This window comes from Pantoea sp. X-Soil-ISGK-355, from assembly GCF_059730805.1.
Window position 1 is genome coordinate 1,207,638 of the sequence record NZ_AP035971.1, and the last position, 230,686, is coordinate 1,438,323.

The following is a 230,686-nucleotide window of genomic DNA, read 5'->3' on the forward strand; positions in this document are numbered from 1 at the left end:
GCCAGGCACGCGCAGACCCGGATGCGCGATCAGGCTGGGCGCCAGCAGCGGATCCTGGGCCAGGCAGGCGGCGATACGCTGCGGCTGCGCGTCAAGATCGAACAGGTCACGCAGACGGCGCAGCAGCAGAGGCAGCACTGGCGTCAGGGACGTTGAGAGCGTCACCTGCAATGCGTTCTTCTGCGGCAGATGGGAAACGCTGACCCAGCCCCGGCAGCGACCCAGCGCTACGGTGCGTCGCCAGCTGCCATCTTCCACTGCTTCGACCTCCTTCATCAGGTGCGTCTGCAAAAACCAGAGCATCGCTGCCCAGTCGTAGGGTGGGCGATAGGCCAGCCGCAGCGTCACGTGGTTGCCGGGCTGCGCACGTTGAGTGCCCGTATCGTCCCGACGCAGCGCGCTCGGCGTCATGCGGTAGCGCGCCTGGAACACATCATTAAAGCGACGCAGGCTGCTGAAACCGCTGGCGTAGGCGACTTCTGTAACCGGCAGTTGTGTTTCGGTCAGCAGCTGTTTTGCCAGCAGCATACGCCGCGTCTGCTTCAGCTCCATCGGCGAGACGCCGAGTTCAAGCTGCACGATACGGCGCAGCTGACGCAGGCTAAGGCCGAATTCAGCGGCAATCGCTTCCAGACCTTCGCGCTCCTCCAGCATGCCTTCCTCAATGCGCTGAATCAGCCGCTCCGCCACACGATGCGGCTGATCAACGGGCGCATTGCCGGGTGCCAGTTCTGGCCGGCAGCGCAGGCAGGGACGGAAGCGCGCTTTTTCCGCTGCCTCGGCGCTGCTGAAGAAAAGGCAATTCTTCTGCATGGGTGCTTTGACCGGGCAGATCGGACGGCAATAGATACCGGTTGACGTCACGCCCACAAAGAAAACGCCGTCAAAGCGGGTATCACGAGAGGTCAGCGCCTGATAAGCAATGTCGGGATCGATCATGGTATTTCTCCGGTAAATAAGCACAGCCTACAATGGTGAATCCCGAGAGACTGGCTGTTTTCGGACAGCACAACAGTTTAGAACCATGACCGAAAACAGCCAGTCAGGCTGATGAAAAGTGCGATAATAGGCGATGAAACCGTGACGGGAGAATCACTATGTACTACTTCAAACCGATAGTTACCCCGGTAGGCGAGCTGAAACTGGTCGCCAGCGACAGTGGCCTGGCGGGCATCTTGTGGGAAAATGATGATCCGAAGCGCACCCGATTTTTGCCCCAGACGCGCGATGACGATCATCCCATCCTGCTTGAAACTGAGCGTCAGCTCAGCGAGTACTTTACCGGTGCGCGTCGCTGCTTTGAGCTGCCGCTCGACATGGTCGGCACCGACTTCCAGAAAAAAGTCTGGCAGGCGCTGGTGGCGATTCCGTTTGGTGAAACGCGCAGTTACAGCCAGATTGCCAGAGAGATCGGTCATCCGCAGGCAGTACGGGCGGTCGGCGCGGCCAATGGTCGTAATCCACTCTCCATTGTTGCGCCATGCCACCGCGTGATTGGCGCTAACGGCAAGCTGACCGGCTTTGCAGGCGGGCTGGACATCAAAGCCTTCCTGCTGGCGCTGGAAGCGCCGCAGTCGCTTATCGACAAAGCGGCTCAAGAGCCGGTCCAGTTAGTGATACAGGCGGACTAAAAATCCCACGACACAGTCTGGCTTTTCCGCTATCGTGTTTAGCATATAAAACACGACGGCGGATTCATCGCCATTATTCGTCTTTACTGGCGATTTTCGTTAATTAGATAAAACGAGAGCTGTGTCATGAGTGTGATGTTCGATCCTGAAAGCGCCGTTTACCCTTTTCCGCCTAAACCTGCTCGTCTGAGTGACGACGAGAAGGCGTTTTACCGTGAGAAAATCAAAGCGCTGCTGAAGGCGCGTAACGCGGTGATGGTGGCGCACTACTACACCGATCCGGAAATTCAGGCGCTGGCGGAAGAGACCGGCGGCTGCGTCTCTGACTCGCTGGAGATGGCGCGCTTTGGCAGTAATCACCCGGCGACCACGCTGCTGGTAGCAGGCGTGCGCTTTATGGGCGAAACCGCCAAAATCCTCAGTCCGGAGAAAACCGTGCTGATGCCGACGCTGCAGGCGGAGTGCTCCCTGGACCTGGGCTGTCCAATCGAAGAGTTTAACGCCTTCTGTGATGCCCATCCCGATCGCACCGTCGTGGTCTATGCCAATACCTCAGCGGCTGTCAAAGCGCGGGCCGACTGGGTAGTGACGTCCAGCATTGCGGTTGAGCTGATTGAGCATCTCGACAGCCTGGGCGAAAAGATCATCTGGGCACCGGATCGTCATCTTGGCCGCTACGTCACCCATAAATCGGGGGCGGATGTGCTCTGCTGGCAGGGTGCCTGCATTGTGCATGATGAGTTTAAAACCCAGGCGCTGCAGCGTATGAAAGCGCTCTATCCCGACGCAGCGGTGCTGGTGCACCCGGAGTCGCCGCAGGCGATTGTCGATCTGGCGGACGCGGTCGGCTCGACCAGCCAGCTGATTCAGGCGGCGAAATCCCTGCCACATCCGCAGATGATTGTCGCCACCGATCGCGGCATCTTCTACAAGATGCAGCAGGCAGTACCGGACAAAGAGCTGCTGGAAGCGCCGACCGCGGGTGAGGGCGCAACCTGCCGCAGTTGTGCTCACTGTCCATGGATGGCAATGAACGGCCTCAAAGCCATCGCAGAGGCGCTGGAGACGGGCGGGGCGGAACATGAGATTCACGTGGATGAGGCGCTGCGTGAGGCGGCGTTACTGCCGCTTAATCGCATGCTATCCTTTGCAGCGGAACTTAAACTCAACGTGAAGGGCAACGCCTAAGCGTTCCCGGACAGGTGCTCAGCATGGATTTCTTCAGCACACATAATATTCTGGTTCATATTCCTCTGGGTGCCGGGGGCTACGATCTCTCATGGATTGAGGCCATCGGCACGCTGGCGGGCTTACTCTGTATCTGGTTTGCCAGCCTGGAAAAAATCATCAACTATCCGTTCGGTTTGATCAACGTTACGCTGTTTGCGGTGATCTTCTTTCAGATCCAGCTCTATGCCAGCCTCCTGCTGCAGCTCTTCTTCTTTGCCGCCAATATCTATGGCTGGTACGCCTGGAGCCGTCAGACCGCCGATCATCAGGTCGAGCTGAAAATCCGCTGGCTGCCACTGCCCAAAGCGCTGGCCTGGGCGGCGGGTTGTGTGATCGCCATTGCGCTGATGACCCTCTATATCGATCCGGTGTTTGCGCTGTTAACCCGTACAGCGGTGACGCTGATGAACGGTCTTGGCCTGTCGGTAGCGATGCCCGCGTTGCAGCCGGATGCCTTCCCGTTCTGGGATTCCTGCCTGATGGTGTTGTCGATTGCGGCGATGGTGCTGATGACACGAAAATATGTTGAGAACTGGCTGCTGTGGGTCATCATCAACGTGATTAGCGTGATGATTTTCGCCCGTCAGGGCGTGTATGCGATGTCGCTGGAGTATGTGATTCTGACGCTGATTGCGCTGAACGGATCGCGTATGTGGATCCGCAGCGCGCGGCAACAGGGTTCCCGCGCGCTCTCGGCTCAGTGAGTGTGCGCTTCGCCTTTAGCGTGCGCAGGGTCATGATCATGGTCGTGAGAATGACTGTGATCATGGCCGGAGGCAGCAGCGCTGCTTAAGCCGAGTTCACACTCGGCACCGGCACAGGGCTGATACTCCATCTGCACGGTCGCATGCGCAATTTGATAGTGCTGGCGCAGATAGTCGTGGATACGATGCAGCAGCGCATCGTGATCGTAAGGCGGGATGACCTGCGCATGCAGCGTCAGCAGCGGCTTTTCGCCGACCTGCCACAAATGCACATGGTGAACATTGCGCACTTCGGCGATGTTCAGCGTCAGATCCCGTATCAGCCGGTTCACATCCAGCGAATGCGGTGTCCCTTCCAGTAACTCCTGCAGACTTTCACGCAGCAGCGCCCAGGCGCTGCGCAGCACCAGCAGGGAGACCAGCAGTGACAGAATCGGGTCGATAGGCGTCCAGCCGGTCAGCAGAATAATCACCGCCGCCACAATCGCGCCCACCGAACCCAGCAGGTCACCCATAACATGCAGCGCGGCAGCCCGCACGTTGAGGTTCTTTTCTCCACTGCCGTGATGCAGCAGCCAGAACGACAGAATATTGGCCAGCAGGCCGCCAATCGCGATCCCCAGCATCAATCCGCCCGTCACCGGCTGCGGGTCGGCAAAGCGACGCACTGCCTCCCAGACGATCAGCACGGTAATGCCCAGCAGCGCAATCGCGTTAACAAATGCCGCTACCGTGGTCAGACGCAGCAGGCCAAAGGTGTGGCGTGCATTAGGTTTACGGCGTGAGAAATGGACCGCCAGCAAGGCCATCAACAGAGCGGCGGCGTCGGTCAGCATATGCCCGGCGTCCGCCAGCAGCGCCAGTGAACCTGAGAGCCAGCCGCCAATGACTTCAGCAACCATGAAGACGACTGTCACCCCGAAGGCGGCCGCCAGACGCGTGCGATTACTATCCTGCCCGCTATGAGTGTGGGTATGTGCCATAAGATTCCAGTTTTTTCAGTAACCTGTTTGCGAATAATATCAGTAATTGCCACGTCTCAGACGTGTCCTGATGCTGTTTAACCTGCTCCGTCAGCTGCTGGCTGAGTTGCGCGCCATGCTCCAGCCCTGCCAGCAAGCAGCTTCCTTTCATCCGGTGTGCTGCTTCGGCGAACTGCGTCCAGTCTGCGCGTTCGTGTGCCTCACGCATCACAGCCAGGTCCTGTGTCACCGTACTGTGCAACGTCTGGCTCAGACGGCTGAGGAATTTGTCATTCTGCTGCGCCAGCTGCCACAGGTTGTCATCCAGTGTCGCCAGCGGATCGTCCTGCCACTCCTGCTGCCACTCTGCCAGCAGCGCGCTGAGATCGGCTAACTGCACCGGTTTAATCAGCACACGCTCGCCCGCCTCAGGTGACTGCGACAGCAGCTGCGCGTCAGCCGAGCAGAGCACCCGCATCGCCTGACGTCTGCGCTGGCGGTCACGACGACGCAATATCCGCAACAACAGCGTACCGTCAGGGCGCGGCATCATCTGGTCGATAAACAATAGATCATAAGGCTGCTTTGCGTCGGCCTGCAGCAGTGCGCGTCCCTGTTCGAAGATGTCAGCCTGAATTGCAAAGCGCGCCAGCTGCTGCTGCATCACCAGCAGATTGGCTGGATGGTCATCGACAATCGCCACCCTAAGCTGTGGAAAGCCGGGCAGGGTCGTGTCGTCTGCGTGGTTTACCGGTGAGCAGATCTGCAGCGGCAGCGTCACGGTGACCTGAGTACCCTGCCCAGGTTCAGAGGCGAGCCGGATGTCGCCGCCCATCCGCAGCACCATTTCCCGGCAGATAAACAGCCCCAGGCCGCTGCCCTGCACCGAAACCGATTTACCGGACGGCGCCTGATACCAGGGATCAAACAGCTTCTGCTGCTCCTCTGGCGGAATACCGCTGCCGCTGTCGCTCACTGTCAGAATCAACTGTTGTTGCTGTGCGGCCAGCGTCAGGCGAATCGCGCCGTGGCGGGTGAATTTTAGCGCATTGGTCATCAGGTTGTTTACAACCTGCTGAAGGCGGTCGGCATCAATCAATACGGTGCCAGGCAGCGGCGTCAGCGCCTCGACGATCAGACGTGGGCCGTCAGCGCGCATCAACGGATGATAAAAATGCTGCTGTTGATCGAGCCACTGCGCCAGCGCCAGCGGGCGAGGTGCCAGGGTAAAACTGTTGCTCTCGATGCGTGCATGATCCTGCAGGTCATTCAGCAGAGTCAGCAGCGATTGTGCGCTGCTGTGCAGTAGCGAAAGGTTCTGGCTGCTGTGCTGCTGCTTCTCCAGCTCCAGCAGACCCAGGATCGCCTGCATTGGGGTACGCAGCTCATGACTGACGGTCGCCAGAAACTGGCTTTTCATTGCATTGGCATGTTCCGCCTGTTCACGCTGCTGACGTTCCCGGCGCTGTTGCCAGTAGCGGCGCGCCAGCAGCAACAGCAGCAACACAATGGCCGCACCTGCCACCGCCAGCACCATCATCGGCAGCGAACGCATCGCTATCACGCTGCCGGGCTGCGGCGGGGTTGACCAGCTGTCGCGCATCTGGCTCTGTGTGTCAGCCGGGATCTGCTGCAGCGCGCGATCCAGCAGGGTGCGCAGCACCGGCTGGCCAGGCGTGACGCCCAGCGCGATCGGCCAGGCGATATCGCTGGCGGCAAAGGCGAGATGAATACGGGCATCATCCCGGCTGGCGATGCGCCAGCGGGCGGAGAGTACGTTATCGACCAGCACATCGATCTGCCCCTTTGCCAGCGCGTCATAGAGACTATTACGATCGGCAAACGGCTGTGGCTTGAGATCCGCAGGCAGCAGACGCAGCGCCAGGTCATCCTGCAACACGCCGATCCGCTTGCCCTGCAGGTCGCGCCAGTGAGCCAGCGTATCGGACTGGACGCTATAAATGCCCCACAGCGCACGCCACACCGGCAGCGACGTGCTCTGCATCGCATCGCCATTCAGCGGCTGCATCAGCTGCAGCATTGCCTGCTTTTGCTGAATCAGCGTGCTGGCCTGACGGGGATTACTGACCCACACCGGCTCAAACGCTAATCCGGTGCTCTGCGCAATCGCTTTCAGCAAATCCACGCCATAGCCTCGGGCAGTTCCGCTGGCATCGCGATAACTCCAGGGATAGTTGTCCGGTTCGGCGGTATAGGTAATACGCGGATGATCGGCAATCCAGGCGCGCTCAGCGGGGCTGAGCATCAGAGTCTGGGTGTCCTGATAGCGCGGCAGGCTGCTGCTCCAGCGTGCCTGTAGCGTGTTCATCAGTTCTGCAGGCAACTGACGCAGGCTCTGATTTATCCAGCTGATAAGCTGGGGATCGCGCGCCACCGCGCGCAGGTTGAGCTGGCCGGCCTCAATGTGGGAGGCGATCTGATAAATCTGGCCCTGTTGCAGCTGGCTCAGCAGAAAACCGGCGCTGGTCTCATCTGCCACCACATAGTCATTTTGCTGATTAAGCAGGGTATAGAGCGCCTGCAGGTCGCTGCTGTAGCGTTGCCAGCTGTGACGGGCCGCCAGCGCAGATGGCAGCTGTGCCAGCGTGCTGTCACTGATAGCAAGCGAGGCATTCTGGCTGTTAAACATCACGGCACGCTGGTTTTGCTGATTGCGGTAAACCCGCAGCGGACTGCTGAACCAGTTTTCGCTGCTCAGGGTGCCGGGTGGCAGTGGGTCGCTCCACATGCCCAGCGCAAAATCGATCTGGCCGCTGGTCAGCGCCTGCATCAGATGTGGTTGATCGCTGTAGAGGTTAAGCGTGAACTGCGCACCGGTCAGCTGTCGCAGCGCGGAAAGATAGTCGGCATTGATGCCATAGAGGTCATTGCCGATGCGCATTGCCCAGGGCGCGTGGTTCTCTTCCAGCAGGCCGACGCGCAGGATCCTGCCCTGCATCGTTTCCGCGTGCGTCACCGGCAGCATCATCGGCAGATTCACGCTGCTCACCGGACGCACCTCAGCCAGCCCGGTGCCGCACCAGAACAGCAGGATCAGCAGAATAACCCTCACTGCTGGGCTTTCCACAGGTCAGCCAGTTCCACTACTGAGCGGGCTCCGGTTTTTTCCAGAATGTTCTTTTTATGAGTACTGACCGTTTTGTTACTGATGTGCAACTGAGCCGCGATTTGCAGATTGGATAGTCCACTGGCCAGCAGTGCCAGAATCTGACGCTCCTTCTGGGTCAGGGGCAGCTCAGGCTCATCATCCATCACCGGAAAGGCCGTCTGACCGCCCAGCACCGCCAGGATGGCGCTGAGTAATTGCGTCATGCGCTGACTCTTTACCACGTAACCGGCCGCACCCAGCGCCTGGGCGCGACGCACATAGTGGCGGGTCTGCTGCGCAGAGTAGATGAGCACCGGGCAATCAGGCCGATGGATCTTCAGACGACGAAGAAACTCCAGGCCATCACTGTCCGGCAGGCCGATATCCAGCACGATAATGTCCAGTGGCTCCTGAAGTAAGGGGCGGGCGGCTTTTTCACTGATGGCAGAGAGGAGTTTAATGGGTATGGGTGACTGGCTCAGGGCAGCTTCCAGTGCCACTTCAACCAGCGGATGATCGTCAATCAGAAGCAAAACGGCCATGAAGGATTTCCTGTAAATTTCACAGGATTAGCATAGCGGAAGAGTGGGGCAGAGGGGAGAAAAACCAGGAGAACGTCAGCTCTCCTGGTTTTAAACAGAATTACTGGGTGGTGCCGTCGGTTTTGGTATCTACGTCGCCGCCGCCCACTTTAGTCTGAACTTTTTTGTTGATGTTCGGACATTTGCCATCTTTACACTGGGCGTTCTGGTCCATTTCGTTAGCAGACATATTACCATGGCTGGTGGTGCTGCCAGACGTTGCAGGATTTGTGTCGGTGCCAGTGTTATTAATTTTGCTGTTATCAACATTATTTGGTGGCAGATTCTCTTTTGCTCCACCCGCCGCTGCACCTGCACTGGCTGCCTGATTCGCTGTACCGTTATTGCTGCTGCTGTCTGCAGCCAGTACCGCGCCGCTGCTCAGTGTCATTGCTGCTGTCAAAAAGATTAAGGCAAACTTTTTCATCATTATGCTCCCGTTAATAAATGAAGAGGCTTTAAGCCCAGAGGTGCAATTTCGGGTAAAAAAATTCCTGACGAAATAAAATTCGCCAGTTGGCTTAAACAGGGTAATTAAATAAGGTAAGCGGGACTTTCCTCAGTGCTTACCATTAAAAAGTCTAGTCGCTAAGCTGATTAATGCAAATATGACCCGCACATTTAACCCGCAGCAGGAATTTACACCCCTGGCGCTTCGGGCTACATTGGGCAGGATGTGTCCGGCGGGCGTCGGGCAAGAAATAATATGGAATCAGTATGAATTACCAGAACGATGATTTACGCATCAAAGAGATTAAAGAGCTGTTACCTCCTGTTGCGCTGCTCGAAAAATTCCCGGCGACCGATCGTGCTGCACAGACCGTTTCACAGGCCCGTCAGGCGATTCATCAGATCCTGCAGGGCAAGGACGATCGTCTGCTGGTGGTGATTGGACCCTGTTCAATTCATGACACCGAAGCGGCGAAAGAGTATGCAGGCCGCCTGCTGGCGTTGCGTGATGAGCTGAAAGGCGAGCTGGAAGTGGTCATGCGGGTCTATTTTGAAAAGCCGCGCACCACGGTGGGTTGGAAAGGGCTGATTAACGACCCCTACATGGATAACAGCTACCAGCTTAACGACGGTCTGCGTCTGGCGCGTAAGCTGCTGCTGGAGATCAACGACAGCGGCTTACCGGCAGCGGGCGAGTTTCTGGATATGATTACCCCGCAGTATGTGGCTGACCTGATGAGCTGGGGCGCGATTGGTGCGCGCACCACGGAATCTCAGGTACACCGCGAGCTGGCATCCGGTCTTTCCTGCCCGGTTGGCTTTAAAAACGGCACCGATGGCACCATCAAGGTCGCGATTGATGCGATTAACGCAGCGGGATCGCCACACTGTTTTCTGTCAGTGACAAAGTATGGTCACTCCGCCATTGTGGAAACCAGCGGTAACGATGACTGCCACATCATTCTGCGCGGCGGCAAAGAGCCGAACTACAGTGCGCAGCATGTTGCAGAGGTCAAAGAGGGCCTGGCAAAAGCGGGTCTGCCACAGCAGGTGATGATCGATTTCAGCCACGCCAACAGCAGCAAGCAGTTCCAGCGTCAGATGATCGTAGCAGATGATGTCTCACAGCAGCTGATTAACGGTGAGCAGGCGATTGTCGGTGTGATGATTGAGAGTCATCTGGTGGAAGGCAACCAGAGTCTGGAGAGCGGCGAGCCGCTGGTCTATGGCAAAAGTGTCACCGACGCCTGTATCGGCTGGGAAGATACGGACAAGGTGCTGCGTCAGCTGGCGGCAGCGGTTAAACAGCGCCGCGGCTGATTGGTTATTCAGACTCATTAACAAAGTCTGGCCGGATTCGCTGTGGAGAGTGAGCCTGCTCAGGGAACACGGTCAGATCGGAAAGACGCTCAAGCCAGTCCCTGGTCGCTCTGCCCGCGCCATCCCTGGCGCGGGACGCTTTCCTCTTCTGACTCTGTTCCCTGCGCGTCGAGCTAGTTTATTGCTGCCAGACTTAGACGGATTTGAATATGTGATTAGTCTGGTACGTACTCACATCCAGGATTTTACTCTGGCAGTTAAACATGACGCGCAGCATTGTCGGGCGCAGCCCAATAAAAAAGGCCAGACTTTCGTCTGGCCTTTTTGCCTTTTCAGCGAAAAATTACTTCGCTTTACCCTGATTCGCAACGGCTGCGGCTTTCGCAGCAATCTCGTCCTGGTCGCCCAGGTAGTAGCGTTTCAGCGGTTTGAAGTTTTCATCGAACTCATACACCAGCGGAACGCCGGTAGGGATATTCAGCTCGAGGATTTCATCTTCGCCGAGGTTATCCAGATATTTCACCAGCGCACGCAGTGAGTTGCCGTGTGCGGCAATAATCACTTTCTCACCGCTTTTGATGCGCGGCAGAATGGTGTCATTCCAGTAAGGGATAACGCGGTCGATGGTCAGCGCCAGGCTTTCGGTGGTTGGCAGCTGCTCCGGAGTCAGTTTCGCGTAACGCGGGTCATGGCCCGGGAAGCGCTCATCTGAACGATCCAGCTCTGGCGGGGTAACGGCAAAGCCGCGACGCCACTGCTTAACCTGCTCGTCGCCATATTTGGCGGCCGTTTCCGCTTTGTCCAGACCCTGCAGCGCACCGTAGTGACGCTCGTTCAGACGCCAGGTTTTCTCAACCGGCAGCCAGGCCTGATCCAGCTCATCCAGCACATTCCACAGCGTGTGAATCGCACGCTTCAGTACGGAGGTGTAAGCGAAATCAAAAACAAAGCCCTCTTTCTTCAGCAGCTGACCTGCTGATTTGGCTTCGCCACGACCTTTCTCAGAAAGGTCAACATCATACCAACCGGTAAAGCGGTTTTCGTTGTTCCACTGGCTTTCGCCGTGTCGCACCAGAACCAGCTTAGTTACAGCCATAGCTTAACTCCTTAATACTGTGATGTTTCTGTGAGATTGGAAACCTGCTGCTGCCCGCATGAAACACGAGCTGATTGCGCCATACCATAACGGAAAAGCGGGCAGCGCGTAAGCCTGTGTGTGACGCACTGCGCGTTTTTCAGCCGGAGGCTCAGCGTGGCGTGAAGCGATACCGCGTCACGGATTCCCAGCGATCTCCCGGCTGCAGCCAGCAATCAGGCTGAGGCCACTCAGCATGATTGGGCGAATCCGGTAAAAATTCACTCTCCAGCGCAATGCCCTGAAATGCATTATAGCTCGCCTGCTCACGGGCACGGGTGCCGGCCAGGTAGTTGCCGGTATAGAACTGCAGTGCCGGTGCCGAGGTAGTCACGCTGAGCTGCAATCTGCCATCTTCCGACCAGAGTTCTGCCGCAGGCTGACTATCGTCGCCTGCGCTGTTGAGCAGAAACGCATGGTCATAGCCCTTCACCGCGCGCTGGTCATCGTCTGCCAGGAAATCCTGCGCCACGACTTTGGCGTTGCGGAAATCAAAGCTGGTATCGGCAACGGCTTTCAGCGGCGCATTCGGAATACCTTCGCTGTCGACCGGCAGATACTGGTCGGCGTGCAGTTGTAAGCGATGCTGGCGTGCGTCGCCATGATGCGCATCAAGGTTAAAGTAGGCATGGTTAGTCAGATTGACCGGGCAGGGCTGATCGCAGCGCGCTTCGTAGCGGATGTTCAGGCAGTTCTGGTCATCCAGTTGATAGCGCACGTCGGCAATCAGATTGCCCGGATAGCCCTGGTCGCCATCCGGCGAGTCGATGCGGTAGTGCACTTCGCTGTCGGACTGGCTGACAATCTGCCAGCGGCGTTTATCGAAGCCCTCCGGCCCGCCATGCAGCTGATGGGCACCCTGGTTTGGCACCAGCTGACGGTTCAGTTTATTCAGTTTTGCCCCGGCGATGCGGTTGGCGTAACGGCCCACCGTGGCACCCAGATAGGCATCCTGGTGCAGGTAGTCAGAGGGCGTGGCGCAGCCAAGCAGCGCTTCACGCACGGTGCCATCCTGCATCGGGACGCGGGCAGAAAGCCAGGTTGCGCCCCAGTCCATAAAGGTCGCCAGCATGCCGTTGGCATTACGCAGCACCGTTATGCGCCACGGCTGACCGTCGGGCGCATGGGAATTGACGTCATTCAGCATTGGCCCGCTCCTTCAGAGGCTTTGCAGACGTAGAAGGTCTCTTTGATGCCGGTCGCGGCTTCATACTGCTCAGCAACGGCAGCTTTCACCTGATCGACCAGATCCAGTGGCATCAGTGCCACGATGCAGCCACCAAAGCCGCCGCCGGTCATGCGCACGCCGCCGCGTTCACCAATCTGCGCTTTCACGATCTCAACCAGCGTATCAATTGGCGGCACGGTGATCTCGAAATCGTCACGCATTGAGGCGTGCGACTCGGCCATCAGCTGACCCATACGTGTCAGGTCGCCCTGAGTCAGCGCATCGGCTGCTTCCAGCGTTCGGGCGTTCTCGGTCAGAACGTGACGCACGCGTTTTGCCACCTGGGGGTCGAGCTGCGCCTGGGCTGCTTCAAACTCGGCCAGTTCAACGTCACGCAGGGCCTTCTTATTGAAGAAACGCGCGCCCGCTTCACACTGCTCGCGACGGGTATTGTATTCGCTGCCGACCAGGGTGCGGCGGAAGTTGGAGTTGATGATCACCACCGCGATATCTTCCGGCATCGACACCGGACGGGTGCCCAGCGTGCGGCAGTCGAGCAGCATCGCGTGATCTTTCCTGCCCAGTGCGGAGATCAGCTGGTCCATGATGCCGCAGTTACAGCCAACGAACTGGTTCTCCGCTTCCTGACCATTCACCGCGATAGCCGCGCCATCCAGCGGCAGGTTATAGAGCTGCTGCACCACGGTACCGACCGCCACTTCCAGCGAGGCGGATGAGCTCAGACCTGCGCCCTGTGGCACGTTGCCGCTGATCACCATATCAATGCCACCGAAATCGGCATGACGCTGCTGCAGATGTTTCACCACGCCGCGCACATAGTTAGCCCACATCGGTTCCTGCACGCTGACGATCTCTTCGTCCAGCGAGAAGGTGTCCTGCGCATTCTCATAATCGGCAGCGACTACGCGAATCTGGCGGTCGTCACGGCGGGCGCAGGCGATGACTGTCTGGTAATCGATGGCACATGGCAGCACAAAGCCGTCGTTATAGTCGGTGTGCTCGCCAATCAGGTTAACGCGGCCCGGCGCCTGAATGGTATGCGTTGCAGCGTAACCGAAGGTGTCAGAGAAAAGCTGCTGCGTGATGGTTTTTAAGCTCATTGTTGTGCCTCACGGAAGTGAACGTCGCTGACAGAACGCAGACGTTCCGCCGCCTGTTCCGCCGTTAAATCGCGTTGGGTTTCGGCCAGCATTTCATAGCCAACCATAAATTTACGTACCGTTGCTGAGCGCAGCAGCGGTGGATAGAAGTGCGCATGCAACTGCCAGTGGTCGTTGGCTTCGCCATTAAACGGCGCGCCGTGCCAGCCCATGGAGTAGGGGAAGGAGCACTGGAACAGGTTGTCGTAGCGGCTGGTCAAAAGCTTAATGGCTTTTGCCAGATCGGCACTCTGCGCTTCACTGAGATCGGTCAGCTGTTTAACGTGCGCTTTCGGCAGCAGCAGAGTTTCAAACGGCCAGGCAGCCCACCACGGCACGACGGCCAGCCAGTGTTCGGTTTCCACCACGGTGCGGCTGCCATCCTGCTGCTCACGTGCCAGATAATCGACCAGCATCGGCGAGCCATGTTTTGCGAAATAGTCGCGCTGATGATCATCTTCGCGCTGCGCTTCATTCGGCAGGAAGCTGTTGGCCCAGATCTGACCATGGGGATGCGGGTTTGAGCAGCCCATCGCCGCGCCTTTGTTCTCAAACACCTGCACCCACGGATAGTGCTGACCCAGATCGGCGGTCTGCGCCTGCCAGGTACGCACCACTTCTTCCAGCGCGCTCAGTGACATCTCCGGCAGAGTTTTGCTGTGATCGGGCGAAAAGCAGATGACCCGACTGGTGCCGCGTGCGCTTTCACAGCGCATCAGGATATCGTCGCTCTCGGGCGCGTCAGGCGTGTCGGTCATCAGCGCAGCAAAGTCATTGGTAAAGACATACGTGCCAGAATAGTCGGGGTTTTTGTCACCGGTAATGCGGGTATTTCCGGCACACAGGAAGCAGTCCGGATCGTGCGACGGTAAGGTATTAACCGCTGGCGTTTCCTGCGCGCCCTGCCACGGACGCTTGGCCCGATGAGGTGAAACTAAAATCCATTGATCAATCAGTGGATTGTAACGGCGATGGGGATGATCGACCGGGTTGAATTTTTCCATGTGAGATCCTGGTAAGCGTCAAAAGCCAGAGAGGCATCGGTAAAAAGTAGCACATCAGCGCGCCCGAAAGCGTGATCAAGTCTGGATAAATGGTATCGTTTACACAAGCTGAATATTCTTATTTCGTGGCATTGTGTGCAGTAATGCGGGATAAAAGGCAGGCCGGAATGGTAGCGATTACACAGGTGTACTTTAAAACGCCGCGATAGCGGCGTTGAGGGGCCGATGTGAACGCGTTAGCGCAACGTTTCCTGCTGAAAAGCGTAGCCGCCTTTATCGGGAACAAAGCTCAGGCGATGCGTGATACAGGCGGGCGCATCTTCGGCATGATGGGAAACAAACAGCAGCTGAGTGCGACCTTCGCCAATCAGCACATCGACGAAGCGCCGCACCAGCTGGCGGTTAATCGGGTCAAGTCCCTGGAGTGGCTCGTCCAGAATCAGCAGCGTCGGATGCTTAACCAGCGCGCGGGCAATCAGCACCAGCCGCTGCTGTCCCCAGGAGAGTGAATGGAACGGCGCATCGCCCAGCCGGTTATCCATTCCCAGCAGTGTCAGCCACTGTTGTGCCAGCGCTTTCTGCCGATCGGATGCCGCCTGATAGAGACCGATGGAGTCGAAGAAGCCCGACAGGATCACCGTCCGCACATTGGTGCTGACGCGATAATCGAGGTGCAGACTGCTGCTGACATAGCCAATATGCTGTTTGATATCCCAGATGGTTTCGCCACTGCCGCGACGACGGCCAAACAGGGTGAGATCATTGCTGTAGCCCTGTGGATGATCGCCGGTTACCAGACTCAGCAGCGTCGATTTCCCGGCGCCGTTCGGGCCAGTAATCTGCCAGTGCTCGCCTGCGTTAACCTGCCAGTTCAGCCCCTGAATGACCGGTCGGTCGTTGTAGGAGACGGTGCCGTTGCGCAGGATAACGCGCGGCGCATCATCTGCCAGTGAGGGCAGCTGATCCGGCACATCCGCTTCGGGCAGCGCCATTCCCATCAGCTGTTCACTGTGTGCCAGCTGTGCCACCAGCGCTTCCGTTAAAATCGTCTGGCGTGGGCCACTGTGAGTAAGAGTGCACTCCGCCAGCACACCCACCTGCTGAACGAAATCGGGAATGTCGTCAAAGCGATTGAGCACCAGCACCAGCGTAAACGCCGGGTGCTGCAGGTTGCGCAGCGTATCGGTCAGGCTGGCGCGTGACGCTACATCCAGTCCGTCAAACGGCTCATCCAGAATCAGCAAATCTGGCTGGTTCATCAGGGCCTGACAAAGCAGGGTTTTGCGGGTTTCGCCGGTAGAGAGATATTTGAAGCGGCGTGACAACAGCGGTTCGATACCAAACTGCTGAGCCAGTTGTTTGCAACGTTCCGGCTGCTGCACTTCCGCCTGAATGACCTCTGCCACGGTCAGTCCGGTATCCTCTTCACCTTCGCTGAGCATGTCGGTGTTGTTGCGCTGCCACTCCTGCGCCACCAGCGTCTGTAACTGTTCCAGTGACAGCCGGACCGGCCTTGTGAAATCGCTGCTGACGGAACCCGCAAGCGGGGGCAATTCACCGGAGAGCGCGCGCGCCAGTGAGGATTTACCGCTGCCGTTGGCACCGACAAAGGCCCAGCTTTCGCCGCGCTGCAGTTCCACCTGATTCAGACTCAGTATCCGGGTATCACTGAGATGAAACGTGCCTTGCAAAATATGCAATGAAGCCATGATCTGTTCCATTTTTTGCATCGAGTCACTGAGTTGTAACCATTGCCCGCAGTGAAGTCAACTCAACCGCTAGAGCAGGGTAGCGACGATAGCGTTCTCTGCATTGAAACTGGCGATCACCGCATCGCCGGGCTGCAGCTTCAGCTGCTGTAACTGTGCATTACTCAGAGTGGCACACAGGGTTTCGCCGCTGGCGAGCTGCATCAGCACCTCACTCATCTGCTCACCCGGTTCGATGGCTGTGACGGTGGCGGTCAGCTGATTGTCTTCCTCTGCGGCGTCACGACTGATACGGATCCACGGCGCTTTGATCAGCACCAGCACCTCTTTACCCGCCGCCAGCTGCAGACGATCGGCGCTGCGCTGGGTCAGCGCAACATTGAGTTGCGTGACGCCATCAGCCAGCTGAATCATCAGATGCTGAACCACCTGCTGCGCATCGTTGCTCACCACGGTGCCGAACAGCTGGTTGCGGGCGCTGGTCTGCAGTGAAAAGCGGGCGATGGCCGCCAGCAGGCTGTCGAGCGGCAGTGTATCCTGCTGCAGTGCATCAAAGGCTTTCTGCTGGATCTGCTCCATCAGATGAAACAGCTGAATCAGGCGTTCACCGTAGCGGGTCAGCGTTGCACCGCCGCCGCCTTTGCCGCCGGTTGCCCGCGCCACCAGCGTTTCATCCGCCATCTGGTTCATCTCATTAATCGCATCCCAGGCACTTTTGTAACTGATGCCAGCCAGCTTCGCCCCCTGACTGATCGAGCCGGTCTGCTGGACGCGTTTCAGCAGCTCAATACGTCGTGGATCGGCAAACAGTTTCTGTTGTAAACGGATATGAAGGGACAGTTCGGCTTCCATGACAGCTCCGGCAAAGGGTTAAGGCGAAGGCCGATGATAGCGGCGTTTTATGTCCAAAGTAAAAGCACGAAAAGGGCTGCGCAAAATTTTACTGACCCGTTACAATCACTTTTTTGTTAGCAGAGTGAGACTCTCCATGCTGGAATTACTGAAAAGCCTCGCCGTGGCTGTACTCATGGTCCCTGTGGTAATGGCGCTGATGCTGGGTATGATTTATGGCCTGGGTGAAGTGTTTAATATCTTCTCTAAAGTGGGTCATCGCGAAAAATCTTCAGCCCGTTCCCATAATTAATTTCTGTGACGCCCGCCATCCTGGCGAGCGTCATCATTTTTGTCCCGCATTGATTCAACCTTCTCTGACACCTGCCGATAATTTACTGAACCTCCCTGATATTGCGTTATATTATTCGCTACACAACGAATAGCCGGAGAGAATCATGTCATCAAATTACACCCGCTGGGGCGTCGCGGCGCTGGTCACCGTATCGCTGGCCGGACAGGCAGTGGCCGCCGATAACATTACCGTGTTTGCCGCGGCTTCGCTGACCAATGCGATGCAGGATATTGCCAGTCAGTATCAGAAGGAAAAGGGCGTGACAGTCGTCTCTTCGTTCGCCTCATCCTCCACGCTGGCGCGTCAGCTTGAACAGGGTGCGCCTGCCGACCTGTTTATCTCTGCCGATCAGCAGTGGATGAATGATGCGGTGGCGAAGAAAAGCGTGATAACCCGCACCCGCTATACCCTGCTGGGCAACGACCTGGTACTGATTGCGCCACGGAGTGCCGCAGCTAAAGCGGTGACGCTGGATCCGCAGACCGACTGGAAAACATTGCTGCACGGCGAACGTCTGGCGGTGGGCGATCCGGACCACGTTCCGGCGGGTATCTATGCTAAAGAGGCGTTGCAGAAGCTGGGAGCCTGGGATGGCGTTGCGCCCGCGTTAGCGCCCGCTAATAATGTGCGGGCAGCACTGGCGCTGGTCGAGCGTAACGAAACCCCATACGGCATTGTCTACGGATCTGATGCGGTCGCCAGCGATAAAGTGCAGGTGGTCGGGCGTTTTCCGGCAACCAGTCACAAACCGGTGGAATATCCGATGGCGATCGTAAACGATCACGACACGGCCACCGTTCAAGCCTTTTATGATTACCTGAAAGGGCCGCAGGCTGCGGCGATTTTCAAACATTACGGATTCACACCGACGAAATGATACTCAGCGATCCTGAATGGCAGGCAGTGCTGCTTAGCCTTAAAGTCTCTGGCATAGCCGTGCTTGGCAGTCTGCCGTTTGGCATTCTGATGGCCTGGATTCTGGTGCGCTGCCGTTTTCCCGGCAAAGCGCTGCTCGACAGCCTGATCCACCTGCCGCTGGTGCTGCCGCCAGTAGTGGTAGGTTATCTGCTGCTGGTTAGCCTGGGGCGACGCGGCTTCATTGGCGAAAAGCTTTTTGACTGGTTCGGTTTCAGCTTTGCGTTCAGCTGGCGCGGTGCAGCGCTGGCTTCCGCCGTTATCGCCTTTCCCTTGATGGTACGCGCTATCCGGCTGGCGCTGGAAGCGGTGGATAGCCGGCTGGAGCAGGCGGCACGTACGCTGGGTGCCGGACGCTGGCGGGTCTTTTTCACCATCACACTGCCGCTGACGTTGCCAGGCGTGATCGCCGGAACGGTGCTGGCGTTTGCCCGATCGCTGGGCGAATTCGGTGCCACCATTACCTTTGTGTCCAATATTCCCGGTGAAACGCGCACGCTTCCGCTGGCAATGTTTACCCTGATCGAAACCCCTGGTGCAGAGGGTGCGGCGGCGCGGCTCTGTATCATCGCTATCGTACTGGCACTGGCGTCACTGCTGGCGTCGGAATGGCTGGCACGTGCAGGCCGCAAGCGGATGGGAAGCTGATGCTATCACTCAATTTTATGCAGCAGCAGGGCGCTCACCAACTGGAGATCGACCTGCAGATCCCGGCCAAAGGCATCACCGCCATTTTCGGTGTTTCCGGTGCCGGTAAAACCTCACTGATCAACGCCATCAGCGGACTGACTCAGCCGCAGCGCGGGCGGATTGAGCTTAACGATCGTCTGCTGTTTGATGCGGAGCAGAAGGTTGCGCTGCCGCCGGAAAAACGCCGCATCGGCTATGTGTTTCAGGATGCGCGGCTCTTCCCGCACTATCGGGTCCGGGGCAACCTGCAATATGGTATGGCCCCGGCGATGAAAGCACAGTTCGACAGCCTGGTTTCGCTGCTGGGGCTGGAGGCGCTGCTGTCGCGCTTTCCGCTGTCGCTGTCGGGCGGTGAAAAGCAGCGGGTTGCGATTGGCCGGGCACTGCTGACCGCACCGGATATGCTACTGCTTGATGAACCGCTGGCGTCGCTGGATCTGCCGCGCAAACGTGAGCTGATGCCGTATCTGCAAAAACTGGCGAAGCAGGTCGATATTCCTATGCTCTACGTCTCGCACAGTCTGGATGAGATCCTGCATCTGGCTGATAACGTGCTGGTGCTGGATGCGGGCAAGGTCAAAGCCTTTGGTCCGCTGGAGCGGGTCTGGAGCAGCAGCGCGATGCGGCCATGGCTGCCGGTAAGCGAACTGACCAGCGTGCTGCGGGTGCAGGTGCTGGAGCAGCATCCCGACTATCCGATGACCGCGCTCTCGCTGGGCGATCAACACATCTGGGTCAGCAGGGTGAATCAGCCGGTGAAAACGCCGCTGCGTATTCGCATCGCCTCATCAGATGTCTCGCTGGCGCTGCAACCGCCACAGCACACCTCCATTCGCAACATTTTACCGGCACAGGTAGTTGAGCTGCTGGAGGTCGGAGACCAGGTGGAGGTGAAGCTGCGTATCGGCATCAGCGAACTCTGGGCGCGCATCACGCCGTGGGCGCGGGATGAACTGGGCATCCGGCCGGATCAGTGGCTTTATGCCCAGATAAAAAGCGTTTCGGTAACGCCCTGATTACAACACGTACTGACGGAGGGTGTCGGCAATGCCGGGTTCAAGATTGGTGCCGATTACCTTTTTCACCCGCGCTTTGATCGCCTCGTCGGCATTGCCCATCGCCACGCCCAGACCGGCCGTTTCCAGCATGCTGAGGTCGTTGTAGTTATCACCAAACGCGATCACATCGGACATGCTCAGCCCCAGCGATTCAACCCACTGCGCCAGCCGTTTGCCTTTGCTGTTGCCGCCTCTGGCGATATCCACCTGATCGTGCCATGACCATTCGCAGGCCAGCCCCAGCTCCGCTTCCACTGTAGTGGCGAACTGTTGCAGCTCCTGATGGTTGTCGTGCGACAGGGCAAACTTCCAGATCGAACCGGCGTCACGTGCCGCCTGGGCTAAATCAGGCACCTGACAGAACAGCGGACGCTGATGCTCAGGCAGCGATTCGGCCCACTTCAGGGTGCGCATCACATGACCGGTCGGCGTCTGATAGAGCATGGCATCATCCACGTAGAGCAAACCGTGAATCTGCTGCTGATCCAGCCTATCAATCACCTGTAACGCCAGCTGCGGGTCGAGAGGATCGGACGCCAGCACCTTTTTCGCACGGTAATCATACAAATAGGTGCCATTACAGCAGATTGCGGGTGTATCCAGTTGTAGCGCCTGATAAAAAGGGTGGATAGCGCAGTGATGGCGTCCGGTCACGATAGCGACATGAACACCGGCCTGGCGGGCCTGGTTCAGCGCGTCAATTGACTGCGGCAGAATCGTTTTGGCTGGGGTCAGCAGCGTGCCGTCGAGGTCGAGGGCAATTACTCGGTAGCTCATTCATCCTCTCGTTTTTTCAGGTTTGCAGGGGCTGAAGTCTACACCTGTCCACGGTCCGGAGACAAAAAACAGGGCACAAATGATTCCAGCGTAGGGTAATAAAACGCGCTACAGTGATTCACAGATATGATCAGGCAGCAAAAAAAGGAGAATGCATGAAACAGGTTGTCTACACCGCCAGTCCCGAGAGCCAGCAGATTCACGTCTGGCAGATGAATGATGAGGGTGCGCTGACGTTGCTTCAGGTGATCGATGTCGCCGGCCAGGTTCAGCCGATGGTGGTGAGTCCGAAACGCGATTTTCTCTATGTCGGTGTGCGTCCCAATTTTCGCGTGCTGGCGTTCCGGATTGCCGCCGATGGTACGCTGACCGAAGCCGGTCAGGCAACGCTGCCCGGCAGTCCGACCCACATTTCCACCGATCGCGAGGGCCGGTTCCTGTTCTGCGGCTCCTACAATGATGCCTGCGTCAGCGTCAGCCCGATTGGCGATGATGGCATTCCGCAGGCCCCGCTACAGGTAATCAACGGCCTGGATGGCTGTCACTCAGCCAATATCGACACTGACAATAAAACGCTCTACGTCCCGGCACTGAAGCAGGATCGTATCTGTCTGTTTGCGCTGGGCGCAGACGGTCAGCTGACGCCGCGCAAACAGGCGCAGGTCACGACGGTAGAGGGTGCAGGCCCGCGTCATATGCAGTTCCATCCGGGCGGCCAGTATGCTTACTGCGTGAATGAGCTGGACAGTACTGTTGATGTCTGGGCATTAAATACCGGTGAAGGCGAAGCGGAAAGCGTGCAGACGCTGGATATGATGCCGCCGGACTTCAGCGGTACGCGCTGGGCAGCCGATATTCACCTGACGCCGGATGGCCGTTTCCTCTACGCCTGCGATCGCACCAGCAGCACACTGGCGATTTTCAGCGTCAGCGAACTGGGCGATGAACTGACGCTGGAAGGGTTCCAGCCGACGGAAACGCAGCCGCGCGGGTTCAATATCGATCACAGCGGACGTTTTCTGGTGGCGGCGGGACAGAAATCGCATCACATCGAAGTGTATGCGATTAGCGAACCGAAGGGGCTGTTACAGCCGCTGGGACGTTATGCGGTAGGGCAGGGCCCGATGTGGGTGGTGATTCACCAGTTGCAGGCGTAACGCATCGTGAAAAAGCCTCTCCCGGGTGGGAGAGGCGTGAAATTGTTGACGGCGTTTGCCACTGCCAGCTGTGAGATCGTGCAGACACAGGCAATAGGGTCAGATCGGAAAGACGCAAAAGCCGCCATCCATGGCGTGCTCGACCCGCGCAATTACGCACCTCATTCCTGAGGTGCGTCCGTTGCCGGGCCAACGCGTTGCGTTGTTCAAAAACGCTCCCGGCGTTTTTTTCCGGGCGGCGGGACGCTTTCCTCCTCTGACCCTATTCCCTGCAGTTTAAGCTAATGCGTTGCTGCCAGGTCACTCAGCTTTGGGTTTGTCAGACGGACTGAATTACTGATAATTCACGGTCAGCGAGGCGCTCGCCAGTGCGTGGAAATGCACATTAAAGCCGACCATTGCGCCACTGGCGCCTTCATCCACCTCAATCGTCTCCACATCCAGCGCATGCACGGTGAAAATGTAGCGATGGGTTTCGCCCTGAGGCGGCGCCGCGCCACCATAGCCCGCCTGACCGAAATCGGTACGGGTCTGGATTGCGCCTGCTGGCAGTGACGCTTTGCCGGAACCGGCACCCTGCGGCAGTGACGTGGTGCTGGCCGGAATATTCGCCACGACCCAGTGCCACCAGCCGGAACCCGTCGGCGCATCAGGATCGTAGCAGGTCACCACAAAACTTTTGGTGCCTTCCGGTGCCGCTTCCCAGGCAAGATGGGGAGAAATATTCTCGCCCTGATAACCCATGCCGTTGAAAACATGCTTTTCTGGCATCTTTTCGCCGTCATTAAAGTCCTGACTAAAAACGCGCATCACATCTCCTTAACTGTCGATGAATAGCCTTTCATCATAACCAAAAGCACCACCAGTGCCAGTGGTCAGCCCGCATCAGGCGGCAAAATGTTGCGAATGTTCCAGCGCGCTGCCCATCGCCTGCACCAGCTGACTCAGCGCCTGCGGCGAGATGATGTAGGGCGGCATCAGGTAAATCAGTCGGCCAAACGGCCGGATCCAGACGCCCTGTTCAACAAAGAACTGCTGTAGTGCCGCCATGTTGACCGGCTGATGGGTTTCCACCACGCCAATCGCCCCCAGCACGCGCACATCGGCCACCTGTGGTGAACGGCGCAGCGGCAGCAGCTCAGCCCGCAGCTGCTGTTCGATCGCGGCCACCTGTCGCTGCCAGTCACCTTCCGCCAGCATGCTCAGGCTCTCCGCCGCCACCGCGCAGGCCAGCGGATTCCCCATAAATGTCGGGCCATGCATAAAACAGCCTGCCGCGCTGCGGCTGATGGTATCAGCCACCTCGCGGGTAGTCAGGGTCGCCGCCAGCGTCATCATGCCGCCGGTCAGCGCTTTGCCGACACAAAGAATATCCGCGGTAATACCCGCGTGTTCACAGGCAAAGAGCTTGCCGGTGCGGCCAAATCCGGTGGCGATCTCATCCGCTATCAGCAGCACGCCATAGCGGTCGCACGCTTCCCGGACCTGCTGCAGATAGCGCGGATGATAGAAACGCATCCCGCCCGCACCCTGCACAATCGGCTCCAGGATCACCGCCGCCAGTTGCTGGTGATGCTGTTCGATCAGTCGGGTAAAATCATCGAAGTCGCGCGCGTCCCATTCATCATCAAAGCCGCAGGCCGGAGCCGCCGCAAAGTGGTGCTCAGGCAGATAACCGCGCCACAGGCTGTGCATCGAGTTCTCGGGATCGCAGACCGACATCGCGGCAAAGGTATCGCCGTGATAGCCGCGCTTCAGCGTCAGGAACTGCTGGCGAGTTTCACCCCGGCCCAGCCAGTACTGCAGCGCCATCTTCATCGATACTTCCACTGCTACCGAGCCGGAATCGGCCAGGAAAACGCACTCCAGCGCCTCAGGTGTCATCGCCACCAGCTGACGACAGAGTGCCACTGCTGCCGGATGGGTAATGCCGCCAAACATCACGTGCGACATCTGCGTGACCTGCTCCGTGAGCGCCCGGTTCAGGCGGGGATGGTTGTAACCATGAATTGCCGCCCACCACGATGACATTCCATCCACCAGCTCACGGCCATCGGCCAGCTGCAGCTGAAAACCCTGCGCGGCAACGACCGGATAGCAGGGCAGGGGATCCCGCATCGAGGTGTAAGGATGCCAGATATGCTGGCGGTCAAAACGGGCATCATCCAGGGAGAAAAGGGGGGTAGTCATCGGAGTTGTAAACCAAAATAAAAAAATATAGTTTACAAGTATACCCCTGCTTTCTGTCGGGATGACACCCTTTTCTGGAGTACCTAATGGCTAAACGCTGGACAATTGCACAGGCGCAAGCGCTGTTTGATCAACCTTTTCTTGAACTGATGTTTGAAGCGCAGCAGGTGCATCGTCAGCACTTCGACCCGCGCCAGGTGCAGGTCAGTACCCTGCTGTCGATTAAAACCGGCGCCTGTCCGGAAGATTGCAAATATTGCCCGCAGAGCGCGCGCTACAAGACCGGCCTGGAGTCGGAACGTCTGATGGAAGTGGAGGAGGTACTGACCTCCGCGCGTCAGGCCAAAGCCGCGGGTTCAACCCGTTTCTGCATGGGTGCCGCGTGGAAAAACCCGCACGAGCGCGATATGCCTTACCTGGAAAAAATGGTTGAAGGCGTGAAGGCGATGGGAATGGAAACCTGCATGACGCTCGGTACGCTCAGCGATCAACAGGCGCAGCGGCTGGCGGGCGCGGGCCTCGATTACTACAACCATAACCTCGACACCTCACCGGAATTCTACGGCTCTATCATCACGACCCGCAGCTACCAGGAACGTCTCGATACGCTGGGCAAAGTGCGCGACGCCGGGATCAAAGTCTGTTCGGGCGGTATCGTTGGCCTGGGCGAAACCGTGAACGACCGCGCCGGTCTGCTGGTGCAGTTAGCCAATCTGCCGACGCCGCCAGAGAGCGTGCCGATCAACATGCTGGTCAAGGTCAAAGGCACGCCGCTGGCGGACAACGATGACGTAGAGCCTTTCGATTTTATCCGCACCATCGCGGTAGCGCGCATCATGATGCCAACCTCGCATGTGCGTCTCTCCGCGGGCCGCGAGCAGATGAGCGAGCAGACTCAGGCGATGTGCTTTATGGCCGGGGCGAACTCGATTTTCTACGGCTGCAAACTGCTGACCACGCCGAATCCGGAAGAGGATAAAGACCGCGTGCTGTTCCGCAAACTGGGGCTGAACCCGGAGCATACCCACACCCAACATGGCGATCAGCAGCAGGAAGAACAACTCAGCGAGCAGCTGTTCCATGCCGACACTGAACAGTTCTACAACGCGGCACTGTAATGAGCTGGCAGCAACGACTTCAGCAGGGGCTGGCGCAGCGCCGTGCGGCCGATGGCTGGCGGCAGCGTCGAATCATCGATCAGCAAGCCACCCGCACGTTAGAGAGCGGTGGCCGTCGCTATCTGCACTTCTCCAGCAATGACTATCTTGGTTTAACCCGCCATCCGGCGGTGATTGCGGGCTGGCAGCAAGGCGCGGCGCAGGCGGGGGCGGGGGCGGGTGCCTCGGGACACGTCACCGGTTATCACCGTCAGCACGCCGATCTTGAGGCGCAGCTGGCCGACTGGCTCGGCTACGACCGTGCGCTGCTGTTTATCTCCGGATTCGCGGCCAATCAGGCGGTGATTCATCTGCTGGGCGAGAAAAACGATCGCATCCTGGCCGATAAACTCAGCCATGCCTCGCTGCTCGACGCCGCCAGCCACAGCCCGGCGCAGCTGCGGCGTTTCAGTCATAACGATCCGGAGAGCCTGGCAGCACGGCTCGCGTCACCCTGCGAGGGGGAGACGCTGGTGGTGACCGAGGGGATTTTCAGCATGGATGGCGACAGTGCGCCGCTGGCTGCGCTGGCACAACAGACGCAGCAGGCAGAGGGCTGGCTGCTGGTGGATGATGCACACGGCATCGGTGTAGTAGGTGAGCAGGGGCGCGGCAGCTGCTGGCAGCAGGGCGTTAAACCGGAACTGCTGGTGGTCACCTTTGGCAAAGCTTTTGGCGTCAGCGGTGCTGCGCTGCTGTGCGACGCCGATATCGCTGACTATTTCCTGCAGTTCAGCCGGCATCTGATTTACTCCACCGCCATGCCCGCCGCACAAGCCACTGCGCTGCAGGCGGCGCTGCGCGAAATTCAGCAGGGCGATGTGCTGCGCCAGCAGTTGCAGCAGAACATTGCGCATTTCCGGCGTGGCGCGGCCTCGCTGCCGTGGCAATTGATGGACTCTGCCAGCGCGATTCAGCCGCTGCTGATAGGTGAAAACAGCGATGCAATGGCGCTCTCTCAGCGACTGGCGGAGGCAGGCTGCTGGGTCAGTGCGATCCGACCGCCTACCGTGCCGCCGGGAACGGCCCGGCTGCGTATTACCCTGACCGCGGCACATCGCCCTGAAGATATTGACCGGTTACTGGAGGCGCTGCATGACGCTGCGGGTTGATAAGCAGGCGGTGGCGCGCGCCTTTGGCCGCGCGGCCAGCCATTATGATGCGCATGCTGCGCTGCAGCGCCTCAGCGGCAATGCGCTGCTGGCACGTGCACCCGTACAGAGCGGACTGCAGCTGCTGGATGCCGGGTGTGGCACCGGCTGGTACAGCAGGGTATGGCGTGAGCGGGGCAAACAGGTCACGGCGCTGGATCTCTCTCCGCAGATGCTGCAACAGGCGCGGGACAACGACGCGGCGCAGCACTATCTGGCGGGCGACATCGACGCACTGCCGCTGGCGGATAACAGCCTCGACCTGGTGTGGAGTAACCTGGCTGTGCAGTGGAGTGAAAATCTGCCCGGCGCGCTGCGTCAGTTCCGGCGCGTGCTGCGCCCCACTGGCACGCTGCTGTTTTCTACGCTGGGCGATGGCTCGTTGCAGGAGGTGCATGAAGCCTGGTCCCATCTGGATGCGTCGCCGCACGCCAACCGCTTTCTCAGCGAGACGCAGATTGCGGCGGCCTGCTACGCAGAGCAACTGCATTGCAGCGCGGAAAAAGTGACGCTGCATTTTCCCGATGCGCTCAGCGCCATGCGTTCGCTGAAAGGGATCGGCGCGACCCATCTGCATCAGGGCCGCGACGGGCAGCTCCTCACCCGACAACGACTCAACCAGTTAGAGGCGCACTGGCCGCGCGACCGGCACGGCTATCGCCTGAGTTACCATTTAATTTATGGAGTAAGTGCATCATGAAACGGCTGTTTATTACCGGCACCGACACCGAAGTCGGTAAAACTGTCGCCAGCGGCGCACTGTTGCAGGCCGCCGCCGCTGCGGGCTACCGCTGTGCAGGCTATAAGCCGGTTGCTTCAGGCTGTGAGATGACGCCAGAGGGGCTCCGCAACAGTGATGCGCTGGCGCTGCAGCGCTTCAGCAGCGTGCCGTTGAGCTACCAGCAGGTCAATCCGCTGGCGTTTATCGAACCGACCTCGCCGCACATCGTCAGCGCTGAAGAGGGCAGGCCGATCACCCATCTGGCACTGTCAGCAGGTCTGGCAGCGCTGGAGCCGCTGGCGGACTGGATTCTGGTCGAAGGAGCGGGCGGCTGGTATACCCCGTTGTCAGAGACGCACACCTATGCGGACTGGGTGGTCAGCGAACAGCTGCCCGTGATTCTGGTGGTGGGAATTAAGCTCGGCTGCATCAATCACGCCATGCTCACCGCCGAGGCGGTGCGCGCGCGTGGCCTGCTGCTGGTGGGCTGGATCGCTAACACCGTCGAGCCGCCAGGCAAACGCTATCAGGAATATCTCTCCAGCCTGAAGCAACGACTACCTGCCCCCTGCCTGGGCACGATTCCGTATCTCACCGATGCAGCGCAGCAGGCGTCCTGTGGACAGTACCTGACGCTGCCGCAGTGAGGTTCAGGCGACCGTCAGCCACTTATCCACGGTGTGGTCATCGAGCTGCTCCATGCTGCCCTGCGCCACATTACGGCCACGGTGCAGCAGCAGGAAATAGTCCGCCACACGCCGGATCAGCGACAGCCGCTGCTCCAGCAGCAGAATGGTCAGCCCGTAATCAAGGTTAAGCCGGCGGATCAGGTTGCCCATCTCCTCTTCCAGCCACGGCGACATCCCATCAGTCGGCTCATCCAGAATCAGCAGTTTTGGCTGCAGCACCAGCGCGCGCGCCAGTGCCAGCTGTTGCTGCTGATCGATGGGCAGATCGCCGCTGCGTTGCTGGCGCAGCGAGTAGAGCGCCGGGAACAAATCAAATACCATTTCAGGAATAGCACGATGACGGTCGCGCTGGCTGGCACCCGCGAGCAGGGCAATCAGCAGGTTATCTTCCACGCTCATCTGGGTAAAAATATGGCGGCCCTGAGGCACATAGCCAATCCCCATCTGCGCCCGCTGTTCAGCCGGTTGCAGCAGCAAATCTTCCGGCGGCGAGCCATCCTCTTTCCAGGAAATTGTGCCGCTGTTAATCGGCAATCTGCCCATAATGCAGTTGACCAGCGTGGTTTTGCCCATGCCAGGACGGCCCAGAATGCCGGTGCAGGTGCCAGGCGACAGATCCAGGTCCACATCCCACAGAATATGGTTCTGACCGTAAAATTGATTTACCGAACGTAGACTCAGCATCTGACACTCTCCTTCCCGATCATTAGCCTGATTGCTTCCGCTCTCTGTCGTCTGGCAAACAAGTCATCAGCAACGGCAGCCTCACCATTGCAGCACAGTGCGCATAAAGCGCGGTGACGTTACTGACTCCTGCAATTCCCAGGCCAGATCTTAAAATGGCCCTGTTTCCTGCTACAGTGCGCTGTATCAGGGATAAAAGGTGAGAAAAACTTATCAATTACCCATGGTCATCACGCGCCTGCACTTTTACAGTGCCTGCGGGCGCTGTTTGTGGTGCAGACGTGCTGCAGTAACGCAGAATGTCTGATTAAGAATCTTAGTGGAATGATGATAATTTGCGTGCCACGCCAGAAGACAGATTAAAAATGCAGAATAATCCGTCAGCAGCCAACGCGAAATTTAACGCAAAAAAAATTATTTTCACTGAGGCGGGAGGGCAGGGAAAAATTATACACAGCTGATGGCGGCGGGGCTGCCATCACTTATCCACCATTCCTGTGGATAACCTTGTGCATTAGGTAATGAAAACCGGTTAGAAGCGAGGAAATACGCGGCCTGGTAACATAATGACGAGATTCTGGCCTTATGAGCTTAAATCAATAAAATCAGCTGGTTATCAAAAAACAAGCCTGCGAATTCTCTGTCAGGTAACCGAACTGTAATTTTGTGACGTTCTATTGACAAATGTTAAATCTGATCCCGGTCTGGGGATAACATTGCGCAACTCGCTTTGCGATAACGCCTCCACAATACGGGCAGGCTAAGACTCACCCTGATTGCATTAACTTTGCACGATTACTGTTTTTATATCCAGTATTATTTTCTGGCAAAATCACCATAGCAGAGTAAAATAAGTGCCTGCCCGCCGACTTCTCCAGCAGGAACTGCATTCATGACCAAAGCTTTTAAACTCAATTCCGCCTTTAAACCTTCGGGCGACCAGCCTGAGGCGATCCGTCGCCTGGAAGAGGGGCTGGAGGATGGACTGGCCCATCAGACCTTATTAGGCGTGACCGGCTCAGGTAAAACGTTTACCGTCGCCAACGTCATTGCTGACCTTAACCGCCCGACGATGGTGCTGGCACCGAACAAGACGCTGGCGGCTCAGCTCTATGGCGAGATGAAAGAGTTTTTCCCGGATAACGCCGTCGAGTTTTTCGTCTCTTACTACGACTACTATCAGCCTGAAGCCTATGTGCCGAGCTCCGATACCTTTATCGAAAAGGATGCATCGGTTAACGAACACATCGAACAGATGCGTCTGTCGGCCACCAAGGCGCTGCTTGAACGGCGCGACGTTATCGTGGTGGCGTCGGTTTCGGCGATCTACGGTCTGGGCGATCCCGATCTCTATCTCAAAATGATGTTGCACCTGACCCGCGGCATGATTATCGATCAGCGCAGCATTCTGCGCCGCCTGTCAGAGCTGCAATACACCCGTAACGACCAGGCGTTCCAGCGCGGCACTTTCCGCGTGCGTGGCGAAGTGATCGATATCTTCCCGGCAGAGTCGGACGATATCGCGCTGCGCGTCGAACTGTTTGACGAAGAGGTCGAGCGTCTGTCGCTGTTTGACCCGCTGACCGGTCAGATCGATTCAGTAGTGCCGCGCTTTACCATCTATCCCAAGACGCACTACGTGACGCCGCGTGAGCGTATTCTGCAGGCGATGGAAGATATCAAAGTCGAGCTGGCCGACCGTCGCCGGGTATTGCTGGAGAACAATAAGCTGCTGGAAGAGCAGCGTATTACCCAGCGTACCCAGTTTGACCTTGAGATGATGAGTGAGCTGGGTTACTGCTCCGGTATCGAAAACTACTCGCGCTACCTCTCCGCACGCGGACCGGGCGAAGCGCCGCCGACGCTGTTTGACTATCTGCCCGCCGATGGCCTGCTGGTGGTGGATGAGTCGCATGTGACCATCCCGCAGATTGGCGGCATGTACAAAGGCGACCGGGCGCGTAAAGAGACGCTGGTGGAGTATGGCTTCCGCCTGCCGTCGGCGCTGGACAACCGTCCGATGAAGTTTGAAGAGTTTGAGGCGCTGGCCCCGCAGACCATCTATGTCTCGGCAACGCCGGGCAAATATGAGCTGGAAAAATCGGGCGATGAAGTGGTTGACCAGGTGGTACGTCCTACCGGCCTGCTGGACCCGATCATCGAAGTGCGTCCGGTCGGGACGCAGGTTGACGATCTGCTGTCCGAGATCCGTCAGCGCGTGGCGATCAACGAACGTGTGCTGGTGACGGTGCTGACCAAGCGCATGGCGGAAGATCTTACCGAGTATCTCACGGAGCATGGCGAGAAAGTGCGCTATCTGCACTCCGACATTGACACCGTAGAGCGTATGGAGATTATCCGCGACTTACGTCTGGGTGAGTTTGATGTACTGGTAGGCATCAACTTACTGCGTGAGGGGCTGGATATGCCGGAAGTGTCGCTGGTGGCGATTCTGGATGCGGATAAAGAGGGCTTCCTGCGTTCCGAACGATCGCTGATTCAGACCATTGGTCGTGCGGCGCGTAACATCAACGGCAAGGCGATTCTTTATGGCGATAAAATCACGCCGTCAATGGCGCGCGCCATTGAAGAGACGGAGCGCCGCCGTGAGAAGCAGCAGCTGCACAACGAGCAGAACGGCATTGTGCCGCAGGGCCTGAATAAGAAGATCACCGATATTCTGGAACTGGGCAACAACGTGGTGAAAACCCGTGGTAAAGCGAAACCCGCCCGACCTGGCGAAGCTCAGGCACTGGCCGATTTGCAACTGCTAACGCCGCAGGCGCTACAGAAGAAGATCCACGAGCTGGAAGGGCAGATGCAGCAGCACGCGCAGAACCTGGAGTTCGAACAGGCAGCCAGCGTGCGCGATCAGCTGCATGAGCTGCGAACGCTGTTTATTGCGGCCTCGTAGCGCCGTCAAAGCCCTGAATGGCGTGTTCCAGCGCCACCCGTAACAGCTGGCGGTCGTGACGATATTTAATGTCAGCGGCCTCCAGCGGTTCACGGACAATCAGCCGGTTCTCAATGCCCTCTGTGGCGACCGCCGGACCGACCACGACCGCATCAATCACCCGCTTGCCGATATAACGTTCCATCATCTGAAGCTTGTCAGCCACCGAAAGACTGGCCGCGGCAGGACTCAGCTCGCGACCCAGATTACCGATAAACACCATAGTGGCAGGCGTGCGACGCAGTGCCTGCGCCATCTCTTCCATCAGCAGAATCGGCATCAGGCTGGTATAGAAACTGCCTGGGCCAATCAGAATCAGATCCGCTTCTGCAACGGCCTGTAGCGCTTCCCGCGTCGGCTGGACGTTGGGGTGCAGCATCAACTCCTGCGGCGGCTGCTTCATCTCGTCAATCGCGGTTTCGCCGTAAACCATATTGCCTTCGGCATCCATCGCCACCAGATCCACTGGCTGCTCTGACATCGGGATTAAAAAGGCGTCGACCTTCAGCAGGTTACGGATGATGTTGATCGCTTCCAGCGGACGAACGCTCAGATGATCCAGCGCCCGCAGCATCAGGTTACCGAGATTGTGACCGGCCAGTTCGCCGTTACCGGCAAAGCGATACTCGAACATCGCGGAGGCGACGCTCGGTTCTGCAATCAGCTGGTTGAGGCAGTTGCGCATGTCGCCCCAGGCGATACCGCCTTCGGATCGACGAATGCGACCGGTCGATCCGCCGTTGTCGGTGGTGGTGACGATGCCGGTGAGACGTGAGCCCAGTGGGGAAAGAGCCGACATCACGCGGCCTAAACCGTGTCCGCCGCCCAGTGCCACAACGCGATCAAGATCGGCCAGTGTGCGATTCATACTTCTCCTTACTATCCTTTCGCGTAGCGTGGCTCTAAACGCTAAGCCCGCGCGGATGACTTACGTCAAAATCTGGATCGCATTTTAACGTATCCTGTCGCGAAAATGCGGTGAAAATTCGATATGTATAAGAATATATAGCGAAAAGAGCAAATGGAAGAGTGGCGGAATTCACGCTACCATCATGTTTACCGCGCTGATCAACGGGTCAGCGTACACTCAAGCCTGAATGCCTAAGTCTGCGGATAGGGGGTTCAGGCCGTAGCCATCGAGCTGCCAGGGTGCAGGAAGAAATGACTGCATCTCCCAATCTGGAAAGGTGTTCTGGTGTCACAATTTACTGATGCATACGCGCGTAAGTTCTATTACCTGCGCCTGTCGGTCACGGATGTCTGTAATTTCCGCTGTACCTACTGTCTTCCTGACGGCTACAAACCGCAGGGAATTCGTAACAAAAGCTTTCTCTCTCTGGATGAAATCCGCCGCGTCACGCGGGCCTTCGCCGCAGCCGGAACCGAAAAAGTTCGGCTGACCGGCGGTGAGCCGTCGCTGCGCCGTGATTTTACCGACATCATTGCGGCAGTGCGTGAAAACGCCTCTATCCGCCAGATCGCAGTGACCACCAATGGCTACCGGCTGGCCCGCGACGTGAAGCAGTGGCGTGATGCGGGTCTGACCGCACTTAACGTCAGCGTCGACAGCCTGGACGCCCGTCAGTTTCACGCCATCACCGGCCAGGATAAATTCCATCAGGTGATGAGCGGCATCGACGCGGCGCTGGACGCCGGTTTTCGCCAGGTCAAAGTCAACAGCGTGCTGATGCGCGATCTCAATAGCCGTAATCTGGCGACTTTTCTTGACTGGATCCGCACCCGTCCGATTCAGCTGCGCTTTATCGAACTGATGGAGACCGGCGACGGCGGCACGCTGTTCCGCGATCAGCATGTGTCCGGCATGGTGATCCGCGATCAACTCATCGCCCAGGGCTGGCAGCGGCGCGAAAGCGGACGCAGCGACGGCCCGGCGCAGGTTTTTTACCATCCCGATTATGTCGGCGAGATTGGCCTGATCATGCCTTACGCCAAAGATTTCTGTGCCAGCTGCAACCGTCTGCGTGTATCGGCGCAGGGTAATCTGCACCTGTGCCTGTTTGGTGACGGCGGTGTGCCGCTGCGCGACCTGCTGGCATCCGATGCGCAGCAGGCCGAACTGCAGGCGCGCATCGCCAGCAGCCTGGGGCAGAAGAAACAGACGCACTTCCTGCATCAGGGCAACACCGGCATCACACAGAATCTCTCTTACATTGGTGGCTAATTTCAGGAGGAAGTATGGGTAAACCAGCCAGCGAATTTCAGGCCGTGCAGATTGCGGTGATGACGGTGTCAGACCGTCGCGATGCCAGCAACGACACCTCCGGCGACTATCTGCGCGAGGCGGCGGCAGAAGCGGGCCATGACGTCGTCGATCACGCCATCGTGCCGGATAATCTCTACCGCATTCGCGCCACAGTATCGCGCTGGATCGCCAGTGACGATGTACAGGTGGTGATCATTAATGGCGGCACCGGCTTTAACCTGAAAAACAGCACGCCGGAAGCGCTGCTGCCGCTGTTTGACCGCGAAATCGACGGGTTTGGCGAACTGTTCCGGATGATCTCCTATGAAGAGATTGGCGGATCGACGCTGCAGTCGCGCGCCATTGCCGGTCTGGCTAACGGGACGCTGATCCTGGCCGTGCCGGGCTCCACCAGCGCCTGTCGCACCGCCTGGGAGCGCATTATTGCTGACCAGCTTGATGCACGCACCGCGCCCTGTAATTTTGTCTCACATCTGAAAAAACGGTAAGTATGTCTCAACTCACACACATTAACGCCGCGGGCGAAGCGCACATGGTGGATGTCTCCGCTAAGGCTGAAACCGTGCGCGAAGCACGTGCCGAAGTGCTGGTGCTGATGCAGCCGGAAACGCTGCAGATGATTATGGAAGGCAGCCACCACAAAGGGGATGTCTTCGCCACGGCGCGCATCGCCGGGATCCAGGCAGCAAAACGCACCTGGGAGCTGATCCCGCTCTGTCATCCGCTGATGCTGAGCAAAGTGGAAGTGAACCTTGAAGCGGAACAGGACCATAATCGGGTTCGCATCACCTCGCTCTGTCGCCTGACCGGCAAAACCGGCGTCGAGATGGAAGCGCTGACGGCCGCCTCGGTTGCCGCGCTGACCATCTACGACATGTGCAAAGCGGTTCAGAAAGATATTGTCATTGATCAGCTGCGGTTAATCAGCAAGCGCGGCGGCAAAAGCGGTGATTTTCAGGCGGTCGCCCATGATTAAGGTGCTGTTTTTCGCCCAGGTGCGTGAGCTGACCGGCACCGCATCGCTTGAGGTCGGTGCGGAGTATCCGGATGTGGCCGCGCTGCGCGCTGCGCTGGCTGAACGTGACGATCGCTGGGCACTGGCGCTGGAGTCGGGCAAACTGCTGGCGGCTGTCAATCAGACGCTGGTGCCGATGAGTCACCCGCTGCACGCCGGTGATGAAGTGGCCTTTTTCCCGCCCGTGACCGGAGGCTGAGATGGAAACAGAGATTCGCGTCGGTCCCGCACCCTTTGATATGGCGGAAGCGTATCGCTGGCTGGCGGCCTGTGACGAAGATGGTGCCGTAGTGACCTTTACCGGCAAAGTGCGTAATCACAACCTGGGTGCAGACGTGGCGGCGCTGACGCTGGAACACTATCCCGGCATGACCGAGAAAGCGCTGCAGGAGATTGTGGATGCGGCGCGTGAACGCTGGCCGCTGCAGCGCGTTACGGTAATCCACCGCGTTGGCGAGCTGTTTCCGGGCGATGAGATCGTGCTGGTGGGCGTTACCAGCGCCCATCGCGGCAGCGCCTTTTCTGCCGCGGAGTTCATCATGGATTATCTGAAAACCCGCGCGCCGTTCTGGAAGCGCGAAGCGACAGAGCAGGGCGATCGCTGGGTGGATGCCCGCGACAGCGACCATCAGGCGGCCCGGCGCTGGGACTAAGACGACATTATGGCTCAGCGGGCCGGAGGGTTTCTGCCCGCTGAGTTTTCTCTGGACGCCTGCCCGCCCAGGCCTGCACATCCCATCGCTTAAGGTTGCTTCAGCTGCTCTGCCGGGCCAAAGCCGGTCTGACCGTGGCTGTGCTCACCGCCGCCACTGGTACGCTTCAGCTGGATGACCTGACCCTTTTCCCACGCGTTGGCACCAGGTGCCGCCGGATGCGCGACGATATCCGCCCGATCGGCCCGGATCTGTTTGCTGTCCACGCCAAAGCGACGATCGCGATCCGCCAGCAGCCGGGAATCCAGCTGACCATCTTCGGTAAAGCCCATCATCAGCGCCGGAATGCCGATCGGCAGCGTTTTGTCGCGGTCGGTGTGCCAGGTGTGCCAGGTTTTGCCATAGGTATTCACGATGCGCGTCATCAGCGCATGGTCGGCAACTTTCGGTAAGCCTGGCGCAATCAGCGTGCCGGACTTCACCTCATACTGATGGCTGTGCCACAGCTTCTTCTCTTCGGGCGGCAGGGTCTTAAACAGCCGTTCACTGATGATGTACTCCACGCCCATCAGCCGCGCGTCGCGCGTGTTGCCGTCGTAAATCACCGCCTGCATCACATCGTCGTTCAGCACGGTGACATAGTGGTGCGCCTCCATCTGACCGTTCTTGTCGCCATTATAAAAATGGAAGCCATCGAGATAGGTATTGATGGCGTCGATGGGCGGACGTGACTGCATCACGCTGGCGCCGGTCTCCAGTACTTTAAGCGAGGAGGAGGTGGGCGCGCCCGGTGACTGCACCTGGGCAGGCGTATTATTAGCGCCGCAACCGGTTAATAACAGGCTGAATGCCGCAGCAGGCCAGAGTTTAAACATCGTAAGTTCCTTTAACGTTAAAAAAGGTAACCTTAGTTCAGTTCTCTCCTGCCTGTGTAACTCTGGCGATGATAGAGTAAGGTTTTAGTTCATTCTGAGGACAGGCATGTCATCCACCCCGATTCTGCAACGTCTGACACTGGTCGCCGCACTGGTGCTGGCGGGTTGTAGCAGCAAGAAAACCCCGGAGGCACCCGTACGGCAGCCTGAAGATGTCAAAGCACAGATCCAGCGGCTGCTGCCGTCGCACGTCAGCAATAAAGCGGCCTGGAGCGACGATATCTACACCACCTTCCGCACGCAGCAGATCGAACCCAGCGCCAGTAACCTCTGCGCGGTGATTGCCGTGGCGGATCAGGAGAGCAACTTCAGCGCCGAAGCTGCCGTGCCGGGACTGCCGAAAATCGCCTGGGGTGAGATCAACCGCCGTGCGGCGCAGGTGCATGTGCCGGCCTTCCTGGTTCGCACCGCGCTGCTGATTAAATCGCCGACCGGCGAAAGCTATGCGGCCCGGCTCGATAAAGTGCGCAGTGAAAAAGATCTCAGCGCCATTTTCGATGACCTGATCGATATGGTGCCGATGGGCCAGACGCTGTTCGGCAATCTCAACCCGATCCACACTGGCGGGCCGATGCAGGTCAGCATTGCGTTTGCCGAAGCGCACGCCAAAGGCTACCCGTGGCCGGTAGATGGCACGATCCGGCGCGAAGTCTTTACCCGTCACGGCGGGATCTACTTCGGCACCATGCACCTGCTTGGCTACCCGGCTGACTACAGCCAGCCGCTCTACCGCTTTGCCGACTACAATGCGGGCTGGTACGCCAGCCGCAACGCGGCGTTTCAGGCGGCGGTGTCAAAGGCCACCGGCATGAAGCTGGCGCTGGATGGCGACCTGATCCTCTATGGCTCAGACGCGGCAGGCGGTACCGAACTGGCTGTGCGCACGCTCTCGAAGCAGATCGATATGACCAACAGCGCCATTCGCCGCGACCTGGAGAAAGGAGAGAAAGAATCGTTCAGCGACAGTGAACTCTGGAAACAGGTCTTTGCCCTGGCGGATAAAATGGCGGGTCGTAAGCTGCCGCGCGAAATGCTGCCGGGCATCAAGCTGGAAAGCCCGAAAATTACCCGTAATCTGACGACGGCGTGGTTTGCGCAGCGCGTCGACAGCCGTTATCAGCAGTGTCTGTCGCGGCGTTAACCGGCATGTTGTGGCACAGTTGAGCTGAGCTGTGCCACACTTAACTCTGGCATGGCTCCCGGCAGGGAGCTGTTCATCCGTTCAACAAGAGGTGCATCATGGACCGATATCCACGCAATGATTCCATCGTTCAACCCGCATCTCGCGGTTTACAAGCCTATATGGCGCAGGTCTATGGCTGGATGACCTGCGGTCTGTTACTGACCGCATTTGTCTCCTGGTTCGCGGCGCGCACGCCCGCAGTCATGGAGCTGGTGTTTGCCAATCGCATTACCTTCTTCGGGCTGATTATCGCGCAGCTGGCGCTGGTGTTCTTCCTGTCAGGCATGGTGCATCGTCTGAGCGGGGCCGTAGCCACCGGGCTGTTTATGCTCTATTCAGCGCTGACCGGCATTACCATGGCGAGTATTTTCCTGGTCTACACCTACTCCTCCATCGCCAGCACCTTCTTTGTCACGGCAGGGATGTTTGGCGCGATGAGCTTCTACGGCTATACCACTAAACGCGACCTGAGCCGTTTTGGCAGCCTGCTGTTTATGGCACTGATAGGCATTGTGCTGGCGTCGCTGGTGAACTTCTGGCTGAAAAGTCCGGCGCTGATGTGGGCGATTACCTACATCGGTGTGGTGGTGTTTGTGGGATTAACCGCTTATGACACGCAGAAGCTGAAAAACATCGGTGAGCAGATCGATGCCCGCGACACGGAAAACCTGCGTCGCTACTCGATTATGGGCGCACTGACGCTCTATCTCGACTTCATCAATCTGTTCCTGATGCTGCTGCGGATTTTCGGTAACCGCCGCTAATTTTCGGTGTAAAAGGGGGAGACGTACAGGTTGCGCCTCCCCCTTTTTTATTATGACTTCTGTAACTTCTGCTCGTTCTTCTGACGCAGATGCTTCGCCCGACTCTCCAGCCCCAGATAGAGCACCAGCGCTAACAGCAGCGGCAGGATAAAGTAGAGCACGCGATAGGCCAGCAGCGCTGCGATAATGGTGCCATGCGAAGCGTGCTGACCGCTGAGCAGTGCCAGGAACACCGCTTCCAGAACCCCAATGCCCGCCGGAATATGAATGATTACCCCGGCAATACTGCTGATCAGCAGCACGCCCAGCACCATCGGATAACCGACGTCTCGTCCCAGCAGCAGCCAGATAATCGCCCCCATCACCATCCAGTTGGCGCAGGAAACCGCAAACTGCAGCAGTGCCATGCGCAGCGAAGGCAGCTGCAGCGTCTGGCCTTTAATGGTCCAGCGACGCTGCTTCGAGAAGGCGCAGGCCCAGAGGTAAACCGCCACCAGCACCAGCAGAACCACACCAATCAGCCGCAGCGTGGTTTCACCAATAAACCAGCCGCCGGGGATAGAGACCATGCCAGCGCTGAACACCACGCCCGCCAGCAGAATATAGCCCAGCCAGTTAGTCGCGATGCTTAGTGAGAAGATGCGGGTGATGGTGCCGCTGTCCAGGCCGAGGCGGGAATAGAGCCGGTAGCGCATGGCGACGCCGCCCACCCAGGTACTCAGCGTCAGGTTAAAGGCGTAACAGATAAACGACACCAGCATGACCTGTCGCTTCGCCAGCTTATGACCGCAGTAGGCGCGGCCAATCAGGTCATAGCAGCCGTATACCAGGTAACTCAGCACCACCAGTCCGGCGGCGGTCAGGACGACAAAGCGGTTGTAGTTAACGATGACGTCGTAAACATCTTCCCAGTTCACTTTGCGGGCATAAACCACCAGCAGAACCACCACCGCGACGAAAAACAGCACGGTGAGGATTTTTTTTGCCAGTTGCCAGCGTGGATGTTTTTTTGCCATCAGGATTTTGCTCCCGGGTTGTCTGCTTCTACACGATCCTGCGTCTCCATTTCAGGCTGTACCGGGGCGCTGACCTGAGCCAGCAGCGGTGTGTGCGCCGGAAGCCAGCCCGCGATGGCCGGGAAATGGCGCAGGAAATGGAATACCACCACGCTTTTACTCAGTTGCCACCAGTTGCGCGGCGGCAGACGATCCTCCTGCACGCGCTGGCAGTCGTTAGCCAGCAGCGCTTCGAGGTTGTCACGCAGCGTCTGGTTGAACGGCCTGTCGTGGATGATCAGGTTAGCTTCCAGATTCAGAGAGAGGCTCAGCGGATCGAGATTGCTGGAGCCGACAGTGGCCCAGTAATCATCTTTTACGGCGATCTTGCCGTGCAGCGGACGACGGATATATTCGTAGACTTCCACGCCACCATCGACCAGATAGTTGTAGAGCAGCTCCGCGCCCACTTTCACAATCGGCATATCCGGCTCACCCTGCACGATCAGCCGTACCCGGACGCCACGCTGCGCGGCATTGCGCATCTCACGCAGAAGCCGGTAGCCGGGGAAGAAGTAAGCGTTGGCAATAATCACATCGCGCTTCGCCTCGCGCAGCATCTCCAAATAATGCACTTCGATATCGTCACGATGCTCGTCGTTATCACGAAAGACATAGAGGACCTGGGCATCGCCGGGTTTAGCATTCACCGCCGGACGATGAGAACGTGATCCCCACCAGCGCCGGGTGTGCTGCTCGCTGCCAATCGCCTGTTGCAGATAGCGGGCGATGTCTGCCACGACCGGGCCTTTTACCTGCACGGCGTAATCCTGCTTCGCCTCCGGGCCGTAATCAGTATTGTGCTCGGCCGAGAAGTTGATACCGCCAACAAAGGCGACCACGTCATCCACCACTACCGTTTTACGGTGCAGACGGCGGAAGACGTTGGTACGCATCCCCATCACCAGCGGACGCGGATCGTAGTAGATGAAACGCACGCCCGCGCTGGTCAGGCTGTTCACAAATTTGTCAGAGAGTTCAGCGGAGCCGTAGCCATCGACCATCACTTCGACCCGCACGCCGCGCTGGGCCGCTGCCAGCAACTCACGATGCAGGGCGTTACCGACCTCATCTTCGAACAGAATAAAGGTTTCGATCAGAACTGAGCGTTCTGCCCGCTGGATCGCACCAAAGACGCGCGGGAAAAACGCTTCACCATTTTCCAGCAACAGCAGCCGGTTGCCTTCCTGCCAGTTAAAATTCATAGATGAATCTCCACCGCCAGCGGCGCATGGTCGGAAAGATGGGACCAGGGTTTTCGCGGCAGTGCCCACGGATGACTGACGGTAGCATTGCGCACATAGATGCGGTCAAGCCGCAAGAGCGGGAAGCGCGCCGGGAAGGTGCGCGCCGGGCGTCCGGTTTTCATACTGAATACCTCTTTCAGGCCTGCGCCCTGTTTTAAAATGGCGTTCGCACGTCGCTGCCAGTCATTAAAATCGCCTGCCACGACGACCGGCGCGTCGGGCGGCAGCGAGTTGACCATTTCACAGATCTTCTTCATCTGCGCGTGACGATGCGCCTCTTTGAGACCCAGGTGAACACAAATGACATGCAGCGTGCCGTGCGGCTCGGGCAGGGCGATCTGACAGTGCAGCATGCCGCGATTTTCACTGCCTGCCATCGAGATATCCCGGTTCTCATAGTCGGTTATCGGGAAGCGTGACAGCACCGCGTTGCCGTGATGCCCCTCCGGATAGACCGCATTGCGGCCATAGGCGAAATCGTTCCACATGGTGTCGGCCAGAAACTCATAATGAGGCGATTCAGGCCACTCTTCATGGTTAAGGGAGTGGATGGCATGTGTGCCCATTACCTCCTGGAGAAAGACCACATCCGCCGAGGTTGCGCGAACGGCTTCGCGCAATTCCGGCAGGATGAAGCGGCGATTAAACGGAGCGAACCCCTTGTGTGTATTGATCGTCAGGACTTTTATTGAAAATCCTTGCGCATTTTGTGGCATACTCGCGACGCACTCCTTTTCATCATCAATAGAATCAAAGTGTAGTCTTTGTCACAAATGGGTGGTGAGAGAGCGCGATATTTAGGGCGTTATCCGAAAATTGTTTTACATTGAGGAAACCGTTTCCGGCTTGTGCCGGTAGCACTTGGGCGACCTGTTGGGTCTGCCAGGAGAATTGAATGAAATGGTCTAATCGTATTCAAATCATCACGGGTCAGACGTTGTTGCATATCGCTATGCATCTGCTGGTGATCGCTGCGCTGATCTGGGGCTGGAAACACAAGGCGCTGGTTGATGTCTGCAGCACGCTGGTGGCGATGTACGCACTGGTTTTTGTTGCCATGCTGGTGACACAGCGTATCGCCCGTTTACGTACGCTCGGCGATTATCTTGAAGAAGCGACCACCACTTACTACTTTGGCGCCGCCATGATGACGCTGTTCCTTGTGTCGCGGATTTACCACAACAACCTGCTGCTGGCCTGTCTCGGCGTAGTGATGTTGCTGGGTCCGGCGCTGGTTTCGCTGCTGGCGAAAGAGCCACCGCGGCGCATCGAAAATAAACGTAGTTAAGTTGAAGGCCACCGCGAGGTGGCCTTCCTGTTTCTGCACCGTTAAGTTATGTCAGTAAATGTGAGCTACCTCGCACACTTCATTTAAAGCTGCTACACTCGCCCGCTTACGCATCGTAGTTTGTGCCCTTTTCACGCGTCAGCCCCAGCTGCCGTCACTATCCCTCTGAAAACTACACCGTGAATCACGGCCAGAGCGGACCGGAGTAAACCACGTAATGTCATTTGACTCTCTCGGCCTGAGTGCCGATATTTTGCGCGCGGTTGCCGAACAAGGCTACAGCGAACCTACACCTATCCAGCGCCAGGCGATTCCTGTGGTGCTGGCAGGCCGCGATCTGCTGGCGAGTGCCCAGACCGGCACCGGCAAAACGGCCGGCTTTACCTTACCGTTGTTACAGAAACTCTCTGCCACCGCGACGCCCGTACGCGGTCGTCGCCCGGTACGCGCCCTGATCCTGACCCCGACCCGTGAACTCGCGGCGCAGGTCGGCGAAAACGTCAGCGACTACAGCAAATATCTCTCGCTGCGTTCGCTGGTGGTGTTTGGTGGCGTCAGCATCAATCCACAGATGGTCAAGCTGCGTGGCGGTGTCGATGTGCTGGTCGCCACGCCAGGTCGCCTGCTGGATCTGGCGCAACAGAATGCCGTTGACCTGTCACAGGTCGAAATTCTGGTGCTGGATGAAGCGGACCGTATGCTGGATATGGGCTTTATCCACGACATCCGTCGCGTGCTGGCCCGTCTGCCGGCTAAACGTCAGAACCTGCTGTTTTCGGCCACCTTCTCGGATGAGATCAAAGGCCTGGCGGAAAAACTGCTGACCAACCCGGAAATGATTGAAGTGGCTCGCCGCAACACCGCTTCTGAGCAGGTGGCGCAGCAGGTGCATTTCGTTGATAAGAAGCGTAAGCGGGAACTGCTGTCGCAGCTGATCGGCGAAGGTAACTGGCAGCAGGTGCTGGTCTTTACCCGTACCAAACACGGCGCTAACCACCTTGCCGAGCAGCTGGGCAAAGATGGCATCACCGCTGCCGCGATCCACGGCAATAAGAGCCAGGGTGCCCGTACCCGTGCGCTGGCCGACTTTAAGTCAGGCGGCATTCGCGTGCTGGTTGCGACCGATATCGCGGCCCGTGGCCTGGATATCGAAGAGCTGCCACACGTCGTGAACTACGAGCTGCCTAACGTCGCCGAAGATTACGTTCACCGTATTGGCCGTACCGGCCGTGCGGCTGCAACCGGTGTCGCACTGTCGCTGGTCTGCGTCGATGAGCACAAACTGCTGCGTGATATCGAACGTCTGCTGAAGCGTGAAATCCCGCGTCTGGCGATTGAGGGTTATGAACCCGATCCGAGCATCAAAGCGGAGCCGATCATCAACGGTCGTCAGCAGCAGTCTCGCGGCGGTGCAGGTGGCGGCGGTCGTGGGCGTGGTCAGGGCGGACAGGGTGCAGGCGCATCGCGTTCATCTTCATCCGGCGACAAACGTCCTCAGGCGCGTCGTCAGAGCCAGGCTGCGCCTCAGGGCGATAAGCCCGCAGCCCGTCCGCGTCGTCCGGCTCCGAAGCGCACCGGAAACGTCTGAGTATGAGGGTTTTACTGGCTCCGATGGAAGGCGTGCTGGATTCACTGGTGCGCCAGCTGCTATCGGAAGTGAATGACTACGATCTCTGCATCACTGAGTTTTTGCGCGTAGTCGATCAACTGCTGCCGGTAAAATCCTTCACCCGTCTCTGCCCCGAACTGCATCACGGCAGCCGTACGCCATCCGGCACGCGGGTGCGTATGCAGCTGCTGGGGCAGCATCCCGAATGGTTAGCCGAGAACGCCGCACGCGCGGTGGAACTGGGTTCCTGGGGTGTTGATCTCAACTGTGGCTGTCCCTCTAAACTGGTCAACGGCAGCGGAGGCGGTGCAACCCTTCTGAAAGATCCCGATCTGATTTATCGCGGCGCGAAAGCGATGCGTGAAGCGGTGCCTGCCGATTTGCCGGTGACGGTAAAAGTGCGGCTCGGCTGGGATTCCAGCGCCCGCAGCCTGGAGATTGCCGACGCGGTCCAGCAGGCCGGTGCCAGCGAGCTGACAGTACATGGGCGCACTAAAGAAGAGGGCTATCGCGCAGAAGCGATCAACTGGCAGGCGATTGGCGACATTCGTCAGCGGCTGCGCATTCCGGTGATTGCCAATGGCGAAATATGGGACTGGCAAAGCGCGCAACACTGTATGGCGGTCACCGGCTGCGATGCGGTGATGATTGGCCGTGGCGCACTGAACATCCCCAACCTGAGCCGGGTCGTAAAATATAATGAGCCGCCGATGGCCTGGCCCGATGTGGTGCGGTTATTGCAAAAATATAGTCGGCTGGAGAAGCAGGGCGATACCGGCCTCTATCACGTGGCGCGTATCAAACAGTGGCTCGGTTATCTGCGCAAAGCGTACGGCGAAGCCGATGGCTTATTCAGTGAAATCCGTGCGTTAAAAAACTCGGGTGACATCGCGCAGGCGATTGACCGTCATGCACATGTTCATGGTTTGTGATAAAAAATCAGGCGACCCTTTAGCAGCCTGACGGTATAGTGGGCAAAATTTCCCACACCACAAGCCTGCTATGTCTGACAACGCTGTGTTGAGCAACAGTCAGCTCAACAAACGAATCCTCTCCGTTATTATCTTCACCTTCTTCTGCTATCTCTCTGTCGGACTGCCGCTGGCCGTGCTGCCGGGCTTCGTCAAAAATCAGCTTGGTTTCAGCTCCTTTATTGCTGGTCTGATTATCAGTATTCAATATTTTGCGACGCTGCTCAGCCGTCCACAGTCGGGCCGTCTCGCCGATCGCCTGGGGCCAAAACGGGTGGTGATGCTGGGACTAATCTGCTGCGGCATGAGCGGGGTGCTGACTATCGTGGCCGCACTGCTGAGCAGCTGGCCCTGGCTGAGCCTGGCGCTGCTGGCTATCGGGCGACTGTTTCTCGGCGTGGGGGAAAGCTTCAGCAGCACCGGCTCAACCCTGTGGGGTATGAACATCGTCGGGCCACTGCAGACCGCGCGCGTCATCTCCTGGAACGGCGTCGCCACCTATCTGGCGATGGCCGTTGGTGCGCCGCTGGGCGTGCTGCTGAACAGTCAGTTTGGCATGAGCGGATTTGCCGGACTGATTGCGCTGATGGGCGTCGTCGGGTATCTGATGGCCAGCCGCAAACCGGCGGTCACCGTCAGCGTGGGTGAGCGCATTCCCTTTCATCGCGTCTTCTCCCGCGTCTGGCTTTATGGCCTGGCGCTGGGCTTCGGCACTATCGGCTTTGGCGTCATCGCCACCTTTATCACTCTCTATTTTGCCAGCCGTGACTGGCAGGGCGCGGCCTATGCGCTGACACTGTTCAGTCTGGGGTTTGTGCTGGTGCGGCTGGGGTTTGGTCGCTTCATTACTCGCTTTGGCGGACTGCGCGTGTCACTTTTCTCTTTTCTGCTGGAGTGTCTGGGACTGCTGATTATCTGGCAGGCTGACAGCGCCTGGCTGGTAGGCGCGGGCGCGTTTCTCACCGGCAGCGGCTTTTCGCTGGTCTTCCCGGCGCTGGGCGTTGAGGCGGTAAAACGGGTTGAGCGTCAGGATCAGGGTTCGGCGCTGGGCACCTATTCCGCGTTTCTCGATCTGGGGCTGGGCTTAACCGGCCCGGTGGCGGGACTGTTTATCGGACACTGGGGGATGCAGTCGGTCTATCTGGCTGCCGCCGTAATGGTACTGGGCGCGCTGCTGATTACGCTGCGGCTTTATAGGCAGCAACGGCTCACCACCTGACCGGTGGTGAGCGCTGACTATCAGAAATGGGTAAACGCCCAGTAGAGCAGGGCGGAGAGCAGAATGGAGACCGGCAGCGTTAATACCCAGGCCACAGCCAGATTACGCAGGGTTGAAAACTGCAGACCAGAGCGGTTGGCCGCCATGGTGCCTGCTACGCCGGACGACAATACATGGGTGGTTGACACCGGCAGGCCAAAGCCATCGGCTGCGCCAATGGTCATCATCGCCACCAGCTCGGCGCTGGCACCCTGGGCATAGCTCAGATGGGTTTTCCCGATGCGTTCTCCCACCGTCACCACAATCCTGCGCCAGCCGACCATGGTGCCCAGCCCCAGCGCAATTGCCACCACCACTTTCACCCACATCGGAATAAAGCGGGTGGCGCTATCGAGTTCAGTTTTCACCGCTTTCAGATTGCGTTCGGTCTCCTGCGGCAGTGTGACCTTTGCGGTCTGCAGGTGCTTAATCGACTCCGAGGCCAGATACATCTGATTGCGGGTGTTGGTCACCGCCTGGGCAGGAATGTTATCCATCGAACCGTAGCGGCGAATCTGATCGCCCACCTCGTTAAGCGTCCTGGCCAGCGCCGGTAACACCCCGGCATTCATCTGGTTGCTGCCGACAAAACCGGTCAGCACGTCGCGCGCCGCCGGAGGATGTGCTGTCGCCGGTTGCAGTTGCAGCAGCTGATGGGCGGTCACCTCGGTCAGTGCGGCCACGCGTGGGATCTGATCGGCCGGCAGCGATCGGTTCAGGGCGTAAGCGATCGGCATAGTGCCCACCAGGATCAGCATAATCAGCCCCATTCCTTTCTGTCCATCGTTGGAGCCGTGCGCAAAGGAGACGCCGGTGCAGGTCAGGATCAGCAGACCACGGATCCAGACCGGCGGCGGCTGGTCACTTTTCGGCGCCTGATAAAGCTGGCGATTACGGATAAACATCTTCATCACCCACAGCAGCAGCCCGGCGCAGACAAAACCGACCACCGGCGACAGCAGCAGGGCATAGCCGACCTTAAGTGCCTGATCCCAGTCCACGCCGCTCAGTCCGCTACGGCCGTGCAGCATGGCGTTAGCCACCCCAACGCCGATAATTGAGCCAATCAGCGTATGCGACGACGACGAGGGCAGACCGAAATACCAGGTGCCCAGATTCCAGATAATGGCGGAGAAGAGCAGCGCATAGACCATGGCAAAGCCGTTGCCGCTGCTGGCCTGCAGGATCAGCTCGACCGGCAGCAGCGAGATAATGCCAAACGCCACCACGCCGCTGGAGAGCAGCACGCCCATAAAGTTACAGAAACCGGACCAGACTACCGCCACGCCGGGCGTCAGCGAATGGGTGTAGATTACCGTGGCGACCGCGTTGGCGGTATCGTGAAAGCCATTGACGAACTCAAAGCCGAGCGCAATCAGCAGCGCCAGTCCCAGCAGAAAGAACGGCAGATAGCTGGTGACCGGCATATTGGTTTCTTCAACATCATTGACCAGGTTAAGTCCGGCGAACGCCAGTCCGGCGACCAGCAGAATGAAAAACAGCGGCTTACTGAAGCGACTGCCCTTGCCGTTGAAATCGGGGCGTCCCCGGGCTGATGAGGAGGAGAGACTGTTTTCGCTCATGGTGTACCTCACGTGGCTGATGCCGGATGCTGATTTGCATCGGATTAACAGAGTGTGATACGCGCTTTCTATGACAGATTAATGATGGCAGGTCTTGCGGAAAAGTTTCTTTACCTGATGGCGATATTAAAAGCTAACACCATTAACAGCGATGCCACATTCAGGCACTGGGACCGCTAACAGAAGCCTGTAATTTGGGTTAAGTCATAATTAAGGTATGATGCGTTTACTTAATAGCCATAAAGTTCATGAGGGATTATGACTGAAGGATTTTTTTTATATCACCTGGATAAAACCACCTGCGGCGGACGGATTCTTAGCGGCGCGTCTGATGAAACGTATACCATCGGCGGCATCGAGCGCCAGCAGGTCCGGGAGGGCGACCCGGTGACCTGCGGTAAACATGAAGGACGGTTTCGCGTCTGTGGGGGGATGGGGGACACCTATGAGGTGAATGGTGTCCTGAAAGAGTGGGCGGGCTCTCTTCACAGTTACAGCTCCTGCCCCTGTCGTGCCCGTTTTATTCCCTCCGTCAGCACGCACACTTACGAGATCGACTGCAACGCTGGCCGTGCAGCCGAACGGGCTGAGGCTGCGGAGAGAAAAGCACAGCAGTCAGATCCAGAACAGCGTGCACAGGCAGCGAAGAAGAAACGGGAAATCACGCTCACCATCGGTGTGTTCTTTGATGGAACGGGCAACAATGCGAATAACACAACCGACCGTCAGGCTGTCTGTACCGGCGCACATTTCGGAATGAACGATGCGGAGTCTAAGTCCGTTTTGCAGCAGTGCATACGACTGAATCGCGGAGTAAATGGAACCGCTGCCGGAAGTTATCTTGGCTATTACACCAATGTGCATTGGCTCAACACGCTATATAAGCAAGATGTAACGCCTGATACGGGGGGAGGACAGTACGCTATTTATATCGAGGGTATAGGCACGGAAGACGGGGTGGGTGACAACGCTTATGGTATGGGAACGGGCCGGGGAGATACCGGCGTGGTGAAAAAAACTGATAAGGCTGTTTCGGCGCTGATTAACGGTATTCAGGGCTATTTGAATAGGTACGATGAAGCCCGTACCTGCATTATTAAAGAGCTGCAGTTTGATATTTTTGGCTTCAGCCGTGGCGCTGCGGCGGCGCGGCATTTTGCCAACCGGGTATTCAGCCAGGACAGGACCATTATCTCGGCAATTAAGATCGGGCTGGGTGATGTTGAGTTCTCCGGCACCCCCGGCGGTAGAACCCGATTTCTGGGAATATTCGATACCGTGGCGGCCATCGGAACGCCGGTTAACGGCCTGAACCCGCACAGCGCAGATACAGGTGAGGTGAATCTGGTACTGCGTCCGGGCGTGGCGGAAAAGGTATTTCATATCACCGCGCAGCACGAATGCCGCTTTAACTTTGCACTGAACAGCGTCAAACCAGCCTGGCCTGAGCTGGCTCTTCCCGGTGCGCATTCCGACATTGGCGGAGGTTACAATCCTGAAGAACGCGAAGCCTGTTTCCTTACCCGGCCGGAGTTCGAAACTGTACCACTCTCAACTCCCGATACAGAAACGCGGATTTATCGGCAGACCTGCGCGCAGCTTAAAACGATGGACGGCTATCCGGCGATAGCGCCGCTGCTGAATGCGGTGGAGGTCAATGCAGATGTCTGGCATGACGACAGAATGCCAGCCGATCGTTACGGCACACTACAAAAGCGCAGCGGTGCGGCGCTGGTTATTGACAGACTAACCCGCAATGACTGGTCGAAGGTGGCGCTGCGGGTGATGCTTGATGCGGCGCAGGATGCCGGTGTGGTGTTTGAACCTGTCGATGAAACCAATCCTGATTTTGCGCTGGGTGCAGAAATGAATGGACTGAGTGAAAAAGCGATTGTCATGGGGCGTGCGGTTCGGAATAGTCAATTCGTACAGGGATTTACTACACCGGAAATTCTGATGCTGGCCGAGAAGTATATTCACTGCTCGGCTAACTGGAACAGCGTACTTAGAGACAGTGAAGGAAGGGTCAGCGGTGCAGTCAGACCGGCAAAGCTTGTGACATTTACTAACAGACCGGACGAGCGCTGGCAGCGTACGGTTTACGATATGGACGGAAATAAAATATGGAAATAAAACGTATGGCAGGGCTCCTTACTATTCTGGTATTGACTGGCTGTCAGGTAGAAGCACACACAAATGATTCTCCTCAGAATGGTGAACCAGCAGAATGGACCTTTGATTTTTTCACCCCAAAAGCGCTACCGGCATTAGTGACGTTCGCCGTTGTACAAGATGCTGAAGGTACGATTTATCGCTTTAACACGCTGAACAGCACTCCCGACCTGCCTAAAGTAATCGGTGGATGGAACGATAAAGATCGTGCGCCTGGCGGCTACTGGAATCACGTTGAGCGCCCGCCAAAGCATATTATTTTCTGCTGGGACTCAATTATCGATAAAAAAGTGTATGAGACGGCCCTGACTATTCCTAAAGCCGATCTGGAGAAAATGCTCAGGCCGGCCGGGCAGAAAGACTATTGGGGGAAAAAAGCATATTACGACAGAGTACAGATCGGTCTGGCTCCGGGGGGAAAGGTAGCCGTCTGGTTGCAGGGGATCCGATCTGAGCCTAATTATCGTATCACACCATCAATTCTGAAAACCGTCTCAGGAGACAAACTGGATATCTGTAAAGGAATAACCAAACATCCAAATGGATATAAATATTATGGAGATACACCTGATTTTATCAAAGGGAAAAAATATCCTTACGGCCGATGGTAACGATCCCGATATTTAATTAATTGGCTGAAAGATAGTCATTTCAGCCATTTTAAAAGGGTGGTTAGTGAAACTGTTAAAGAAGAGTCAGCAGTGCAGTCAAACCGGCAAAGCTTGTGACATTTACTAACCGGCTGGACGAACGCTGGCAGCGTACGGTTTACGATATGGACGGCAATAAAATATGGAAATAAGACGCATGGCGAGACTTATTACACTTCTGATACTGACTGGCTGTCACAGTGCAGGCCAGACGGGTCCGGCAGTGGTCAAAACTGATGCTCCCTCAGAGTGGAAATTCAATTTCTTCACGCCAAAAGCGTTACCTGCTCTGGTGACATTTGCCGTGATTCAGGGTGCTGATGGGACGATTTATCGCTTTAATACACTTAACAGTACTTCTGCACTGCCTGAGGTTATCGGTAAGTGGAATGATAAAGATCGTGCCTCTGGTGGCTACTGGAATCATATTGATCGCCCCCCTAAACATTTTATCTTTTGCTGGGACTCGGTAATTGATAAGAAAGTGTATGAGACCCATCTGACTGTCCCTGATGTCATCGTAAAAAAGATGAACAGTGCCAGTGGGAAAACGGACCCCTATAATAATACCTATGACACCATCCAGATTGGCCTGGCTCCGGAGGGGAAGGTAGCGGTATGGCTAAAAGGTATCGGGTTTGAGCCTAATTATCGCATTACACCGTCCGTCCTGAAAACTTTATCCGGAGATAAGCTGGATATCTGTAAAGGGATTACACGTTTTTCTGACGGCTATGAATACGGCAAAGATACTGAGATTTTTATCAAAGGAAAAAAATACCCTTACGGCCAATGGTAACGTTCCTGATATTTTTAATGCGGATTGAAGATATATTCACTTCGGGTAACTGGAACAGCGTATACAAAGACAATCAGAGAATGGCCAGTGTTGCATTCAGACCGGCGCAGTTGATGATCTCCTTTAACTGGCCAGATGAGCGCTATAGACCTAATTCAGGCAATAAAAAAGCCAGCGACAGGCGCCGGCTTCTAAAAGCAGGGCGGCAATTACGAGCTGGTATTGGCCGCGGCTGCCGGTGCTGCTGGTGTTACCGGAGCGGCCGGTGCGGCTGGCTCAGTGGTCGGCTGCTGTGGCTGCGCGGCATCACTGCTGGCACCCTGTGGGGTCACCGGCGTCATCGGTTCTTCCTGTGGTGCAGCCTGCGGGTTTTCCGGCGCCGGGACAGGTGCGGTCTGGATGTTGTTTTCCACACCGTTCACTTTTACCGGCATACCGGTGCGGCCCTGAATAGCGCCGTTAACCTGATCCTGATTGACGCTGGCATCAACCAGCACTTTGCTTACGGCCTGCGTCAGCGTAATCGGCACCAGTTCACGTGAGTTGAACTGCTCTTCGGTGGTCGACAGCGGGTTATGCACTTCAACGTACCGTGAGCCATCAGGCTCTACGGTCGCTTTTACCGGCTGGTCAACGAACTGTACGCGCGTGCCGACCGGCACGTTCTGATACAGCCACTTAATATCGTCAGCGCGCAGACGCACACAACCGTGGCTCACGCGCAGGCCGATACCGAAGTTGGCGTTGGTGCCATGAATCGCATAGAGACGACCGATATAGAGCGCGTAAAGCCCCATTGGGTTATCCGGGCCTGCCGGGAACACGGCTGGCAGCGTTTCACCGCGTGCCGCGTAATCCGCGTGCATACCTTTGGTTGGCGTCCAGGTCGGGCCATCTTTCTTACGTTCTACCGCTGTGGTCCAGTTAATCGGGGTATCTTTACCCAGTTCACCGATACCAATTGGCAACACCACCACGGTTTTGCTACCTTTCGGATAGTAATAGAGACGCATCTCCGCGCTGTTAATCACAATGCCTTCACGCGGTGCGTCAGGCAGGATCAGCTGCTGTGGGATGATCATTTTGCTGCCAGCTTTAGGCAGATAAACGTCAACACCCGGATTAGCTTCCAGCATATTGCTGAGGCCCATCTGGTACTGCGCCGCAAAAGCTTCCAGCGGCAGCTTGCTGTCTTCAGGAACCGTAATTTCAATATTTTCCCCGATCAGACGGCTGTTGGCCGGCGGTAACGGGTAAACCACAGCAAAGGCTGACTGGCTGAACGCTGCCAGGGCCAGAGCGATTGAAGCGAAAGCGCGAATAATTTTCATATTTTACAAGTCTTTATCGCCATATTTCAGGCTGGTCTATGTGTCGAATTCATGCTGGCCAATGTGACCTGCTGCGCATTATATGTTCATTAATCTGACGTTGTGAATCGGGATTTTAACCTGCCTGCAATACTTTACGTAAATTCACCGCGGATGTTAGCGCATTTCCGGAAAGCAGGGCGCTAAAAATGGGGCTTTCCGGGCTTATCGCTGACTAAGGTTGCCACTGCGTCTGTTCACCACTGAGTTTGCGATTCAGGAAAAAGGCGGCACTGATTAACGCCAGATGCGTCAGCGCCTGCGGCGTATTGCCCAGCGCATGACCGTGGCTGTCAAATTCCTCGGCGTACAGGCCCAGCGGATTGGCGTAGCTCAGCAGCTTCTCAAACTCAAAATGCGCCTCCTGAATCCGGCCTGCGCGCGCCAGACACTCGACATACCAGAATGAACAGGCACCAAAAGAGCCTTCCGATCCCTTAAGGCCATCGGCCGGTGTTTCATGCGTGTTGTAACGCCGCACCATACCATCGCTGACCAGATTGGTTTTGATCGCATCCAGCGTGGCAATCCAGTCCGGGTCGGTGGCACCGACGAAGCGCACCAGCGGCATCAGCAGCATGGAGGCATCAAGATGTTCCCCATGACGGGTGGCAGAGAAATGGCCGCGTTCACTGTTCCAGAAGTTTGCCCAGATATCTTCGCGGATCTCCCGACGCGCCCGATCCCAGCGTTCGTAAGGCATCGGCAGGGATCGCTTCATGCCCAGTCGCAATGCGCGATCCAGCGCCACCCAGCACATCAGACGCGAATGCAGGAAGTGTTCCGGCTCGCCGCGCATCTCCCAGATACCGGCATCGGGCTGATTCCAGTTATCACACAGCCAGTCGATCATTTTGACCACATGCTCCCAGCCGCGCTGAGAGATCGCCTCACCATACTTATTGGCCAGATAAACCGCATCCATCAGCTCGCCATAGATATCGAGCTGGGTCTGCTGCCAGGCGTCATTGCCGATGCGAACCGGACGGGAGTCGGCATAGCCGGAGAGATTGAGTAACTCCATCTCATGTAGCTCGGTGCCGCTGTCCAGCCGGTACATCACCTGCAGGCGCATCTCATCGTGATGGCTGTTTTCAACACAGCGTCCAACCCAGTGGGTAAAGTGTTTGGCTTCATCGACGTAGCCCAGCCGCATCAGGGCATACATGCTGAACGAGGCGTCGCGGATCCAGGAGGCGCGATAGTCCCAGTTGCGTTCGCCGCCCAGCTCTTCAGGCAGGCCAAAGGTTGCCGCCGCCGCAATCGAGCCGTGCTGATGTGAAGTCAGCAGCTTCAGGACCAGCGCCGAACGCTGCACCATCTCGCGCCAGCGTCCCTGATAGGTGCTGTGGGCGCTCCAGCGTCGCCAGTAGTTAAGCGTCTCTTCGAAACAGTGTTCGGTCGCCAGCGCTTCGATATGTGCATCATCCACGCTGCCAAATTCAAACTGCGCATGTTCGCCGGGCTTTAATGTGAAGTGGGCGGTGGCGCTGTCATCCTCCAGCGTCATGACCACGGAGGCCGCAAGGCGCAATGACGGCTGGCCTTCGGCATGGAAGTCGATGCAGCCGTTGTGCGCTTCGGCACGGGTCTGCGCCCGGGCATAGTCATGACGCGGTGAACAGTGCAGCTGGAAGGTTGCGCTGCCGCGGATCATTTTGACCCGGCGGATCAGGCGCGGCAGTTTGTTCTTATCATCACAAATCGGCATGTAGTCGGTGATTTCCGCTACGCCCTCATCATCCAGCCAGCGGGTCTGCAGAATATTGGTATCGGGCAGGTAAAGCTGCTGACGCCGCGCATTGGGCCAGTCAGGGGCCAGGGAGAAAAGGCCGGCATCATCGCTATCGAGCAGGGCGGCAAACACCGACGGGCTGTCGAGTTCCGGCCAGCAGAGATAATCAATGGTGCCGTCATTCGCGACCAGCGCACAGGTGCGCAAATCACCGATGACGCCGTGGTCTTCAATCTTACGTTTTACCTTACTCATCCTCATCTCCCTGTCAGTGTCCCTCCTAACTATAGCTGAGCCCGCCGATGCGGCTTCGTTTGGGCACAGATGGTTAACGCGGGGGTGAATAAGGACGGAGAGGGTAAGATGGGCGGATGAGACTTACATTATCGTCAGCAGGTCGCCAGACGCTGTTCAGCGTCTGGCGACCGGTGTGTTATCTGGTGAATACGCCGTTCATTTATTGCTGATCGGCCCGGCGGTTGTGCCAGCGGCGGATCACCCAGCGCAGCACAAAGGCGAAGACGACCGCGCCGACCAGCCACAGCAGATGTTTCAGATGCTGATCGAGTTTATGCAGCCACGGTGCGATGATGCCGCCCGCGAAATAGCCCAGCGTCACAAAGATCAGCGACCAGATAGCCGCCCCGATGACGTTGAGAATAAAAAATTTCATCGGGTTGAGGCGGCTGGCACCGATGATGATGGGACCAATCAGCCGGAAGCCATACATAAAGCGCACGCCAATCACGAACAGGCTGGGGCGGCGTTTAATCAGGCGGTTTGCCTTGACCACTTTGTCCTGATGCTTTTTAAAGCGGTGCAGGATCCGCGTGCCCCAGCGGCGACCGATCCAGTAGAGCAGTTGATCGCCAACAATGCCGCCGCCCATCGCGGCCAGCACCACTCCCACGTAATGCAGCAGCCCCTCATGCGCGGCAACACCGCCCAGCAACGTAAATGTTTCCCCCTCGGCGATACAGCCAATAAAAAGTGCCAGGTAACCGTACTGCGTAATTAATGCGTTGATATCCAGATGCAAAATGACCCTCCCTGTTCAGTGACTGTTTCTTCAAGTCTATACGCGATTTAGCTTTGCTTCCGCTCATGCCTCATGGGGCCGTTTATTTATGCTGTTTTTTTGTCCGGTCACCACGAAAATTTCACTGCCGTTTATACTTGAGAAGACGCTGCCCCTAAAGACGGATGCATCATCGGGCAGCCCACTGCATCAGAGGATTAAATCTATGAATCATGTCTGGGGTCTGCTGGCGCATCCGAATCAGGAAATGCGTCATATCAAGCAAGAGAATGAGAGCGTATCGCACCATTACACCCACCATGTTCTGTTGATGGCGGCGATTCCGGTGATCTGCGCCTTTATCGGTACAACTCAGCTGGGCTGGAATCTGGGCGAGGGGCAATATGTGCAACTTAACCTGGCAACCGGGATCGGGCTGGGCATTCTGTTCTATCTGATTATTCTGGGCGGTGTCGCGGTTATGGGACGCGTGATCCACTGGATGGCGCGTGATTTTCCGCAGCGTCCTGGCGTCCAGCGCTGCACCGTGTTTGCGGGATACGTGGCGACGCCACTGTTTCTCAGCGGGCTGGTGGCACTCTATCCGCTGGTCTGGCTCTGCGTGCTGGCCGCCGCTGTGGCGCTGCTCTACACCGGCTATCTGCTCTATATTGGCATTCCGCTGTTTCTGAATATCGATCGCGAAGAGAGTCTGCGGTTTTCCGGCTCTACACTTGCCATCGGCGTGCTGGTTTTTGAAGTGTTACTGGCATTGACCGTGGTGCTGTGGGGATATGGACCGCATCTGTTCTGACTGACCACTGCCGCCGCTCTGGCGGCAGTTCTCTTTTTACGCCCGGAAACAATCTCACCAGGAAATTTCTTAACCTTAAGCGTATGATGCTGCTGCCAGCCCGCGCGCCGACGTGAATGAAGCGGGCGGCCTGTGTCGGTCCGACACAGTACACAATCATAACCGGGTTTTTTTCTACGATGCCTGCAAAAATTCGCTCCACCCTGCTTTCGCTGGCGCTGCTCGTTTCCGGGCAGATTGTTTCACTTCCGGCGCAGGCGACGACTTCGCTGTCGCAACTTGCGCCTATTGCTCAGCCGCAGATCGCTTCTGGCAGTGCGATGATTGTCGACCTCACCACTAATAAAGTGCTCTTCTCCAGCCACCCGGATCGGGTCAGGCCGATTGCGTCCATCACCAAGCTGATGACCGCGATGGTGGTGCTGGATGCGCATCTGCCGATGAACGAGATGATTAACGTCGATGTCAGCCAGACGCCGGAAATGCGTGGTGTTTTCTCGCGCGTGAAGCTCAACAGCCAGATCAGCCGACGCAATATGATGTTACTGGCGCTGATGTCTTCAGAAAACCGTGCCGCCGCCAGCCTGGCGCACGCCTATCCGGGCGGTTATCGCGCCTTTATCCAGGCAATGAATGCCAAAGCGCGGTCACTTGGCATGAAACAGACCCGCTATGTAGAGCCAACCGGCCTCTCAACGCAGAACGTCTCCAGCGCACAGGATCTGGTGAAGTTACTCAAAGCGACGCGGGAATATCCGATGCTTGGCGCGCTCAGCACCACAAAAGAAGAGACGGCGGTGTTTGCCCATCCGAACTATGCGCTGCCGTTCCGCAATACCAACCATCTGGTCTATAAAAACGACTGGCATATTCAGCTGACCAAAACCGGTTATACCGACGAGGCGGGCCATTGCCTGGTGATGCGCACGATGATTAACAATCGTCCGGTGGCGCTGGTGGTGCTGGATGCCTTTGGCAAATATACCCACTTCGCCGACGCTAACCGTCTGCGCAGCTGGATTGAGACCGGCAAAGCCGCGCCAGTCCCCGCTGCTGCATTGGCGTATAAAAAGCAGAAGTCGGGCCAGGTTGCCAGCAATGGTGCCAGCAGTGCCGACGTTGAGTAGAGAATAGCGGGTGTCGCGCACGGCGCGCACTGGCATGACCTGCAGGCTGAGCAGGTCGCCGGGAAGAAGCAGGCAGAGGCGTACAGCGATGTTTACGCCGCTGCCTGTCCCGAATCAGCCCGAAAAATGCCCGTTATTCCTATATTGCCATCCCTTGCAAAGCCCTACACTTACGCGCGACTGGCGAGGGACGATCGCCTGAATTAAGCTGCCGGAATCTTACACATATGTTTATACGATCCCTTTTTGCATTGTTAATGCTGGCGCTGGTAGGGTTTGCCCCGGCGCTGGCGCTGGCCGCAGATGATGCGGCCGGTGCTGCTCAGGAACAGGATGCCCCGCCGAAGCTGAATGCCGCGGTTGAACTGCCGAAAATGCAGAAGATCCTCGACAAAATTAAAAGTCAGGTTTCTGTCGATGCTGGCGAAAACAAGCTGACGCAGCTGAATGAAATGGCGCTGGAGCTCTCCGGCAATGCCGATACGCTGGGTCAGGCGCTGGTTCCCGATCGCCAGCAACTGGAAGCCCAGTTGCAGGTGCTGGGTCCGGCCCCGAAAGCGGACAGCGGCGTCAAAGAGACGCCGGAGGTGACGCGCAAGCGTAACACGCTGGAGAGTCAGAAAAGCAAACTCGACGACCAGATTAAGCAGGCTGAAGGCATTAAAAATGGCGCACTGATGCTCTCCTCGCAGATTGTTAACCTGCGTCGCGATCAGCTGAAAAGCCAGCTGGCGCTGAACTCCGGCAGCATTCTCGGGGCGCGCTTCTGGTCACCGTTGCTCAGCACACAGGATCTGGATGGCGAGAAAATTGGTGAGTTCCTGCAGGAGTTGCAGGACACCGCAGCGCTTTCCTGGGAGCCGGGCTGGCGAGTCGGCAGTGTCTTCTGGCTGCTGGCGGCGCTGCTGGTGATGACGGCTGGCCGTCGTTACAGCGAAGAGTTTCTGGCCTGGATCAGCATTCACAAACTGCCGGAAGGTAAGCTGCGCCGCAGTTTCCTGGCGGCAGCGATAGCCCTGACCACCCTGGTGGCTGTCGTCCTCACCTTTAACTTCATCGCCCTGGCCTTTACCCGCCGTGATGAGGTTTCTGAAAACGTTCAGGACTTTGTGGATCAACTGGTTCGGCTCAGTGTCTTTTGTGGCCTGATTGCCGGACTGGGACGCGCTTTCCTCTCTACCCGTCGCCCCAGCTGGCGTTTACCGACCATCTCCAATGAAGTGGCGATGGCGTTAAAACCGTTTCCACCGATTACCGCCGTGCTGGTCTTTATCTTCCAGACGGTCGAGGCGTTTAACTACAGCGTCGGCACCAGCCTGAATACCACCATTTTTGCCAACGGGCTGACGGCCCTGCTGATCGGCAGCACCGCGCTGGCGATCAGCATGCGTACCAACCGCGTTCGTCGCCGTATGACTCAGGCGGGTACACCACCGGAGGCACGTTCTACGCTGGTCGGACTGATCCAGATGGGCCTGACGCTGACCGGGATCGCCATTCTGGTGTCGCTGCTCATCGGTTACGTCACGCTGGCGCGCTTCCTGAGTTATGAAGTGATCTGGTGCGGCCTGCTGTTTGGCTCGTTCTACTTCCTCAGTCATCTGCTGAAAGATGGCTGTGAGAGTCTCTTCTCAACCAGTAACGCTACCGGTCGTCGCATCCAGAGTTCGCTTAACATTAATGAGCGTCACCTGCAGCAGACGGCCACGCTGCTGGCGGCCATTGGTAAAACGTTCCTGGTGCTGATTGTCGCGCTGGCGCTGGTCAACGGCACCTTTGCCTCCTCAACGCCGATTGAGCTGCTGCAAAAAGTGATCGAGTTCTGGGGCGGTAAAGGACTCGAATCCCTGAACATCGTACCGGCGCACATGGTGAATGCGATAATCTGCCTGATTGTCGGAATCTATGTGCTGCGCTCGGTGCGTCGCTGGCTCGACACCGATTTCCTGCCAAAAACCACCATGGATGTGGGAATGCGGGTGTCGCTGGTGACGCTGTTCAGCAACATCGGTTACGTGCTGATTATCCTGCTTACCCTGTCGATCATGGGTCTGCAGTGGAACAAGCTGGCGTGGATCGTCAGTGCGCTGTCGGTTGGTATCGGTTTTGGCTTACAGGAGATCGTGAAGAACTTTATCTCGGGGCTGATTCTGTTAACCGAGCGTCCGGTTAAAGTCGGCGATCTGGTGAGCATCAGCGGCATCGAAGGGGACATCCGCCGCATTAACGTGCGTGCCACCGAGATTCAGCTGGGCGACAAGTCCACGGTGATTGTGCCTAACTCACAGTTTATCTCGCAGAACGTGCGCAATGCGACCATGGGCAATGCGCAGGGGGTGGTGACGATTACGCTGACTTTCCCCCTCGATATCGATCCGGTGAAGGTGCGCGATATTCTGCTGGAGGTTTACAACGAGAATGAGCGCATTCTGGAGACGCCGGAGCCGTCTGTTTCGTTTAAAGATCTGACCCAGCAGGGGATTGTGCTGAGCGTCACGGGTAACGTGGCGGGTCAGCGCCAGATCTCAGGCGCGAAGAGCGACCTGCTGTTTGATATTCTGACGCGTCTGCGTAAAGAGGGCATCCTGCTCTCGACACCGCAAACCATGATTATTGAGCGCCGTCAGCAGATGGCGGGTGTGGCGCCGGTACCGGAAGAGAAGCTGGTTTAGGTGTGAAAGGGCCGACATCTGTCGGCCTTTTTTATATTCACAACGCTGGCTTCTCAGCTCATGCTTAATCCCGCTTACTACAACGTTTCCACGCGACTGGTGCGCTGGCCGTCACGGCTGACGGAGCGGATTGTCACGGCACCGCTGATCTGCGGCGGTCTGTTAGCATCGTAGCGCTGCCAGTTAGCCCCTTTGTCCAGGCTGTACTCCAGCATCACGCCGGGCAAGGCGACATTCATCGACAGGATGCCATCTACGATTTTTGCTCCCGGCACCGGCAGGCGATAATCGATACCCGCTTTATCCAGCTTCGCCAGTTCCCGTTGTCCCAGCAGGTTGGCAAATCGCTGCCAGTCATGCAGGCGTGCCTGCTGATCGACGAGATGGGTTTTGCCTCCCGTGTATTCCTGACCTGGCTGGTAATCCCGCTCCCAGCTGGCGCGGTGCCAGCTTCGTTCCGCGACCGCAAACAGGCGCGGATAGATCATGTGCTCCATCTGGGCGTCAGTACGCACGGTTTCACTCCACAGCTGGGCCGACATGCCATAAGCACCACTCCACGGCTTCTCTGATTTGGCGCTGAAAAAATTGCCGTCGCGATCCACCGAGGTCTCCGCATTCTGCGGCAGGTTGTCCGGTGCAAAGCCAAAGATTTTACGCTCGTCGTTGAAACGTGTGCCCCAGTAGTAGCCGCGCTCCAGCGGGTTCACCTCATACGGGAAGTCCAGATAGAGGTAGTCAGGACTGGAGATCACGACATCGTATCCTTTCTGTGACCAGTCGGGGGCACTGTCAAAACCGCCCCAGTAGAGGGTATCCCAGAAGTTGACCGCAACGCGCGGGGTAGCGAAGGCTGCGGCATTTCTGGCATCTTTTAAACCATCCTGCCACGCCTGCATTTTGCCAATGCCGTGGCGGTTAACAATTTCACTGACGGACAGGGCGAAATAGCTCGGCAGGTGCGCCAGATCTTCCACTTTGCCGCTCTTCACCAGCGCCTGGCACGCCTGCGATTTCGCCCACGGCAGATCTTCGTTACGCCAGTCGCGCAGGCCGGTACCTGGTTTAGGGTTATTTTTGTCAGAGTAGCCTGCACCCAGGCGGATATTCTTCGCTTCATCCCCGCCGAAATGCCAGGTGCTTAATGGCTGTCCCGCTTCCTGATGCATCGCCTGAACCTCACCGATCACCTTGTCGACAAAGCGCTGAGAACCCGCAATGCAGGGATTGAGATAGCTGGTGCGGTCGTAAAGCTGCACCGAGGTGGTATTGGAGTCGTCGGTGGGATCGATCAGGCGGTACGCGCTGGCCTGTTCAGCGTCTCCCGCTTTCATCAGCCGCTGATAGCGCGCTTCCATTGAGATGACCGCCGCACGGGCGTGGGCGGGCATATCAATTTCCGGGATCACCTGAATGTGGCGCGCCTGCGCATATTTCACAATGTCGATGTAGTCAGCACGACTGAAGTAGCCGCTACCGTTGTTATCGCTGAACGGACCGGAACCGAGCTGCGGCAGCAGACAACGCTGTTCGGTCAGGTCATGACAGCGTTTAGCGCCCACGTCAGTCAGTTCCGATAAGCCAGGAATTTCAATCCGCCAGCCCTCATCGTCACTCAGGTGAAAGTGAAAGCGGTTCATCTTCCACGCCGCCATCTGATCAAGCAGCCGCATCACCGCCTGCTTACTGTGAAAGTTACGGGCAACATCAAGAAACGCGCCGCGATAAGCAAAGCGCGGCGCATCATGGGCTTCCAGCGCGGCGATACGCGCCGCACCTTCGCCAGGTACCAGTGAGAGAATCGACATCAGACCGTAGAAAGCCCCGGCAGCATCGTAGGCCACCACAATGGCGCGGCGGGGCGTGATATCCAGATTGTATGCGCCCGATTTCGCCGTTATGCCGCTGAAGTGGTCCGGCTTGATCTGTGTCGTGATGGCGAATCCATCTGGCGCTTCTTTCAGGCCGAGCAGGGTCAGGCGCTGTTTTACCGCTTCACCGGTTTCAGGTGTCAGCCCGGTAAGCATCAGCCTGACGCCGCGGCTGAGATCGGCATCCTGCGGGCGGAGCTTCATCTCAAGCGGCGTGGGTGTGATTTGACCGCGCAGCGCAGAGACGGGCAGGGCAGCAACATCGCTGTTTTTATCAAACCGGCTGACGGGCTGCATCAGGACATTGTGGTCATCGGCACTGCGTCGCCAGTGATCACCCAGCGGCAACATAAACTGGCTGGGGTCTTCATGGTCGGTGCTGGCAATAATTTTGGGCGTTGCCTGCCCGGACGTGACATACCAGCGCGGCATCACATCAGTGACAAACAGCTGCCAGTATTCATTAACGATGGGAATCTGCACCGACTCACCTGCACCAATGCCGGTAAACTTGTCCGTCGGCTCCAGTCGGGTTAAGTCGCCAACCAGGTGGGTCATTTTAAACTGATCGTTTTCGACCCGCAGCGTCTGGTGAACGTTGCTCATGTAGATGGCCCAGTGTTTGTCGGTCAGTGCCGGGCCGTTATTGGTCAGGGTAATGGTCGCGCGATTGCAGGCGGCATAGTCGGCACCCAGCGCGGCGCAGTCGGTACCATTCAGAGCGGCCTGGTTGTCATTCACCTGATAAGTGATGCCAGACTGGCTGATTTGGTTCACCACCTGCTGCGCTGACGAGCTGGCGTGGCCTGAGGCTGCAGCGCCCAGCAGAGTGAGCGCGATAAGGCTTAACTTAAACATATTGATTCATCCTTGCTGCTGAAGAGATATCCGGGAGTCTGCAGGGCGTCAGAACAGGGTAAACGGCACGATAACCATAAATTTGATGTCCTTTTCGTCCTGAAAAATGTTGCCGTAACCGCCGCTGTAACTGGGCAGATTGCTGTGGTTGTCGTAGCGGGTGTAATGCAGTTTAAACAGGGTATCTTTGGCGCGGCCCTGCTGGATTTGATAGATCAGATCAAGGTTCCAGGCGGACTCTTTCAGCCGCTGGCTCTGGTCAACGGTGGGCAGGGTGGCGGGTCTGGCATCCCAGCCCCAGACGTATGATGCGCCCACTTTCCAGCCCGCCAGTTGCCACGGCGTTAAGTCGAGCATCGCACCAGCAAAGACCGCTTTTTCGCCATTGGCGTTCCAGTCGGAACGGGCATCCCACCAGATATCCAGTCGGCCATTGGAGCTGGCATAGCCCGGCGTCATGCGCTGCAGGAAGAAGCCCTGATTGCCCTCTGCTTTGACCCAGCTGCCTTCGAGGCGCAGATCCACCGGGCCGACGTTGTAACCGATCGTGATTGCCTGAAGCCAGGCGAGGCCATCATAGACATCGCGGGGATTAGCGGCACCGCCCTGCACGTTGTCATGTGCGCCGTAAAACTGATAGCTGGTGGAGAGTGCATTGCCATAAGGCGTGGCCGACCAGGAGGCTTTGGCAAAATATTGATCCATATAATCCGCCGCCTGACCGAATGCCCCTTCAAGGACCAGATTATTCTTGAAGTCATATTTCATGCCGAATGAGTGCAGATAGCTGATATGCGTTTTGCCATCAGCCTGTCGGAAATCATATAAATCACGATACCAGGGCGCCTTATATTTATCACTCCACATCCACGAGAATGATAATGCTCCGGCTTCCTGGAAATCATATAGCGCACCCACTTCGACGCCGCGATAGGTGCCGGGTAAGAAACTCCAGTGCGGCGCAAGGATCGTCTGGCCGGTGGGCTGAATATAACCGGCGCGTAACCAGTATTCGTTATATTTTAATTTAAGCGCGGCTTTATAAACCGAAGCGCCGCCGCTGTCGCCATTCCACTTTTCATCCCAGCGGGTACGTGCCTTACTGAAGCCAATTTCATTAGGAGCGGCGGGGCCGCTGTTGGCGAGTTCAGCAGCGCCAAAAACGGCCAAGTCCAGACCCATCCACTCCCCGGCGTAACCTGACTGGAAGTCGAGATTACTGTTGAGCGAGGCGTGATGTAAATTAGCCCGATACTTTCCCTGAGAGTCACTGGCGGGATCGGTGTCTCTGCGATCCCGCTGCCGCTGCCAGTAAAAAACATTACCTTTTAGCGATGCGTCATCAATAAATCCGGCCGCATAAGCGGGAGATGAAATTATTGCTGACAGGGCTATTATCACAGTGGCTATTTCCATTAACGCTAAAGCGTAATTATTTTTCCGCATGACTCTTCCTCCCTGAATAAAATAAAGGTCATTAAACAGCTTTTAGTTTTAGTGGCGACAATCTATTTTTCGCGACGCGAATTATCAATTGGTGGCGGGGTATTTTGTGAGGTGTTGCGCAGAAACCGATGACAGTAAATAAAGCAGGTGCAATCTGGGAAGGAGAATTAATTTTTTGATGAAGATGTTAGTCATCAGCAGAGATAATACGGCAGGCAATTCCAGGAAGTGAGTGGATGGCTGCGTCGTATGACGGTCAGCCTGCTCAGACAAGCTGACCCATAACGCGCTTAAACCTGCTTCACCGCCCAGCCTTTTTGCTTGCTGGTTTTGCCAATGCCAGGATTAAAGCTATTGGTCGGATCGAGCTGGCGATAGAACGCCGCCAGTTGCGGTTTGGCCTGATAGAGATGACCGACGTTATGTTCAGCGGGATATTCTGCGCCGCGCGCCTGCAGGATCTCCAGCATCTGCGTTTTCAGCGCGTGCACATCCACCCCTTTTCTGACGATGTAATCCTGATGGAAGACGTGACAGAAGAAGTGACCATAGTAGAGGCGGTGGCTTAATGATGCGCGAATCGCATCGGGCAGGGTTTCAAACCAGTCCGCATCGTTGCGACGCAGCGCGATGTCCAGCGCCAGAATATCCTCGACCTCATCTGCATGGACTGCGTGGTAGCGCACGGCCGCACCCGCTGCCGCAAAGCGATGCAGAAACGCGTGCGCACCTTCTTTACCTTCACACTCAAAGAACTCACCACCGCCTTCACGAAAGTAGTCGCGCAGATAGTTACGCGCCTCTGCCACGCCATCGCCCGACATCTTCAGCATCAGATGATGTTCATACTTGTCACGATACTGCTTCATGCGTTTGGGCAGATGCGCCGGGAACAGTTTGCTCAGGCGCTGCAACAGCCGGTCGCTGAAGTGCGGTTTAACGAAGGAGAGCTTGCTCAGCCAGGCATCAATCCGACCCTTCAGCGTGAAAAACAGCGGCATCTTATCGGTGCCCAGCTTGTCGATCATCAGGAAGGTATCTTTGCCGTAGACTTCCGCAATGTCATAAATGTCGCGGTGCATATATTCGCCCGCCACCGGCAGATGGGTGAAATGCGCCAGGATGTGACGGCGGATATCGTTAAGCACACCGGGTTCATTGGTGCCGATGTAAAATACCTGCTGCTGCGGTTCGCTGGCGAAAGTATCCAGTCGCACGGCGAAGACCGCCAGTTTCCCGGCACAGCCGGACGCTTCAAACAGGCGACGCGCATCGGCGTTATAACGGGCGGGCGTATCCGCATCGACTTCACGGACGCGATCGGCATATTCATGATCGGAGGCGTGACGGCCATCGTGCTGCACATCTTTGGGTTGCCAGCGGTCGTCATCCAGCCGTCCCAGAATCTCTTCCGGTGAGGTCCCCAGATCGATACCCAGATGGTTCACCAGCTTCAGTCTTCCCTGTGCATCAATCTGCGCATACAGGGCCATCTCACTGTAGGCCGGACCGCGCTTAATCAGCGATCCGCCGGAGTTATTACAGATGCCACCCAGCACCGAAGCCCCAATGCATGAGGAGCCGATCACCGAGTGGGGTTCACGCCCCAGCGGCTTCAGTGCTTTTTCCAGCTGATAGAGTGTGCTGCCGGGGAATGCCAGCACCTGCTGGCCGTTGTCGATCAGCTGAAGCTTATCCAGCCGCAGGGTACTGACAATCACCAGCGGACGGTCGTAATCGTCGCCATGCGGCGTTGAACCTTCGGTCAGGCCGGTATTCGCCGCCTGCATCAGGATGATGACATCCGCTTTCACCAGCGTTTGCAGTACCCGCCAGAGTTCCAGCAGCGTACCGGGAAACGCCACGGCCAGCGCCTCACCTTCGCCGGAGCGAAAGCCTTTGCGATAGCGGGCAGTCTGTTCAGGTTCTGTCAGCAGATGGGCAGGGCCGACCAGGCGGCGCAGGTCAGAAAGCAGGGCAGAGGTTTGTATCATGAGCAATTCCCTTGTCTTATCAGTGCGTCCTAACTGTAGCACGTCAACTGACCTCAACGCAGTGTGACTCTGGCCGCTACCTGCTATTCTCATCTTGTGGCACACTGCCGCCTGTTTATTCGATATTGCGCAGTTACTTAAGAGAACCCAACCTGATGAAATGGATTTACTCTGTTAGTCTCGCTGTCTCCCTTGCGATGCAACCCGCACTGGCTGAGACAGTGCCTGGTAACCACCCGATGACCGAACAGGCGCGAGATGCCTTCGTTAACCAGCTGCTTAAAAAAATGACGCTGGACGAGAAGATTGGCCAGCTGCGTTTAATCAGCGTCGGACCTGATAATCCGAAAGAAGCCATTCGCGACATGATTCAGAAGAGTCAGGTTGGCGCGATTTTTAACACTGTCACGCGTCAGGATATCCGCGCGATGCAGGATCAGGCGATGCAGCTTAGCCGCCTCAAGATCCCCCTGTTTTTCGCCTTCGACGTGATTCACGGTCAGCGCACTATTTTCCCGATTCCTCTGGCCCTGGCATCAAGCTGGGATCTGGATGCCGTTAAAGAAGTAGGGCGCGTATCCGCCTATGAAGCGGCCGACGACGGTCTGAATATGACATGGGCACCGATGGTCGATGTCAGCCGTGAACCACGCTGGGGTCGTGGTTCCGAAGGCTTCGGTGAGGATACGTATCTCACCAGCGAAATGGGTCGCAGCATGGTGCAGGCGATGCAGGGCAAAAGTGCCGCCGATCGCTATAGCGTGATGACCAGCGTGAAACACTTTGCGCTCTATGGCGCCGTTGAGGGTGGACGCGATTACAACACCGTAGACATGAGCCCGCAGCGCATGTTCCAGGACTATCTGCCACCGTATAAGGCCTCACTGGATGCAGGCAGCGGCGGCGTGATGGTGGCGCTGAACTCGATTAATGGCGTCCCCGCTACGGCGGACAGCTGGCTGCTGAAAGATCTGCTGCGCGATAAGTGGAAATTCAAAGGCATCACCATCAGCGACCACGGCGCAATCAAAGAGCTGATCAAGCATGGCGTCGCCAGCGATCCGCAGGAAGCGGTACGCATCGCCCTGAAGTCGGGCGTGGATATGAGCATGAGCGACGAATATTACAGTAAGTATCTGCCGGATCTGGTGAAGAGCGGTGAGGTCACGATGGCTGAAATTGATGACGCGGCGCGCCATGTGCTTAACGTCAAATATGACATGGGCCTGTTTAACGATCCCTACAGCCATTTAGGTCCGAAAGAGAGCGACCCGCAGGACACCAATGCGGAAAGCCGTCTGCATCGCGCTGAAGCGCGCGATGTGGCGCGTAAAAGCATCGTACTTCTGAAAAACCGTTTGGAAACGCTGCCGCTGAAAAAATCGGGCACCATTGCGCTGATTGGTCCGCTGGCAGACAGTCAGCGCGACATCATGGGCAGCTGGTCCGCCGCAGGCGTGGCGAAGCAATCCGTTTCGCTGTTGCAGGGCATGCGCACTGCCACCGAAGGCAAAGCGACGCTGCTTTATGAGAAGGGCGCTAACGTCAGCGACAACAAAGGGATTCAGGACTTCCTGAACCTCTATGAGCAGGCGGTTTCCGTGGATACGCGTTCACCGCAGCAGATGATCGATGACGCGGTTGCCAAAGCGAAGCAGGCCGATGTGGTGGTTGCCGCCGTGGGCGAAGCGCAGGGGATGGCGCACGAAGCCTCCAGCCGCAGCGACCTGGTGATCCCACCGAGCCAGCAGAAGCTGCTCGCGGCACTGAAAGCCACCGGTAAGCCGCTGGTGATTGTCCTGATGAACGGGCGCCCGCTGTCGATAGTAAATGAAGATCGCATGGCTGATGCGGTGCTGGAAACCTGGTTCAGCGGCACCGAAGGTGGTAACGCCATCGCCGATGTGCTGTTCGGTGACTACAACCCGTCGGGCAAACTGCCGGTTTCCTTCCCGCGTTCAGTGGGTCAGATTCCGATCTACTACAACCATCTGCCAACCGGTCGTCCTTACAACTTTGCGAAGCCGAACAAGTACACCTCGCACTACTATGATGCGGTTAACGGCCCGCTCTATCCGTTTGGTTACGGCCTGAGCTACACCAGCTTCACCGTGTCGCCGGTAAAAATGTCTTCCCCGACCATGCCGCGTAACGGCAGCATCGAAGCCAGCGTGACCGTGACCAACAGTGGTAAACGCGATGGCGCGACGGTGGTGCAGATGTACCTCAACGACCCGGTCGCTTCCATCAGCCGTCCGGTGCAGGAGCTGCGTGGCTTTAAGCGCATCATGCTGAAAGCAGGCGAGTCACAAACTGTGACCTTCAAAATTGATGTGGATGCGCTGAAGTTCTGGAACCAGCAGATGCAGCACGTTGCAGAGCCCGGCAAATTCAACGTGATGATTGGACTCGATTCCGTTCGTACCGAGGATGGGCAGTTCAACTATTTATAACCGTCAGCCTTTTCCCTGACGTCAGGGGAAGGTGATGCGGCGCGTCGTTAGCGTCCTGCTACCGCGCGCCGCGTCATATCCACTATCAGAGCCGCTATGATTAATCTGCGTGATCGCATTCAGCAGCAGGTATTCCGCCTTAACGGCCTGTCGATGAATGAATTTGACCTCTCTCAACCACCTGGCGATCCCGGCCTGTTTGGCCCGGACAGCGTGATCTGGCGCGTCCACGGTGACTTCACCTCCATGATGTGCGGCGGGATCAGCGCGCTGCTGTTGCAGATGCTGCATCCGGCGGCACTGGCGGGCGTCTGGGATCACTCCAATTTCCGCGAAGATATGATGGGCCGTCTGCGCCGCACCAGCCAGTTTATCGCTGTCACTACCTACGGTAATTCGCAGGATGCGCAGACGCTGATCGACAGGGTTAAACGCATTCATCTGAAAGTCAGCGGCGTCGACAGCGCGGGCAAACCCTATGCCGCCAGCGATCCGCATCTGCTGACCTGGGTGCATGTGGCGGAGACCAGCCGTTTTCTGGCCGCCCATCTGCGCTACAAAAATCCTCAGCTTACCCGCGCCGGGCAGGATCAGTACTATCAGGAAGCGGCGCTCATTGCCGAAGCGCTGGGTGCAGAGAAGGTGCCGAAAAGCGTTGTCGATGTGGCGGATTACCTGCAACAGATGCGTTCAGAGCTGCGCTTTGACGAGCGTACCGCTGAAGTGACGCGATTGCTGATGAATGCCCCTGCACCCAGCTGGCAGGCGAAACCGGTGATGAAAATCATGCTGAAGTCAGGATTCGGACTGATGCCCGCGTGGGCGCAGGCAATGTCCGGTACGGAGATTGGCCGCTTTCAGCAGGCGATGATTGACCAGAAGATTAATGCGATTGCGTTAGGGTTGAGATGGTCAATTCAGCGCGGGGCATGGTATCGGGCGATGGTGAGAATGGGGAGACTGGGATAAGGGGCTATGAATGTCCGCTTTGTGCCAGAAGCGGACATTGTATATTTGAATACTGCGATAAATTTTTGATAATTATGCATATGCATTAAAAAGACAATTATCGGAGTGGCCTGTTAACAGTTCTTATGCAGATTACGATAGCCTCCTGGCGTTCTTCCGGTATGACGTTTGAAGGCCAGAGAAAAAGAGGGAACAGATTTATATCCGGTTAATCTGGCTATCTCAGTAATACTTAAGTGATGCTTTCTGAGTTCAGCGCATGCCAGCTCCATTCGCCATGCCGTCAGATAATTCCCGGGCGTTGAACCGGTAAGCTGATGAAACCTACTGGCGAACGCACTGCGGGACATAGCAGATTTTGCAGACAGACTTGCCAGCGTCCAGTCTGCAGATGGAGAAGAATGTATCAGTGTCAGTGCGGGTCCTATTTTCCTGTCACCGAGGGCATTCAGCCAGGATGTCCCTTTCTGATTAATCTCTAAGTATTCCCTCAGCATCTGCACCAGAACAAGTATTGCCATGCTACTGGCCACAATGTCGTGTCCGGGACGAAGCGCTGATGTTTCATGCGAAAGCAAAGTGATAAGGGCGGTGAGTGCAGGAGAAGAACTTTCCTCTCGTCGTGAAACCAGCACCTGAGGCAGATGTTTTAAAAGCAGCGGGCTGGAAGCCTCCTCAAATACGAATCTCCCCCCAATCCCCTCACTGATAAGTTCTCCCTGTCCGTAGCGGACCACACCATCCGCTTCACGGTGAGAAGAGAATATCTGCCGTCCGTCACTTACCATCAATGCCGGACTTGAGCCACAGCAGTAAGCGTCACCCGAAGTCAGAAGATAGAAGTCCCCTTTTTCAAGCAGCAGAGGCTGCATTCCGTCCATCCAAAGCCAGAATTTCCCCTCAAGCACAGTGCCGAACTTAATGTGTTTATAAGAGGGAAACCGCATTGCCCAGGGGCCACGTGCTTCCATACGGGCCGTAAGGATGGCCTCTGCCTTCAGAAGTGAAAGAATATCAGACAACGGATCCATAACTTCCTGGACGAATGAATAATAAAAAAGGGATTTCTATAATAAAAGAAAGCGTTTGTCTGCGTCATTATCATTTGAAGCTTAACGGAGAAAACAAAATGAAATATGCAGAACTGGGTAAAACTGGGATTTATGTTTCACGCATTTGTCTCGGGACGATGACATTTGGCGGGGCGGATAATGCCGCCGGTAATGCCATCGGCCGCCTGACGGGCAAAGAGGCGGACATTATCGTTGGTGAGGCGCTGGACGCCGGCATCAATTTTATTGATACCGCGGATATCTACGGTATGGGGGGCTCTGAAAGCGTGCTGGGCGAAGTGCTGGCACAGCGACGCAGTCAGGTTTTTCTTGCAACAAAAGCGCACAGCAGAATGAATGCGGGCGCAAACGATGCAGGGCAGTCGCGCTATCACCTTATGCAGGCGCTGGAAGCCAGCCTTAAAAGGCTTAAGACCGATCACATTGACCTTTATCAGGTCCACAATTTTGATACCGTAACACCGATTGAAGAGGTTCTGCGGACACTGGACGACATGGTGCGTCAGGGCAAGGTTCGCTATATAGGCTGTTCGAATTATGCCGGCTGGCAGATTGCCAAAGCTTTGGGTATTTCAGGTGAACATAAGCTGGAGAAATTTGCCAGCGTACAGTCTTTTTATTCACTGGCCTGCCGCGACATTGAACATGAACTCCTTCCGGCAATTAAGGATAGCCAAACCGGACTGTTATGCTGGAGCCCTCTTGCAGGAGGCCTGCTTTCAGGCAAATTTGACCGCAGTGGTAGTCATGAGGCCTCTGCAAGACGCGCAAAAATTGAATTTCCACCCGTTGATAAAAGCCTGGCATGGGACATCGTGGATGTTCTCAAAACAATTTCTGAAAAACACCGCACTACTCCTGCCAGCATCGCAATAGCCTGGCTGCTGTCTTCTAAGCAGGTGACGAGCGTCATAGCGGGTGTGCGCAATGTGCATCAGCTCAGAGATAACCTTAGCGCGCTGTCTGTTAATCTCAGCGAGGAGGAAAAAGAAATGCTGGACAAGGTCAGTCATCCGGGTACACGTTATCCCGGATGGATTCAGTCATATAATGCCGCGAGCCGCTATCCGGCAGGCTTTCCTGATACCGGGCCTAACTGGATATTAGGTGAATCCCCTGTTTAACACGGGCTCAGAGCTATAAAAATAACTAAGCTTTTAATAACTTTGCTGAGTCCGGGTTCCTGACGGGCTCTGCTGACTCAGGCAGTGAACATTATGGTTAGCATCTATTGCTGTTAACATCTTCAATTTAACTCACTCATGCTGTTAGTTCCTTACGCCGGCTGAAAACTTTCGTAGAGAGTAAAATTTTATCCTATCAAACTATAATTAAGTATAATCTAATATAAAAGCTGATTGACATGGTAAGGCTGAATATTAATGTTTTTCATATGCATCTATTTGTTGCATGAAAAAAGGGTCTATATTTAAATCGCATCAAAAATCCAGAGTAAATAATACTTTAAATATTGCCATTATTTATTGTGGCAAATAATTCTACTCATTGTTTAATGATATGATTCTGTTAAAAATTAAATGCCATTTTGGTCAAACTTAGAGTCGGCTGATTTGTTCGTAAGGAATGCGATGTCTCGCAGCGTTGCTTTTGAAAAAGTTCTATAAGTTCAAGTTAATTTTTATGCGAGTAAGTTTTATGTATTTCTTAAAGTAGAGTTTTGTTGGAGTGTTACTCTTAATTTTAAGTGAAATTTATTTGTCTTTTATGTGAAAAGAATATAAATTGAAGTTAAGATTGTAACGCTGGCAGTGTTATAGATTACTTACTATAGTTTGATAGTGACGAAACCTGTTAAAGTAAATACGATAAAATATGAAAAAATTAACTATTACTGAGTTTGCAAAGAAAATAGGTGTAGGTGTTGCAACAGTTGATCGGGTGCTTAATGATCGGGGTGGAGTATCGCCGGCCATGGAGAATCTAATACTCAAGGCCGCCCGTGATGCGGGACTTAAGCGTATTCTGCCGGAAAAGCATAGACCCTCCTGGCAGCTTGAGGTCCTGTTGAGCAGTAATAAATCTTTTTTTTTCGAACAGCTTGCTAAAGATTTTTCCATGCTGGCTGATAACTTAGGCTATCGCAGAATAACACTTCATAAAACTTTATTCTCTGAAGCTTCTCCGGAAAAAATGGCAAAACACATTGAAGCCAGCAGTAAAAAAATGGACGCTTTGATTATATTTGCACATGAGAGCCCACTTATTTATGAAATGCTGACCCTGTGTAAATCTCGCGGTGTCCCGGTAATAACCCTTGTGGCAGATTTACCAGGATCTGATAGATTGTGCCACGTAGGAATTGATCAATATAGCGCAGGCCGTACATCAGGCTTTGTACTTGGTGGTATGCTACCATCACATGGGGACGTGGTGATAATTAGCGGCCGTACGCAATACGCAGTCCATCGTCAGCGTGTCGATGGCTTTATTTCAGTAATGCAGAAATTTTATCCTAAAATCAATGTGCGCGAACCTATTTACAGTCAGGATGAACGGGAGCTTATCAGTCTTTTATTAAACCGAACCCTTGCATCTGATAAAGATATTGTCGGAATTTATAATACAGGCATGGGTAACACTCAGGTTAGTGAGATTTTGAATGATTATAATCTTAGAGGTAAAGTAGTTTACGTCACTCATGAACTTTACAATACAACACGGCAATTACTCGAACAACGAGTGCTGACATTGACCATAGATCAAAATACGTTGAGGCATGCTCAGCTGGCAATAACACTGGCGCTACATTATCTTGAAATGGGTGAGCAGCCTGATGAATATAAGTCAGGAAAGGTTGATTTTATGCTGTACACTCCTGAAAATTATAGGTGATATAAAATTGGTTACGATTGATTCAGAATAATGGCCCCCTCATTAGTACTCTTAATCTTCCGCTGGTTGGTAAAACCCCTATAACTCTGAATGTCGGACCGCAACGAGCTGTCGCAGATACAATATGTTGTAGTTTTCTAAGCTACTATCGATACTACACATAGTAGATTCAAGATAAGCGGCAAGCCAACACCAGGCCAGGGATTCAGGAGTTTTCAGCCACTGCACGTCTTCGGCCCCCTGCGGTTTTTTTTTGCCTAAAGCGGGTTATTTATCCTGCAGATACCGTGGGATCCGTCCGGAACGCGGCCCGAGATACGCTTGCTATCTTGCCGATGCCTTTTATCATTAAGCTCAAACGGCGGCTGCTCCGACCGGCCACGATAAGAGCAAAAGCCACTGAATACCTCTTTGAACCGCCTGCACGGCGGTTTTTTTATTCTTCTCTCGGCGTTACGTGATCGGCAGCACATGGTTTGTGCCGTTCGCTTTTTTTTAGCAAGGCTTACAGGTGACAGCGTTCGCTGAACGCCGGATTTTCCGGGATGCATAACCTTTTCTCCCCGGCTGCTTCCGCAGCTGACCCACTCAGATGGCGGTTTTTTGCCTGTCGCCTGCATGTGCGATAGGTATGTTATGTCTATTTTGGCAAAACTACACTGTCATCGTACATTTGACGTCCGCTTTTCGCTCAAAGCGGACCTTGCAGCACGTATGTCCGCTTTGTGCCAAAGTTACGTAAGGAAGGAATTAAGCCATCCCGTAGGATGGCTTATGAGATACTGTTACTGAGATGACAGACCTCAGAAATGCGCCGACAGCACGCCGTTTACAGACATATAAAAGAAGCACTTAACGGAAATTTTAACCAGCGTTTGTGCGGAACACGCTAACAGCGTCCCTCAGATTAGCGGCTCGACTTGCAAGTTCATCAGCAGACGATGCTGACTCTTCAACGAGCACGGCATTCTGCTGTGTGACCTGATCCATTTGAGTAACGGCAATATTTATCTGCGATACGCCTGCACTTTGCTCTTCTGAAGAAGATGAAATTTCTCTCACCAGCTGTGCTGTCTGTTCAATCGCATCCATACTCTCCTTCACTTTTTCACCTGCATCCCGGGCCATCGAAATGCCCTGCTCAGCATTCTCCACAGACTTTTCGATCAGTCCTTTAATTTCTTTCGCCGCGCCAGCCGAGCGCTGTGCCAGCGACCTGACTTCCGCCGCAACAACGGCAAAGCCTTTACCGTGCTCGCCGGCCCGGGCAGCTTCAACAGCCGCGTTTAACGCGAGAATATTCGTCTGAAACGCAATCCCATCAATGACAGAAATGATTTCCTTAATCTGCCCTGCACTGCTGCTGATTTTCTCCATGGAACCCAGCACTGATTCCATTGCCTGACCGCCACGCAATGCCGCGCTGGTAGCCGAGCTGGCCATTTCTGCAGCATGGCGGGTGTTTTCAGCATTGTTGCCGATGATCGAAGAGAGCTGTTCCATACTGGCGGCTGTTTCAGCCAGTGATGCAGCCTGTTCTTCCGTCCTCGCAGAAAGATCGCCGTTACCGCGGGCAATCTCCTCAGATGAGGTGGCAATGGTGACGGCATTAGATTTAATGTTTTCTACCGTCACCGTCAGGCGCTGACTCATCTGCAGTAATGCCTTAAGCAGACCGGCTGTTTCATTGCGTCCTGTCACGGAAAAAGATGCTGTCAGATCGCCTTCTGCTACTTCAAGCGCAAGCTTTGACGCGGCACCGATAGGTCGTGTAACAGAACGGATAATGATCAATGCGAAAAAGACAGAAAGCAGGACCATAAAGAGAAGAACGCTCAGCAAACCATACTGTGCATTCCGGTGGTCCGTAATCTGCTGGTTCAGCATGTCATTCAGTTCATTACCGCCCGCAATCGCGTAGGTGCTGAATCTGTTAATCGCGCTGGTAAAAATTGCGGCATAGTCCTGAGGATTCTGATTCGTCATACTGCGGCTAATAAATAACGCCCCTGCAGTTTTCAGGGCATTTTTGGCTTCCTGTACGGCCGCGTCTGCATCGGCACTGAATTTCTGCTTCAGCCCTGTATCAGACGAAAAAAGCTTCTCTGAGTCCTGAGCAAACATATCCAGATTATAGGCACCCGTGCTGATTAATGATTCCATACGGACAGAGTCAGCCTCATTAACAGCTTCTTTCCTGGCAAGCAGTGAAGTCCCGAACGCACGAATTTTACCCAGACTTTCGGTAAGCTCAGGCAATGATGAGAAATTGCTGGTAATCAGGCGGTACGTACTGATATCTGAATCAAGCGACAAACCGTAAAAATCCAGCACGTCGCGGTTTGTGTTAAGAAGTTTGCGGATGAGTTGCGCATGTGCGTCAAGGCTGGTCGTTTGATCCAGTTTCAAAGCATCAATGTCCTGCTGCAGCGCGTCCCACTGTGCACGCACCCCATTGATTTTTTCGATTAAACCCGCACTGCCTTCTGTCTGCGCCATCTCTTTCTTGATGGCATCGGTGATAGTAACAATGTCATCTCTAACACTTAGACGCGATGAGGTGGCAGGATTTTTTTGCGCAATAGCGAGGGCTGTTTCAGCGCGATGGCGCTGTATCAGATTCAACAGGGCAAGGATTTTGTTTTCAGCAGGCACTCCTGTTACTTCTTTCTGCTTGTCCTGAATATATTTATTACCTTCTGACACAAAAAGCACGGTAGGAACTGAAAAAAGAACAAGGCAAAACAAGCCCAGAATTGCAAACTTAGCGGTAAGATTAATATTGTTAAGAATATTACTCATTTTTACATCCTGCTGAATTAATTTTTATAAGAACACAAATAATGCAGATTAAAAGCATCTTAATCATCATTATCGGTTAACTATTCATTAACTTTATAGCAGGCGTAAGAAAGAGAATATTTAGGTTGAATCGCAACAAGGTCTAACCTGTTACCGAGTAATTAGAAAATACTGATGTTAGCAATTACCTCATAAGAGGTAGGAAAGATGGTTGGTATCAACTTCTCTCTTAACGAATTTTATACATGATTCATGTCCACTTTATGCCATAAGCAGACATTGCTAATCCCCTGGCACACGCTAAACAGTTTGCAGTGCAGCTTATTTCTGTTCCCCATGTAAAAAGGCATTAACTGAAAGATGTCACTTAACTTCCTCATGTATATCTACATCCACATATAGTCATCAGGAAAAGGATGAATGAAGATGCTGAGAGGTAAAAGAGCTGTTATTACCGGTGGCGGCGGGGGATTTGGCCAGGCGCTGTGCGTGTGGCTGGCACGAGAGGGCGTCGAGGTGGATTTTTGCGCACGGCGGGCTGAAGATATTCAAAAAACCTGCAGCATCATCACTGCTGAAAGCGGCATTGCAAAAGGGTATATCTGTGATTTATCACGCCCTGAATCCCTTTCTCAGTTTTCCTCACAGCTGTTAATTTCTGACAAGCCTATAGACATTTTAATCCTGAATGCTGCTCAGTGGTTATCAGGGAGATTAGACGATCAGCCTGACACAGAAATTATCAATACCGTCAGTTTCAGGTCTGACAGGTTCGATTCTGCTGACTCAGGCTCTGCTGTCCGCTATGTGCCAGAAGCGAACTTTGCTAACATCGGCATGAACTAATATGCGGGCGAGCAGGTCAATAGTGTTCTGGGTTGCAGCTGTGTCCCGTTACTCTAATAAAACACCACGATAAATGAGCTAACATCATGAAAAATAAAAAATTGGCTATAGCAGTCATGTTATTTTTTGGATTTTCACCATCTTGTTTTTCTGAAAATGGTTCATTTATCCATCCTGGTGCACTAAACACGGCTGATGACTTCAGAAAAATAGCTCTGGAAGTAAAAGAAGGGCAACAGCCCTGGTCTTCAGATTTTGCTTTATTACGCACTAATGCTCATGACTCACCTGACTACACACCTCATCCTGTTGCTACTCTTTACCGGGGAGCTGCGACAGGTCACCCAAAAGAAAATTACTCATTCCTGTTTAATGATGCAGCAGCCGCATATGCTTTAGCTCTGGACTGGCGACTGAGCGGCGACAACTCACGTGCAGAGCGTGCTGTATACATACTCACTCAGTGGGCGAATAAACTACGCGCCGTTGACGGAACATCTGATAAATTTCTCGCGGCCGGACTCTACGGCTACCAGCTTGCTGTCGCAGCCGAAACGCTTCGGGGGTCATCCGCTTTCTCAGCCTCTCAGCAGAAGGCGGTCAGAGATATGCTGATTACGGTATTTGCACCCATGAACATCGATTTTCTTGAACATCATAATGGCGCAAAAACGGATCACTATTGGGCCAACTGGGACCTGTCAAATACCGCTTCACTCATGGCTATTGGTATTTATGCAGACCGGAGAGATTTTTATAAAAAAGCTCGTGACTACTATATCGGCGGAAACGGTAACGGCGCGCTCAAAAACGCAGCATGGAAAGTTTATCCTGACGGGCTTGTACAGTGGCAGGAAAGCGGGCGAGATCAGGCGCATACGCTGCTTGGCATTGGTCTGGCAGGGACCATTTGTCAGTTGGCCTGGAACCAGGGCGATGACCTGTTCGGTGCCTATAACAACCGCCTACTCGGGGCGGCGCGCTATGTAGCCAGATATAATTCAGGAAACAGCGTCCCTTATTCGATTTACCAAAACAGTGATGTCACTCAGTCAGTCATTTCCAGCGTAGCCCGCGGAGAAAAAAGGCCCGTATGGGCGCTATTCTACGGCCATTATGTACAGATGATGCATATTAGCGCGCCGGAGATAAAAGCGGCGATAATGAGTGAAGGCAATGAAGGTGGTGGTGGTAATTACGGCCCGAACAGCGGTGGTTATGACCAGCTGGGTTATGGCACCCTGACTTTCCTTAATTAATTCTAATTAAGCTTTTCGGTATAAAAGCTGGGCTGACCTGCTCCTCGTTAGTTCACATATAACGCTATTAGCTATGTCCGTAGATCGCTCATAACGGACCTAAGCCTGCAGTAAGTCCGCTGTGTGCCAGAAGCGGACACTAGCAATTGTAATTTGCTTCAATACCACCACGAGGCAATTTTTTTTTGCTACTCACATGGGCGCGGTAAAACCCTGATTCTGCCGAACGATAAAACTCTCACGCCGCGCACAGATAACTTGACGTAGTAGTTTCCCCTGCGTGGCTCTGGTATAAAGTAGCCGCTGCCGTCACCGGGCGGGATTGCAAGCGGGGAATTAGCATGCCGAAGTTTATCATCACCTTTTTTACGTCTGAAGAACACGAACCCTGGGTGATCGGCGGCGCTGCCGTGGGCGCGGCGATCACCATTACGGCGATGGTTATCATCCTCGTCAGATCGTTCCGTAACAAATAGGCCGGGTGCCGGGCCTTTTTTTGCCGCATTCGGTAAAACGCCAATTCTCCCGAATGGCACCCTGCCCCGCGCCGCTGCGGCGCTGATAACTACATATTGTGGTTTTCTCAGCTGCTGCCGATACTACATATAGTGGGTGCGGGGGAACCGGCAGGCCAACACCAGGGCAGAACGCGCCGGTTTTCCCGCTGCGCCATTCGGTAAAACTCCGGCAGGGCCGGATTTCCCCGAATTAGAATTTACGCCAGCAGAGTTTTTGTTCTTGCTTTTTTACAGAGTTCACAATCGCGAGTTAGAAAATGTCATTCTGACATTAAGCCTATGTCCGCTTTTCGCTCATAGCGGACATTAGCCTGACGTCAGTCCGCTTTGTGCCAGAAGCGGACGTTGTTATAAATGGCAGGGTTTCAAACGCCAGAACGTTTATTTTATCTTACAGCACCTCGATTACCTCAAATTCTTCTGCGATCAGCTCCATATCGTCAGAAAAATGTCCCGTACAGGTGAAAAATCTCTGATGCTCTTTCTGCCAGTACTCAAGGCTTAAATCGCCTTCACCTTCTTTGCGGGCAAACTCCTCGGTAACATCACAAAAACGCACCAGTCGCATTGAAACCAGTCTGGTTACGCAGGCTGGGACGTTCTGGCCATCAAGGATGATGTTATAGCTCCCAATCTTAGGGGCAGGCTCTTCCTGCTGGTAAGACGTAAGCGATCCGCAGGAGGCCGTTTTGATCCCTTTTTTAATCAGGTCAGCAAGCTTGCTAGCCAGTTCCGGACTGTCACCCATTTGCCAGGCATCTGCGCCTGGATACTTTAATTTTAATACCTCAACTGTAGCCATTAACAGCCCTTTTTAATCGTCGATGACAAATGCCATACAGAGTTTTAACATGAACTTTCCGGACATTAACATTGATGCTTTCCCTCTGCTACTTTGTCCGCTTTTCGCTCAAAGCAGACCTTCCTTACGCGTGCAATTGTTACATCACGACCTAATAGGGGGAAACGGAAACGAGGGTTGCAGAAAGACCGCAAATATTCTTCATGGGCTTAGGGAGTTAAGCAAGACGTATTCGGTAATATGGGCGTTTTACCGAACGGTCGCAGAAGGGCGTAAAAAAACCGCCTCGCGGCGGCTCGTCTGGCACCTGCCCAGACTCTCTGTATAAGAATCCCAGAAAACCTGGCATCAATAGTGCAGCGGGCAAACCGGCGTGTTGTGCCCTGGTGTTGGCCATCCGGCTTCCCCGTCATCATTATATGTGGTATCGGCAACATCTGGAGAAACCGCAATATATAGTGTGTCCGGCTGTAACAGCGCGGCCGGGGGTACAATTCGGCAGAATGCGTGTTTTACCGAATCCGGGCGAACGGGAAACATCAGTCCGCTTTGTGCCAGGAGCGGAAGTAGCGCATGAACTGTTATGGTAAATTTGAATGTCAGGCTTAATCACTTGAGGATAAGCAGAATGCTTCTGGAGAAGCTCAGATTGCTTGAGTGCAGCCTTCACGGCGACAGGCGCAATGATCCGGAGTGGCTGGAACTGATTCTTCATCCTGAATTCCGTGAAATCACCCGGTCAGGTGTGACGGTCGACCGGTCAGAGACCATTGCGTCGCTGTTAAGTGAAAAGGCTGCACCGTATATTCTCAGCAGTGATTTCCGTCTTACGGATATGGGCTGCGGTTACGCTCTGCTTCACTATCGGACGTTTTACGCTGATGGCAGCCATCATGCATTACGTTCCTCTTACTGGATTTGTTCGGATGAGGGCCAGTGGACTCTGTTTTTTCACCAGGGAACGCCGGCTGCAGGCAATGCCGGGGTTCAGGGTTGAGTTGCACAAGTAGGGCAGAGAGAATGTGTTTATGCGGAAGATTATTGTTGTGCCATACGATGATAGATGGCCTGAGATGTTTGAAGCTGAAAGTTTACTGATAAAAACATTGCTCGGTGGAATGGCTAAAGATGTCCATCATATTGGAAGCACGTCAGTTCCTGGTCTCTCAGCAAAGCCCGTAATTGATATGCTACTTGAAGTTTCCGACCTCAATGAACTGGATAAGTACCATTCAGCAATGGCCCACGCCGGTTATATTGCTCGCGGTGAGAACGGGATTGCGGGGCGCAGATATTTCATTAAAGGTGGTGATCAGCGTAGTCATCAAGTCCATGCGTTTGCAGTCGGAGATATGCAGGTATTGAGACATCTCGCTTTCCGTGATTATCTTCGAAGAAACAAAGACATTGCAGAAGAGTATGCTGAGATAAAACACGCAGCTGTATTACTCAGCAGGAACGACGCTCATCGCTATAGCGCCCTCAAAGCGAAATTTATAGAGCGTCATCAACAACTAGCGCTAGCTGTCTGAGAACGATTGAGATTGAATTCGTTGCCGGGAGGGTATGTTCAATAATGATGAATTTACTAAGTAGTCATCAGTCAACGTCTGCTATTCGCTCATAGCGGACCTTCGATTCGATAAGAATGTCCGCTTCGTGCCAGAAGCGGACGTTGCTGATTTTAATCTTCAAACAGGATCGGTATAGGCGACAGATGTAACAAATGACAATTAAACTTTCATAGAGTTTTTAAGGAGAATAAATTTCATATGCGAATTCCAGATTATCCTTCACAAGATTCTGATAAGTGGGCCCAGGTAGATGCCTGGTTTTCTGAAAAGCTCGCTCCTGAAGATGCAGATTTAAAATACGCTCTCGCCAATAACACAGAACAGGGATTGCCCACACATGATGTCTCTGCTTTACAGGGAAAAATGCTGGCGATTTTCATTCAAATGTCGTGTGCCGTCCGTGTTCTTGAAATAGGGACGCTTGGGGGGTATAGCACCTTATGGATGGCCCGGGCTCTCCCACCACATGGAAGCGTAACGACAATTGAATTCAACGAGCACCATGCAGAGGTTGCTCGCCAGAATATAAACAAAGCGGGGCTGGCTGAGCGTGTCACATTGCATAGAGGAGCGGCACTTGATGTCTTACCCACACTTAATGCTCCCTTTGACCTGATTTTTATCGATGCCGATAAAGTGAATAACCCCCACTATCTTGAATGGGCTATCAAACTGTCGAAACAAGGCACTGTTATCGTAGGAGATAACACTGTGCGCGGTGGAAGTGTAATCGACTCCAGTAGTGAAGATCCGAACATTAAAGGTCTGCGAGAATTTGTCGAAATGATTTCTGAGGATGAGCGCCTTGAAGCGACAGCAGTACAGACTGTTGGTGAAAAAGGATGGGATGGTTTCGTTATGGCTATCGTTAAAGCCCGATGATGATATTTATCATTAGGAAAAACTCACTAACCGCCAGCTTTTAGTCACAATTTCTAAATGATTATCAAAGCTGTGCTGCTCATAATGTCTATGAGTTATATCCAAAATGTCCGCTCCTCGCTCATACCGGCCTTTAAGGCCAACAATGGTCACACTTACAAAGCTCAGTACCCCCCCCAACGCCCACACTTTGAGACTATTACCCTTGTCTCAGAGTGCAGCAGCCAGGATCCTGCTCTATTCTCGGGGAAAATGGATTCCTCCAGGCTTTGTCGAGGCACTATGACGTACAAATCCCTGATTGCTGAAGTCCACAATCAGCAGCGCACCCTGACCGCCATTGTCGAGCAGGATGAGCGCACCGCTTATTTTTACATCTGGCCCACCGACCTGTTCCGCAGTCAGTATGCGGTGCGCGGCTGCTGGCTTCGTAACCTGCTGCCTGCACCGGCACAGGAAGATCGCGGGGCGATGGAGCAGGGCATCGCCCCGCTGCTCAGCGCCGAGTATTGCCGTAATCTGGAAGCGGAGCCCGCGCTGGACCCGGCAGGTCTGCAGGTGCTGTGGGAGCCTTCTGATGATGGCGCTGCGCTGTGGTATTACGGCCAGCTGCTGGCGGTGATCCCCGGCTGGAGTCTTTATCAGGAGAAGCAGGTGAGCTTCTCTGCGGGCTGCATCAAAAAGAACCGGCTGACGGCCCCGCTGGGTTCAGCATCGACCAATGACTACTATGCCCGTGCGGAGCATCAGCGTCAGTTCTGGCGCGAATGGCACGACGGCAGCGAGTGGGACAGGGTCCAGCAGGATCTCATGGCCTGCTATCAGGCGCGTTTTGGCGAATCAGTGAAATATTACGCGATCGATCAGGGCAGCTGGCCGCCGATGGCGATCTCGCAGCACTGGCATCAGGGCGTGTGGTACTTCCTGACGCTCGGCATGAGTATCAGGCCGATGCCGCAGGTTGATTATCTGTTCGATGAGCTGGCACCGCAGTATCGCCGTATCGAGCTGGGCATGGCGGTCGATGGTGAAGTGATGACCGAAGGCAACGCGGTGCAGATGGCGAGCGCGCTGGCGGAGTTCGTGCATCTGCCATGGGCGCGACTCACCTGGCTGGGGGAGGGCCACACGCTGGCCTCAGAAGTGGCACCGGTCGGTTTTGAAAGCTTCCTGCTGGCGAATGAACTGGCACCTGCGCCAGCACAGTTCACGCTGCCGAAACGCGATGGCGATCGCCCGACGCTGCTCTGGTCCACGCCGATTACGGAAGCCGAGCGGCAGTTCGCGCAGGCTGACGAGCATGGCGGCCAAAAGTTACGAGAATTGTTAACAGCAGAAGGCAATGATCATGTTTTCCGCCCGCGCCTGCAGGTGGTCCATTCAGAAGAGTAAGCCAGTCTTATCAAGCCTCTTCGTCTGTTCCCCGGCAACCGTCGGGGACGTTATAGTAACTCTATGAAATTAAATTTTCACAAAAATCAAACATTTCTCAAATATGTGATCCCGCTCATCTCAAGTTCCCGTTAAGCGAGCCGTTAACCCGATCAGGCAATCGCGCCGCACCAGGTTCAGGGGAACAAAGATGTTTAAAACAACACAATCCCGCTTCACCGCAACAATGATCGCGTTCTTTGTTGCGCTTTTACTCGTTACAGTTTGGGTCATCAATCAGTTCGTCGCGCCACAGCTGGTCGACAGCGAAAGTCGTCTGGTTCGTTATCAGGTCGATTCACTCGCCTCTGGCATCGTTGAACAGATGAACCGCGTGCAGGCACAGCAGCGTGCGATTACCGAAGCCGCCTCTGTCATGGACAGCGCCACTATCGACACCCTGTTACCGACGCTGGTAAACCAGTATCAGGACAGCAACGTGTTTGGTGGCGGTATCTGGCCCCTGCCAAACCGTCGCGATCCGGCCAAAGAGAAAGACAGCAGCTTCTTTGCCCGTAATGCCAGTAATGAACTGCAGGTCAACACCTACTGGAACTCCGACGCCGCCGATAAATACTGGGAGCAACCCTGGTATAAAGATGGCCTGGCTGCCGCGAAAGGGCAGTGTGCCTGGGCAAAAGCTTATCAGGATGCTGCCAGCCCGCAGCCGCGTACCAACTGTGCCATGGCGATCTACCGCAATGGCTCGGCCTGGGGTGTCGCGACTATCGACGTGACGCTGGGGTTCTTCAACCAGCTGGCGAAGCAGATGGGTGAAACCATTCACGGCAATGTGCTGATCGTCGAAGCCGACGGCAAAGTCGTGGGTAATGGCGCGCTGGTCAATGCCGCGCCGAAGCTGGAGAACCTGGCTGACGTGCAGATGCCGATGGCCGCACCGCTGAAAACGTTGCTGAACGGTGTTGGCAATCAGCCGCTGGAAACCACTTATGACAGCAGCGAGGGCGAGCAGACCCTGTTCGTGCAGGCCATTCCTGGCAGCCCGTGGTATCTCGCCAGCAGCCTGCCAACCAGCCTGCTCAAAGCGCAGTCGCATAATATGCTGACCCGCCTGGGCCTGGTGCAGATCCCACTGGCGGTCATCCTGCTGCTGGTCTCGCTGGGCTTTGTCCGCGCCATGATGAAACGGCTTAACGTGCTGAACAGCAACATCGAAGCGCTGTCGACGGGGGGTGCCGATCTGACGCAGCGCCTGCCCGCCAGCAACAGCCCGGAGTTTAACGCCGTGGCGCAGAGCTTTAACCAGTTCATCAGCTATCTGCAGGGGCTGCTCCAGCAGGTGGGCGACAGCGCACTGGCGATTACTGCTGCGTCGCGGGAGATTGCCAGCGGTAACGCCAATCTCTCCTCCCGTACTGAAGATCAGGCCAGCTCGATTGTCGAGACGGCCGCGTCGATGGAGCAGCTGACCGGCACCGTGCGTCAGAACGCCGACAATGCGACGCATGCCAACCAGCTGGCAGCTGATGCCTCGCAGGTGGCCGCACGGGGGACTGAAGTGGTCCGTCAGGTGGTCACCACCATGGGTGAGATTCATCACTCATCCCGTAAAGTGGTCGATATCATCAGCGTCATCGACAGCATCGCATTCCAGACCAATATCCTGGCACTTAACGCCGCGGTAGAAGCCGCACGTGCCGGTGAACAGGGTCGCGGTTTTGCGGTGGTGGCTTCGGAAGTGCGCAATCTGGCACAGCGTTCAGCCAACTCGGCGCGTGAGATTAAAAAGTTAATCGAAGAGTCCGTGGCAAACATCGATACCGGCAGCGCGCTGGTTGAGCAGGCGGGTCAGACCATGGACGAGCTGATGAAAGGGGTAAGCAGTGTGACCACCCTGATGAGCGAAATTATGTCAGCCAGCCGTGAGCAGAGCCTGGGTATCGAACAGGTTAACGTGGCGATTACCCAGCTTGATGGTACTACCCAGCAGAATGCCGTGCTGGTGGAGCAGGTTTCCGCTGCCGCGCAGGCGATGGAATCGCAGAGCACCCAGCTTGAGCAGGTGGTTCAGAGTTTCCGCCTGTAATCCTTCGTCAGGCCAGCCTTGCTGGCCTGATTTCCTCTCTGCTTCATCCGCTTATCTCCGCCTGAGACGCGTAAAAATTCCGCGATGTTCCACCCAGACTGCTCATTCTGTGCCAGAATAGTTGGGAATAATCTCAAGGAAACGCCATGTCTGCTATTGAAGTTATCCTCGTTGACCACCTCGATCGTCCCACCGGCAAAATGGAAAAGCTGGAAGTGCATGAAAAAGGATTACTGCACCGCGCGGTGACGGTCTACGTCTTCAATTCCCGGCAGGAGCTGTTACTGCAGCGGCGTGCCAGCGATAAATATCACTGTGGTGGCTTGTGGAGTAATACCTGCTGTGGCCATCCTTATCCTCATGAATCGACCCGCGACGCCGCCGAGCGCCGTCTGCGTGAAGAGATGGGGATGATCGTGACGCTGACGCCGGTATTTGAGCTGAGCTATAACCTGAAGCTGAGCAATGGCCTGACCGAACATGAATATGGTCACGTCTTCTTTGCCGTCTGCGACACTTTGCCGCAGCTGAATCCGCAGGAAGCCGATGCCTTTGATTATCGTCCGATGGCGCTGATTGAGCAGCAGATGCAGCAGCAGCCACAGCTGTTCACGCCGTGGTTTTTGCATACCTTCCCGCGCATCCCGGACTATCTGGAGCATTTTCCTTTCCCGGTCATTACGGCATAAAAAAACCGCACTGAGGTGCGGTTTGCCTGCGCTCTTTACCCCGGCAGCTCAAAATCTTCTGCATCCACATCATAACCTGACGGTTCCCAGCGGATCGCCAGCAACGCCAGCAGGCCCGCCAGCGGGGCCAGGAAGATCACCCAGAAGACGCCGGTGCCCAGCGCGGCAACCAGCACCGGGAAGAGAAACAGCGAAACGGTCGAACTGCCGCGCATCAGCGTCTGGTTGAAGCCGACGCCCACGCCGCGCAGCGACGTCGGGTAGCTCAGCGACGCAAAGGTCATAGTATGAGACCCCGGCCCGAATCCCTGACCAAACAGGAACAGCGCCAGCATGCCAATCGCCAGCGCGGCTTCCTGACCGCCTTCGGGACGACCAATCAGCGCCAGCCCCAGCAGCGCCACGCACTGACAGCCATAACCCGCCACCGACATCTTCCACGCTCCCAGACGCGGCACCAGCCGCACCGCCAGAATTCCGCCGACAAAGGCGAACAGCAGATTCAGCGCCAGCGACACCAGAATGGTGGTGAGCATCGACTGAGCAAAGAAGCTTGAGATGATTACCGGCAGCCCAAACGCCACTGCGTTATAGGCAAACGACGAGGCGATAGAGGTGATGGTCGCCAGCAGCGTGCGGCGGCGATAAACGCCCTGCAGCAGCGCGCCATAGTTGCGCCAGCTCGCCTTGCGCACGGGTGTGGCAGCGGTCAGCCCGGCGTCGGGTGCTACCTGCGCGTTGATGTTCCAGGCACTGCGTAAAATCGCGGCGGCCCCTTTCAGATCCCCCTGATTCGCCGCCCACACCGGGGATTCGCTCATATAACGGCTGCGGATGGCGATGATGACAATCGCCGGAACGGCCCCAAAACCGAGGATCAGCCGCCAGAGCCAGTCGGTGTGGCTTTCAGGCAGCACCGCATAAAGCAGCAGCACCAGCAGATAAGAGATACTGATTGCCGCATACCAGGTCGGACACCACATCGCCACGCTGGCCGCTTTATTCCCCTTGCCGCGCAGCTTTGAAAACTCCGCCAGAAACGCCATCGCAACTGGCAGATCAATCCCGACGCCCAGCCCCATCACGAAGCGCGCGCCAGCCAGCACATACTCATTCGGGGCAAACGCACAGGCGATAGCCGCCACCACGAAAAAGAACATATCAGCCATAAAGACCCGATAACGGCCAATTTTGTCGGTGAGATAGCCGCCAATCAGCGCGCCGATGATTGCGCCGAAGGTGATGGCCGAGGCGACCATGCCGGTGCCGGTCGGAGTGAGACTAAACTCGCGCGTGATGTCTTTAATGCCAAACGCCAGCGCGCCCAGGTCGTAGGCGTCAAGGAACACGCCTCCCAGCGCAATCGCTACCACAATACGGGCATTGTTACGGGCGCTGTCGCCGCTGTTCACTAAGCGGGAGACGTCAGCTGCGCTGCGGATCCACTGTGTTTCGCCACCGGGCGAACTCCCTGCTGTTGCCACATGGGCGGAAGAGGTCAGGTCGGACATGATGTTGTACGTCTTTTATAATAAAAACAGATTTTCGAGAATAGCCGTTTAGACGCCCAGACGTAAATTCATTTCGGTTATTGATAATAATTTTTTAATCCCAAATCGTTATAAATTTGCGATAAAGTCAGCTGCAGCGCCGCTGCGCCAGGCTACGCTTTTAAGGCAGATAATTTCCGCTGCACGCCTTGCCAGTCTCCCTTTCGGCGGCAGGCGAGCAGGCGAGCAGGCTCAACGCTAAGGCGTCCCGCGCCTTGCGCGTCATCACACGAAAACATCATGTAAAAACAACAGACTGCGATAAGGAAAAGGCCATGGTCAGAGTTCGGGGTTGGGTGGGAGTCAGCGCGTTGCTGCTCAGTATGGGGATGGTACAGGCGGCGGAGCCGGTGCGGGTCGGCTCCAAAATTGATACCGAAGGATCACTGCTGGGCAACGTAATCCTTCAGGTGCTTGAAAAGCACGGCGTAAAAACCGTCAATAAAATCCAGCTTGGCACAACGCAGGTGGTACGCGGTGCCATCACGGCGGGCGAGCTCGATATCTACCCCGAATATACCGGCAACGGCGCGTTCTTCTTCAACGATGAAAAAGACAGTGCCTGGAAGAATGCCGCTGAAGGCTATGAAAAGGTGAAGAAGCTGGATGCGGAGAAAAACCATCTGGTGTGGCTGACACCGGCTCCGGCCAACAACACCTGGACCATTGCCGTGCGTAAAGATCTGGCTGAGAAGAACCAGCTCACTTCGCTGACCGATCTCAGCGCCTTTCTGAAAAAGGGCGGAACCTTCAAGCTGGCCGCCTCAGCCGAATTTATCGAACGCAGCGATGCTTTACCGGCCTTTGAAAAAGCCTATGGCTTTGACCTCAAGCAGGATCAGCTGCTGTCGCTGGCGGGCGGCGATACTGCTGTGACCATCAGCGCAGCAGCGCAACAGACCTCCGGCGTTAACGCGGCGATGGCCTACGGCACCGACGGCCCGGTAGCAGCACTGGGTCTGCAGACGCTCAGCGATCCCAAAGGCGTTCAGCCGATTTACGCGCCGACGCCGGTAATCCGCGAATCGGTCCTCAAAGCCTATCCGCAGATTGCCGACTGGCTGAAGCCGGTGTTCAGCGCGCTTGATGAGAAGACGCTGCAGCAACTCAACGCCAAAATCGCGGTCGACGGTCAGGACGCCAGCAGTGTAGCGACCGAGTGGCTGCAGCAGAAAAAGCTGCTGTAACCGATGCAGATATCGCGGGACGCGATACGCCATCCGGCTCAGCAGCCGGTGGCATTGCTGCTGCTGACGCTGCTGAGCCTGGCGCTGGTGGCCTTGCCGTTTCTTAACTTCGCCCCGAACCGTCTGGTGGCGGGTGAACCATTGATGGGCTGGCAGATAAACCGCTTCGGGCTATTACTGCTGCCATTGGTGACGCTTTGGCTGCTGCTGTGGCGTCCGCCCGGGCGCGTCACGCTGATTGTAGCGCTGCTGACGGCTCAGCTGATGCTGGCGGCGATCATCTGGCTCAGCGGTCATCAGGCGACGTTGCTGAGTCAGCAGGGCAGCCGTCTGGCACGCACCAGCTTTGCCAGTGGCCTGTGGTGCAGCGGTGCGCTGATCCTGCTGCTGATAACCGATCAGGTGCGGCAGCTGACCCCGCATCGGCTGGCACAGCTGCTGCTTAATCTGCAGGGCTGGCTGCTGCCGCTGTTGCTGCTGTTCAGTGGCCAGCTCGCCGATCTCTCCCTGCTGAAAGAGTATGCCAACCGTCATGCGGTGTTTGATGCGGCGCTGAGCCGTCATCTCACGCTGCTGGCCGGTACAGTCTTGCCTGCGTTGATGATTGCGCTGCCGCTGGGCGTTATGCTGTTCCGGCGGCCCGGCTGGCAGGGTAGCGTGTTTGGTGTACTGAATGTGATTCAGACGGTGCCGTCGGTGGCGCTGTTTGGTCTGCTGATTGCGCCGCTGGCCGGTCTGGCTCAGCATTTTCCGTGGCTCGGTGACTGGGGTATCAGCGGCATTGGTATGGCCCCGGCGCTGATCGCCCTGGTGCTTTATGCGCTGTTGCCGCTGGTGCGCAGCGTGGTGGTGGGGCTGCAACAGGTGCCGCATGAGGTGCGCGAAAGTGCGCGCGGCACGGGCATGAGCGGCTGGCAGCAGTTTATCGCGGTGGATGTGCCGCTGGCGCTGCCGGTCTGGCTCGCGGGCCTGCGTGTCGTCGTGGTGCAGACGCTGGGTATGGCAGTGGTGGCGGCGCTGATTGGCGCGGGCGGTTTTGGCGCGATTATTTTCCAGGGGCTGTTAAGCAGTGCGCTGGATTTGGTGTTGCTGGGCGTCATCCCAGTGATTGCGCTGGCGGTCGTCATTGATGCGCTGTTCCGCCTGCTGATCTCACTGCTGGAGAGAAAAGATGATTGAGTTTGATGGCGTTTCCCGCGCCTTTAACGGCAAAGCGGCGGTAAAAGATCTGTCGCTACAGGTGGCAAAAGGGGAGTTCTGCGTACTGCTCGGCACCTCCGGCTCCGGCAAATCAACCACGCTGAAAATGATCAACCGGCTGGTGGAGTTTGATAGCGGTGAGATCCGCTTTGCCGGTGAGTCGATTCGCCAGCTGGATGCCCGCATATTACGCCGACGCATGGGCTATGCCATTCAGTCGATTGGCCTGTTTCCGCACTGGACGGTGCGGAAGAATATCGCCACAGTGCCGGTCCTGCTGGGCTGGTCCAGATCGCAGATCGATGAGCGCATCGCGGCGCTGCTGGCGCTGCTGAACCTTGACGCGCAGCTGCTCAATCGCTATCCGCATCAGCTCTCCGGTGGGCAGCAGCAGCGGGTGGGCGTGGCGCGGGCGCTGGCGGCGGACCCGGAAGTTCTGCTGATGGATGAGCCGTTCGGCGCGCTCGATCCGGTGACGCGCGGCGTGTTGCAACAGGAGATGCTGCGTATTCATCGGCTGTCTGGCCGCACTATCGTGCTGGTGACGCATGACATCGACGAAGCGCTGACGCTGGCGGATCGCATTGTGCTGATGGATAACGGTAAGATTGTTCAGCAGGGCAGGCCGGCAGAGCTGCTGACCCAGCCGAAAAATGATTTTGTGCGCGACTTCTTTGGCCGCAGTGAAATGGGCGTCCGGCTGCTGTCGCTGGAACAGGTCGGTAACGCCGTCCGGCGCGGCGAGTGGCTGGCGGGCGAACCGATTGCTGCGGCGCTGACGCTGCGGGACGCGCTGTCGCAGTTTATCGCCCGGCGCACCGATAAACTGCCGGTCGTTGACGATCAGCAGCAGCCAATGGGCGTGCTCCACTTTGGCGACCTGCTGCAACTGCGCGAGGGCTTCACATGCGCAGGTTAAGGGATCCGTTGCTGTGGCTGGTACTGTTCTACGGCGCGCTGCTGACTCTGATGCCTTACAGCGGGCCGCTGTTTCACCGCTGGTTTCCGGAACTGGCGCGACCACTCTATCAGCAGGAGAGCTTCTGGCAGCTGACGCTGGCGCATCTGTTCCTGGTGATCACCGCCAGCCTGCTGGCCATCGTGATCGGCATTGGCAGTGGCGTGCTGGTGACCCGGCGAGCGGGACGCGCTTTCCGGCCGCTGATGGAAACTATCGTAGCGGCGGGGCAGACGATACCGCCGGTGGCGGTGCTGGCGATTGCGGTGCCGGTAATGGGCTTTGGCGCGTGGCCGGCGGTGGTGGCGCTGCTGCTGTACGGATTGCTGCCGATTTTACAGGGTACGCTGGCGGGCATTGATAGCATACCCGCCAGCAGCCGGGAAATTGCCATCGGGGTCGGCATGAGTAGCTGGCAGCGGTTGTGGCAGATTGAACTGGCGCTGGCTGCACCGGTGATTATCGCCGGGATACGCACGTCGGTAATCATCAACATCGGCACCGCGGCTATTGCCTCAACGGTGGGCGCAAAAAGTCTGGGATCGCCGGTGATTATCGGCCTGAGCGGATTTAATACAGCCTATGTGATTCAGGGAGCATTACTGGTGGCGCTGCTGGCAATAGTGAGCGATCGCCTGTTTGAACGCCTGCAGCGCTGGCTTAGCGTGAGTGGACAATAAGAGAATATCCCACCAGCATCAGACCGCTGGTGCCGCCGAGAGCCATAATGAAAAACAGCGTGGCGAAAAAGGCTTTTTTGACATTCATGGGTGAAACCTGAGCTTGTTAACAGTGAGGCGGGGATAATAGCGCGCGCAAGGCAGGAGGCAAAGTGCCCGGCGTGCGTTTTTGTTATCAGGTAGGTTCATGTAACCGCACGGCATAGCCCTGTTCCTGCCAGTGTGACAGCTGCTCCTGCTGACGACGGGTCAGTTTTTTACCGGTAAAGACAAACATATTCATGCCGGGAAAGAGTTCAGGACGGGGAACATCCAGGGGTTCTGCCAGTACATCAATCCGCCAGCCATGCTGCGAAAGACGCCAGCCTTCCAGCCAGATACGGGTCCGATCGTCGATGCCCCAGCCAATAATCAGCGCATCTTTACCCGATTTTTTGCGACTGGCGGTCAGACAAAATGCAACATAGTCGATCAGCAGACCATCAAGCAGACTGCACATGGTGCGGGCCGTGTTCTGATCCAGACTCAGCTTCTGGCGCACTGGCATAAAAACGTGATCAATCAGCGCATCAATCGGATGTTCGCGACCAATCGCGGCAATTTTATTACGAAGTTTAGCAGGCCTGACGTGGCGCAGTACGCTAATCAGTTCATCCTGCAGTGTGGTCCAGCCATCGTGTGCATCAACATCGCCACCTTCCAGCAGTGCCTTCACTTTACCGACCGGCACGCCACTTTCAATCCAGCGCATAATCTCTTCGATGCGCTGCACATCTTCTTCGTCAAACTGACGATGTCCGCCTTCGGTACGTTGCGGCTTCAGTAAGCCATAACGACGCTGCCAGGCGCGCAGGGTGACTGGGTTTATGCCACAGCGCTCGGCGACGTCACCGATACTGTATAAGGTCATAAATTCCTCTTTCGATTGGTCTGAGTACGATTACCATAACGAAGCAAATTAAGTTGTACAATACATTTCTCAATGTACAACTTGACTGATACGGCTTTTCCAGGCTATATCTCAAATAAGAGAATTATTCCCAAAAATGAGAGAACACCATGCCGGAGCTGAATACGGAGCAACGACTGGCGGTGCGGCTGGCAGAATTACGCCTGCAACGCGGCTGGTCACTTGATGAACTTTCTGTCGCTACCGGCATCAGCCGCGCGACATTATCGCGCATTGAGCGAAGCGAGACCAGTCCCACGGCGGCACTGCTTAATCGTTTGTGTGTTGCATACGGCTTAACGATGTCGCGCCTGCTCAGTGAAGTGGAAGAAGAGTCCAGTCTGCTGGTCAAAGAGGATCAGCAGCCGGTGTGGCAGGATGACGCCAGCGGTTTTATCCGTCGGAATATTTCACCACCTGCACTTCATTTTAGATGTGAACTCGTGGAGGGCAGGTTACGGCCTGGTGCGCGAATCGATTATGATGTGCCACCCATTCAGGGGCTGGAGCAGCATATCTGGCTGCGCGAGGGCGGTCTTACCGTCACGATGGGGTCTCAGGCGTGGACGCTACAGCCCGGCGACTGCCTGCGGTTTCATCTGGTCGGTAAATCGGCTTTTGAGGCGCACCTGACTGACGGCGCGCGTTACTTACTGGTGGTGGCGAAACCATGACGGATTACGCAACTCTCAGCGCGGCCCAGGCGCAACAGCTGCTGGGTGAACTGACCGACGTTTTGCAGAGCTGCGTGGCAGACGGTGCCAGCGTCGGTTTTATTGATGCTGAAGATGATGAGGTGATGGTGCGATTCTGGCAGCAGCGGAGTGCCAGCATCACCAGCGGCGACAGCGAATTACTGGTCGCGCGTCAGCGCGGGCGCATCGTGGCAACGGTCATCATCAGCCGCAGCGGCATGCCTAATGGCCGCCACCGCGCAGAGATCAGCAAACTGCTGGTGCACCCGCAGGCGCGCCGTCAGGGCATCGCCCGTGAACTGATGCAGCGCGCTGAGCAGCGGGCACGCGCACAGGGCAAAACCCTGCTGGTGCTGGATACGCGCAGCGGCGATGTCGCCAGCGATCTCTATCGCTCGCTGGGCTGGCAGGTGGCGGGGTCGATTCCCTGTTATGCCGAATCCATCGCAGGCGTGCTGGATGCCACCACCTATATGTACAAAGTGCTGGCGTAAAACACCGCTGTCGGACAACCGCTGATTTTACGGCGGGTCACGAAAAATTCGGCGCGAAAGCTGACGCCGCCAGGATACTGTGTAAAAATACAGGCCATTTTTTCGGTGTGGTAACGCAAATCATGGCCCTGACAGCCGCAGTAAAAAGCCAGATAGCGCAGTGGTATAAAGCGCTTCAGCAGCAGGTGCCTGATTTCATTCCACGTGCGCCGCAGCGCCAGATGATCGCTGAAGTAGCGAAATGCCTGGCGGGTGACGACGCGCGCCATCTGGCGGTCGAAGCACCGACTGGCGTGGGCAAAACCCTCTCTTATCTGATTCCGGGCATCGCAGCCAGCCGCGCTCAGGAAAAGCAGCTGGTGATCAGCACCGCCAACGTGGCGCTGCAGGATCAAATCTTCACGAAAGATCTGCCGCTGCTGAAGAAAATCATCCCCGATCTCACTTTTACCGCCGCGTTTGGCCGCGGGCGCTATGTCTGTCCGCGCAATCTGGCGGCGATGGCGGCCGATGACGATCAGCAGGGCGATCTGCTGCTTTATCTGGATGATGACGCCGTCAGTAGTACCAAAGAAGAACAGACGCAGTGTGGTCGCTTACAGAAGTCACTGGATCGCTACCAGTGGGATGGCCTGCGCGATCACAGCGAGGAGAACGTCAGCGACAGCCTCTGGCAGCGCCTCTCCACCGACAAAGCGAGCTGTCTGGGTTCGCATTGCCACTGGTATCGTGAATGTCCGTTCTTTGTGGCGCGGCGTGAAATCGAGCAGGTGGATGTGGTGGTGGCGAACCATGCGCTGGTGATGGCGGCGATGGAGAATGAGTCAGTGTTGCCGCCCGCTAAAAACCTGATGCTGGTACTGGATGAAGGACATCACCTGCCGGAAGTGGCCCGCGATGCGCTGGAGATGAGCGCCGACATCACGCCGGGCTGGAGCAGCCTGCAGCTTGACCTGTTTATCAAGCTGGTTGAGAGCATCATGACGCAGATGCGGCCGAAGTCGCCGCCGCCGCTGGCTAATCCTGAGCGACTGAAAGCACACTGTGATGAGCTGCGCGAACTGCTGACCATCACCGCGCAGGCGCTGAATCCGCTGCTGCCGCCGAATAACCAGCCGGGCGAATACCGCTTTGTGCTGGGTGCGCTGCCGCAGGAGCTGCTGGATCTCTGCGCCCGGCTGTTCAAACTCAGCGATGCCCTGCGGGGACTGAGTGAAGGCCTGATTAATGCGCTGAGTGAGCAGACCGGCAAGGTCGATATGGTGCGGCTGCATCGCAACCTGCTCCAGCTCAATCGTCAGTTTGGCTGGTTCGAATCAATCAGCAAACTCTGGCGGCTGGCGGCAATGGAAAAAGCCTCTGGCGCGCCGGTATCGAAGTGGATTACCCGCGAGCTGCGCGAAGGTCAGGCGCATCTGCTGTTCCACTGCGCCGGCATCCGCGTCAGCGACCAGCTGGAGAAAATGCTGTGGCGCAAAATTCCGCATGTGGTGGTCACCTCCGCCACGCTGCGATCGCTCAACAGTTTTAACCGCCTGCAGGAGATGTCAGGGCTTAGCGAAAAAGCGGGCGACCGCTTTGTGGCGCTCGACTCACCGTTTAACCATGTGGAGCAGGGCAAGCTGGTGATCCCGCAGATGCGACTTGAGCCGCTGATGGCGCACGAAGCGGAGCACATCGCCGAGATGGCCGGTTTCTTCCGTCAGCAGATGGCGGAGAAAAAGCATAAAGGCGTGCTGGTGCTGTTTGCCAGCAACCGGGCGATGCAGCAGTTTGTCGCCTGTCTGCCAGACCTGCGGCTCTCGATGCTGGTGCAGGGCGATCAGCCGCGCAGCCGCCTGGTGGATTTGCACCGTCAGCGCGTTACCAAAGGTGACACCAGCATTCTGATTGGCCTGCAGTCGTTTGCTGAGGGGCTGGATCTCAAAGGCGATCTGCTGAGTCAGGTGCATATCCACAAAATCGCTTTTCCCCCGGTGGACAGTCCGGTAATTTTGACCGAAGGCGAATGGCTGAAAAGCCTGAAGCGCTATCCGTTTGAGGTGCAGAGTTTACCCAGCGCCTCATTTACCCTGATTCAACAGGTCGGACGCCTGATTCGCAGCCATCAATGCTATGGCGAAATCGTGATTTACGACCGCCGTCTGCTGAGCAAAGCCTACGGCAGCCGCTTGTTAGCCGCACTGCCGATCTTCCCGATTGAGCAGCCGGAAACGCCAGAGCCGGCAGCGATACCGGCCATCGTGGTGCCAAAGCATACCGTGCGTAAACGCCGTCCCACGCGGCGCTGAGCCGCGCACTTAACCGGAAGCGAGTGATGGAACTGAATAAAATCATTAAAGAGGTGGGTCGCGGTAAAAATCATGCCCGCGATATCGACTTTGATACTGCCGTGGCGCTCTATGGCGCGATGCTGGCGGGTGAAGTACCGGATCTGGAGCTGGGCGCTATTCTGATAGCGCTGCGCATTAAAGGCGAAGGTGAAGCCGAAATGCGCGGCTTTTATCAGGCGATGCAGGCGCAGATGATGCAGTTGCGTGCGCCGGAAAATCGTCCGATGCCTGTGGTGATCCCCAGCTACAACGGCGCACGCCGCCAGGGGAATCTGACGCCGTTGCTGGCGCTGCTGCTGGTGAAAGTCGGCTTCCCGGTGCTGGTACACGGCGTCAGCGACGACGCGACACGCATCACCAGTGAAGCGGTGTTTGCCGCGCTGGGCATTGCGCCCGTCACCACCGCAGAGGCGGCGCAGGCGAAACTCGATCAGGGCCTGGCATTTATCACCATCGATCATCTCTGCCCGCCAATGGCGAAACAGCTCTCGCTGCGCTGGCGGATGGGGGTGCGTAACAGCGCGCACACGCTGGCAAAACTGGCCACGCCGTTTGCGGAGCGGGCGGCGCTGCGGTTGTCCAGCGTCTCGCATCCTGAGTATGTACCGCGTGTGGCGAAATTCTTCAGCGACATCGATGCGCCTGCGATACTGCTCAATGGCACTGAAGGGGAAGTCTATGCGAATCCCCAGCGCTGCCCGGCGATCAGTATGATTAAGGGGGCGGGCGCGGAAGCGGAAGTGTGGGTTGAGCGTCAGCCAGAAGTGGCCGTTGAACTGCCGACAGACAAGACGGCAGAAGTCACTGCGCGCTGGATCGAAGAGGTGCTGAATCAGCAGCGTCCGGTGCCTGCGTCACTGCGACTGCAGCTCGCCTGCTGCCTGCGCGCCAGCGGCCGGTGTGACTCGCTGGCGGCGGCGGAGCAGCAGATCCTCGCCGCCGGGTATTAACTCAGGCTACCGGCAGCGCCTGTTCAACCAGGTCCTGCCAGAAACGGATGCCAATTGGCAGCAGCGCGTCGTTGAAGTCATAGCGGGCGTTGTGCAGCGGCGCGGAGGGCGTTTCGCCGTCCGCGCCCAGCCAGAAATACGCGCCGGGACAGGCTTCCATCATGCAGGCAAAATCTTCTGACGCCATTGACGGATTAACCTGCCAGTGAACCTGTTCAGCACCCAGTGTTGAGAGCGCTACCTCGCGCACCTGCTCAGCCGGTGCCACATGGTTGGCGGTGACCGGATAGCCCGGCAGCCAGTCAATCTCACCACTCACGCCAAACGGACGCGGCAGGGTCGCGACAAACTCATCAATCAGCCCGCGCACTTTTTCGCGCACGCTGGTCTGCAGGCAGCGCACCGTGCCGCGTAAAACAATCTGCTCCGGGATGACGTTAATCGCTTCACCACCGTGAATCTGCGTCACGCTGACCACGGCTGACGCCAGCGGCGAGAGCCGGCGAGACGGAATGGTCTGCAGCGCCAGAATCAGCTCGGCTGCTACCACCATCGGGTCGGCACCGCTTTCCGGCATCGCCGCGTGGCAGCTTTTGCCGTGCAGCGTAATTTCAAACGAATCCAGCGACGCCATCATCGCGCCAGGGTTCACCGCCAGTGAGCCGAGCGGCAGTCCCGGCCAGTTATGCATGGCGTAGATCGCATCCATCGGAAAGCGCTGGAACAGTCCCTCTTCCACCATTCTGCGTGCCCCGCCCAGATTCTCTTCGGCAGGCTGAAAGATGAAATGCACCGTGCCGCTGAACTGACGTGTGGCGGCCAGCTGGCGGGCGGCAGCCAGCAGAATGGCGCTATGACCGTCGTGGCCACAGGCGTGCATCACGCCTGGCGTCGCAGAACGCCACTCAGCATCACCTTTTTCCGTAATCGGCAGCGCATCCATATCTGCACGCAGCCCGATAACCGGGCCGGGACCGTTTTCCAGTGTGCCGATGACGCCGGTGCCCGCCAGGCCACGGAACACCTGTAAACCCGCCCGCGCTAACTCTTCCGCAATAAACTGGCTGGTTTGCTGTTCCTGGTAACCTAATTCGGGGTGGCGATGAAACTCAAGGCGCCAGCGCAGGGCATCTTCAAGCAGGGCAGGGGAAAGGGTCATGCAGAGTCGCGCTCCATACAGAATGAGAAGATTTCACTTTAGTGGTCGGGTGATGCGGCGTCTATCGCCGTCAGGACTAAATCTGGCTATAGGCTAAATCAAAATGGAATAAGTAATAAGGAAGTGATGTTTATGCCAGGGTGTAAGAAGGAAATAGCGGGCGAGAAAGGGGGCAAGCTGCTGCTCGCCCCAGTCAACGGATTACTTCTGCATGGGCAGGTTCAGGCCATGTTCAGCCGCGCACTGCTGCGCCAGTTCATACCCTGCGTCGGCGTGACGCATCACACCGGTGGCCGGGTCGTTCCATAATACGCGACCCAGACGGGCATCGGCCTCTTTGCTGCCGTCACAGACAATCACCACGCCGGAGTGCTGTGAGAAGCCCATGCCGACACCGCCGCCATGATGCAGGCTGACCCAGGTTGCGCCGCCTGCGGTATTCAGCAGGGCGTTGAGCAGCGGCCAGTCTGATACCGCATCTGAGCCATCTTTCATCGCTTCGGTCTCACGGTTAGGAGAGGCGACCGAGCCGCAGTCGAGATGGTCGCGGCCAATGACCACCGGCGCTTTCAGCTCGCCGTTGCGGACCATTTCGTTGAACGCCAGACCGGCAAGATGCCGTTCACCCAGTCCCAGCCAGCAGATGCGGGCAGGCAGGCCCTGGAAGGCGATGCGCTCCTGCGCCATATCCAGCCAGCGATGCAGCGTTTTATGGTGCGGGAACAGCTCTTTGAGTTTCGCGTCGGTCTTGTAGATATCTTCCGGATCGCCCGAGAGCGCGACCCAGCGGAACGGGCCTTTGCCTTCGCAGAACAGCGGACGGATATAGGCTGGCACAAAGCCAGGGAAATCAAACGCGTTGCTGACACCCTCATCCAGCGCGACCTGACGAATGTTGTTGCCGTAATCCACAGTCGGGATGCCCATATGACAGAAGTCGAGCATCGCCTGGACATGAACCGCCATTGAGGCGCGCGCCGCTTTTTCTACCGCCTTCGGCTGTGAGACGCGCTCCTGCTGCCAGCGCGCCAGATCCCAGCCAATCGGCAGATAGCCATTAATCGGGTCGTGCGCCGACGTCTGGTCGGTCACGATGTCCGGCTTTGGTCCGCCCGCCTGAGCGCGTTTCACCAGCTCCGGCAGGATTTCGGCGGCATTACCCAGCAGGCCGACCGAAATCGCTTTTTTGGCGGCGGTGGCTTCGCTGATTAACGCCAGCGCTTCATCCAGCGTGGTGGCTTTGTAGTCCACGTAACGGGTACGCAGACGGAAATCGATGCGTGACTCCTGGCACTCAATTGCCAGCACACAGGCTCCGGCCAGTACACCCGCCAGCGGTTGTGCGCCGCCCATGCCGCCCAGTCCGGCGGTGAGGATCCAGCGTCCGCTCAGGTCGTTGTTGTAGTGCTGACGGCCCGCTTCCACAAAGGTTTCATAGGTGCCCTGCACGATGCCCTGCGCACCGATGTAGATCCAGGAACCGGCGGTCATCTGGCCGTACATCATCAGACCCGCTTTATCCAGCTCATGGAAGTGATCCCAGGTCGCCCAGTGCGGCACCAGGTTGGAGTTCGCCAGCAGCACGCGCGGCGCATCCGCGTGTGTGCGGAAGATGCCGACCGGCTTGCCGCTCTGGATCAGCAGCGTCTCATCCGGCTGCAGCGCCCGGAGCGAACGCAGGATCTGCTCGAAGCACTCCCAGTTGCGTGCCGCTTTACCGATGCCGCCGTACACCACCAGATCTTCCGGACGTTCGGCGACATCGGGGTCGAGGTTGTTCTGAATCATGCGGTAAGCCGCTTCAATCAGCCAGTTGGCGCAGTGCAGCGTAGTGCCGTGTGGTGCACGAATCTCACGTGCCACAGCCTGAGAAAGAGTTTCGCTCATGAAGGATTCCTTAATTCAAGAAGTTGGGCGCATGCTCGGCAGCAGCGCGGTCAATGCCTGAGGCCAGTCAGCGCGACTTGCCCACTGACGCATTGCCTCGATATCGGGCGCCAGCAGACGATCGTCTTCAAGGAAGGCGACCTGCTCGCGGATGGTGTCGATGGCCTGCTCAATCAGCGAGGAGCTTTTGAGTGGCCGGTTAAATTCAATACCCTGCGCGGCAGCCATCGCCTCGATACCCACCACGGCGGCGCTGTTAAAGCACATGCTGCCGAGACGGCGCGCGGCGTAGGTCGCCATTGAGACGTGATCTTCCTGATTCGCAGAGGTGGGCAGACTGTCGACGCTACCCGGATGGGCCAGCGATTTGTTCTCAGAAGCCAGCGCGGCGGCGGTGACCTGAGCGATCATAAAGCCGGAGTTTACGCCGCCGTCACGCACCAGGAAGGGGGGCAGGCCGGATAAGCCGCTGTCCAGCAGCAGCGCCAGTCGCCGTTCAGAGATGGCGCCGACTTCGGCAATCGCCAGCGCCAGAATGTCAGCAGCAAAGGCCACCGGCTCAGCATGGAAGTTGCCGCCGGAGATCACATCGCCGCTGTCGCTGAATACCAGCGGGTTGTCCGAGGCGGCGTTCGCTTCGATTTCCAGAATCCGCGCCGCGTGGCTGACGTTGTCCAGGCAGGCACCCATTACCTGGGGCACGCAGCGGATGGAGTAGGGATCCTGAACGCGGCCGCAATGGGTGTGCGACTGCAGAATTTCACTGCCTTCAATCAGGGTGCTGACGGCCGCTGCGACCGCAATCTGGCCCTGCTGGCCGCGCGCCTTGTGGATGCGGGCATCGAACGGTTTCAGCGAGCCTTTGATCGCTTCCAGCGACAGCGCACCCGCCATCAGACCGGCGGCAAACAGGTTTTCACACTCGAACAGGCCGCGCAGCGCCAGTGCAGTCGAAACCTGGGTGCCGTTGAGCAGCGCCAGACCCTCTTTCGGACCGAGCACAAATGGCGACAGGCCCACGCTTGCCAGTCCCTCTGTTGCCGGGATCAGCGTGCCATTGACCCGCACCTGACCTTCGCCCAGCAGCATCAGCGACATGTGCGCCAGCGGTGCCAGATCGCCGGAGGCGCCGACCGAGCCTTTTTCCGGAATACAGGGCATCACGCCGGCGTTGAACAGCGCCAGCAGTGCCTCAACCAGTTCGATACGCACACCAGAGTGACCGCGCGCCAGGCTGATGATTTTGGTGGCGACGACCAGACGGGTGACATTGTCGGGCAGCAGATCGCCCAGACCAACGCTGTGTGACAGCACCAGATTGCGCTGCAGATCCGCCAGCCGGCTGGCCGGTATTTGCGTCTGCGCCAGCTTGCCAAAGCCAGTATTAATGCCATACACCACGTTGCCGGAGGCGACAATCGTCTCCACGGTCTGCTGCGCCGCCGCAATCGCCTGACGCGCACTGTCGTCAAGACTCAGCGTGACGTTACCCTGATAGATAGCGCGTAATGTGGCGAGGTCCACCTCGCCGGGCACCAGGCGCAATGCCTGAAACGAAACTGACATAGTCTACTCCTGTCTATACAAGTGTGCTGGCGTGGCTAAGCTGCTTTCCTTGCCCTGAACCAGCGGAATAATGCGAGTGAAACATAAGCGTTAATTCTTGTCTATGCTTGTCTATACAATCAAGCATACTAAGCAAGTGCCGTGCCAGACCGATCACAAAAATCGAATGTCCGCCCGGCGCGGGTCGCGGGTTAAACGCGACTGAGAGAGTGCACCATCAGGATGCGCAGACTGCACCAGTGGGGCACGGCGGCGCTACTGGATGTATATACATTCACGCAGTGAGACAGTAAACTTAAGGGACTTTCAGCATAAGGAACAGCAAATGGTCGAGCATACGGCACTGGCACAACTGGCGGCGGCAATGAGCGATGAGCCCGCCCCGATTTATCAGCGGGTGAAGCAGGCCATCGTCAGCCAGATCCGTGAAGGGCTGTGGAAAGCGAATCAGCGTGTGCCTTCAGAAAGTGAACTGGTGAATGAGCTGGGCGTCAGCCGCATGACCATTAATCGGGCGCTGCGCGAACTGACCAGCGAAGGTTTTCTGGTGCGGATGCAGGGCGTCGGCACCTTCGTGGCGGAGATGAAAGGTTACACCGCTATGCTGGAGGTGCATAACATCGCTGATGAGATCGCTCAGCGCGGCCATCAGCATAGCTGTAAAATTCTCGCCATCGGCCAGGACAAAGCCGATCCTGAGCAGGCAGCCGTGCTGGGGCTCACCACAGGACAGACGTTTTACCATTCGCTGATTGTGCATTACGAAAATGATCTGCCGGTGCAGCTTGAGGACCGTCTGGTCAATCCGCTGGTCGCGCCCGACTACCTGACGCAGGATTATCAGCAGATGACGCCCTATACCTATCTGATGCGGGTCGCGCCGCTGACGGCAGGTGAGCACATTGTTGAAGCGGTGCTCCCCGATGCGCGTCAGCGTAAACATTTGTCGCTGGATGAACATGAACCCTGCCTGCTGATTCGCCGTCAGACCTGGAGCGACACGAAAATCGTCACCTATGCGCGACTGCTCTATCCCGGCTCACGTTACAAACTACTGGGCCGCTTCAGAGGACACGGTTAAGAGCCGAGCCCATCAGGCTATTTTATTTGTCAGTCTGCACCTGGGCAGTGCTCACACAGGCTGCTTTAGCAACCTGAACGCCCTGAAGTGCGGCCCTGAAGAGGCGAGCGCAGCGAGTCATCCTCACGTACTACGTGTACGCCTGCTTGTTCCGCGCTGTCCGTGTCCAGACTACCTGCAACCATTACGCGTGCCGGGATAGGCGCTAAGTCGGGTAAATAGCAGCCGCGCATCCGGCTCGCACGGGCTGAGTACTGTTTCTACATCGACCCACCACGCGCCCTGTTGCGCACTCAGCCTTTCTCCGTCCGCGGTCTGCCATGCACCTGCCAATACCCAGGCGACGCCATGGAGACTACTGACCGGCGCGGCAACCACTTCAACCGTGGCCTGCCATTCACCGCGCCGCGTCATGATATTAAAATCTTCGCTGACGCTGCCCTGCAGTTGCGCCGTTAAGGCAAGTTCTCCGGCAAATGCCCAGGGCTTTTGCGGCGTCAGCAGATGCTGCACGTCAGGCGCGGTTAATAACACCGGATCGCCATGCAGCAGGGTAATCACCCGATCGATCTCCGGAAAAGCAGAGAAGGGACCATCCTGCGCCAGGGTCGCAATACTGGCGCGCCAGCCGAAGCGATCTGCGCCGGGCGGGAAGCTGATGATCTCGCGGGTTTCGCCGCCACCATTGCGCCAGCGGCTGACCGCCAGCTCCTCGTAAGCGAACAGGGTGATCATCGCAGCGCCGCCATCGCCTGAGCAAAGCGTGCGGCACATGCAGCCTGCTGCGGATGTACCCCATCTTCAATCACGGCTTTACCGGCCACGTAAACGTCACGAATCTGATCGCGCTGTCCGGCAAACAGCCAGCGGTTCAGCACCGCATGTGAATCCACGCTGCCAAGCCACGCCTCATCCCGCAGCACCAGCCAGTCGGCGCGTTGTCCCACCGCCAGCGTGCCCTGCTGAATGCCGCACGCCTGAGCGCCACCCGCTGCCGCCTGTTGCCATAGCAGGTCGCCCACCGACGGCTGGCCGGGCAGGGTAATCCGGTTACGACGCTGGTCGCGCAGCCGCTGCGCATACTCCAGCCAGCGCAGCTCTTCCTGAGCGCTCAGCGAGACATGGCTGTCGGAGCCGATGCCCCAGCGTCCGCCCTGCGCGATATACTCCACCGCCGGGAAAATGCCGTCGCCGAGGTTGGCTTCGGTGGTCGGACAGAGACCCGCTACCGCGCCGCTTTGTGCGAGGCGCGACAGTTCGCTCTCATCCAGATGGGTGGCGTGGATCAGGCACCAGCGCGTATCTACCGCAAAGCGGTTCAGCAGCCAGGCTACCGGGCGCTCGCCGCTCCACGCCAGCGAATCATTGACCTCTTTCTGCTGTTCAGCCACATGAATATGCACCGGCAGCGCCAGATCGCTGGCCGCCAGCACCTCGTGCATCTGGCTTTCGCTTACTGCCCGCAGCGAATGGAAACAGAGACCACGGTTCAGCAGGGGCCGCTGCTGCTGCCACGCATCCAGCCGCGCCTGCTGTTGCAGGTAGTGTTCGGTCTGCTGAATAAAACGCTTCTGACCCGCCGCCGCGGGCTGACTGCCAAAGCCGCTGTAGCTGTAGAGCACCGGCAGCAGGGTCTGGCCGATACCGGCGATCTCTGCTGCTTCAATCAGCTGTTGCAGCATCGTGTCATCGCTATAGGGCGCGCCGCTGGGGTCGTGATGGAGATAATGAAACTCTGCAACCTGGGTGTAGCCGCCTTTCAGCATCTCGATATAGAGCAGAGCGGCAATATCACCCACCTGCTTTGGCGTCAGACGCTGCACCATGCGGTACATCAGATCCCGCCAGGTCCAGAAGCTGTCCTGTGGATCGCCTGCCACTTCCGCCAGACCCGCCATCGCCCGCTGGAAGGCGTGCGAGTGCAGGTTGGCGATCGCCGGGATCACCTCGCCGTTGAGGCGGATAGCCTGATCCGCGTGGCTTTCCGGGGTAAGGGAGTCGATAAAACCGGCCTGATTGACCGTGATACGGACCTGCTGCTGCCAGCCCTCCGCCAGCAGTGCGCGTGGGGCAAAAAAAGTCGCCATGGTTGATCCTCATCGGATGTGGTTGTATATACATATACATACTTTGAAGCACAGTGTAAACGGCGGAGGCATGAGGCAGCGATGACAGAAGAGATGCGCGTAGAGGCGGTGTGGACGGGGGCCGACCTGGTCACCATGCGTGACGGAAAGTACCATCTGATACCTCAGGGCGCACTGGTGGTGCGGGCGGGCAGGCTGGTGTGGGTCGGGCCTGAAGCGGAGATGCCCGCGTTCGTCGCCGATCAGCATCATCGTCTGCCTGGCGGTATCGTGACGCCGGGGCTGGTGGATTGTCACACCCATCTGGTGTTTGGCGGCGACCGCAGTCAGGAGTTTGAACAGCGTCTGAATGGCGTCAGCTACGCAGAGATTGCCGCGCAGGGCGGGGGCATTCTCTCTACCGTGCGCGCCACCCGCGCGGCGACGGAAGAGGAACTGGTGGCTTCGGCCCGCTGGCGACTTAATCGCCTGCTGGCAGAGGGTGTCACCACCGTAGAGATTAAGTCCGGCTATGGTCTGGATGAAGAGAGCGAACTGCGGATGCTACGGGCGATTCGCCGGCTGGGAGAGAGCGTGGCCGCCGATGTCCACGCCACCTGTCTGGCAGCGCATGCCTTTCCGCCGGAGTTTAAGCATGACCCGGATGGCTGGATCGATATCATCTGCGACCGTCTTCTGCCGCAGGCGCAGGCGCAGGGGCTGGCGGATGCTGTAGATGCTTTCTGCGAGCATCTCGCCTTTTCCCCGGAGCAGGTGGCGCGGGTATTTGACCGGGCGGTGGCGCTGGATATGCCGGTGAAACTGCATGCGGAACAGCTTTCAGCGCTGGGCGGTGCCGCACTGGCCGCCCGCTATGGTGCGCTTTCAGCTGACCATCTTGAATATGCCACCGAAGAGGATGCCAGGGCGATGGCGCAGCATGGCACCGTGGCGGTGCTGCTGCCCGGTGCGTTTTATCTGCTACGCGAAACTCAGCGTCCGCCGGTGGATCTCTTCCGTCGCCACGGTGTGCCGATGGCGCTGGCCAGCGATGCCAATCCTGGCACCTCACCTGCGCTGTCGCTGCGTCTGATGCTCAACATGGGCTGCACGCTGTTTGGCATGACGCCGGAGGAGGCGCTGGCGGGCGTCACGCTGTGGGGAGCTAAAGCGCTGGGGCTGGCGGAGAGTCACGGCTCGCTGGAGGCGGGTAAAGTGGCAAACTTCGTCCACTGGCCGCTGTCTCGTCCGGCAGAACTGGTTTACTGGCTGGGTGGTGAACTGCCCTGTACCGTTATCTATCGTGGAGAACCGCAATGAACCCTTTCTATTTTTCCCAGGGCAGCCTGCCGCTGCTGGTCAGCATTCCCCATGCCGGTACTGAACTGACGCCTGAGGTGGACGCCGGATTGAGCGCGGCCGCGCGCGGCCTGCCCGACACCGACTGGCATATCCCGCTGCTGTATGATTTTGTGCGTGACCTCGGGGCCAGTGTGTTAATTGGCCGCTATTCCCGTTTTGTAGTCGATCTTAATCGTCCGCCCGACAACCAGCCGCTTTACACCACCGCCACCACCGGTCTGTTCCCGGAAACCCTGTTCGACGGCACGCCGACCTTTGCACCAGGCAAAACGCCCGATGTCACGGCGCGTCAGGGCTACATCGATCAAATCTGGCAGCCTTACCATCAGCAGATTCAGCAGGAGCTGGCGCGGCTCAAAGCGCAGCACGGCTATGCGCTGCTGTTTGACGCCCACTCCATTGCCAGTGAAATTCCCCGCCTGTTTGAGGGGCGTCTGCCCGATATCAACATCGGCACCAACGACGGCGCGAGCTGCACGCCTGAAATGAGCGCGGCCATAGAGGCGGTGTGCGCCGCCCAGCACGACTACAGCTGGGTGCTCAACGGACGCTTTAAAGGCGGTTACATCACCCGCGCTTATGGCCAGCCACAGCAGCAGATCGAGGCGGTTCAGCTGGAGCTGGCGCAGCTGAACTACATGGATGAAACCCCGCCTTATGCCTGGCAGCAGGCGCGTGCCGCAGAGCTACAAAAAGTGTTGAAGGCGATGATCCATACCATGCTGGCGCAGGCCAGGCCGCAATAAATCAGCGATGCGCCGCCCTGGTGCATCGCTGCGCTAATCGGGTGCAGGGGAGCGCAGCCTGTCTGGCTGCTCCCTTGCTCCCGCCTCCATTGCTCGTTTCTGCAGAGCTGGCATAACCTTTGCTTGGTTGTATGTACAAGTGCTGCAGCGCGTGCTTCATCTGAATAAATCCCGTCTGGCTCACAAAATGATAAAGCCGGCAATGAACTGCGCTACGTTAGCTTGTATATACATGACATATCATCCTGTAAAATTTATGTTAAATATCGTCAGGGCGATCACCAGGCCGCTACTTTCAGGAGAACCGTATGACGCACCCTCTGACTCTTCGCCGTTTATGTCTCACTACGCTGGTTTCCAGTCTGCTGCTCTGTGGCGTCAGCGCCCAGGCTAAAGAGTGGAAGTCGATCACTATTGCCACTGAAGGCAGTTATGAACCCTGGAACCTCACCCTGCCGGGCGGCAAGCTGGGCGGTTTCGAGCCGGAGCTAATGGCGGATCTCTGCCAGCGCATGGCAATCCAGTGCAAGCTGGTGGTGCAGAACTGGGATGGCATGATCGCCGGACTGAATGCCGGGAAATATGATGTGATCATGGATGCGATTGTGATTACACCCGATCGCAAAAAAGTGGTGAATTTCACCGTACCTTACGCCTCCACGCCCGCCACTTTTATCACGGTAAAAGGGTCACTGCTGCCCGCTGACAGCAAGATCATCAAACTTACCGACGATGCCAAAACCATAGAGCCGGCCATTGCGGCCCTGAAAGCCGCGCTGAAAGGCAAAACGATTGGTATCGCCTCCGGCACGGTCTACACACCGTTCATCGACAAATACTTCAAAGATGTGGCGGATGTACGTGAATACACCAGCTCAGCCGATGCGATCCTTGATTTGCAGGCCGGACGCATTGATGCGGTGTTTGATGATGTGACCTTTGCGCAGTCGATGCTGGCGCGACCGGATAACCGTAACCTCAGCTTCAGCGGTCCACAGCTGGGTGGTCCAATCTGGGGTGAGGGCGAGGCGTTGGGCGTGCGCATGGCAGACAACGATCTGAAAGCCCGACTGGATCAGGCGATCAAAGTCGCGCTGGCCGATGGCACAGTCAAAAAGCTGAGCGAGAAGTGGTTCAAAACTGACGTCACACCCTGAGAGAGGTAACGGATGATAAGCCTGCTGAGTTTTGGCCCGGACGGCTGGGGACGGTTGATTCTGAGTGCCACGCTGACCACGCTGCTGCTGTCGTTTGCCGCGCTGCTGGTTGGCGCGGTGGTGGGATCGGGCGTTGCTGCCGCGAAGTTATCCCCGCACCGGGCGGTGCGCTGGCTGGGGGAAGGTTACTCCCTGATCTTTCGTGGCATTCCTGAGCTGCTGGTGATCTACCTGTTCTACTTCGGCGGATCGGGGTTGATCACGCAGATCGGACAGCTGTTTGGCGCGGACGGCTTTATCGAAGCGCCACCATTTCTGATCGGGGCGCTGGCTATCGGGCTTATCTCCGGCTCTTATCAGGCGGAAGTCTATCGCGCCGCGCGGCTGGCCCTGGCGAAAGGGGAGATTGAAGCCGCTGTCGCGATTGGCATGCCGCGCTGGCGCATCCGGCAACGCATTCTGCTGCCGCAGGTGGCGCGCTATGCGCTGCCCGGCCTGTCAAACGTCTGGCAGATGAGCCTGAAAGATTCGGCGCTGGTGTCGGTGACCGGCATTGTCGAGCTGATGCGGGCCAGCCAGATTGCGGCCGGTTCGACCCGTGACTACTTCTCCTTTTACCTGGTGGGCGGAGCCTGTTACCTGCTGCTGACGTTGCTGTCGAACCGCGCCTTTCTGCGCGCCGAATCCCGTCTTGGCCGCGCCTGGCAAAGCCGCACCGCTGCGCAGCACTAAGGAGACTTATGATCGATTTTGCGTTCCTCACTGACACCTTCCTTAAACTCAGCGCCGCACTGCCGGTTACGCTGGGCCTGTTTATCAGTGCGTTTCTATGCGGAGGCGTGCTGGCGGTGGGTATTCTGGCGCTGCGCATGAGCCGCTGGCGAGTGCTGAGTGCGTTTGCCCGTGGCTACATCCTGGTATTTCGCGGCTCGCCGCTGATGATTCAGCTGTTCCTGATCTACTACGGTCTGGGGCAGTTTGGCGTGATCCGCCATAGTCTCTTCTGGCCATTCCTGCGAGAGCCCTTTACCTGCGCAGTGCTGGCACTGTCGCTCTGCACTGCCGCCTACACCGCGGAGATTCTGCGCGGTGCGCTGCTGGCGGTGCCGCCCGGTCAGGTGGAAGCAGGAATGGCCTGCGGTATGTCGCGCGGGCTGCTGCTGCGACGGATTATCGCGCCGGTGATGCTGCGTTACGCGCTGCCTGCGTACTCCACCGAAGCGATCCTGCTGGTGAAATCGACCGCGCTGGCCAGTCTGGTCACGGTCTGGGATGTCACCGGGGTAGCGCAGCAGATCATTCAGCGCACCTACCGCACCATGGAGGTGTTTCTCTGTGCGGCGGCGATCTACCTGATCCTTAACTTCATTATTGTTCAACTCTATGCCCTGCTGGAGCGGCGTCTGACACCGGTACATAAACCGGAAAAAAAGCCGTTACTGACCGCTAAGCCGATTACCGGAGGAGAGAAAAATGTCTGAACTGCCACCCGTCACGCTGTCGGCCAGCGATATCCATAAATCTTTTGGTGCCATGGAGGTGCTGAAAGGCATCTCACTGCAGGCGCACAAGGGCGATGTCATTTCCATTCTCGGTGCCAGTGGCTCGGGCAAAAGTACGCTGCTGCGCTGCATTAACCTGCTGGAGACGCCCGATTCCGGCGTGGTCAGCGTCGGCGGTGAAACCATCGGGATGAAGCGCCATGCACGCGGGCATCAGCTGGCGGCCAATCCGCGTCAGATTGAACGGCTGCGCTCCCGACTGGGGATGGTGTTTCAGAGCTTTAACCTCTGGTCACATCTCACCGTGCTGCAAAATGTCATTGAAGGGCCGCACTACGTCCTCAAGCGCGATAAAAAAGCCTGTATTGCCCAGGCGGAGCAGCTGCTGGATCGGGTCGGTCTGCTGAATCGCAAAGATTTCTATCCCGCCCAGCTTTCGGGCGGTCAGCAGCAGCGGGTGGCGATTGCCCGCGCGCTGGCAATGGATCCGGAGGTGATGCTGTTTGATGAGCCAACTTCGGCACTCGATCCGGAACTGGTGGGCGAGGTGCTGAAGGTCATGCGCAGCCTGGCGGAAGAGGGGCGCACCATGCTGGTAGTCACTCACGAGATGGGCTTTGCCCGCAACGTCTCAAACCGGGTGGTGTTTATGCATCAGGGCACGATTGACTGTCAGGGCACGCCAGAGGCAATGTTCGGCGAGGCGGGATCGACGCGCTTTAAGCAGTTTATCTCCAGTCATCATCAGGTGGAGCCGGTAGTATGAGTGACGTGACGAATCAGACGCGGGTCTGGGGCGATGGTCCGCTCAGGTGGCAGGAACTGGTGCAGGTTGCCCGGCACAATGCCACCCTGACGCTGAGCGACAGCGCCTGGCAGCGCATCGCGCAGAGCCGTGAAATCGTCGGCAACATCGTGGCGGCGGGGCAGGTCGCGTACGGCATCAATACCGGTCTGGGAGCGCTCTGCAACATCACGCTGTCTGAAGATGAGCTGGGCCAGCTGTCGCGCAATACATTGATGAGCCACGCCTGTGGCGTTGGGCCGGTGCTGAAAAAATCGGAGGTGCGCGCCATTCTGTGCGCTGCGATTGCTAACTTCAGCCATGGCAAATCGGGTGTGTCAGTGGCGCTGGTGCAGCAGCTGCTGGCGCTGTTAAATCTGCAGATTACGCCACAGGTGCCGTCGCAGGGATCGGTGGGGTATCTGACACACATGGCGCATATCGGCCTGGCGCTGATTGGCATCGGCGAGGTGGAGTGGCGGGGTGAAATCATCCCCGCGCAGCAGGCGCTGGAACAGGCGGGGTTAGTCCCTTACCGGCCTGGCGCAAAAGAGGGGCTGAGTCTGGTTAACGGCACGCCCTGTATGACCGGCTTAGCCTGTCTGGCACTGGACGATGCCGAACGGTTGCTGGACTGGGCAGACGTCACCGGTGCGATGAGCTTTGAGGCGCTGCGCGGTCAACTGGTGGCGTTTGACCCTGAGGTGCTGGCGCTCAAGGCCAGTCCGGGGATTCAGCGCAGCGGCGATCGCCTGCGTCAGTTGTTACGTGACAGCCCGCTGCTGAACGCGAGCGTCGGCATTCGGACTCAGGATGCGCTGAGTCTGCGGTCGATGCCGCAGGTGCACGGTGCCTGCCGCGATCAGTTTGATCACGCTGTCCGTCAGGTGGAGACTGAACTCAACGCCTGTACCGACAATCCGCTGATTCTGGGGACGCCGCAGGCCTGGCGCGTGGTGTCCCAGTCACATCCGCACGGTGAGTCGGTGGCGATGGCCTGTGACCTGCTAGCGATTGCGCTGGCCGAGCTGGGGAGTATTGCCGAGCGACGGCTGGATCGGCTGGTCAATCCGCTGGTCAGCGGCCTGCCGCCGTTTCTGGTGGCTGAGCCGGGCGTCAATTCCGGCATGATGATTGCCCAGTACGTAGCGGCATCGCTATGCGCAGAAAACCGTCAGCTGGCGCAGCCTGCGGTGCTCGATAACTATGTGACATCGGGATTACAGGAGGATCATCTGAGCCTCGGCACCGGATCAGCGCTGAAACTGCTGAAGCTGGTCAGCAACGTCGATCACATTATTGCAATTGAGTATCTGCTGGCGGCACAGGCGCTGGAGTTTCACGGTGAATCACAACTTGCCGCCGGTACGCGGCGCGCCTGGCTACTGTTAAGGCAGGTGGTTGATCGCTGGCAGCAGGATCGCTGGCTGGCCCCCGACATCGCCCGCGCGGTGGCGCAGATCAAAGCGCACCGGGCCGATGCGCTTGTGGAGTGAGATTACCTGCGGCGGGCGTCCGGACGGACTAAATCAAAGCGCTGAGCTTCGCTGATGCCGTAATAGGCGCTGGGGCCGCCTGCACGCAGGATTGGCTCAGCTTTGGCGGTCTGATAAATGCCCTCCTCAAGCAGCGATTCATCGATGTGAATCGCCACCGCTTCGCCCATCACCAGCCAGCTGTCGAGCAGGGTGCCGCTGGCATCCTGCAACTGGATCAGCTGCGTCAGGCGGCACTCGAAGTTGACCGGGCTTTCCGCCACCAGGCTGGCGCTGACCTGGGAAGCCGCCAGCGAGGTTAATCCGGCAAAGGCAAACTCGTCCTGATCGGCAGGGAGCGATGCGGAACTTTCATTCATCGCTTCGGCCAGCGGACGGGTCGCCAGATTCCAGACAAACTCTTTAGTCTCTGCAATATTCCGGACGCTGTCTTTCCAGCCGCTGCTGGCGAAACCGATAATCGGCGGATGATAGTTGAAGCAGTTAAAAAAGCTGTAAGGCGCAAGATTGCGCTGGCCGCTGGTGCTGACAGAGCTAATCCAGCCGATCGGGCGCGGCCCGATAATGGCGTTCAGCGGATCGTGTGGCAGACCGTGGCCCGCACGGGGCTGATAAGAATAGCGTTTATGGCTCATAACGTCTCCGGCAGATGATTTTATCTATCTTAGCCCGACAGCATCGCCCGACGGAACCGGAATGAGGTAAGCGGATGGTGCGGGTTTATTTTCCGCCCTCTACAGCGTATTGTACGCGCGCCTGAATAATTGAGAGAACGTATGAAAAAGTCAGCCAGCACGTCGCCCTTCCACGCCCGCAATCGCCATCAGGGCGAATACGATTTTGCCGCGCTAACCGCTGCCCATCCGCCGCTGGCGGCGAAAGTCCGGCCTAACGGTTATGGCGTGCAGTCCGTGGATTTCGCGGACCCGGAGGCGGTGATGCTGCTGAACCAGGCGCTCATCAAACTCTTTTATGACATCGACTGGCAACTGACGCCCGGCTCACTCTGCCCGCCTGTGCCAGGACGTGCCGATTATCTGCACTACCTGGCCGATCTGCTGGCACTGGATAACAACGGCGCGATCCCGGCCGCGGACGTGCTGGATATTGGCTGCGGCGCAAACTGTATCTATCCGCTGATTGGTGCGGCGGAATATGGCTGGCGCTTTACCGGTACCGAAATTGATGAAGCCGCCATCAAAGCCGCTAATCGCATTGTCGCAGCCAATCCGCGCCTGACGCGTCAGATCCGTCTGCGTCGTCAGAAAAACAGCGATGCGGTCCTGGCGGGTGTGGTCAGCAAAAATGAATTTTTCAGTGCGGTGATGTGTAACCCGCCATTCCACGCGTCGGCGGAAGAGGCGGTTTCGGGTTCACAGCGTAAGGTGCGTAATCTTGGGCTGGATAAGAGTGCGCCGCTTAACTTTGGCGGGCAACACAATGAGCTGTGGTATCCCGGTGGCGAAAAGGCGTTCATCGGCAAGATGATCGCCGAGAGCGTGGCGTTTGGTCGCCAGATTGGCTGGTTTACCTCACTGGTGTCGCGCAAAGAGAATTTACCGGCGCTGGAAAAACAGCTGCAGGCGCTCGACGTCGCAGAGCTGCGGGTGGTGAATATGGCGCAGGGGCAGAAGCAGAGCCGCTTCCTGGCGTGGAGTTTTATGCCTGCCGCCCAGCGCAGCAAGCTGCTGAGTCGCCTGGGAAGCTAAGGCATCTCTTTTCGCGCATAACTGGAATCTATCTGCGGAGAAAAAAGGACGGGCTGCGATACGGCCGTTTCAGACTGCTGACAAACCCAATCAGGGTTGCTCTGGCAGCAACATATTAGCTAATAACGCAGGGAACACGGGCAGAGGAGGAAAGCGTCCCGCGCCTGGGACAAAAACGGCAGGCGTTTTTTGAACAACGCAACGCGTTGGCCCGTTTACGGGCGCACCTCAGGGATGAGGTGCGTAATCGCGCGGGCCGAGGGACCAGGGATGGTTTAAGCGACTTTCCGATCTGCCCATGTTTCCTTCGCAGCCTCGGTCTCACAGCTGGGCAGGGCAGACTTTGCCAACAATCAAAACGGGCCGCGATGCGGCCCGTTTTGATCAGGAGACGTGCTGCAGGAATTCGCGCAGACGTTCACTGGGGGGATTGCTGATCAGGCTGTCGGGATCGCCATCTTCCGCAATCCGGCCTTTGTCGATAAAGATCAGACGCGATGCGACCTTTTGTGCGAAGCCTACTTCGTGCGTCACAATCACCATCGTCATACCTTCTTCCGCCAGATCCTGCATCACTTTCAGGACTTCGTGACGCAGCTCCGGGTCCAGCGCAGAGGTTGGCTCATCAAACAGCATCATCTTCGGCTTCACCGCCAACGCGCGGGCGATCGCCACACGCTGTTGCTGGCCGCCAGACAGCTCAGACGGGAAGTGGTGTGCACGCTCTGCCAGGCCTACTTTGCCCAGCAGCTCTCTCGCCAGCTGGCGTGCGGCCTCTTTGCTGGCACCGCGCACCCGGATGGGACCAAAGGCGACGTTGTCCAGCGCACTCATCTGTGGGAACAGATGAAACTGCTGAAACACCATACCGGCTTCCTGACGGATCAGGCGGTCATCGACTTTCGGATCGTTAACGCGCAGGCCATCAACAATCAGCTCGCCGCTGGTGATCTCTTCCAGCTTGTTAATGCAGCGCAGCAGCGTCGATTTACCGGAACCGGATGGGCCGATAATCACCACCACTTCACCCTGGTTAATCTTCAGATCGATATTGTGCAGCACCTGGGTCTGGCCAAAATGCTTGGAGACATCTTTAAACTCAATCACAGGATTTTCACCCTTTTCTCAATGCGGCGTAGCACAAAGCTCAACACCAGCGTAATCACCAGATAGATGATCGCGACGGCGCTCCAGATTTCCAGAGCGCGGAAGTTACCGGCAATAATCTCCTGACCCTGACGTGTCAGTTCAGCCACGCCGATAACGATAAATAGTGAGGTATCTTTGATGCTGACAATCCACTGGTTGCCCAGCGGCGGCAGCATACGACGCAGTGCCAGCGGCATAATCACGTAGCGCAGCGTCTCGCGGCTCGACAGGCCAAGTGCCAGTCCGGCTTCACGAAATCCCTTGTTGATCGACAGCACGGCACCACGGGTGATCTCGGCAATATAAGCACCAGAGTTAATCATGATGGTCACCACTGCGGCGGTGAAAGGATCAATACGCAGGTCAGGAAATGCCATCGGCAGCGCAAAGTAAATAAACATCACCTGCACCACGATAGGGGTGCCGCGGATGATTTCGATAAACACCAGTGCGATGTTATTGGTGATCCAGCCACCGTAAGCGCGGGCAAAACCGGCCACCAGCCCGATAAACAGGCCGCCAACCAGGCCAATGATTGAGATAATTAAGGTCAGTTTGGCGCCTTCGAGCAGCGCTGGCATGGCGGGCCAGATGACGCTCCAGTCAAACTCCATGGTGTCACTCCAGATATGTTGCGATGGAAAAAAGCAGGGAAAAAGTTTCCCTGCTGAAATCAGATAACGGGCAAATTATTATTTAGGTTCGGTGCCGAACCATTTTTTATAAAGCGTGTTGTAGGTGCCGTTCTCTTTCAGGGTTTTCAGTGCGCCGTTTACCTTCTCACGTAAATCGTCGCTGCCTTTCGGGAAGGCGATACCATACTGCTGCGCTTCAATTGAATCGCCTACCGCTTTAAAGCGGCCTTTACCGGCGGTGTGGATGAAGTAAAGGATGTTTGGCGTGTCATGCAGCACGGCATCCGCACGGTTGGTGCCCAGCTCCATGTAGGCGCTGTCGATGTTCGGGAACTGACGCAGATCTTTCGATTTGATGTTGGCTTTGGCATATTCCACAGAGCCGGTGCCGCTTTTTACTGCGACGACTTTACCGTTCAGATCGCTGATGCCTTTGATGTCGTTTTCATTGTTACGCACCATCACCTGCAGACCGCTTTTGTAATAGCCATCAGAGAACTCGATCGCTTTTTTACGTTCTTCGGTAATGGTGATGCCCGCCAGTGCCAGATCGACATTGCGCGTTTGCAGTGCAGGGATAATGCCGCTGAAGTCCATTGGCTTCAGGGTGTAATCGAGCTTCAGCTCTTTCGCAATGGCATCCCATAGATCCACATCAAAGCCGACATACTTGTCACCCTGTTTGAATTCAAACGGAACAAAGGCGGTATCAGTAGCGACGACCAGCTTCTTTTCTGCTGCGGTGGAGGAGAGGGAGAAGGCCAGCGCCAGCGCGGCCACAGAAACTTTTAACAGTGACTTCATCATTTTTCCTTTTTTTACTACCAGGCGGCAGGGCCTGCGTTTGCGGCTTGTCATATGAAAGAATTATGCCAACTTTGCAAAATCCGCGAAATCAGAGAGTTAAATAACACAGCTGACACGATTTTGCAGTTAATTCTGCCATTGCACCCTATTGGTGCTCAACTTTGGTGCAGGTGGCTATTTTGGTGCAAGCGGTAGTGTGCCTCAGATGTTAAGGCTGTGAAGCGGAGGAGGGAAGAACTGTTAACAGGGTCATAAAATTGCACTAACACAGACGTAAAAAAGGCGGGTTTCCCCGCCTGATTGCGTGCATTGCGTGTTATTCAATGTTGGCTTCGATGAACCACAGGAACTTGTCCAGATCGCGCGATGCCGCAGTAAAGATGTCAGCGGTATCTTCGTCTTTAACTTCTGAAATGGCTTTACGGGTATCATTCGCCACAACGCTGTAACGATCGGCCAGTGCTTTAAGATGATCCTGCACGCTGTGAATATTCAGCGGATAGCTTTTCAGCGGAGTCGTGTCATTTACAACCTGCGTGGTGCCCAGCGCCACGCCGCCCAACTGAACCACACGCTCGGCAATGGTATCCTGATGGTCAGTAATCGTGGTGCGGAAGCCATCCAGCATCTCATGCACACCAATGAAGTTAGCACCGCGCATGTTCCAGTGCGCCTGCTTAGTGATCAATGACAGGTCAATAAACTCGACTACCAGACGGTTCAACACCGCGATGGTGGCTTTCTTCTCATCTTCGGCCACGTCGTTGCGGGTATAAATCAGGTCAGAAGATTTCGTTTTAACCAATTTAGCGGTACTCATCGTTTCAGTCCTCTCTTTGATGGTTGTCCTAATCAAGTACCGGATAAGTATAGCAGCGCTTTTCAGCTTTGCAGAAACGACTTTGACGATGGATGAAATAGTGTCAGTCTTTTTTAAAAGCAGGGCTGTGCGGGTAAGGTTAAAGCTATGTTAAAATATAAATATTATTAAATAGCCATCTAAATCATAAAGTTATACTAAATTGTAAATAGCAGGTAAGTGACTGTTTCAAAATAGGATGAACCGTAAATCGCAGCGTTTAAGAATAATTCTCATGCTGAGCATGATTGTTATTTCGCCCGCCAGCGTACGGGCTGAAATCGCTTATTTATGCCTATCGTCTGATAATTCAACGCTGCTTAACTGACTCTTTTTCGGGCGCATAGTCAGTGTTGAGCCTGCTGAGGCGATGATGATGGCCAGCAACGCCAGCCACTGAAGCCCGGTCAGGGTTTCCCCCAGAAACAGCATGCCGGAAAAGGCGGCCATGGCGGGTTCAAGACTCATCAGTGTACCGAAAATGCGCGCCGGTAAGCGGGTAAGGGCGATCATCTCAAGGGAATAGGGAATGGCGCTGGAAAGCAGTGCGACCAGCAACGCGATTGGCATAACCGCCCATGTCCAGATGCCGCTTTCGGCGAACGTCAGCCCGAGTGGCACAAAAATGACTGAGGCAATCAGCGAACCGATGGCGACGGTTGCGGGGCCATGCTCTGCACCTGCCCGTTGTCCCGCCAGGATATAGATCGCCCAGCAGGCACCTGCACCCACTGCCAGCGCTGCGCCCAGCGGATCAATCGCGGTCATGTCTGTACCAAACGGCAGCAGGAACCACAGGCCAATTACCGCCAGCAACACCCAGACAAAATCCAGCGGCCGACGCGATCCAAACAGCGCCAGCGCCAGCGGGCCGGTAAATTCCAGTCCCACCGCCACGCCCAGTGGCACGGTACGAATCGCCAGATAGAACGTAAAATTCATGGTGCCCAGAGCCAGTCCATACATCAGGAGAGGCAGACGCTGCTCCCGGCTGAAGCGTAAACGCCAGGGCTTGAAAATGACACAGAGTATCAGGGTACCAAAGCCCAGGCGCAGTGCGGTAATCCCGGTGGCACCCACAGAAGGAAACAGGCTTTTTGCCAGTGAAGCGCCGCCCTGCAGCGACAACATCGCAATCAGTAGCACGGCAATCGGCATGACTATCGGGGCGAGGTTTTTGGAAGCGGGAGAGGCAGACATCCTGTGTACTTTTCCTGGTCATTAACGTAATGAGTCAGCCAGTGTAAAGGAAATAGCGGGCAAAGAATCACGGAATCGCGTTTTAAATTTGACTTAACTGAGCAAATTTTGGCCAGAATCAGGGCCATTTAGGTAAAGAAATGTCAGGATTTTTTAGGATTTAACTTAAAGAACGAAATGAGCACAAAATGATTATTGCAGAAAGATGACGGATTTTATAAGAAAAATGAATGACATAGGATGTCGCATTAACTTCCTGTTACACCAAACTTTCTGTTAGACAACAAAATCCGGGCAGAGTTTCTCGCTATTTTTTGTTATATTTTCAGCGTTGTCAGGAGAGAAGTATTTTCACATTTGAGGTGGTTATGAAAAAAATTGCATGTCTTTCAGCATTAGCCTGTGTACTGGCAGTATCTGCAGGTTCAGCAATGGCACAGAGCACCGTAACTGGTGGCTATGCTCAGAGCGACTATCAGGGCGTGGCTAACAAAGCTAACGGCTTCAACCTGAAATACCGCTACGAAGACGGTTCTAACCCACTGGGTTGGATCGGTTCATTCACCTACACTGAAAAAGATCGTACCGAAGCTGGCATCTATAATAAAGGCCAGTACTACGGTGTGACCGGTGGTCCAGCTTTCCGTCTGAACGACTGGGCTAGCATCTACGGTGTTGTGGGTATCGGCTATGGTAAATTCCAGCAGAACGATACTGCATCACGCGCTAAAACTGATTCAAGCGACGTAGGCTTCTCCTACGGTGCAGGTCTGCAGTTTAACCCAATTCAGGACGTCGCGCTGGACGTTGGTTACGAGCAGAGCCGTATCCGTAACGTTGACGTTGGCACCTGGATTGCTGGCGTAGGTTACAGCTTCTAAGTTTAGCTTAGCTGACCTGCAAAAAAACGGCCCCTTGTGGGCCGTTTTTTATTGCGCTGATTTTACCATCCCGCCTTACACCGCGAATCGCTCTCTGATGACTCCTGCTATCCACTGCCGATAACCAGCCATCGTCGTTAATGCCGTAAGGCATAAAGATTTCGTGGACAAATAAGAAAAAGGGATGCGGAAAGAGGGAAGTAAGCCTTTCAGCCGCTGGCTGAAAGGCGCTGAATCAGAATTAGCCGCGCCAGATCAGATGCTGGCAGCGACGATCGGCAGGCTTATGGCCCAGGAGCTTCTCAATCAACATCAGACGCAGTGTGAACGGGGAACGCGTCAGCAGGCACAGCCAGGATTTCATCTCCGTGGTTGTTTTCTTTTCAGCCTGGAAGCATTTGCTGCAATCTAAGCAACATTTCAGGGTGCTCATAGAATCACCTCCCAATCATTGTCGACGCGGTAGTCAGCAGCCTGCGGTGAGAAATGTCATCACACCGGCGCAACAGAGGATCAACCAGGATCCCACTTTTTTGCTGCTTACATTATCAACAAATATAGCACTGGCTATATTGTTTAGCCAAGCCTAATGACGAAAAATTTGAGCTTCTTTGCGGCTGGTTTACAATGAGCGCAGCTAAATCCGTATAGCAGTGTCAGTACGGGAAATAATAATGAGGAAGCTGAATGAGTCGTCGTGCTAAAAGCGTGGTTTCTGCGCCAAAAGGACCACTGAAAGATATTGAAGAGCATGTCGAAGGTTTTCGGCAGGTGCGTGAAGCGCATCGTCGGGAATTAATTGATGACTACGTTGAGTTAATCTCTGATTTGATTGGTGAATTTGGCGAAGCGCGTCAGGTCGATATGGCGGCCCGTCTGGGCGTTTCGCAACCTACCGTGGCGAAAATGCTGAAGCGGCTTGGCAGTGCCGGGCTGGTTGAGCAGGTGCCTTATCGCGGTGTTTTCCTTACCGGTGAAGGTGAGAAGCTGGCAGAGGAGAGCCGCGCCCGTCATCATATCGTTGAAAGTTTTCTGCTGGCGTTAGGCATCAGTCCCGAAACGGCCCGACGCGATTCAGAAGGTATTGAGCATCACGTCAGTGATGAAACGCTGGCTGTATTTAAGAAGTTCTCCGAAACCCGTTAACGCTAAGGCGTACCCTCACTATGCCTCAACTGCTTCGATCTTTTTTGCATGACTCTATTTTGCATTTATTAATCGTGATTGGCGTAGTTCTGGCATTTCTGGCGGATTTCCGCTGGGCCGATCTGCCCGGTGCCGTAGACTGGCATACCATTATCACGCTCACCGGGTTGTTAATCCTGACCAAAGGGCTGGAAACCAGCGGCTACTTTGACGTGCTGGGAGGACGGCTGATTGCGCGTTTCCGGCATGAACGCGCGCTTGCACTCTTTATGGTGCTGGCAGCGGCGCTGCTCTCTACGTTTCTGACCAACGATGTGGCGCTGTTCATTCTGGTTCCGCTGACGCTGACGCTGCGTAAGTTCTCCCGTTTACCTATCTCGCGACTGATTATTTTTGAGGCGCTGGCGGTTAATGCCGGATCGCTGCTGACACCGGTTGGCAATCCGCAAAACATTCTGTTGTGGAGTCACGGCAAGCTGAGCGTGGTGGCGTTTATCGTGCAGATGCTGCCGCTGGCCGCCTGGCTGCTGCTGAGTCTGGTGGCGTTAACCTGGTTCAGTTTTTCAAAGCGGTCGATTGATAAGCATGACAACCCGGAACAGCCGCAGTGGCAGAAGCCGCTGTTTATCGTCAGCGTCGTGTTGTACCTGCTGTTTATCGCCGGTCTTGAGCTGGAGATCACCGGCTGGATACTGCTGCTGATCCTCGCTATTTTCCTGGTGATGGCACGCCCGGTGCTGCTGCGCATTGACTGGAGCCTGCTGGCGGTGTTCATCGCCATGTTTATTGACGTCTTCCTGCTGACACGTCTGCCGGTGATGCAGGCGCACTTCGATGCGGTGACGCATTTCGGCCAGGGACCGCTCTATCTGCTGGCAATTGGTCTGTCTCAGGTGATCAGCAACGTCCCGGCGACAATTCTGCTGCTGCAAAAAGTTCCGCCCACGGATGTGCTGGCCTGGGCCGTCAACATTGGCGGGTTCGGTCTGCTGCCGGGATCGCTTGCTAACCTGATTGCACTGCGCATGGCGAAAGACAAAGCTGTCTGGTGGCAATTCCATCTCTTTTCCCTTCCTCTGCTGGCCTGGTCAATGGCCAGCGGCTGGCTGCTGTTGCAGTTACTCCATTAGCCCGGACGCATCCTGCTACGCCCATCAAGTGGCAGGATGTGCGCCATTCCTCAAGTTTCGTAAAGTTGCACTGGATTTTGTCAATTTCCGAGATAAGGTTAACAGGACCTTTATGCCCGGAATCAGGGCCTTAGCCAGTGATGGGAACTATGAGCGAGAATAATCAACGCGATCAACACCAGCAGGACGCAGAAAACGCGACGGATAAAAGCCGTCAGCCAGAGGAAAATCAGGACAACGACCAGCAGCCTGAGCGCAAACGCCCCGGTAAAAAGCCGCTGATTATTCTGGCGGTGGTGGTGGTGATTATGCTGATTGTCGGCTTCTGGTTCTGGTTCTCTACCCGCAACATTGAAACCACCGATGATGCCTTTACCGAAGGCGATGCCGTTACCATTGCGCCTAAAGCGTCCGGCTATGTCGTGAAGCTGCTGGTAAAAGATAACCAGCGGGTGAAGAAGGGCGATCTGCTGGTGGAAATCGATCCCAGCGACAATCGTGCTCAGCGCGAACAGGCTAATGCGCAGCTCGGTTTAGCGGTCGCACAGCTGCATCAGGCGCAGGCACAGCTGGCGCTGTCAAAAGTACAGTATCCGGCACAGCGCGATCAGGCGCTGGCGGACCAGGCTAAGGCTGAAGCGAACCTGCTGAATGCGCAGGCGGATTATCGTCGCCAGCGTGGCGTTGATCCGCGTGCAACCAGTCAGCGTAATATCGACAGCGCGTCCGCGCAGTTACGTTCGGCGCAGGCGCAGTTACAAAGTGCGAAAGCACAGGTTGAAGTGGCGTCACAGGTTGCCCTGCAGATTCGTCAGCAGGAGACCAATGTTGAAGCGCGTCAGCAACAGGTTGAGCAGGCGAAAGCACAGTTAAGCACGGCCGATCTGAATCTCTCCTATACCCAGGTTCGTGCGCCTTATGACGGGTTTATCACCAAGCGTAACGTTCAGCTGGGCACCCTGGTGCAGGCCGGTTCCTCATTGTTCTCGCTGGTCTCACCTGAGATCTGGGTCACGGCGAATTTCAAAGAGTCTCAGCTGCAACGTATGAATCCGGGCGACAAAGTGGAAATCAGCGTCGATGCCTGGCCGGATATGAAGCTGGAAGGGCATGTCGACAGTATTCAGATGGGCTCTGGTTCGCGCTTCTCAACCTTCCCGTCAGAGAACGCAACCGGCAACTATGTGAAAATCGTTCAGCGCGTGCCGGTGAAAATCGTGGTCGATAAGGGACTTGATCCAAACCATCCGCTGCCGCTGGGTCTCTCGGTTGAACCGAAGGTAACGGTGGAATGAGTACGGCGCAGAGCTGGAAACCCGCCAGTAATCCGTGGTTAGTGGCGATCACGGTCACGCTGGCAGTGTTTATGGAGATCCTCGACACCACCATTGTTAACGTGGCGCTGCCGCATATCGCCGGTTCGCTCTCCTCCAGTTACGATGAGTCAACCTGGGTGCTGACCTCCTATCTGGTGGCGAACGGCATTGTGCTGCCTATCTCTGCGTTCTTCAGCCGGCTGTTTGGCCGTAAACAGTTTTTCCTGATCTGCATCGTGATGTTTACCATCTGCTCTTTCCTGTGCGGCATCGCTACCGAACTGTGGCAAATCATTCTGTTCCGCGTGCTGCAGGGCTTTTTTGGTGGCGGATTGCAGCCGGTTCAGCAGTCTGTGCTGCTGGACTACTTCAAGGCAGAAGATCGCGGCAAGGCATTTGGACTCTCTTCTATTGCCATTATTGTCGCGCCGGTGATTGGCCCGACATTAGGTGGCTGGATTACCGACAACTACAGCTGGCGCTGGGTCTTCTTTATCAACATTCCGGTCGGCGTGCTTACCGTGCTGGCGATCTATCAGCTGCTGGAAGATCCACCATGGGAGCGTAAGTGGGCCAAAGGTAAGCTAAAGATCGACTATATCGGCATCAGCCTGATTACCTTAGGACTGGGTTGTCTGCAGGTGATGCTGGATCGCGGAGAGGATGAGGACTGGTTTGCCTCGCACTTTATCGTGCTGTTCGCCATTCTGGCGCTGATTGGCATCGTCGGGGCCATCTACTGGCTGATGTATGCCCGTAAGCCAGTGGTCGATATTCTGGTGATGAAAGACCGCAACTTCTGGGTCGCCGGGCTGTTGATGGCGGGGATGGCGATGATTCTCTATGGCAGTTCCGTAGTGTTACCACAGCTGGCGCAGCAGGATCTGGGGTACACCGCCACCTGGTCAGGTCTGGTGTTGTCGCCTGGCGCGGTACTAATCGTGCTGACGATTCCGCTGGTGCTGAAACTGATGCCGATCGTTCAGACGCGCTACATCATCGCCTTTGGCTTCAGCTGTCTGGCCGTGGCGTTTCTCTACTCCTCGACTTTAACACCCAATGTCGATTTTAAAACGCTGGTGTTGATGCGCAGCGCGCAGTCGATCGGGCTGGGTTTCCTGTTTGTCCCGCTGACGACTATCGCCTTTGTCACCATTCCGCAGCGGCTTAATGCTGACGCCTCGGCGCTCTTTACCATGTTCCGTAACGTGGCCGGATCGATTGGGATTTCACTCTCGACCGCGGCCATTACCGAGCGCGAACAGGTACGGTCAGCGCACATGGTGCATAACATGACGCCGCTGAATGAGCCGTTCAACATTACGCTTCAGCACTGGGCACAGGCGATACGTGACTTTACCTCGGCGGTGGGCGATCCCGTCACGCTGGCAACCGGTCAGCTCTATCAGGAGATGATTGCGCAGTCGCGTATCCTCGCTTACATCGATGTCTTCTCAGGCCTGAGTATTGTCGCCCTGATTTTGATTCCATTTTGTTGGCTGCTGTCGCCGATTAAGAGCGAAGGCAGTGCAGGAGCACACTAACATGAAGGTTTATTTCTCTCATCGCCTGAAACCCCTGAGTTTACTGCTGGCCTTCGGACTGGCGGGCTGTGCCGTCGGACCTGACTATCAGGCGCCGAAACCTGCCGTGCCGGGTGGTTACAACACCCTGGATTCGCAGGAGGCGTCAAAGCCACAAAATGCCGCGATTAATTCACGCTGGTGGCGCAGCTTCAATGATCCGCAGCTCGACAGTCTGATTGAGCGGGCAATTGCGGGCAACCTGAGCCTGCAGCAGACGGTGCTGCGCATTGCCGGTGCACGTGAACAGCTGACGCAGGCGCAGGGCAGTCTGTTCCCCACCCTGGGCGGTTCAGCCAAAGTGACGCGTCAGCAGCTCGGGCTGGAAGGCTTGCTGAAATCCAATGGCGCAACCGATCAGCTCGACAGCAACGTGGCAAGCCAGCTCAATGGATTGACCCAGCCGGTTAACCTCTATCAGGGCAGCTTCGATGCCAGCTGGGAGCTGGATCTGTGGGGCAAAGTGCGCCGTCAGGTTGAGGCCGCCAATGCCCAGCAGCAGGCCGCGATAGAGCAGCGCAACGATGCGCTGGTTTCACTGGAAGCCGAAGTGGCGCGAGCCTGGCTGCAGCTGCGTGGCGCGCAGAGCACCATTCAGACGCTGCAGCAGCAGATTGAGGTGGCGCAGCAGACTACAGAGCTGACGCAGAGCCAGCAGCGGAATGGTCTGGCTCCGCTGACCGATGTGGAAAATGCCCGAGCCCAGCTCAGTACGCTGCAGGCCCAACTGCCGCAGTATCAGTCTCAGGCGCGACAGGCGATGAATGGGCTGGCGGTGCTGCTTGGTAAAACGCCGGGTGCGCTGGATGCTGAACTCAGTACGCCAAAAGCGTTACCGACGCTACCGCAGTTTGTCCCGGTGGGTATTCCCTCCACGCTGGCACGTCGTCGTCCTGATATTCGTCAGGCTGAAGCGACGCTTCATGCTCAAACCGCAGAGATTGGCGTGTCAGTGGCGCAGCTTTTCCCGAGCCTGTCACTGACGGGTCAGCTGGGCGTGCGCAATACCGACGTCAGCTATCTGGATAACTGGAGCAGCCATTTCTACAGTTATGGTCCGTCGCTGTCGATTCCGATCTTCCAGGGTGGACAGCTGGTGTCGAGCGTCAAACTCGCCCGGGCGCAGCAGGCCAGCGCCGCGCTGGATTATCGTCAGACGGTGCTGACGGCGTTGCAGGATGTGGAGAATGCGCTGGTCAGCTATCGCGCCGATCAGCAGCGTGTTACCGCGCTGGATGAGACGACCGGTGCCCTTCAGCGCGCCTTTGATCTCGCCAGCGACAGTTACCGGCAGGGGCTTTCAACCTTCCTCGAGGTGCTGGATGCACAGCGTCAGCTGGCACAGGCGCAGGAGCAGGCGACACAGGCGCGGATGCAGAGTGCGCTCGATTTAGTCGCCCTCTATAAAGCGCTGGGCGGCGGCTGGGAAACCTATCAGAACGTTGAGATGCCGCAATATCCGGTATTTGGCCCCGCAACCCAGGCAAATTAGCCCTCTGGCGGTCGCTGCCTCTGTGCAGTAACCGCCCTTAATCGTTCTTCCTGTCAGCATTGCATCAGATGCTGACAGCCTCTCACGGCTATTGATAATTATCTAACCTGTTGAATAACCAGGTATCTCACCGCCTCTGTTCCCGACACTGGCAGCAGAAAATAAACGCGTGATAAGCACAGGGTTATTATCAGCAGCCGCGAAGCGACATTATTTTTATGTTGCTGGTCTATTCTGAGTCAGCTTTTTGAACTCCATCACCTTTCTGAGTTTATTCTCCGGAAGGATTTTTTAAGTTGCCTCATGACCAGGCTCGTAAGCCGGGTGCAACTATTCCTCCGCCTGCTTCAGCCAGAACTGTTATTGCGTAGCTGAGGGAACTGCGAATAATCTGACTCTGCTGCAAATCGCAGCGGCAAAAAAAAGTTAACAGATGGCAACGGGCAATATTAAAAATTCATCAGGGCGGTAATTATTTTGGGCTCTTTAACGGCCCGGAGGGGGATTTTTAAACATAATCTGTAAGCTGGTGTGACTGAGATCGCGTTCAGAGCACGTTTTTAATCAGCTATTGCCAGGTGCGCAACCGTAAATAATGATGCTATGAAAACCCACTTTAGTGGATAAGATAAACTGCCAGCTTTCGCTATAAAGCCTCTGAAATCGTTTTCAACAATGCAACCTGAGCACGATTTGTTGTTAATTCAGCGTTAATAAAACGTCAGGCACTGCCGATTTTAATAGTGCTGTTTTGTCTGAATTAATACTTAAGAATTATCTGGGGCGTAAAAATAATTTATTTTTTTATTTGAATTAGGTAATCTTGGCGCTACAGTTTTATTAACCCCCCTTAAACAAGGACATTGTGATGAGTGACGCATTTAAAGTACTGAACAATATTCGCACATTACGTGCCCAGGCTCGTGAACTGCCACTGACCGATCTTGAAGAGATCCTGGAAAAATTAACCGTTGTTGTTACTGAGCGCCGCGAAGAAGCAGAAGCGGAAGAGACGCAGAATCGCGAAAAAGAAGAAAAGCTGTCTAAATATCGCGAAATGCTGCTGGCTGACGGCATCGATCCTAATGAATTATTAGGTGCGCTGGAAAGCGGAAAAAAACGTACCAAGCGTGCGCCGCGTCCGGCTAAATATTCTTACACCGACGAAAACGGTGAGCAGAAATCATGGACAGGTCAGGGCCGCACCCCGGCAGCGATTAAAAAAGCGCTGGATTCCGGTAAAAGCCTGGACAGTTTCCTGATCGATTGATCAACACAATCCTTGTAAGTGGGAGCCGGGGGGCCATTATGGTCCTCCGGCTTTTTTATTTCTGTCGGGATATCAATCACCCCGCCAGGAATCCACGCCTGACGCTGGCGTGCGCTGCGTCACATCTGGCATAATAGCCGCCGTTTTTTCATCCATTCTCTTCACAAAGGTCAATGCCGTGTTAGTTAGCAGCAATATCACCATGCAGTTTGGCAGCAAGCCACTGTTCGAAAATATCTCCGTTAAATTTGGCGGCGGTAATCGTTACGGTTTAATCGGTGCGAACGGCAGCGGAAAATCCACCTTCATGAAGATTTTGGGTGGCGATCTGGTGCCTTCAGGCGGCAACGTCTCTTACGATCCCAACGAGCGCATTGGTAAGTTGCGTCAGGATCAGTTCGCCTTTGAACAATTCAGCGTGCTGGACACCGTTATCATGGGTCACCATGAATTATGGGAAGTAAAGCAGGAGCGCGACCGCATTTATTCTTTGCCAGAAATGAGCGAAGAAGAGGGGTATAAAGTCGGCGATCTTGAAGCGCTTTACGGTGAGATGGATGGCTATAGCGCCGAGTCGCGTGCCGGTGAATTATTACTCGGTGTCGGCATTCCGGTTGAGCAGCATTATGGCCCGATGAGTGAAATCGCCCCTGGCTTTAAATTACGTGTACTACTGGCGCAGGCGCTGTTTTCTAATCCGGATATTTTGTTACTCGACGAACCGACGAACAACCTGGACATTGATACGATTCGCTGGCTGGAACAGGTTCTGAACGAGCGTGACAGCACCATGATTATCATTTCGCATGACCGTCACTTCCTGAATATGGTTTGCACCCACATGGCCGATTTGGATTATGGCGAGCTGCGGGTTTATTCCGGTAATTATGACGAATATATGACCGCGGCAACGCAGGCACGTGAACGTCTGTTATCTGATAATGCCAAGAAGAAAGCGCAGATTGCTGACTTACAATCATTCGTCAGTCGTTTTAGCGCCAACGCCTCTAAATCACGTCAGGCGACTTCACGTGCTAAGCAGATGGATAAAATTAAACTGGATGAAGTGAAAGCTTCCAGTCGCCAGAACCCGTTTATCCGCTTTGAGCAGGACAAGAAACTGTTCCGTAATGCGCTGGAAGTGGAAGGTTTAACGAAAGGTTTTGATAACGGTCCGCTGTTTAAGAATTTAAATCTGCTGCTGGAAGTGGGTGAGAAGCTGGCGGTAATTGGTGCCAATGGTATTGGTAAATCGACGCTGTTGAAATCGCTGGTGGGTCAGCTTACGCCTGATAATGGCACGGTTAAATGGTCAGAGAATGCGCGTATTGGTTATTACGCTCAGGATCACGCCGATGATTTTGCCAATGACCTGACGGTATTTGACTGGATGAGTCAGTGGAAACAGCCGGGCGATGATGAGCAGACCATTCGCGGTATTCTCGGTCGTCTGCTGTTTTCGCAGGATGATATTAAGAAGCCAGCCAAAGTCCTTTCCGGTGGTGAGAAGGGACGTATGCTGTTCGGTAAGCTGATGATGGAAAAACCGAACATCCTGATTATGGATGAGCCGACCAACCACCTTGATATGGAGTCGATTGAATCGCTCAATATGGCGCTGGAGATGTATGAAGGCACACTGGTGTTTGTTTCGCACGACCGCGAATTTGTCAGCTCGCTGGCAACCCGTGTGATTGAGTTGAAAGCAGACAAGGTGGTGGACTTCACCGGTAATTACGAAGATTACCTGCGTAGTCAGGGTATCGTCTGATAAAAACGGGGTGGCGCAGGCCACCCCGTTTTTTTTGGTGCTGATGATTGGTTTTGTTATTTTTGATGCCGGTGGTTTGGCTGGTTCTGTCGTTCAGCATAGGCTCAGGGATTATCTGGCAGCAACGCATGTGCTCAAGGCGCAGGGAACATGGTCAGAGGAGGAAAGCGTCCCGCGCCATGGATGGCGCGGGACGAGCGCCTGGGAGGGTTTAAGCGACTTTCCGATCTGACCATGTTCCCTAAGCAGGTAACACTGCAAAGCTGTGAGGGCTCAAGGAGCATACGTCTTGAGTTTTGAGCTGTCTGTAAAAGGATGTCCGCAGAGGGTTAAGCCCCTCCACCACACACTTCACAGTGCGCATCCTGCGCCACCTTCATGCTGCGAAACTCCGCGCTCATCGCATCGTACATCAGCAACCGGCTGGTGGCGGGGGTGCCGAATGCCGTCAGCACTTTAATCGCTTCCATCGCCTGCATCGCACCCATCACGCCAACCAGCGGAGCCATGACACCCGCTTCCACGCAACTCAGAGTCTGTTCGCCAAACAGGCGGCTGATGCAGCGATAACAGGGCGTGCCGGGCTGCCAGTTGAATACGCTGATCTGACCTTCCATCCGAATCGCAGCGCCGGAGACCAGTGGTATCCGCTGCTGTCGACAGAGCCTGTTAAGCTGCTCGCGCACCGCGACATTATCGGTGCAGTCCAGCACCACCTGCTGTTGGGCGATCAGCGCCAGCAGCGCCGCATCGTCAAGCTGTCCGTTGACCGGATGCAACTGGCAGTGCGGATTGATGGCGGCCAGGCTGTGTGCGGCTGAGTCCACTTTGGCGCGGCCAATATCCGCGTCATGGTGCAGGATCTGCCGCTGCAGGTTAGAGTGCGACACGGTATCGAAGTCGAGCAGCGTCAGGCTGCCGACGCCGGCAGAAGCCAGGTAGGGCGCAGCCGCGCAGCCCAGCCCGCCCAGCCCGACGACCAGCGCGCGACTGGCTTTCAGCCGCTCCTGACCGTCAAAATCAAAGCCTCGCAGGACGATCTGCCGGTTGTAGCGCAGCATCTCCTCATCACTTAATTCAGGCAGCATTTACGCCTCCAGCAGGGCGTTGAACGGTTCCACCTCGACCCATTCGCCCGGTTCCACGTTGCCGCGTTCCCGTTCCAGCACAATAAAGCAGTTCGCCTGGGCAAAAGAGCTGAAGACGTGTGAGCCCTGCATCCCGGTGGTCTCTACCTCCAGTTCACCCTGGGCGTTCTGTCGCAGGATGCCGCGCTGGAAATCGAGCCGGCCTGGTGACTTTTTCAGCCGCGAGGCGCAGCGCACTTTCTGACGTGGCGGCAATGCTGATTTTTGCTGGCCGGTGAGGGTGGCAAGCAGCGGCTGCACCAGTTGATAGAAAGTGACGGCGGCGGAGACCGGATTGCCCGGCAGGCCGCAGAACCAGCTGCTGTTAAGGCGGCCAAAGGCAAATGGCTTGCCAGGCTTGATCGCCAGCTTCCAGAAGCTGATGGCACCAAGCTCTTCCAGCATCGTTTTGGTGAAGTCCGCTTCGCCCACCGAGACGCCGCCGGTAGTAATCACGACATCCGCCTGCCGATCGGCCTCGGTGAAAGCAGCACGCAGTGCGGACGGATCATCTTTGATGATGCCAAGGTCGATGACTTCGCAACCCAGCTTATGCAGCATCAGCGAGACCGCAAAGCGGTTGGTGTCATAAATCTGGCCGTCTGCCAGCGGCTCACCAACTGGCTGAAGTTCATCACCGGTGGAGAAGATAGCGACCCGCAGTTTTCGCAGTACGCTGACCTGAGCGATACCCAGCGAGGCGAGCAGCGGCAGCTCGGCGGCACCCAGGCGCGTACCCGCTTCCAGCACCACACGGCCCGGCTGAATATCATCACCGGTCAGGCGGATATTCTGTCCCTGACGCACCGGCGCGGTAATCACAATCTCCTCGCCCTGCGTTTCGGTCTGCTCCTGCATCACTACCGCTTCACAGCCAGTGGGCACCGGCGCACCGGTCATGATGCGAATCACGCTGCCCTGCGGCCATTCACCGCTGAACGGCGCGCCGGCAAAGGCTTTACCCGCCACCGGCAGCGGCTGTCCGTTGCTGACATCGGCCAGCCTGACGGCGTAGCCATCCATCGCGGAGTTATCAAAGGGCGGCACGGCAATCGGTGAGGTGACTGCGGTTGCGGTGATGCGCCCGACCGCCTCGGCCAGCGGCACACTCAGCGAGTCGGTGACGGGCGTCAGCTGTGACAGCATTTTTTGTTGTGCCTCCTCAAGGGAGATCAAACCTGCAGTAAAACTTTCCATGAACAGTCCAGCCTGGTTATTTCAGATGCTGCCTATTATGGTGGGATTTGGTCGCTGAGTCACATCGGCGTCGGCCTGACCTGCCGGTCATTGCGACCAAAGTGAAATATGACGGTAAGAAAAGGTTATAACCACAGGAACAGTTTCCGCTTTACAACACTTAGCAGGCTTTCTATAGTCAAAAATCACCAAAAATGGGTGAAAACCATTTTAAATCAGTGTTTTTCGTCCTGATGCAATCACAGGGTAGAGCGTTATGGTCAATGCAGTGATCGCCATTCACGGCGGCGCAGGTGCGATTTCGCGCGCAGCAATGAGCGCTGAAAAGGAACAACGCTACCGTCAGGCGCTCCACGATATTGTCACACAGGGTCAGCAGATACTGGCGCAGGGCGGCAGTGCACTCGATGCAGTGACCGAGGCGGTGCGACTGCTGGAAGAGTGTCCGCTGTTTAACGCGGGCAAAGGCGCGGTCTTCACCCATCAGGGCACCCATGAACTCGATGCCTGCATCATGGATGGCCGTTCGCTGGAAGTGGGCGCGGTCGCAGGCGTAACGCGATTACGTAATCCGGTCCTGGCGGCACGTGCCGTGCTGGAAAAAAGCGAGCATGTGCTGTTTATCGGGGAAGGCGCAGAGCAGTTTGCCGTGGCGCAGGGGCTGGAAACGGTCGAGCCTGATTTCTTCTCTACGCCGGAACGCTGGGAACAGTTACAGCGCGCGCTCAACAGCGATACCGCGGTGCTGGACCATGATGGTGCTGCACTCAGTGACGACCCGCTCGACCCGGACCGTAAGTTCGGCACGGTCGGGGCGGTCGCGCTGGATCTGGCGGGCAACCTCGCTGCGGCCACGTCAACCGGCGGGATGACCAATAAGCAGGCCGGACGCGTCGGCGACTCGCCGCTGCCGGGCGCGGGCTGCTATGCCAGCAACGACAGCGTGGCGGTCTCCTGTACCGGCACCGGTGAAGTCTTTATGCGGACGCTGGCGGCCTACGATGTGGCCGCGCAGATGCGCTACGCCGGACGCTCGTTGCAGCAGGCAAGTGTTAACGTTATTCATGACAGCGTGCTGGAACTGGGCGGCAGTGGCGGCTTAATCGCCGTCGATCGCGCAGGCAACGTGGCGCTGCCGTTCAACAGCGAAGGTATGTACCGGGGCGTTGCGCGGGTCGGCGAGGCGGCTGACGTCGCTATCTATCGCGAAAGTTAAGGATGCAGAAATGAGCGACAGGCAAACGCTACCGCCGCTGGCCCCTGATCAGGTGCTGGCGGTGCGCGATCTCAGTGTGCGTTTTCAGCACGAAGCCACCGTCACAGACGCGGTGCGTCATTTGTCACTCGATCTGTTTCGCGGCGAAACGCTGGCGCTGGTAGGCGAGTCAGGTTCAGGAAAATCGGTCACCTCGCTGGCGCTGATGCGGCTGATTGAGCAGGCTGGCGGCAGGGTCAGCGGCGAGGTGCTGTTGCTGCGTCGCAACGGCGAGGTGCTGGATCTGATGCGCGCCTCAAAAAGTCAGATGCGTCGGGTGCGCGGCGCGGATATGGCGATGATCTTTCAGGAGCCGATGACCTCACTGAATCCGGTCTTCTCCGTGGGCGAGCAGATCGCCGAATCCATTCGTCTGCATCAGGGGATGAGCCACGCAGCGGCACTGGCAGAGGCGCGCCGGATGCTGGATATGGTGCGGATTCCCGATGCGCACAATGTCCTGTCTCGTTTTCCGCATCAGCTCTCAGGCGGAATGCGTCAGCGCGTGATGATTGCGATGGCGCTCTGCTGCAAACCGGCGCTGTTGATTGCCGATGAGCCGACCACCGCACTCGACGTCACTATTCAGGCGCAGATTCTGCAACTCATCCGCGTGCTGCAAAAAGAGATGCAGATGGGGGTGATTTTTATCACGCACGATATGGGCGTGGTCGCTGAAATGGCCGATCGCGTTCAGGTCATGTATCGCGGCGATGTGGTGGAGAATGCGCCGGTCGCCGAACTGTTCAGCGCACCGCAGCAGCCCTACACCCAGGCGCTGCTGGCCGCGGTGCCCAGACTCGGCTCGATGCAGGGCCAGCCGCTGCCGGCCAAATTTCCGCTGCTGCATAGCGACGCGGTTGATGACGTGCCGCAGGATACGGTTCGCCGCCTGCAGCCCCCCATTCTGCAGGTGCGCGATCTGGTCACCCACTTCGATATTCGCGGCGGCCTGCTGAATCGCGTCAAAAGCCGGGTCCATGCTGTCGAAAAAGTGAGTTTTGATCTCTATGCCGGAGAGACCCTGGCGCTGGTGGGGGAGTCGGGCTGTGGTAAATCGACCACCGGACGCTCGCTGCTGAAGCTGGTTGCCAGCCAGGGCGGCACGCTGACCTTTGACGGACAGCGCATCGACCATCTCTCAGGTGCTGCGCTCGCCCATCTGCGACGCGACATTCAGTTTATCTTCCAGGATCCCTACGCCTCGCTGGATCCCCGGCTGACGGTCGGCTTCTCGATTATGGAGCCGCTGCTGGTTCACAAGGCGATGCCGCGGCGCGAGGCGGAGCAGCGCGTTGCCTGGCTGCTGGATAAAGTCGGTCTGCTGCCGGAGCATGCTCAGCGCTATCCACATGAATTTTCCGGCGGGCAGCGCCAGCGCATCTGTATTGCCCGCGCGCTGGCGCTGAATCCGAAGGTGGTCATCGCCGATGAGTCTGTCTCCGCGCTGGATGTGTCGATTCAGGCGCAGATTATTAATCTTATGCTCGACCTGCAGCGCGAGTTTGGCATCGCCTTTCTGTTTATTTCTCACGATATGGCAGTGGTGGAGCGTATCAGCCACCGCGTGGCGGTAATGTATCTCGGTCAGATTGTTGAGATAGGGCCGCGTCAGGCAGTGTTTGAACAGCCTCAACACCCCTATACCCGAAAACTCATGGCCGCGGTGCCGGTAGCCGATCCGGCACACCGGCGTCGTGAACGCGCCTTACTGGTCGATGAGATCCCCAGTCCGATTCATGCGTTAGGGGATGAACCTGAAGTGGCACCGCTGATAGAGGTGGCTCCGGGCCATTTCGTCGCCCGCCACGTTATCAGCGCGACCTGAACAGTGACGATGTCGCCCCGGCGACCAACCCAACAGGGATTACAGGAGAACAAAATGCAGAGTACGATGCGTAAAGGGTTACTGGCGGCTGGCGTGTTAAGCAGCGCAATGGCATTGCCCGCCTGGGCAGCACAGGATGCGGTGATTGCCGTCGCGTCCAACTTCACCACGCTCGATCCCTATGACGCCAACGACACGCTGTCGCAGGCAGTCGCGAAATCGTTCTATCAGGGGCTGTTTGGCTTTGATAAAGAGATGAAGCTCACCAATGTGCTGGCGGAGAGCTATCAGGCCAGCGCCGACGGCCTGACCTACACCATCAAGCTGCGTTCCGGGGTTAAATTCCAGGATGGCACGGACTTCAATGCGGACGCGGTAAAGGTCAACCTCGATCGTGCCAGCAACCCGGATAACCATCTCAAGCGCTACAACCTGTTTAAACATATCGCCAGCACCGAAGTGGTGGATCCAACTACGGTGAAAGTCACGCTGAAAGAGCCGTTCTCCGCCTTTATCAACATCCTGGCCCATCCGGCGGCGGCGATGATTTCGCCTGCCGCGCTGAAAAAATATGGCAAAGAGATCGGTTTCCATCCGGTGGGAACCGGTCCGTTTGTGTTTGAAACCTGGAATCAGACCGACTTTGTGAAGGTGAAGAAGTGGGACGGCTACTGGAAACCGGGCTATCCGAAGCTGGATAGCATTACCTGGCGACCGGTAGTGGATAACAATACCCGCGCGGCCATGCTGCAGACCGGCGAAGCGAACCTTGCGTTCCCGGTGCCTTATGAGCAGGCAAAACTGCTGGAGAAGAACAGCAAGCTCAATGTGGTAACCACGCCTTCGATTATGCAGCGTTACATCAGCCTTAACGTGACGCAGAAGCCGTTCGACAATCCGAAGGTGCGTGAAGCGCTGGAGTATGCCATCAACCGTCAGGCGCTGGCGAAGGTGGCCTTCGCCGGTTACGCCACGCCTGCAACCGGCATCGTGCCGCCCGCTATCGACTTTGCGCAGACCTATCCGGCTATCAGCTACGATCCCGCTAAAGCCAAAGCGCTGCTGAAAGAGGCGGGCTACCCGAACGGATTTGAAACCACGCTCTGGTCGTCGCACAACCACAGCACCGCGCAGAAGGTGCTGCAGTTCACGCAGCAGCAGCTGGCGCAGATTGGCGTGAAGGTAAAAGTTACGGCGATGGATGCGGGTCAGCGTGCTGCTGAAGTCGAAGGTAAAGGCCAGAAAGAGAGCGGCGTGCGTATGTTCTACACCGGCTGGTCCGCCTCAACCGGTGAGGCCGACTGGGCGCTGACGCCACTGTTTGCCACCGCTGCCTGGCCACCGGCAATCTTCAACACCGCGTTTTACAGCAATCCGAAGGTCGATAAAGATCTGGCCGATGCGCTGAAAACCACTGACCGTGCTGAAAAAGCGCGTCTCTACAAAGAGGCGCAGGACACCATCTGGCAGGACCATCCCTGGATCCCGCTGGTGGTTGAGCAACTGGTTTCTGCCAACAGCAAAAACCTGACTGGTTTTTATGTGATGCCCGATACCTCATTCAATTTTGATGAGGCCACGCTGAAGTAACGGAGCCGGCCAGCCCGTGTGGCTGGCCGCAACTGCAGGATGTTGCATGTTTAACTACTTTCTCAAACGACTGTTTGGGCTGATCCCCACGCTGCTAATCGTGGCGGTGCTGGTATTCCTGTTTGTTCATCTGCTGCCGGGCGACCCGGCACGCCTGATCGCCGGGCCGGAAGCGGATGCCTCGGTGGTGGCGCTGGTGCGTCAGGAGCTGGGTCTGGATTTGCCGCTGCCACAGCAGTTCTGGCACTTTATGCTGAATGCGCTGCAGGGTGATTTTGGTCAGTCGATGGTTTCCAAACGCCCGGTTGCGGATGAGATAGCCTTACGCTTTATGCCGACACTGTGGCTGACGCTGGCCAGCATGATCTGGGCGGTGATTTTTGGCATGACCATCGGCATCGTTTCGGCGGTCTGGCGTAACCGCTGGCCCGATCGGCTGGGGATGACGCTGGCGGTGTCGGGCATTTCGTTTCCCGCCTTTGCGCTGGGGATGCTGCTGATGCAGGTCTTCTCGGTTGAGCTGGGCTGGCTGCCCACCGTCGGGGCTGAGAGCTGGAAGCATTACGTTCTGCCCTCCATCACCTTAGGTGCAGCGGTCGCGGCGGTCATGGCACGCTTTACCCGCGCCTCGTTCGTGGAGGTGATGCAGGAAGATTACATGCGCACCGCCAGGGCTAAAGGGGTACGCGAGTCGCTGGTGGTGGTGAAACATGGCCTGCGCAACGCGATGATTCCGGTGGTCACGATGATGGGGCTGCAGTTTGGTTTTCTGCTGGGTGGCTCAATCGTGGTCGAGGTGGTGTTTAACTGGCCGGGCCTGGGGCGTCTGCTGGTCGACTCCGTGGCGATGCGTGACTATCCGGTTATTCAGGCCGAAGTACTGCTGTTTTCACTGGAGTTTATTCTGATCAATCTGTTTGTCGACATGCTCTATGCGGTGATCAACCCCGCTATTCGCTTTAAGGAGTCGCGATGAAAAACTGGCGACGTGAAGCGGCACTGAAAACGATGCCGCTGATAGCGGAGAACCGGGTGCGTACGCCGTGGCGTGAGTTCTGGCGACGTTTCCGGCGTCAGCCGGTGGCGCTGCTGGCCGGGATGTTTGTGCTGATACTGATTGTGCTGGCGGTGATCGCCCCGTGGATTGCGCCGTTCGACGCCGAGAACTACTTCGATTATGACCGGCTCAACGACGGGCCGTCGCTGATGCATTTCTTTGGCGTCGATTCGCTGGGGCGCGATATCTTCAGCCGCGTGCTGGTCGGCACGCGTATCTCTCTCATTGCCGGCTTTTTCTCGGTGGTCATTGGCGCAGTGATTGGCACGCTGTTTGGTCTGCTGGCCGGGTATTACGAAGGCTGGTGGGACCGTATCACCATGCGCATCTGTGATGTGCTGTTTGCCTTTCCCGGCATTCTGCTGGCGATTGCGGTGGTGGCCATTATGGGCAGCGGCATGAGCAACGTGATTGTGGCAGTCGCTATCTTCAGTATCCCGGCCTTTGCCCGACTGGTACGCGGTAACACGCTGGTGCTGAAGCATCAGACCTATATTGAGTCGGCACGCAGCATCGGCGCGTCTGACTGGACAATCCTGATGCGGCATATTCTGCCCGGCACGGTATCGCCGATTGTGGTCTATTTCACTATGCGGGTAGGGACTTCCATTATCACTGCCGCCAGTCTGTCGTTTCTCGGGCTGGGCGCCCAGCCGCCCACGCCGGAGTGGGGCGCCATGCTGAATGAGGCGCGGGCCGACATGGTGATTGCCCCGCACGTGGCGATTTTTCCCAGCCTGGCGATTTTCTTCACGGTTCTGGCATTTAATTTGCTCGGCGACGGGCTACGTGACGCACTTGATCCTAAACTAAAGAGATGAAACCTTTCGATTATGATCAGGACTTCAGCACGATCGACTTCCGCCAGCATCCCGAGCTTTATCAGGTCGGGCGAGGTGAGCAGGGTGTGCTGATGGTCGAGCCTTATAAAGGCGAAATTCTGCCGCACTGGCGTTTTCGCACCGTCCCCATTGCTGAAGAGTCGGCTGAAAAAATCATGGCGCTGTTTGAGGATTACCGGCGTCAGGACGATTTTGTCGGCATGGATATGGCGCGCAAATTTATCCAGATGGGATACACCCGAGCGCGTCGTTACAGCAACCACAAAGGCGGGCGCAAATATGACACGGATGGCAAGGAGCTGCCGCGTGGCGTCAACGAGGAAAAGGCTGCTGCAGCGGCCATTTTCAAGGGTTACTGGGACAAACTACGTGAAGACGAGGACTACCTGCGACGCAAGAAGGCGCATCAGCAGCAGTATGGTTAACCGCTAAATCTCCTCCCCCGGCCACCTCCACCGTGGCTGACATCATTGCCTGAACCCGCCCGGCTCATTCTCCGGGCGTTATCCTGCTCCCCTTTTCCTGCCCTGAAAGGCCAGATGCAAAACAGAAATCTTTGGTTTCGGTCAAACTGCGACGTAAAGTAGTGAAAAAACGCGTAAAAGCCGGTTCAGGACGCAGACAAAAAAAGTGGGTGGATCGCCCTCTGCCTTTTCCAGTAACTTCCCGTGCTGTAAAAAGAAATCGGCTCCAGGAACGCTGGATGGTGAATAAGCGAAACGCTGACGATGCCAGCGCTTCAGGGTTGTCTGAAAAACGCGGGTTGATATTCACTTGTTTTCATTAATAATAAACCAGCAAACCCCACTGAGGGGGCTATGCCCCTCAGGTAATGAAATGGATAATGTGAGAGCTAAATAATGAAAGAGATCATCAACGGATTTCTGAATTTCCAGCAGAATGTGTTTCCTGAAAGGAAGGATCTTTTCAAAAGCCTGGCGTCAAATCAAAATCCGAAAGCGCTGTTTATCTCCTGTTCAGACAGCCGTCTGGTGCCTGAACTGGTGACGCAGCAGGAGCCAGGAGAGCTGTTCGTTATCCGCAATGCGGGCAACATCGTTCCCTCATTTGGCCCGGAGCCGGGCGGTGTCTCCGCTACGATCGAATATGCTGTGGTCGCGCTGGGCGTCTCAGACATCATCATCTGCGGTCACTCCAACTGCGGTGCCATGAACGCCATCGCTTCCTGTGCCTGTATGGATACCATGCCTGCAGTTGAGCACTGGCTGCGCTATGCCGATGCAGCAAAGGCGGTCGTCGAGCAGCGTGAGTATGACTCACCAGAGAAGAAACTGAACGAGATGGTCAAAGAGAACGTTATCGCTCAGCTGAACAACATGAAGACTCATCCGTCGGTCTCCGTTGCCCTGCGTAACGGTAAGCTGCGTCTGCATGGCTGGGTTTACGATATCGAAAGCGGCACCATCATGGCGCTGACCCAGGGCGGTAAGCAGTTCATCACCCTGTCAGATAATCCTGATACCTGCTTCGAGTAATGGCTTTCACCCGCTGCGTTATGCAGCGGGTATATTCCTACCTTCCGCACAGATAACCCCTTAAAACACCGCTTATTTTCAGCCTTTTCCCCGTGATTTATCTATGCTTGCTTAAACCTTCCTGACACAAGCGAGTTGATCATGCGTATACCGTCCATTGCTGCTCTGCTGGCAGTCTCCGCACTGTTGCTCAGTGGATGTACTTCTCATGATGCAGACAAGCAGCACTATTCGGGTTTCTTAGCGGATTACAGCCAGCTGAAGCCCTCTGAGTCAGCCAGCGGGGAACCGACTCTGCGCTGGATTTCTCCCGACTATAAGAGCAGCCAGTATCAGGATGTGCTCTATACACCGGTCGTGTTCTATCCGGCTGTCCGGCCTACGGCTCGTGTCAGTCAGCAGACGCTGGATCAGATACGCAGTTACACCGATATTCAGTTGAAAGGGGCGATTGCCACCCGTCTGCCGCTGGTTAATCAGGCTTCGCCACATACTCTTAAAGTGCGTGCCGCGATCACCGCCGTCTCGGCAGAGAACGAGGGCGTACAGTTTTACGAAGTCGTGCCGATCGCGGCAGTCGTCGCCAGCACCATGGCGGCATCCGTCCACCGATTTCCGAACAGTGAACTGTTTCTGGAGATTGAAGCCAGCGATGCCGTGACCGGCAAACCCTTGATCCGGATCGTGCGAAAAGCCGTTGGCAAAACGGTCAGTAACAGCACGACGCCAGTCACCTTTGATGATCTGAAGCCGGGTATTGATACGCTGGTTCGTGACACGGTCAGTTTCAACGCGCCATAACCTTTCGGGGCGGCACATCCTTGTCGCCCTGTTTAATCTTTTGTAAATCCTCAGGTTCACCACGCAGCGGATGACTACGCTTAAGGGCACGCTATCCCGTCAGGAGAACCTTATGTCCCGTTTTTCGACTGCTCTTGTGCTCGGCGGCGCGCTGCTTTGCGCCTCACCACTGTTTGCCGCCGACGTAAAGGTCGAGGTACTGCAGGATAAGTTACAACATCCATGGTCTGTTGCCTTCCTGCCCGACAACAAAACGCTGCTGATTACTGAGCGTAGCGGAGCGCTGCGCAGCTGGAGTCCGCAGAGTGGCCTGTCGCAGCCGATCCAGGGTGTACCAAAGGTCTGGGCAGAACGGCAGAGTGGTCTGCTGGACGTGGTGCTGGCACCCGATTTTGCGACCAGCCGTCGCGTCTGGCTCAGCTACACTGAGGCGAACAGCAGCGGCAAAGCGGGTGCCGTCGTGGGTGTCGGGACGCTGAGTCCGGATAACCGGCAACTCAGCGATTTCCGCGAGGTAGTCCGGCAGACGCCGATGCTCTCCAGCGGCAACAATATCGGCACCCGGCTGGCGTTTGATACCCAGGGATACCTCTGGATCGCGTTCGGCGATAATTTTGTCAGCAGCGCAGCCCAGGATCTCGATAAGCTGCAGGGCAAGTTGCTGCGGCTCAACGCCGATGGCAGCGTGCCGGACGATAATCCGTTTGTGAAAAAGCCCGGCACGCGGCCAGAGATCTGGGCCTATGGTCTGCGTAATCCGCAGGGACTGGCGCTTAATCCCTGGACCGGCACGATATGGGAAAATGAACATGGCCCGCGCGGTGGCGATGAAGTGAATATCATGAGCCGTGGCAAAAACTACGGCTGGCCGCTGGCGACGTACGGCATTGACTACAACGGCGATAAAGTGCCGGAATCAAAGGGCACCCATGCTGCAGGCACCGAACAGCCGCTTTATCACTGGAAGGATTCGCCGGCCATCAGTGGTATGGCATTTTATAATAGCGCCCGTTTTCCGCAGTGGAAGAATTCGGTGTTCATCGGGGCACTGAAAGAGAAAAACCTGATCCGTCTGAGTCTCAACGGCGAAAAAGTGGTGGAAGAGCAGCGCCTGCTGGGCGATCAGATGGCGCGAATCCGTGATGTGCGGCAGGGACCGGATGGCTGGCTCTATGTGCTGACCGATGAGGCTAATGGTAAGCTGCTGAAAGTGGGATTAGCGCAGGACGCTGGCGCGTCCCGCGGCTAAGAGCAAGACCTGGCAGACGATTTTATTTGTCAGTCTGGACCAGAGCAGTGCTCACAACCAGCACGTACTCTGTACGTGCTGGTTGTTGCGCGTAGTTCGTGTCCCGACTGCCTGAAACAACGATGTCTGCCAGGACAGGCTCTGGATTATCGCGCCCAGTGATAAACCTGCCAGCCGCGGTTTAGTGCTTCCTGGTGCAGCTGTTCATCCGGATTGATAACGTGGGCATGATCGGCCTGCTTCAGCAGTGGCAGGTCGTTCATGGAATCGCTGTAGGCCCAGGTACGGTTAAAGTTCTCCTGCTGCTGCAGCGCTTTCCAGTCACCCAGGCGGGTCACTTTGCCCTCTTTGTAGGTCATGGTACCGTAGGTGTTGCCGCTGTAGCGCTCATCCACGATCTCAACGCCAATCGCCAGCGCGCCGCAGGCACCCAGCTTCTCAGCAATCGGCACCACCAGATGTTCGCCACTGGCGGAGATGATCATCACTCTGTCGCCGCGTGCCCGGTGCCACTCAATGCGCTCGCGTGCTGCAGGATAAACGCGTGGCATGATGTCACGGTGAATGAAGCGGCGCACCCAGCCTTCAACGGTCAGTGTCGCCATGCCTGCCAGAGGGGAGAGTGTTTTATTCATATACTCTTCAATCGACAGCGTACCGGCATAATACTGATTCATTAATGCCTGTTCCTGATCAATCAGTTCGCTGGGGGCAAATCCCTGTGATACCAGCCAGCGCAGCCACAGGCTGGTGCTGTCTTCACAAATCAGTGTTTCATCAAGATCAAAAAGGGCTAAGTCCATGGGGGGTCTCCTCGGCTGACTGGCTTTCAGGTTAGCCGATAATTGTGACGGGCTTAACGCTTCTGCGAAAAATCGGAATTTCACGCAGTTTTGAAAGTGACAGACGTGGGGAAAAGCGACACGCGCGCGGCGTTTATGCCAGGGTTACTCTACTAAACTCTAAAAAACTTTACGATTCGGCGGTTTTTTTCACTGCCGTCAACGGTTAGCGTTTGAGTGAGAATTTTCTGCCCCTGGAATTTCGATTTAACAAGGACAATCCGGCCAAGCCCATGACAAACTCTTGCTTCACATCTCGCCTGCGGCACCTCGTTGCCACTTCATTACTGATTATCGCCCCCCTTAGCGCTTTTGCTGAGCAGGCTCCCGCTGCGCCCGGCATTGATGCTAAAGCGTGGATTCTGATCGACTACGCCAGCGGTAAAGTGTTAACCGAATCCAGCGCCGATCAGCGTCTCGATCCTGCCAGTCTGACCAAGATGATGACCAGCTACGTAGTCGGTCAGGCGATTAAAGCGGGCAAAATCAAACCGGATGACCTGGTCACGGTGGGACAGGATGCCTGGGCGACCGGTAATCCTAAGCTGCGTGGCTCTTCGTTGATGTTCCTCAAGCCGGGCGATCGCATTCCGGTGCATGAGCTGAACAAAGGGATTGTGATCCAGTCCGGCAATGACGCCTGTATTGCGCTGGCAGATTATGTGGCGGGCAGTCAGGATTCCTTTATCGGCCTGATGAACAACTATGTGAAGGCGCTGGGACTGCAAAATACCCACTTTATGACGGTGCATGGTCTGGATGCAGAAGGCCAGTACAGCACGGCCCGAGATATGGCGCTGATTGCCCAGGCGCTGATCCGCGATGTGCCCGAAGAGTACGCACTGAATAAAGAGAAAGAGTTTACCTTCAACAATATTCGCCAGATTAACCGCAACCGCCTGTTGTGGAGCACCAACCTTAAGGTGGATGGCGTCAAAACCGGTCACACCTCCGGCGCGGGTAATAACCTGGTGGCTTCCGCGACCGAGGGCGATATGCGCCTGATCTCGGTGGTGCTCGGCACCGCCAGCGACGCGATTCGTTTCCGCGAAAGTGAAAAGCTGCTGACATGGGGCTTCCGTTTCTTTGAAACGGTAACGCCGATTAAAGCGGATGCGCCGTTTGCGCAGCAGCGGGTCTGGTTTGGTGATAAGAGCCAGGTGAATCTGGGCGTGGCGAAAGATGCCGCGCTGACCATCCCGAAAGGGCAGATGAAGAACCTGAAGGCGAGTTTCAGACTCACTACGCCACAACTCGAAGCCCCGCTGAAGAAGAATCAGGTGGTTGGTACCATCGACTTTCAGTTAGACGGTAAGACGATTGAGCAGCGGCCGCTGGTGGTGATGCAGGATGTGCCGGAAGGCGGCTTCTTCAGCCGGATGATTGATTTTGTGATGATGAAGTTCAACGGCTGGTTCGGGAAGTGGTTTTCATAAGTAAGCAGGGACGCTGATGTGTCCCTGAGTTGTTGATTCATGCTTCTCAAATAGCGGTCATATCGCGCCTGCTCAGGGAACACGGTCAGATCGGAAAGACGCTAAGGCCAGTCCCTGACATGCCCGGCCCGCGCAATTACGCACCTCTTCCCTGAGGTGCGCCCGTAGCCGGGCCAGCGCGTTGCGTTGTTCAAAAACGCCTGGCGTTTTTATCCATGCCGCGGGACGCTTCCTCTTCTGACCGTGTTCCCTTCGCGTTAATTTTATACGTTGCTGTGAGATCCTGATTCAGGCATATGAGCAGCCACTTATTTTAATTCTGCGTCCAGCCCTTACGAATTGGCACGGCAAACAGCGCCCGATAGAGTGGGTTGATCACCGCCAGCATCCGCTCGCCGTAGAACTGCCACGCCAGATGTGACGCCAGACAACTCAGCAGACCCACCAGGAATCCACCCAGCATATCCATTGGCCAGTGAACGCCCAGGTAGACCCGCGACCAGGCGATGGCGCAACCCGCCACCATCAGCACCACGCCTGACCAGAGGCGATGCCAGAAAATAAATGCCAGAGCAAAGGTGAATATTGTTGTGCCGTGATCGCTGGGATAGGAGTCATCGGCGGCGTGAGGCAGGAACTGATAACCGTAGCCAATGGCGAAAGGGCGGGGATGCGGCAGCAGATGACCCACACACCAGGAGATTGCCAGCGCATAGATCAGCGCCATACCGGTTTTCAGTACCAGCGCCCGCTGCGAAGAAACCTGATCGCGCGGTCCCCAGAGCCACATCCCGACGATTAACAGCGGCACAATGGCGATGAGATCTCTGGCAATAAAGGTCGCCAGTTGCAGCAACCAGGTGGGTGACGCCGGTGTGGCATTGATGGCAGTAAACAGTGCGTGGTTCAGCTCTTCCATTTCGGGATAAATTCCTCAGCAGACAGGCCGGTCATCAGCGTCAGGTAACATCCGGTCACCCAGGCTCGATAACAGCGGCAAATAAACGTTCAGCGACAGCGCGCCCAACCAATCAAGCAGCACAATTTGCTAACTTATCAGAGCGCTATCCTGCTTTTTGTCGGCCAGTTCGTCTATGGAAAGGCTCTTAATCTCATGATGAGTTGCACAACTGTTTAAGTTTTATGACGGTTTGAGAGTTGATTCCGGTATGGAAGCGCGGGATGGGACGAAAAAAGGCATAAAAAAACCCGCCGGGAAAAAGACCAGCGGGCTCCACAATTTGGGGATTTCAAAGAAAAGCAGTGGCACTTATTATGACTATCGCTTAACAATAAAGTTCTGGACGTCAGCAAAAAAATTTTATAGGGGCAGTATCGGCCAGATAATCACAATCAGCGTCCCCGCCAGCGTCAGTAACACGTTAGCGATCGCATAGGTTCCGGCATAGCCCAGCGCCGGAATATTACTGCGTGCCGTATCGCTGATGATCTCCATAGCCGGTGCGCAGGTTCGCGCGCCCATGATGGCCCCAAACAGCAGGGCGCGGTTCATCCGCAACACATAGGCACCAAACAGATAGCAGATGATCACCGGAATCAGGCTCACCAGCAGACCGCACAACAGCATCAGCGCACCGTCGCTGCTCAGGCCGTGATTAATCCCGCTGCCGGCGCTTAATCCTACACCCGCCATAAATACCATCAGGCCAAACTCTTTCACCATGGTAAGCGCGCCCTGCGGAATATAGCCAAAGGTCGGATGGTTGGCGCGCAGGAAGCCGAGCATGATACCGGCGAAGAGCAGACCCGCCGCGTTACCGATACCAAAACTGAAATTGCTGAACTGGAACGTAATCAGACCAATCATCAGACCCACGATAAAGAAGGCACAGAAGGCCAGGAGATCGGTCATCTGACTGTGAATCGCGATAAAGCCGATGCGATCTGCCACGCTTTTTACCCGTCGCGCCTCGCCGCTGACCTGCAGCACATCACCTTTGTTGAGCATGATGCTGTCGTCGATCGGCATCTCAATCTGACTGCGTATTACGCGGTTCAGGAAGCAGCCGTGATCGGTAAGGTTTAACTTGCTGAGGCGTTTGTTTACTGCGTTATGGTTCTTCACGACGATCTCTTCGGTGACGATGCGCATATCCAGCAGATCGCGGTCAAACACCTCTTTGCCGTTACGGAAGCTGGGGTCGAGCCGGGCATGTGCATCGGGATAGCCGACGAGCGAGATATCATCACCAAGCTGCAGCACCGCATCCCCATCGGGACTGGCGAGAATACCGTTGCGGCGGATACGCTCAATGTAACAACCTGTCTGACGATAGATACCCAGCTCGCGCAGGTTTTTGCCGCCGCTCCACGCCACCAGTTCCGGGCCCACGCGATAGGCGCGGATCACCGGCAGAAAGACTTTACGCTGGCTGTCCGCATCAAGACCGCGTTCCCGGGCAATCTGCTGCGCACAGGTCGGCAGATCCTGATGTTGCAGACGGGGCAGGTAGCGTGCGCCGAAAATAAGACTGACCAGGCCGATCAGATAGGTCACGGCATAACCGAGGCTCAGCTGATCCTGCATCAATCCAAGCTGCTTTGGATCGCTGATGCTTTGCCGCAGGGTATCACCCGCCCCGACCAGCACAGGGGTTGAGGTCATCGACCCGGCCAGCATGCCGGCGGTAAGACCAATATCCCAGCCAAAGAGTTTACCCAGCCCCAGTGCCAGCAACAGCGCGCTGACCACCATGACGATGGCGAGCATGAAATAGTTTTTGCCGTCGCGAAAGAAAATAGAAAAAAAGTTGGGACCCGCTTCAACACCAACACAAAAAATAAACAGCATAAAGCCCAGACTCAATGCATCGGTATTGATCGCGAAGTGCTGCTGCCCTAATAAGAGCGAAACCACTAATACGCCAATCGAATTTCCCAGCTGAACCGAGCCAAGACGCAACTTGCCCAGACAGAGGCCGAGCGCTAAAACGACAAATAATAACAAAATGTCATTTCCGCTTAACAATCCTGCGACGTTAATATTCACTGTTTAACTTCTTGTTTACGTGTAACCTGTTGAAGAGTGGCCTGTTTTTCGCTATCGTGAGCAAGCCGTTGAGGTGCTGTTGTATCAACACTGCAAATGGAACCGTTATCGCGGCGCTATTCTAATCACAAATATCTTTCACAGCCATTGGCTGTTTTCATTCGTTGCCACAACGAACTGTTTATTTTTATTTCCACCAGAACGCATCAGGGATATCAGCAGGTTATTGTCGGGGTTACTTTTAATCAGTGGGGTGGTATGCCGCAGCGTTCTTATCTCTGGACTACCCGCCTGTGCGGCGTGGTGATGTACAGTCTGGTGTTTGTTTTTACCTGTCACTTCTGGCAGGTCGGTCCCGGCCCGCTTCGTGGTCAGCCCGAATTAATGCTCTTTATGTTACCTGGTATTGTGATGGCGTTGATGCAGGTGGAAAGCCCGTTAAAAAGCACGCTGCTGATGGGGCTCTGGGGAACGTTGCTGGCAGCACTGCTGCTCAATAACAGCCTGTTTATTCACAGCAGCGGACTGTTTGCCATCGCATGGAGTCTCAGTGCGCTGTTCTGGGCAGGCTGCGGGGCGTTGCTGGTACGGTTAATGCAGATTGTGATGGCGTCGCTCAACTAAACGGTGCCGGATGGCTGGCATCAGCCAGAGAGCAAAAAGGCGAGACAGGAAAATCCTGCCTCGCCTTTTTCATTCCGGTTATCTGCGCTTACGCGACAAATCCCAGATTCTCTTTGGTCCAGGCCGCAAACTCGGTGTAGCCACCAATATGTTTTTCGTCCACGAAAATCTGTGGCACGGTACTGACCGGTTTACCGGCGCTGGCTTCCAGATCGGCTTTAGTAATGCCTTCTGCATTAATATCAACATACTGATAGCTAAAGTCATCGCGCTCCGCGGTCAGTTTGTCGGCCAGTTCATGGGCACGGACACAGTAGGGACAGCCCGGACGACCAAAAATAACAGCAATCATTGAGAACTCCTTGCAGCGACTATTATGTGATGCGTATCACATAATCAAACAGAGAATGGCAACCATCATGCCCGCTCGTATCGCTTAAGGAAAGCAGGATTTGCCTGTTAGTCTGATGCCCGCACGCTATTGCCGCCGTTCAGGAAGCGTCTGAAACAAGAGCTTTTTCACAACGGCAGCCCGTGTAACCCGCGCAATTTTTGGGTTGTTGGCCATAATTGACGCTCAGTAAGCCGCAAAGGCAGGAGGAAGTGATGCAGAGTGTGGCCAGATTACCCCGGTTTATTCTGGTGCTGGAGGCGGCTGGCGGCCTGTTAATTCTGGGTGCGCTGCTGCTGATCAACCACTGGCTGCCGCTGCCAGACAAGGCTGATGCCAGAACGCTGGCTACCGTGCTGTTCATCGCCGGCGTGGTGCTGATGCTGCCTGCTGCCTGGCTATTGATGTGGCGCACCGCGAAAGCTATCGCGCCACAGCTGTTTAATCAGATTGATAAAAAAAGATAATGTTGCTGGAGACTTTATGACACCGACCATTGATTTACTGTGCAGCCACCGTTCAATCCGCGCCTTTACTGACCAGCCGGTCAGCGAAGCCCAGCGTGAAGCGATTATTAATGCGGCGCAATCGGCGTCCACATCCAGCTTTTTACAGTGTTCTTCCATTATCCGTATCACCGACAAAGCGCTGCGTGACAAGCTGGTGACGCTGACGGGCGGACAGACGTGGGTCGCGGATGCGCCTGAGTTCTGGGTTTTCTGCGCTGATTTTAATCGCCACCTGCAGATTTGCCCGGATGCGCAACTGGGCCGTGCCGAGCAGTTGCTGCTGGGCTGCGTCGACACCGCGCTGATGGGACAGAACGCGATGGTCGCAGCGGAATCGCTGGATCTGGGCGGCGTCTTTATCGGCGGCATTCGTAACAGCATTGCGGAAGTGACCGAGCTGCTGGGCCTGCCAAAATTTGTGCTGCCGCTGTTTGGTTTCTGCCTGGGGCATCCGGAGTCAAAGCCGGACGTCAAACCGCGTATGCCGCATGCGATGCTGGTGCATGAAAACCGCTATCAGCCACTGGATCCGGCAGTGCTGGCAGAATACGACAGCCGCACAGAACTCTATTATCAGCAGCGCGACAGCAACCAGCGTAGCGAAACCTGGAGCGAGCTGATTCAGCGGCTGATCGTTAAAGAGACGCGTCCGTTTATGCTCGACTATCTGCATCAGCAGGGCTGGGCCACGCGTTAATCCATCAAGGGAGAGCTGCGATGAAGATAGCCATTTTGTCGCGCGATGAGACGCTCTACTCCAGCCGACGATTGCGTGACGAGGCCGCCGCGCGCGGCCACGAGGTGCAAATCATCGATCCGCTCTCCTGCTATATGAATATCAATCCCGCCTCACCGGCGGTTCACTATTGTGGTGAACCGCTGGGCCATTTCGACGCCGTTATTCCGCGAATCGGCAACGCCATTACTTTCTATGGCACGGCAGTGCTGCGACAGTTTGAGATGTGCGGCAGCTATCCGCTGAATGAGTCCGCCGCCATAACCCGCACCCGGGATAAATTGCGCTCGCTGCAGCTGCTGGCACGGGAAGGCATCGACATGCCGGTCACCGGCTTTGCCTCTTCACCCGATGACACTGACGATCTGATCGCCATGGTGGGCGGCGCACCGCTGGTGGTTAAGCTGGTGGAAGGCACGCAGGGCATCGGTGTGGTACTGGCGGAAACGCGTCAGGCGGCGGAGAGCGTCATCGATGCTTTTCGCGGCCTGAACGCCCACATTCTGGTGCAGGAGTTTATTAAAGAAGCACAGGGACGAGATATTCGCTGTCTGGTGATCGGCAATCAGGTGGTGGCAGCAATAGAGCGGGTGGCGAAAGAGGGCGATTTCCGCTCTAATCTGCATCGCGGCGGTAAAGCGTATCCGGTGGTCATCACGCCTCAGGAGCGGCAGATCGCCGTGCAAGCAGCGGCCACGCTCGGGCTGGAAGTCGCCGGTGTCGATATTCTGCGCGCTCATCGCGGTCCGCTGGTGATGGAAGTGAACGCCTCGCCCGGTCTGGAAGGCATCGAAACCAGCAGCGGCCTTAACATTGCCGCGCTGATGATTCAGCGGATTGAGCAGCAGGCCATCCCCGGGCTCCGTCCTAAAACCGCTGGCTGACACGCGCTTTTCAGCAGTTTTCGTGGCATCGCCGCGCATTTTTCCGTAAGCTAAGTCGCCTGTTTATCACCCCACTGGGATTTTACGATGGATTCTCTTGTCGTTCCGGATATCGACCTGCTGCGTCGCTGGCTGGATCAGCAAAATATCACCTGGTTCGAATGCGATGCCTGTCAGGCACTTCATCTGCCGCACATGCAAAACTTCGATGGGGTGTTTGACGCCAAAATCGATCTGGTCGACAACGTCATTCTGTTTTCGGCGCTGGCTGAAGTGAAGCCGACGGCGCTGATTCCACTGGTTGGCGATCTGTCGCAAATTAATGCCAGTTCACTGACGGTGAAAGCCTTTATCGACATTCAGGATGATAATCTGCCGAAGCTCATTGTCTGTCAGTCAATGACCACTACCGCCGGATTAACCTTTGGTCAGTTCTCACACTTTATGAAACAGAGTGAAGAGCAAATCTCCATGGTCATCCTGGAAGCCTTTGCCAATAATCTGCTGATTGTGGGTGAAGAAGAAGAGCACGTTGCGGTGACCAGCGTTCATTCTGTGCTGCACTAAGCCCGACATGGTCGCCCACTAAGCCGTCCCTGAGACGGCTTTTTTATGCCCGCGATTTGCCGCCCCCTTTTTTTATTCTGCACTTTGCCCTTTACCGCCAGATATTTGTCGTGGTTTATGCCATCAAAGCCGAACCTCATAGCTCAAACATGCATAAAATATCGGTTTCAGGCGTTTTTTACGCTGGGGTCTGGTGAAGCCTGACCGGGGGGGCTATGCTTGCGGGGCTGTAACAGACGTGTAACTGCGTCCCAGCTATAGGATTTTGCTATTAAACTCCCGCTGAATAATGATTCATTGTGTCACTGACGTCTTGTACAGAACGCAATGCAGGGATCTCAGGTTTGCAGCGTTGAAATGACCCGCTCAGGAGGATGGAAAAATATGTTCAACTCACGTCAGAAATGGCTGTCAGCTGTAGTAGCTGCTGCGCTGATGGCCGCGTCGGCCACCAGTATGGCGGAAGATAAAACGCTGCACGTCTACAACTGGTCCGATTATATTTCGCCAGATACCGTGCCAAACTTTGAAAAGCAGTCCGGCATTAAAGTGGTCTACGATGTGTTTGACTCCAACGAAGTGCTGGAAGGCAAACTGATGGCGGGCAGCACCGGCTACGATGTCGTGGTGCCATCCTCCAGCTTCCTGGCGCGTCAGCTGCAGTCCGGGGTATTCCAGCCGCTGGACAAAAGCAAACTGCCTAACTATAAAAATCTCGATCCGGCGCTGATGGAAAAAGTGGCGCAGCACGATCCGGGTAACAAATATGCCATTCCTTATCTTTGGGGCACCACCGGTATCGGTTACAACATCGACAAGGTTAAAGCCGCACTGGGCGCTGATGCGCCGGTCAACAGCTGGGATCTGGTACTGAAGCCGGAAAATCTGGAGAAGCTGAAAAGCTGTGGCGTCTCCTTCCTGGATGCGCCAGAAGAGATCTTCGCCACCGTGCTCAACTATCTGGGCAAAGACCCGAATACCTCTGATGCCAAAGAGTATTCCGGCGCGGCGACCGACCTGCTGCTGAAACTGCGTCCGAATATCCGCTACTTCCATTCGTCGCAGTACATTAACGATCTGGCTAACGGTAACATCTGCGTCGCCATCGGCTGGTCGGGCGATATTCTGCAGGCGAAAAACCGTGCCGATGCAGCGAAAAATGGTGTGCATCTGGGCTACAGCGTGCCGAAAGAGGGGGCGCTGGCCTTCTTCGATATGATGGCAATTCCTAAGGATGCCAAAAACCTCGACGGTGCCTACGCCTGGCTGAACTACATCATGGATCCGAAAGTGATCGCTGATGTCTCCAACAAAATGAATTACGCCAACGGCAACAAAGCGTCGCTGCCGCTGATCAATGCCGACGTCCGCAACAACCCGGGTATCTTCCCGACGCCAGAAGCGATGTCGAAATTGTTCGTGCTGAAAGTCCAGGATCCGAAACTGGATCGTGTGCGTACGCGCGCATGGACTAAAGTAAAAAGTGGTAAGTAATTCGTCCTTAACGGATTGACCTGTCACGCATCAGCAACAGAGGCGCAGTGTCGGCCTCTGTTGTGCCATTTTTAGCGGCGGATTTTGCCGCCATGTTCCGCCTGGCTCCGGAGAGAACCCTTTGTGAACGATGCCATTCCCCGCCCTCAACATAAAACCGCAAAGGCCTTAACGCCGCTGCTGGAGATCCGCAATCTGACCAAATCCTTTGACGGCCAGCACGCCGTGGATGATGTCAGTCTGACCATTTATAAAGGTGAAATCTTCGCTCTGCTGGGCGCATCGGGCTGCGGCAAATCCACGCTGCTGCGTATGCTGGCCGGTTTTGAGCCGCCCACCAGCGGCCAGATTGTGCTGGATGGACAGGATCTGTCGCACGTTGCTCCCTATCAGCGTCCGATCAATATGATGTTCCAGTCCTACGCGCTGTTCCCGCACATGACGGTGGAGCAGAATATCGCCTTTGGTCTGAAGCAGGATCGGCTGCCGAAAGGGGAGATCACCAGCCGCGTCGCCGAAATGCTGGCGCTGGTGCATATGCAGGAGTTTGCGAAACGCAAACCGCATCAGCTCTCCGGTGGTCAGCGTCAGCGCGTGGCGCTGGCACGTAGCCTGGCGAAACGGCCAAAACTGCTGCTGCTGGATGAGCCGATGGGCGCACTGGATAAGAAGCTGCGCGACAGGATGCAGCTGGAAGTGGTTGATATTCTGGAGCGTGTGGGCGCGACCTGCGTGATGGTGACGCACGACCAGGAAGAGGCAATGACGATGGCGGGCCGTATCGCGATTATGAATCGCGGTAAGTTCGTGCAGATTGGCGAGCCGGAGGAGATCTACGAGCATCCTACCAGCCGCTACAGCGCCGAGTTTATCGGTTCGGTTAACGTCTTCGAAGGTTTGCTGCGTGAACGTCAGGCAGATGGCCTGGTAATCGACAGCCCCGGCCTGATGCATCCGCTGAAAGTCGATTCCGATGTCTCTGTGGTGGATAACGTACCGGTGCATGTCGCGCTGCGTCCGGAAAAAGTGATGTTGTGTGATGAGGTGCCGGCCAATGGCTGTAACTTTGCGGTGGGTGAAGTGGTCCACATCGCCTATCTCGGCGATCTCTCTATCTTCCATGTCCGTCTGCACAGCGGACAGATGATCAGCGCACAGTTGCAAAACGCGCATCGCTACCGCAAAGGGTTGCCGACATGGGGGGATGAAGTCCGTCTCTGCTGGGAAAGCGACAGTTGCGTGGTGTTGACGGTTTAAGGAGCGGCTATGAGCCAGATTTTTCAACGCGCCAAAGCGCCCGCCCGACTGGTCGGCACGCCGCTGCAACGCTGGGCCACGCGGGTAAAAATGCAGCATGGCCGCAAGCTGGTCATTGCTCTGCCTTATGTCTGGCTGGTGCTGTTGTTTCTGTTACCGTTTCTGACGGTACTGAAGATCAGCTTTGCGGACATTGCGCGGGCTATCCCGCCCTACACCGAACTGGTGAGCTGGGCAGATGATCAGTTCAGCATCGTGCTCAACTTCGGCAACTACCTGACGCTGACCGACGATCCGCTCTACGTCGATGCCTATCTGCAGTCGCTGAAAGTGGCGGCGATCTCGACCGTGATCTGTCTGCTGATTGGCTATCCGCTCGCCTGGGCCGTGGCGCACAGTAAACCCTCGATGCGCACCATCCTGCTGCTGCTGGTGATTTTGCCGTCGTGGACCTCGTTTCTGGTGCGCGTCTACGCCTGGATGGGGCTGCTGAACAACAACGGTATTCTGAACCGCTTCCTGCTGTGGCTGGGCGTGATTGATCATCCGCTGGTTATTCTTTACACCAACACCGCGGTCTATATCGGTATCGTCTACTGCTATCTGCCCTTCATGGTGCTGCCAATCTACACCGCGCTGACCCGTATCGACTACTCGCTGGTGGAAGCCTCACTGGATCTGGGTGCGCGTCCGCTGAAGACCTTTTTCAGCGTGATTGTGCCGCTGACCAAAGGCGGCATTATTGCCGGGTCGATGCTGGTGTTTATCCCGGCGGTGGGGGAATACGTGATCCCTGAACTGCTGGGTGGGCCGGACAGCATCATGATTGGTCGTATCCTGTGGCAGGAGTTCTTTAACAACCGCGACTGGCCGGTGGCTTCCGCGCTGGCGGTGATTATTCTGCTGATCCTGATTCTGCCGATCATCTGGTTCCATAAGCATCAAAACCGTGAAATGGGAGAGAAGGCATGAATAATTTGCCAACTATTCGCTCGCCCTGGCGTACCGGCATTCTGGTCTGCTGCTTCCTGTTCCTTTATGCGCCGATGCTGCTGCTGGTGGTTTACTCCTTCAACAGCTCACCGCTGGTAACGGTGTGGGACAGCTTCTCATTCCACTGGTACAAAGTGCTGTTTGAGGACAGCGCGATGATTGACGCGGTGCTGCTGAGTCTGAGCATTGCCGGGCTGTCGGCCACCATGGCGGTGGTGCTGGGCACGCTGGCGGCGGTCATCATCGTGCGCTTTGGTCGCTTCCGTGGGCACAACGGTTTTGCCTTTATGCTGACGGCGCCGCTGGTGATGCCCGATGTGATCACCGGTCTGTCGCTGCTGCTGCTGTTTGTGGCCATGGGCAACGCTTTTGGCTGGCCAAGTGAGCGCGGCATGCTGACCATCTGGCTGGCGCACGTCACCTTCTGTACCGCCTATGTGGCGGTGGTGATTAACTCGCGTCTGCGTGAACTGGACCGCTCAATCGAAGAGGCGGCGATGGATTTAGGCGCGACGCCGCTGAAGGTCTTTTTCGTCATTACCGTGCCAATGATTGCGCCGGCAATTGTCACCGGCTGGCTGCTGGCGTTTACTCTGTCACTCGACGATCTGGTAATCGCCAGCTTTGTGACCGGGCCCGGCGCCACCACGCTGCCGATGGCGATCTTCGCTACCGTACGCCGCGGCGTGAACCCGGAAATCAATGCGCTGGCTTCCCTGATCCTGTTTGTGGTCGGTTTAGTCGGTTTTATCGCCTGGCGATTCATGGCACACGAAGAAAAACAGCGTTTAAGCGATATTCAGAAAGCTAAACGTGGCTGAAATACGTAACCTTTGCCACTATATGAACGGGCCGGTTTAACCGGCCCGTTTTTCGATCAGGTGGAGTCAGGGACTATGTCAGAAATCTTCAAAAGCAGTGCAACGCTTTCAGACGCACCGGTTCCGGTGACGGTCGCGGGCATTGCCATTATTGCGACCCGCTGCCTGAGCGTACTGATGCTGGCCAATGAGCTGGGTTATAATGAAATCGCCAACTTTGTTCACCGCAGCGCCCAGTCCTGGGACTCTACGCTTATCTTTATCGCCAGCCAGCTGATCTTCCTGTTCGAACTGCGCTGCGCCTTTACCCTGATGCGCGGCAGTAACCGTGGCCGCTGGGGCTATGTGGCCACGCAGGGGGTTGTGCTGATCTATATGCTGTTCGCCTCGCTGGGCGGGATTTACCCGGAGATTTTCAGCATCGATGGCGACAATAACGCCCAGATTATCCACCATACCCTGTCGCAGAAAATCCCCGATCTGGTGGTGCTGATGCTGCTGTTTCTGCCTGCCAGCAGTCGCGCTTTTTTCAGGAAGCGATGATACAATCGCGCTCCGCCCGACCCCATCGTTAAGGCTCTACCATGCACTGCGCGCTTTATGACGCTAACCGTTGCCGCTCCTGTCAGTGGCTGGAAAAACCCTATCCCATTCAGCTAGGCGACAAACAGTCGATGCTGGAACAGTTACTCGCCGATCAGCCGGTTGCGTCCTGGTTGCCGCCAGTGACATCACTGCAGCAGGCATTCCGTAACAAAGCCAAAATGGTGGTCAGCGGTAGTGTGGAGCGTCCGGTGCTGGGTCTTGTTCACCGTGATGGTGAGCCTGTCGATCTCTGCGACTGCCCGCTCTATCCCGCCAGCTTCCAGCCGGTGTTTGCAGCGCTCAAACCGTTTATCGCCCGTGCCGGGCTGACGCCCTATAACGTGGCGCGCAAACGCGGCGAACTGAAATTCCTGCTGATTACCGAAAGCCAGCAGGGCGGCATCATGCTGCGCTTTGTCCTGCGCTCAACCGCCAAACTGGAACAGCTGCGCGCGGCATTGCCGTGGCTGCAACAGCAGTTACCGCAGCTGGTAGTGATTTCTGCCAACATTCAGCCGGTGCACATGGCGATTCTGGAGGGAGAGGAGGAGATTGCGCTGACGCCTGCGCAGTCGCTGGCAGAGAACTTTAATGGCGTGCCGCTGTGGATCCGCCCACAGAGCTTCTTTCAGACCAATCCGCAGGTTGCCAGCGCGCTCTATGCCACCGCGCGCGACTGGGTGCGTGCGCTGCCGGTTAACAGCATGTGGGATCTCTTCTGCGGCGTAGGCGGTTTTGGCCTGCACTGCGCGACACCGGAGATGGCGCTGACCGGCATTGAGATCAGTGCTGAGGCGATTAAATGCGCCCAGCGTTCTGCTGAGATGCTGGGACTGAAAAACGTGCAGTTTGCGGCGCTGGATTCGACGGCGTTTGCGACCGGACGTGACGCGGTGCCGCAGCTGGTGCTGGTGAACCCGCCGCGCCGTGGGATCGGTGAGGCGCTGTGTGATTATCTCAGCCAGATGGCCCCGGATTATCTGCTCTATTCAAGCTGTAATCCGCAGACCATGGCGCAGGATATTGCCCAACTGAATGACTATGAGGTCACGAAGGTACAGCTGTTCGACATGTTCCCGCACACCGCGCATTTTGAAGTGCTGACGCTGTTAACCCGCCGTCAGCACTGAGTCCGGTAATCCCCGAAGTTACTCCGGGAACCATTTCTGATTGAGCTGCTGCCAGCTGCCGTTGGCTTTCAGTTCAGTCAGTGCCTGATTGAACCGATCGCGCAGCGCCGTATTACCTTTACGCACAGCAATGCCCAGGCCGGTGCCGAAGTAATCTGCATCTGTAACATGTTCACCGACCGTCGCGAGATCCGGATTGGTCTTCAGCCACTGATTCACTACCGCGCTGTCGCCAAACACGCCATCCAGCCGGCCACTCTTCATATCCAGAATCGCATTCTGATAACTGTCATACGCCACCACTTTCACGTCCGGATGCTTATCCTGCAGGTATTTCTGGTGGGTAGTGCCGTTTTCAACGCCTATGCGTTTGTCTTTCAAATCACCGAAGCTGCTGAACTTACCTTTCTGCGCAATCACAATGGCGGAATTAGCGTAATAGGGCTGGGTAAAATCGACCTGCTTGCTGCGTTCCGTGGTGATATCCATACCAGAAATCACAGCGTCATAGCGGCGGAACTTCAGTGAGGGGATCAGGCTGTCGAAGGCATTGTTCGTGAAGGTACACTCTGCTTTCATCTGCTGGCACAGCGCTTTAGCCAGATCGATATCGAATCCGACGAGGTTATTTTCTTTGTCCAGAGATTCAAATGGCGGATAGGTTGCTGAAGCGGCGAAGCGAATCGTTTCCGCGGCCTGAGCGGTCACCGCCAGCGAAGCCAGCGCAGCAGCGATAATCCATTTTTTCATTTTATGATTCCTGTGATGTGGTCAGCCAGAGAAGGCGATACCCTGCCATAAAATGAATTTTTATGCAATTAGTGTGATTTTTCAGGCGAAAAGGGCGAGGAGCCTCGCCCGGGAATCAGTTACGTTGTTCAAAGGCCAGGGCGCGCTTTTCGATCAGTCGCATCATCAGCGTCAGCAAACCGTTAACGCAGAGATAAATCAGACCCGCCGCGGCATAGACCGTGATGTCGTAGGTGCGGCCATAAAGCAGCTGGCCGTGGCCCATGACCTCCATCAGGGTGATGGTGTAGGCCAGCGAGGTGCCTTTGAACACCAGCACCACTTCATTAGAGTAGGAGGAGAGGGCGCGTTTAAATGCATAAGGCAGCAGAATGCGCAGGGTATCTTTGCGGCTCATGCCGAGTGCCGCGCACGATTGCCACTGTCCGGAGGGAATCGCCCGGACCGCACCGTAAAACAGCTGCGTGGTGTAAGCCGCACTGTTCAGCGAGAGCGCCAGCATCGCGCACAGCCACGGCTGCGACAGTAAATGCCACAGCCAGGGGATCTGCTGGATCGAGGGGAACTGTCCCGGACCGTAGTAAATCAGGAAGATCTGCACCAGCAGCGGCGTACCGGTAAACAGCGTGATAAATCCTTTTACCAGCGGATTCAGCACTGGCGTTTTCAGCGACAGGACCACAGTGAAGAGCAGTGCGAGCAGCAGTGCCACCACCAGCGAGGCCGCCGTCAGCGTCAGGCTGGTGTGCAGCCCTTTCAGGAGTTCAGGCAGATAGGCCAGCATTAGCTGTTCCCCCGTTCAAAGCGGGTGGTGCGCAGTTCGATGCGACGTAACACCGCCTGGCTGAATAGCGTAATTACTAAGTAGATCGCGGCCGCCACCAGGAACCAGGTAAACGGCTCCTGCGTGCGGGTGGCGATACTTTTGGTTTGCAGCATCAGGTCATTGACGCTGATTAGCGAAACCAGCGCGGTATCTTTCAGCAGCACCAGCCACTGATTACCCAGACCGGGCAGGGCGTGACGCCACATCTGCGGCATAATCAGCCGGAGAAAGATGACCGACTTTTTCATGCCCAGCGCCTGGCCCGACTCCCACTGACCTACCGGCACCGCTTTGAGTGCGCCGCGCAGTGTCTGCGAGGCGTAGGCGGCGTAGAGCATCGCCAGCGCAATCACACCGCACAGGAACGGACTGACATCGAAGTTCTCTATCTGCATCTGAACCGGCAGCGTAAACAGCCCGAAGTTCAGCGTGAAACCGTCAGAGAGGGTGAGCAGCAGCTGTGAGGCGCCAAAATAGATAAACAGCACCACCAGAATTTCCGGCAGGCCACGGATCAGCGTCACCAGGCCGGTGCCAATCCACGCCAGCGGTCTCAGGCGCAGTGACTCCCAGCCAGCGAAAATCATCGCCAGCACCAGGCCAGCGATGAGGGCACAAACAGCAAGGCCGACGGTCATACCGGCGGCACTTGCGAGGGTCATCATTTCATTCATCAGTGATTACTGCTGGAACCATTTGCTGTAGATGGTTTTGTAGGTGCCGTCTGCTTTGATCTTGTCCAGCGCGCCATTGAATTTAGTCTGCAGATCGGTATTACCGGTGCGTACCGCAATGCCCAGGCCAGTACCAAAGTAGGCTTTATCCGTCACTTTGTCGCCGACGGCAGCCAGCGCAGCATTCTGCTTCAGCCACTCGTTGACCACAGCGGTGTCACCGAAGACAGCATCAATACGGCCGTTTTTCAGATCCAGCACCGCGTTCTGATAGCTGTCGTAAGGCACGATGGTAATGTCGCTGTGTTTATCCGTCAGGTATTTCTGGTGAGTGGTGCCGTTCTGCACGCCAACCCGCTTGCCTTTCAGGGCTTCTACACTGGCGACTTTGCCTTTCTGGGCGACAAATAGCGCCGAGTTGTCATAGTAAGGCTTGGTGAACAGCACCTGTTTTTCACGATCCGGCGTGATATCCATGCCCGCCATCACCGCATCAAAGCGACGGAATTTCAGGCTTGGGATCAGGCTGTCGAACGCCTGATTGGTGAAGGTGCAGGTCGCGTCGATCTCTTTACACAGCGCGTTGGCCAGATCGACATCAAAGCCCTGAATCTTGTTGTCCGCATCCACAAACTCAAAAGGAGGATAAGAGGCTTCGGTCGCAAAACGAATCGTTTGTGCCGCGGTAGCGCTCAGGCTAAAACCGGCAAGCAGTGCAGCAAGTACCATTTTTTTCATTTTTAGCATCCTGACTTAGTGCGAAAGATAGTGAGCAAACGCTTCGGTTTGCGGCTGTGTAAAGCGGCTGGCATCGCCCTGTTCCACAATGTGACCGTTCTCCATATAAACAACGCGGCTGGCCGTTTTACGTGCCACTTCCACTTCATGGGTCACAATCACCTGGGTAATGCGTGTCTGCGCCAGTTCGCGAATGATACTGACAATCTGTGCGGTAATTTCAGGGTCCAGCGCGGCCGTCGGCTCATCGAACAGCAGCACCTGCGGCTCCATCATCAGCGCGCGGGCAATCGCCACACGCTGCTGCTGCCCCCCGGAGAGGTGCAGCGGAAAACGATCGCTGTAGGGCGTAAGGCGCAGTCGGTCAAGCAGCTTATCGGCACGGGCGCGGGCGTCGCTTTTACTGAGGCCCAGAACCCGGCAGGGCGCTTCGATCAGATTCTGCAGCACGGTCAGATGTGGCCAGAGATTATATTGCTGGAACACCATGCCGACGTTCTGACGCAGTTCGCGAATCGCGGCATCAGACGGTTTCTGCGTGAAGTCGAACTGATTGCCGGCAATCTGCAACTGACCTGAACGTGGCTGCTCCAGCAGATTAAGCACCCGCAGCAGCGAACTCTTGCCCGCACCGCTGGGGCCCAGCAGCACCAGGGTCTCGCCTTGCGGACACTCAAGGTTGATGTCGAACAGCGCCTGATGAGCACCGTAGAAGCAGTTTATTGCGTTTAGTTGAATACTCATGCGCCAGATTTGAATAGCTATTAGTGTCGCGGATTTTAACGTCACCAGAATAGTTATGCAATTAAGGTGGGTTAAAATTTGTAAAACAGCAGGTAAACAGCAAAAGCTTAGCACAATATCATGTGCTGTCTGGCTGCTGCCAAAGGCCGCAGGGCGGGCTTTGGCAATAAAAAAGCGCAGTCACCTGCGGTGGCTGCGCTTCTCATAACCGTTGAATCTGAATTATTTTTTTGATTTTTCAAGCATCTGGCTCAGGCTGCCGCCTTCGGCATGTGCAGGGTTCGCCATGTAGCGCACGTCGTCAACGACCCAGCAGGTGCCCTGGTGGATCATCAGCACTTCATCCTGCCACTGTTTGCCGTCGCGGCTCAGATCGACCCGCAGCGGGATGTTGCGAGCATCGCGGTTCGGAATGGTGGAAGCATCGGCGACGCTGGCAGCCGTCGGACCCTGTGACAGGCTGGAGAAGAGATCGCCGTTACGCCACTGTGAACCGGCATTGCTGCCGCTGGCCGCCTGCAGGGAGTGATAAAGCGCATCACTCAGGTAAGGGCGATATTTTGCCAGGGTATTGCTGTCAGGCAGACCCTGCGTAGGCTGTTCGACACGCAGGTCGTAAAACTTCTGGGCTACCTGGTCAGGACCGCCTTCAATACAGGGGGCGGTACGCGGGCCATTATCCTTAATGACTGGCTCAACGGTAGTACAGGCGCTGAGCAGCAGGGCCGCCGGGATCATTAGCGCAAACGCGTTGTTTCTCATCTCGATTTCCTTAGGGTTCTCTGGCAAGGTGCCCTTTTTAGCATAGAGTATAGCCGTGCTTTTTAGTCGAAAGAGCCTTAGCCCGGTTTTCAACAAGGAGAATGCGATGAAATTTTCAACAACCCCAACGCTGGAAGGTCACAGCATCAGTGAATATTGCGGTGTGGTTACCGGAGAAGCGATTCTGGGTGCCAACATCTTCCGTGATTTTTTCGCGGGCATCCGTGATGTGGTCGGTGGTCGTTCCGGCGCGTATGAGAAAGAGCTGCGTAAAGCGCGGGAAATCGCGTTTGAAGAGCTGGAAGCGCAGGCAAAAGCGCTGGGTGCCAACGCAGTGGTCGGTATCGACATTGATTACGAAACGGTCGGAAAAGATGGCAGCATGCTGATGGTCAGCGTCAGCGGTACGGCGGTGATCATTCGTTGAAACGCGGGCTGTTAATGCTGCTGGCACTGCTGCTGGCAGGGTGTCACTCTGGCATGGAATCCCGTGACGGCTACTGGGCCGATCTGCGGCATCCGGCGCAGGGTGCGCGGCCACGGGTGAAGGTGATTGTGGTCCACTACACCGCCGAAGATTTTTCTTCGTCGCTGGCGACCCTCACCGATCGGGAAGTCAGCGCCCACTATCTGATTCCCCGCCAGCCGCCCCAACGTGCCGGTAAAGGCGTTATCTGGCAGCTGGTGCCGGAGCAGCAACTCGCCTGGCATGCAGGGCCCAGCTTCTGGCGTGGAGCCATCCGCATCAATGACACCTCGATTGGTATTGAGCTGGTAAATAAGGGTTATCGCCGGACGCTGACCGGCCTCGAATGGCAGCCCTTTACCGCCGCGCAGATCACCACGCTGGAGGCGCTGGTGCGGGATATTGCACAGCGTTACGGCATCCCACCAGAAAACATTGTTGGTCACAGTGATATCGCGCCGCAGCGCAAGCAGGATCCCGGTCCACTGTTCCCCTGGCAACAGCTGGCACAGCGGGGACTCGGTGCCTGGCCCGATGCCGGACGGGTGCAATTTTATTTAGCGGGGCAGGATCCGTACGCCCTTGTGCCCGTGCAGCCACTCATGGAAAGCCTGCAACGCTACGGTTATGCGGTGACAGCGGGGATGAGTGTGCGTGAGCAGCAGAAGGTGATTGCCGCGTTTCAGATGCATTTCCGGCCTGCGGATTATCGCGGTCAGCCCGATGCCGAAACCGCCGCGATAGCAGCCGCACTACTGGAGAAGTATGGTGCGGCGGAATAGCGGATTACTGCTGCAGAAACGCTTTCCAGTGGGCGACAACCTGCTCCAGCGCCGCACGATCAGCATCCAGATGGGTGACCAGTCGGGTGCGTGTTCCCACGCTGATTAACACGCCGCGCGCCTTCATCCACTCACCTAATGGTTTGACCTGGGCTTCCGGCACGGACACGAACAGCATGTTGGTCTGCTGATCGATGACGCTGACGCCCAGTTCATGCAGCTGCTGTCCCAGCCAGGCGGCATTGTCATGATCTTCCTGCAGTCGCGCCACGTTGTGTTCTAACGCGTACAGACCCGCCGCCGCCAGAATACCGGTCTGGCGCATACCGCCGCCGGTCATTTTACGCCAGCGACGGGCGCGCTCAATCAGCGCCGTATCGCCACACAGCAGCGAACCGACGGGCGTGCCCAGACCTTTAGAGAGACAGAGGGTGAGGGAGTCGCAGTAGCGGGCAATCGCCGCCAGCGTGATCTTCTGTGCGACCACGGCATTGAAAATACGCGCGCCATCAATATGCAGCGCCAGCTTATGCTCGCGGGTAAAGGTCCACGCCTGTTCCAGATACGCCAGCGGCAAAACTTTACCGTGATGGGTGTTCTCCAGACTCAGCAGGCGGGTGCGGGCAAAGTGAATATCATCCGGCTTAATGGCCGCTGCCACCACATCGAGCGGCAGGGTGCCATCATCGGCGGCCAGCACCGGCTGCGGCTGAATGCTGCCCAGCACCGCCGCACCGCCCGCTTCATATTTGTAGTTGTGTGCCTGCTGACCGACGATATATTCATCGCCGCGCTCGCAGTGGCTGAGCAACGCCACCAGGTTGGCCTGGGTGCCGGTCGGGAAAAACAGCGCCGCGGCTTTGCCGCTCAGCCGTGCAGCTTCCGCCTCCAGCGCATTTACGGTGGGATCGTCACGGTAGACGTCATCACCGGTTTCGGCTGACATCATTGCGCTTAACATGGCGGCGCTGGGCCGGGTCACGGTATCACTGCGTAAATCGATCACCTTATGCTCCTGAACGTGGCGGAAGATAAAAAAAAGGCGGGCATCGCGCCCGCCTGGATGGAATCACTGTTTTACCGCAGCCAGTTGGTTTTCGCCAGTTCTACCACCTCATCACCGCGACCGTTCATGATGGCGCGCAGCATGTAGAGGCTGAAGCCTTTGGCCTGCTCCATTTTGATCTGTGGTGGCATAGCCAGCTCCTCTTTGGCCGTAATAACATCCACCAGTACCGGACCATCATGGGCAAATGCCTGCTCCAGCGCGCCATTCAGTTCTGACGCCATTTCCACCCGGATACCACGGATGCCGCAGGCCTGGGCGATAGCAGCAAAGTCGGGGTTTTCCAGCTCCGTGCCGTCGGTGAGATAGCCCCCGGCCTTCATCTCCATCGCCACAAAGCCCAGCACGCTGTTGTTAAAGATCACCAGTTTTACCGGCATTTTCAGCTGCGCCAGCGAGATAAAATCACCCATCAGCATGCTGAAGCCGCCGTCGCCGCACAGCGCAACGACCTGACGGTTGCGATCGATCGACTGCGCACCCAGCGCCTGTGGCATTGCGTTCGCCATTGAGCCATGGTTAAACGAACCCAGCAGGCGACGTTTGCCGTTCATCTTCAGGTAGCGCGCCGCCCAGACGGTCGGGGTTCCGACATCGCAGGTAAAAATAGCGTCGTCGCTGGCGTAATGGCTGATCTGCTGTGCCAGATATTGCGGATGAATCGGTTGCTTGTCGTTGGGCTGCGCCAGCTCATCCAGACTTTTGCGTGCCTCGACGTAGTGCTTGACTGCACTGTCGAGGTGGCTGCGATCGCTTTTGTGCGTCAGTTGCGGCAGCAATGCCTGCAGCGTGCTTTTCACATCACCGACATAGGCCTGATCAACGTGACAGTGTGATCCGAGACTACCCGGATTGATATCGATCTGGATGATCTTAGCGTTTTCCGGATAGAAGGCGCGATAGGGGAACTGGGTGCCAAGCAACACCAGCGTCCCGGCATTCATCATGGCGTGGAAACCAGATGAGAACCCGATCAGGCCGGTCATGCCGACATCATAAGGGTTGTCATACTCGATGTGTTCTTTGCCTCGCAACGCATGGACAATTGGCGCTTTCAGCGCTTCGGCCAGCGCCACCACTTCCTGATGTGCACCGGCGCAGCCACTGCCGCACAGCAGCGTAATGTCAGTGGCCTCGTTCAGCGTCTGTGCCAGCCGGGCCAGTTCGGCGGGCTGTGGCAGGACCTGCGGCAACTGCGGCGGATACCACTCAGTGCTGGCGCTTTCCGGTGCCAGTTTCAGTGCCACGTCTCCTGGCAGTACCACAACCGAGACGCCACGATTCAGAATCGCTTTACGCATCGCGATGCCCAGCACCTGCGGTAACTGCTCAGGATTCGAGACCAGCTCACAGTAGTGGCTGCATTCGCGGAACAGCTCCTGCGGATGGGTTTCCTGGAAATAGCCGCTGCCGATTTCGCTCGAGGGGATATGCGCCGCAATCGCCAGAACCGGGACGCGATTGCGATGGCAGTCGAACAAACCGTTGATGAGATGTAAATTGCCGGGTCCACAGGAACCGGCGCAGACCGCCAGTTCGCCGCTGATATGGGCTTCTGCGCCCGCCGCAAAGGCGGCGACTTCTTCGTGTCGTGTCGGCATCCACTCGATGGTGCCCATGCGATTAAGGCTATCGCTCAGGCCGTTAAGGGAGTCCCCGGTGACACCCCAGATGCGTTTGACGCCCGCGCTTTCCAGCGTTTTGGCGACCAGCGCCGCCACGGTTTGTTTCATGCTCTTCTCCTTTGTCGGCCCGCCCTGAGGAGTGACGTGACCAGAACCGAAAAAAGAAGCGTAGACGACACGGCAGAAAAGCAGGCGTGAAAAAATGCGCTGGCAGAGCTCAGCGCATATCAGACCGGGTTCAGGCAGAGAAGAGGGCGATCAGAATCGGGGCCAGCAGGCTCATGACAAAACCGTGCACAATGGCGGCAGGGACAATCTCATTGCCGCCCGCCCGCTGCAGCACCGGCAGGGTAAAGTCCATTGAGGTGGCTCCGCACAGACCCAGTGCACTCGAACGATGGCGACCAATCAGTGCCGGGATCAGCATGATGGCGACCAGCTCACGTACCAGGTCGTTGAAGAAGGCGGCACTGCCGATGACCGGGCCAAAGGCTTCGGTCATCAGAATGCCGGAGAGGGAGTACCAGCCAAAGCCGCTGGCTAGCGCCAGACCGGTCTTTAACGGCATGCCCAGCACCAGCGCGGCAATCATGCCCCCGAGCAGCGCGCTGACCAGCACGACAACGGCCACCAGCATGCCACGACGGTTCAGGATGATCTGACGCAGCGTCATGCCACTGCCGCGCAACTGAATACCCACCAGAAACAGCAGGAAAATCAGCGCATATTCGCTGGCGGTTGAGGCGTGATGCAACAGCGGCCACTGGGTCAGGCCAAGCAGAAAACCAAGGACAACGACGCCGCACAGCTTCAGGGAGTCCAGTGCCATATGCAGCCGCGAGGGCAGTTTCTCCTGCCGGTGTGCATGCTGCCAGGGCGCATACTTTTCCAGTCCGCGCAGCGCCAGCAGGTTGCACAGCAGAATGCAGAACGCCGCTACGAGTGCGGTGTGAAATATCGCCAGCAGGTTACTGCCGAGGTTGTCGAGAAAGGCCAGGCTGATGCCCATAAAGAAGAGAATGACGTAAACCATCCAGCCTAACAGCTGGTTTACCCGACGCAGCAGAGTGGTTTTACGGAACGGCAACAGCCAGCCGGCGATCAGCGGCAGCAGAATAATCAAAAGTCCGGAGTACATATCAATGCCATCCATGGGGGAAGAGGCAACACGCTAGCGAAAAAGCGTATCGGAGTAAACCCCATAGCAGCTTGACCGGTTCGCTGGCGGCAACCATGCTGTTTATAACCTGAGGACGGACGCCTATGATTCTGGAACATATCGATATTCGCGGTTTCCGCGGCATCAACAAGCTCTCACTCCCTTTAACCCGGACTAATCTGCTGATTGGTGAGAATGCCTGGGGCAAATCCAGCCTGCTGGATGCCCTGAGCCTGTTACTTTCGCCCAATGAACCAGCTTATGTTTTTACCCAGGCTGATTTCCATTTCACCCCAGGTGATGTGGCCGATCCCATGCGCCGTCTGTCAATCGTATTTCATTTTCGCGATGATGGCAGCGACCCGGATGCTGTGCTCTCGACATTCTGGCAGCGCGATGCTCAGGGCCAGCGTCGGCTTTATTACAGCGTCAGCGCGGCCTGGCGTGACAGCGGCATCGAAACCCGACGGCGTTTCGTTGATGTGAACGCGCAGCTGTTGCCAGAGCAGCACTGCGCGGCGGCCATTGATCTGTTGATGAAACGCTATCCGGTGCTGCGGCTGCGCGATGCGCGCTTTAGTAAGCGGACGCGTAACAGTGCGCCTGTGGCTACTCCACATCCTGAGGTGCTGGCGGGCATGGCGTCGCTGGCGCGCGATCTGGAGCACCATCCCCAGCAGCTCAGTGATGAGGTGCTGCGACAGGGGCTGAAGACCATGCAGCAACTGATGCAGCACTACTTTCTGGTGCAGTTGCCCGATGCGGGCAATGAACTCAGGTCACGGGATCCGCAGACACGCGACGGGGAAAAGGGATGGCGGGCGCTGGATCATCTCAATCAGCTGATAGCCGGAACCGACTCCCGCAGCCGTCAGCTGATTCTGCTGCAGATATTTACCCTGCTGATTGAGGCGCGAGGCGACGTCCCGCTGGCCGCTGATGCCCGTCCGCTGCTGCTGATTGAAGATCCGGAAACCCGGCTGCATCCGATTATGCTGTCGGTGGCGTGGAACCTGCTAAGGCTGTTGCCGCTGCAAAAAATCGCCACTACCAATTCTGCTGAGCTTCTGTCTCAGGTGCCGGTAGAGAACGTCTGTCGTCTGGTACGCGGCCCCTCGCGCGTGGCCGCCTGGCGCATCGGGCCAGAAGGGCTGAGTGCCGAAGAGAGCCGGCGCATTGGCTTCCATATTCGTGTCAACCGGCCTGCGGCGCTGTTTGCCCGTTGCTGGCTGCTGGTGGAGGGGGAAACCGAAGTCTGGATTATGAATGAGCTGGCACAGCAGTGCGGTTACAACTTTGCGGCTGAAGGGGTGAAGGTAATTGAGTTTGCTCAGTCGGGCTTAAAGCCGCTGCTGAAGTTTGCCCGTCGCATGGGCATCGCCTGGCATGTGCTGACAGACGGCGATCAGGCGGGTAACAAATATGCCAGCACGGCACGCACGCAGTTACAGCCCGGCGATCCTGAGCTGCGTTTTCTGACGCAGTTACCGGCACTGGATATGGAGAATTTTCTCTATCACCAGGGTTTTCAGGATGTCTATCATCAGATGGCGCACCTGCCGTTAAACGTTCCGATGAGTTCCAGGCGTATTATTACCAAAGCGATTCACCAGAGCTCCAAGCCAGAACTGGCGATCGCTGTGGCGACATCGGCGGCGGAACGCGGGCCGGAAGCCATCCCGCCGTTAATACGGGAGATGTTTGCCCGGGTGATTGGGCTGGCGCAGGGCCAGGCAGATTAAGTCTGCTTCAGACAGGAAAATGCCAGCGGCACTGGCTGGCATTTTTGGGTCACTGTTCAGAGATGGGGTAAGTATCAGGCCACGGCCTGTATCTCAACCGGCACGATGAGGCTGGCGTGATTACCTTTCGGGCCTTCATGCACGTCGAACTGAACCTGCTGGCCTGCCTTTAGCGTGCGGTAGCCTTCCATCTGAATGGTGGAGTAGTGTGCAAAAATATCTTCGCCACCGCCAACCGGACAGATAAAGCCAAAGCCTTTGGAATTATTGAACCATTTAACTGTGCCCGTCTCCATGCTTTTACTTCCCTCGCAAGACATTTTATAAGTAGGTGAGGTCTTACAGGCTGTGAGTCTGATTTGATTAAAACTCAATCAGCCTGTGCAGGTAGAATGTAGAGAAAGCGCCGCCGGCGTCAAGCAAACCACCGGGCCAGGTGGGGAAAAAATCATCAAAATTTGAGGTGGTTAACGCTATTGGAAATTTTGTGATGCAGGTCGCGCAAGGGAATTTCTGAATAAAATTTCAGCAGCGACCAGGAGCTTGACAGGCATGTTAAACTCTCAACATGTAGTCATTAAAAGGCTAAAGCACAATCTCAACGGAACACTATGGCAAACACAAACGACTGGCTTAACTTTGAACATCTGGCCGAAGACAAAGTACGTGAAGGGTTAAAGCCGCCTTCTATGTATAAAGTCATTCTGAATAATGACGATTATACACCTATGGAATTTGTTATTGACGTCGTACAAAAGTTCTTTTCTTATGATGTTGAACGTGCAACGCAGCTGATGTTGAAAGTTCACTATCACGGCAAGGCGATCTGTGGTGTATTTACTGCAGAAGTCGCCGAAACAAAAGCGGCCCAGGTGAACAACTATGCGCGGGAAAATCATCATCCGTTGCTGTGTACGCTGGAAAAAGCCTGAACCCGTCTCCATATAGGAAACTGGTAAGGGCGATAATTGGGGGAGGTGCCTAATGCTCAATCAAGAACTGGAACTCAGTTTAAATATGGCTTTCGCCAGAGCGCGTGAGCACCGTCATGAGTTTATGACCGTCGAGCATCTGTTACTGGCGTTGCTCAGTAACCCGTCGGCCAGAGAGGCATTGGAAGCCTGTACGGTGGATATTGTGGCTCTGCGGCAGGAACTCGAAGCCTTCATCGAACAAACCACACCGGTGCTGCCCGCCAGCGAAGAGGAGCGTGACACTCAACCGACGCTCAGCTTCCAGCGCGTCCTGCAGCGTGCGGTTTTCCATGTCCAGTCATCCGGTCGCAGCGAAGTCACCGGGGCAAATGTGCTGGTCGCCATCTTCAGCGAGCAGGAGTCGCAAGCGGCCTATCTGTTACGCAAACATGAAGTCAGCCGCCTTGATGTGGTGAATTTCATCTCTCACGGTACGCGCAAAGACGAACCGGGCCAGGCGCCAGGCGCTGAAAATCCGGTTAACGAAGAGCAAGCAGGCGGGGAGGATCGTATGGAAAACTTCACCACCAATCTTAATCAGCTTGCTCGCGTCGGTGGTATCGATCCACTGATTGGTCGCGATAAAGAGCTGGAACGTACCATTCAGGTGCTGTGCCGTCGTCGTAAAAACAACCCGCTGCTGGTGGGTGAATCGGGTGTGGGTAAAACCGCTATTGCAGAAGGCCTCGCCTGGCGTATCGAGCAGGGCGATGTACCGGAAGTGATGAAAGACTGCACCATCTACTCGCTGGATATCGGTTCATTGCTGGCGGGCACCAAATACCGTGGTGACTTTGAAAAACGTTTCAAAGCGCTGCTGAAGCAGCTGGAGCAGGACGAACACAGCATTCTGTTTATCGATGAAATCCATACCATCATTGGTGCGGGTGCCGCGTCCGGCGGCCAGGTCGATGCGGCGAACCTGATCAAACCTCTTCTTTCCTCTGGCAAGATTCGGGTGATGGGTTCCACCACCTATCAGGAATTCAGCAACATCTTTGAAAAAGACCGTGCCCTGGCACGTCGCTTCCAGAAGATCGATATCACGGAGCCTTCACCTGAAGAGACCGTGCAGATCCTGAATGGCCTGAAGACCAAGTACGAAGCGCATCACGATGTGCGCTATACCGCGAAAGCGGTGCGCGCAGCGGTGGAACTGGCGGTGAAATATATCAACGACCGTCATCTGCCTGACAAGGCGATTGATGTGATTGATGAAGCGGGTGCACGTGCGCGCCTGATGCCAGCCAGTAAGCGCAAGAAAACCATCAACGTCTCTGACATTGAAACTGTGGTGGCCCGTATTGCCCGTATTCCTGAGCAAAGCGTGTCAGCAAGCGACCGCGATACGCTGAAAAATCTGGGCGATCGCCTGAAGATGCTGGTGTTTGGTCAGGACAACGCCATTGAGGCGCTGACGGAAGCGATCAAAATGAGCCGTGCAGGTCTGGGTCAGGATCGTAAGCCGGTCGGTTCCTTCCTGTTTGCCGGGCCTACTGGGGTCGGTAAAACGGAAGTCACCGTGCAGCTGGCGAAAGCGCTGGGTATTGAGCTGCTGCGCTTTGATATGTCCGAGTATATGGAGCGTCACACCGTCAGCCGTTTGATTGGTGCGCCTCCGGGTTATGTCGGCTTTGATCAGGGCGGCCTGCTGACGGATGCCGTGATTAAGCATCCTCATGCGGTGGTGTTACTGGATGAGATTGAGAAAGCACACCCGGATGTCTTCAACCTGCTACTGCAGGTAATGGATAACGGTATGCTGACCGACAACAATGGTCGCAAAGCGGACTTCCGCAACGTGGTACTGGTCATGACCACCAACGCCGGTGTACGTGAAACTGAACGTAAGTCGATTGGCCTGATTCATCAGGACAACAGCACCGATGCGATGGAGGAGATCAAAAAGATCTTTACGCCAGAGTTTCGTAACCGTCTCGACAACATTATCTGGTTCAGTCACCTGTCCCCAGCGGTGATCCATCAGGTGGTCGACAAGTTTATTGTCGAGTTGCAGGCGCAGCTGGATGCGAAAGGCGTATCGCTGGAAGTCAGTGATGAAGCGCGTGACTGGCTGGCTGAGAAGGGCTATGACAAAGCGATGGGCGCACGTCCGATGGCGCGCACCGTACAGGACAGCCTGAAGAAACCGTTAGCTAATGAACTGCTGTTTGGTTCGCTGGTGGATGGCGGCTCAGTATCAGTCGCGCTGGATCGTGAGAAAGGTGAACTGACCTATCACTTCCTGAGTGCTGAAAAACGCAAAACCGAAGGCACTGTGCATTAATCACCTGCTACAGATGTGAAAAAGGCCGGATTAAAATCCGGCCTTTTTTTTCGCTGCAATATGCAGAGCGATGAGATTACTGCAAATTAGCGACTACGGAAGACAATGCGGCCTTTGCTCAGGTCGTACGGGGTCAACTCAACGGTCACTTTGTCACCCGTCAGGATACGGATGTAGTTTTTGCGCATTTTACCGGAGATATGAGCAGTGACCACGTGTCCGTTTTCAAGTTCTACGCGGAACATGGTGTTAGGTAACGTATCCAGTACGGTACCTTGCATTTCAATATTGTCTTCTTTGGCCATCGAATCCTCTGGGTGTACTACCTTTCAGTTGAACCGGCAAGATAATGCCCAATTCAACGATTTATGTAAAGAACCGTCGGCGATTTTGCCAACGCTTTGCCGGGGTGCACGTAAGTTGCGCGCATCCGGTAAAATTAGGGTGTTTAAGGTGACGTCTGCAGGGGATTAGCGGGCTAAGAATCTGAATCAACCGGTTACATGCGCACGATTGAAAACAGTTCCGAGAGTGCGTTGAGATTCCCAGCCTGGCAATTCCGGCTCGATATTGCGAAGCGCGGACGACATACCAAACCCGACTAATATACCACTTATGCGCCTTTATGTGTGCAAAACATCTCTGCAGGGCTAAAAAAGCGTTTGTGTCTGCCAGCAGCCATCGCTGACCGGCTGGTAAGCAAGGCTTTGCACATATTGCAGATAATCCGCGCGCGGGATCTCCTGCGCACCCAGCGAGGCGGTATGGGGATTAAGTACCTGACAATCCACCAGTCGGCCCTGATGTCGGACGAAATGCTGACAAAAGACCCAAAGTGCTGTTTTTGATGCATTCTGCTGACGGCTGAACATCGATTCACCGCAGAAGATTTGCCCCATCGCCAGCCCGTACATGCCACCCACCAGCTGATGTTCATCCCACACCTCGATCGAGTGCGCGTGGCCCAGTTCATACAGTCGTAACCAGGCACGCTTCATCTCAAAGGTAATCCAGGTGCCTTCCTCGCGACCGCTTGCGCAGCCCTCAAGGACCTCGGCAAAGGACTCGTTCATTGTTACCCGATAAGGTGAACGACTGTGAAAACGCTTCATGCTACGACTGAGATGAAACTGCTCAGGCAGCAGGACGGCCCGGGGATCGGGCGACCACCAGAGAATGGGATCGCCGGGCGAAAACCACGGAAAGATACCGTGCTGATAAGCGTTAAGTAATCGGGCAGGGGAGAGATCACCGCCCATGGCCAGCAGGCCATTTGGCTCACGCAGCGCCATCTCCGGCGGGGGAAAGATCAGAGATTCCCGTGACAGTTGTACCAGTCTCATCGCGTTATGTTACTCATCGGCATTTCGCTAAGACTATAACGCAATACGCTGCCGGAAACGCCAGTAGCGCCCTGCTTTTGAGATTAATTCCGCATGACTGCCCTGCTCAACAATCGCGCCATTATCCATCACGCAGATGCGATCCATCTGTTCCAGGCCACTCAGCCGGTGAGTGACCATAAGCATGGTTTTTCCGGCAGTCAGCCGTTGCAGCAGGGCAAGAATATGTTGCTCGGTGGTGGCATCCAGCCCTTCGGTGGGCTCATCCAGCAGCCAGAGATCGCCGTCGTGCAGTAACGCACGCGCCAGCGCCAGCCGACGCAGTTCGCCGCCGGAAAGCGGGCGACCCCCTTCGCCCATCCAGGCGTTTAATCCTTCCTGATTCTCAAGCAGGCGTTGCAGGCCAACGTCGTTCAGAACGCGGCATAGCTGCTCATCAGTGGCATCGGGGCAGGCCAGCAGCAGATTATCGCGCAGGCTCTGGCTGAAGAGGTGAACCCGCTGCGTCACCACGCTGATACGCTGGCGCAACGCGGACTCTGACCAGGCGGTAATCGGCAGATCATTCAGGCTGATGACACCGTGCTGGCTCTCACGAGCGCGGGTCAGCAGCGCCAGCAGCGTCGATTTTCCGCAGCCGGTCGGTCCCAGTAGCGCAATATGTTCACCCGCGGCCACCTGCAGGGTACAGCTGTTGAGTACCTTATCCGGACGGTCGGGGTAGCTAAAGTCGAGCCGATCGATATTGACGCAGAGCGGTCCTGACCGGGCGTCTGACCTTGCCGGGAAGGTGATAGCGGGTGACTGATCGATAATGTCATTAACCCGATGCGCGGCAGTTGTCACCTGCGACATAGGCAGAAAAGCCCCTGCAACCGGTGCCAGCGCCTCAAAGGCGGCAAGGGCGCAGAACACGACCAGCGCAATCAGCGAGCCGGGTAACTGCTGTTCTCTGATTGTCGCAGCACCAAGCCAGAGCAGCAGGGTTACGGTTATGCCGCTGATCAGCAGCAGCAGGCTCTGGGCGGCGGCCTGTAAACGCTGTTGCTGGCTCTGTGCCTGCTGCCAGCGCCGTTCATCTTCGTCAAGTTGCTGACGCCAGCCCTGCGAGGCCCCATATAACGTAAGTTCAGCCTGCGCCGCCAGCCACTGCATCAGCTGCAAGCGCCAGCGGGCGCGTCCGTGGGCAATCGCGATGCCTGCCGGTGAGCCCAGACGATAAAATAGCGACGGCATCAGAATTAGCGTACTCAGCATGATACCGCCCAGCGTCAGTGCCAGCGGAATATCAATAAAACTCATCCCGAAGGTAACTACCACTATCACCACAAATGCGCCGAGCAGCGGTGAAATGACGCGCAGATAGAGATGATCCAGCGTATCAACATCGGCGACAAAACGGTTGAGCAGGTCCGCCTGGCGGAACTGTGACAGCTGTCCCGGCGAAAGTGCCATCAGGCGGATGAAGGTGTGGACGCGCAGATGCTGAAGCACCCTGAACGTCGCATCATGACTGACCAGACGTTCAGCATAGCGTGCGGCGGTACGGATGATCGCAGCACCACGGACGCCAGCCGCGGGCAGCATATAATTGAAGGTATAGAGGCCCGCTACGCCTGCTACTGACGATGCGGCGAGAAACCAGCCTGACAGGGTCAACAGGCCAATGCTGGCCAGCAGAGTAGCAATCGCCAGCACGATGCCCAGCGCAAGACGGAAAGGGTGGCGCAGCCAGAGACGAAGAAAAGGACGCAAGGCCGACATCAGCGAATCTCCTGTTGACGATGCTTCAGCATCTCACTGAAGGGACCAGGCTGTTGCGACAGCTGCTGCCAGTTGCCCTGTTGCACCAGTTTACCCGCCTCCATTACCCAGAGAGTCTGCCAGCGACTCAGCGTATCAATCTGATGGGTAATCATCAGGGTGGTCTGGCAGGCAGCTGCCTGGTTCAGGGCCAGCATCACATGACGTTCGCTGAGTGCATCCAGGCTGGCTGCCGGTTCATCAAGCAGCAATAAATGTGAGGATTTATAGAGCGCGCGTGCGACCGCGACCCGCTGTGCCTGACCCACCGACAGCTGATGACCACCATCGCCGGGCTGAGTTTCAATCCCCCTGGGCAGACGAGGCAGGAACTCGTTAATGCCGCACGATTCCAGTAGCATCGCAAAGCGCTCGCTATCCCAGACCGCATTCATCACGATATTGTCGCGTAAGGTGGTGGCCGGTAACTGAGGATTCTGTCCTACCCAGCTAAGTTGCTGATGCCAGTCACTCCGTCGTATATCACGCAGTTCAACGCCATTCGCCTTCAGCGAGCCCTGATAAGGCAGGAAACCGAGCAGGGCGTTCATCAGGGCCGTTTTACCGGCCCCGCTTTGACCGACCAGCGCAATCTGCTCACCCGCAGCGATGGTAAAGGTGAGCGGGCCGCACAGCACCTGGCCATCGGGCGCGCAGACTCGCAGATCATCGGCGACAAGTGAGATTGCGCGCTCGGCAGTGAAAGGCTGCGGGCCATCCTGCCGGATAACGTCGGGCGTCGCCTGCATAAAGGCTTCAAGTGCATCGGCACCGCCGACCGCCTGGGCTTTGGCATGATAGAACGCGCCGAGATCGCGCAGTGGCTGGAAAAATTCCGGGGCGAGGATCAAAACCAGGAACCCGGCAAACAGCGTCACGCCGTGGCCATAATCACCGAAATGCAATTCGCCCAGATAGGAGAAGCCAAAATAGACGGCTACCACAGCAATGGCTAACGAGGCAAAAAACTCCAGCACGGCGGAGGAGAGAAACGCTAAACGCAGCACGTCCATGGTGCGCTGGCGAAAATCGGTGGTGGCGTCGGCAACCGCCTGCTGCTCTGCTTCACCACGATGAAACAGCCGCAGCGTTTCTCTGCCGCGCAGACGGTCGAGAAAGTTACCGCTCAGGCGGGCCAGCACCAGGAAGTTGCGGCGATTGGCCTCGGCCGCACCCATGCCGACCAGCGCCATAAACAGCGGAATCAACGGCGCAGTGGCAAACAGGATTAGACCCGCGGTCCAGTTCAGCGGAAAAACAGTCAGCAGAATGCAGCAGGGGATGAGCACCGCCAGCGTCATCTGCGGCAGATAGCGGGCGTAATACTCCTGCATCTCTTCGATCTGCTCCAGCAGAAGAGTCGCCCAGCTCCCGGCTGGTTTCCCCTGTATCCACGCCGGGCCCAGCGCAGACAACCGGTCTAAGACCTGCTGACGTAACGCCTGACGGATAGCCTGCCCGGCACGATAGCCGGTCAGTTCACGGGCATAGTTAATCAGGGCGCGCAGTACGAAGCAAAGCAGTAACAGCAGGATACTGACCGTCAGTGCTTCACGCGGTTGCTGGTCAACGATCAGCGCCTGCAGCAGCGAGGCCAGTAAACCAGACTGGGCAATGATCAGCAGGGCACTTACCATGCCCAGCAGCGTGTTGAGCCGCAACCAGCGACCGGCGAAACGACGTTGCTGACGAAGCCAGCGGGTAAGATGCTGCTGCCGCGATTTGTCCATGCGAGACCATACTAAATGTCGGTGACAGGGGAAAATGGAAAGACATTTCCATCTCTTCAGGCGCCAGAATCTAGCATGAGAGCTATAAAAAAGGCGACGGAAAAACCGTCGCCTGGAATATTTGAGATCAGAGGGTTAACAACTTACCGATCGTTTTTAACCAGCCCGTCAAGAAAACGCTCAGCATCTAACGCGGCCATGCAGCCGGTGCCCGCAGAGGTAATCGCCTGACGATAGATATGGTCCATCACATCCCCTGCCGCAAAGACGCCAGGAATGCTGGTCTGAGTGGCGTTACCGTGCAGACCCGACTGAACTTTGATGTAACCGTTTTCCAGCGCCAGCTGACCTTCGAAGATAGCCGTATTCGGGCTGTGTCCGATAGCAACAAACAGACCCGCGACTTGCAGCGCTTCTGTTTCATCACTGTTCTGGGTAGAACGCAGTGTCAGACCCGTCACACCCATCTGATCGCCTGTGACTTCTTCCAGCGTACGATGGGTGTGCAGCACGATATTACCATTGCGCACTTTTTCCATTAGCCGGTCGATCAGGATCTTCTCTGCGCGGAAACTGTCACGACGGTGGATCAGATGCACTTCAGCCGCGATGTTCGCCAGATAGAGCGCCTCTTCAACGGCCGTGTTACCCCCGCCAATCACTGCGACTTTCTGGTTGCGATAGAAGAAACCGTCACAGGTTGCGCAGGCGGAAACGCCTTTGCCTTTGAACGCCTCTTCAGAGGGCAGACCCAGGTAGCGCGCTGACGCACCGGTGGCGATGATCAGCGCATCTGCCGTATATACGCCGCTATCGCCAGTGAGGGTGAACGGACGGTTCTGCAGATCAACGGTGTGGATGTGATCGAAAATGATCTCAGTATTAAATTTTTCAGCATGCTCGTGCATGCGCTCCATCAGCGATGGACCTGTCAGATCGTGCGGGTCGCCCGGCCAGTTCTCCACTTCAGTGGTGGTGGTCAGCTGTCCGCCCTTTTCCAGACCGGTGATCAGCACCGGATTCAGGTTGGCGCGTGCAGCATAAACGGCTGCGGTATAACCCGCTGGGCCGGAGCCCAGAATGAGTAACTTACTGTGTTTGGCCGTACTCATGCGTTCCTCAGTTTCATTCGGCTGACATAGCCTGCGATTGTAGGGAATATCCGGCGACAATAACAAGACTTAGCCAATTTTGTTAACGATAGCTGCAAGTGGCGTAGACGATGAGCGGCGGTTTTGCCTGGTCAATGCGCCAGAATGGGGCAAAAATCGGCTTTGAGAGGTGCAAAAGTGGAAAAATACTCATTTAAAAACAGATACCCAGCGGTCTGTCTGGCATCTTGTCCTGAATTTGGTGATTTTACTTTGACAATCGCCTGCGCTTTTGCGAAAACATTATCAGAAGCGAATAACATTTATCGGAACAAAACAGGTTTTCGTCGCCTGTTTTGCGTGTAACGCCGAATAAAAGCAGCCTGATATGGATAATGACGCATGATGTGGACAGACAACATGCGTCATATCGATAGGTGTCAGATCACAGGCTCTGTTAGCTCACTTCAGAAATGCCCCGAACATTGAGCGTTTTCAGGGCGTGGCAGGTAAAGGGAAGGAATTAAGAGAGACAATAATAATGGTAGACAATAAGAAACGCCCCGGGAAAGACCTCGACAGAATTGACAGGAACATTCTGAATGAACTTCAGAAAGATGGTCGCATTTCAAACGTAGAGCTTTCCAAACGCGTAGGCTTATCGCCTACGCCATGTCTTGAGCGTGTACGCCGTCTCGAACGCCAGGGATTTATTCTTGGTTACACCGCGCAGTTAAACCCGCACTATCTGGATGCCTCTCTGCTGGTATTCGTTGAGATTACTCTGAATCGTGGTGCGCCGGATGTGTTTGAGCAATTTAACGCCGCTGTGCAAAAACTTGAGGAAACTCAAGAGTGTCACCTCGTTTCTGGCGATTTCGACTACCTGCTGAAAACGCGCGTACCTGATATGTCTGCCTATCGTAAGCTGCTGGGTGAAACCCTGTTGCGCCTGCCGGGCGTAAACGACACGCGAACTTATGTGGTGATGGAAGAGGTCAAACAGAGCAATCGACTGGTGATCAAAACTCGCTGATGCGGGGCAGGTGCAAAACCTGTGAGATTTCGGTACACTCCTGTGCATTCATACAGGATCAGCGTCGGGCTTGCCCGACGCTGTTGCTTCTTACTTTACAGGCACCTGGAGAGTCCTCTTGAGCCAGGAATATACAGAAGATAAAGACGTTTCGTTACAATCGCTGAGCAGTGGACGTCGTCTGCTGGAAGCGTTGCTGATTCTGGTGGCGCTGTTTGCTATCTACCTGATGGTTTCACTGGTCAGTTTTAACCCTTCCGATCCGAGCTGGTCGCAAACGGCCTGGCATGAACCTATCCATAATATCGGCGGCAGCGTCGGTGCCTGGCTGGCTGACACCTTACTCTTCATCTTTGGTGTGATGGCGTACGCCATTCCGCCCGTCATCCTGGGTCTGTGCTGGATTGCTTTCCGTCAGCGCGACAGCCAGGACTACTTTGACTACTTTGCCGTCGGGTTACGCTTAATTGGCGTCCTCGCGCTGGTGGTGACGACCTGTGGTATGGCGGCGCTGAACGCCGATGATATCTGGTACTTTGCCTCGGGCGGCGTGATTGGCAGCCTGGTCAGTAATGCTATTGCCCCCTGGTTCAGTCCGGCTGGCGGCACGCTGATGCTGCTCTGCGTCTGGGCAGCGGGGATAACCCTGTATACCGGCTGGTCATGGCTCACCATTGCAGAAAGAATTGGCGGCGTCGTCATGGGCGTGCTGACGTTTGCCAGCAACCGCTCACGTCACGATGAGCCCTGGCAGGAAGAGGATGACGAGCGGGACGCGCAAGATTATGCGGATGTCCCTGCATTGCATGTCGCCGACCAGGATGATGACGTGCTGCTGTCTGCGCCGCGTGCTGCCGATCAGAAAGATGATGTGCTGCTTTCCGCGCCACGCGCTGCCCCTCAGCCTGTGCCGACACAGCCGGATCCGCTACTGGCGAAAGCGGCAGCCGCAACCAGTGCGGCAGTAGCCGCCACTGCGGAAGCTGCAGAAGTGACCATCGCTCCCGCAGCGCCGGTTAACGCGGCACCTGCTGCAGCGGCCTTTACTGCATCGGCGCCTGCCGCATCAGCAGCAATGCCCGCATCGCCAACGGCACAACCTGCTCCAGCATCTGCACAGAGCACCCCTGCATCCTATGGTACAACGATGGCCCCGTCTCCGGCGCAGAATGCTCCTGCACCCGCGGCCTCACCACCGCTTTACCACTTTGAAATGCCAGACGAAGCCCCGGCTGCGCCGTCGTTCAATGCTTACGACGATGACGAACCTAAAATGGGTAACTGGCGTGACACATCAGCGATCCCTGCGGCCGCTACAGCCGCCACTGCCACTGCTACTGCCGCTGCCGCAACGGCGGCCACACGTACTGCACCTGTTTTTGACCTGGCACCTGAAACCAATCTGAATCCGCAGGTTAAGCAGGGTATCGGACCGGCCCTGCCGCGTCCTAATCCGGTAAAACTGCCTACACGTCGTGAACTGGCCTCTTATGGCATTAAGTTACCTTCTCAGCGCATGGCTGAAGAGAAAGCCAAAGCGGAAGAGAGCGAAACGGCCCCGGTTACGTCGGTTTCCACTGCATCTGATGCAGAAGAGGCACTGCAGCAGGCTGAACTGCGTCAGGCCTTCCAGTCTGAGCAGCAGCAACGTTACGGCACCAGCTGGCAGCAGGACGAACAAGATGAGCAGGATGCGCAGCAGCAGGATGCACTGGCACGTCAGTTCGCCGAGCAGCAACAGCAGCGCTATGCACCTGAAGTGAGAAAAGAGCCGGTATTAAATATTGATACTGCCTCAGCGTTCGATTTTTCACCGATGAAAGATCTGGTGGATGACGGCCCGTCTGAACCGCTGTTTACGATTGCCGCGACGCCGGAGCCGGAAGCACCTGCGGCTTCACACGAACCGTGGCAGCAGGTGAGTGAGGTCTCAAGCCCTCAGGCACCGGCTCAGGTGCCTGCACCTGCCCGTTTTGCACCGGCAGAACCTGCCTATAGTGCGCCAGCGACGCCTGCGGTACCCGCAGAGCCTGTTTATCATGCACCAGAGGCAGCTCAGGTCCCGGCTTATTCTGCACCTGCTTATGGTACGCCAGCAGAGCCTGAAGCGGATTATGCCGCTCCGTCTGCGCCTGTGTATGCTGCACCAACGGCGCCTCAGGCCCCGGCTTATGGCGCGCCGTCTTATAGCGCGCCAGCCGCTGAGCCGGTTCAGCCAGTTGAAGAAGCGAGACCTTCACTGCATGACAGCCTGATCCATCCGTTCCTGATGCGCCATGAGCAGCCGCTGGAGAAACCGTCCACGCCACTGCCTTCGCTGGATCTCCTGACGGCGCCACCTGAAGAGGAAGAGCCGGTTGATATGTTCTCGCTGGAGCAGACTGCCCGTCTGGTGGAGTCACGCTTAGGCGATTACCGCGTCAAAGCCGAAGTAGTTGGCATCTCGCCTGGCCCGGTTATCACCCGTTTCGAGCTTGACCTGGCACCGGGTGTGAAGGCCGCACGTATTTCTAACCTGTCGCGCGACCTGGCACGATCACTCTCGACTGTCGCAGTTCGCGTGGTGGAAGTGATCCCTGGCAAACCTTATGTGGGCCTGGAACTGCCAAACAAACATCGTCAGACCGTCTATCTGCGTGAAGTACTGGATTGCCCTAAATTCCGCGACAATCCGTCGCCACTGGCCGTCGTGTTGGGTAAGGACATTGCCGGTCAGCCGGTCGTGGCTGACCTGGCGAAAATGCCACACTTGCTGGTTGCCGGTACTACCGGTTCCGGTAAGTCTGTGGGCGTGAACGCCATGATCATCAGCATGCTCTACAAGGCGACACCGGAAGAAGTTCGCTTCATTATGATCGACCCGAAAATGCTGGAGTTGTCGGTCTACGAAGGCATTCCGCATCTGCTGACCGAAGTTGTCACCGACATGAAGGATGCCGCGAATGCGCTGCGCTGGAGCGTCGGTGAAATGGAGCGACGTTACAAGCTGATGTCGGCGCTGGGCGTTCGTAACCTGGCGGGTTACAACGAAAAAGTGGAGCAAGCCGAAGCGATGGGCCGTCCGATTCCTGATCCGTTCTGGAAACCGGGCGACAGCATGGATATGACCCCGCCGGTTCTGGAGAAACTGCCTTATATCGTGGTGATGGTCGATGAGTTTGCTGACCTGATCATGGCGGTGGGGAAAAAGGTTGAAGAGCTGATTGCGCGCCTGGCACAAAAAGCCCGTGCTGCGGGTATCCATCTGGTGCTGGCAACACAGCGTCCATCCGTAGATGTCATTACTGGCCTGATCAAAGCGAATATCCCGACACGTATCGCCTTTACCGTTTCAAGCAAGATAGACTCACGTACCATTCTCGATCAGGGCGGCGCGGAGTCACTGCTGGGTATGGGTGACATGCTTTACATGCCGCCAAACTCCTCACTGCCAGTTCGTGTTCACGGTGCCTTTGTGCGTGATCAGGAAGTGCATGCGGTGGTTCAGGACTGGAAAGCACGTGGTCGTCCGCAATATATCGACAGTATTACGGCAGGCGAAGAGAGCGAAAGTGCTGGTGGCATCGATAGCGATGAAGAACTCGATCCACTCTTCGATCAGGCTGTCGGCTTTGTGGTCGATAAGCGCCGAGCCTCGATTTCAGGCGTTCAGCGTCAGTTCCGCATCGGCTATAACCGTGCTGCACGTATTATTGAGCAGATGGAAGCGCAGGGTATCGTCTCTGCACCAGGCCACAATGGTAACCGTGAAGTGCTGTCGCCACCGCCTCACGATATGTAGCGGTTAAATGTTTTGAAACACTACTTAATGAGCCAGTTTCGACTGGCTCATTGTTTTTATACGGTTAACCCCCATATCTGGATCAGCTTTCGGCTTTTTCCTCTGTTCTGATGGCGGAACGGCGACCAGGCTTAATGCAGTTATCGATGGGAACGTTTAAATAAGGAATCGAAGCAGATGAAATTACGCGTAATCGCTCTTGGCCTGTTGGCCACTTTTTCTTCAGCCAGCGTTCTGGCTGATGCTTCCAGTGATCTGCAACAGCGCCTGAACAAGGTCAGCAGCTTCCACGCCAGCTTCACGCAAAAAGTGACCGACAGCAGCGGTGCCAATGTGCAGGATGGTGAAGGCGAATTGTGGGTTAAACGTCCCAGCCTGTTTAACTGGCACATGACCGCGCCGGACGAAAGCATCATTATCTCTGACGGTAAATCGCTGTGGTTCTACAATCCATTTGTTGAGCAGGCGACTGTAAGTCTGCTGCAGAATGCGACCAGCAATACGCCGTTTATGCTGATTGCCCGCAACCAGTCGAACGACTGGAAGCAGTACAACATCAAACAGCAGGGTGACAATTTCGAGCTGACACCGAAAAACAGTGATGGCAACCTGAAACAGTTCACCATTCAGGTGACCTCCAGCGGCACCATTAACCGCTTCAGCGCTATCGAACAGGATGGCCAGCGCAGTGATTACCAGCTGAAAAGCCAGCAGAATGGCGCTATCAGCCCGGATAAATTCACGTTCACACCGCCTAAAGGCGTGACGGTGGACGACCAACGTCAGTGAGGTCACGGTGAGTAACCTGTCTCTGGATTTTTCCACCGAAAATTTCAAACCTCTGGCCGCGCGTATGCGGCCAGAAACATTGAAACAGTACATTGGTCAGCAACATCTGCTGGGTGCGGGCAAACCACTGCCGCGCGCGATTGAAGCAGGGCACCTGCACTCGATGATCCTGTGGGGACCACCCGGGACCGGCAAGACGACACTCGCTGAAATCATTGCGCATTATGGTAACGCCGATGTGGAGCGTATCTCAGCTGTCACTTCGGGTGTGAAAGAGATTCGTGAGGCAATTGAGCGTGCCCGCCAGAATAAACATGCCGGGCGGCGCACCATCCTGTTTGTGGATGAGGTCCATCGGTTCAACAAGAGCCAGCAGGATGCTTTTCTGCCGCATATCGAAGATGGCACGATTACCTTTATTGGCGCGACCACCGAAAACCCCTCTTTTGAACTTAACTCCGCGTTGCTCTCCCGCGCCCGCGTCTATCTGCTGAAATCGCTGACTCTGAAAGATATTGAGCAGGTGCTGGATCAGGCGATGCAGGACAAAACACGCGGGTATGGCGACAGTGATATTGTGCTGCCGGACAACACGCGCAGGATGATTGCTGAGCTGGTTAATGGCGATGCACGCCGGGCGCTGAACACGCTGGAGATGATGGCGGATATGGCTGAAATCACCGCCTCGGGTCAGCGTGAACTGACGCCGCAGTTGCTCAACGAAGTCTCGGGTGAGCGATCCGCGCGTTTTGATAACAAAGGCGACCGCTTTTACGATCTGATTTCGGCTCTGCACAAATCTGTGCGCGGTTCGGCACCCGATGCGGCGCTTTACTGGTATGCACGCATTATTACCGCAGGTGGCGATCCGCTCTATGTGGCACGCCGGTTGCTGGCTATCGCCTCAGAAGATGTCGGCAATGCCGACCCACGCGGTATGCAGGTGGCAATTGCGGCCTGGGATTGCTTTACGCGTGTCGGGCCGGCAGAAGGGGAGCGTGCTATTGCGCAGGCGATTGTCTATCTGGCCTGCGCGCCTAAAAGTAATGCGGTCTATAACGCGTTTAAAGCTGCAATGCGCGATGCGCGCGACCATCCCGATTACGATGTACCTGAGCATCTGCGCAATGCGCCGACTAAGCTGATGAAAGAGATGGGCCTGGGCAAAGAGTATCGTTATGCCCATGACGAAACCAACGCTTATGCCGCCGGTGAAGTCTATTTTCCGCAGGAACTGGCCAGCGCACGCTATTACACTCCAACCCAGCGCGGGCTTGAGGGTAAGATTGGTGAAAAGCTAAGCTGGCTCGCTGAGCAGGATCAAAATAGCCCGACAAAACGCTACCGCTGAAACAGACGTTACGGTAATGTGGGCAATGTTTTCAACGCATTCCGCAGGAATGCGTCCCTTCTTTCAACCAACTTTTTATACACAGGATAAGCATGCTCGATCCCAATCTGCTGCGTAACGAGCCAGACGCAGTCGCAGAAAAACTGGCACGCCGGGGATACAAACTGGATGTGGAAACGCTGCGTTCGCTTGAAGAGCGTCGCAAAGTACTGCAGGTGGAAACTGAAAATCTGCAGGCAGAGCGTAATTCCCGATCCAAATCCATCGGTCAGGCCAAAGCACGTGGGGAAGACATCGAGCCGCTGCGTCAGGAAGTGAACGCGCTGGGCGAACGCCTGGATGCCGCAAAAGCAGAACTGGATGAACTGCAGAATCAAATCCGTGACTTTGCGCTGGCGCTGCCGAACATTCCGGCAGATGAAGTGCCGCTGGGCAAAGATGACAGCGAAAACCAGGAAGTGAGCCGATGGGGTACACCGCGCGAATTCAGCTTCCAGGTTAAAGATCACGTTGAGCTGGGTGAAGCGGCGAAAGGTCTGGATTTTGCGGCTGCCGTTAAACTGACCGGTTCGCGCTTTGTGGTCATGCAGGGGCAGATTGCCCGCCTGCACCGTGCACTGAGTCAGTTTATGATTGACCTGCACACTGAGCAGCATGGCTACCTTGAAACCTACGTGCCTTACCTCGTTAACCACGAAACGCTTTATGGTACCGGACAGCTGCCTAAGTTTGGCGAAGACCTGTTCCATACCCGTCCGCTGGAAGAGCAGTCAGACAGCAGCAACTATGCGTTGATTCCTACCGCGGAAGTGCCGCTGACCAACCTGATGCGCGACGAGATCGTGGAAGAGGATAGCCTGCCGGTTAAACTGACCGCGCATACGCCATGCTTCCGTTCTGAAGCGGGTTCTTACGGTCGTGACACGCGCGGCCTGATCCGTATGCACCAGTTCGACAAAGTTGAAATGGTGCAGATTGTCACTCCGGAACAGTCAATGGATGCGCTGGAAGAGCTGACTGGTCATGCAGAGAAAGTGCTGCAGCTGCTGAATCTGCCGTATCGTAAGGTTTTACTCTGTACTGGCGATATGGGCTTTGGATCGACCAAAACCTACGATCTGGAAGTCTGGCTGCCAGCGCAGAATACCTATCGTGAGATTTCATCCTGTTCCAACATGGGTGATTTCCAGGCGCGTCGTATGCAGGCGCGTTATCGCAACAAACAGGAAAAGAAACCGCGTCTGGTTCATACCCTGAATGGCTCAGGTCTGGCCGTAGGCCGTACTTTGGTCGCGGTGCTGGAGAACTATCAGCAGGAAGATGGCCGCATCACCGTACCTGAAGTTTTACGCCCCTACATGAATGGCGTTGATATCATCGGCTAAGCGATTCACAATCTCTTAAACCCGGCTATGGCCGGGTTTTTTTATGCCTGATTTTTGAAAAAAAGGATTTATTGAGACGGAATTTATTCACAAATAAACGTTATCGATACCAGGTGCGCCGGAACGCTTAAAAAGCTAATTTTTCATAGAGATAGCGTTCAGCAGCGTGCCGCATAATACAATTGTAACCCACTGAAGATTAGTAGATTAAATTGTCCCGCAGCAAAATGTGCTGCTGTCAAATTCGGCCCATTGACTTTAAAAAAGCCAGTGGCAAACTGCGCGCAATTTCCTTCATTTTGCTCTGGTTTTTATCCCCTATGTCAACCTGGTCACGCCCCGTGATATTGCTGCTTTGCGGCCTGATGTTAATGACTGTCGCCATTGCCGTGCTGAATACGCTTGTTCCGCTGTGGCTGACGCATGACTTACTGACAACCTGGCAGGTAGGTATCGTAAGTTCCTCTTATTACACCGGCAATCTGGCAGGTACATTGCTGGCAGGCTGGTTAATCAGGCATTACGGGTTTAATCGCAGTTATTATCTGGCAACAGGACTCTTTGCCGTGGCAACGATTTGCCTGGTAACGATGGAAGGTTTCTGGGCATGGAGTTCGCTTCGTTTTGTCGCGGGCGTAGGCTGTGCACTGATGTGGGTCGTGGTTGAAAGCGCACTTCTCTGTAGCGGAACCGTCCGCAATCGTGGACAGCTACTGGCTGCCTATATGATCGTTTATTATCTCGGCACTGTAACCGGTCAGTTACTGGTCAGCACACTCTCAACAGAATTACTGAGCGTAGTACCCTGGGTCACTTCGCTGGTGTTCTGCGCGGTACTGCCGCTGGTCTTCACACGGGTATCAGCCACCGGTGAAGCGGCTGAAGCGGCACCGGCTCGCATCTGGCCGATGCTTCGTCGCCGCAGTTCACGTCTCGGCATCAATGGGTGCATTATCTCCGGTATCGTTTTAGGCTCGCTTTATGGCCTGATGCCGCTTTACCTGTCGCATCAGGGAATGAGTGATGCCAATGTCGGCTACTGGATGGCGTTACTGGTTAGCGCAGGGATTGTCGGGCAGTGGCCAGTTGGTCGTCTTGCCGATCGTTTCGGCCGCTTGCTGGTGCTGCGGGTGCAGGTCTTTGTCGTTATCCTGGGGGCGATGGCCATGTTAACCAATGCCGCAATGGCGCCAGCGCTGTTTGTTCTGGGACTGGCAGGCTTCACACTCTATCCGGTGGCGATGTCCTGGGCTTGCGAGACAGTCGCACATCATGAACTGGTTGCGATGAATCAGGCGCTGCTGATGAGTTATACCGTTGGCAGTCTGGCTGGACCCGCAATGACCTCTGTTCTGATGCAGAATTATTCTGACCGGCTGCTGTTTGTGATGATCGCCGCAGTGGCGCTGATCTATCTGCTGATGCTGCTGCGTAAAGTGGATCAGCAGGCGACGCCAGTGGCACATGCCTGATCGCTGAACAGTAAAAAGGGAGCGTTAAGCTCCCTTTTTTATGACCGATTATTCAGTACATCACTTCGTGACCGTAGCTGGCGAGAATGTTTTTAACGCGTTCCATCGTCTCTTTCCCCGGTGGTTTCACCCCATCCAGCTTGTACTCTTCACCCATCGCAATCCATTTATGCTTACCCAGCTCGTGATAGGGCAGTAATTCAATCTTCTCGACGTTCTTCATGTCACGTGTGAATTCACCCAGCCGATGCGCGGTGTCATCATCGTCAGAATAGCCAGGTACCACGACAAATCGGATCCAGGTCCGCTTGCCTTTTTTCTGCAGATAGCGGGCAAAATCCAGCGTACGATGATTGGATACACCCACCAGAATCTGATGCACGTCATCATTCATCTGTTTGAGATCGAGCATCACTAAGTCAGTCACGTCGAGCAGTTCGTCGATCACTGGATCGTAGCGGCGTACGAAACCGTTGGTGTCGAGACAGGTATGGATGCCTTCGGCCTTGCAGGCGCGGAACCAGTCACGCACAAATTCAGCCTGAAGAATCGCTTCACCCCCTGACGCAGTAACACCGCCACCAGACGCATTCATAAAGTGGCGATAGGAGAGCACATCCGCCATCAGCGCCTCGACGCTGATCTCTTTTCCGCCGTGAGTATCCCAGGTGTCACGGTTGTGACAGTAGAGACAGCGCATCAGGCAGCCCTGGAAGAAGGTGATGAAACGGATGCCGGGACCGTCGACGGTCCCGCAGGATTCAAATGAGTGGATACGACCGTTAACTGACATTGCGATGTTTCTCCAGTGAGTCTGCCGGGACAGACGGCGCAATCTCTGTTGCGCTCAGGGCAGGAAATCGATTCTGAGAGGAACCTTGATGAAGATGACCATCAGAACAGACTTTTAAGGAAAAGGCTCCGCGAGGAGCCTTTTTATCGGGTTTAGCCGTGATTACAGTGACTGTGTGAAGGTACGGGTAATCACATCCTGCTGCTGCTCTTTAGTCAATGAGTTAAAGCGTACAGCGTAACCAGAAACGCGAATTGTCAGCTGCGGATACTTCTCCGGATGCTCCATCGCGTCCAGCAGCATTTCACGGTTCATGACGTTGACGTTAAGGTGCTGGCCGCCTTCGATGCTGGCTTCGTGATGGAAGTAACCATCCATCAGACCGGCAAGGTTGGTTTTGCGCACATTATCATCTTTACCCAACGCGTTTGGCACGATTGAGAAGGTATAGGAGATACCATCTTTCGCATAGGCAAACGGCAGTTTAGCGACAGAAGTCAGTGAAGCCACAGCACCTTTCTGGTCACGACCATGCATCGGGTTAGCACCGGGTCCAAACGGTGCGCCAGCGCGACGTCCATCCGGCGTGTTACCGGTTTTCTTACCATACACCACGTTCGAAGTGATAGTCAGGACAGACTGCGTCGGCACGGCATTACGATAGGTAGTCAGCTGTTGAATTTTCTTCATGAAGCGTTCAACCAGATCGCAGGCCAGGTCATCAACGCGGGCATCGTTATTACCGAACTGTGGATATTCACCTTCGATATCGAAGTCGATCGCCAGACCATCTTCGTCACGAATTGGTTTCACTTTGGCGTATTTAATTGCTGAAAGTGAATCCGCAGCAACAGAAAGACCGGCGATACCACAGGCCATGGTGCGATAGACATCCCGGTCATGCAGGGCCATCAGTGCCGCTTCATAGCTGTACTTATCATGCATGTAATGGATGATGTTCAGCGAAGTCACATACTGCTTCGCCAGCCAGTCCATGAAGTGATCCATACGCTCCATGACGGTGTCGAAATCCAGCACGTCGTCGCTGATTTTGTCGCCTTTCGGTCCAACCTGCATTTTCAGTTTTTCATCCACGCCGCCGTTGATTGCGTAAAGCAGCGTTTTCGCCAGGTTGGCACGTGCGCCAAAGAACTGCATTTGTTTGCCGACAATCATCGGGCTCACGCAGCAGGCGATGGCGTAGTCGTCATTGTTGAAATCAGGACGCATGAGGTCATCATTCTCATACTGCAAAGATGAGGTATCGATAGAGACTTTAGCGGCATATTTCTTGAAATTAATGGGCAGTTTTTCTGACCACAGAATGGTCATGTTTGGCTCAGGTGAAGGACCCATGGTGTAAAGGGTATTCAGGAAGCGGAAAGTGCTTTTGGATACCAGTGTACGACCATCAACGCCCATACCTGCCAGTGATTCGGTTGCCCAGATTGGGTCACCAGAGAACAGCTCATCATATTCTGGGGTACGCAGGAAGCGAACCATGCGCAGTTTCATGACCAGATGGTCAATCAGTTCCTGAGCCTGTTCTTCCGTCAGCTTACCGGCTTTAAGATCACGCTCAATGTAAATATCCAGGAAGGTTGAGACGCGGCCAAAGGACATGGCAGCACCGTTTTGTGATTTAACGGCAGCCAGGTAACCATAGTAAGTCCACTGCACAGCTTCCATCGCGTTGGTGGCCGGACCGGAAATGTCATGACCATATTTTGCGGCCATCTCTTTGATCTGGGCCAGCGCATGATGCTGATCGGAGATCTCTTCACGCAGACGAATGGTCGCCTCGAGATTCACACCGTTCTCTAAATCTTCCTGCAGTGATGCGAACTGAGAGAATTTATCCGCCATCAGGAAATCGATGCCGTACAACGCCACACGACGATAGTCACCGATAATACGACCACGACCATAAGCATCAGGAAGACCGGTCAGAATACCTGATTTGCGGCAGCGCAGAATGTCCGGGGTATAAACATCGAAGACACCCTGGTTGTGTGTTTTGCGGTATTCGGTGAAGATTTTTTTCAGAGAAGGGTCGAGTTCACGGCCATACACTTTGCATGAACCTTCGACCATTTTGATGCCGCCATAAGGAATGATGGCGCGTTTTAATGGTGCTTCAGTCTGCAGACCAACAATTTTTTCCAGAGACTTATTAATGTAGCCCGCGTCGTGCGAGGTAATTGTGGAGGCGAGATCGGTGTCGAAGTCGACTGGCGCGTGGGTGCGGTTCTCAATTTTGATGCCTTCCAGCACGCTTTCCCACAGCCTGGTGGTTGCTTCAGTGGCGCCCGCCAGGAATGACTCATCACCTTCATAGGGGGTGTAGTTTTTCTGAATGAAGTCGCGCACATTGACGCTGTTCTGCCATTCGCCTTCAGCAAATCCTTCCCATGCTGAAGCCAGTTTTGCATTAAGTTCGGTCATAATATACCTGCCTTATATGAAGAGACTTTACGGTCGGGCACAGTCAACGTCCTGTGCCGTCAAAAATGCGTTTAATGTACCTGGTCACCTTTGCGGAGATAGATAACCCAGTAAGTCAGCCCAACCAGAACGCCACCGCCGATGATGTTACCGATCGTTACGGGAATCAGATTATGGAGAATAAAGTTACTGACGGTCAGCGAATGAAACTGTGCAGCCGTGGTGCCAGCAGCCTGCCAGAACTCAGGTGTTGCGAAGTCGCGGATAGTAATGGCATAGGGAATGAGAAACATGTTAGCGATGCTGTGTTCGAAACCGCTGGCGACAAACATCCCAACAGGCAGAATCATCACGACCAGCTTATCGGTCAGGCTGCGACCGGAATAGCTCATCCAGACGGCGAGGCAGACCAGCAGATTAGCTAATGTACCCAGACAGACTGCTTCTATAAAGGTGTGATGCATCTTGTGATCGGCGGTTTCCAGGACATTCAACCCCCATGCACCATTCGCAACCATATGCTGTCCGGCAAACCACATCAGGGCGACAAAGAAGAGTGCACCGGCCAGGTTACCGGCGTAGACGTTAATCCAGTTGCGGGCCAGCTGACCCCAGCTGATGCGACCACTGGCTTTAGCCACGACGATTAGTACCGTCGAGGTAAAAAGGTCGGCACCACACACCACGACCAGCATCAAACCGAGAGAGAAGCAGATACCGCCAATCAGTTTGGCTATACCATAAGGCATCGCACCACTGCCGGTAGTCGCTGTAATATAAAAAACGAATGCGATTGAGATGAATACGCCAGCGTTTATGGCCAGAAAGAAGGTAGTAAAGGGATGTTTGGTTGCTTTATAGATACCGGCGTCTTCGGCCACTTTCGCCATTGCGGCGGGTAATAAAAGATTAAAAGGGTTGTCAGTTTTCACACTAACTTACTCCTGAAGTTGTCTGAAAAAATACTAACAAAGGAGTATAGGTCAGTAATTGATGTGGATCATGTTTGACGAAATGGTAGCCAGGCCATCGCGTTTAAATAGAAAAATAATTGCGTAACTTACTGAAAATAAAGTATTAAATAAATTTTAAAAATACAAATATATTTTAATGACAGGCGATTGCGCGCGTTTTTAATTCAAGCGGTGTTATAAATTAATATCTTATATGTTAAGTAAAATAATGGAATGTGGCGGAAGGTATTTTTATTACAGCTAATGTTTCATTGAGATAGAGGAAAATTATGGCACCAGATAAATCCAGTGCCATGTTGAGCTATCTGTTTCCAGCGTCAGGCGTTATGCCTTACGCTTTTTTCCAGTAATGACGTTTGGCAGCTTGCAGTTTTTCGTATGCAGCAAGCAGGGATTGATGAGCCGGAAATGCCTGCAACTCTTCATCCACAGCCTGAAGCCCATTAAACGGATTCTCACCACTGATAGCGGCGGAAGCCGCTTCCATTGCGTTCTCACCATACATACGCAGGAAGGCGTGATGATATTGCAGCGGATCGCGCTCATCTTCCATTGCCAGTAACAGCAGGGTCTGCAGGCAACGATAGTAATTAGCCCGCTCTGGCGTAAAGATTGAGCTATTAAACTCCATTGTCCATTCTGTCCAGATCAATGCCTGATCCAGATCGCCGCCCGCCAGCGCCAGCATCGCTTTTAGTTCGCCAATACGCAGCGTGTACCAGCCGTTGTCTTTACCGGTTGCCAGACCCAGCAGCTCGCGAACACGGGTGAAGTCGTCAAAACCTTCATCATCCAGCTGTCCAATCAGATCCAGATACTCTTCCGGATTCCAGTTGCTGTCAGGCAGGGCAAGCAGGGTTGCACGGATGCCAGCACCCATGCTGTTATTCGCCAGGAACAAATCTTCCGCCGGGTAGATATCAGACATGCCAGGTACGATAATGCGGCAGGCATAAACACCCAGGTGCTCGTAGTCAGCGATATAGACTTCCTGATCTTCTGAAGCGAAGATCGCCATCAGCGTAGCAAATTCCTGCTCGGTGCTGCCTGCGAAAGACCAGTCGACAAAGGGATAATCCGCCGTCTCTTTAAACAGATCCCAGGAGATAAGACCGCTTGAATCGATGAAGTGTGTTTCGAGGTTGGCATGTTCAGCCACTTCTTCGTCATCAAAGGTCGGTGGTGTAAACACATCCAGATCTTTGAGGCTGCGACCCTGCAGCAACTCGGTGACGGTACGCTCCAGCGCCACACCGAAATCAGGATGCGCACCAAATGAGGCAAAGCAGGTGCCGTTGGTCGGGTTAAACAGTACCACACAAATAACCGGATATTTGCCACCCAGCGAGGCGTCATAAGCGTAAATCGGGAAGCCTTCTGCTTCAAGGCGCGCAATCGCTTCAATGACGTCAGGATAGCGCTGCATCACCTCATCAGGAATCGCTGGCAGGCTGATTGCTTCCGCAATAATGCGGTTTTTAATGTAGCGCTCAAACACTTCTGAAAGCCCCTGAACACGGGCTTCATTTGCGGTGTTACCTGCAGACATGCCATTTGAAACATAGAGGTTGCCGATAATGTTCATCGGAATATAGACAGTGTGCTGATCGGACTGGCGGGTAAAGGGCAGAGCGCATATACCACGCTCAGCATTGCCGGATTGCAAATCAATGAGGCCGGAAGCCGTCAGAGCATTGTCGGCATCGTAAAACGCGTGCAGGCGCGCATCCAGAATGCCTTCAGGTAAGGAATCATCCTCTGGTAACGCAAACCATTTTTCATTGGGATAGTGAACAAAATCACCGTCAGCGATCTTTTTCCCCAGCCAGAAGTCAGCAAAAAAATAGTTAGTAGAGAGACGCTCGAAATACTCACCCAGTGCAGAGGCCAGTGCCGCTTTTTTACTGGCGCCTTTACCATTGGTAAAACAGAGCGGGCAATCGCGGTCGCGGATATGCACTGACCAGACGTGGGGGACAGGATTCAGCCAGGAGGCTTCTTCAATGTTAAAGCCAAGATCCTGCAGCTTGTTCTGGAAACGCGCGATGGAGTCTTCCAGTGCGGCATCTTTGCCCGGGATAAATGTTTGCGTCATAGTGCCGCTCTCTCTGTTGTCATAGGGTGCGTAAAGCGCGCCATGATACGGATTTTGCTAACTGACCGCTATCAGGGCGGGACATTTTTACTGGCTTAGTTTACCGACGTAGTTTTCATCACAGCGGCACTCTGGCCAAACGCAAATTGATGGCGCTGGATAAAGCCTCACAAAATTCCGTTGAGATTTACATTGGTAACATAACCTCCGGCGAGCCGGATTCAGAAAATGTGACCGCACCCTGATTTATGATTGCAGCTATCAGAATGCAGTGATAAAACCGGATGGTTATTCATAACCGTTCGATATGACAGTGGTGAGGGGAAATGACGCAAGTTTATAATTTTAGCTCTGGCCCGGCGATGCTACCGGTTGAAGTCCTTCGTCGTGCAGAACAGGAGCTGACGAACTGGCGCGGTCTGGGTACCTCTGTAATGGAGATCAGTCACCGCAGTAAAGAGTTTATTCAGGTGGCTGAGGAAGCGGAGCAGGACTTCCGTGATCTGCTAAAAATACCGGCTAATTACAAAGTTTTATTCTGTCATGGCGGCGCGCGTGCGCAGTTCGCTGCAGTACCGGGTAATCTGCTCGGGCAAGCGACCAGCGCCGACTATGTCGATGGCGGCTACTGGGCACACAGTGCAATTAAAGAAGCGGAAAAGTATTGTTCTCCGCGTACGCTGGATGTGAAAACCACTCGCGATGGTAAACGTGCCATTCTGCCGATGAGCGAATGGCAGGTGAGTGAATCGTCTGCTTATCTGCATTTCTGCCCGAATGAAACTATCGATGGCATCGCCATTGATGAACAGCCCGATTTCGGCAATAAAACTGTTGTCGCTGACTTCTCATCTACCATTTTGTCACGTCCGATCGATGTGAGCCGCTATGGCGTGATTTATGCGGGTGCGCAAAAAAATGTCGGTCCGGCCGGGTTAACGCTGGTTATCGTTCGCGACGATCTGCTGGGTCAGGCGCACGCCTCTGTACCTTCAATTCTTGATTACAAAGTGCTGGCCGATAATGATTCGATGTTTAATACCCCGCCAACATTTGCATGGTATCTCTCAGGCCTGGTGTTTAAATGGCTGAAAGAGAAGGGCGGTGTGGCCGAAATTGATCGTATCAATCAGGCAAAATCTGACCTGCTTTATGGCGTTATCGATCACAGTGGCTTCTACCGTAACGATGTGGCTAAAGAAAATCGCTCGCGCATGAATATTCCTTTCCAGCTGGCGGATGCGTCGCTCGATGCACTGTTCCTGGAAGAGTCATTTAAGGCAGGATTGCATGCGCTTAAAGGCCATCGTGTAGTAGGCGGTATGCGCGCCTCTATTTATAATGCGATGCCGCTGGAAGGTGTGAAGGCGCTGACCGATTTCATGGTCGACTTTGAACGCCGTCACGGCTGATTATTAAGATATCAGCGTTGATGCTGATGCCAGACCTCGTCATAGGGCGAGGTCTCTGTATTTTTTGAGGATTTCGTTTCACATGCAGGACTCCCTGACTCTCCAACCGATCGCGCGCGTCGATGGCACCGTAAATCTGCCCGGCTCAAAAAGCGTTTCCAATCGCGCATTGCTGCTGGCTGCGCTGGCTGAAGGTACCACCCGTCTCACCAACCTGCTCGACAGCGATGATGTTAAGCATATGCTGAATGCGCTGACCGCGCTGGGCGTAAGCTATACGCTCTCCAGCGATCGCACCGTGTGTGAAGTGACGGGAAATGCCGGGCCACTGCACTCCTCTCAACCGTTGTCGCTGTTTCTGGGCAATGCCGGAACCGCAATGCGTCCTCTGGCCGCTGCACTCTGTTTGGGCGAGCACGATATCGAGCTGACCGGCGAACCCCGCATGAAAGAGCGTCCAATCGGGCATCTGGTTGATGCACTTCGTCAGGGGGGAGCAAGTATTGAGTACCTGGAAAACGAAAGTTATCCGCCGCTGCGTTTACGCGGTGGTTTCACCGGGGGGGAAGTCAGTGTAGATGGCAGCGTCTCCAGTCAGTTCCTGACAGCACTGCTGATGACCGCGCCGCTGGCACAGCAGGATACCTGCATCACTATCAAAGGCGATTTGGTTTCCAAACCTTATATTGATATCACACTCAATCTGATGCAGTGCTTTGGCGTCGGGGTTGAGAATCAGAACTATCAACGCTTCCTGATTAAGGGACAGCAACAGTATCAGTCACCGGGCGATTACCTGGTTGAAGGCGATGCCTCTTCCGCCTCCTATTTCCTGGCTGCCGGCGCAATAAAAGGTGGCACGGTTCGCGTCACCGGTATCGGACGCCAGAGTGTGCAGGGCGATATCCGTTTCGCTGATGTGCTGGAAAGGATGGGTGCGGTAATTGAGTGGGGCGATGATTTCATTGCCTGCACGGCCGGAAAACTGCAGGCCATTGATATGGACATGAACCATATCCCGGATGCTGCCATGACCATCGCGACCACCGCGCTGTTTGCCGACGGCACGACCCAGTTACGTAATATTTATAACTGGCGGGTAAAAGAGACTGATCGACTGAGCGCAATGGCTACAGAGCTGCGTAAAGTGGGGGCGGAAGTTGAAGAGGGCCATGACTATATCCGTATTACACCGCCAGCATCGCTGATTCATGCTGATATTGGTACCTACAACGATCACCGCATGGCAATGTGTTTTTCGCTGGTTGCCCTTTCCGATACACCAGTAACTATTCTCGATCCTGGCTGTACAGCGAAAACCTTCCCGGACTATTTTGTTCAGCTGGCTAAAATCAGCCAGCACGCCTGATATCGCCTTTCCGGTGCGGTTCCGCACCGGGTCTCCCCCTGATTTAATCTGGCTGTAACCTGACCGATATCCTCTGAATTGACTAACATTTCGAACCCGGTCAGTGCGAAAGGGTAACCAAGCCTTGCTATGCAGCGTATAATGCTAAGCATTAAGGGTGACCTGAAGGTCATAATGCACGCAGCAACAGGAGGGAATAATGACAGTAACTGCCCCGGTCATAACTATTGATGGGCCAAGTGGAGCGGGAAAGGGAACCCTGTGCAAAGCGATGGCAGAATCGCTGCAGTGGCATCTGCTGGACTCTGGTGCTATTTATCGCGTGCTGGCGTTAGCGGCATTGCATCATCAAGTGGACATTGAATCTGAAGAAGCGCTGGTGCCGATTGCTGCACATCTTGATGTGCGCTTTTTGTCACAAAATGGTGAAATGCAGGTCATACTTGAAGGTGAAGATGTTACCGGTGAAATCCGCACTCAGGAGGTCAGCAACACCGCCTCACGTGTCGCTGCCTTTCCGCGGGTGCGCGAAGCGTTATTGCGCCGTCAGCGCGGTTTCCGTGAGATGCCGGGCCTGATCGCTGATGGCCGCGATATGGGCACCGTGGTTTTCCCGGATGCGCCAGTAAAGATTTTCCTTGATGCCAGCCCGGAAGAGCGTGCTCAGCGACGTATGCTACAGTTGCAGGGAAATGGCTTTAATGTTAACTTTGACCGCCTTTTAGCCGAGATAAAAGAACGCGACGACCGCGATCGTAACCGCGCAATTGCGCCTTTAGTCGCTGCTGCCGATGCACTGGTTCTGGACTCTACAGAGATGTCTATCGACCAGGTCATTGAAAAAGCGCTACACTATGCCCGCAAGAAGCTGGGCATTCCGGCTTAACTGAATTTATCACCCTGTACCACGGATCCGGTGCCGGGCATGTGAAACAACCCCATCCGACATGAAGTCAGATGGACGTTAAATTGAAGAATCCTGAAGATTATCAATATGACTGAATCTTTTGCTCAACTATTTGAAGAATCCTTAAAAACAATCGAAACCCGCCCGGGTTCTATCGTTCGTGGCATCGTCGTTTCTATCGACAAAGATGTCGTTCTGGTTGATGCGGGTCTGAAATCTGAATCTGCAATTCCTGCAGAGCAGTTCAAGAACGCAGCCGGCGAACTGGAAATCCAGGTAGGCGACGAAGTTGATGTTGCTCTGGATGCAGTGGAAGACGGCTTCGGTGAAACCCTGCTGTCCCGTGAGAAAGCTAAGCGCCATGAAGCATGGATCACGCTGGAAAAAGCTTACGAAGACGCTGAAACTGTTACCGGTGTTATCAACGGCAAAGTTAAAGGCGGCTTCACAGTTGAGCTCAACGGTATCCGTGCGTTCCTGCCAGGTTCACTGGTAGATGTGCGTCCGGTGCGCGATACGCTGCACCTGGAAGGCAAAGAGCTTGAGTTCAAAGTCATCAAGCTGGATCAGAAACGCAATAACGTCGTGGTTTCACGTCGTGCGGTTATCGAATCCGAAAACAGCGCAGAGCGCGATCAGCTGCTGGAAAACCTGCAGGAAGGCATGGAAGTTAAAGGTATCGTTAAGAACCTCACTGACTACGGTGCATTCGTTGATCTGGGCGGCGTTGATGGCCTGCTGCACATCACTGATATGGCATGGAAACGCGTTAAGCATCCAAGCGAAATCGTTAACGTTGGCGACGAAATCACCGTTAAGGTGCTGAAGTTCGACCGCGAGCGTACCCGTGTTTCTCTGGGTCTGAAGCAGCTGGGCGAAGATCCATGGGTTGCTATCGCTAAACGCTATCCGGAAGGCACTCGCCTGACCGGTCGTGTTACCAACCTGACTGATTATGGCTGCTTCGTGGAAATCGAAGAAGGCGTTGAAGGTCTGGTACACGTGTCTGAAATGGACTGGACCAACAAAAACATCCATCCGTCTAAAGTTGTTAACGTAGGCGATGTTGTTGAAGTTATGGTTCTGGACATTGACGAAGAGCGTCGTCGTATCTCCCTGGGTCTGAAACAGTGTAAATCTAACCCATGGCAGCTGTTCGCTGAGACGCACAACAAAGGCGATCGTGTTGAAGGTAAAATCAAGTCAATCACTGACTTCGGTATCTTCATCGGCCTGGACGGCGGCATCGACGGTCTGGTTCACCTGTCTGACATCTCCTGGAACGCGACCGGCGAAGAAGCCGTTCGTGAGTACAAAAAAGGCGATGAAATCGCTGCCGTTGTACTGCAGGTTGATGCAGAGCGCGAGCGTATCTCTCTGGGCGTTAAACAGCTGGCAGAAGATCCGTTCAACAACTACATCACTCTGAACAAGAAAGGTGCCATCGTCACCGGTAAAGTGACTGCAGTTGATGCTAAAGGTGCTACAGTTGAATTAGCAGACGGCGTTGAGGGTTACCTGCGCGCTTCTGAAGCTTCACTGGACCGCATTGAAGATGCAACTCTGGTTCTGAACGTTGGCGACGACGTTGAAGCTAAGTTCACCGGCGTTGATCGTAAAAACCGTGTCGTAAGCCTGTCTGTCCGTGCGAAAGACCAGGCTGATGAGAAAGAAGCTATCAATACTGTTAACACCAAACAGGAAGAAGGCAATTTCTCTAGCGCTATGGCTGAAGCGTTCAAAGCGGCTAAAGGCGAGTAATCGACCTGAAGCACCGGGTGGGCAACCACCCGGTTTCGGTAAAAGCTGTCATACATTCCTACAGGGATAAACCGGAGGTTACATGACCAAGTCAGAACTGATCGAAAGACTGGCGGGACAGCATACTCATATACCGGCGAAAGTCGTTGAGGATGCAGTAAAAGAGATGCTTGAGCATATGGCCACTACGCTGGCACAAGGCGAACGCATCGAAATCCGGGGATTCGGCAGCTTTTCTTTGCACTATCGCGCTCCGCGTACTGGACGTAACCCGAAAACGGGTGACAAAGTGGATCTGGAAGGTAAATACGTTCCCCACTTTAAGCCAGGCAAAGAACTGCGCGATCGCGCAAATATCTACGGCTAAGCCGATACCGAACCAGATAAACGACATCTCCGGATGTCGTTTTTTTTTGCCTGCTATCCAGGTTGAGACCTGACATCCAGATTACGGTCATCCACACTGCAATGCCGCGCTCTCCTTGCGAAACGGCTCCAGCCTCACTCATTGTCCACTGTTAATTTCTCCCCAATTGCCCAGAATAATCGAACTGAATCAATGGATATGATTATGCTGACATGGACCATTCTGGCGCGACTGGCGATCGTTGCAACGTTACCGCTACTGCTGATGGCGCGGCTGCCTTCCGGTGAGACGATTCTGCTGCTTGTCCTCGTGGGTCTGGCTCTGCTGCATTGCGCTTACCCGCCGCTTCGTCTGACCGGTATCACTCTGCTGTTTCTGGCATGGGCCTGTAACGACGCCCGTCTGATGGTGCGGGATATCGAAAAGTTCTCGGCGCGTCCTGCCACCTACACCCTTCAGATCAGTGAACTGCGAAAAGAGCGGAAGCAAATCCGGGTTCGTCTGCTTGAAGAACAGGGCAGGATGATATTCCCGCCTCGCTTTGCCTGGCTCTTTTTCGATACTGATCCAGAGATTTACTGTCCGGGCCAGCGCTGGACCATGCACCTCCGTCTGCGACCGGTCCATGCCCGCCTTAATGAAGGCGACTTTGATGCACAGCGTTTTGCACTCGCGAATAATACGCCGCTTCAGGGGCGGATCCTTAAACAGGATGCTATCAGCGATCGCTGTGATGGCCGCTGGCGATTTATTGTAGGGCACCGTGACAGGACCCGTGAAATGCCTTCGCGTGGCACGCTGGAGGCGCTGGCATTTGGTATCCGGGAGGAAATGAGCCCACAGACGCGCCAGCTACTGCGTGATACCGGCACGGCGCACCTGATGGCGATATCGGGCATGCATATTGCCCTGGCAGCCAGCACTGGCTGGGTGCTTGCGCGAGGCGTGCAGTTTATATTGCCAGCCCGCTTTATCGGCTATCTTTTTCCCCTCATCGTGAGCTGGCTGTTTGCAGCAATCTATACCTGGCTTTCAGGGGCGCAGCCTCCTGCAGCCCGTTCTCTGCTCGCCCTGACGCTATGGACGATAACACGGCTTGCGGGTGTTCAGCTGAACAGCTGGCAGATCTGGACGTTCTGTATTGCGTTGCTGCTGGTGATGGATCCACTGACCGTGCTGTCTGACAGCTTCTGGCTTTCGGTACTGGCTGTCGGCATGTTGCTGGTCTGGTATCACTGGTTCCCGCTGCCTGCACAGTTCCGCCATCAATGGCGCTGGATTCCGGTACAGCTACTGCATTTGCAGGCGGGCATGATGATTTTAATGGTGCCGTTGCAGGTGGCGATTTTCAACGGCATCAGCCTGACTGCGCTGGTGGCGAATGTTGTCGCGATTCCGGTCGTCTCGTTTATTACCATGCCTCTGGTGACGCTCGCCCTGCTGCTACCGGTGGCGCATTTATCTGGCTTCTTCTGGGGAGCGGCCGATCTCTCTTTACGCGCACTGTTTCATTGCCTGACGTTGCTGCCACCAGGCTGGTGGCCGCTGAGTGGCACAACCTGGTTTACGGTCATGGTATGGGGTGGCCTGATTCTCTGGCGTGCGCAGCTCTTCTTCTCTCTGCCACTAAGCAGCTGCGCGTTAGCGCTGGCGATGATACTGAGTCGCCAGCCAAATCAGGAGCAGGGCTGGCGCATCGATATGCTGGATATCGGGCACGGTCTGAGTCTGGTGATCAGCCAGGGCGACGAGGCCGTAATGTATGACACCGGCCCGCGCTGGCAGAACGATAATGCGGGGAGTCGGGTGATCATTCCGTGGCTGGAGCGCAGGCAGTTACGGTTAAAACAGGTCATCCTGAGTCATAAGCATCTGGATCATACTGGCGGGCTGGAGGCGATTACGCAACGCTGGCCAGCGGTTGACGTCAGAAGTGCGCTGGCTGATGAGGCACACTTACCCTGCGTACGGGGCACGCAGTGGCGCTGGCGGCAGCTCCACTTTCGGGTGGTCTGGCCGCTGACGGCCCCCCTGCCGGGCGGAAATAATGACTCCTGTGTGGTGATCGTCGATGATGGTCAGGTTCGTCTGATGTTAACCGGTGACATTGAAGCGAAAGCGGAACGCCAACTGGTGGCGCTGGAGAAGCAGGGGCTGAAGGTCGATATTCTGCAGGTCCCGCACCACGGCAGCCGTACTTCGTCGACCTCATTGCTGCTGCGTAAAGCCGCAGGCCACACCGCTATCGCCTCGCTGGCACGCTACAATGCATGGCGTATGCCCGCGAAAAATGTGCTGGAAAACTATCGAACGGCCGGTTTTCAGTGGCTGGATACGGGCCAGTCAGGACAAATCAGTATCAGGATAGCGCAGGGCAGAGCGCAGGTTTCGACCTTGCGGGATCAATTAATGCCCCGTTGGTATCATCAGTGGTTTGGCGTCAAACGCGAATCCAGGTAGAATGGCCGGCTATTTCCAACAGCGTGAATAAATAATGCATCAAGATAAAGATCTCTCTACGTGGCAGACGTTTCGCCGACTCTGGCCGATGATCGCGCCTAATAAAGCGGGATTAATTGCGGCCTCAGTCGCCCTGATTATTAATGCTGCGGGCGACGCCTTAATGCTCTCACTGTTGAAACCGTTACTGGATGATGGTTTTGGTAAAGCTGACAGATCGGTGATGCTGTGGCTGCCGTTAGTGGTTATTGGCCTGATGCTGGTACGCGGAGTCACCAGTTATATCTCCAGCTACTGCATCTCCTGGGTCTCTGGCAACGTCGTGATGAACATCCGCCGTCGTCTGTTCAGCCATATGATGGGCATGCCGGTTTCGTTTTTCGACCAGCAGTCAACCGGCACCCTGTTGTCACGCATTACTTACGATTCTGAGCAGGTCGCCTCCTCTTCTTCGGGCGCGCTGGTCACCGTAGTGCGTGAAGGGGCTTCCATTATTGGCCTGTTTATCATGATGTTCTACTACAGCTGGCAACTGTCGCTGATCCTGATTGTACTGGCACCTATCGTCTCCTTTGCTATCCGCACCGTCTCTAAGCGCTTCCGCACCATCAGCAAAAGTATGCAGAACACTATGGGGCAGGTGACAACCAGCGCCGAGCAGATGCTGAAAGGGCACAAAGAAGTGCTGATTTTTGGCGGACAGGACATTGAATCGGAGCGCTTTTCCCGCGTCAGTAACCGGATGCGTCAGCAGGGAATGAAACTCGTTTCAGCCTCCTCCATTTCCGATCCGATTATTCAGCTGATCGCGTCGCTGGCACTGGCTTTTGTGCTCTATGCTGCCAGCTTCCCCAGCGTCATGGATACCCTGACAGCCGGTACCATCACCGTGGTTTTCTCCTCGATGATTGCCCTGATGCGCCCGCTTAAGTCTCTGACCAACGTCAACGCCCAGTTCCAGCGTGGGATGGCGGCCTGTCAGACACTGTTCTCTATTCTGGATAGTGAGCAGGAAGTGGATAACGGTACGCGCGAAATCACCCGTGCTAAAGGGGATATTGAATTCCGTGATGTGACCTTTACCTACCCTGGTCGTGAAATTCCGGCCCTGCGCAATATCAATCTGTCGCTGCCGGCAGGAAAAACGGTGGCGCTGGTGGGCCGTTCCGGTTCCGGTAAGTCTACGATGGCGAGTCTGCTGACCCGCTTTTATGACATCCAGCAGGGCGAAATCCTGCTGGACGGTCATGATCTGCGTGAGTACAGCCTGCGCTCATTGCGTAATCAGGTGGCGCTGGTGTCACAGAATGTGCACCTCTTCAACGACACGATTGCCAATAACATCGCGTATGCCCGCAGTGAGCAATACAGTCGTGAAGAGATCGAGCAGGCGGCCACCATGGCGCATGCCATGGACTTTATCAATAAAATGGATAAGGGTTTGGATACGATGATTGGCGAGAATGGCGTGCTGTTATCTGGCGGTCAGCGTCAGCGTATCGCCATTGCCCGTGCGTTGCTGCGTGATTGTCCGATCCTGATCCTCGATGAAGCGACCTCTGCACTGGATACCGAGTCAGAACGCGCGATTCAGTCTGCACTGGATGAGTTGCAGAAGAACCGTACCTCGCTGGTAATTGCGCACCGCCTTTCTACCATTGAGAAAGCGGATGAAATCGTGGTGATCGAAGATGGTCAGATTGTTGAACGCGGAACGCATCAGGTGCTGTTAGCAGAACGCGGCGCCTATGCACAGCTGCATAAAATGCAGTTCGGCCAATGATTGAACGTATCTGGAGTGGTCGCTCACCGCTATGGCTACTGCTATGGCCATTCAGCCTGCTGTATGGCGCGATCACGGCCCTGATACGCTTCAGTTACAGGCGCGGCTGGCGTAAAAGCTGGCGTGCGCCTCTGCCGGTCGTGGTGGTGGGTAACCTGACTGCCGGCGGGAATGGAAAGACGCCGGTGGTCATCTGGCTGGTCGAGGCGTTACAGCAACGTGGCCTGCGCGCTGGCGTCGTCTCCAGAGGGTATGGCGGCAAGGCGGACCACTATCCTTTGCTGGTCACGGCGCAGACCCCCACGCAACAGGCCGGTGATGAACCGGTACTGATCGCCCAGCGCACCGGAGCGCCGGTTGCGGTTGCTCCCAAAAGGCGACAGGCGATTGAAGCGTTACTGAAGCAGGGGCCGCTGGATGTGATCATCACGGATGATGGCCTGCAACATTACGCCCTGCAGCGCGATCGCGAAATCGTGGTGGTTGATGGGGTCCGTCGCTTTGGTAATGGCTGGTGGTTGCCTGCCGGTCCGATGCGTGAACGTGCCGATCGTCTGCGGCAGGTGGATGCCGTCATCATTAATGGCGGTAAGGCCCTGGGTGACGAGATTGCGATGCAACTTCAGCCCGGACTCGCCACCAATCTGCTGACCGGGGAAACCCGCGCACCTGAGCAACTGGGCGCAGTGGTTGCCATGGCCGGTATTGGTCATCCTCCGCGCTTTTTCACCACGCTGAAACAGCAGGGTATTACGCCGGTTGCAGAGATCGCCTTTGCCGATCATCACGCCTACAGTGAAGATGAGCTGACACGATTATTACAGACGGGTCAGCAGCTATTAATGACTGAAAAGGACGCAGTGAAATGCCGTCACTTTGCGCAGCCTGACTGGTGGTATCTGCCGGTGGACGCCCATTTAACCGGTAAAGCCGTAACGCCGTTACTGGACGATATTGAACAACGCTGCCGTCGTCGGCTCTGATAGCCACACCCACTCAGGTGAAGCCTGATAAGGAAGAGGATGAACACCCCGCATTCACTTTCGTTACAGCAAGCACGTCATCTTCATCTCGCCGCGCAGGGCCTGCTGCGCCCTACGGCAAAACGCGCGGTTTATCAGGATCTGATTAGCTGCATCTCCCGCATGTCACTGCTGCAAATTGATACCATTCATGTGGTGGCACGCAGTCCTTATCTGGTGCTGTTCAGTCGCCTGGGGAACTATCCTCAGGCATGGCTGGAACAGGCGCTGGCCCAGGGCGAACTCTTCGAGTACTGGGCGCACGAAGCCTGCTTTATTCCCCGCGCCGATTACAGACTGCTTCGTCATCGCATGCTCTCTCCTGAACGTCTGGGCTGGAAATACAATGCGCAATGGGTTGCTGACCACCAGCAGGCGATTACCGAATTACTGCAGCTGATTCAGCAAAACGGCCCGGTGCGCGCCGCCGATTTCACCCATGCCGATAACCCGAAGTCGGGCTGGTGGGCATGGAAACCACACAAACGCCATCTGGAAAATCTGTTTAGCGCCGGTGAGCTGATGGTCGCGGAACGCCGTAACTTTCAGCGTGTCTATGATCTGCGCAGCCGCGTCATGCCCGACTGGCAGGATGCGGTGCATGGCATCAGCGAAGCCGAGGCCACCCGACAGATGCTGATGAACAGCGCCCGTAGCTTAGGGATTTTCCGCGCGGCCTGGCTGCCGGACTACTATCGCCTTAAACGAGCACCCCTGAACGACTTTATCGCTGATGCCCAGGCCGCGGGCGATCTGGTCGCCGTCGATACAGAGGGGCTGGGTGAGATGTGGCTGCATCGTGACTACCTGCCATTACTGGAGACACCGCTGCAGGCGACGCACAGCGCGCTGCTGTCCCCGTTTGATCCGGTAGTCTGGGATCGCAAGCGTGCGCGGGAGCTGTTCAGTTTTGACTATCGTATCGAGTGTTACACCCCCGAGGAGAAGCGTAAATTTGGCTATTTCGTTTTGCCCATCCTTCATCGTGGTCAGATAAAAGGACGGCTCGATGCCCGTATGCTGCGTCAGGCAAAACAGCTGGAGATTAAAAAACTCTGGCTGGAAGAGACGACCCGCATCACGGCGCGCTTTGTGGTGGATATCCGGCGTGCAATTGAGCGCTTCGCGGTCTGGCAGGGAGCAGAAAGCGTCGCTATTCTGCAGGCACCCGATGCACTCAACGATCACTGGCCAGCCCAGTGGCGGCTGGATTAATCAATTTTGCGGCAGCCGCTGCGGGAAGGCGTTTTACCCCATCCCGCCTGCGCTGCGCTATGGTATGCTTGATGCCTTAAGCATTCGGTTCCTGATGGAGGACATATGGATCATCGTTTACTCGAAATCGTTGCCTGCCCGGTGTGCAATGGCAAACTTTACTTCAACAATGCTCAGCAGGAGCTGATCTGCAAGCCTGATGGCCTGGCCTTCCCGGTTCGGGATGGTATTCCGGTGCTGCTGGAAACCGAAGCCCGTACTCTGTCAGTTGAAGAGATTCATCCATGAGTTTCACTGCCATCATTCCTGCGCGCTATGCGTCAACCCGGTTACCCGGCAAGCCGCTGCTCGATATTCACGGTAAACCGATGGTGGTGCATGTGATGGAACGCGCCCGTGAATCGGGTGCCAGTCGGGTCATTGTTGCTACCGATCATCCTGACGTCGCCAGAGCAGTGGAGGCGGCAGGCGGTGAAGTCTGCATGACCCGCGTCGATCACCAGTCCGGCACGGAGCGGCTGGCGGAAGTGATCGAAAAATATCAGTTTGCAGATGACGAAATCATCGTCAATGTGCAGGGTGATGAGCCGATGATCCCGGCAGAGATTGTGCGCCAGGTGGCGACCAATCTGGCGGGCTCAGCGGCCGGGATGGCAACGCTGGCGGTGCCAATAACCGATGTGGAAGAAGCCTTTAATCCGAACGCGGTGAAGGTGGTCATGGATGCGAATGGCTATGCGCTCTATTTCTCACGGGCCACCATTCCCTGGGATCGGGAACGCTATGCTGCCTCACGCGAGCAGATTGGCGATACGCTACTTCGTCACATTGGTATCTATGCCTACCGTGCCGGTTTTATTCGCCGCTATGTTGCCTGGGCACCTTGTCCTCTTGAACAGATTGAGCTGCTCGAGCAACTGCGTGTTTTATGGTACGGCGAAAAAATTCATGTCGCCGTAGCAAAAACCATTCCCAGCGTGGGTGTGGATACGCCAGACGATTTGCAACGCGTCCGCAATGCCATGCAGGCCTGATATACGGGGAGTCAGTCTCCCCGTTTCAGCGCAACGTTATTGATCCGCCGCTAAACTTATCGCCAGTACTTCCTTCAGGATATTATGATACTCATCTGAGGAGGATGCCGCATGGAACAGCTTAAATCAGAACTCACGCTGGCGCTGGGTGAAAGCATCAGCCGCCTCGAATTAATCAGTGAACATCCGCCCACCCGACTCTATGCCCTGTACGATAGGCAGGGGCACCCCATGCCGATGGTGGCAAAATATTTTCGTCATCAGGGGCGGGCAGCGCTGGAAGCCAGAAAGCTGGCATTACTGGGGCAGGCCGGATTGATCCCTGTGCCAGCGGTCTATGGTCTGGTGCTGAGCCAGCAGCCGCCGGTGCATGAAACGCTTCTGATGGCGAGACTGAATGGCGTGACGGCGGAGGCGCCTGCGCGGGATGCTCAGCGATGGCAACAGTTTTGCGAGCAGGCAGTCGAGGGTCTGCTGGCCTGGCACCGGCTCGACAGCCACGGTCTGGTCGGAACGGTAGACAGCACGCAGCAGAATTGCTGGCCGGCCTGGTATGCACAACGGGTTGAGGTATTGTGGTCGACACTCAGCTATCTGCGCCCACCCGGCTTCACGCTGGAAGATCGCCAGATTCTGTTCCGCTGCCGGTCACGTCTGGCGCATCTTTTCCACGACTTTGATGATCCCTGCGTGATGGTTCACGGCAACGTGCGGCTGCAGAGCATGCTGAAAAACAGCCGCAGTGACCAGTTAGTCGCGATGACACAGCCGGGCACGATTCTCTGGGCGCCCCGTGAATATGACCTGATCCATCTGGATACCTCACCTGCTGAGACAGCGCTGCTGCACGACTACCTGCAACGGGCACCCGTCTCTGAAGGCTTTGTCTGGCGCCGGTGGATTTATCAGCTGTGGGACTGCATCGAACATCTCGTGCAGACCGGCACGTTCAACCGCCCGCGTTTTGACCATGCCCGTGCGCAACTACTTCCCTGGCTCGGCTGAGTCGGGTTTCTCACCTTTAAGCCGGTGCAGTAACGTGCCCAGCGTTTCATACACTGCCCGTTCGCTGTGGCTCAGCCAGATCGATGACGGTATCGCGCGTTCCCAGCCATTCAGCGGCGAGGTAATCGCCAGCTGATTGGCAGGGGCAGCAATCGGCTTCAGACCGACCGCGTGGAAAAAGCGTATCGCCCGCGGCATATGATTCGCTGAGGTGACCAGCAGCAACGTGCGATCGCCTACTACCGTTTTGACCGCCTGCGCTTCATCCGCGGTATCACGAGGCTGGTCAAGAATCTGAAGGTGTTCGCGCGGTACGCCCAGACTTTCTGCCACCTGAGCGGCTACCCAGGCGCTGCTCTTCGGATTGGTGCCACCGGCAGCGCCGGTAAAAATCAGGGTCGACTGTGGATTGCGTTGCCATTGACGAATACCTTCCGCCACGCGTGGCAGACTGTTATTCAGCAGGTTTGAGCTGGGTGCCCATGCCGGGTTGAAGGTATAGCCTCCGCCCAGCACCACAATGTAGTCCACCTTCTCTGCACCGTTCCAGGTCGGATAGCGGTTATCCAGCGGCAAAAGCAGCCGATCGGCCAGCGGTTGCAGGCTCAGCAGCAGCAATAACAGCCAGCTGACAGAGATCACGGTTTTGCCGCTTTTTTGCCAGTCAGTAAACCAAAGCAGTAAAATGCCCAGCGCCATCAGCAAAAGCAGAAACGGCAAGGGTAAAAGCAGCCCGCCAATCACTTTTTTCAGGGTAAATAACATCTAAAACGCGTCCTGTTGTCCGAAAATAGAGCACCCGGAAGGGAAGATGGGGATGAAAGGTTCATTCTTCTGATGCCTGTGACAAAATAGCACAAGTCTCACCGCAGCATACCGGAGCGCATGCCATGCAGGATCGTAACTTTGACGATCTCGCGGATAAATTTTCGCAAAATATTTACGGCACCACCAAAGGGAAGATACGCCAGGCCATCCTCCGGGATGAGCTGGAGAAGATAGTGCCCGGCCTGTCACCGCACCCGCTATCGGTGCTGGATGCTGGCGGCGGTGTCGGCCAGGTCTCCAGCGGGCTGGCTGCACAGGGCCATCAGGTTCTGCTGTGCGACCTCTCTGCTGAGATGCTGCGCCGGGCCGCCGAAAATGCGGCGGCACAGGGTGTGAGCCACAACATGCAATTCAGACAAATTAGCGCGCAGCAGGTGGGCGAACATTTGGATAAGCCGGTGGATCTGGTATTGTTCCACGCTGTGCTTGAGTGGGTCGCTGAACCGGAGAAGGTGCTCAAAGCGCTGTTCGATCTGCTGCGTCCGGGGGGCGTCATGTCGCTGATGTTTTACAATCTCCACGGCCTGACATTGCGCACCTTAACGCTGGGTAACTTCGGCTATCTGCGCACCAACCTGACTAAACGCAAAAAGCGAACCCTGTCGCCTGACTATCCGCGCGACCCAGAGCAGGTCTATCGCTGGCTGGAGGCGTGTGGCTTTGTGATTGAGCAGCGTGCCGGGATCCGGGTATTCAGTGACTACATGAAACCGCCGAAAGGCGAGCCAAAAAGCGACGACGAAATTATTGAGATGGAGCGGCGTTACTGCCGTCAGGAACCCTTTTTAAGCTTAGGGCGCTACATCCATGTGACCGCGCGTAAACCGGGGCAGAAGGACGAATTATGAGTGAATTTTCCCAGACGGTACCTGAACTGGTCTCCTGGGCGCGCAAAAATGACTTTTCCCTTGCGCTGCCAGTGGAACGTCTGGCCTTTTTGCTGGCTATCGCCACCCTCAACGGTGAGCGGATGGATGGCGAAATGAGCGAAGGCGATCTGATTGACGCTTTCCGTCATGTCAGTAAAGCTTTTGAACAAACCCATGAAACCGTGTTGGTTCGTGCCAACAACGCCATCAACGACATGGTGCGTCAGCGTCTGCTCAACCGCTTTACCAGTGAACTCACCGAAGGCAACGCTATCTATCGCCTGACGCCGCTGGCGATCGGCATCACCGACTACTACATCCGTCAGCGTGAGTTTTCAACGCTGCGCCTGTCGATGCAGCTGTCAATTGTGGCCAGCGAGCTCAAGCGGGCAGCCGATGCCGCGCAGGAAAACGGTGATGAGTTTCACTGGCATCGCAATGTTTTCGCGCCGCTGAAATATTCGGTGGCGGAGATCTTCGACAGCATCGATATGACCCAGCGTCTGATGGATGAACAGCAGCAGGCGGTGAAAAACGATATCGCTGAACTGCTGAATAAAGACTGGCGCGCGGCGATCTCCAGCTGTGAAATGTTGCTCTCTGAAACCTCCGGGACACTGCGTGAACTGCAGGATACGCTGGAAGCGGCGGGCGACAAACTTCAGGAAAACCTGCTGCGTATTCAGGATGCCACGCTGGACAGCCCAGACCTGGGCTTCGTCGATAAACTGGTGTTTGACCTGCAAAGCAAGCTCGACCGTATTACCAGCTGGGGTCAGCAGGCGATTGACCTGTGGATCGGCTATGACCGGCACGTTCATAAATTTATTCGTACCGCCATCGACATGGATAAAAATCGCGTCTTTGCCCAGCGCCTGCGGGTATCGGTACAGAACTACTTCGACGCGCCCTGGGCGCTGACCTACGCCAATGCCGACCGCCTGTATGACATGCGCGATGAGGCGCTGACGCTGCGGAATGACGAAGTGATGGGCGAACTGCCGCCAGAGATGGAATACGAAGAGATTAATGAAATTCGCGAACAGCTGGCAGCGATGATTGAAGAAGCGCTGCAGGTCTACAAATCGCAACAAAAACCGCTCAACCTCGCGTCAGTGATGCGTGACTACCTGGCCCAGTATCCACGTGCCCGCCATTTCGACCTGGCGCGCATTGTGGTGGACCAGGCGGTACGCCTTGGCGTAGCGGAAGCTGATTTAGCCGGTTTGCCTGTGGAATGGCAAGCCATCAATGATTACGGAGCCAAGGTGCAGGCACATGTCATCGACAAATATTGAACAAGTGATGCCGGTTAAGCTGGCACAGGCACTGGCCAACCCGATTTTTCCCGCGCTGGACAGCCAGTTACGCGCCGGACGCCATATCGGAATTGAAGAGCTGGATAACCACGCTTTTCTGATGGACTACCAGTCATTTCTCGAAGAGTTTTACACCCGCTATAACGTTGAGTTAATTCGTGCGCCGGAAGGCTTTTTCTATCTGCGTCCGCGTTCAACCACGCTGATTCCGCGTTCTGTGCTCTCTGAGCTGGACATGATGGTTGGGAAAATTCTCTGCTACCTCTATCTCAGCCCGGAACGCCTGGCTAATGAGGGAATCTTCACCCAGCAGGAGCTGTATGACGAACTGCTCTCGCTGGCCGACGAGAACCGTCTGCTGAAGCTGGTTAATCAGCGTTCAACCGGTTCGGATCTGGATCGCACCAAGCTGCAGGAGAAAGTGCGCGCCTCTCTGAGCCGCCTGCGCCGTCTTGGGATGGTGTGGTTCTTCGGCAATGACAGCAGCAAATTCCGTATTACGGAATCGGTGTTCCGCTTTGGTGCCGACGTGCGTGGCGGTGATGATGCCCGTGAAGCGCAGCTTCGCCTGATTCGTGATGGCGAAGCCATGCTACTGGAAAATGCGACTGCACCGATCGACACAGATGAAAGTGAAGGGCAGGAAGGCGACAGTGAGAACGCAGAGGAAGAACAGGCATGATTGAGCGCGGAAAGTTTCGTTCGCTTACGCTGATCAACTGGAACGGTTTTTTTGCCCGTACCTTTGATCTTGATGAACTAGTGACCACACTGTCAGGCGGTAACGGTGCGGGTAAGTCCACCACCATGGCGGCATTTGTCACCGCACTGATCCCCGATTTAACACTGCTGCACTTCCGTAACACCACAGAAGCGGGCGCGACGTCGGGATCCCGTGATAAGGGTCTGCACGGTAAATTGCGGGCCGGCGTCTGCTACTCAATGCTGGACGTAGTGAACTCACGCCATCAGCGTGTGGTGGTCGGTGTCCGTCTGCAACAGGTGGCCGGACGCGACAAAAAAGTCGATATCAAGCCGTTCAGTATCCACGGTCTGCCAACCGACACTAATCCGACCGATATGCTGACGGAAGTGCTTAACAGCCGTCAGGCACGCGTCTTACCGCTGAATGAGGTAAAAGAACGGGTTGAGGCACAGGAAGGCGTGCAGTTCCGCGCTTATAACTCGGTGACGGATTATCACGCTATGCTGTTTGATCTGGGCGTGGTGCCGCGTCGTCTGCGCTCTGCCAGCGATCGCAGCAAGTTCTATCGCCTGATTGAAGCCTCGCTCTATGGCGGTATCTCCAGCGCCATCACCCGATCGCTGCGTGATTACCTGCTGCCTGAAAACAGCGGCGTGCGTAAAGCGTTCCAGGATATGGAAGCTGCGCTGCGCGAGAACCGCATGACGCTGGAGGCAATCCGCGTTACCCAGTCCGACCGCGACCTCTTTAAGCATCTCATCTCCGAGGCGACCAGCTACGTGTCGGCTGACTATATGCGTCACGCCAATGAGCGCCGTGGACATCTCGACAGCGCATTACAGCTGCGCAATGAGCTGTTCAGCAGTCGTAAGCAACTCGCTACCGAGCAGTATCGTCACGTGGAGATGGCGCGCGAGCTGTCAGAGCACAGTGGTGCAGAAAACGATCTTGAAGTCGATTATCAGGCCGCCAGCGATCACCTGAACCTGGTGCAGACGGCGATGCGGCAGCAGGAGAAGATTGAGCGCTACGATGCGGATATCGAAGATCTGACGCTGCGGCTGGAAGAGCAGACCGAAGTGGTTGCCGAAGCGCGCGAAATTCAGGAAGAGAATGAAGCGCGTGCTGAAGCGGCTGAGCTGGAAGTGGATGAACTGAAAAGTCAGCTGGCCGATTTCCAGCAGGCACTCGACGTTCAGCAAACGCGCGCCATCCAGTATCAGCAGGCCTTGCAGGCGCTGGAACGCGCCCGCACGCTGTGCCAGCTGCCCGATCTGACTATCGATAACGCGGCAGAATGGCAGGAGAGCTTCCAGGCTAAAGAGGAAGAAGCGACAGAACGCCTGCTGCGCCTGGAGCAGAAGCTGAGCGTGGCCGAAGCCGCGCACAGCCAGTTTGAACAGGCGCTGGCGCTGGTGACCAGCATTGCCGGTGATGTGACCCGTCAGGATGCCTGGCAGACCGGCCGCGAACTGTTGCGTGATGCCAGCAATCAGCGTCATCACGCCGAACAGCTCTCGTCGCTGCGTCTGCGGCTCAATGAGCTGGAACAGCGTCTGCGTGAGCAGCATGAGGCGGAGCGACTGCTGGCCGAATTCTGCAAGCGTCAGGGACAGCATTACGAAGCCGATGCGCTGGCTGGCCTGCAGCAGGAGCTTGAAGCGCAGATCGAACAGCTGAACAGCAGCGTCTCGGACGCCGGTGAGCAGCGCATGATGATGCGTCAGGAGCTGGAACAGCTGCGCGAACGCATCACCAGCCTGACAGCCCGTGCGCCACACTGGCTGGCGGCACAGGAGATCCTGACGCAGCTCAGTGAACAGACCGGTCAGGCGCTGAACAGCAGCCAGGACGTTACCGAATTTATGCAGCAACTGCTGGAGCGCGAGCGTGAAACCACCGTCGAGCGCGACGAAGTGGCGGCACGCAAACGTGATATCGAGCAGCAGATTGAGCGGCTCAGTCAGCCGGGCGGGGCGGAAGATGCGCGCCTGACCCAGCTGGCGGAACGCTTTGGCGGCGTATTACTCTCTGAGATTTATGATGATGTGACCCTGGATGATGCGCCGTACTTCTCGGCGCTCTATGGTCCGTCACGTCATGCAATCGTGGTGCCGGATCTCTCCCGCGTGCGTGAGATGCTGGATGGTCTGGAGGAGTGCCCGGAAGATCTCTACCTGATCGAGGGTGACCCGCAGTCATTCGATGACAGTGTCTTCAGCGTTGATGAGCTGCAGAATGCCGTCGTGGTGAAAGTGGCAGAGCGTCAGTGGCGCTACTCCCGCTTCCCGAAAATCCCGCTGTTTGGCCGCGCAGCGCGCGAAAATCAGCTGGAGCTGCTGCACCTTGAGCGCGACAAACTGGCTGAGCGTTACGCCACGTTGTCGTTCGATGTGCAGAAAACGCAGCGTCTGCATCAGTCATTCAGCCGCTTTATCGGCACGCATCTGGCCGTTGCCTTTGACGCCGACCCGGAAGCGCAGATCCGTCAGCTGGGCGCGCGTCGGGGTGAACTGGAGCGGGCGCTGAATCAGCATGAGAGCAATAATCAGCAGCAGCGTCAGCAGTATGAGCTGGCGAAAGAGGGCGTATCGCAGTTAAACCGACTGCTGCCACGCGTCAACCTGCTGCTGGATGACACGCTGGGCGATCGCTGCGAAGAGATCCGTGAGCAGGTCGATGCGGCTCAGGACGCGGCGCGCTTCCTGCATCAGCATGGCGCGAAGCTGGCGAAACTGGAACCGATCCTCGCCGTATTGCAGAGCGATCCGGAACAGCACGAGCAGTTACAGGCAGATTATCAGCAGGCGCAGCAGCAGCAGCGCAACGCGCGTCAGCAGGCCTTTGCGCTGACAGAGGTGGTGCAGCGTCGCGCCCACTTCAGTTATGACGACTCCGCCAGCATGCTCAACGGCAACAATGACCTTAGCGATAAGCTGCGTCAGCGTCTTGAGCAGGCTGAGGGTGAACGCAGCCGCAGCCGCGATCGCCTGCGTGAACATCAGGCGCAACTGACGCAATATGCGCAGGTGCTGGCTTCGCTGAAAAGCGCTTATGACGCCAAGCGCGACATGCTGAAAGAGTTGCAGCAGGAGATGCAGGACATTGGCGTCCAGGCTGACAGCAGCGCAGAAGAACGCGCGCGCGTTCGCCGCGATGAGCTCTACACGGCACTGAGCCACAATCGCGCCCGCCGCAATCAGCTGGAGAAACAGCTTACCTTCTGTGAAGCGGAGATGGATAATCTGCAGAAGCGCCTGCGTCAGCTGGAGCGTCAGTATCATCAGGTGCGTGAGCAGGTGGTCAGTGCAAAAGCGGGCTGGTGTACCGTCCTGCGTCTGGTGAAAGAGAATGGCGTTGAGCGTCGCCTGCATCGTCGTGAACTGGCTTACCTGAGCGGCGATGAGCTGCGCTCGATGTCGGATAAAGCGCTGGGTGCATTGCGTCTGGCGGTGTCGGACAACGAACATCTGCGCGACGTACTGCGGCTGTCGGAAGATCCAAAACGTCCTGAGCGTAAGATTCAGTTCTTTATTGCGGTCTATCAACATCTGCGCGAGCGTATCCGTCAGGATATTATTCGTACCGACGATCCGGTCGAAGCGATTGAGCAGATGGAAATCGAACTGAACCGTCTGACCGAAGAGCTGACCGCGCGTGAGCAGATGCTGGCGATCAGTTCACGCAGTGCGGCGAACATCATCCGCAAGACGATCCAGCGTGAACAGAACCGCATCCGCCAGCTCAACCAGGGGTTGCAGACTGTCAGCTTTGGTCAGGTCCGCAGCGTGCGGCTTAACGTGAACGTCCGTGAAACCCACGCTATGCTGCTGGATACGCTGTCAGAAGAGCATGAGCAGCATCAGGATCTGTTCAACAGCAACCGCCTGACCTTCTCTGAGGCACTGGCGAAGCTCTATCAGCGACTTAACCCGCATATCGACATGGGTCAGCGGACGCCGCAGACCATCGGTGAGGAGCTGCTCGACTACCGCAACTATCTGGAGATGGAAGTGGAAGTGAACCGGGGTTCCGATGGCTGGCTGCGTGCAGAAAGCGGTGCGCTCTCAACGGGTGAGGCGATCGGTACCGGTATGTCCATTCTGGTGATGGTGGTGCAGAGCTGGGAAGAGGAGTCCCGTCGTCTGCGCGGCAAAGATATTTCGCCATGCCGACTGCTGTTCCTTGATGAAGCAGCACGTCTGGATGCACGCTCCATCGCCACACTGTTTGAACTCTGTGAGCGACTGGAGATGCAGTTAGTGATTGCCGCGCCGGAGAATATCAGCCCGGAGAAAGGCACAACCTACAAACTGGTACGTAAGGTGTTTAATAACACCGAGCATGTGCATGTGGTCGGTCTGCGGGGTTTTGCTGCCGATCCTTCGCCGGTGCGTGCGGGAAGTGACGCAGATGCGCTGCCCGATTTAACCGCTGAAAATTCGCAGGCGGAAACGTAGTCAAAAACTGAACCATTCGTTAATCTGGTTACGGCATTTGTCGCATGAGGCAAATGCCGTTTTTGTTTGTATACTCACATGATGAGTCACGGCGCGGTCGCAGTGGATACAGGGAACACTGCGAAGTTGAAAAACAAGGGGGCAGGGATGTTGCTGGTAAAAAAATTAAATCATCATCGCGTTCTATCATTGTTAGCGCTGGCGCTAACCGTTGTTCCATTTACGCTACCGCAGGCCGCTGTCATCGCCGCTTTGCCCGGGACAACGCAGGCGGCTATCTCCGTTTCCGAAAGTCAGCAACGCATCCGGCAGGCATTTTCCAGCGCCGATCAGCCGTTTTATCTGGCACCGCTGGCGACGCTCTATGCATCCCGCCATATGCAGCCGCTCTGGCAGGATGCTCAGGCGGTGCAAAAATTTCAGCAGCAGCTGGCTGAGGTGGCGCTTTCAGGTGTTCAGCCACAGTTCACGCGCTGGATTGAGCGTCTGACGAATCCGGCTATTACCGGCTTTGCCCGCGATGTCGCGCTCTCCGATGCAATGCTGGGTTATCTGCAGTTTGTTTCAAATGTGCCGACACAGGGTGAAACGTGGCTCTACAGCAACGTTCCTTACAGGCTGACACAGCCGTCGATCGCGGTCGTGAATCAGTGGCAGAACGCGGTCAATGCGGGTTCTGATAACACGTTTATTGCCTCATTACAGCCGCAGCACCCACAGTATCAGCCTATGCACGCCGCGCTGAAAACGTTGCTCAGCGATAAGCAGCCCTGGCCACAACTGAAAAGCAGTGAAACCCTGCGTCCCGGCCAGGTCAGTGATGACGTTCCAGCCCTGCGTGAAATTCTGCAGCGCAGCGGCATGTTAACGGCACAGGTTAACGCGCCCGCACCGGATGACGATGCGGTGCCTGTCGCGCCGTCGCCGGTGACGCACAGCGACCAGCCTGTCGCGGTGAGTCCTTCCGCTACGCCAGTCACTAATCTGCTTACGCCATCACCGCAGTCACCGGGTAATGTCCAGGGTCAGACGCTGGACGGGAATACCGCCAATGTCTATGACGAGACGCTGGTGGCCGGTGTGAAGCGTTTCCAGCATTGGCAGGGACTGGATGGCGATGGCGCTATCGGTGCCAGAACACGGCAGTGGCTTAACGTCTCTCCGCAGATGCGTGCTTCTCTGCTGGCGCTGAATATTCAGCGCCTGCGTCTGCTGCCGGACGATATGCACAACGGCATTATGGTGAACATCGCCAACTATTCGCTGATCTATTACAACAACGGCAACAAAATTCTTTCATCGCGCGTTATCGTCGGTCGTCCCGATCGTAAAACGCCACTTATGCGCAGTGCGCTGAATAATGTCGTGCTTAACCCGCCGTGGAATGTGCCGACAACCCTGGTGCGTAAAGACATCATTCCAAAGGTGAAGCAGGATCCAACCTATCTTTATAAGCATGGGTATACCCTGCTGTCAGGCTGGAGCGCAGATGCTGAAGTAATTGATCCCAGCATGATCGACTGGCGCATGGTCACCGCCTCATCGTTCCCTTACCGATTGATTCAGGCCCCGGGCGTGGCGAATGCGCTGGGCCGGTATAAATTTAATATGCCGAGTTCAGATGCGATCTACCTGCATGACACGCCAAACCATAACCTGTTCCAGCGTGATATCCGTGCGCTCAGTTCAGGTTGTGTGCGGGTGAACAAAGCGTCTGAGCTGGCAGGCTTATTGCTGCAGGATGCGGGCTGGAACGACTCCCGAATTTCCAGTACGTTGAAAGAGGGTGACACCCGCTATGTGCCGATTCGCCACCGCATTCCGGTCAATCTCTATTATCTGACGGCGTGGGTCGCTGATGATGGCAAACCGCAGTTCCGCACAGATATTTACAATTATGATGACACCGCCCGTTCGGGCAGTCAGGCTCTGAGTCGGGCCGAGCAATTACTGCTCTAGTAATTGATTTTAAATCGTTCCCCGCAAATCCTTATTAAAGAAAAATCTTATCAAATGGCGATCCCTCAGGGGATCGCCTCGCAAACTCATGGCAGATGGGTTGACGCTTCTCTGAGAGAAAGTTATGGTTCGGCCTGTGCGCTTTTTGCACATTTCTATGGCTCCACTCTCAGGTAAACCGTTACATGTCTACTATTGATTCTTTTCGTCGCAAACTACTGCTGTGCGGTAGTGCCGCCGCCGGACTGGCATTATTGCCAGCTTCTGCAAGGGCCTCGCTTTCAACGTCTCGCCCGCGTGTATTGATGCTTAATAATCTTCACACCGGTGAAACCCTTAAAACTGAGTTTTTTAATGGTAAGAGTTACGACAAGGATGAGCTGTCACGATTAAATCATTTTTTCCGTGACTATCGCGCCAACAAAGTGAAAAGCATCGATCCACATCTGTTTGACCAGATTTTTCGCCTGCAGGCGCTGCTGGGTATGCGTAAACCGATACAGCTGGTTTCTGGCTATCGTTCACTGGCAACCAACAACATGTTACGTGAGAGCGGTCCGGGAGTCGCGAAACACAGCTATCACACCAAAGGCCAGGCGATGGATTTTCATATTGAAGGCGTTTCGCTGGCGAATGTACGCAAAGCGGCGTTATCTCTGCGTGCGGGTGGTGTAGGATATTATCCCCGCAGTAACTTTGTACATATTGATACCGGTCCGATCAGGCACTGGTAGTGACACCGGCAACGCTGCGTGAGCCGGTCATGGAGCGTTATGAATTACCACATTATTCCTGTTACCGCTTTTGCCCAGAACTGCTCAGTTATCTGGTGCGACACGACTCGCGAAGCCGCACTGGTCGACCCAGGCGGCGATGCCGGACTGATCAAACAAACGCTGGAACAGCTTAAACTTAAACCCGCTCAGATTCTGCTGACACATGGACACCTTGATCATGTCGGGGCCGCTGTTGAACTGGCAGCATTTTATCAGATTCCGATTGTTGGACCGCAAAAGCGCGATGCCTTCTGGCTTGAAGCGCTGCCAACTCAGAGCCGGATGTTCGGACTTGACGAGTGCGCGCCGTTTACCCCCGATCGCTGGCTGGAAGAGGGAGAGAGCGTGCAGGTCGGGCTGATCACGCTGGACGTTCTGCACTGCCCGGGACATTCACCTGGCCATGTCGTGTTCTTTGACCGGCCAGGACAATTACTGATTTCAGGCGACGTGATTTTTAATGGTGGTGTTGGGCGTACTGACTTCCCACAGGGCGATCATCAGCAGCTCATCGAGGCTATCCGCACAAAATTACTGCCGCTGGGCGATGATGTGACTTTTCTTCCCGGTCACGGCCCGATTTCTACGCTGGGGCATGAACGCATCAGCAATCCTTTCCTGCAGTAAATAATCCGCCATTTTCCGTGCAATAAAAAATGGGCCATCAGGCCCATTTTTGTTTCGTCGACAGCGTTACAGCACCGCGACAATCGCTTCGCACAGCGCCGACATATTGTCTGGCGTCATGCCCGCCACATTCACCCGCCCTGAGTTCACCGCGTAGACGCCAAACTCTTCACGCAGGCGAATAACCTGGTCTTTGGTCAGGCCACTGAAGGAGAACATACCGTTCTGCTTAATAATAAAGCTGAAGTCGCGCTGTGCGCCTTTTTCCGCCAGAGTATTTACGAAGAGCTGACGCATGCGCTGAATGCGCTGACGCATGTCCGACAGCTCCTGCTCCCAGATGGTACGCAGGGTATCATTGCCCAGAATGGTGGCGACGATGGCGGCGCCATGTGCAGGCGGATTGGAGTAGTTCGCGCGAATGGTGTACTTCACCTGACTGAACGCGGTATCTGCCACGCTCGCATCGGCGGCAACCAGCGTGATGGCACCAACACGTTCGTTATACAGACCGAAGTTCTTGGAGTAAGAGCTGGCGACGATCAGTTCCTGATGCGAGGCGGCAAATATGCGCAGGCCTTCTGCATCTTCATCCAGACCACGGGCAAAGCCCTGGTAAGCGAAGTCGAACAACGGCAGCCAGCCATTGGCCTGTGACAGCTGCGCCAGCTGTTGCCACTGCCCGGCGGTCGGGTCGATACCGGTCGGGTTATGGCAGCAGCCGTGGAACAGCACCACGTCGCCTGGCTGAACCTGTTTCAGTGACGCCAGCATGCCATCGAAATCCAGCGTATGGTTTGCCGGGTCGTAATAGTGGTATTCACAGACCTCAAGACCGGCAGCCTTAAACACGTTGTTGTGATTTGGCCAGCTTGGATTGCTTATCCAGACCCGCTTCACCGATGTTTGCGTGGCGAGGAAATCGGCTGCAACGCGTAGCGCACCTGTACCACCCGGTGTCTGAGCCGTGCGGGCGCGGCCAGCGGTGATTAGCGGACTCTGGTTGCCGAACAGCAGGGCCTGCGTGCAGCGGGCAAAATCCGCCAGCCCATCAATGCTGAGATAGTTTTTGGTGGTTTCATTTTCCAGCAGGTATTGCTCAGCTTTTTTAACACTGGTCAGTACCGGGGTCTTGCCGGTTTCGTCTTTATAAACGCCGATACCCAGATTGATTTTTTCAGGGCGGTCATCAGCACGAAACAGATCGGCCAGTCCAAGAATAGGATCGGCGGGTGCAGCAGAGATCGATTCAAACATGTGTCAGGTCCATTAGCGTGAACTTTAGCAAGAGGGCTCTCAGGTTAGCGTCCGGCCAGACAAATGCCAACCGTTTGCGAGACAAATTCATACATTTTGCAGTGTGGATTGCGCGACGGAGAAAGGTAGTGATTAAAGCGAGGTAACGGCTCGGGGAAAAACGCACCTGTTGGGAATAGCAGCCATAAAAAACGGGGCCGTAGCCCCGTTTTTCAACATGTTTAAAGCGGAATTAGAACTGGTAAACCAGGCCAACACCAACCACGTCGTCTGTGTTCAGACCCAGACGGTTGTTGTCATCCAGCTGGTTGATCTGATAGTCCACATAGGTAGACATGTTTTTGTTGAAGTAGTAAGTCGCGCCAACGTCAATGTATTTAACCAGGTCAGCATCGCCCACGCCTTCAATGTCCTTGCCTTTAGACTGCACGTAAGCAACGGAAGGACGCAGGCCGAAGTCGAACTGGTACTGTGCAACCAATTCAATGTTCTGAGCCTTGTTAGCGAATGCAGTGGTGGTGGTGCCAGGAGCAATTGTTAAGTCAAATGGCGTTGAGTTACGGGTTTCACCGTAGTAAGCAGCCAGGTAAACATTGTTCGCATCATATTTCAGACCAGTTGCCCAGTTTTCAGCGCGTTTGCCCTGACCAACAACTGTACCGTTAGCAGCAACACCGGCTGCCTGTGCATCAGTACGATCGCTGCTGCTATAAGCACCAACAACACCTACGCCGATTGGTGAAACGTAAGAGGTTGAGAGACCCCAGCCGTCGCCGTTAGCACGACGAATGTCACTACGCTCGTTTTTGCCCTGATACTGAACTGCGAAGTCCCAGCCATCTACCAGACCAAAGAAGTTGGTGTTGCGGTAGGTCAGCAGGCCGGTGCTACGACCGTTCATGAAGTTATCTGAGTATCCTGAGTCGCCACCGAACTCTGGCAGCATATCGGTCCAGCCGATTGCATCGTAAACCACACCGTAGTTACGGCCGTAGTCGATTGAGCCAGCATCACCGAATTTCAGACCGGCAAAGCCCAGACGGGTTTTGTTGTTATTCTGTGCGTCGGAACCTTCAGAGTTGTTAGCCTGAATGTTGTATTCCCACTGGCCGTAACCGGTCAGTTGGTCATTAATCTGAGTTTCACCTTTGAAGCCGAAACGAACGTATGACTTGTCGCCATCGCTGCCATCGTTATCAGAGAAGTAGTGCAGGCCGACTGCTTTACCGTACAGGTCCAGTTTGTTGCCGTCTTTGTTATAGATTTCTGCAGCGTTTGCTGCGCCGGCGGCTAACAGAGCAGGGATAACCACTGCAAGAATATTGCGCTTCATCATTATTCATTACCCTCATTGGAGTTATTTGTACACCTGCCACTGCCGTCAGGAAATCTTTACAGAACCCTGAGCGAAGTTTGGTGTCTTCCTGTGTCTGCACGCATCTTTCCATCCCACCCGCCGTAATTCTAGCGCTTAAATGCTACTAAACTCGTAATCTTGTTTCAGTAAGAAAATATGTATTACAAAATGTAAAAAATACGGAACTTTGTGAGAGAACTCAAAATTTACAAAAATAAAAAAAGGCCGGCAGTGCCGACCTCTTTATATATATGAATTTCTTATATTTAATGCTGAATTTTAGAAACTTGCATTGCGTGGCGTGCGCGGGAAGGGGATAACGTCCCTGACATTTTGCACGCCAGTCACATAGGCGATTAAACGTTCAAAGCCCAGTCCGAAACCTGAATGTGGCACAGTACCGTAGCGACGCAGGTCACGATACCACCAGTAATCTTCTTTATTCAGACCCATCTCTTCCAGACGTGCGTCCAGGACATCCAGACGCTCTTCACGCTGTGAACCGCCGATGATCTCACCAATGCCTGGCGCCAGAACATCCATCGCCGCCACGGTTTTGCCATCCTCGTTCAGGCGCATATAGAACGCTTTAATGTCTTTCGGATAGTTTTTCACCACCACCGGCGCTTTAAAGTGTTTCTCGGCCAGGTAACGCTCATGCTCTGAGGAGAGATCGATACCCCAGGAAACCGGGTTTTCGAAGGTCTGACCGCAGTTCATCAGGATCTCAACCGCGTCGGTGTAGTCGACCTGGGCAAAATCGGTGGTAATGAAACGCTGAAGACGCTCAACGGCATCTTTATCCACGCGCTCAGCGAAGAACGCCATGTCATCGGCACGCTCTTCCAGCACCGCGTTGAAGACATACTTCAGCATTGCTTCGGCCAGTGCAGCCGCATCATCCAGTGAGGCAAAGGCGATTTCCGGCTCCAGCATCCAGAATTCCGCCAGATGGCGGCTGGTGTTGGAATTCTCTGCGCGGAACGTCGGGCCGAAGGTGTAGATCTTCGACAGGGCGCTGGCATAGGTTTCGCCGTTCAGCTGACCGGAAACAGTCAGGAAGGCTTCTTTGCCAAAGAAATCTTCGCTGAAGTCGACTTTGCCCTGATCATTACGCGGCAGGTTTTCCATATCCAGCGTCGAGACACGGAACATTTCGCCAGCACCTTCGGTATCGGATGCAGTGATCAGCGGAGTGGAAACCCAGAAATAGCCATTTTCATGGAAGAAGCGATGCAGCGCCTGCGCCAGAGTATGGCGAACGCGGGCGACCGCGCCAATCAGGTTAGTGCGTGGACGCAGGTGTGCCACTTCGCGCAGATACTCGATGCTGTGACGCTTCGCCGCCATCGGGTAGCTGTCCGGATCTTCTACCCAGCCGACGACTTCCAGGCTGGTCGCCTGAATTTCAAACGCCTGGCCCTGACCCGGCGACGCCACCACTTTACCGGTCACGATGACGGAACAGCCCGTGGTCAGACGCAGCACTTCATCCTGATAATTATTCAGAGAATTATTGACGACAGCCTGAACGGGATTAAAGCAGGAGCCGTCATAGACAGCGATGAAGGAAAGACCGGCTTTGGAATCTCTTCGGGTACGCACCCAACCACGTACGGTGACTTCACTGTCAACCGCGACGCGACCGTGCAGTACGTCCGCTACAGGCACTACGCTCATAAATATCTCTCTATATAGAAGAAGTGAGTTAAAAGTTGCCCCATCCGGGGTTTTGCTATGTTACTTGTGAGTCTTCAGGAAACAAGCAAAATTCAGGGGGAAAGCGGATTTATTACAGCAGAGGCGGGGCGCATCAACGCCCCGATAAGAAGAGGTTTAACTCGCTTTTTTCACCAGCGGCAGATCAAAGGCTTTTCGCAGCGCTTTGACAAAAGCCTTATCCTGGCAGATGGTTTTGCCCGGGCTGTCTGAAAGTTTCGCTACTGGCTTGCCGTTGCACTGCACCAGCTTGATAACGATGTTCAGTGGCGTTACGCCCGGAATATCGCAGGTCAGGCGGGTACCGATGCCGAACACGACATTCGTCCGCTGACCAAAGTGGCGATAAAGCGCCAGCGCTTTGTCGAGATTTAAGTTGTCAGAAAAGACCAGATGTTTACTTTGCGGATCGATACCCAGCTTCTGATAATGAGCCAGTGCTTTCTCGCCCCATTCAACCGGATCGCCGGAGTCGTGACGCAGCCCCTGGTAGCGGCGGGCAAACATCGGACCGAAATCGCGCAGGAACGCATCCATCGCGATGCAATCGGTCAGCGCGATACCCAGCTGATCGTCATACTCGTCCAGCCAGGCCTGCAGCGCAGCACGCTGACTGTTGGCGAGAACCGGGCTGATTTGCTGGAAGGCCTGGAACCACTCATGCGCCTGAGTACCGACCGGCGTCAGAGACAGACGGCGCGCCAGATCATAATTACTGGTGCCAATCAGCCACGGAAAATCCTGTTTCAGTGTGGAGACAATCGCCTGCTGCACATCCTGCGAATAGCGGCGACGGGTGCCGAAATCCATCAGGCGGAAGCGCGACATATCCAGATCCGCTACCTGCGTCTTAAAGTCGCCGAGTTTCTGATGCAAATGGTCGATCGCCTGCTGAGTGGTGACCTGCGGCGTGCGATGACGATGCACAATCTCACTGATCAGCGCCAGTAGCGGCACCTCCCACATGATCACCTCCCGCCACGGCCCCTGGATACGAAGTTCCAGTTTGCCATGGTGATTGCGCACCTCAACCTGCTCCGGGTTATAGCGGAACTGGCGCAACCAGCTGAGGTAATCCTGCCGGAAGAAGGGAAGGCGGGATAACCAGGTCGCTTCATCATCAGTCAGCGCCAGGTGTTGCATGGCAGTAATCGCGTCACGAATTTCGTCAGCGTAGAGACCCAGTAGTTCGTCGCCGCGGCAGCGAAACTCCGCCGCCACCGTTACGTCATGATAGCGGTGGAAAACGGCCTGCTGCATATGGAGTTTATAGGCGTCCGTATCCAGCAGGGAGGTCAGTATCGGGGAAGCATGTCCTGTCATGGCGCGTTTCAGCATCCTGTTCGGTGGCGCAGTGCCCGGTGTTGTACACAGTCATAAAGACGCAAAAGTATAATTCACTATCTGAAGCCGATCACAGCATATTTCAGTCGGGCGGGTCGAGGCCAATCTGTGCCTTTGTTAACAAAGTGTAGCCATTTCACCCTTTAGGTGCATTGTGCGTGGCAAGCTTGTAGTAACAAGCTTAGACTTTGCCGGTAAACTTATAACAACGCGAGACGCAATATGACGCAACAGCCCCAAATCAAGTATCGCCACGACTACCGTGCACCCGATTACACCATCACCGATATCGATTTAACTTTTGAACTGGATGCGTCGACGACCCGTGTAACGGCCATCAGCCAGGTTAAACGCGTGGGCGACAGCCAGGCTGAGCTGCGACTGGACGGCGAAGCGTTAACGCTGATTGCGCTGGAGGTCGACGGGCAAGCCTGGACGGCCTTCCGTGAAGAAGAGGGCGCACTGGTCATCAGCCAGCTGCCGGACAGCTTCACCCTGAAAATCATCAATGATATTCATCCGGATCAGAACACCGCGCTGGAAGGGCTGTACAAATCGGGCGAGGCGCTCTGCACCCAATGTGAGGCTGAAGGCTTCCGTCATATTACCTGGTATCTCGATCGCCCTGATGTGCTGGCACGTTTTACCACCACCATTTATGCCAATGGTGAGCGTTATCCATTCCTGCTCTCCAACGGTAACCGGATTGACAGCGGCCGGGATGAGCAGGGTCGCAGCTGGGTGAAGTGGCAGGATCCGTTCCCGAAACCGTGCTACCTGTTTGCGCTGGTGGCGGGCGATTTCGACGTGCTGCGCGACAGCTTCACCACCCGTTCAGGCCGTGATGTGGCGCTGGAGATCTTCGTCGATCGCGGTAACCTCGATCGTGCCGACTGGGCGATGACCTCGCTGAAAAATAGTATGAAGTGGGATGAAGAGCGTTTCGGCCTGGAGTATGACCTCGACATCTTTATGATCGTCGCAGTGGACTTCTTCAACATGGGCGCCATGGAGAACAAAGGCCTTAACGTCTTCAACGCCAAATATGTGCTGGCGAAAGCGGAAACGGCGACGGACAAAGATTACCTTGGCATTGAGGCGGTTATCGGTCACGAATATTTCCACAACTGGACCGGTAACCGCGTGACCTGCCGCGACTGGTTCCAGCTCAGCCTGAAAGAGGGGCTGACCGTGTTCCGCGATCAGGAGTTCAGCTCCGATCTGGGTTCACGTGCGGTGAACCGCATCGATAACGTGCGTATCGTACGCGGCGCGCAGTTCGCCGAAGATGCCAGCCCGATGGCACACCCGATCCGTCCGGATCAGGTCATTGAGATGAACAACTTCTATACCCTGACGGTGTATGAAAAAGGGTCAGAGGTCATCCGTATGATGCACACCCTGCTGGGTGAAGAGAATTTCCAGAAGGGCATGAAGCTCTATTTTGATCGCCATGACGGCAGCGCCGCCACCTGTGATGACTTTGTTCAGGCGATGGAAGATGCCTCAAATATCGATCTGTCGCAGTTCCGCCGCTGGTACAGCCAGTCCGGTACGCCGGTACTGACGGTGCGCGATGATTACAACCCGGAGCTGGAGCAGTATACGCTGCACGTCACGCAGCACACCCCTGCAACTGCCGATCAGAAAGAGAAGCTGCCGCTGCATATCCCGCTGGATATCGAGCTATATGACGGTGAAGGCAAGGTGATCCCGCTGCAGAATAACGGCCATCCGGTGCATCATGTGCTGAATGTCACCGAAGAGTTCCAGACCTTTATTTTCGATAATGTCTACTTCCAGCCTGTGCCGTCGCTACTGCGTGAATTCTCCGCCCCGGTGAAGCTCGATTACAAATGGAGTGATGCTCAGCTCACCTTCCTGATGCGTCATGCACGCAATGACTTCTCCCGCTGGGATGCGGCTCAGAGCCTGCTGGCGACCTATATCCGTCTGAATGTCGCCCGCTATCAGCAGGGCCAGCATCTGTCGCTGCCGCTGCATGTTGCCGATGCTTTCCGCGCGGTGCTGCTCGATACCGACTGTGACCCGGCCCTGACCGCGCTGATCCTGACGCTGCCGTCAGAAAATGAGATTGCCGAGCTGTTTGACACTATCGATCCGCAGGCGATTGCGCTGGTGCGTGATGCCCTGCAACGCACACTGGCACGTGAACTGGCCGATGAGTTCTTTGCGATCTACAACGCCAATCAGCAGCCTGAATATCGCGTGGAGCATGACGCGATTGGTCAGCGCAGCCTGAAAAATATCTGCCTGACCTATCTTGCCTTCAGCGATGCGCAGCTGGCGGATAAACTGGTGCAGACGCAGTATCACCAGGCGACCAACATGACCGATGCGCTGGCGGCGCTTTCCGCTGCTGTTGCGGCACAGTTACCGTGCCGTGATGCGCTGCTGGCAGCTTACGATGAGCGCTGGCATCAGGACGGTCTGGTGATGGATAAATGGTTTGTGCTGCAGGCGACCAGCCCGGCTGCCAACGTGATGCGCAACGTGCGTCAGCTGCTGAATCATCGCTCCTTCACCATGAGTAATCCAAACCGCGTTCGCTCGCTGGTGGGGGCTTTTGCCTCGGCTAACCCGGCCGCATTCCATGCTAAAGATGGCAGCGGTTATAAGTTCCTGGTGGAGATGCTCACCGATCTGAACACCCGCAATCCGCAGGTTGCGGCACGAATGGTGGAGCCGCTGATTCGTCTGAAACGTTATGACGAAGGCCGTCAGGCGATGATGCGTCAGGCGCTGGAGCAACTGCTGGAACTGGATAAACTCTCTGGCGATCTCTACGAAAAAATTACCCGGGCACTGAACGCCTGATAATAAAAAAGGGAGCGTCTGAGACGCTCTCTTTTTCAGCGCTGCTGCGCGTAACGTACCGGCTGCGGTCGTTCCGTACGCTGCATCACCCGATCCAGTACCTCTGCTTCCAGCTCGGCCAGCCGCGCAGACCCACGACGTCGTGGTCGCGGCAAATCTACCAGCAGATCCAGACCGATTTCTCCCTCTTCGATCAACAACACACGATCCGCCATCACGACCGCTTCACTGACATCATGCGTGACCAGCAGCACGGTAAAATGATGTTGTTGCCACAGTGACTCAATCAATCCCTGCATTTCAATGCGTGTCAGGGCATCCAGCGCCCCCAGTGGTTCATCCAGCAGCAGTAAGCCGGGCCGATGAATCAGCGCTCGGGCCAGCGCCACGCGTTGTTTCTGTCCACCAGAGAGTGCAGCCGGCCACTCATTGGCGCGATCGGCCAGTCCCACCGCCGTCAGGGCATCCATCGCTGCGCTGCGCCATTCGCGGCCGCGCAGGCCCAGCCCGACGTTATCAATGACTTTTTTCCACGGCAGCAGTCGTGCATCCTGAAACATCAGGCGGGTATCGTCGCGTGCTGACTGCAGCGGCGTATTCCCTGCCAGCAGTTCACCGCTGGAGCTTTGTTCAAGTCCGGCCAGCAGGCGCAACAGGGTGCTTTTGCCGCAGCCGCTGCGACCCACTACCGCCACAAACTGACCCGAAGGAATATGCAGGTCGATCTTATTGAGAATGGTACGACTGCCATACTGTTTGCTGACGCCGTTAACGCCAACCGGCGTGCCAGTGTTAAGGCGGGCTGGTGAGAGAGTCTGGCTCATGCGTTCTCCTCCTTCAGTTGGTAAGCGGGGTGCCAGCGCAGCCAGACGCGTTCCAGTAACAACGCGGCGACATCCGCCAGTTTGCCGAGCAGGGCATAGAGAATGATGGCGACCACCACCACATCGGTCTGCAGGAATTCACGTGCGTTCATTGCCAGATAGCCGATGCCCGCGTTGGCGGAGATGGTTTCAGCGACAATCAGCGTCAGCCACATCAGACCCAGCGCAAAACGCACGCCGACCATAATATTTGGCAGTGCGCCGGGCAGGATCACCTGGATAAACAGGCTCCAGCCGGAGAGGCCATAGCTGCGTGCCATCTCAACCAGTCCGCGATCGATATTGCGGATGCCGTGATAGGTATTCAGGTAGATCGGAAACAGCGTGCCCAGCGCCACCAGAAAGATTTTGGCGGACTCGTCGATACCGAACCAGAGGATCACCAACGGGATCAGCGCCAGATGTGGCACATTGCGCAGCATCTGCACCGACGTATCCAGCAGCCGTTCACCGGTTTTTGAGGTGCCGGTGATCAGCCCAAGTATCAGGCCGATCGAACCGCCAATGCTGAAACCGATCAGTGCCCGCCAGCTGCTTATTGCCAGATGCTGCCAGAGTTCACCGCTGACAGTCAGCTGCCAGAAGGTGGTCACAATTTTCTCCGGCGCGGGCAGAATACGGTTCGATAACCAGCCGGTTTGCGAAGCAATCTGCCACACCACGACAAGCAGTGTCGGCAATAGCCACGGCACCAGCGTATCAGCAAGGCGTTTTCGGGTTCTGGCCATCATGCTCTCCTCAGCCCCGGGCGGCTTTTTTCTCAGGGGTAAAATCGTTGGCTACCGCTTCACCGTGCGCCTGAACGACGCGCGGCTGAGGCACGAGTGGAACCTGCAGATCAAGATGCGGGAACAGCAGTTCGCCGACGCGATAAGCCTCTTCCAGATGCGGATAACCTGACAGGATAAAGGTCTCAATGCCCAGTGCTTCATACTCTTTGATGCGTGCGGCAACGGTTGGGCCATCACCGACCAGCGCTGTACCGGCTCCACTGCGTACCAGACCCACACCTGCCCACAGATTCGGGCTGATTTCGAGTTTGTCGCGGCGACCACCGTGCAGCGCGGCCATCCGGCGCTGCCCTACAGAATCGGCCCGCTGGAACGCTGCCTGTGCCTTCGCAATAGTGGCGTCATCGACATTGGCAATCAGCCGGTCGGCGGCCTGCCAGGCCTCTTCGTTGGTTTCGCGCACAATCACATGCAAACGGATACCAAACCGCACCGTACGTCCCTGCGCGGCCGCTTTCGCGCGCACCTGATCAATCTTCTCTTTAACCTGAGCAGGCGGTTCGCCCCAGGTAAGGTAAACATCGACCTGTTCGGCCGCCAGTTCCTGAGCCGGTTCAGAAGAGCCGCCAAACCACAGCGGTGGGCGAGGCTGCTGCACCGGTTTAAACATCAGACGCGCGCCGCGAACCTTCACGTGCTTGCCTTCGTAATCGACGGTTTCGCCTTCCAGCACCCGGCGCCAGACGCGGGTGAACTCGGCAGATTCTGCGTAACGCTCACGGTGATCCAGGAACACGCCGTCGCCCGCCAGTTCTTCCGGATCGCCGCCGGTCACCAGATTGAACAGCGCACGGCCATTGGAGAGACGATCCAGCGTGGCAGCCTGACGCGCCGCCTGAGTCGGTGAAATGACGCCGGGTCGTAGCGCGACCAGGAAACGCAGGCGCTGCGTCACCGGGATCAGCGAGGCGGCAACCAGCCAGGCATCTTCGCAGGAGCGGCCGGTCGGGATTAATACACCACCAAAGCCGAGACGGTCAGCGGCCTGCGCCACCTGCTGTAAATAGGCGTGATCAACCGGTCGCGCGCCTTCGGCGGTACCAAGGTAGTGGCCGTCGCCATGCGTCGGCAGGAACCAGAATATGGATACGCTCATTATTGCTCCTTACTGCGTTACGGTATGCGGTTGCCAGATGCGATCCTGAATCGTCACTTTGACTGGCAACAGATGATTGGCATAAAACAGATCAGCGGTACGCTGCTGTGCGGCTGCGGTTTCAGCACTGACCGGCGAAATCCGGGTGGGTGGACGATGGCTGAGATAGCTGGCAATAACGGGTTCAGACAGGCCCATCGCCTGGGCAAGAAGCGTGGTGCTCTGCTTAGGCTGGCTGATCGTCAGCGCGTCGGCACTGCTGAAGGTGTCCAGCACCTGCTGGATAAACGCGCCGTGGGCTTCGGCATAGCTACGCGTCGCCAGATAGAAGGACCCGGTCAGATTCAGTGAGCTGCCATCAATCAGC

201 protein-coding genes, 1 pseudogene and 1 riboswitch (2 of these 203 only partly in view) are annotated in these 230,686 nt (G+C 55.9%); of the genes and pseudogenes, 122 read left to right on the top strand and 80 right to left on the bottom strand.

Features of this window, described 5'->3' with window-relative positions:
• Positions 1 to 939, bottom strand: partial view of an AlkA N-terminal domain-containing protein gene (locus AC6I8J_RS05490; RefSeq protein ID WP_161736260.1) — the 5' portion only. 537 nt of this gene lie to the left of the window's left edge; only the first 939 of its 1,476 coding nucleotides appear in the window; the start codon lies at positions 937 to 939; its stop codon lies beyond the left edge, outside the window.
• A 158-nt stretch (positions 940 to 1,097) separates the two neighbouring features.
• Here AC6I8J_RS05490 and AC6I8J_RS05495 point away from each other — a divergent pair, with 158 nt between their 5' ends.
• From AC6I8J_RS05495 to pnuC, 3 genes are all read left to right on the top strand, one after another.
• Entirely contained in the window at positions 1,098 to 1,631 is a 534-nt protein-coding gene (locus AC6I8J_RS05495) for a methylated-DNA--[protein]-cysteine S-methyltransferase (RefSeq protein WP_497825155.1), read from the top strand.
• 126 nt (positions 1,632 to 1,757) lie between these two features.
• Positions 1,758 to 2,819, top strand: coding sequence for a quinolinate synthase NadA (gene nadA, locus AC6I8J_RS05500; RefSeq protein WP_497825156.1), 1,062 nt, complete (start codon positions 1,758 to 1,760; stop codon positions 2,817 to 2,819).
• A gap of 23 nt (positions 2,820 to 2,842) precedes the next feature.
• Positions 2,843 to 3,565 carry a nicotinamide riboside transporter PnuC gene (pnuC, locus tag AC6I8J_RS05505; protein WP_161736263.1) on the top strand — a complete coding sequence of 241 codons (723 nt, stop codon included), beginning with the start codon at positions 2,843 to 2,845 and terminating at the stop codon, positions 3,563 to 3,565.
• On the opposite strand, the gene zitB is transcribed toward pnuC, so the two are convergent.
• The 4 genes from zitB to AC6I8J_RS05525 all read right to left on the bottom strand — a co-directional run bounded on the left by zitB (position 3,559) and on the right by AC6I8J_RS05525 (position 8,647).
• A complete protein-coding gene (gene zitB, locus AC6I8J_RS05510; protein WP_161736264.1) occupies positions 3,559 to 4,548 on the bottom strand; it encodes a CDF family zinc transporter ZitB in 990 nt (329 codons plus the stop codon). The two genes, pnuC and zitB, sit on opposite strands and share 7 nt — an antisense overlap.
• Positions 4,526 to 7,615, bottom strand: coding sequence for a hybrid sensor histidine kinase/response regulator (locus AC6I8J_RS05515; RefSeq protein ID WP_497825157.1), 3,090 nt, complete (start codon positions 7,613 to 7,615; stop codon positions 4,526 to 4,528). Before AC6I8J_RS05515 ends, zitB begins: the two co-directional genes overlap by 23 nt.
• Positions 7,597 to 8,178 (bottom strand): response regulator transcription factor, encoded by a 582-nt coding sequence (locus tag AC6I8J_RS05520; protein ID WP_161736266.1) that lies wholly within the window; start codon positions 8,176 to 8,178, stop codon positions 7,597 to 7,599. The genes AC6I8J_RS05515 and AC6I8J_RS05520 overlap by 19 nt, the downstream gene beginning before the upstream one ends.
• A 100-nt stretch (positions 8,179 to 8,278) precedes the next feature.
• On the bottom strand, positions 8,279 to 8,647 hold the full coding sequence (locus AC6I8J_RS05525; protein WP_202605056.1) for a YbgS-like family protein: 369 nt from the start codon (positions 8,645 to 8,647) through the stop codon (positions 8,279 to 8,281).
• Positions 8,648 to 8,934: 287 nt separating this feature from the next.
• Between AC6I8J_RS05525 and aroG the strand changes: the two genes are divergently transcribed.
• On the top strand, positions 8,935 to 9,987 hold the full coding sequence (gene aroG, locus AC6I8J_RS05530; RefSeq protein WP_161736267.1) for a 3-deoxy-7-phosphoheptulonate synthase AroG: 1,053 nt from the start codon (positions 8,935 to 8,937) through the stop codon (positions 9,985 to 9,987).
• Positions 9,988 to 10,330: 343 nt separating this feature from the next.
• Here the strand turns inward: aroG and gpmA are convergent, their stop codons facing one another.
• The 6 genes from gpmA to modE all read right to left on the bottom strand — a co-directional run bounded on the left by gpmA (position 10,331) and on the right by modE (position 17,015).
• A complete protein-coding gene (gene gpmA / locus AC6I8J_RS05535; RefSeq protein WP_161736268.1) occupies positions 10,331 to 11,083 on the bottom strand; it encodes a 2,3-diphosphoglycerate-dependent phosphoglycerate mutase in 753 nt (250 codons plus the stop codon).
• Between the two features lie 151 nt (positions 11,084 to 11,234).
• Positions 11,235 to 12,269, bottom strand: coding sequence for a galactose-1-epimerase (gene galM, locus AC6I8J_RS05540; protein ID WP_222924335.1), 1,035 nt, complete (start codon positions 12,267 to 12,269; stop codon positions 11,235 to 11,237).
• Positions 12,263 to 13,411, bottom strand: a complete 1,149-nt coding sequence (gene galK, locus AC6I8J_RS05545) for a galactokinase (RefSeq protein WP_115758781.1) — start codon at positions 13,409 to 13,411, stop codon at positions 12,263 to 12,265. Before galK ends, galM begins: the two co-directional genes overlap by 7 nt.
• Complete coding sequence (gene galT, locus AC6I8J_RS05550; protein WP_161736270.1) at positions 13,408 to 14,454, bottom strand: galactose-1-phosphate uridylyltransferase; 1,047 nt, start codon at positions 14,452 to 14,454, stop codon at positions 13,408 to 13,410. The genes galK and galT overlap by 4 nt, the downstream gene beginning before the upstream one ends.
• Positions 14,455 to 14,690: 236 nt before the next feature.
• Entirely contained in the window at positions 14,691 to 16,163 is a 1,473-nt protein-coding gene (gene modF, locus AC6I8J_RS05555; RefSeq protein ID WP_497825158.1) for a molybdate ABC transporter ATP-binding protein ModF, read from the bottom strand.
• Positions 16,164 to 16,232: 69 nt separating this feature from the next.
• The gene (modE, locus tag AC6I8J_RS05560; RefSeq protein WP_161736272.1) at positions 16,233 to 17,015 is read right to left on the bottom strand and encodes a molybdenum-dependent transcriptional regulator; all 783 of its coding nucleotides are present in this window, start codon (positions 17,013 to 17,015) and stop codon (positions 16,233 to 16,235) included.
• A gap of 136 nt (positions 17,016 to 17,151) precedes the next feature.
• Between modE and AC6I8J_RS05565 the strand changes: the two genes are divergently transcribed.
• The 4 genes from AC6I8J_RS05565 to modC all read left to right on the top strand — a co-directional run bounded on the left by AC6I8J_RS05565 (position 17,152) and on the right by modC (position 19,970).
• Entirely contained in the window at positions 17,152 to 17,307 is a 156-nt protein-coding gene (locus AC6I8J_RS05565) for an AcrZ family multidrug efflux pump-associated protein (protein WP_033731900.1), read from the top strand.
• Between the two features lie 145 nt (positions 17,308 to 17,452).
• A complete protein-coding gene (modA, locus tag AC6I8J_RS05570; RefSeq protein ID WP_161736273.1) occupies positions 17,453 to 18,226 on the top strand; it encodes a molybdate ABC transporter substrate-binding protein in 774 nt (257 codons plus the stop codon).
• The gene (modB, locus tag AC6I8J_RS05575) at positions 18,223 to 18,912 is read left to right on the top strand and encodes a molybdate ABC transporter permease subunit (protein WP_497825159.1); all 690 of its coding nucleotides are present in this window, start codon (positions 18,223 to 18,225) and stop codon (positions 18,910 to 18,912) included. The genes modA and modB overlap by 4 nt, the downstream gene beginning before the upstream one ends.
• On the top strand, positions 18,912 to 19,970 hold the full coding sequence (gene modC, locus AC6I8J_RS05580) for a molybdenum ABC transporter ATP-binding protein ModC (protein ID WP_222924332.1): 1,059 nt from the start codon (positions 18,912 to 18,914) through the stop codon (positions 19,968 to 19,970). Before modB ends, modC begins: the two co-directional genes overlap by 1 nt.
• On the opposite strand, the gene AC6I8J_RS05585 is transcribed toward modC, so the two are convergent.
• Positions 19,971 to 20,789 (bottom strand): pyridoxal phosphatase, encoded by an 819-nt coding sequence (locus AC6I8J_RS05585; protein ID WP_253421362.1) that lies wholly within the window; start codon positions 20,787 to 20,789, stop codon positions 19,971 to 19,973. It lies immediately after the preceding gene.
• A 155-nt stretch (positions 20,790 to 20,944) separates the two neighbouring features.
• On the opposite strand from AC6I8J_RS05585, the gene pgl reads away from it, so the two are divergent.
• On the top strand, positions 20,945 to 21,946 hold the full coding sequence (pgl, locus tag AC6I8J_RS05590) for a 6-phosphogluconolactonase (RefSeq protein ID WP_161736277.1): 1,002 nt from the start codon (positions 20,945 to 20,947) through the stop codon (positions 21,944 to 21,946).
• A 333-nt stretch (positions 21,947 to 22,279) separates the two neighbouring features.
• On the opposite strand, the gene AC6I8J_RS05595 is transcribed toward pgl, so the two are convergent.
• On the bottom strand, positions 22,280 to 22,756 hold the full coding sequence (locus tag AC6I8J_RS05595) for a kinase inhibitor (protein WP_013357177.1): 477 nt from the start codon (positions 22,754 to 22,756) through the stop codon (positions 22,280 to 22,282).
• A gap of 75 nt (positions 22,757 to 22,831) precedes the next feature.
• Positions 22,832 to 24,136, bottom strand: a complete 1,305-nt coding sequence (bioA, locus tag AC6I8J_RS05600) for an adenosylmethionine--8-amino-7-oxononanoate transaminase (protein ID WP_260057704.1) — start codon at positions 24,134 to 24,136, stop codon at positions 22,832 to 22,834.
• An 86-nt stretch (positions 24,137 to 24,222) separates the two neighbouring features.
• On the opposite strand from bioA, the gene bioB reads away from it, so the two are divergent.
• Genes bioB through bioD form a run of 4 tightly spaced genes read left to right on the top strand, consistent with a single transcriptional unit; the run spans position 24,223 to position 27,812 of the window.
• Positions 24,223 to 25,254, top strand: coding sequence for a biotin synthase BioB (gene bioB / locus AC6I8J_RS05605; RefSeq protein ID WP_497825160.1), 1,032 nt, complete (start codon positions 24,223 to 24,225; stop codon positions 25,252 to 25,254).
• Positions 25,254 to 26,405 (top strand): 8-amino-7-oxononanoate synthase, encoded by a 1,152-nt coding sequence (gene bioF, locus AC6I8J_RS05610; protein ID WP_253421369.1) that lies wholly within the window; start codon positions 25,254 to 25,256, stop codon positions 26,403 to 26,405. Before bioB ends, bioF begins: the two co-directional genes overlap by 1 nt.
• Complete coding sequence (bioC, locus tag AC6I8J_RS05615) at positions 26,389 to 27,144, top strand: malonyl-ACP O-methyltransferase BioC (RefSeq protein ID WP_161736235.1); 756 nt, start codon at positions 26,389 to 26,391, stop codon at positions 27,142 to 27,144. The genes bioF and bioC overlap by 17 nt, the downstream gene beginning before the upstream one ends.
• Entirely contained in the window at positions 27,141 to 27,812 is a 672-nt protein-coding gene (gene bioD / locus AC6I8J_RS05620) for a dethiobiotin synthase (RefSeq protein ID WP_222924324.1), read from the top strand. Before bioC ends, bioD begins: the two co-directional genes overlap by 4 nt.
• Positions 27,813 to 27,815: 3 nt before the next feature.
• Here the strand turns inward: bioD and AC6I8J_RS05625 are convergent, their stop codons facing one another.
• Positions 27,816 to 28,538 (bottom strand): ABC transporter ATP-binding protein, encoded by a 723-nt coding sequence (locus AC6I8J_RS05625; protein WP_013357183.1) that lies wholly within the window; start codon positions 28,536 to 28,538, stop codon positions 27,816 to 27,818.
• Between the two features lie 892 nt (positions 28,539 to 29,430).
• On the opposite strand from AC6I8J_RS05625, the gene uvrB reads away from it, so the two are divergent.
• Entirely contained in the window at positions 29,431 to 31,452 is a 2,022-nt protein-coding gene (uvrB, locus tag AC6I8J_RS05630; protein ID WP_161736233.1) for an excinuclease ABC subunit UvrB, read from the top strand.
• Here the strand turns inward: uvrB and AC6I8J_RS05635 are convergent.
• Positions 31,436 to 32,359 (bottom strand): gluconeogenesis factor YvcK family protein, encoded by a 924-nt coding sequence (locus AC6I8J_RS05635; protein ID WP_161736232.1) that lies wholly within the window; start codon positions 32,357 to 32,359, stop codon positions 31,436 to 31,438. The two genes, uvrB and AC6I8J_RS05635, sit on opposite strands and share 17 nt — an antisense overlap.
• 204 nt (positions 32,360 to 32,563) lie before the next feature.
• Positions 32,564 to 32,697: riboswitch (molybdenum cofactor riboswitch) on the top strand.
• Here AC6I8J_RS05635 and moaA point away from each other — a divergent pair.
• From moaA to moaE, 5 genes are all read left to right on the top strand, one after another.
• The gene (gene moaA / locus AC6I8J_RS05640) at positions 32,687 to 33,673 is read left to right on the top strand and encodes a GTP 3',8-cyclase MoaA (RefSeq protein ID WP_161736231.1); all 987 of its coding nucleotides are present in this window, start codon (positions 32,687 to 32,689) and stop codon (positions 33,671 to 33,673) included. (Overlaps the previous riboswitch by 11 nt.)
• A 14-nt stretch (positions 33,674 to 33,687) precedes the next feature.
• Positions 33,688 to 34,203 carry a molybdenum cofactor biosynthesis protein B gene (moaB, locus tag AC6I8J_RS05645; RefSeq protein WP_161736230.1) on the top strand — a complete coding sequence of 172 codons (516 nt, stop codon included), beginning with the start codon at positions 33,688 to 33,690 and terminating at the stop codon, positions 34,201 to 34,203.
• 2 nt (positions 34,204 to 34,205) lie between these two features.
• Positions 34,206 to 34,691 carry a cyclic pyranopterin monophosphate synthase MoaC gene (moaC, locus tag AC6I8J_RS05650; RefSeq protein ID WP_161736229.1) on the top strand — a complete coding sequence of 162 codons (486 nt, stop codon included), beginning with the start codon at positions 34,206 to 34,208 and terminating at the stop codon, positions 34,689 to 34,691.
• Positions 34,684 to 34,929, top strand: coding sequence for a molybdopterin synthase sulfur carrier subunit (moaD, locus tag AC6I8J_RS05655; RefSeq protein WP_161736228.1), 246 nt, complete (start codon positions 34,684 to 34,686; stop codon positions 34,927 to 34,929). Before moaC ends, moaD begins: the two co-directional genes overlap by 8 nt.
• 1 nt (position 34,930) lies before the next feature.
• On the top strand, positions 34,931 to 35,383 hold the full coding sequence (moaE, locus tag AC6I8J_RS05660; RefSeq protein ID WP_161736227.1) for a molybdopterin synthase catalytic subunit MoaE: 453 nt from the start codon (positions 34,931 to 34,933) through the stop codon (positions 35,381 to 35,383).
• A gap of 89 nt (positions 35,384 to 35,472) precedes the next feature.
• Here moaE and AC6I8J_RS05665 read toward each other — a convergent pair whose 3' ends face one another.
• Positions 35,473 to 36,258 carry an OBAP family protein gene (locus AC6I8J_RS05665; protein ID WP_440829449.1) on the bottom strand — a complete coding sequence of 262 codons (786 nt, stop codon included), beginning with the start codon at positions 36,256 to 36,258 and terminating at the stop codon, positions 35,473 to 35,475.
• Between the two features lie 106 nt (positions 36,259 to 36,364).
• Here AC6I8J_RS05665 and AC6I8J_RS05670 point away from each other — a divergent pair, with 106 nt between their 5' ends.
• A complete protein-coding gene (locus tag AC6I8J_RS05670) occupies positions 36,365 to 37,459 on the top strand; it encodes a DUF1615 domain-containing protein (RefSeq protein ID WP_260057705.1) in 1,095 nt (364 codons plus the stop codon).
• Between the two features lie 98 nt (positions 37,460 to 37,557).
• Positions 37,558 to 38,265 (top strand): Bax inhibitor-1/YccA family protein, encoded by a 708-nt coding sequence (locus tag AC6I8J_RS05675; protein ID WP_061061965.1) that lies wholly within the window; start codon positions 37,558 to 37,560, stop codon positions 38,263 to 38,265.
• 50 nt (positions 38,266 to 38,315) lie between these two features.
• On the opposite strand, the gene AC6I8J_RS05680 is transcribed toward AC6I8J_RS05675, so the two are convergent.
• Genes AC6I8J_RS05680 through AC6I8J_RS05690 form a run of 3 tightly spaced genes read right to left on the bottom strand, consistent with a single transcriptional unit; the run spans position 38,316 to position 41,283 of the window.
• Positions 38,316 to 39,281: a lysylphosphatidylglycerol synthase transmembrane domain-containing protein gene (locus tag AC6I8J_RS05680; RefSeq protein ID WP_222924320.1), complete on the bottom strand. Its 966-nt coding sequence runs from the start codon at positions 39,279 to 39,281 to the stop codon at positions 38,316 to 38,318.
• Positions 39,281 to 40,525 carry a cardiolipin synthase ClsB gene (clsB, locus tag AC6I8J_RS05685; protein WP_161736223.1) on the bottom strand — a complete coding sequence of 415 codons (1,245 nt, stop codon included), beginning with the start codon at positions 40,523 to 40,525 and terminating at the stop codon, positions 39,281 to 39,283. The genes AC6I8J_RS05680 and clsB overlap by 1 nt, the downstream gene beginning before the upstream one ends.
• Positions 40,522 to 41,283: an endonuclease/exonuclease/phosphatase family protein gene (locus AC6I8J_RS05690; RefSeq protein WP_497825161.1), complete on the bottom strand. Its 762-nt coding sequence runs from the start codon at positions 41,281 to 41,283 to the stop codon at positions 40,522 to 40,524. The genes clsB and AC6I8J_RS05690 overlap by 4 nt, the downstream gene beginning before the upstream one ends.
• A 179-nt stretch (positions 41,284 to 41,462) precedes the next feature.
• Here AC6I8J_RS05690 and AC6I8J_RS05695 point away from each other — a divergent pair, with 179 nt between their 5' ends.
• The 4 genes from AC6I8J_RS05695 (at position 41,463) to AC6I8J_RS05710 (ending at position 45,654) form a co-directional block, all read left to right on the top strand.
• Positions 41,463 to 41,855, top strand: a complete 393-nt coding sequence (locus tag AC6I8J_RS05695) for a YbhQ family protein (protein WP_031594396.1) — start codon at positions 41,463 to 41,465, stop codon at positions 41,853 to 41,855.
• A gap of 217 nt (positions 41,856 to 42,072) precedes the next feature.
• Positions 42,073 to 43,443 (top strand): ATP-dependent RNA helicase RhlE, encoded by a 1,371-nt coding sequence (rhlE, locus tag AC6I8J_RS05700; RefSeq protein ID WP_110331543.1) that lies wholly within the window; start codon positions 42,073 to 42,075, stop codon positions 43,441 to 43,443.
• Between the two features lie 2 nt (positions 43,444 to 43,445).
• Entirely contained in the window at positions 43,446 to 44,396 is a 951-nt protein-coding gene (gene dusC / locus AC6I8J_RS05705; protein WP_161736221.1) for a tRNA dihydrouridine(16) synthase DusC, read from the top strand.
• 70 nt (positions 44,397 to 44,466) lie between these two features.
• Complete coding sequence (locus AC6I8J_RS05710) at positions 44,467 to 45,654, top strand: MFS transporter (RefSeq protein WP_497825162.1); 1,188 nt, start codon at positions 44,467 to 44,469, stop codon at positions 45,652 to 45,654.
• Between the two features lie 20 nt (positions 45,655 to 45,674).
• Here the strand turns inward: AC6I8J_RS05710 and AC6I8J_RS05715 are convergent, their stop codons facing one another.
• On the bottom strand, positions 45,675 to 47,276 hold the full coding sequence (locus AC6I8J_RS05715; RefSeq protein ID WP_222924316.1) for an inorganic phosphate transporter: 1,602 nt from the start codon (positions 47,274 to 47,276) through the stop codon (positions 45,675 to 45,677).
• A 258-nt stretch (positions 47,277 to 47,534) separates the two neighbouring features.
• On the opposite strand from AC6I8J_RS05715, the gene AC6I8J_RS05720 reads away from it, so the two are divergent.
• From AC6I8J_RS05720 to AC6I8J_RS05730, 3 genes are all read left to right on the top strand, one after another.
• Positions 47,535 to 49,409 (top strand): type VI secretion system family protein, encoded by a 1,875-nt coding sequence (locus tag AC6I8J_RS05720; RefSeq protein ID WP_222924315.1) that lies wholly within the window; start codon positions 47,535 to 47,537, stop codon positions 49,407 to 49,409.
• Positions 49,400 to 50,059 (top strand): DUF2931 family protein, encoded by a 660-nt coding sequence (locus AC6I8J_RS05725; protein ID WP_222924314.1) that lies wholly within the window; start codon positions 49,400 to 49,402, stop codon positions 50,057 to 50,059. The genes AC6I8J_RS05720 and AC6I8J_RS05725 overlap by 10 nt, the downstream gene beginning before the upstream one ends.
• A 181-nt stretch (positions 50,060 to 50,240) precedes the next feature.
• Positions 50,241 to 50,897 (top strand): DUF2931 family protein, encoded by a 657-nt coding sequence (locus AC6I8J_RS05730; protein ID WP_222924313.1) that lies wholly within the window; start codon positions 50,241 to 50,243, stop codon positions 50,895 to 50,897.
• Between the two features lie 209 nt (positions 50,898 to 51,106).
• Here AC6I8J_RS05730 and AC6I8J_RS05735 read toward each other — a convergent pair whose 3' ends face one another.
• From AC6I8J_RS05735 to AC6I8J_RS05745, 3 genes are all read right to left on the bottom strand, one after another.
• Entirely contained in the window at positions 51,107 to 52,228 is a 1,122-nt protein-coding gene (locus AC6I8J_RS05735) for a L,D-transpeptidase family protein (protein WP_222924312.1), read from the bottom strand.
• Positions 52,229 to 52,442: 214 nt separating this feature from the next.
• Positions 52,443 to 54,257 (bottom strand): glycoside hydrolase family 15 protein, encoded by a 1,815-nt coding sequence (locus tag AC6I8J_RS05740; RefSeq protein WP_161736217.1) that lies wholly within the window; start codon positions 54,255 to 54,257, stop codon positions 52,443 to 52,445.
• Between the two features lie 202 nt (positions 54,258 to 54,459).
• The gene (locus AC6I8J_RS05745) at positions 54,460 to 55,041 is read right to left on the bottom strand and encodes a DedA family protein (protein WP_161736216.1); all 582 of its coding nucleotides are present in this window, start codon (positions 55,039 to 55,041) and stop codon (positions 54,460 to 54,462) included.
• Between the two features lie 205 nt (positions 55,042 to 55,246).
• On the opposite strand from AC6I8J_RS05745, the gene AC6I8J_RS05750 reads away from it, so the two are divergent.
• The 3 genes from AC6I8J_RS05750 (at position 55,247) to AC6I8J_RS05760 (ending at position 59,633) form a co-directional block, all read left to right on the top strand.
• Positions 55,247 to 55,834, top strand: coding sequence for a Yip1 family protein (locus tag AC6I8J_RS05750; protein ID WP_161736215.1), 588 nt, complete (start codon positions 55,247 to 55,249; stop codon positions 55,832 to 55,834).
• A 179-nt stretch (positions 55,835 to 56,013) separates the two neighbouring features.
• A complete protein-coding gene (gene pbpG / locus AC6I8J_RS05755; protein WP_161736214.1) occupies positions 56,014 to 56,961 on the top strand; it encodes a D-alanyl-D-alanine endopeptidase in 948 nt (315 codons plus the stop codon).
• Positions 56,962 to 57,188: 227 nt separating this feature from the next.
• Positions 57,189 to 59,633 (top strand): DUF3772 domain-containing protein, encoded by a 2,445-nt coding sequence (locus AC6I8J_RS05760; protein ID WP_253421382.1) that lies wholly within the window; start codon positions 57,189 to 57,191, stop codon positions 59,631 to 59,633.
• 77 nt (positions 59,634 to 59,710) lie between these two features.
• Here AC6I8J_RS05760 and AC6I8J_RS05765 read toward each other — a convergent pair whose 3' ends face one another.
• From AC6I8J_RS05765 to dld, 3 genes are all read right to left on the bottom strand, one after another.
• On the bottom strand, positions 59,711 to 62,362 hold the full coding sequence (locus tag AC6I8J_RS05765) for a beta-N-acetylhexosaminidase (protein ID WP_497825163.1): 2,652 nt from the start codon (positions 62,360 to 62,362) through the stop codon (positions 59,711 to 59,713).
• Between the two features lie 48 nt (positions 62,363 to 62,410).
• Positions 62,411 to 63,778 carry a chitoporin ChiP gene (chiP, locus tag AC6I8J_RS05770; RefSeq protein WP_497825633.1) on the bottom strand — a complete coding sequence of 456 codons (1,368 nt, stop codon included), beginning with the start codon at positions 63,776 to 63,778 and terminating at the stop codon, positions 62,411 to 62,413.
• A gap of 320 nt (positions 63,779 to 64,098) precedes the next feature.
• Positions 64,099 to 65,802: a D-lactate dehydrogenase gene (gene dld, locus AC6I8J_RS05775; RefSeq protein ID WP_161736773.1), complete on the bottom strand. Its 1,704-nt coding sequence runs from the start codon at positions 65,800 to 65,802 to the stop codon at positions 64,099 to 64,101.
• Between the two features lie 155 nt (positions 65,803 to 65,957).
• On the opposite strand from dld, the gene bglX reads away from it, so the two are divergent.
• Positions 65,958 to 68,255, top strand: coding sequence for a beta-glucosidase BglX (gene bglX / locus AC6I8J_RS05780; protein WP_161736774.1), 2,298 nt, complete (start codon positions 65,958 to 65,960; stop codon positions 68,253 to 68,255).
• Between the two features lie 96 nt (positions 68,256 to 68,351).
• Complete coding sequence (locus AC6I8J_RS05785; RefSeq protein WP_222924307.1) at positions 68,352 to 69,224, top strand: oxygenase MpaB family protein; 873 nt, start codon at positions 68,352 to 68,354, stop codon at positions 69,222 to 69,224.
• A 113-nt stretch (positions 69,225 to 69,337) separates the two neighbouring features.
• On the opposite strand, the gene AC6I8J_RS05790 is transcribed toward AC6I8J_RS05785, so the two are convergent.
• Positions 69,338 to 70,255, bottom strand: coding sequence for an AraC family transcriptional regulator (locus AC6I8J_RS05790; RefSeq protein ID WP_260057718.1), 918 nt, complete (start codon positions 70,253 to 70,255; stop codon positions 69,338 to 69,340).
• 98 nt (positions 70,256 to 70,353) lie between these two features.
• On the opposite strand from AC6I8J_RS05790, the gene AC6I8J_RS05795 reads away from it, so the two are divergent.
• Both AC6I8J_RS05795 and AC6I8J_RS05800 read left to right on the top strand, forming a co-directional pair.
• On the top strand, positions 70,354 to 71,421 hold the full coding sequence (locus AC6I8J_RS05795; RefSeq protein ID WP_033760287.1) for an aldo/keto reductase: 1,068 nt from the start codon (positions 70,354 to 70,356) through the stop codon (positions 71,419 to 71,421).
• Between the two features lie 709 nt (positions 71,422 to 72,130).
• The gene (locus tag AC6I8J_RS05800; protein WP_033760284.1) at positions 72,131 to 73,150 is read left to right on the top strand and encodes a LacI family DNA-binding transcriptional regulator; all 1,020 of its coding nucleotides are present in this window, start codon (positions 72,131 to 72,133) and stop codon (positions 73,148 to 73,150) included.
• An 864-nt stretch (positions 73,151 to 74,014) separates the two neighbouring features.
• Here the strand turns inward: AC6I8J_RS05800 and AC6I8J_RS05805 are convergent.
• Positions 74,015 to 75,952 (bottom strand): methyl-accepting chemotaxis protein, encoded by a 1,938-nt coding sequence (locus AC6I8J_RS05805; RefSeq protein ID WP_109653982.1) that lies wholly within the window; start codon positions 75,950 to 75,952, stop codon positions 74,015 to 74,017.
• A 426-nt stretch (positions 75,953 to 76,378) separates the two neighbouring features.
• Between AC6I8J_RS05805 and AC6I8J_RS05810 the strand changes: the two are divergent.
• The 3 genes and pseudogenes from AC6I8J_RS05810 to AC6I8J_RS05820 all read left to right on the top strand — a co-directional run.
• A pseudogene (locus AC6I8J_RS05810) lies at positions 76,379 to 76,760 on the top strand (SDR family oxidoreductase); the annotation flags it as partial.
• 124 nt (positions 76,761 to 76,884) lie between these two features.
• Entirely contained in the window at positions 76,885 to 78,057 is a 1,173-nt protein-coding gene (locus AC6I8J_RS05815; protein WP_260057723.1) for an alginate lyase family protein, read from the top strand.
• Positions 78,058 to 78,398: 341 nt separating this feature from the next.
• Positions 78,399 to 78,533, top strand: a complete 135-nt coding sequence (locus tag AC6I8J_RS05820) for a hypothetical protein (RefSeq protein WP_260057725.1) — start codon at positions 78,399 to 78,401, stop codon at positions 78,531 to 78,533.
• A gap of 433 nt (positions 78,534 to 78,966) precedes the next feature.
• On the opposite strand, the gene AC6I8J_RS05825 is transcribed toward AC6I8J_RS05820, so the two are convergent.
• The gene (locus AC6I8J_RS05825; RefSeq protein WP_067437184.1) at positions 78,967 to 79,377 is read right to left on the bottom strand and encodes an ASCH domain-containing protein; all 411 of its coding nucleotides are present in this window, start codon (positions 79,375 to 79,377) and stop codon (positions 78,967 to 78,969) included.
• Positions 79,378 to 79,960: 583 nt separating this feature from the next.
• Here AC6I8J_RS05825 and AC6I8J_RS05830 point away from each other — a divergent pair.
• From AC6I8J_RS05830 to idi, 6 genes are all read left to right on the top strand, one after another.
• Positions 79,961 to 80,374 (top strand): nuclear transport factor 2 family protein, encoded by a 414-nt coding sequence (locus tag AC6I8J_RS05830; protein ID WP_311202140.1) that lies wholly within the window; start codon positions 79,961 to 79,963, stop codon positions 80,372 to 80,374.
• Positions 80,375 to 80,405: 31 nt separating this feature from the next.
• Entirely contained in the window at positions 80,406 to 80,909 is a 504-nt protein-coding gene (locus AC6I8J_RS05835) for a GrpB family protein (RefSeq protein WP_253421391.1), read from the top strand.
• A gap of 240 nt (positions 80,910 to 81,149) precedes the next feature.
• Entirely contained in the window at positions 81,150 to 81,833 is a 684-nt protein-coding gene (locus AC6I8J_RS05840; protein ID WP_497825164.1) for an O-methyltransferase, read from the top strand.
• Between the two features lie 282 nt (positions 81,834 to 82,115).
• Positions 82,116 to 83,225 carry a suppressor of fused domain protein gene (locus AC6I8J_RS05845; protein WP_161736952.1) on the top strand — a complete coding sequence of 370 codons (1,110 nt, stop codon included), beginning with the start codon at positions 82,116 to 82,118 and terminating at the stop codon, positions 83,223 to 83,225.
• Between the two features lie 190 nt (positions 83,226 to 83,415).
• On the top strand, positions 83,416 to 85,311 hold the full coding sequence (locus tag AC6I8J_RS05850) for a methyl-accepting chemotaxis protein (protein WP_253421397.1): 1,896 nt from the start codon (positions 83,416 to 83,418) through the stop codon (positions 85,309 to 85,311).
• 146 nt (positions 85,312 to 85,457) lie between these two features.
• On the top strand, positions 85,458 to 86,000 hold the full coding sequence (gene idi, locus AC6I8J_RS05855; protein WP_161736950.1) for an isopentenyl-diphosphate Delta-isomerase: 543 nt from the start codon (positions 85,458 to 85,460) through the stop codon (positions 85,998 to 86,000).
• 35 nt (positions 86,001 to 86,035) lie between these two features.
• Here the strand turns inward: idi and AC6I8J_RS05860 are convergent, their stop codons facing one another.
• Complete coding sequence (locus AC6I8J_RS05860) at positions 86,036 to 87,511, bottom strand: MFS transporter (protein WP_161736954.1); 1,476 nt, start codon at positions 87,509 to 87,511, stop codon at positions 86,036 to 86,038.
• Between the two features lie 314 nt (positions 87,512 to 87,825).
• Between AC6I8J_RS05860 and osmF the strand changes: the two genes are divergently transcribed.
• The 4 genes from osmF to AC6I8J_RS05880 are packed head-to-tail and all read left to right on the top strand — an operon-like array spanning position 87,826 to position 91,575.
• Complete coding sequence (osmF, locus tag AC6I8J_RS05865) at positions 87,826 to 88,737, top strand: glycine betaine ABC transporter substrate-binding protein OsmF (protein WP_222924303.1); 912 nt, start codon at positions 87,826 to 87,828, stop codon at positions 88,735 to 88,737.
• A 3-nt stretch (positions 88,738 to 88,740) separates the two neighbouring features.
• The gene (locus tag AC6I8J_RS05870; protein WP_497825165.1) at positions 88,741 to 89,916 is read left to right on the top strand and encodes an ABC transporter permease; all 1,176 of its coding nucleotides are present in this window, start codon (positions 88,741 to 88,743) and stop codon (positions 89,914 to 89,916) included.
• Positions 89,909 to 90,856 (top strand): ABC transporter ATP-binding protein, encoded by a 948-nt coding sequence (locus AC6I8J_RS05875; RefSeq protein WP_497825166.1) that lies wholly within the window; start codon positions 89,909 to 89,911, stop codon positions 90,854 to 90,856. The genes AC6I8J_RS05870 and AC6I8J_RS05875 overlap by 8 nt, the downstream gene beginning before the upstream one ends.
• On the top strand, positions 90,844 to 91,575 hold the full coding sequence (locus AC6I8J_RS05880) for an ABC transporter permease (RefSeq protein WP_161736597.1): 732 nt from the start codon (positions 90,844 to 90,846) through the stop codon (positions 91,573 to 91,575). The genes AC6I8J_RS05875 and AC6I8J_RS05880 overlap by 13 nt, the downstream gene beginning before the upstream one ends.
• Here the strand turns inward: AC6I8J_RS05880 and AC6I8J_RS05885 are convergent.
• Positions 91,556 to 91,663 (bottom strand): YohO family small membrane protein, encoded by a 108-nt coding sequence (locus AC6I8J_RS05885; RefSeq protein ID WP_013357227.1) that lies wholly within the window; start codon positions 91,661 to 91,663, stop codon positions 91,556 to 91,558. The two genes, AC6I8J_RS05880 and AC6I8J_RS05885, sit on opposite strands and share 20 nt — an antisense overlap.
• 87 nt (positions 91,664 to 91,750) lie before the next feature.
• A complete protein-coding gene (locus AC6I8J_RS05890) occupies positions 91,751 to 92,485 on the bottom strand; it encodes a MerR family transcriptional regulator (RefSeq protein ID WP_161736596.1) in 735 nt (244 codons plus the stop codon).
• A 149-nt stretch (positions 92,486 to 92,634) separates the two neighbouring features.
• Between AC6I8J_RS05890 and AC6I8J_RS05895 the strand changes: the two genes are divergently transcribed.
• From AC6I8J_RS05895 to ybiB, 4 genes are all read left to right on the top strand, one after another.
• A complete protein-coding gene (locus AC6I8J_RS05895; RefSeq protein WP_161736595.1) occupies positions 92,635 to 93,198 on the top strand; it encodes an XRE family transcriptional regulator in 564 nt (187 codons plus the stop codon).
• Positions 93,195 to 93,713 carry a GNAT family N-acetyltransferase gene (locus AC6I8J_RS05900; RefSeq protein ID WP_161736594.1) on the top strand — a complete coding sequence of 173 codons (519 nt, stop codon included), beginning with the start codon at positions 93,195 to 93,197 and terminating at the stop codon, positions 93,711 to 93,713. Before AC6I8J_RS05895 ends, AC6I8J_RS05900 begins: the two co-directional genes overlap by 4 nt.
• Before the next feature lie 122 nt (positions 93,714 to 93,835).
• Positions 93,836 to 96,004: an ATP-dependent DNA helicase DinG gene (gene dinG, locus AC6I8J_RS05905; RefSeq protein WP_161736593.1), complete on the top strand. Its 2,169-nt coding sequence runs from the start codon at positions 93,836 to 93,838 to the stop codon at positions 96,002 to 96,004.
• 26 nt (positions 96,005 to 96,030) lie between these two features.
• Positions 96,031 to 96,996 carry a DNA-binding protein YbiB gene (ybiB, locus tag AC6I8J_RS05910; protein WP_161736592.1) on the top strand — a complete coding sequence of 322 codons (966 nt, stop codon included), beginning with the start codon at positions 96,031 to 96,033 and terminating at the stop codon, positions 96,994 to 96,996.
• Between the two features lies 1 nt (position 96,997).
• On the opposite strand, the gene AC6I8J_RS05915 is transcribed toward ybiB, so the two are convergent.
• From AC6I8J_RS05915 to hutH, 3 genes are all read right to left on the bottom strand, one after another.
• Complete coding sequence (locus tag AC6I8J_RS05915; protein WP_253421400.1) at positions 96,998 to 98,155, bottom strand: M20 aminoacylase family protein; 1,158 nt, start codon at positions 98,153 to 98,155, stop codon at positions 96,998 to 97,000.
• Positions 98,156 to 98,356: 201 nt separating this feature from the next.
• Positions 98,357 to 100,042, bottom strand: coding sequence for a urocanate hydratase (hutU, locus tag AC6I8J_RS05920; RefSeq protein ID WP_013357234.1), 1,686 nt, complete (start codon positions 100,040 to 100,042; stop codon positions 98,357 to 98,359).
• A 15-nt stretch (positions 100,043 to 100,057) separates the two neighbouring features.
• Complete coding sequence (gene hutH / locus AC6I8J_RS05925) at positions 100,058 to 101,608, bottom strand: histidine ammonia-lyase (protein ID WP_497825167.1); 1,551 nt, start codon at positions 101,606 to 101,608, stop codon at positions 100,058 to 100,060.
• 325 nt (positions 101,609 to 101,933) lie between these two features.
• On the opposite strand from hutH, the gene hutC reads away from it, so the two are divergent.
• A complete protein-coding gene (gene hutC, locus AC6I8J_RS05930) occupies positions 101,934 to 102,689 on the top strand; it encodes a histidine utilization transcriptional repressor HutC (RefSeq protein ID WP_497825168.1) in 756 nt (251 codons plus the stop codon).
• 171 nt (positions 102,690 to 102,860) lie between these two features.
• Here the strand turns inward: hutC and AC6I8J_RS05935 are convergent, their stop codons facing one another.
• Positions 102,861 to 103,424: a HutD/Ves family protein gene (locus AC6I8J_RS05935; RefSeq protein WP_260057826.1), complete on the bottom strand. Its 564-nt coding sequence runs from the start codon at positions 103,422 to 103,424 to the stop codon at positions 102,861 to 102,863.
• On the bottom strand, positions 103,421 to 104,776 hold the full coding sequence (locus AC6I8J_RS05940; RefSeq protein WP_260057735.1) for a formimidoylglutamate deiminase: 1,356 nt from the start codon (positions 104,774 to 104,776) through the stop codon (positions 103,421 to 103,423). Before AC6I8J_RS05940 ends, AC6I8J_RS05935 begins: the two co-directional genes overlap by 4 nt.
• An 81-nt stretch (positions 104,777 to 104,857) precedes the next feature.
• Here AC6I8J_RS05940 and hutI point away from each other — a divergent pair, with 81 nt between their 5' ends.
• From hutI to AC6I8J_RS05975, 7 genes are all read left to right on the top strand, one after another.
• Positions 104,858 to 106,075 carry an imidazolonepropionase gene (gene hutI, locus AC6I8J_RS05945; RefSeq protein ID WP_222924295.1) on the top strand — a complete coding sequence of 406 codons (1,218 nt, stop codon included), beginning with the start codon at positions 104,858 to 104,860 and terminating at the stop codon, positions 106,073 to 106,075.
• Positions 106,072 to 106,863 (top strand): N-formylglutamate deformylase, encoded by a 792-nt coding sequence (hutG, locus tag AC6I8J_RS05950; RefSeq protein ID WP_161736923.1) that lies wholly within the window; start codon positions 106,072 to 106,074, stop codon positions 106,861 to 106,863. The genes hutI and hutG overlap by 4 nt, the downstream gene beginning before the upstream one ends.
• 308 nt (positions 106,864 to 107,171) lie before the next feature.
• Positions 107,172 to 108,020, top strand: coding sequence for a transporter substrate-binding domain-containing protein (locus AC6I8J_RS05955; protein ID WP_285086051.1), 849 nt, complete (start codon positions 107,172 to 107,174; stop codon positions 108,018 to 108,020).
• Positions 108,021 to 108,032: 12 nt separating this feature from the next.
• Positions 108,033 to 108,752, top strand: a complete 720-nt coding sequence (locus tag AC6I8J_RS05960) for an ABC transporter permease (protein ID WP_253421413.1) — start codon at positions 108,033 to 108,035, stop codon at positions 108,750 to 108,752.
• Positions 108,753 to 108,760: 8 nt separating this feature from the next.
• Entirely contained in the window at positions 108,761 to 109,501 is a 741-nt protein-coding gene (locus AC6I8J_RS05965) for an ABC transporter permease (protein WP_033731964.1), read from the top strand.
• Positions 109,494 to 110,288 (top strand): ABC transporter ATP-binding protein, encoded by a 795-nt coding sequence (locus AC6I8J_RS05970; RefSeq protein ID WP_253421418.1) that lies wholly within the window; start codon positions 109,494 to 109,496, stop codon positions 110,286 to 110,288. Before AC6I8J_RS05965 ends, AC6I8J_RS05970 begins: the two co-directional genes overlap by 8 nt.
• Positions 110,285 to 111,802: an HAL/PAL/TAL family ammonia-lyase gene (locus tag AC6I8J_RS05975; RefSeq protein ID WP_260057737.1), complete on the top strand. Its 1,518-nt coding sequence runs from the start codon at positions 110,285 to 110,287 to the stop codon at positions 111,800 to 111,802. Before AC6I8J_RS05970 ends, AC6I8J_RS05975 begins: the two co-directional genes overlap by 4 nt.
• A 2-nt stretch (positions 111,803 to 111,804) precedes the next feature.
• Here the strand turns inward: AC6I8J_RS05975 and AC6I8J_RS05980 are convergent, their stop codons facing one another.
• Positions 111,805 to 112,437, bottom strand: coding sequence for a flavin reductase family protein (locus AC6I8J_RS05980; RefSeq protein WP_161736924.1), 633 nt, complete (start codon positions 112,435 to 112,437; stop codon positions 111,805 to 111,807).
• A 141-nt stretch (positions 112,438 to 112,578) separates the two neighbouring features.
• On the opposite strand from AC6I8J_RS05980, the gene rlmF reads away from it, so the two are divergent.
• Complete coding sequence (gene rlmF / locus AC6I8J_RS05985; protein ID WP_222924294.1) at positions 112,579 to 113,511, top strand: 23S rRNA (adenine(1618)-N(6))-methyltransferase RlmF; 933 nt, start codon at positions 112,579 to 112,581, stop codon at positions 113,509 to 113,511.
• A gap of 384 nt (positions 113,512 to 113,895) precedes the next feature.
• Here rlmF and glnQ read toward each other — a convergent pair whose 3' ends face one another.
• The 5 genes from glnQ to rhtA all read right to left on the bottom strand — a co-directional run bounded on the left by glnQ (position 113,896) and on the right by rhtA (position 118,161).
• The gene (glnQ, locus tag AC6I8J_RS05990; protein ID WP_010254327.1) at positions 113,896 to 114,618 is read right to left on the bottom strand and encodes a glutamine ABC transporter ATP-binding protein GlnQ; all 723 of its coding nucleotides are present in this window, start codon (positions 114,616 to 114,618) and stop codon (positions 113,896 to 113,898) included.
• A complete protein-coding gene (gene glnP / locus AC6I8J_RS05995; protein ID WP_013357248.1) occupies positions 114,615 to 115,274 on the bottom strand; it encodes a glutamine ABC transporter permease GlnP in 660 nt (219 codons plus the stop codon). Before glnP ends, glnQ begins: the two co-directional genes overlap by 4 nt.
• A 78-nt stretch (positions 115,275 to 115,352) precedes the next feature.
• Positions 115,353 to 116,099, bottom strand: coding sequence for a glutamine ABC transporter substrate-binding protein GlnH (gene glnH, locus AC6I8J_RS06000; protein ID WP_090962721.1), 747 nt, complete (start codon positions 116,097 to 116,099; stop codon positions 115,353 to 115,355).
• 319 nt (positions 116,100 to 116,418) lie between these two features.
• Positions 116,419 to 116,922: a DNA starvation/stationary phase protection protein Dps gene (gene dps, locus AC6I8J_RS06005; protein WP_033731968.1), complete on the bottom strand. Its 504-nt coding sequence runs from the start codon at positions 116,920 to 116,922 to the stop codon at positions 116,419 to 116,421.
• Between the two features lie 324 nt (positions 116,923 to 117,246).
• Entirely contained in the window at positions 117,247 to 118,161 is a 915-nt protein-coding gene (gene rhtA, locus AC6I8J_RS06010) for a threonine/homoserine exporter RhtA (RefSeq protein WP_033731969.1), read from the bottom strand.
• Between the two features lie 368 nt (positions 118,162 to 118,529).
• On the opposite strand from rhtA, the gene ompX reads away from it, so the two are divergent.
• Complete coding sequence (ompX, locus tag AC6I8J_RS06015; protein ID WP_013357252.1) at positions 118,530 to 119,042, top strand: outer membrane protein OmpX; 513 nt, start codon at positions 118,530 to 118,532, stop codon at positions 119,040 to 119,042.
• Positions 119,043 to 119,283: 241 nt separating this feature from the next.
• Here the strand turns inward: ompX and AC6I8J_RS06020 are convergent, their stop codons facing one another.
• Complete coding sequence (locus AC6I8J_RS06020) at positions 119,284 to 119,475, bottom strand: hypothetical protein (protein ID WP_161736764.1); 192 nt, start codon at positions 119,473 to 119,475, stop codon at positions 119,284 to 119,286.
• Between the two features lie 254 nt (positions 119,476 to 119,729).
• Between AC6I8J_RS06020 and mntR the strand changes: the two genes are divergently transcribed.
• The 8 genes from mntR to AC6I8J_RS06060 all read left to right on the top strand — a co-directional run bounded on the left by mntR (position 119,730) and on the right by AC6I8J_RS06060 (position 128,982).
• Positions 119,730 to 120,188: a manganese-binding transcriptional regulator MntR gene (gene mntR, locus AC6I8J_RS06025; protein WP_010254350.1), complete on the top strand. Its 459-nt coding sequence runs from the start codon at positions 119,730 to 119,732 to the stop codon at positions 120,186 to 120,188.
• Between the two features lie 20 nt (positions 120,189 to 120,208).
• Positions 120,209 to 121,318 carry an SLC13 family permease gene (locus AC6I8J_RS06030; protein WP_161736765.1) on the top strand — a complete coding sequence of 370 codons (1,110 nt, stop codon included), beginning with the start codon at positions 120,209 to 120,211 and terminating at the stop codon, positions 121,316 to 121,318.
• Between the two features lie 149 nt (positions 121,319 to 121,467).
• On the top strand, positions 121,468 to 122,613 hold the full coding sequence (locus AC6I8J_RS06035; RefSeq protein ID WP_161736766.1) for an HlyD family secretion protein: 1,146 nt from the start codon (positions 121,468 to 121,470) through the stop codon (positions 122,611 to 122,613).
• Complete coding sequence (locus AC6I8J_RS06040) at positions 122,610 to 124,178, top strand: DHA2 family efflux MFS transporter permease subunit (RefSeq protein WP_161736767.1); 1,569 nt, start codon at positions 122,610 to 122,612, stop codon at positions 124,176 to 124,178. Before AC6I8J_RS06035 ends, AC6I8J_RS06040 begins: the two co-directional genes overlap by 4 nt.
• A 1-nt stretch (position 124,179) precedes the next feature.
• A complete protein-coding gene (locus AC6I8J_RS06045; RefSeq protein WP_222924292.1) occupies positions 124,180 to 125,709 on the top strand; it encodes an efflux transporter outer membrane subunit in 1,530 nt (509 codons plus the stop codon).
• A gap of 868 nt (positions 125,710 to 126,577) precedes the next feature.
• Positions 126,578 to 126,979: an H-NS family histone-like protein gene (locus tag AC6I8J_RS06050; protein ID WP_003850507.1), complete on the top strand. Its 402-nt coding sequence runs from the start codon at positions 126,578 to 126,580 to the stop codon at positions 126,977 to 126,979.
• 178 nt (positions 126,980 to 127,157) lie between these two features.
• On the top strand, positions 127,158 to 128,750 hold the full coding sequence (locus AC6I8J_RS06055) for an ABC-F family ATPase (RefSeq protein ID WP_033782451.1): 1,593 nt from the start codon (positions 127,158 to 127,160) through the stop codon (positions 128,748 to 128,750).
• A gap of 10 nt (positions 128,751 to 128,760) precedes the next feature.
• Entirely contained in the window at positions 128,761 to 128,982 is a 222-nt protein-coding gene (locus tag AC6I8J_RS06060; RefSeq protein WP_253421424.1) for a hypothetical protein, read from the top strand.
• A gap of 97 nt (positions 128,983 to 129,079) precedes the next feature.
• Here the strand turns inward: AC6I8J_RS06060 and moeB are convergent, their stop codons facing one another.
• Together moeB and moeA are read right to left on the bottom strand one after the other, a co-directional pair.
• The gene (moeB, locus tag AC6I8J_RS06065) at positions 129,080 to 129,838 is read right to left on the bottom strand and encodes a molybdopterin-synthase adenylyltransferase MoeB (RefSeq protein WP_222924290.1); all 759 of its coding nucleotides are present in this window, start codon (positions 129,836 to 129,838) and stop codon (positions 129,080 to 129,082) included.
• The gene (gene moeA / locus AC6I8J_RS06070) at positions 129,839 to 131,074 is read right to left on the bottom strand and encodes a molybdopterin molybdotransferase MoeA (RefSeq protein WP_497825169.1); all 1,236 of its coding nucleotides are present in this window, start codon (positions 131,072 to 131,074) and stop codon (positions 129,839 to 129,841) included.
• A 256-nt stretch (positions 131,075 to 131,330) separates the two neighbouring features.
• Here moeA and AC6I8J_RS06075 point away from each other — a divergent pair, with 256 nt between their 5' ends.
• From AC6I8J_RS06075 to AC6I8J_RS06100, 6 genes are read left to right on the top strand one after another with little or no spacing between them, the layout of a single operon-like run.
• The gene (locus tag AC6I8J_RS06075) at positions 131,331 to 132,290 is read left to right on the top strand and encodes an isoaspartyl peptidase/L-asparaginase family protein (RefSeq protein ID WP_222924289.1); all 960 of its coding nucleotides are present in this window, start codon (positions 131,331 to 131,333) and stop codon (positions 132,288 to 132,290) included.
• Between the two features lie 10 nt (positions 132,291 to 132,300).
• Entirely contained in the window at positions 132,301 to 134,157 is a 1,857-nt protein-coding gene (locus AC6I8J_RS06080; protein ID WP_497825170.1) for a dipeptide ABC transporter ATP-binding protein, read from the top strand.
• Positions 134,158 to 134,211: 54 nt separating this feature from the next.
• Entirely contained in the window at positions 134,212 to 135,747 is a 1,536-nt protein-coding gene (gene gsiB / locus AC6I8J_RS06085; RefSeq protein ID WP_222924287.1) for a glutathione ABC transporter substrate-binding protein GsiB, read from the top strand.
• A 46-nt stretch (positions 135,748 to 135,793) separates the two neighbouring features.
• Entirely contained in the window at positions 135,794 to 136,723 is a 930-nt protein-coding gene (gene gsiC, locus AC6I8J_RS06090) for a glutathione ABC transporter permease GsiC (protein ID WP_497825171.1), read from the top strand.
• The gene (gene gsiD / locus AC6I8J_RS06095; RefSeq protein WP_253421434.1) at positions 136,720 to 137,625 is read left to right on the top strand and encodes a glutathione ABC transporter permease GsiD; all 906 of its coding nucleotides are present in this window, start codon (positions 136,720 to 136,722) and stop codon (positions 137,623 to 137,625) included. The genes gsiC and gsiD overlap by 4 nt, the downstream gene beginning before the upstream one ends.
• Entirely contained in the window at positions 137,622 to 138,071 is a 450-nt protein-coding gene (locus tag AC6I8J_RS06100) for a DUF4385 domain-containing protein (RefSeq protein WP_497825172.1), read from the top strand. The genes gsiD and AC6I8J_RS06100 overlap by 4 nt, the downstream gene beginning before the upstream one ends.
• A gap of 64 nt (positions 138,072 to 138,135) precedes the next feature.
• Here the strand turns inward: AC6I8J_RS06100 and AC6I8J_RS06105 are convergent, their stop codons facing one another.
• The gene (locus tag AC6I8J_RS06105) at positions 138,136 to 138,420 is read right to left on the bottom strand and encodes a hypothetical protein (protein ID WP_161734294.1); all 285 of its coding nucleotides are present in this window, start codon (positions 138,418 to 138,420) and stop codon (positions 138,136 to 138,138) included.
• A gap of 86 nt (positions 138,421 to 138,506) precedes the next feature.
• Here AC6I8J_RS06105 and AC6I8J_RS06110 point away from each other — a divergent pair, with 86 nt between their 5' ends.
• From AC6I8J_RS06110 to AC6I8J_RS06120, 3 genes are all read left to right on the top strand, one after another.
• Complete coding sequence (locus tag AC6I8J_RS06110) at positions 138,507 to 139,142, top strand: carbonic anhydrase (protein ID WP_128085280.1); 636 nt, start codon at positions 138,507 to 138,509, stop codon at positions 139,140 to 139,142.
• Between the two features lie 141 nt (positions 139,143 to 139,283).
• Positions 139,284 to 139,943: a DUF3313 domain-containing protein gene (locus AC6I8J_RS06115; protein ID WP_497825173.1), complete on the top strand. Its 660-nt coding sequence runs from the start codon at positions 139,284 to 139,286 to the stop codon at positions 139,941 to 139,943.
• 112 nt (positions 139,944 to 140,055) lie between these two features.
• On the top strand, positions 140,056 to 141,192 hold the full coding sequence (locus AC6I8J_RS06120; RefSeq protein WP_440829438.1) for a PQQ-dependent sugar dehydrogenase: 1,137 nt from the start codon (positions 140,056 to 140,058) through the stop codon (positions 141,190 to 141,192).
• A 146-nt stretch (positions 141,193 to 141,338) separates the two neighbouring features.
• Here the strand turns inward: AC6I8J_RS06120 and AC6I8J_RS06125 are convergent, their stop codons facing one another.
• Positions 141,339 to 141,995: an HAD family hydrolase gene (locus tag AC6I8J_RS06125; protein WP_161734288.1), complete on the bottom strand. Its 657-nt coding sequence runs from the start codon at positions 141,993 to 141,995 to the stop codon at positions 141,339 to 141,341.
• Positions 141,996 to 142,267: 272 nt separating this feature from the next.
• Between AC6I8J_RS06125 and AC6I8J_RS06130 the strand changes: the two genes are divergently transcribed.
• Positions 142,268 to 143,470, top strand: coding sequence for a serine hydrolase (locus AC6I8J_RS06130; RefSeq protein WP_253421443.1), 1,203 nt, complete (start codon positions 142,268 to 142,270; stop codon positions 143,468 to 143,470).
• Positions 143,471 to 143,783: 313 nt separating this feature from the next.
• Here AC6I8J_RS06130 and ybjG read toward each other — a convergent pair whose 3' ends face one another.
• Both ybjG and AC6I8J_RS06140 read right to left on the bottom strand, forming a co-directional pair.
• Positions 143,784 to 144,389: an undecaprenyl-diphosphate phosphatase gene (gene ybjG, locus AC6I8J_RS06135; protein WP_285086018.1), complete on the bottom strand. Its 606-nt coding sequence runs from the start codon at positions 144,387 to 144,389 to the stop codon at positions 143,784 to 143,786.
• 402 nt (positions 144,390 to 144,791) lie between these two features.
• Positions 144,792 to 146,480 (bottom strand): aspartate:alanine antiporter, encoded by a 1,689-nt coding sequence (locus tag AC6I8J_RS06140; protein ID WP_013357276.1) that lies wholly within the window; start codon positions 146,478 to 146,480, stop codon positions 144,792 to 144,794.
• A gap of 258 nt (positions 146,481 to 146,738) precedes the next feature.
• Here AC6I8J_RS06140 and ybjM point away from each other — a divergent pair, with 258 nt between their 5' ends.
• A complete protein-coding gene (gene ybjM, locus AC6I8J_RS06145; RefSeq protein ID WP_497825174.1) occupies positions 146,739 to 147,104 on the top strand; it encodes an inner membrane protein YbjM in 366 nt (121 codons plus the stop codon).
• 88 nt (positions 147,105 to 147,192) lie between these two features.
• On the opposite strand, the gene AC6I8J_RS06150 is transcribed toward ybjM, so the two are convergent.
• Complete coding sequence (locus AC6I8J_RS06150; protein ID WP_003849263.1) at positions 147,193 to 147,456, bottom strand: GrxA family glutaredoxin; 264 nt, start codon at positions 147,454 to 147,456, stop codon at positions 147,193 to 147,195.
• A 254-nt stretch (positions 147,457 to 147,710) separates the two neighbouring features.
• On the opposite strand from AC6I8J_RS06150, the gene AC6I8J_RS06155 reads away from it, so the two are divergent.
• The 10 genes from AC6I8J_RS06155 (at position 147,711) to rlmC (ending at position 156,471) form a co-directional block, all read left to right on the top strand.
• Positions 147,711 to 147,962 carry a DUF1418 family protein gene (locus tag AC6I8J_RS06155; RefSeq protein ID WP_161734280.1) on the top strand — a complete coding sequence of 84 codons (252 nt, stop codon included), beginning with the start codon at positions 147,711 to 147,713 and terminating at the stop codon, positions 147,960 to 147,962.
• A gap of 16 nt (positions 147,963 to 147,978) precedes the next feature.
• The gene (nfsA, locus tag AC6I8J_RS06160; protein ID WP_161734278.1) at positions 147,979 to 148,701 is read left to right on the top strand and encodes an oxygen-insensitive NADPH nitroreductase; all 723 of its coding nucleotides are present in this window, start codon (positions 147,979 to 147,981) and stop codon (positions 148,699 to 148,701) included.
• Positions 148,702 to 148,721: 20 nt separating this feature from the next.
• Entirely contained in the window at positions 148,722 to 149,624 is a 903-nt protein-coding gene (gene rimK / locus AC6I8J_RS06165) for a 30S ribosomal protein S6--L-glutamate ligase (protein ID WP_161734276.1), read from the top strand.
• 87 nt (positions 149,625 to 149,711) lie between these two features.
• Positions 149,712 to 150,191 (top strand): YbjN domain-containing protein, encoded by a 480-nt coding sequence (locus AC6I8J_RS06170; protein ID WP_161734274.1) that lies wholly within the window; start codon positions 149,712 to 149,714, stop codon positions 150,189 to 150,191.
• Positions 150,192 to 150,575: 384 nt separating this feature from the next.
• Positions 150,576 to 151,685: a spermidine/putrescine ABC transporter substrate-binding protein PotF gene (gene potF, locus AC6I8J_RS06175; protein WP_161734272.1), complete on the top strand. Its 1,110-nt coding sequence runs from the start codon at positions 150,576 to 150,578 to the stop codon at positions 151,683 to 151,685.
• A 123-nt stretch (positions 151,686 to 151,808) separates the two neighbouring features.
• Positions 151,809 to 152,942 carry a putrescine ABC transporter ATP-binding subunit PotG gene (potG, locus tag AC6I8J_RS06180; protein WP_161734270.1) on the top strand — a complete coding sequence of 378 codons (1,134 nt, stop codon included), beginning with the start codon at positions 151,809 to 151,811 and terminating at the stop codon, positions 152,940 to 152,942.
• Between the two features lie 9 nt (positions 152,943 to 152,951).
• Positions 152,952 to 153,914: a putrescine ABC transporter permease PotH gene (gene potH, locus AC6I8J_RS06185; RefSeq protein ID WP_161734268.1), complete on the top strand. Its 963-nt coding sequence runs from the start codon at positions 152,952 to 152,954 to the stop codon at positions 153,912 to 153,914.
• Entirely contained in the window at positions 153,911 to 154,756 is an 846-nt protein-coding gene (potI, locus tag AC6I8J_RS06190; RefSeq protein WP_013357282.1) for a putrescine ABC transporter permease PotI, read from the top strand. The genes potH and potI overlap by 4 nt, the downstream gene beginning before the upstream one ends.
• Positions 154,757 to 154,831: 75 nt before the next feature.
• Positions 154,832 to 155,299, top strand: a complete 468-nt coding sequence (locus tag AC6I8J_RS06195) for a YbjO family protein (RefSeq protein ID WP_222924281.1) — start codon at positions 154,832 to 154,834, stop codon at positions 155,297 to 155,299.
• A 41-nt stretch (positions 155,300 to 155,340) separates the two neighbouring features.
• Entirely contained in the window at positions 155,341 to 156,471 is a 1,131-nt protein-coding gene (rlmC, locus tag AC6I8J_RS06200; protein ID WP_260057746.1) for a 23S rRNA (uracil(747)-C(5))-methyltransferase RlmC, read from the top strand.
• An 18-nt stretch (positions 156,472 to 156,489) separates the two neighbouring features.
• Here rlmC and AC6I8J_RS06205 read toward each other — a convergent pair whose 3' ends face one another.
• The 6 genes from AC6I8J_RS06205 to AC6I8J_RS06230 all read right to left on the bottom strand — a co-directional run bounded on the left by AC6I8J_RS06205 (position 156,490) and on the right by AC6I8J_RS06230 (position 160,965).
• Positions 156,490 to 157,221 (bottom strand): arginine ABC transporter substrate-binding protein, encoded by a 732-nt coding sequence (locus AC6I8J_RS06205; protein ID WP_222924279.1) that lies wholly within the window; start codon positions 157,219 to 157,221, stop codon positions 156,490 to 156,492.
• A gap of 115 nt (positions 157,222 to 157,336) precedes the next feature.
• Positions 157,337 to 158,005 carry an arginine ABC transporter permease ArtM gene (gene artM, locus AC6I8J_RS06210; RefSeq protein WP_161734260.1) on the bottom strand — a complete coding sequence of 223 codons (669 nt, stop codon included), beginning with the start codon at positions 158,003 to 158,005 and terminating at the stop codon, positions 157,337 to 157,339.
• Positions 158,005 to 158,721, bottom strand: coding sequence for an arginine ABC transporter permease ArtQ (artQ, locus tag AC6I8J_RS06215; RefSeq protein WP_161734258.1), 717 nt, complete (start codon positions 158,719 to 158,721; stop codon positions 158,005 to 158,007). The genes artM and artQ overlap by 1 nt, the downstream gene beginning before the upstream one ends.
• A gap of 6 nt (positions 158,722 to 158,727) precedes the next feature.
• Complete coding sequence (gene artJ / locus AC6I8J_RS06220) at positions 158,728 to 159,459, bottom strand: arginine ABC transporter substrate-binding protein (protein WP_033732083.1); 732 nt, start codon at positions 159,457 to 159,459, stop codon at positions 158,728 to 158,730.
• A gap of 15 nt (positions 159,460 to 159,474) precedes the next feature.
• A complete protein-coding gene (artP, locus tag AC6I8J_RS06225) occupies positions 159,475 to 160,203 on the bottom strand; it encodes an arginine ABC transporter ATP-binding protein ArtP (protein WP_013357289.1) in 729 nt (242 codons plus the stop codon).
• 222 nt (positions 160,204 to 160,425) lie between these two features.
• Complete coding sequence (locus AC6I8J_RS06230; protein WP_135909545.1) at positions 160,426 to 160,965, bottom strand: lipoprotein; 540 nt, start codon at positions 160,963 to 160,965, stop codon at positions 160,426 to 160,428.
• A 106-nt stretch (positions 160,966 to 161,071) separates the two neighbouring features.
• Between AC6I8J_RS06230 and AC6I8J_RS06235 the strand changes: the two genes are divergently transcribed.
• Positions 161,072 to 161,392, top strand: a complete 321-nt coding sequence (locus tag AC6I8J_RS06235; RefSeq protein WP_161734254.1) for a heavy metal-binding domain-containing protein — start codon at positions 161,072 to 161,074, stop codon at positions 161,390 to 161,392.
• Positions 161,389 to 162,213 carry an N-acetylmuramoyl-L-alanine amidase gene (locus AC6I8J_RS06240; RefSeq protein ID WP_497825175.1) on the top strand — a complete coding sequence of 275 codons (825 nt, stop codon included), beginning with the start codon at positions 161,389 to 161,391 and terminating at the stop codon, positions 162,211 to 162,213. The genes AC6I8J_RS06235 and AC6I8J_RS06240 overlap by 4 nt, the downstream gene beginning before the upstream one ends.
• 4 nt (positions 162,214 to 162,217) lie before the next feature.
• On the opposite strand, the gene ltaE is transcribed toward AC6I8J_RS06240, so the two are convergent.
• From ltaE to AC6I8J_RS06255, 3 genes are all read right to left on the bottom strand, one after another.
• Positions 162,218 to 163,219, bottom strand: coding sequence for a low-specificity L-threonine aldolase (gene ltaE / locus AC6I8J_RS06245; protein ID WP_161734250.1), 1,002 nt, complete (start codon positions 163,217 to 163,219; stop codon positions 162,218 to 162,220).
• A gap of 71 nt (positions 163,220 to 163,290) precedes the next feature.
• Positions 163,291 to 165,012, bottom strand: a complete 1,722-nt coding sequence (poxB, locus tag AC6I8J_RS06250) for a ubiquinone-dependent pyruvate dehydrogenase (protein WP_497825176.1) — start codon at positions 165,010 to 165,012, stop codon at positions 163,291 to 163,293.
• A 130-nt stretch (positions 165,013 to 165,142) separates the two neighbouring features.
• Positions 165,143 to 166,042: a LysO family transporter gene (locus tag AC6I8J_RS06255; protein WP_497825177.1), complete on the bottom strand. Its 900-nt coding sequence runs from the start codon at positions 166,040 to 166,042 to the stop codon at positions 165,143 to 165,145.
• A gap of 125 nt (positions 166,043 to 166,167) precedes the next feature.
• Here AC6I8J_RS06255 and AC6I8J_RS06260 point away from each other — a divergent pair, with 125 nt between their 5' ends.
• Positions 166,168 to 167,805, top strand: coding sequence for an ATP-dependent nuclease (locus tag AC6I8J_RS06260; RefSeq protein ID WP_222924274.1), 1,638 nt, complete (start codon positions 166,168 to 166,170; stop codon positions 167,803 to 167,805).
• A gap of 74 nt (positions 167,806 to 167,879) precedes the next feature.
• On the opposite strand, the gene cspD is transcribed toward AC6I8J_RS06260, so the two are convergent.
• Entirely contained in the window at positions 167,880 to 168,101 is a 222-nt protein-coding gene (cspD, locus tag AC6I8J_RS06265; protein WP_098051073.1) for a cold shock-like protein CspD, read from the bottom strand.
• Positions 168,102 to 168,416: 315 nt separating this feature from the next.
• Here cspD and clpS point away from each other — a divergent pair, with 315 nt between their 5' ends.
• Positions 168,417 to 168,737 (top strand): ATP-dependent Clp protease adapter ClpS, encoded by a 321-nt coding sequence (clpS, locus tag AC6I8J_RS06270; RefSeq protein WP_003849318.1) that lies wholly within the window; start codon positions 168,417 to 168,419, stop codon positions 168,735 to 168,737.
• Positions 168,738 to 168,789: 52 nt separating this feature from the next.
• Positions 168,790 to 171,066, top strand: coding sequence for an ATP-dependent Clp protease ATP-binding subunit ClpA (clpA, locus tag AC6I8J_RS06275; protein ID WP_161734242.1), 2,277 nt, complete (start codon positions 168,790 to 168,792; stop codon positions 171,064 to 171,066).
• A gap of 86 nt (positions 171,067 to 171,152) precedes the next feature.
• On the opposite strand, the gene infA is transcribed toward clpA, so the two are convergent.
• The 5 genes from infA to trxB all read right to left on the bottom strand — a co-directional run bounded on the left by infA (position 171,153) and on the right by trxB (position 177,054).
• Positions 171,153 to 171,371, bottom strand: coding sequence for a translation initiation factor IF-1 (gene infA / locus AC6I8J_RS06280; RefSeq protein WP_002211347.1), 219 nt, complete (start codon positions 171,369 to 171,371; stop codon positions 171,153 to 171,155).
• Positions 171,372 to 171,716: 345 nt separating this feature from the next.
• Complete coding sequence (gene aat / locus AC6I8J_RS06285; RefSeq protein ID WP_161734240.1) at positions 171,717 to 172,409, bottom strand: leucyl/phenylalanyl-tRNA--protein transferase; 693 nt, start codon at positions 172,407 to 172,409, stop codon at positions 171,717 to 171,719.
• Between the two features lie 33 nt (positions 172,410 to 172,442).
• Positions 172,443 to 174,173 (bottom strand): heme ABC transporter ATP-binding protein/permease CydC, encoded by a 1,731-nt coding sequence (gene cydC, locus AC6I8J_RS06290; RefSeq protein WP_497825178.1) that lies wholly within the window; start codon positions 174,171 to 174,173, stop codon positions 172,443 to 172,445.
• Positions 174,173 to 175,942 (bottom strand): heme ABC transporter permease/ATP-binding protein CydD, encoded by a 1,770-nt coding sequence (gene cydD / locus AC6I8J_RS06295; RefSeq protein WP_497825179.1) that lies wholly within the window; start codon positions 175,940 to 175,942, stop codon positions 174,173 to 174,175. The genes cydC and cydD overlap by 1 nt, the downstream gene beginning before the upstream one ends.
• 143 nt (positions 175,943 to 176,085) lie before the next feature.
• On the bottom strand, positions 176,086 to 177,054 hold the full coding sequence (gene trxB / locus AC6I8J_RS06300; protein ID WP_161734234.1) for a thioredoxin-disulfide reductase: 969 nt from the start codon (positions 177,052 to 177,054) through the stop codon (positions 176,086 to 176,088).
• A gap of 520 nt (positions 177,055 to 177,574) precedes the next feature.
• Between trxB and lrp the strand changes: the two genes are divergently transcribed.
• From lrp to AC6I8J_RS06330, 6 genes are all read left to right on the top strand, one after another.
• Positions 177,575 to 178,069: a leucine-responsive transcriptional regulator Lrp gene (lrp, locus tag AC6I8J_RS06305; protein WP_006118610.1), complete on the top strand. Its 495-nt coding sequence runs from the start codon at positions 177,575 to 177,577 to the stop codon at positions 178,067 to 178,069.
• A gap of 118 nt (positions 178,070 to 178,187) precedes the next feature.
• A complete protein-coding gene (locus AC6I8J_RS06310; RefSeq protein WP_497825180.1) occupies positions 178,188 to 181,850 on the top strand; it encodes a DNA translocase FtsK 4TM domain-containing protein in 3,663 nt (1,220 codons plus the stop codon).
• 177 nt (positions 181,851 to 182,027) lie between these two features.
• Entirely contained in the window at positions 182,028 to 182,639 is a 612-nt protein-coding gene (lolA, locus tag AC6I8J_RS06315) for an outer membrane lipoprotein periplasmic chaperone LolA (protein ID WP_003849334.1), read from the top strand.
• A 7-nt stretch (positions 182,640 to 182,646) separates the two neighbouring features.
• Positions 182,647 to 183,990 carry a replication-associated recombination protein A gene (locus tag AC6I8J_RS06320; protein WP_161734230.1) on the top strand — a complete coding sequence of 448 codons (1,344 nt, stop codon included), beginning with the start codon at positions 182,647 to 182,649 and terminating at the stop codon, positions 183,988 to 183,990.
• Between the two features lie 92 nt (positions 183,991 to 184,082).
• On the top strand, positions 184,083 to 185,375 hold the full coding sequence (gene serS / locus AC6I8J_RS06325; RefSeq protein ID WP_033732108.1) for a serine--tRNA ligase: 1,293 nt from the start codon (positions 184,083 to 184,085) through the stop codon (positions 185,373 to 185,375).
• A gap of 320 nt (positions 185,376 to 185,695) precedes the next feature.
• Entirely contained in the window at positions 185,696 to 186,847 is a 1,152-nt protein-coding gene (locus AC6I8J_RS06330; RefSeq protein WP_260057770.1) for an MFS transporter, read from the top strand.
• A gap of 52 nt (positions 186,848 to 186,899) precedes the next feature.
• Here AC6I8J_RS06330 and pflA read toward each other — a convergent pair whose 3' ends face one another.
• From pflA to ycaO, 4 genes are all read right to left on the bottom strand, one after another.
• Positions 186,900 to 187,640 carry a pyruvate formate lyase 1-activating protein gene (gene pflA, locus AC6I8J_RS06335; protein WP_161734226.1) on the bottom strand — a complete coding sequence of 247 codons (741 nt, stop codon included), beginning with the start codon at positions 187,638 to 187,640 and terminating at the stop codon, positions 186,900 to 186,902.
• Between the two features lie 162 nt (positions 187,641 to 187,802).
• Positions 187,803 to 190,085: a formate C-acetyltransferase gene (pflB, locus tag AC6I8J_RS06340; protein WP_260057772.1), complete on the bottom strand. Its 2,283-nt coding sequence runs from the start codon at positions 190,083 to 190,085 to the stop codon at positions 187,803 to 187,805.
• A gap of 71 nt (positions 190,086 to 190,156) precedes the next feature.
• On the bottom strand, positions 190,157 to 191,017 hold the full coding sequence (gene focA, locus AC6I8J_RS06345) for a formate transporter FocA (RefSeq protein ID WP_161734222.1): 861 nt from the start codon (positions 191,015 to 191,017) through the stop codon (positions 190,157 to 190,159).
• Positions 191,018 to 191,390: 373 nt separating this feature from the next.
• The gene (gene ycaO, locus AC6I8J_RS06350; RefSeq protein WP_497825181.1) at positions 191,391 to 193,154 is read right to left on the bottom strand and encodes a 30S ribosomal protein S12 methylthiotransferase accessory factor YcaO; all 1,764 of its coding nucleotides are present in this window, start codon (positions 193,152 to 193,154) and stop codon (positions 191,391 to 191,393) included.
• A 326-nt stretch (positions 193,155 to 193,480) separates the two neighbouring features.
• On the opposite strand from ycaO, the gene serC reads away from it, so the two are divergent.
• The 12 genes from serC (at position 193,481) to AC6I8J_RS06410 (ending at position 207,489) form a co-directional block, all read left to right on the top strand.
• On the top strand, positions 193,481 to 194,566 hold the full coding sequence (serC, locus tag AC6I8J_RS06355; protein WP_161736096.1) for a 3-phosphoserine/phosphohydroxythreonine transaminase: 1,086 nt from the start codon (positions 193,481 to 193,483) through the stop codon (positions 194,564 to 194,566).
• Between the two features lie 82 nt (positions 194,567 to 194,648).
• The gene (gene aroA / locus AC6I8J_RS06360; protein ID WP_260057774.1) at positions 194,649 to 195,935 is read left to right on the top strand and encodes a 3-phosphoshikimate 1-carboxyvinyltransferase; all 1,287 of its coding nucleotides are present in this window, start codon (positions 194,649 to 194,651) and stop codon (positions 195,933 to 195,935) included.
• Positions 195,936 to 196,134: 199 nt separating this feature from the next.
• Entirely contained in the window at positions 196,135 to 196,821 is a 687-nt protein-coding gene (cmk, locus tag AC6I8J_RS06365; protein ID WP_440829431.1) for a (d)CMP kinase, read from the top strand.
• A 108-nt stretch (positions 196,822 to 196,929) separates the two neighbouring features.
• Positions 196,930 to 198,603 (top strand): 30S ribosomal protein S1, encoded by a 1,674-nt coding sequence (gene rpsA / locus AC6I8J_RS06370; RefSeq protein WP_003849352.1) that lies wholly within the window; start codon positions 196,930 to 196,932, stop codon positions 198,601 to 198,603.
• Positions 198,604 to 198,685: 82 nt separating this feature from the next.
• On the top strand, positions 198,686 to 198,970 hold the full coding sequence (gene ihfB, locus AC6I8J_RS06375) for an integration host factor subunit beta (protein WP_003849360.1): 285 nt from the start codon (positions 198,686 to 198,688) through the stop codon (positions 198,968 to 198,970).
• Positions 198,971 to 199,174: 204 nt separating this feature from the next.
• Positions 199,175 to 201,430, top strand: a complete 2,256-nt coding sequence (locus AC6I8J_RS06380; protein WP_260057775.1) for a DNA internalization-related competence protein ComEC/Rec2 — start codon at positions 199,175 to 199,177, stop codon at positions 201,428 to 201,430.
• 34 nt (positions 201,431 to 201,464) lie between these two features.
• Complete coding sequence (msbA, locus tag AC6I8J_RS06385; RefSeq protein WP_010669759.1) at positions 201,465 to 203,213, top strand: lipid A ABC transporter ATP-binding protein/permease MsbA; 1,749 nt, start codon at positions 201,465 to 201,467, stop codon at positions 203,211 to 203,213.
• Positions 203,210 to 204,196 (top strand): tetraacyldisaccharide 4'-kinase, encoded by a 987-nt coding sequence (gene lpxK, locus AC6I8J_RS06390; RefSeq protein WP_497825182.1) that lies wholly within the window; start codon positions 203,210 to 203,212, stop codon positions 204,194 to 204,196. The genes msbA and lpxK overlap by 4 nt, the downstream gene beginning before the upstream one ends.
• Positions 204,197 to 204,235: 39 nt before the next feature.
• Positions 204,236 to 205,450 carry a winged helix-turn-helix domain-containing protein gene (locus AC6I8J_RS06395; RefSeq protein WP_161736092.1) on the top strand — a complete coding sequence of 405 codons (1,215 nt, stop codon included), beginning with the start codon at positions 204,236 to 204,238 and terminating at the stop codon, positions 205,448 to 205,450.
• A 105-nt stretch (positions 205,451 to 205,555) separates the two neighbouring features.
• On the top strand, positions 205,556 to 205,738 hold the full coding sequence (locus AC6I8J_RS06400) for a Trm112 family protein (RefSeq protein ID WP_003849374.1): 183 nt from the start codon (positions 205,556 to 205,558) through the stop codon (positions 205,736 to 205,738).
• Entirely contained in the window at positions 205,735 to 206,484 is a 750-nt protein-coding gene (gene kdsB / locus AC6I8J_RS06405; RefSeq protein ID WP_161736091.1) for a 3-deoxy-manno-octulosonate cytidylyltransferase, read from the top strand. The genes AC6I8J_RS06400 and kdsB overlap by 4 nt, the downstream gene beginning before the upstream one ends.
• A 111-nt stretch (positions 206,485 to 206,595) precedes the next feature.
• The gene (locus tag AC6I8J_RS06410; protein ID WP_497825183.1) at positions 206,596 to 207,489 is read left to right on the top strand and encodes a phosphotransferase; all 894 of its coding nucleotides are present in this window, start codon (positions 206,596 to 206,598) and stop codon (positions 207,487 to 207,489) included.
• On the opposite strand, the gene elyC is transcribed toward AC6I8J_RS06410, so the two are convergent.
• Complete coding sequence (elyC, locus tag AC6I8J_RS06415; protein WP_497825184.1) at positions 207,469 to 208,254, bottom strand: envelope biogenesis factor ElyC; 786 nt, start codon at positions 208,252 to 208,254, stop codon at positions 207,469 to 207,471. The genes AC6I8J_RS06410 and elyC overlap by 21 nt on opposite strands.
• Before the next feature lie 125 nt (positions 208,255 to 208,379).
• On the opposite strand from elyC, the gene cmoM reads away from it, so the two are divergent.
• From cmoM to AC6I8J_RS06450, 7 genes are all read left to right on the top strand, one after another.
• The gene (gene cmoM / locus AC6I8J_RS06420; protein ID WP_013357324.1) at positions 208,380 to 209,165 is read left to right on the top strand and encodes a tRNA uridine 5-oxyacetic acid(34) methyltransferase CmoM; all 786 of its coding nucleotides are present in this window, start codon (positions 208,380 to 208,382) and stop codon (positions 209,163 to 209,165) included.
• The gene (gene mukF, locus AC6I8J_RS06425; RefSeq protein ID WP_013357325.1) at positions 209,162 to 210,484 is read left to right on the top strand and encodes a chromosome partition protein MukF; all 1,323 of its coding nucleotides are present in this window, start codon (positions 209,162 to 209,164) and stop codon (positions 210,482 to 210,484) included. Before cmoM ends, mukF begins: the two co-directional genes overlap by 4 nt.
• Positions 210,465 to 211,187, top strand: a complete 723-nt coding sequence (gene mukE / locus AC6I8J_RS06430; RefSeq protein WP_147788446.1) for a chromosome partition protein MukE — start codon at positions 210,465 to 210,467, stop codon at positions 211,185 to 211,187. The genes mukF and mukE overlap by 20 nt, the downstream gene beginning before the upstream one ends.
• Positions 211,184 to 215,671, top strand: a complete 4,488-nt coding sequence (gene mukB / locus AC6I8J_RS06435) for a chromosome partition protein MukB (protein ID WP_253421479.1) — start codon at positions 211,184 to 211,186, stop codon at positions 215,669 to 215,671. Before mukE ends, mukB begins: the two co-directional genes overlap by 4 nt.
• 147 nt (positions 215,672 to 215,818) lie before the next feature.
• On the top strand, positions 215,819 to 217,630 hold the full coding sequence (ldtD, locus tag AC6I8J_RS06440; RefSeq protein ID WP_260057790.1) for a L,D-transpeptidase: 1,812 nt from the start codon (positions 215,819 to 215,821) through the stop codon (positions 217,628 to 217,630).
• 185 nt (positions 217,631 to 217,815) lie between these two features.
• Positions 217,816 to 218,364: a peptidoglycan L,D-endopeptidase MepK gene (gene mepK / locus AC6I8J_RS06445; protein WP_010254972.1), complete on the top strand. Its 549-nt coding sequence runs from the start codon at positions 217,816 to 217,818 to the stop codon at positions 218,362 to 218,364.
• 39 nt (positions 218,365 to 218,403) lie between these two features.
• Entirely contained in the window at positions 218,404 to 219,033 is a 630-nt protein-coding gene (locus AC6I8J_RS06450) for an MBL fold metallo-hydrolase (RefSeq protein ID WP_161736085.1), read from the top strand.
• A 66-nt stretch (positions 219,034 to 219,099) separates the two neighbouring features.
• Here AC6I8J_RS06450 and AC6I8J_RS06455 read toward each other — a convergent pair whose 3' ends face one another.
• From AC6I8J_RS06455 to pncB, 4 genes are all read right to left on the bottom strand, one after another.
• Positions 219,100 to 220,290, bottom strand: coding sequence for an amino acid aminotransferase (locus tag AC6I8J_RS06455; RefSeq protein ID WP_161736084.1), 1,191 nt, complete (start codon positions 220,288 to 220,290; stop codon positions 219,100 to 219,102).
• Between the two features lie 232 nt (positions 220,291 to 220,522).
• Positions 220,523 to 221,626: a porin OmpF gene (gene ompF, locus AC6I8J_RS06460; RefSeq protein WP_304621843.1), complete on the bottom strand. Its 1,104-nt coding sequence runs from the start codon at positions 221,624 to 221,626 to the stop codon at positions 220,523 to 220,525.
• Positions 221,627 to 221,926: 300 nt separating this feature from the next.
• Entirely contained in the window at positions 221,927 to 223,327 is a 1,401-nt protein-coding gene (asnS, locus tag AC6I8J_RS06465) for an asparagine--tRNA ligase (RefSeq protein WP_222924261.1), read from the bottom strand.
• A gap of 156 nt (positions 223,328 to 223,483) precedes the next feature.
• Positions 223,484 to 224,689: a nicotinate phosphoribosyltransferase gene (pncB, locus tag AC6I8J_RS06470; protein WP_222924260.1), complete on the bottom strand. Its 1,206-nt coding sequence runs from the start codon at positions 224,687 to 224,689 to the stop codon at positions 223,484 to 223,486.
• 243 nt (positions 224,690 to 224,932) lie between these two features.
• Here pncB and pepN point away from each other — a divergent pair, with 243 nt between their 5' ends.
• Positions 224,933 to 227,548, top strand: a complete 2,616-nt coding sequence (gene pepN / locus AC6I8J_RS06475) for an aminopeptidase N (protein WP_161735683.1) — start codon at positions 224,933 to 224,935, stop codon at positions 227,546 to 227,548.
• A gap of 35 nt (positions 227,549 to 227,583) precedes the next feature.
• Here the strand turns inward: pepN and ssuB are convergent, their stop codons facing one another.
• The 4 genes in view from ssuB to AC6I8J_RS06495 are tightly spaced (at most 10 nt apart) and all read right to left on the bottom strand, a layout consistent with a single transcriptional unit that may run on beyond the window.
• Positions 227,584 to 228,372, bottom strand: a complete 789-nt coding sequence (ssuB, locus tag AC6I8J_RS06480; protein ID WP_098051042.1) for an aliphatic sulfonates ABC transporter ATP-binding protein — start codon at positions 228,370 to 228,372, stop codon at positions 227,584 to 227,586.
• Positions 228,369 to 229,160: an aliphatic sulfonate ABC transporter permease SsuC gene (gene ssuC, locus AC6I8J_RS06485; protein WP_161735691.1), complete on the bottom strand. Its 792-nt coding sequence runs from the start codon at positions 229,158 to 229,160 to the stop codon at positions 228,369 to 228,371. Before ssuC ends, ssuB begins: the two co-directional genes overlap by 4 nt.
• 10 nt (positions 229,161 to 229,170) lie before the next feature.
• Positions 229,171 to 230,319, bottom strand: coding sequence for an FMNH2-dependent alkanesulfonate monooxygenase (gene ssuD / locus AC6I8J_RS06490; protein ID WP_222924258.1), 1,149 nt, complete (start codon positions 230,317 to 230,319; stop codon positions 229,171 to 229,173).
• A 9-nt stretch (positions 230,320 to 230,328) separates the two neighbouring features.
• Positions 230,329 to 230,686: the final stretch of a sulfonate ABC transporter substrate-binding protein gene (locus AC6I8J_RS06495; protein ID WP_161735677.1), read on the bottom strand. It continues 596 nt past the right edge of the window; 358 of the gene's 954 nt are visible here — the last part of the coding sequence; the start codon falls outside the window, past its right edge — the gene reads right to left on this strand; it ends in the stop codon at positions 230,329 to 230,331.

Coding starts and splice junctions, on each gene's coding strand:
- AC6I8J_RS05495 (WP_497825155.1), top strand. CDS start 1,098: ATGTACTACTTCAAACCGATAGTTACCCCGGTAGGCGAGCTGAAACTG.
- nadA (WP_497825156.1), top strand. CDS start 1,758: ATGAGTGTGATGTTCGATCCTGAAAGCGCCGTTTACCCTTTTCCGCCT.
- pnuC (WP_161736263.1), top strand. CDS start 2,843: ATGGATTTCTTCAGCACACATAATATTCTGGTTCATATTCCTCTGGGT.
- zitB (WP_161736264.1), bottom strand. CDS start 4,548: ATGGCACATACCCACACTCATAGCGGGCAGGATAGTAATCGCACGCGT.
- AC6I8J_RS05520 (WP_161736266.1), bottom strand. CDS start 8,178: ATGGCCGTTTTGCTTCTGATTGACGATCATCCGCTGGTTGAAGTGGCA.
- AC6I8J_RS05525 (WP_202605056.1), bottom strand. CDS start 8,647: ATGATGAAAAAGTTTGCCTTAATCTTTTTGACAGCAGCAATGACACTG.
- aroG (WP_161736267.1), top strand. CDS start 8,935: ATGAATTACCAGAACGATGATTTACGCATCAAAGAGATTAAAGAGCTG.
- gpmA (WP_161736268.1), bottom strand. CDS start 11,083: ATGGCTGTAACTAAGCTGGTTCTGGTGCGACACGGCGAAAGCCAGTGG.
- galM (WP_222924335.1), bottom strand. CDS start 12,269: ATGCTGAATGACGTCAATTCCCATGCGCCCGACGGTCAGCCGTGGCGC.
- galK (WP_115758781.1), bottom strand. CDS start 13,411: ATGAGCTTAAAAACCATCACGCAGCAGCTTTTCTCTGACACCTTCGGT.
- galT (WP_161736270.1), bottom strand. CDS start 14,454: ATGGAAAAATTCAACCCGGTCGATCATCCCCATCGCCGTTACAATCCA.
- modF (WP_497825158.1), bottom strand. CDS start 16,163: ATGGCTTCATTGCATATTTTGCAAGGCACGTTTCATCTCAGTGATACC.
- modE (WP_161736272.1), bottom strand. CDS start 17,015: ATGGAAGCCGAACTGTCCCTTCATATCCGTTTACAACAGAAACTGTTT.
- AC6I8J_RS05565 (WP_033731900.1), top strand. CDS start 17,152: ATGCTGGAATTACTGAAAAGCCTCGCCGTGGCTGTACTCATGGTCCCT.
- modA (WP_161736273.1), top strand. CDS start 17,453: ATGTCATCAAATTACACCCGCTGGGGCGTCGCGGCGCTGGTCACCGTA.
- modB (WP_497825159.1), top strand. CDS start 18,223: ATGATACTCAGCGATCCTGAATGGCAGGCAGTGCTGCTTAGCCTTAAA.
- modC (WP_222924332.1), top strand. CDS start 18,912: ATGCTATCACTCAATTTTATGCAGCAGCAGGGCGCTCACCAACTGGAG.
- AC6I8J_RS05585 (WP_253421362.1), bottom strand. CDS start 20,789: ATGAGCTACCGAGTAATTGCCCTCGACCTCGACGGCACGCTGCTGACC.
- pgl (WP_161736277.1), top strand. CDS start 20,945: ATGAAACAGGTTGTCTACACCGCCAGTCCCGAGAGCCAGCAGATTCAC.
- AC6I8J_RS05595 (WP_013357177.1), bottom strand. CDS start 22,756: ATGCGCGTTTTTAGTCAGGACTTTAATGACGGCGAAAAGATGCCAGAA.
- bioA (WP_260057704.1), bottom strand. CDS start 24,136: ATGACTACCCCCCTTTTCTCCCTGGATGATGCCCGTTTTGACCGCCAG.
- bioB (WP_497825160.1), top strand. CDS start 24,223: ATGGCTAAACGCTGGACAATTGCACAGGCGCAAGCGCTGTTTGATCAA.
- bioF (WP_253421369.1), top strand. CDS start 25,254: ATGAGCTGGCAGCAACGACTTCAGCAGGGGCTGGCGCAGCGCCGTGCG.
- bioC (WP_161736235.1), top strand. CDS start 26,389: ATGACGCTGCGGGTTGATAAGCAGGCGGTGGCGCGCGCCTTTGGCCGC.
- bioD (WP_222924324.1), top strand. CDS start 27,141: ATGAAACGGCTGTTTATTACCGGCACCGACACCGAAGTCGGTAAAACT.
- AC6I8J_RS05625 (WP_013357183.1), bottom strand. CDS start 28,538: ATGCTGAGTCTACGTTCGGTAAATCAATTTTACGGTCAGAACCATATT.
- uvrB (WP_161736233.1), top strand. CDS start 29,431: ATGACCAAAGCTTTTAAACTCAATTCCGCCTTTAAACCTTCGGGCGAC.
- AC6I8J_RS05635 (WP_161736232.1), bottom strand. CDS start 32,359: ATGAATCGCACACTGGCCGATCTTGATCGCGTTGTGGCACTGGGCGGC.
- moaB (WP_161736230.1), top strand. CDS start 33,688: ATGGGTAAACCAGCCAGCGAATTTCAGGCCGTGCAGATTGCGGTGATG.
- moaC (WP_161736229.1), top strand. CDS start 34,206: ATGTCTCAACTCACACACATTAACGCCGCGGGCGAAGCGCACATGGTG.
- moaD (WP_161736228.1), top strand. CDS start 34,684: ATGATTAAGGTGCTGTTTTTCGCCCAGGTGCGTGAGCTGACCGGCACC.
- moaE (WP_161736227.1), top strand. CDS start 34,931: ATGGAAACAGAGATTCGCGTCGGTCCCGCACCCTTTGATATGGCGGAA.
- AC6I8J_RS05665 (WP_440829449.1), bottom strand. CDS start 36,258: ATGTTTAAACTCTGGCCTGCTGCGGCATTCAGCCTGTTATTAACCGGT.
- AC6I8J_RS05670 (WP_260057705.1), top strand. CDS start 36,365: ATGTCATCCACCCCGATTCTGCAACGTCTGACACTGGTCGCCGCACTG.
- AC6I8J_RS05675 (WP_061061965.1), top strand. CDS start 37,558: ATGGACCGATATCCACGCAATGATTCCATCGTTCAACCCGCATCTCGC.
- AC6I8J_RS05680 (WP_222924320.1), bottom strand. CDS start 39,281: ATGGCAAAAAAACATCCACGCTGGCAACTGGCAAAAAAAATCCTCACC.
- clsB (WP_161736223.1), bottom strand. CDS start 40,525: ATGAATTTTAACTGGCAGGAAGGCAACCGGCTGCTGTTGCTGGAAAAT.
- AC6I8J_RS05690 (WP_497825161.1), bottom strand. CDS start 41,283: ATGCCACAAAATGCGCAAGGATTTTCAATAAAAGTCCTGACGATCAAT.
- AC6I8J_RS05695 (WP_031594396.1), top strand. CDS start 41,463: ATGAAATGGTCTAATCGTATTCAAATCATCACGGGTCAGACGTTGTTG.
- rhlE (WP_110331543.1), top strand. CDS start 42,073: ATGTCATTTGACTCTCTCGGCCTGAGTGCCGATATTTTGCGCGCGGTT.
- dusC (WP_161736221.1), top strand. CDS start 43,446: ATGAGGGTTTTACTGGCTCCGATGGAAGGCGTGCTGGATTCACTGGTG.
- AC6I8J_RS05710 (WP_497825162.1), top strand. CDS start 44,467: ATGTCTGACAACGCTGTGTTGAGCAACAGTCAGCTCAACAAACGAATC.
- AC6I8J_RS05715 (WP_222924316.1), bottom strand. CDS start 47,276: ATGAGCGAAAACAGTCTCTCCTCCTCATCAGCCCGGGGACGCCCCGAT.
- AC6I8J_RS05720 (WP_222924315.1), top strand. CDS start 47,535: ATGACTGAAGGATTTTTTTTATATCACCTGGATAAAACCACCTGCGGC.
- AC6I8J_RS05725 (WP_222924314.1), top strand. CDS start 49,400: ATGGAAATAAAACGTATGGCAGGGCTCCTTACTATTCTGGTATTGACT.
- AC6I8J_RS05730 (WP_222924313.1), top strand. CDS start 50,241: ATGGAAATAAGACGCATGGCGAGACTTATTACACTTCTGATACTGACT.
- AC6I8J_RS05735 (WP_222924312.1), bottom strand. CDS start 52,228: ATGAAAATTATTCGCGCTTTCGCTTCAATCGCTCTGGCCCTGGCAGCG.
- AC6I8J_RS05740 (WP_161736217.1), bottom strand. CDS start 54,257: ATGAGTAAGGTAAAACGTAAGATTGAAGACCACGGCGTCATCGGTGAT.
- AC6I8J_RS05750 (WP_161736215.1), top strand. CDS start 55,247: ATGAATCATGTCTGGGGTCTGCTGGCGCATCCGAATCAGGAAATGCGT.
- pbpG (WP_161736214.1), top strand. CDS start 56,014: ATGCCTGCAAAAATTCGCTCCACCCTGCTTTCGCTGGCGCTGCTCGTT.
- AC6I8J_RS05760 (WP_253421382.1), top strand. CDS start 57,189: ATGTTTATACGATCCCTTTTTGCATTGTTAATGCTGGCGCTGGTAGGG.
- AC6I8J_RS05765 (WP_497825163.1), bottom strand. CDS start 62,362: ATGTTTAAGTTAAGCCTTATCGCGCTCACTCTGCTGGGCGCTGCAGCC.
- chiP (WP_497825633.1), bottom strand. CDS start 63,778: ATGGAAATAGCCACTGTGATAATAGCCCTGTCAGCAATAATTTCATCT.
- dld (WP_161736773.1), bottom strand. CDS start 65,802: ATGATACAAACCTCTGCCCTGCTTTCTGACCTGCGCCGCCTGGTCGGC.
- bglX (WP_161736774.1), top strand. CDS start 65,958: ATGAAATGGATTTACTCTGTTAGTCTCGCTGTCTCCCTTGCGATGCAA.
- AC6I8J_RS05785 (WP_222924307.1), top strand. CDS start 68,352: ATGATTAATCTGCGTGATCGCATTCAGCAGCAGGTATTCCGCCTTAAC.
- AC6I8J_RS05790 (WP_260057718.1), bottom strand. CDS start 70,255: ATGGATCCGTTGTCTGATATTCTTTCACTTCTGAAGGCAGAGGCCATC.
- AC6I8J_RS05795 (WP_033760287.1), top strand. CDS start 70,354: ATGAAATATGCAGAACTGGGTAAAACTGGGATTTATGTTTCACGCATT.
- AC6I8J_RS05800 (WP_033760284.1), top strand. CDS start 72,131: ATGAAAAAATTAACTATTACTGAGTTTGCAAAGAAAATAGGTGTAGGT.
- AC6I8J_RS05805 (WP_109653982.1), bottom strand. CDS start 75,952: ATGAGTAATATTCTTAACAATATTAATCTTACCGCTAAGTTTGCAATT.
- AC6I8J_RS05815 (WP_260057723.1), top strand. CDS start 76,885: ATGAAAAATAAAAAATTGGCTATAGCAGTCATGTTATTTTTTGGATTT.
- AC6I8J_RS05820 (WP_260057725.1), top strand. CDS start 78,399: ATGCCGAAGTTTATCATCACCTTTTTTACGTCTGAAGAACACGAACCC.
- AC6I8J_RS05825 (WP_067437184.1), bottom strand. CDS start 79,377: ATGGCTACAGTTGAGGTATTAAAATTAAAGTATCCAGGCGCAGATGCC.
- AC6I8J_RS05830 (WP_311202140.1), top strand. CDS start 79,961: ATGGTAAATTTGAATGTCAGGCTTAATCACTTGAGGATAAGCAGAATG.
- AC6I8J_RS05835 (WP_253421391.1), top strand. CDS start 80,406: ATGCGGAAGATTATTGTTGTGCCATACGATGATAGATGGCCTGAGATG.
- AC6I8J_RS05840 (WP_497825164.1), top strand. CDS start 81,150: ATGCGAATTCCAGATTATCCTTCACAAGATTCTGATAAGTGGGCCCAG.
- AC6I8J_RS05845 (WP_161736952.1), top strand. CDS start 82,116: ATGACGTACAAATCCCTGATTGCTGAAGTCCACAATCAGCAGCGCACC.
- AC6I8J_RS05850 (WP_253421397.1), top strand. CDS start 83,416: ATGTTTAAAACAACACAATCCCGCTTCACCGCAACAATGATCGCGTTC.
- idi (WP_161736950.1), top strand. CDS start 85,458: ATGTCTGCTATTGAAGTTATCCTCGTTGACCACCTCGATCGTCCCACC.
- AC6I8J_RS05860 (WP_161736954.1), bottom strand. CDS start 87,511: ATGTCCGACCTGACCTCTTCCGCCCATGTGGCAACAGCAGGGAGTTCG.
- osmF (WP_222924303.1), top strand. CDS start 87,826: ATGGTCAGAGTTCGGGGTTGGGTGGGAGTCAGCGCGTTGCTGCTCAGT.
- AC6I8J_RS05870 (WP_497825165.1), top strand. CDS start 88,741: ATGCAGATATCGCGGGACGCGATACGCCATCCGGCTCAGCAGCCGGTG.
- AC6I8J_RS05875 (WP_497825166.1), top strand. CDS start 89,909: ATGATTGAGTTTGATGGCGTTTCCCGCGCCTTTAACGGCAAAGCGGCG.
- AC6I8J_RS05880 (WP_161736597.1), top strand. CDS start 90,844: ATGCGCAGGTTAAGGGATCCGTTGCTGTGGCTGGTACTGTTCTACGGC.
- AC6I8J_RS05885 (WP_013357227.1), bottom strand. CDS start 91,663: ATGAATGTCAAAAAAGCCTTTTTCGCCACGCTGTTTTTCATTATGGCT.
- AC6I8J_RS05890 (WP_161736596.1), bottom strand. CDS start 92,485: ATGACCTTATACAGTATCGGTGACGTCGCCGAGCGCTGTGGCATAAAC.
- AC6I8J_RS05895 (WP_161736595.1), top strand. CDS start 92,635: ATGCCGGAGCTGAATACGGAGCAACGACTGGCGGTGCGGCTGGCAGAA.
- AC6I8J_RS05900 (WP_161736594.1), top strand. CDS start 93,195: ATGACGGATTACGCAACTCTCAGCGCGGCCCAGGCGCAACAGCTGCTG.
- dinG (WP_161736593.1), top strand. CDS start 93,836: ATGGCCCTGACAGCCGCAGTAAAAAGCCAGATAGCGCAGTGGTATAAA.
- ybiB (WP_161736592.1), top strand. CDS start 96,031: ATGGAACTGAATAAAATCATTAAAGAGGTGGGTCGCGGTAAAAATCAT.
- AC6I8J_RS05915 (WP_253421400.1), bottom strand. CDS start 98,155: ATGACCCTTTCCCCTGCCCTGCTTGAAGATGCCCTGCGCTGGCGCCTT.
- hutU (WP_013357234.1), bottom strand. CDS start 100,042: ATGAGCGAAACTCTTTCTCAGGCTGTGGCACGTGAGATTCGTGCACCA.
- hutH (WP_497825167.1), bottom strand. CDS start 101,608: ATGTCAGTTTCGTTTCAGGCATTGCGCCTGGTGCCCGGCGAGGTGGAC.
- hutC (WP_497825168.1), top strand. CDS start 101,934: ATGGTCGAGCATACGGCACTGGCACAACTGGCGGCGGCAATGAGCGAT.
- AC6I8J_RS05935 (WP_260057826.1), bottom strand. CDS start 103,424: ATGATCACCCTGTTCGCTTACGAGGAGCTGGCGGTCAGCCGCTGGCGC.
- AC6I8J_RS05940 (WP_260057735.1), bottom strand. CDS start 104,776: ATGGCGACTTTTTTTGCCCCACGCGCACTGCTGGCGGAGGGCTGGCAG.
- hutI (WP_222924295.1), top strand. CDS start 104,858: ATGACAGAAGAGATGCGCGTAGAGGCGGTGTGGACGGGGGCCGACCTG.
- hutG (WP_161736923.1), top strand. CDS start 106,072: ATGAACCCTTTCTATTTTTCCCAGGGCAGCCTGCCGCTGCTGGTCAGC.
- AC6I8J_RS05955 (WP_285086051.1), top strand. CDS start 107,172: ATGACGCACCCTCTGACTCTTCGCCGTTTATGTCTCACTACGCTGGTT.
- AC6I8J_RS05960 (WP_253421413.1), top strand. CDS start 108,033: ATGATAAGCCTGCTGAGTTTTGGCCCGGACGGCTGGGGACGGTTGATT.
- AC6I8J_RS05965 (WP_033731964.1), top strand. CDS start 108,761: ATGATCGATTTTGCGTTCCTCACTGACACCTTCCTTAAACTCAGCGCC.
- AC6I8J_RS05970 (WP_253421418.1), top strand. CDS start 109,494: ATGTCTGAACTGCCACCCGTCACGCTGTCGGCCAGCGATATCCATAAA.
- AC6I8J_RS05975 (WP_260057737.1), top strand. CDS start 110,285: ATGAGTGACGTGACGAATCAGACGCGGGTCTGGGGCGATGGTCCGCTC.
- AC6I8J_RS05980 (WP_161736924.1), bottom strand. CDS start 112,437: ATGAGCCATAAACGCTATTCTTATCAGCCCCGTGCGGGCCACGGTCTG.
- rlmF (WP_222924294.1), top strand. CDS start 112,579: ATGAAAAAGTCAGCCAGCACGTCGCCCTTCCACGCCCGCAATCGCCAT.
- glnP (WP_013357248.1), bottom strand. CDS start 115,274: ATGGAGTTTGACTGGAGCGTCATCTGGCCCGCCATGCCAGCGCTGCTC.
- glnH (WP_090962721.1), bottom strand. CDS start 116,099: ATGAAGTCACTGTTAAAAGTTTCTGTGGCCGCGCTGGCGCTGGCCTTC.
- dps (WP_033731968.1), bottom strand. CDS start 116,922: ATGAGTACCGCTAAATTGGTTAAAACGAAATCTTCTGACCTGATTTAT.
- rhtA (WP_033731969.1), bottom strand. CDS start 118,161: ATGTCTGCCTCTCCCGCTTCCAAAAACCTCGCCCCGATAGTCATGCCG.
- ompX (WP_013357252.1), top strand. CDS start 118,530: ATGAAAAAAATTGCATGTCTTTCAGCATTAGCCTGTGTACTGGCAGTA.
- AC6I8J_RS06020 (WP_161736764.1), bottom strand. CDS start 119,475: ATGAGCACCCTGAAATGTTGCTTAGATTGCAGCAAATGCTTCCAGGCT.
- mntR (WP_010254350.1), top strand. CDS start 119,730: ATGAGTCGTCGTGCTAAAAGCGTGGTTTCTGCGCCAAAAGGACCACTG.
- AC6I8J_RS06030 (WP_161736765.1), top strand. CDS start 120,209: ATGCCTCAACTGCTTCGATCTTTTTTGCATGACTCTATTTTGCATTTA.
- AC6I8J_RS06035 (WP_161736766.1), top strand. CDS start 121,468: ATGAGCGAGAATAATCAACGCGATCAACACCAGCAGGACGCAGAAAAC.
- AC6I8J_RS06040 (WP_161736767.1), top strand. CDS start 122,610: ATGAGTACGGCGCAGAGCTGGAAACCCGCCAGTAATCCGTGGTTAGTG.
- AC6I8J_RS06045 (WP_222924292.1), top strand. CDS start 124,180: ATGAAGGTTTATTTCTCTCATCGCCTGAAACCCCTGAGTTTACTGCTG.
- AC6I8J_RS06050 (WP_003850507.1), top strand. CDS start 126,578: ATGAGTGACGCATTTAAAGTACTGAACAATATTCGCACATTACGTGCC.
- moeB (WP_222924290.1), bottom strand. CDS start 129,838: ATGCTGCCTGAATTAAGTGATGAGGAGATGCTGCGCTACAACCGGCAG.
- moeA (WP_497825169.1), bottom strand. CDS start 131,074: ATGGAAAGTTTTACTGCAGGTTTGATCTCCCTTGAGGAGGCACAACAA.
- AC6I8J_RS06075 (WP_222924289.1), top strand. CDS start 131,331: ATGGTCAATGCAGTGATCGCCATTCACGGCGGCGCAGGTGCGATTTCG.
- AC6I8J_RS06080 (WP_497825170.1), top strand. CDS start 132,301: ATGAGCGACAGGCAAACGCTACCGCCGCTGGCCCCTGATCAGGTGCTG.
- gsiB (WP_222924287.1), top strand. CDS start 134,212: ATGCAGAGTACGATGCGTAAAGGGTTACTGGCGGCTGGCGTGTTAAGC.
- gsiC (WP_497825171.1), top strand. CDS start 135,794: ATGTTTAACTACTTTCTCAAACGACTGTTTGGGCTGATCCCCACGCTG.
- gsiD (WP_253421434.1), top strand. CDS start 136,720: ATGAAAAACTGGCGACGTGAAGCGGCACTGAAAACGATGCCGCTGATA.
- AC6I8J_RS06100 (WP_497825172.1), top strand. CDS start 137,622: ATGAAACCTTTCGATTATGATCAGGACTTCAGCACGATCGACTTCCGC.
- AC6I8J_RS06110 (WP_128085280.1), top strand. CDS start 138,507: ATGAAAGAGATCATCAACGGATTTCTGAATTTCCAGCAGAATGTGTTT.
- AC6I8J_RS06115 (WP_497825173.1), top strand. CDS start 139,284: ATGCGTATACCGTCCATTGCTGCTCTGCTGGCAGTCTCCGCACTGTTG.
- AC6I8J_RS06120 (WP_440829438.1), top strand. CDS start 140,056: ATGTCCCGTTTTTCGACTGCTCTTGTGCTCGGCGGCGCGCTGCTTTGC.
- AC6I8J_RS06125 (WP_161734288.1), bottom strand. CDS start 141,995: ATGGACTTAGCCCTTTTTGATCTTGATGAAACACTGATTTGTGAAGAC.
- AC6I8J_RS06130 (WP_253421443.1), top strand. CDS start 142,268: ATGACAAACTCTTGCTTCACATCTCGCCTGCGGCACCTCGTTGCCACT.
- ybjG (WP_285086018.1), bottom strand. CDS start 144,389: ATGGAAGAGCTGAACCACGCACTGTTTACTGCCATCAATGCCACACCG.
- ybjM (WP_497825174.1), top strand. CDS start 146,739: ATGCCGCAGCGTTCTTATCTCTGGACTACCCGCCTGTGCGGCGTGGTG.
- AC6I8J_RS06150 (WP_003849263.1), bottom strand. CDS start 147,456: ATGATTGCTGTTATTTTTGGTCGTCCGGGCTGTCCCTACTGTGTCCGT.
- AC6I8J_RS06155 (WP_161734280.1), top strand. CDS start 147,711: ATGCAGAGTGTGGCCAGATTACCCCGGTTTATTCTGGTGCTGGAGGCG.
- nfsA (WP_161734278.1), top strand. CDS start 147,979: ATGACACCGACCATTGATTTACTGTGCAGCCACCGTTCAATCCGCGCC.
- rimK (WP_161734276.1), top strand. CDS start 148,722: ATGAAGATAGCCATTTTGTCGCGCGATGAGACGCTCTACTCCAGCCGA.
- AC6I8J_RS06170 (WP_161734274.1), top strand. CDS start 149,712: ATGGATTCTCTTGTCGTTCCGGATATCGACCTGCTGCGTCGCTGGCTG.
- potF (WP_161734272.1), top strand. CDS start 150,576: ATGTTCAACTCACGTCAGAAATGGCTGTCAGCTGTAGTAGCTGCTGCG.
- potH (WP_161734268.1), top strand. CDS start 152,952: ATGAGCCAGATTTTTCAACGCGCCAAAGCGCCCGCCCGACTGGTCGGC.
- potI (WP_013357282.1), top strand. CDS start 153,911: ATGAATAATTTGCCAACTATTCGCTCGCCCTGGCGTACCGGCATTCTG.
- AC6I8J_RS06195 (WP_222924281.1), top strand. CDS start 154,832: ATGTCAGAAATCTTCAAAAGCAGTGCAACGCTTTCAGACGCACCGGTT.
- rlmC (WP_260057746.1), top strand. CDS start 155,341: ATGCACTGCGCGCTTTATGACGCTAACCGTTGCCGCTCCTGTCAGTGG.
- AC6I8J_RS06205 (WP_222924279.1), bottom strand. CDS start 157,221: ATGAAAAAATGGATTATCGCTGCTGCGCTGGCTTCGCTGGCGGTGACC.
- artM (WP_161734260.1), bottom strand. CDS start 158,005: ATGCTGGCCTATCTGCCTGAACTCCTGAAAGGGCTGCACACCAGCCTG.
- artQ (WP_161734258.1), bottom strand. CDS start 158,721: ATGAATGAAATGATGACCCTCGCAAGTGCCGCCGGTATGACCGTCGGC.
- artJ (WP_033732083.1), bottom strand. CDS start 159,459: ATGAAAAAAATGGTACTTGCTGCACTGCTTGCCGGTTTTAGCCTGAGC.
- artP (WP_013357289.1), bottom strand. CDS start 160,203: ATGAGTATTCAACTAAACGCAATAAACTGCTTCTACGGTGCTCATCAG.
- AC6I8J_RS06230 (WP_135909545.1), bottom strand. CDS start 160,965: ATGAGAAACAACGCGTTTGCGCTAATGATCCCGGCGGCCCTGCTGCTC.
- AC6I8J_RS06235 (WP_161734254.1), top strand. CDS start 161,072: ATGAAATTTTCAACAACCCCAACGCTGGAAGGTCACAGCATCAGTGAA.
- poxB (WP_497825176.1), bottom strand. CDS start 165,012: ATGAAACAAACCGTGGCGGCGCTGGTCGCCAAAACGCTGGAAAGCGCG.
- AC6I8J_RS06255 (WP_497825177.1), bottom strand. CDS start 166,042: ATGTACTCCGGACTTTTGATTATTCTGCTGCCGCTGATCGCCGGCTGG.
- AC6I8J_RS06260 (WP_222924274.1), top strand. CDS start 166,168: ATGATTCTGGAACATATCGATATTCGCGGTTTCCGCGGCATCAACAAG.
- cspD (WP_098051073.1), bottom strand. CDS start 168,101: ATGGAGACGGGCACAGTTAAATGGTTCAATAATTCCAAAGGCTTTGGC.
- clpS (WP_003849318.1), top strand. CDS start 168,417: ATGGCAAACACAAACGACTGGCTTAACTTTGAACATCTGGCCGAAGAC.
- clpA (WP_161734242.1), top strand. CDS start 168,790: ATGCTCAATCAAGAACTGGAACTCAGTTTAAATATGGCTTTCGCCAGA.
- infA (WP_002211347.1), bottom strand. CDS start 171,371: ATGGCCAAAGAAGACAATATTGAAATGCAAGGTACCGTACTGGATACG.
- aat (WP_161734240.1), bottom strand. CDS start 172,409: ATGAGACTGGTACAACTGTCACGGGAATCTCTGATCTTTCCCCCGCCG.
- cydC (WP_497825178.1), bottom strand. CDS start 174,173: ATGTCGGCCTTGCGTCCTTTTCTTCGTCTCTGGCTGCGCCACCCTTTC.
- cydD (WP_497825179.1), bottom strand. CDS start 175,942: ATGGACAAATCGCGGCAGCAGCATCTTACCCGCTGGCTTCGTCAGCAA.
- trxB (WP_161734234.1), bottom strand. CDS start 177,054: ATGAGTACGGCCAAACACAGTAAGTTACTCATTCTGGGCTCCGGCCCA.
- lrp (WP_006118610.1), top strand. CDS start 177,575: ATGGTAGACAATAAGAAACGCCCCGGGAAAGACCTCGACAGAATTGAC.
- lolA (WP_003849334.1), top strand. CDS start 182,028: ATGAAATTACGCGTAATCGCTCTTGGCCTGTTGGCCACTTTTTCTTCA.
- serS (WP_033732108.1), top strand. CDS start 184,083: ATGCTCGATCCCAATCTGCTGCGTAACGAGCCAGACGCAGTCGCAGAA.
- AC6I8J_RS06330 (WP_260057770.1), top strand. CDS start 185,696: ATGTCAACCTGGTCACGCCCCGTGATATTGCTGCTTTGCGGCCTGATG.
- pflA (WP_161734226.1), bottom strand. CDS start 187,640: ATGTCAGTTAACGGTCGTATCCACTCATTTGAATCCTGCGGGACCGTC.
- pflB (WP_260057772.1), bottom strand. CDS start 190,085: ATGACCGAACTTAATGCAAAACTGGCTTCAGCATGGGAAGGATTTGCT.
- ycaO (WP_497825181.1), bottom strand. CDS start 193,154: ATGACGCAAACATTTATCCCGGGCAAAGATGCCGCACTGGAAGACTCC.
- serC (WP_161736096.1), top strand. CDS start 193,481: ATGACGCAAGTTTATAATTTTAGCTCTGGCCCGGCGATGCTACCGGTT.
- aroA (WP_260057774.1), top strand. CDS start 194,649: ATGCAGGACTCCCTGACTCTCCAACCGATCGCGCGCGTCGATGGCACC.
- cmk (WP_440829431.1), top strand. CDS start 196,135: ATGACAGTAACTGCCCCGGTCATAACTATTGATGGGCCAAGTGGAGCG.
- rpsA (WP_003849352.1), top strand. CDS start 196,930: ATGACTGAATCTTTTGCTCAACTATTTGAAGAATCCTTAAAAACAATC.
- ihfB (WP_003849360.1), top strand. CDS start 198,686: ATGACCAAGTCAGAACTGATCGAAAGACTGGCGGGACAGCATACTCAT.
- AC6I8J_RS06380 (WP_260057775.1), top strand. CDS start 199,175: ATGCTGACATGGACCATTCTGGCGCGACTGGCGATCGTTGCAACGTTA.
- msbA (WP_010669759.1), top strand. CDS start 201,465: ATGCATCAAGATAAAGATCTCTCTACGTGGCAGACGTTTCGCCGACTC.
- lpxK (WP_497825182.1), top strand. CDS start 203,210: ATGATTGAACGTATCTGGAGTGGTCGCTCACCGCTATGGCTACTGCTA.
- AC6I8J_RS06395 (WP_161736092.1), top strand. CDS start 204,236: ATGAACACCCCGCATTCACTTTCGTTACAGCAAGCACGTCATCTTCAT.
- AC6I8J_RS06400 (WP_003849374.1), top strand. CDS start 205,556: ATGGATCATCGTTTACTCGAAATCGTTGCCTGCCCGGTGTGCAATGGC.
- kdsB (WP_161736091.1), top strand. CDS start 205,735: ATGAGTTTCACTGCCATCATTCCTGCGCGCTATGCGTCAACCCGGTTA.
- AC6I8J_RS06410 (WP_497825183.1), top strand. CDS start 206,596: ATGGAACAGCTTAAATCAGAACTCACGCTGGCGCTGGGTGAAAGCATC.
- elyC (WP_497825184.1), bottom strand. CDS start 208,254: ATGTTATTTACCCTGAAAAAAGTGATTGGCGGGCTGCTTTTACCCTTG.
- cmoM (WP_013357324.1), top strand. CDS start 208,380: ATGCAGGATCGTAACTTTGACGATCTCGCGGATAAATTTTCGCAAAAT.
- mukF (WP_013357325.1), top strand. CDS start 209,162: ATGAGTGAATTTTCCCAGACGGTACCTGAACTGGTCTCCTGGGCGCGC.
- mukE (WP_147788446.1), top strand. CDS start 210,465: ATGTCATCGACAAATATTGAACAAGTGATGCCGGTTAAGCTGGCACAG.
- mukB (WP_253421479.1), top strand. CDS start 211,184: ATGATTGAGCGCGGAAAGTTTCGTTCGCTTACGCTGATCAACTGGAAC.
- ldtD (WP_260057790.1), top strand. CDS start 215,819: ATGTTGCTGGTAAAAAAATTAAATCATCATCGCGTTCTATCATTGTTA.
- mepK (WP_010254972.1), top strand. CDS start 217,816: ATGTCTACTATTGATTCTTTTCGTCGCAAACTACTGCTGTGCGGTAGT.
- AC6I8J_RS06450 (WP_161736085.1), top strand. CDS start 218,404: ATGAATTACCACATTATTCCTGTTACCGCTTTTGCCCAGAACTGCTCA.
- AC6I8J_RS06455 (WP_161736084.1), bottom strand. CDS start 220,290: ATGTTTGAATCGATCTCTGCTGCACCCGCCGATCCTATTCTTGGACTG.
- ompF (WP_304621843.1), bottom strand. CDS start 221,626: ATGATGAAGCGCAATATTCTTGCAGTGGTTATCCCTGCTCTGTTAGCC.
- asnS (WP_222924261.1), bottom strand. CDS start 223,327: ATGAGCGTAGTGCCTGTAGCGGACGTACTGCACGGTCGCGTCGCGGTT.
- pncB (WP_222924260.1), bottom strand. CDS start 224,689: ATGACAGGACATGCTTCCCCGATACTGACCTCCCTGCTGGATACGGAC.
- pepN (WP_161735683.1), top strand. CDS start 224,933: ATGACGCAACAGCCCCAAATCAAGTATCGCCACGACTACCGTGCACCC.
- ssuB (WP_098051042.1), bottom strand. CDS start 228,372: ATGAGCCAGACTCTCTCACCAGCCCGCCTTAACACTGGCACGCCGGTT.
- ssuC (WP_161735691.1), bottom strand. CDS start 229,160: ATGGCCAGAACCCGAAAACGCCTTGCTGATACGCTGGTGCCGTGGCTA.
- ssuD (WP_222924258.1), bottom strand. CDS start 230,319: ATGAGCGTATCCATATTCTGGTTCCTGCCGACGCATGGCGACGGCCAC.